This window comes from Pseudomonas sp. NPDC090201 (assembly GCF_044746825.1).
GTDB lineage: Bacteria > Pseudomonadota > Gammaproteobacteria > Pseudomonadales > Pseudomonadaceae > Aquipseudomonas > Aquipseudomonas putida_AD.
In genome coordinates this window covers 152,977-378,716 of sequence record NZ_JBIVCX010000001.1, presented here as the reverse complement: position 1 = coordinate 378,716, position 225,740 = coordinate 152,977, and the positions used below count along the sequence as shown (strand labels likewise).

The window sequence follows — 225,740 nt, the reverse complement described above, 5'->3', positions numbered from 1 at the left end:
TTGATCGTCAGTGCGCGGGATTTGATCTGAATCGCGCTCATGTGTACTCCGTGGTTGAGCAGGCGTTGATTATATCCACTGGTCAGTGCTCAAGGGCGAACCAGATCCCTGACCAGGGTGATGGCAGGTGGCCAGAGAATTCAGCTTCAATTAAGTTCGGATGTTTATCGTGAATTCCGTAAACACGCTGAACCCAAAACGGAGAAACACCATGAAGACCTTTACTGCCTTTTTCACTGCTGCTGCCCTCGCCGTCACCGCCGGTTACGTTCAAGCCAAGGATCTTGGCCCGGATCAGGCGCTCAAGCTGCGCGATGCAGGTACTATTCAGTCTTTCGAGAAACTCAATGCTGCGGCGCTGGCCAAACACCCCAATGCCACCATTACCGACACCGAGCTGGAAGAGCACTATGGCAAGTACGTTTATCAGGTCGACCTGCGCGACGCCCAGGGTGTCGAATGGGATGTCGAAGTTGACGCTGTCAGCGGCCAGGTACTCAAGGATCATCAGGACAAGTGATGATCGCCAGTAAGCGTCCCGCCGAGTGCCTCGTTTATTGCGTGCTCGCAAGCTGCGTGGTCCTGGCTTCGGCCGTCTGCACGGCGCGGGACCTGAATCAGGACCAGGCGCTGGAGCTTCGGCGCAAGGGCGTGATCCTGCCGCTGGAGCAGTTCATCGAACAGGCACTGGGACGCTATCCCGGCTCCAGGTTGCTGGAGGCGGAGCTGGAAGAGAAACATGATCGGCTGGTCTACGAGATCGAGCTGTTGACGGTGGATCACGTGGTTCGCGAATTGAAATTCGATGCCCGTGACAGCCGCTTGCTGGAAGACAAGGAAGATGATTGATGCGTCTGCTATTGGTTGAAGACAACGTACCCCTGGCCGATGAGCTGGTCGGCACTCTGAACCGGCAGGGGTACGCGGTTGACTGGCTCGCCGATGGCCGCGACGCGATTCACCAGGGGGCTAGCGAGCCCTATGACCTGATCGTGCTGGACCTCGGTCTGCCCGGCGTCCCGGGGCTTGAGGTGCTGCAGAAGTGGCGCGCCGGGGGCCTGTCGACGCCGGTGCTGATCCTCACCGCCCGGGGTTCCTGGGCCGAGCGCATCGAAGGCCTCAAGGCCGGTGCCGATGATTACCTGACCAAACCCTTTCACCCCGAAGAACTGCAATTGCGTATCCAGGCGTTGCTGCGCCGCGCCCGTGGCCTTGCCAATCAGCCGACGCTGGAGTCTGCCGGCCTTCACCTGGACGAAGGTCGACAGTGCGTCACCCGCGAGGGCGAAGAGATTCAGCTCACCGCCGCCGAGTTCCGCCTGCTGCGCTACTTCATGCTGCACCCTGAACAGATCCTCTCCAAGAGCCATTTGGCCGAGCATCTGTACGACGGCGAAAACGAACGCGACTCCAACGTCATCGAAGTCCACGTCAACCATCTGCGCCGCAAGCTTGGGCGCGGCGTCGTCGAGACCCGGCGCGGCCAGGGCTACCGGTTCGGCGGGGCAGGGGGGTGAGATCCATCCAGCGGCGCCTGAGCCTGGGCCTTGTCAGCGTGCTGCTCATCATCGGCCTGGTGCTGGCGCAGATCAGCCTGTGGCTGTTTGAGGTCGGCCTGCAACGCTACCTCGAATCCGGCCTGCGCAATGACAGCGAACTGCTGCTGGTGGCTATCGTTCGAGGGCCCAACGGTCTGCAACTGGACGAGCATCGCCTGTCGCCGGGCTATCAGCGGCCGTATTCGGGTCACTACTTTCGCATCGACTTCGACGGCGGCCACTGGCGTTCGCGCTCGCTGTGGGATCTTGAACTGCCACAGCCCGAGCAGCCTGGCCTGCATGCCGACCTGAAGCTTGAGAAGAGCAGGCAGTCGCTGCTGGTGCTGCACAGCGAGTACCGCAAGTTCGGCCAGAAGATTTCCATTACTGTCGCCCAGGATTACTCGCCGGTGAAGGCGAGTTTTGCGCTGGTTCAGCGAATCGGCCTGGCCCTGGGCCTGGCGGGACTGATCCTGATTCTGGTGCTCCAGCGAATGACCGTGCGCCGTGCTCTGCGCCCGCTGGATACGGCCCGCGAGCAGATTCAGCAACTGCAACAGGGCCAGCGATCCCAGCTCGACGAACAGGTGCCCCTTGAACTTGAGCCGCTGGTGGCGCAGATCAACCACCTGCTGGCCCACACCGAGGACAGCCTCAAGCGCTCACGCAACGCGTTGGGCAATCTGGGGCATGCCCTCAAGACACCGCTGGCCGTACTGTTGAGTCTGGCCGAAGGTCAGAAGCTTCAAGCCCACCCGCAACTGCGCGCCACGCTGCGTGAGCAACTGACACACATTCAGCAGCGGCTGGAACGCGAACTCAACCGCGCTCGTCTTTCGGGCGATGCCTTGCCGGGGGGGCGTTTCGAGGCTGATGTCGAGTTGACGGGTTTGTTCTCGACCTTGCGCATGGTGCACGGCGAACACCTGGAGCTGAACAATCACGTCACGCCGGGGCTGGTCCTGCCCTGGGATCGGGAAGACATTCTCGAGATGCTGGGCAACCTGCTGGACAACGCCTGCAAGTGGGCCGACAGCAGCGTCTGCCTGTGCATCACTCAGGAGGAGAACGGCTTCTGTCTGCTGATCGACGATGACGGTCCGGGTATTCCCGTCGAGCGACGCGAGGATGTGCTGGGGCGCGGCAATCGCCTGGATGAACAGGTGACCGGGCATGGCCTGGGACTCGGCATCGTCAAGGACATCGTCGAGTCCTGGGGTGGCCGGATCCAACTGCTGGAAAGCCCGCTGGGCGGCTTGCAGGTGCGCATCGATCTGCCCGAGCGCCAGGCCCTGTCTCAATCCCCAGTCTGAAGCGCTTCCATGGGCTGTTTCGCGCGCCTTACACAGGGCACTCCTGTCGCGGCGGGCTGACTAATCATTAGGCCGCCGATTCAGCGCGGCTCAATGACATGGAAGAGACATGAACGAAACCGCGCTACAAAACAAGACCCTGATGTTGCTGCTGATAGTGGTCACCCTGGCGTTCATCTGGATTCTGCTGCCGTTCTACGGCGCTGTGTTCTGGGCCGTGGTGCTGGGCGTGATCTTCGCGCCGCTGCAACGCCGGCTGCTGATGCGCCTGGGCTGGAAGCGCAACGTCACCTCGCTGTGCACCCTGGGGGTGTGCCTGGTGATCGCCATCCTGCCGGTGATCGTCATCAGCACGCTGATGGTTCAGGAGGGCGCGGCGCTGTACAAGAATGTCGAAAGCGGCCAACTGGACATCCCTAAATACCTGGCTGAATTCAAGGCGTTGCTTCCAGCATCGATGCAGCACTGGCTCGATCGTCTGGGCATGGGCGACTTCAAGGGCCTGCAAGACAAGATTTCCAAGGCGGCGATGCAGGGCAGCCAGTACCTGGCGACCCAGGCGTTCAGCTTCGGCCAAGGTACTTTCGATTTCGTGGTGAGTTTCTTCATCATGCTGTACCTGCTGTTTTTCTTCCTGCGTGACGGCCAGGAGCTGACCCGCCGAATCCGCATCGCTATCCCCCTCGCCGAACCACAGAAACGCCGCCTGCAACTCAAGTTCACTCGCGTGGTGCGGGCGACGGTCAAGGGCAACGTGGTAGTCGCCATCACCCAGGGCGCGCTGGGCGGGCTGATCTTCTGGGTGCTGGACATCCCGAGTTCGCTGCTATGGGCGGTGCTCATGGCATTTCTGTCGCTGTTGCCAGCGGTGGGGGCGGGGATCGTCTGGGCGCCGGTGGCGGCGTACTTCCTGCTCAGCGGGATGTATTGGCAGGGGATTGTGCTGGGGCTGTTCGGCGTATTCGTGATCGGCCTGGTAGACAACGTGCTCAGGCCCATCCTGGTGGGCAAGGACACCCGCATGCCCGATTACCTGATCCTGATCTCGACCCTGGGCGGCATGGCGATCTTCGGCCTGAACGGCTTCGTGATCGGCCCGATGATCGCGGCGTTGTTCATGTCGACGTGGGGATTGTTTACCAGCGACAAGCAGAAGGTGAATTTGCCGGGGTAGGTCACTTACAGACTCATAAGGCGTCAGGTTCAGTGATCCACTTTGTCCACATAGGCTTCAAAGAACCAGTCCGGGATTTCTTCCGTTCTGTATTCGAGCTGGGTGCCATCCGTGACTTCTGCGAGCAATACAGCTCTGTCACCGGAGTTGTCGAAGATATACGCCCGGTTGCTCGCTGATACCGCTTCTGACAACAGGCCCAACGATCGGATGTATCTGTCACGAACTGCGGATGGATCAACCGGGTGACCGCCTTCCTGTACTCGAATGGCCACCCGGTCCACATTGATTTCGGGGTCTTCCGTGGAGACGAAATACAGGTAGGTTCGGTAGCCCCGAGCCTGAGCCTCTTTCATGATTTCCACTTTGCTGGGATGAGACATCACCGTCTCGAAGGTGAAGCTCATCTCCCTGTCGATGAGGCGTTGGCGGATCAGATCGGAAATAACGGATGCGAAGTAGGAGTCGACCATGACACTGCGGTAGTCAACCCTGGTGCCCGCCAGGCTAATGCGCTCGGCCTGTCCGGTCATTCCCTTCTTGATGAGCAAGTGGTGTTCGGCATGAAACGCCAGCAGCTCAGGTAATGTGATGTCGATGCCGAACGCTGACAGGTCGATGAACCCGGTAGCTTTTGCCTCTTTCTCGAGCTCATCGGCGTTTACATAAGTTTTGATCAAGGCGGGTGATAACTCGCCTTTGATGGTGCTTTTGCCTGATCCGTTCGGACCTGCAAAAACTCGAAGCCTAGGCACGATCACTCGCAGCTTGGGCTCCGACCCGCCGGACGGTAATCACTTCTCCCACCGTGACCTTACGGCGCGGCTTGGCCTTGGCTACAACGGTCTTGCTGCCGTCACGGGCCACGCGAACCAGATTGCCTGCATCGGTGCGCAGAACGCCTGACTGGGTCATGGATACGGCTCGGAAATAGGCAGACAGCGTCGCGTCCATGGCGCGATCCGGGACCAGACGCTCAAGGTCGTCTACTTCTGAATCTGAAACCTTCTTCGCCTTCACACTCATTTGCATCTCCGGGAAAGCTTCCAGGCTGGGCAGCGTTGGAATCCATGATAGCGCCAACCCGATGGTTAAAGAAGGCATCCGCAATACTCTGCCACTCAATTGATCGCTCCCTCGACTCCGACGCCGTGCCGGCGGGGGCGCCTTCGGGATCGCCGACGCCGGCAAGCCGGACTGCTACGGGGAGGTTCTGCGCGGCACCCATAAAAAAACCCTGCTCGAGAGCAGGGTTTTTTGTACTTCATCCGACCATTACAGCCCGGCGTGTTGCACCAGGGTCAGCATCGGTTGCGGGTAGACGCCCAGGAAGAACGCCAGCAGGGTGATCGCCAGCAGCATCACACCGCCTGCACGCTGTGCCCAGTTGAACGGGGCATCGTGGCGCTGGATCTTGGAGTCCTGCAGGTACAGGGTCACCATCACACGCAGGTAGTAGAACACGCCGATGGCGCTACCGATGACCAGCGAGCCGGTCAGCCACCACAGGTGAGCCTCGACGCCGGTGGCGATGATGTAGAACTTGCCGATGAAGCCGGTGGTCAGCGGGATACCGGCCAGGGACAGCATCATCACGGTCAGGACGGCGGTCAGGTACGGACGGCGCCAGAACAGACCGCGGTATTCGAACATCGCGTCGGCGTCGCGGCCGCTGTACGGCGAGGACATCAGCGTGATCACGCCGAACGCGCCCAGGCTGGTCAGCACGTAAGTCACCAGGTAAACGCTGATGGCTTCGACTGCCAGGCCTTTGCTGGCGACCATCGCGATCATCAGGTAACCGAAGTGGGCAATGGACGAGTAACCCAGCAGACGCTTGAGGTTGGTCTGGGTCAGGGCCAGCAGGTTACCGATCAGGATCGATGCCACGGCGATCACCGACATGACATCGGTCAGCACGCCGCTGGTAGCCGCAGGCGAGATCTGGAACAGGCGGACCAGCACTCCGAACACCGCGACCTTGCTGGCGGTGGCCAGGAATGCCGCCACCGGGGCAGGGGCGCCTTCGTACACGTCCGGCGTCCACAGGTGGAACGGCACCAGCGACAGCTTGAAGCCCAGGCCGATCAGCATCATGCCCAGACCCAGGCTTGCCATGCTGCTCGGCATGCCGGTGGCCGCGATGGCCTTGCCGATCTCGCTGAAGCTCAGGCTGCCTGCATCGGCGTACAGCAGCGCCATGCCGAACAGCAGGAACGCGGAACCTGCAGCCGACAGCACCATGTACTTGATACCGGCTTCCAGCGAACGCTTGTTGAAGAAGGCGTACGCCACCAGGCCGTAGACCGGCACCGAGAGCAGTTCCAGACCGATGAACAGGCCCGCCAGATGTTGCGCGGCGACCAGCACCAGGCCACCGGCGGCGGCCATCAGGATCAGCAGGTACAGCTCTTCGCGGTTGCCCGGGTAACCGGCCTTGCCTTCACCCATGTAGGCGTGAGCCAGGGTGACGCAGGCCAGGGTCGAGACCAGGATGATGCCCATGTACAGGCAGGCGAAGCTGTCGATCTGCAGCAGTGGGGTGACCACCAGTGGCGCGACCTTGTAGGCCGGGTAGATCGACAGCAGAGCCAGGTTGAGTCCTGCCACGGTCAGCAGGAACGATTGCGAGTGGTTGCGACGCCACGCGATGCCCAGCATCACCACCACGACGGTGATGCTGGTAATCAGCAGCGGCGCAAGCGCAATAAAGTGTTGAATCGTCAGGTCCATAGCGCTCTTACCGGGCCGAAGCGAGTTGAGTGAAGGCAGTGCCGAGCCATTGCTGCACGCCATGCATGGTCGCCGAGGAAGTGTCCAGTACCGGTTGCGGGTAGACACCCAGCAGAACCAGCAACACGGCCAGGCCCAGCACCATGATCAATTCCCGTCCATCCATGCCTTTGAGGATCTCTTCGGTCTTTGCAGGGCCGAAGTAGGCGCGGTGGATCATGATCAGCGAGTAGACCGAACCGAACACCAGGCCAGAGGTAGCGATGGCGGTGATCCACGGCGCGCTGACGAAGGTGCCGATCAGGATCAGGAACTCGCCGACGAAGTTGCCGGTGCCTGGCAGGCCCAGCGACGCAGCCGCGAAGAACAGGCTGATGGCCGGCAGGTAAGCGATCTTGTTCCACAGGCCGCCCATTTCGCGCATGTCACGGGTGTGCAGGCGCTCGTACAGCTGGCCGCTGAGGATAAAGAGCGCAGCAGCCGACAGACCGTGGGCCAGCATCTGTACCACGACACCTTGCAGGGCCTGCTGGCTGCCGGAGTAGATACCGATCAGCACGAAGCCCATGTGCGAGACGCTGGAGAAGGCGATCAGGCGCTTGATGTCGGTCTGGGCGAAAGCCAGGAAGGCACCGTAGAAGATACCGATCAGGCCCAGCACCATGGCGATGGGCGCGAACTCCGCCGAAGCGTTGGGGAACAGCGGCAGGGCAAAGCGCAGCAGACCATAGGCAGCGGTCTTGAGCAGGATACCTGCCAGATCCACGGAACCTGCGGTCGGCGCCTGGGCGTGAGCGTCAGGCAGCCAGGAGTGCAGCGGCACGATCGGCAGCTTCACCGCGAAGGCGATGAAGAAGCCCAGCATCAGGATGTACTCGGTGCCAGGGGCCAGCTTGGTCTTCAGCAGATCGGCGTAGCCGAAGGTGATGACGCCAGTCTGGTTGAAGTGCACCAGCACCAGGCCCAGGATCGCCACCAACATGATCAGACCGCTGGCCTGAGTGAAGATGAAGAACTTGGTCGCGGCGTAGATACGAGTCTTCTTGCCATCTGCCGAGCTGTGACCCCAGAGCGCGATGAGGAAGAACATCGGCACCAGCATCATTTCCCAGAAGAAGAAGAACATGAACAGGTCGATGGCCAGGAACACGCCAACGACACCGCCCAGGATCCACATCAGGTTCAGGTGGAAGAAGCCGACGTTACGCTGGATCTCTTTCCACGAGCAGAGTACCGACAGCACACCCAAAAGGCCGGTCAGCAGGATCATCAGCAACGACAGGCCGTCGAGTGCCAGATGCACGCTGATGCCGAAGCGCTGGATCCACTGGGCCTTGAATTCCAGGGCCCAGGTCGGGTCCGCGCCGGGAGCCGGAGCGTAGCTATAAGTACCGATGCTCCACAGCCATAGGGCCAGAGCAGTCAGCAGGGACATCGTCGCCAGCGCAATCCAGCGCGGCAGGGTAGGGCCGAAGCGCTCACCTTGCCAGCACAGAAGGCCGCCGATGAAGGGGATCAGGATTAGCCAAGGCAGAATCATGACGGGCTCAATTCCTTTCGCAAAGTCGCAAGGTTCATGTCAGATCGACTCATCAGACCAGCACAATCGCGCCAAGCACCAGTACGGCACCTGCGGCGATAGAAGCGGCATACCAGCGCAGCTGACCATTTTCAGTACGGCTCATCAGGCCGTTACCGGCTTTGGCCAGACGCGGGATCAGACCGATCGTGTGGTCGAGCGGGTCGCCACGCAGGATGCGGCTGATAGCCAGGTAAGGTTTGACGAACAGCACGTCGTAAACCCAGTCGAAGCCCCATGCCGCGAACCACCAGGCGGACAGGAAGCGACCCGGACCGCTGTTGGCGATGGCCGTCACTAGACGACGCTTGCCCAGGAACAGCAGGGCTGCCAGCAGGATACCGGCCAGGGCGATGGCGCCCGAGGCGATTTCCAGGCTGTGCTTGGCTTCGCCACCTGCGTGACCGGCACTTTCCGGCAGTACGCCGGCCAGTGGCGGATGAATCCAGGCACCGATGAAGGTCGACAGCACGATCAGCACGCTCAGCGGCAGCCAGTGGGAAATCCCGTGGCCGGCGTGAGCTTCGGTCTTCGCTTCGCCGTGGAAGGCGATGAAGATCAGGCGGAAGGTGTACAGCGAAGTCATGAAGGCACCGACCAGACCTGCGTACAGCAGGTACTGATGGCCGCTGGCGAAGGCTTCCCAGAGGATCTCGTCCTTGGAGTAGAAGCCCGCAGTAACCAGAGGCAATGCCGCTAGGGCCGCGCCGCCGACGATGAAGCTGGTGTAGGCCAGTGGCAGTTTCTTCCACAGGCCGCCCATCTTGAAGATGTTCTGCTCGTGGTGGCAGGCAACGATCACCGCACCCGAAGCAAGGAACAGCAGGGCCTTGAAGAAGGCGTGGGTCATCAGGTGGAAGATCGCGCCTTCCCATGCACCCACACCCAACGCCAGGAACATGTAGCCGATCTGGCTCATGGTCGAGTAGGCGAGGATACGCTTGATGTCGGTCTGAACCAGGGCTGCGAAACCGGCCAGCACCAGGGTCACACCGCCGACGATGCCGACCAGGTGCAGGATGTCCGGCGCCAGGGCGAACAGGCCGTGGGTACGGGCGATCAGGTAGACGCCCGCGGTCACCATGGTTGCGGCGTGGATCAGTGCCGAAACCGGGGTAGGACCGGCCATCGCGTCCGCCAGCCAGGTCTGCAGCGGCAGTTGCGCGGATTTACCGACCGCACCGCCCAGCAGCATCAGGGTCGCCAGCACGATCCAGAAATCGCCGACCTTGAAGTGCTGTGGCGCACGTACCAGCAGTTCCTGAATGTTCAGCGTGCCCAGTTGCTGGAACAGGATGAACAGGCCGATGGCCATGAACACGTCGCCGATGCGGGTCACGATGAAGGCTTTGAGTGCCGCGTTACCGTTGTTGCGGTTGCTGTAGTAGAAACCGATCAACAGGTACGAGCACAGGCCCACGCCTTCCCAACCGAAGTAGATGAACAGCAGGTTGTCGCCCAGGATCAGGAACAACATGCTGGCGATGAACAGGTTGGTGTACGCGAAGAATCGCGAGTAACCGTCCTCACCGCGCATGTACCACGACGCGAACAGGTGGATCAGGAAGCCAACGCCGACCACGACGCCGAGCATGGTGATGGACAGGCCATCGACATACAGGGCGAAGTTGGGGTCGAAGCCGTCAACCGACATCCAGCGCCACAGCACCATGGTCAGGTGACCGCCTTCGGGCGGCGAGACGTTGAATTGCCAGATCACATAGGCAGCGACGATGGCCGACAGGCCAATGGAGCCGACGCCGACCAGGGCGGACAGGTTTTCCGACCACTTGCCGCGTGAAAACGACAGCAGCAGGAAGCCGATCAGGGGGAATACGAAAGTCAGAAAGAGTAGGTTCATCCGCGCATCTCGCTGGCAGCGTCGATATCGAGAGTGTGGAAGCGGCGATACAGTTGCAGCAGGATCGCAAGGCCAATACTGGCCTCGGCTGCGGCAAGGCTGATCACCAGGATGAACATGATCTGGCCGTCAGGCTGCGCCCAGCGGCTACCCGCCACGACGAAAGCCAGTGCGGCTGCGTTCATCATCACTTCCAGGCTCATCAACACGAACAGAATGTTGCGGCGTACCAACAGGCCCGCCAGGCCGAGGCAGAACAGGATCCCGGCAACCGCCAGGCCATGTTCCAGAGGAATAGCTGAGTTCATGTGATTACTCCTTCGCCTCGTTGCGGCCGACGTGGAACGCGGTCACGGCTGCAGCGAGCAGCAGCATCGACGCGAGTTCGACAACCAGCAGGTAAGGGCCGAACAGGCTGACGCCCACGGCCTTGGCGTCCACGGTGGTGTGGCCGATGCCGGCACCGGTGGAGTCGGCGAACAGCACATACAGCAGTTCGGCCAGCAGCAGGCCGCCCAGCAGGATCGGGCCGAGCCAGATACCGGGCTTGAGCCAGGCGCGTTCCTGCTGAACCGAGGCCGGGCCCAGGTTCAGCATCATCACCACGAACACGAACAGCACCATGATGGCGCCAGCGTAGGCGATCACTTCCAGGGCACCGGCGAACGGTGCGCCGAGGCTGAAGAAGGTCATGGCCACGGCGATCAGCGAAATGATCAGGTAGAGCAGGGCGTGCACCGGGTTCGTGTTGGTGATCACCCGGAAGGTGGACACAACAGCGATGCCGGATGCGAAATAGAAAGCGAATTCCATCTTTCTTCCTTAAGGCAGCAAGCTCTTGACGTTGATCGGCTCGGCTTCGTTCTGTGCAGCGCCTTTCGGCTTGCCAGCGATGGCCATACCCGCAACGCGGTAGAAGTTGTAGTCAGGGTTCTTGCCGGGACCGGAGATCAGCAGATCTTCCTTCTCGTACACCAGATCCTGACGCTTGAACTCGGCCATCTCGAAGTCCGGCGTGAGCTGGATCGCGGTGGTCGGGCAGGCTTCTTCACAGAGACCGCAGAAGATGCAACGCGAGAAGTTGATGCGGAAGAAGTCCGGATACCAGCGACCGTCTTCGGTCTCGGCTTTCTGCAGCGAGATACAGCCGACCGGGCAGGCCACGGCGCACAGGTTGCAGGCCACGCAGCGCTCTTCGCCGTCGGGGTCGCGCGTCAGCACGATACGACCGCGGTAGCGTGGCGGCAGGTAAACCGCTTCTTCCGGATATTGCAGGGTGTCACGCTTACGGAAGCCATGGCCGAAGACCATGATCAGGCTGCGTAGCTGGGTACCCGTACCCTTAACGATGTCGCCAATATATTTGAACATGGGTCAAATCCTCACTGAGCCGCCAGGACGACCGCAGCGGTCACCAGCAAATTGATCAGGGTCAGTGGCAGGCAGAACTTCCAGCTGAAATCCATCACCTGGTCATAACGCGGACGCGGGATAGAAGCGCGCAGCAGGATGAACAGCATGATGAAGAACGCGGTTTTCAGAACGAACCACATGAACGACAGTTGCGGCAGGATGTTGAACGGACCGTGCCAGCCACCGAAGAACAGCGTTACCAGCAGCGCCGAGATCAGGATGATGCCGATGTATTCACCGACGAAGAACATGCCCCATTTCATGCCGGCGTATTCAATGTGGTAACCGTCGGCCAGTTCCTGTTCCGCTTCCGGCTGGTCGAAGGGGTGACGGTGAGTCACGGCCACGCCTGCGATGAAGAAGGTACAGAAGCCGAAGAACTGCGGAATGATGAACCACAGATGGTCAGCCTGGTACTGAACGATGTCGCCCATGTTGAACGAGCCGACCTGCACGATGATGCCCATCAGGGACAGGCCCAGGAACACTTCGTACGAGACGGTCTGTGCCGAGGCACGCAAGCTGCCCAGGAGGGCGTACTTGTTGTTCGACGACCAGCCAGCGAACAGCACCGCGTAGACCGAGAGACCCGCCATGGCGAAGAAGAACAGCAGGCCGATGTTCAGGTCCGCGACCACCCAGGTCTGGGTGATCGGGATGATCGAGAACGCGATCAGCAGGGCGCTCATCGCAACGACGGGCGCCAAGGTGAAGATCATCCGGTCAACGAACGGCGGGTTCCAGTCTTCCTTGAAGAACATCTTCAGCATGTCGGCTGCGATCTGGAACATACCGAACGGGCCGACGCGGTTAGGACCGTAACGGTCCTGCCACCAGCCCAGCAGACGACGTTCGACGAAGCTGAGCAAGGCGCCGCAGACCACCACGGCGAGCAGCACCACGATGGCCTTGAGGACCGCGATGATCGAGTCGATCACTTCAGGGGTAAACCACGTCATTGTGCTGCCTCCTGCAGACCCTCAACGGTTTTCCCGGCCAGCGCCGGAGGAATGCCGGCCAGACCCGATGGCAGTGCCACCAGACCTGCGCCCAGCTCTTCGTTGATGCGCAGCGGCAGACGCAGGGTCTGGCCGGCAACGTTGAGGCTGAGCATGGCACCGTCGTTGACGCCCAGGCGGTCCGCTTCGGACTTGGCCAGTGCGACGTAGGCTTCAGGGATACGCTCCTGCACCGGCGCGGCTTTGGAGGAGTTTTCCTCGCTGCCGAACAGGTGGAAGAACGGCACGACCTGCCAGGTGCCCTGGGCAGGGGAGAAGGCGCGAGGCACGCCTGCGAACCAGCTCAGCTTGTCGCCGCTGCTTTCGATCAGGCGTACGCCCGGATCGCCAGCACGCAGGTGACCACCGACTTCGTCCTGGAACTTGTTCCACGCTTGCGGCGAGTTCCAGCCCGGCGACCAGGCGAATGGCACCTGGGAGCGCGGTTCGGCGGACCCCGAGTAGCCTTCCATCGAGAACGAGAACGCCGAGTCCAGGTCCTGGGAGGTACGCGGCTCGTGTACGCTGATGTTGGCGCGCATGGCGGTCCGGCCGCTGTAACGCAGTGGCTCGCGAGCCAGTTTCAGGCCCTTGATGCGGAAGCTGGCCGAAGGCGCAGCACCGACGATGCCGGCCAGTTGCGCGTTGCTTGCTGCGCAGGCTTCGGTGACGTGGTCCAGTTGCGTCCAGTCCACCGGCTTGTTCAGCAGGGTCGCGCGCAGGGCATGCAGCCAGCGCCAGCCTTCGTGAACCAGGATGCTGCTGTCCAGGTAGGTTGGATCGTAGACCTGGAAGAAACGCTGGGCGCGGCCTTCCTGGCTGACCAGTGTGCCATCGCCTTCAGCGAAGCTGGCCGCTGGCAGGATCAGGTCGGCGCGGTCAGTGGTGGCGGTCTTCTGATGGTCGGCGACGATCACCACTTTGGCGGCGTTCAGCGCAGCCTCGACGGTGGCGGCATCGACACGGGTGAACAGATCGTTTTCCAGTACGACGATGGCGTCGGCCTGGCCCGAGATCACCTGTTGCAGCGCGGCATCCACCGAATCGCCACCGAACAGGGTCAGGCCCATGCTGTTGGCTTCCGGCACGATCAGGCTCAGGGAGCCGTTCTTGTCGCGCAGTTTCAGGGCCTTGGCGATGTTGGCAGCTGCTTCGATCAGCGCGTTGGAGCCCAGCGAGGCACCGGAGACGATCAGCGGACGCTTGGCGGCCAGCAGGGCATCGGCGATGCGCTGAGCCAGTTCCAGGGCTTCGCTGTCCAGACCGGTAACGGCAGGCGCGCTCGGGTCGATGGCGTGGGCCACGGCGAAACCGATGCGGGCCAGATCGTCGGGAGCGGCGTGCACGCACTCTTCGGCGACGTCGTCCAGGCGGGTATCAGCCAGGCTTGCGATGAACAGCGGGTTCATCTCGTGCTGACCGATGTTTTTCACGGCAGCGTCGAGCCATGGCTGGACTTTCATCGCAGCGGCCATGTCTTCGGCTTTGTTCTTCACCAGTTGGCGCAGGCCCAGGGCCATGCGCGCGGCCGTCTGGGTGACGTCTTCGCCGAGGATGAACACGGCGTCGTGTTCTTCGATTTCACGCAGTGTCGGAATCGGCAGCGGGCTGTCTTTCAGGACCTGGGCCACCAGGCGCAGACGCTCCAGCTCACCGGCTTCGATACCCGAGTAGAAGTGCTGGGCACCGACCAGTTCGCGCAGGGCGAAGTTGCTTTCCAGGCTGGCGCGTGGCGAGCCGATACCGACGATGTTGCGACCGCGCAGCAGGTCGGCGGCCTTGTCCAGCGCTTCGTCCAGGCTCAGCTTGACGTTGCCGTTGGCCAGCAGTGGCTGGCGCGGACGGTCCTTGCGGTTGACGTAGCCATAGCCGAAACGGCCACGGTCGCACAGGAAGTACTGGTTGACCGAACCGTTGTAGCGGTTCTCGATACGGCGGATCTCGCCATAACGCTCGCCCGGACTGATGTTGCAGCCGCTGGAGCAGCCGTGGCAGATGCTCGGCGAGAACTGCATGTCCCACTTGCGGTTGTAGCGCTCGGAGTGCGTCTTGTCGGTGAACACACCGGTCGGGCAGACCTCGGTGAGGTTGCCGGAGAATTCGCTTTCCAGGGTGCCGCTTTCAACGCGACCGAAGTACACGTTGTCGTGGGCGCCGAACACGCCAAGGTCGGTGCCGCCGGCGTAGTCCTTATAGAAACGCACGCAACGGTAGCAGGCGATGCAGCGGTTCATCTCGTGAGCGATGAACGGCCCCAGTTCCTGGTTCTGGTGGGTGCGTTTGGTGAAGCGATAACGGCGCTCGTTGTGGCCGGTCATCACCGTCATGTCTTGCAGGTGGCAGTGACCGCCTTCCTCGCAGACCGGGCAGTCGTGCGGGTGGTTGGTCATCAGCCATTCGACGACGCTGGCGCGAAACGCCTTGGATTCTTCGTCGTCGATGGAAATCCAGGTGTTGTCAGTGGCCGGGGTCATGCAGGACATGACGATACGACCACGGGTGTCGTTCTCGTCGGTGTACTGCTTGACCGCGCACTGGCGACAGGCGCCAACACTGCCAAGGGCTGGATGCCAGCAGAAATAAGGGATGTCGAGGCCCAGCGACAGACATGCCTGTAACAGGTTGTCTGCGCCATCGACTTCGAGCGCTTTGCCGTCTACGTGGATAGTAGCCATGGTTCAAAGGTCTTCGTTGGCCCGGTGTCAGCGGGCGTGGCTAATGGAATCTCGGTGCTGCCACGGTTCAAACAGCCAGTGAGGCGCAACCGGGGCAAAGGTCGACAGGCCTTGTGGGCTTATCGACCGGTCAGTCTTTTTATGCGCCGACGATGGTCGGCGCTTTACCTGGAACCAGACCTGACGCCGCACGCTGCGGTGCGATGCCGGCCTCGAATTCCGGGCGGAAGTATTTGATCGCGCTGCCCAGAGGTTCCACGGCGCCCGGTGCGTGGGCGCAGAAGGTCTTGCCTGGGCCGAGGAAGTTGACCAACCCCAGCAGCGTCTCGATGTCGCCCGGTTGACCCTGGCCGTTTTCGAGGGCGCGCAGCATCTTCACGCTCCACGGTAGACCGTCGCGGCAAGGCGTGCAGAAACCGCACGACTCCTGGGCGAAGAACTCTTCCATGTTGCGCAGCAGGGAGACCATGTTGACCTTGTCGTCCACGGCCATCGCAAGACCGGTACCCATACGGGTGCCGACCTTGGCCACGCCACCAGCGTAGAAGGCGCAGTCCAGGTGCTCAGGCAACAGGAAACCGGTACCGGCACCGCCTGGCTGCCAGCACTTGAGCTTGAAGCCGTCGCGCATGCCGCCGGCGTAGTCTTCGAACAGCTCGCGCGCTGGCAGGCCGAATGGCAGCTCCCAGATGCCCGGGTTCTTGACCTTGCCGGAGAAGCCCATCAGCTTGGTGCCGTGGTCTTCGCTGCCTTCGCGGGCCAGCGACTTGTACCAGTCGTTGCCGTTGTTGACGATCGCCGGGACGTTGCACAGGGTTTCGACGTTGTTCACGCACGTAGGCTTGCCCCACACGCCGACAGCGGCAGGGAAGGGCGGCTTGGAGCGCGGGTTGGCGCGGCGGCCTTCCAGGGAGTTGATCAATGCGGTTTCTTCACCGCAGATGTAACGCCCGGCGCCGGTGTGCACGAACAGCTCGAAGTCGAAACCGGTGCCCAGGATGTTCTTGCCCAACAGACCTGCGGCCTTGGCTTCTTCCACGGCGCGGTTCAGGTGCTTGGCGGCGGTGACGTACTCGCCACGCAGGAAGATGTAGCCGCGGTAGGCTTTCAGCGCGCGGGCACTGATCAGCATGCCTTCAACCAGCAGATGGGGCAGTTGCTCCATCAGCATGCGGTCTTTCCAGGTGTTGGGTTCCATCTCGTCCGCGTTGCACAGCAGGTAGCGGATGTTCAGGGATTCGTCTTTGGGCATCAGGCCCCATTTCACGCCGGTCGGGAAGCCCGCACCGCCGCGACCCTTGAGGCCGGAGTCCTTGACCGACTGCACGATTTCGTCAGGCGATTGCTGGGCAAACGCCTTGCGGGCTGCGGCGTAGCCGTCTTTGGCGACGTATTCGTCGAACCACACAGGCTCGCCGTCGTCACGCAGGCGCCAGGTCAGCGGATGGGTTTCCGGGGTGCGGGCAATCAGGTTGGCCGGGCCGAAGGAAGTGATTTTCATACGTAGTTCTCCAGCAACTGGGCTACGCCCGCCGGCTGCAGATTGCCGAAGGTGTCGTCGTCGATCATCACCGCCGGTGCCTTGTCGCAGTTGCCCAGGCAGCAGGCCGGCAGCAGGGTGAAGCGGCCATCGGCAGTGGTCTGGCCCAGGCCGATGCCCAGCTTGCTCTGGATTTCGCCAACGATGTCTTCGTGGCCGGCGATGAAGCAGACCATGCTGTTGCAGACGCGGATGATGTGGCGGCCCACAGGCTGACGGAAGATCTGGCTGTAGAACGTGGCCACGCCTTCAACGTCGCTGGCCGGGATGCCCAGCACTTCGCCGATGGCGTAGATGGCGCCGTCCGGCACCCAGCCACGTTCCTTCTGGACGATCTTCAGGGCTTCGATGGACGCCGCGCGCGGGTCCTCGTAGTGATGCATTTCGTGCTCGATGGCCGAGCGCTCGGTTTCGCTCAGGGCGAAACGGTCTGTCTGGATGAGCGTGCTGTTCATGCTTAACGGTCCACGTCGGCCATAACGAAGTCGATACTACCCAGGTACGCGATCAAGTCCGCGACCATGCTGCCTTTGATCACCGAAGGGATCTGTTGCAGATGCGGGTAGCTTGGGGTGCGAATCCGGGTACGGTAGCTCATGGTGCCGCCGTCGCTCGTCAGGTAATAACTGTTGATGCCCTTGGTCGCTTCGATCATCTGGAGGGATTCGTTGGCCGGCATGACCGGGCCCCACGAAACTTGCAGGAAGTGCGTGATCAAGGTTTCGCTTTGGTGGAGGGTGCGCTCTTTGGGCGGCGGCGTGGTCAGCGGGTGATCCGCCTTGTACGGGCCTTCCGGCATGTTGCGCAGGCACTGGTCGATGATCTTGATGCTCTGGCGCATCTCTTCGACGCGGACCATGCAGCGATCATAGGCATCGCCGTTGTGCGCCAGCGGCACTTCGAATTCGAAGTTCTCGTAGCCCGAGTACGGACGAGCCTTGCGCAGGTCGAAATCGCAACCGGTGGAACGCAGGCCGGCACCGGTAACGCCCCACTCCAGGGCTTCCTTGGTGTTGTACGCGGCGACGCCGATGGTACGACCTTTGAGGATGCTGTTCTGCAGGGCAGCCTTGGTGTATTCGTCCAGGCGCTTGGGCAGCCATTCGACGAAGTCCTTGACCAGTTTGTCCCAGCCGCGTGGCAGGTCGTGGGCGACGCCGCCGATGCGGTACCAGGCCGGGTGCAGGCGAAAACCGGTGATCGCTTCGATCACGGTGTAGGCCTTCTGGCGGTCGGTGAAGGTGAAGAACACCGGGGTCATGGCGCCCACGTCCTGGATGTAGGTACCCAGGAACAGCAGGTGGCTGGTGATCCGGAAGAACTCGGCCATCATGATGCGGATGACGTCGACCTTCTCCGGCACCTTGATGCCGGCCAGTTTTTCGACCGAGAGCACGTACGGCAGGTTGTTCATCACCCCGCCCAGGTAGTCGATACGGTCGGTGTACGGAATGAAGCTGTGCCAGGACTGACGCTCGGCCATCTTCTCGGCGCCACGGTGGTGGTAGCCGATGTCAGGCACGCAGTCGACGATCTCTTCGCCGTCCAGTTGCAACACGATACGGAACGCACCGTGGGCCGAAGGGTGGTTCGGACCCAGGTTGAGGAACATGTAGTCCTCGTTGGTGCCGGAGCGCTTCATGCCCCAGTCTTCCGGACGGAAACGCGCGGCTTCCTCTTCCAGTTGCTGTTTGGCCAGCGTCAGGCTGTAGGGGTCGAACTCGGTGGCGCGGGCAGGGTAGTCCTTGCGCAGCGGGTGACCTTCCCAGGTCGGCGGCATCATGATGCGCGAGAGGTGCGGGTGGCCTGGGAAGTCGATCCCGAACATGTCCCACACTTCACGCTCGTACCAGTTGGCGTTGGGCCAGATGCTGGTGATGGAAGGCACGCTGAGGTCGCCCTCGGACAAGGCCACCTTGATCATCACGTCACTATTACGCTCTACCGACAGCAGGTGGTAGAACACGGTGAAGTCGGCGTCCGGCAAGCCACGGCGCTTGGTGCGCAGGCGTTCGTCCACGCCGTGCAGGTCGTACAGCATCGAGTACGGCTTGGGCACGTTGCGCAGGAACGTCAGGATTTCAAACAGTCTGGCACGCGCAACCCACAGCACTGGCATGCCAGTGACGGTGGATTGGGCGGTGAACGCGTCGGCGCCAAAACGGTTGTGCAGTTCAACGACGACATCTTGGTCGTCAGCCTTGTAAGGCGGGATGTACAGAGCGGTGTCTGCAGTCATAGGTCTCGATCGCTATCGGTCAACGTACAGAATGAACCCAGGTTCAGGCTTCTTTTTGTAAAAGAAAACTGGATCAGACTTCGTCGGGGCTGCGCAGGTTTGTGACCTGGATACGCTGTTCGCGGCGCTGCTCTTTCTGCGACGGCATCTCGGCGCGATACACGCCTTGATCACCCACGACCCAGGAAAGAGGACGACGCTCCTGGCCAATGGATTCCTGCAGCAGCATCAAGCCTTGCAGAAATGCCTCTGGACGGGGCGGGCAGCCGGGCACATAGACATCCACGGGCAGGAACTTGTCCACGCCCTGAACGACAGAATAGATGTCGTACATGCCACCGGAGTTGGCGCACGAACCCATGGAGATGACCCACTTGGGTTCAAGCATTTGCTCATAGAGACGCTGGATGATCGGAGCCATCTTGACGAAGCAGGTACCGGCAATGACCATGAAATCGGCCTGGCGCGGCGATGCCCGGATAACTTCGGCGCCGAAGCGCGCGATGTCGTGGGGCGCCGTGAAGGCGGTGGTCATTTCCACGTAGCAGCAGGACAGACCGAAGTTGTACGGCCAAAGGGAGTTCTTGCGACCCCAATTGACAGCACCGCTCAGTACGTCCTCGAGCTTGCCCATGAAGATGTTCTTGTGTACCTGATCCTCTAACGGATCGGCTACGGTCTCCCGCTCGCCGATGGGGTACTGCTCGTTAGGAGCATCAGGGTCGATCCTGGTGAGATTGTATTGCATTGCCAAAGCCTCATTGTTTTAGCTTCGCCTGCCGGTTACGACGTCCAACGGGAGCCCAATCGAGCGCCCCTACACGCCATAGGTAGACAAGACCTGCCAACAGAATTGCTATGAAAACGAGAGCTTCGGCGAAGCCGGTCCAGCCGCTTTCGCGGACGGACACAGACCAGGCGTACAGAAAGAGGGCTTCAATATCGAAAATCACGAACAGCATCGCGACCAGATAGAATTTTGCGGAGAGCCGCAGGCGGGCGCCGCCTGTAGGCAGCATGCCGGATTCGAACGGTTCGTTCTTGCTGCGGCCCCAGGCCTTGGAGCCGAGCAGGCTGGACAGGCCGAGCATGAAGGCGCAGAGGCCAATGACGCCCAAAAGGAAAATGGCGAAGCCCCAGTTGTGGGCAATCAGACCTGTCGATTCGGGCATGCTGGCAGTCCTTAACAGAGATCAAGGGTCTCTGAGCTTGAAAAGAAAGAGAAGCAGAAGCAGTGACGAAATGTCGCAGTGCAATCAATTTCTGGGATTTTATGTGCAAAAGAAGGGCAAGTAAATTTTCTACATCAAATTTATTCAGGGGATTAATGAGCCAGGTCACGGTTTTGGTGCGCGGGGCCCCGTGGCACGGGGATTACCGGTCATTTCGTTAATTATGTTTCCTTCAGCGAGTAACGAAAGTTTACTGGGTGAAATGATAATTAATATCATTTGAAACTTGAATCCGACCTTGTCACCTCCGAGTGACAAAGTTCTGCGTAAAACAAGGATTTATTGCCAGGCGACACTAATTAACTTTCAGGCGACGATTGGGCGCGCCTATCGGTAATAGTTGAGCTGGTTTGTAGGGTATTTATCGAGGGGAGAAACAAAAGCCGCCCGAAGGCGGCTATTGCGTGGTGCGGGTGACTCAGTGGAACTGTTCTTCTTCGGTGGAGCCTTTCAGGGCGGTCACCGAGGACTGGCCACCCTGGATCACGGTGGTCATGTCGTCGAAGTAGCCAGTGCCCACTTCCTGCTGGTGCGCCACGAAGGTGTAGCCCTTGGCCGCGTCAGCGAACTCCTGCTCCTGCAGCTTGACGTAGGCGGTCATGTCGTTGCGGGCGTAGTCGTGCGCCAGGTTGAACATGCTGTGCCACATGTTGTGGATACCCGCCAGGGTGATGAACTGGTGCTTGTAGCCCATCGCCGACAGCTCGCGCTGGAATTTGGCGATGGTCGCGTCGTCCAGGTTCTTCTTCCAGTTGAAGGAAGGCGAGCAGTTGTACGACAGCAGTTGGTCCGGGTATTCCTTCTTGATCGCTTCGGCAAAGCGGCGGGCTTCGTCCAGGTCCGGCTTGGCGGTTTCGCACCAGATCAGGTCGGCATACGGCGCGTAGGCCAGGCCGCGAGCGATGGCCTGGTCCAGGCCTGCGCGCACCTTGTAGAAGCCTTCAGGCGTGCGGGTGCCGGTCACGAACGGCTGGTCGTACGGGTCGCAGTCCGAGGTCAGCAGGTCCGCGGCGTTGGCGTCGGTGCGGGCCAGGATGATGGTCGGCACACCTGCCACGTCGGCGGCCAGGCGGGCGGCGACGAGCTTCTGCACGGCTTCCTGGGTCGGTACCAGCACCTTGCCGCCCATGTGGCCGCATTTCTTCACCGAGGCCAGTTGGTCTTCGAAATGCACGCCGGCGGCGCCTGCCTCGATCATGCTTTTCATCAGTTCGTAGGCGTTCAGTACGCCGCCGAAACCGGCTTCAGCGTCAGCCACGATGGGTGCGAAGTAGTCGATGTAGCCTTCGTCACCCGGATTTTTGCCCGCTTTCCACTGGATCTGGTCGGCGCGGCGGAACGAGTTGTTGATGCGCTTGACCACGGTTGGAACCGAATCCACCGGGTACAGCGACTGGTCAGGGTACATGGACTCGGCGGAGTTGTTGTCCGCGGCCACTTGCCAGCCGGACAGGTAGATCGCCTGGATCCCGGCCTTGACCTGTTGCACAGCCTGGCCGCCGGTCAGGGCGCCCATGCAGTTGACGAAGTCCTTGTCGGGACGGAAGGACGGCTTGGCGCCCTGAGTCACCAGGTTCCAGAGTTTTTCAGCGCCCAGTTTGGCAAACGTGTGTTCTGGCTGGATCGAGCCACGCAGGCGGACGACGTCAGCAGCAGAGTAGGTGCGGGTCACGCCTTTCCAGCGTGGATTCTCGGCCCAGTCTTTCTCGATAGCTGCAATTTGTTGTTCGCGTGTCAGTGCCATGGGGTAAACCTCGTCGCTTGGTCTTGTGAGTCTTGAGGTGAAGCTCTTTGCTCTGCCAGCGCCTCAAGGTTTCTTGAAGGCGCACGTATGGGTGCTCACAGAATCGGAAAGCATTGGGTCACAGCCTTGGGTTGTTTATCGCGTTCACGGTGATGAAGCGATGACGCGGCCTTTTGGGCATAAAAGACGCGAATCTGCTCAATCTGGTTGAGTTTGAGCACGATCCTGAGGCTTTCTGCAAAGCCTCCGATTTGTGGGAGCGAGGCCATCATGCCTCGACGATTTTCCTTCGTCAAACACTTTGTAGTGATATTTTATGTGCACTACATCTTTTGTCTAATACGACTCATCAGTCAGTTTCGGGCTCGGAGGTGCTGGTACGGGCAAGTCAGCGGTAGTACTGGGCGGTCACGGGGGAAGGGAGGATATGTAGTGCTTTTTGGAGCACTACATAATTGGCGGGTTCGGTGCTTTTTGCGGCCATCTGGAGGTTGGTGTTGCCCAGAAAATTGCCCCGCCGGCAAGCCGTGCTGCTACGGGGGTGGGGTTTGAAACCGGATTTTGCACCCACCGTAGGAGCGCGCTTGCCCGCGAAGGCGGTGTGTCAGGCGCATTGGTTGCCAGGCACCGCAACCCTGTAGGAGTGAGCTTGCTCGCGATAGCGGTCCGTCAGTCACAGAGTGTTTAACAGACATACCGCTATCGCGAGCAAGCTCACTCCTACAGGATTTGGTTCTGCCTGCGCTTACGGAGCTCAATCCAGACTATCGACCTTCACCCGCAAGGTCATGTCGTCACGGCCCTGGGTGGAGTAACGGCGGGTGACGCCGTGTTCGTCGGCGCGGGATTGGTCGCTGACGCCTGCCAGTGTGATCCACTCGCCCAACCGGCCGCTGACCTGGGTATCGGTGCTCTGCACCTTGATCGCATCCGCCTGCTGCTGGCTCATGCGGTCGTTGTTGGTGCTGATGTTCAGGTGCACGATGTCGCCGGTCACGCTGGCGGTCACGTAGAACCCGCGAGTGACGTTGCGATACTGGGTATTGGTCTGCGCATAGCCGTAGGAGTCGGTCTGCACATTGGTGATCGGAATGCTCTGGCCGACCTGGATCAGCGCCGGAGTGCCTTCGTTGGCCTGGACCTGCTGCATGCCACCGTCGCGGCTGGCGGTGCCGTAGTTGATGATGCGGGTCTGTCCGTCAGCACTGACGCGGCCGTTCTGTGAACGTACGGTGCCGTTGACCGAGTAACCGGAATCGCTCTGGGTGCTGCTGTCACTGGTGTCCACGCTGATCAGCAGGCGTCTGGCCGCCACGTCCAGTTGCGACAGCAGGTCCTTGAGTTCGCTGATCTTGCCGGGCTCGGCATTGACGATCAGCTTGTTGCCATAGGCCTGAACCGTGCCCTCGTTGCCGAGCACGGATTTCACTGTGGGCATCAGGTCATCGCTGGTGCGGTAGTTGAGGGGGATGACTTCGGTGGCGGCAACTGCCGACAAGCTGCAGGCCAACAGCACAGAAGCGAGCAGGGTACGTAACGACATCGTTGTGATCTCCGCGAGGGGGCGTATCAAGGCATTATGGTTTTTTAAGGTAACGGCTTGCCAGTTTGTCGGCCCAGACAAAGGCAAATTGAATCGCAGACAGCAGAACGCCCCGGCGTCCTCGTTTCAGCATAGCTTGTCAACATAGCCAGCTGAATGAGGAAGGCGGGGCGTTCGGCTTGCGTGGTGGCCGCCCGCTTAGCGCGAGGTGCGCACCATATCGACGTGAGGCAGGCCGGCTTCGAGGAACTCTTCGCTGACCACGGTAAAGCCGAAGCGCTCGTAGAACGCTGTGGCGTGCACCTGGGCGCTGAGTTTCTGTTCCTTGAGGTCGCGGTTTTCCGCTTCGCTGATCACGGTCTTGAGCAGCGCATCGCCGACGTTCAGGCCGCGCCAGTCCTTGAGCACCGACAATCTGCCGATCTCGCCGTCCGGTAGCAGCCGTGCGGTGCCGATCGGGTAATCGCCTTCGAGTGCCAGAAAATGCAGTGCGCCAGCGTCTTCGGCGTCCCATTCCAGTTCGGGCGGTACCGATTGCTCGGCAATGAACACGGCTTCGCGGATACGCCGGATATCGGCGTTCTCCTTCTGCCAGTCAGCTACCCGTACGCGGATCTTATTCATCGGCAAACCCCAGACTTCCTTGTTTGACCAGCTCACAGAGCAAATGACGGCCGTCTTCGTCGGCCAGCCACTTGCCCAGATTGTCCATATGCAGTGCGTCAGCGGCGCAGATCAGCTTCAACAGCTCGCGCAGGTTACCCGGCAGCAGGCGGCTCTGACCGCTGGCGAACAGCAGCAGATCGTCATCGACTTCCGACCAGGCCAGGCGTGCGCTCGGGTTGCGGATCAGGATTGCGCCCTGTTCCAGGCTGTCGAGCAGTTCGGCATCGTCCAGTTCGGTGCCAGCGACCATTTCCGGGTAGCGCGGCTCGGTCATGAACTGGCCGAACCAGGTCAGCAGCAGACGCTCGTCGCCCATGTGCTCGGCCAGCAGCGCCTTGAGGCGGTCCAGTGCGTCGCGCTGGATCTGGTGCGGGTCGCTGACCGGCTGCGCATCGGCGTCGGTGTAGCGCTCTTCGTCAGACATGAACTGGCTGAGGAAGTCGGTGAAGTGGGTCAGCACTTCGGCGGCGCTCGGCGCGCGGAAGCCGACCGAGTAGGTCAGGCAGTCGTCCACGGCCACGCCCCAGTGGGCCAGGCGCGGCGGCAGGTAGAGCATGTCGCCCGGTTCCAGGGTCCACTCGTCGCTGCCCTGGAAGTCGGCGAGGATGCGCAGGTCGGCGTGCTCGATCAGCGGGCTGTCGCTGTCGCACATCTGGCCGATTTTCCAGTGGCGCTTGCCGTGGCCTTGCAGCAGGAACACGTCGTAGTTGTCGAAGTGCGGACCGACGCTGCCGCCAGGGGCTGCGTAGCTGATCATCACGTCATCGATGCGCCAGCTTGGCAGGAAGCGGAATTGCTCCAGCAACTCGGCCACTTCCGGGACGAACTGGTCGACGGCCTGCACCAGCAGGGTCCACTCGGTTTCCGGCAGCTTGCTGAACTCGTCTTCCTCGAACGGGCCGCGACGCATTTCCCACGGGCGCACGCCGTTTTCGAGGATCAGGCGCGACTCGACTTCTTCTTCAAGCGCCAGGCCAGCCAGCTCGTCCTGGTCGATCGGGCTTTCGAAATCCGGGATGGCCTGACGGATCAGCAGGGGTTTCTTCTGCCAGTAGTCACGCAGGAATTCGCGCGCCGTGATGCCGCCAAGCAGCTGAACAGGAATATCAGGATTCATGTGTAACCTATTGAAAAAGCGTGTTTTTCAGACTGGAATAAAAACGCCCGGCTCAGCCGGGCGCTCAGAGCATATGCCGTTCGATCAGATGCGCTTGGCTTGTGCCACAGCGTTGCCGATGTAGTTGGCCGGCGTGAGCTTTTTCAGCTCGGCGCGGGCTTCGGCAGGCATGTCCAGGCCATCGATGAAGGTCAGCAGCGCTTCAGGGCTGATGCCTTTGCCGCGCGTCAGCTCCTTGAGCTTCTCGTACGGGTTTTCGATGTCGTAGCGGCGCATGACGGTCTGGATCGGCTCGGCCAGGACTTCCCAACAGGCGTCCAGGTCGGCAGCGATCTTCTGCTCGTTCAGCTCCAGCTTGCCGATACCCTTCAGGCTCGCTTCGTAGGCAATCACGCTGTGAGCGAAGCCCACACCCAGGTTGCGCAGTACGGTGGAGTCGGTCAGGTCACGCTGCCAGCGGGAGATCGGCAGCTTGCTCGCCAGGTGCTGGAACAGCGCGTTGGCGATACCCAGGTTGCCTTCGGAGTTTTCGAAGTCGATCGGGTTGACCTTGTGCGGCATGGTCGAGGAGCCGATTTCGCCCGCGACGGTCTTCTGCTTGAAGTAACCCAGGGAAATGTAGCCCCAGATGTCACGGTCGAAGTCGATCAGGATGGTGTTGTAGCGCGCGATGGCGTCGAACAGCTCGGCGATGTAGTCGTGCGGCTCGATCTGCGTGGTGTACGGGTTGAAGCCCAGGCCCAGCTCGTCTTCGATGAAGGCGCGGGCGTTGGCTTCCCAGTCGATGTCCGGGTAGGCCGACAGGTGCGCGTTGTAGTTGCCCACGGCGCCGTTGATCTTGCCCAGCAGCGGAACGGCGGCGACCTGAGCGATCTGGCGCTCCAGACGGTAGACGACGTTGGCCAGTTCCTTGCCCAGGGTGGTTGGCGAAGCCGGCTGGCCGTGGGTGCGCGACAGCATCGGCACGGCGGCGAAACGGATCGCCAGCTCACGGATGGATTCGGCGATCTGGCGCATCAGCGGCAGCAGCACGGTGTCACGGCCTTCGCGCAGCATCAGGGCGTGGGACAGGTTGTTGATGTCCTCGCTGGTGCAGGCAAAGTGGATGAATTCGCTGACCTTGGCCAGTTCCGGCAGCTTGGCCGCCTGCTCTTTGAGCAGGTATTCGATCGCCTTGACGTCGTGGTTGGTGGTGCGCTCGATTTCCTTCACACGCTCGGCGTGTTCCAGGGCGAAGTCATCGGCCAGCGCATTGAGGATGGCGTTGGCTTCGGCAGAGAACGCCGGGACTTCAGGAATTTGCGGGTGGGCCGACAGGCGCTGGAGCCAGCGAACTTCGACCAGGGCGCGGAAACGGATCAGGCCGTATTCGCTGAAAATAGGGCGCAGGGCCTGGGTTTTGCCGGCGTAGCGGCCGTCTACAGGGGAAACCGTAGTGAGCGAAGAAAGCTGCATGGGGTGCTCTCGGACAGTCGGGCTTTAACAAGGGGCGCGTATCATACATGAAAATCCGTATCAGCCGAGGCTGACTGATCGCCATGGTTCGCCCCGCGAGGGATAAATGCGCGGTTGCGCGGTGCTCTACGGTCAGCCGTGGAGCAACGGATACAGTTCTTTCAATAACTTGCGACGGCTGATGACCAATTGCCAGCGGTGACCGCCCACTTGTCGCCAAAGTCGTGCGCAGCGAATCCCGGCCAGCAGCAGGGCGCGGATTTTCGAGGCGTTGTTCGGCTGCTGCAGATTGCGCATGTCGCCGTGCACCTGGATGCGTTGGCGCAGGGTGCTCAGGGTGTCCTGATACAGCGCGCCGCTGGCGGCGATCACGTTCTCGTGGACGATGCCGAAGTGCTCGACCTGGGATTTGATCTGCGGCAGGCGCTTGCCGATGGTTTCGAGCATGTCATCGCGCTTGGACAGTTGACGCTCAAGGCCCAGCATCGCCAGCGCGTAACGCAGTGGCTCGCGTTGCAGGGTGCTGGGGTCGCGCTCCAGAGCACTGGCCAGGGCGCGATAGCCCTCGCGCAGGTTCAGGTCGTCGCCGCCGAACACGTCCAGGGTGTCCCTGGGGTCCATGTTCAGCAGGCTGCCGATCAGGCAACCCACTGCCGCCTCGCCGGCCTGGCCGGTCTTGGCGATGCGGTCCACCAGCACGGCGGCCTGAAACACACCGCCCAGGGCGGTCAGTTGCTCTTGGGTCGGGCTCATCAACGAGCGTCCTTGCTGTGCCAGGGTTCGGCAGTTTCGATGACGCCGCCGCCCAGGCAGATTTCGCCGTCGTAGAACACCACCGACTGGCCCGGCGTCACAGCGCGTTGCGGCTCGTCGAAGATGGCGCGGTAGCCGGTCGCGGTACGTTCCAGGGTGCAGGCCTGGTCACCCTGGCGGTAGCGAACCTTGGCGGTCAGCTTGCGCGGGGTACTCAGGTCGATTGGGTTGACCCACCAGATTTCCGAGGCCAGCAAGGCGCGGGAGAACAGCCAGGGGTGCTCGTTGCCCTGGCCGACGATCAACTCGTTATTTGCCAGGTCTTTTTCCAGCACGTACCACGGCTCGTCGCCGGCATCTTTCAGGCCGCCGATCCCCAGGCCCTGACGCTGGCCGATGGTGTGGTACATCAGGCCTGCGTGACGGCCGATGCTTTCGCCTTCGGTGGTCTTGATCTCGCCGGGCTGGGCGGGCAGGTACTGCTTGAGGAAATCGGTGAAGCGGCGCTCGCCGATGAAGCAGATACCGGTGGAATCCTTCTTCTTGGCGGTCGCCAGCTGGTATTTCTCGGCAATCTCGCGCACTTGCGGCTTTTCCAGCTCGCCGACCGGGAAGAGGGTCTTGGCGATCTGCTCACCGGCTACGGCGTGCAGGAAGTAGCTCTGGTCCTTGTTCGGGTCCAGGCCCTTGAGCAGCTCGGTGCGGCCGTCGATGTCGCGGCGGCGCACGTAGTGGCCGGTGGCGATCAGGTCTGCGCCCAGCATGAAGGCGTAGTCCAGGAAGGCCTTGAACTTGATTTCGCGGTTGCACAGGATGTCCGGGTTCGGCGTACGACCGGCCTTGTACTCTTCGAGGAAGTGCTCGAAGACGTTATCCCAGTACTCGGCGGCGAAGTTCACCGTGTGCAGCTTGATACCGATTCTGTCGCACACGGCCTGGGCGTCCGCGAGGTCGTCCATGGCGGTGCAGTATTCCGTTCCGTCGTCTTCTTCCCAGTTCTTCATGAACAGGCCTTCCACCTGATACCCCTGCTCCATGAGCAGAAGGGCGGAGACCGAAGAATCCACGCCGCCGGACATGCCGACAATGACGCGTTTCTTTTCTGGATTGGAAAAGGCTGAATCAGACATAGGGTTTCGATGGGTAGTCTGGAAAAGGACGCGATTCTAGCAGGGAGTCGGCGCCAAGGCTAAAAGCTATTCAATCGCGTACCACATCCAGGCTGTGGATCGGGCCTGCGAGGTAGTCGTCCAGGCATTGCAGCACCAGCTCGCTGCGCCAGCGTTCGGGCTGGCTGGCCAGTTCCTCGCGAGTCAGCCACAGGGCGCCATCGATGTCGGTGTCCAGCTCGCGTTCGGGGTGATGCTTGCCGGGTCTGGCCGCGAAGCACACGCGCTGGTAGGTCACGCCGTTGCTGGGGGCGGTGTACAGGTAGATGCCGACCACGCCGGTCAGTTCGACGTCCCAGGCGGTTTCCTCAAGCGTCTCGCGAATCGCAGCTTCGCGCAGGGTCTCGTTCGCTTCCAGATGGCCGGCGGGCTGATTGAGCAGGCGCTTGCCGTTCTTGGTTTCCTCGACGAAGAGGAAGCGGCCGTTGTCTTCGATGACGGTAGCGACGGTGATGTGGGGTTGCCAGGGGCGCATGTGGGGCTCCGATGACTTGTTTTCTCGTGCGCTGGAGCATCATTGATGCCGAGTCGCCACTAGGATTTCTGACAGTATACGAGACAGGAGTTTTGGCGTTCACTCGGGGTTCACTCATTGATGAGGGATCCATCATGAAAACGCAACACGCCAAAGCTGGTGAATTTGACCCCTCCTTTAATGGCGGGCGGCCTTTAAGGCTGGAGTTTGAAGGCTATGAGCGTCATCTCCTCCAGGGTATGGCTGCCGGCAGGGATGGCTTGATCTATGTCTCTGGGGAGAGGACGCGAGGCTTCGATTTCAGCAATTCAGAGTATTTCATCATTGCACTGGATGCCCAGGGCATCAGGCACGCGGGCTTCGACCGTGATGGGGTGGCGGCTGGCAAATTTTTCAAGACCGACCAGGCAGGAGTCTCGGTGCGCAGTGAGGTGTTTGCTCTCCATTACGCTGAGGGCAGTAACCCGGCTGACGATCGCCTTTATCTGCTCGGGCAATATACCTATCAAAAAAACGATGGGCCGCGCAGCACTTACCCTGCGGTTGCCTGCTACCTGATAGATGGTTCGCCAGACACTGCGTTCGGCACGAACGGCATTTGCATCTTCGCGGGGCTGGAGGGTGACAGCGTACCTTCTTTTGCCTCGCCAGAGCCCGCAGGTTCGACCACCACGAACAGCGAAAGCCGAGAACTACCGAACCGGGATGCCACCATCCGTTGGAGTGCATACGGGGGGCGGTTCTACATCCAGGGCCTGTCCAGCGATCATCGGCGAGTGTTGCTGATTTCGATTGATTTCCGTGGCGTCGTTGACTGGAATTTCGGAGTCAATGGTGTCCAGGTGGTTGAGCGGGGGCTTCAATTTGTTCCGTTCGGGATGTTCATCAATACCGATGGCATTTATTTGTGTGGGCGCACGTTCACAGACGAGGTCCTTTGGTTGTTTCAAGCCACCATTGCGCGACTCGACCATAGAGGTGTTGTAGACGCGTCCTACGGTTCTAATGGTTTTCAGGACTTCGTGGTGGGAACCGAGCACGCCGAGCTCCATTCCCTGGTGCCTCTCTCACCTGAGTATTTCATTACCGCAGGCTATGCTCGCCGCGGAGACCCGTCGGGCCCAGTGTTCGTGTTCGTGCCATTGCTATTGAGCTGTGACGACCGCGGTGGCGTGAATCCTGGCTTTAACGGAGGGAGTCCGGTGCTGATCGAAGGTGCTCCTGGCGGATGGCGCGATCTTGCTGTGGATGCTGATGCACTGACCGTGCTGGGTAGTGGCAGTGACGGGGGATTCATTGGGCGCTTCCTTCACAGTGGTCAGATGGATAGTAGCTTCGCCAGTGGTGCTGGCTTGCGGCGCCTGACCGAACTGCCATCCGATGTGCGATTGATGAATCTTATGGTTAGGCCGGATCGCAGTATCGTCTTCTTGGGGTGGGGGGCTATCTCTTCAGAGCGGCTGAGCGCTGGCGTAATAGGTGTTTTGACAGGGCAGTAAATCGCTCCGAACGAGGATCTTGCTGCGTCAGCCCCTCAAACAACAAAGCCCCGGCCATTGCCGGGGCTTTGTGTATTGCAGGCTAGCTTACTTGAGCGAAGCGATCGCGTCGTTCAGGGTCTTGCTAGGACGCATGGCTTTGCTGGCCAGTTCCGGGGTGGCGAAGTAGTAACCGCCGATGTCCAGAGGCTTGCCCTGTACGCCGTTCAGTTCGGCGACGATGGTCGCTTCGCTGTCGGTCAGGGTCTTGGCCAGCTGGGTGAACTTGGCTTGCAGCTCTTTATCTTCGGTCTGGGCGGCCAGGGCCTGAGCCCAGTAGGTCGCCAGGTAGAAGTGGCTGCCACGGTTGTCGATACCGCCAACCTTGCGCGATGGCGACTTGTTGTTGTCCAGGAACTGGCCGGTGGCCTTGTCCAGAGCAGTGGCAAGTACCAGAGCTTTAGGGTTGTTGTAGACGTTGCCCAGGTGCTCCAGGGAAGCGGCCAGTGCCAGGAATTCGCCCAGCGAGTCCCAGCGCAGGAAGTTCTCTTCGTTGAGCTGCTGAACGTGTTTCGGAGCCGAACCGCCAGCGCCGGTTTCGAACAGACCGCCGCCATTCATCAGCGGAACGATCGACAGCATCTTGGCACTCGTGCCCAGTTCCATGATCGGGAACAGGTCGGTCAGGTAGTCACGCAGCACGTTACCGGTGACCGAGATGGTGTCCTTGCCAGCGCGGATGCGCTCCAGGGAAACCTTCATTGCGTCAACTGGCGACTTGATGGTGATGTCCAGGCCGGTGGTGTCGTGATCCTTCAGGTACTTCTCGACCTTCTTGATCATCACCGCGTCGTGGGCGCGTTTCGGGTCCAGCCAGAAGATGGCCGGGGTGTTGCTCAGGCGCGAGCGGTTGACCGCCAGCTTGACCCAGTCCTGGATCGGCGCGTCCTTGGTCTGGCACATGCGCCAGATGTCGCCGGCTTCGACGTTCTGTTCCATCAGGACCTGGCCTTTGTCGTCAGTCACGCGAACGACGCCGTCGGTTTCGATCTGGAAGGTCTTGTTGTGCGAGCCGTACTCTTCGGCTTTCTGCGCCATCAGGCCAACGTTCGGTACGCTGCCCATGGTGGTCGGATCGAAGGCGCCGTGCTTCTTGCAGTCTTCGATGACAGCCTGGTAGATGGTGGCGTAGCAGCGATCCGGGATCACGGCCTTGGTGTCCTGCAGGACGCCGTCGTTGTTCCACATCTTGCCCGAGTCACGGATCATCGCCGGCATCGAGGCGTCGACGATGACGTCGCTCGGCACGTGCAGGTTGGTGATGCCCTTGTCGGAGTTGACCATCGCCAGTGCAGGGCGGGTCGCGTAGACAGCTTTGACGTCCGCTTCGATCTGCGCCTGCTGGTCGGCTGGCAGATCCTTGATGCGGGCGTACAGGTCGCCGATGCCGTTGTGCAGGTTGAAGCCGATTTCCTTCAGGACTTCAGCGTGCTTGCTCAGCGCAGCCTGGTAATACTCGGCAACGAATTCGCCGAACATGATCGGGTCAGAGACCTTCATCATGGTGGCTTTCAGGTGCACGGAGAACAGGACGCCCAGTTTCTTGGCGTCTTCGATCTCTTTGGCCACGAAAGCGCGCAGGGCTTTCTTGCTCATGACCGCGCAATCGATCACTTCACCGGCCAGTACCGACGTCTTGTCTTTCAGCACGGTGGTGCTGCCGTCTTTGGCGATCAGTTCGATCTTGACCGAGCCTGCGGCTTCGATCAGCGAGGATTTTTCGCTGCCATAGAAGTCGCCGCTGTCCATGTGGGCAACGTGGGACTTGGAGTCCGCTGCCCAGGCGCCCATCTTGTGCGGGTGCTTGCGAGCGTAGTTCTTGACCGAAAGCGGTGCGCGGCGATCAGAGTTGCCTTCACGCAGGACCGGGTTCACGGCACTGCCTTTTACCTTGTCATAAGCGGCACGGGCGGCCTTGTCGGCCTCGGTGACGACTTCATCCGGGTAGTCCGGGACGTCGTAGCCCTTGGCTTGCAGCTCCTTGATCGCGGCCTTCAGTTGCGGAACCGAGGCGCTGATGTTCGGCAGCTTGATGATGTTGGCTTCCGGCGTGGTTGCCAGTTCGCCCAGCTCGGCCAGGTCATCGGAAACCTTCTTGGCGCCCAGTTGCTCGGGGAAGCCGGCCAGGATGCGGGCTGCCAGAGAAATGTCGCGGGTTTCGACGGTGATGTCGGCCGAGGAGGTGAATGCTTCGATGATCGGCAGGAGTGAGTAGGTGGCGAGGGCAGGAGCTTCGTCGGTGAAGGTGTAGATGATCTTCGAGCGGTTGGACATTTTTGGGAATACTCTCTTCTTTGCTGAGCGTACACAAAATTTCGAGATGCGCAGGGTAGGCACTTTCGCCCAGATATCAATGAGCCGAAAGTCGAGAATTTCGTCGCGTGATATGGGGTGCATCAGTCGAGCGTCAAGCGGTTGAACTCCGGTAAGAGTCCAGCCTGTCGAGGGCTGAAAGTCTCGTTTCAGATGGCTCGGCCCCCAATGACCCAATGGTCACCGGCGCGAAGTATATCACCGGTCCCGGCCATTACTACGATAGTAGTGTGAAGGCTGTGCGTTGATCGCACGCACCTTTGCGCGACAAATTGGCGAGGGCAAAACCTCTGAAAAGCTGGAACCCGCGAACTACGCGCCCTGCGGCAAGCTGTCGCAGGCTGGCGGGGGCAAAAAACGGCGGGTGGTCCAGCGGTCGATTTTCGACTAAAGGAGGAGCCTTGCAGGTGGGGAGTGCGGCTGCCGGGCCAATCTAGTGTCTTTGTCGTCCGGCAGGTGCGAAAAAAAACCGGTCAATCCTGGGTGGGATGACCGGCCTTTTCAGGTCTCGCGCATGAACGGTCCGGCTCAGGCGTGATCTTTGCTGTGTTCGTGATGCGTGTTTTGTTGATGAGCGTGCTCTTTAGTGGCCGAAGGTTGCCCGCTGATCTTGACTGCGTGCATCCCCTTGGGGCCCTGGATGATTTCGAATTGAACCGGCTGACCTGCCTTGAGGGTCTTGTATCCGTCCATTTCGATCGCCGAGTAGTGCGCAAACAGGTCCTCGGACTTGCCGTCTTCAACGATGAAGCCATACCCCTTGGCGTTGTTAAACCACTTGACCTTACCGCTTAGCATAGTCACATCCCTCTGCAAAGGACTCCGATGGGAGTATCATCACCTCTCATCCGCCGGACCTAAAAAATTTTGGTTGACTGCGCGGACCCTTTTTACCCAATGTGGGTTCTATTGTTTGTAACACCGTTTAGCCGTTAGTCAAGGTCATGTGGCGGTCCAATCGATAGCGAGCATGATCAAGACCAATCTATTTAATTTCGTCCCCAGCGATCCTTCTTTACCATGCATGCAATCAGCGAGATTCGACTAACATTCAATCAGGATGATCCGCACTCCCACGAGGATGGCGCGGAAGGTGTCGCGGTACAGGAGGCCAAGCCGACCCTGCAGGTCCCACCGATGTACAAGGTGGTTTTGTTCAACGATGACTACACCCCGATGGATTTCGTTGTCGAAGTACTGGAGGTGTTTTTCAACCTGAATCGTGAGCTGGCGACCAAGGTCATGCTGGCCGTCCATACAGAGGGACGGGCAGTGTGCGGATTGTTTACCCGCGACATCGCCGAGACCAAGGCCATGCAGGTCAACCAATACGCCAGGGAAAGCCAGCATCCGCTACTCTGTGAGATCGAGAAGGACGGTTAACGCCGGACACTTGGGTAAGAGGTGAAGCTATGTTAAACCGTGAGCTCGAAGTCACCCTCAATTTGGCTTTCAAGGAGGCTCGCTCCAAACGTCATGAATTCATGACCGTGGAGCACCTGCTGCTGGCCCTATTGGACAATGAGGCTGCCGCCACTGTTCTGCGTGCCTGCGGCGCAAACCTCGACAAACTCAAACACGACCTTCAGGAGTTCATCGACTCCACCACGCCACTGATCCCTGTCCACGACGAAGATCGCGAGACCCAGCCAACCCTGGGCTTCCAGCGTGTGCTGCAGCGTGCCGTGTTCCATGTGCAGAGCTCCGGTAAGCGTGAAGTCACTGGCGCCAACGTGCTGGTGGCGATTTTCAGCGAGCAGGAAAGTCAGGCGGTGTTTCTGCTGAAACAGCAGAGCGTTGCCCGCATCGATGTCGTCAACTATATCGCCCACGGTATCTCCAAGGTGCCGGGGCATGGCGAACACTCTGAAGGTGAGCAAGATATGCAGGACGATGAGGGCGGCGAGTCTTCTTCTTCAGGCAATCCTCTGGATGCCTATGCCAGCAACCTGAATGAACTGGCCCGTCAGGGTCGCATCGATCCTCTGGTCGGCCGCGAGCTGGAAGTCGAGCGTGTCGCTCAGATTCTCGCCCGCCGTCGCAAGAACAACCCGTTGCTGGTCGGTGAGGCCGGCGTCGGTAAAACCGCCATCGCCGAAGGCCTGGCCAAGCGCATCGTCGACAGCCAGGTGCCTGACCTGTTGGCCAACAGCGTCGTCTACTCGCTGGATCTCGGTGCCCTGCTGGCCGGGACCAAGTACCGTGGCGACTTCGAGAAGCGCTTCAAGGCGCTGCTTGGTGAGCTGAAGAAACGTCCTCACGCCATTCTGTTCATCGACGAAATCCACACCATCATTGGTGCCGGTGCTGCGTCGGGCGGGGTGATGGATGCCTCCAACCTGCTCAAGCCGCTGTTGTCTTCGGGTGATATCCGCTGCATCGGTTCGACCACGTTCCAGGAATTCCGCGGCATCTTCGAGAAAGACCGTGCCCTGGCCCGTCGCTTCCAGAAAGTCGACGTGTCCGAGCCTTCGGTTGAAGACACCATCGGCATTCTGCGTGGCCTGAAGGGTCGTTTCGAACAGCACCACAACATCGAATACAGCGACGAGGCCCTGCGCGCAGCGGCCGAGCTGGCTTCGCGCTACATCAATGACCGTCACATGCCGGACAAGGCCATCGACGTCATCGACGAGGCGGGCGCCTACCAGCGTCTGCAGCCGGTGGAATCGCGGGTCAAGCGCATCGACGTGCCTCAGGTGGAAGATATCGTCGCGAAAATCGCGCGAATTCCGCCTAAGCACGTGAACAGCTCCGACAAGGAACTGCTGCGTAACCTCGAGCGCGATCTCAAGCTGACGGTGTTCGGTCAGGATGCGGCGATCGATTCGTTGTCCACGGCGATCAAGCTGTCTCGCGCCGGGCTCAAGTCGCCTGACAAGCCTGTCGGCTCGTTCCTGTTTGCAGGTCCGACCGGTGTCGGTAAAACCGAAGCGGCGCGTCAGTTGGCCAAGGCCCTGGGTATCGAGCTTGTGCGTTTCGACATGTCCGAGTACATGGAGCGTCACACCGTTTCGCGTCTGATCGGTGCGCCTCCAGGTTATGTCGGGTTCGATCAGGGCGGTCTGTTGACCGAAGCCATCACCAAGCAGCCGCACTGCGTGCTGTTGCTTGATGAGATCGAAAAGGCTCACCCGGAGGTCTTCAACCTGCTGTTGCAGGTCATGGACCACGGGACCTTGACCGACAACAACGGTCGCAAAGCGGACTTCCGCAACGTGATCGTGATCATGACCACCAACGCCGGTGCCGAAACTGCGGCGCGTGCTTCGATCGGCTTCACCCATCAGGACCACTCGTCCGATGCGATGGAAGTCATCAAGAAGAGCTTCACGCCGGAATTCCGCAACCGCCTGGACACCATCATTCAGTTTGGTCGCCTCAGCCATGAGGTCATCAAGAGCGTGGTGGACAAGTTCCTTACCGAGCTTCAGGCGCAACTGGAAGACAAGCGCGTGCTGCTTGAGGTGACTGATGCCGCACGCAGCTACCTGGCCGAAGGTGGTTACGACGCCGCGATGGGTGCACGTCCGATGGCGCGTTTGATCCAGGACAAGATCAAGCGTCCGCTGGCCGAGGAAATCCTCTTCGGCGAGTTGTCCGAGCATGGCGGTGTGGTACACATCGACTACAAGGACGGCGAGATCACGTTCGAGTACGAAACCACGGTGGAAATGGCCTGACGTTTCGATGCAACACAGCAAAAAGGCGCCGGTTGGCGCCTTTTTGCATTTATGGCCCGCTACCACCTCGCAATGGCATGAACGCCACTGTCATTGTAGGAGCGCGCTTGCCCGCGAAGGCGGTCTATCCGAAATGCACCATTATCTGACACACCACCATCCCGTAGCAGCATGGCTTGCCGGCGGGTGCGGTCTTGAGATCGCCGTCACGGGCAAGCGCGCTCCTACAGGGGGTGGTTCAACTATGCACAAACAAAAACGCCCGGTCATAAGCCGGGCGTTTTTGTCAGGACCTGTTAACGGGCGCGGTAGGTGATGCGCCCTTTGCTCAGGTCGTACGGCGTCAGTTCAACGCGGACCTTGTCACCGGTCAGAATACGAATGTAGTTCTTGCGCATCTTGCCGGAGATGTGCGCGGTAACGACGTGCCCATTTTCCAACTCCACACGGAACATGGTGTTGGGCAGGGTGTCGACGACAGTGCCTTCCATTTCGAAGCTGTCTTCTTTCGACATGCAGTAAAGCCCTCGGTATCCAATGAATGGCCCGGTGCAAACGGCAGCCAGGCAAAAGCGGGCTGCATTGTGCCCGAAAAGTGCGCTTCAAGCCAAGGGATTCAGTAAAGAGTGACCCATCTTTGATTGGTGAGCAGCTCTATGGGGCGATATTGCGTCTTGTAGTTCATCTTTTTGCAGTTCTTGATCCAGTAACCCAGGTACACCGCGTGCAGTTGCATACGGGCGGCCTCGGCGATCTGCCACAGAATCGCATAGCGCCCCAGGCTGCGACGTTCCTCCGATGGCTCGTAGAACGTATAGACAGCCGACAGCCCGTTGGGCAGCAGGTCGGTCACCGCGACAGCCAGCAGGCGGCCCTCTGCGCGAAACTCGTAAAAGCGCGAAAAAGGCAGGTCACGCACCAGAAAGGTCGAAAACTGATCGCGACTGGGCGGGAACATGTCGCCGTCGGCATGGCGCTGTTCGATGTAGCGCTGATAGAGGTCGAAATATTCTTCGCTGAAGTGCGGCTTGGTGCTGGTGACCTCGATGTCGGCGTTTTTCTTGAAGATGCGCTTTTGCTGACGATCGGGCGTGAAGAGTCCTACCGGAATGCGCGCAGGCACGCACGCACTGCAATTCTGGCAATGCGGACGGTAAAGATGGTCGCCACTGCGACGAAACCCCATGTCTGAAAGGTCGGCGTAGACCTGCACGTCCATCGGCTGGCTGGGATCGAGGAACAGCGTGGTGGCTTGTTCTTCGGGCAGGTAGCTGCAGGAGTGGGGTTGAGTGGCATAAAACTTAAGCCGCGCCAGCTCGGTCATGATCAACCCTCGAGAAAAGCTTTAGCTAAGAGTGTATGCCAGCGCGGTCAAACTCGCCTAGGTAACCAGTCGGCCGAATTCTCCTGATCCAGGTATTTGCTCAGGTAATCGGCAAAGGTTTGCCGAGGAATCTCCCGGGCGCCGAAGCTGTGCAGGTATTCGGTGGGCATCTGGCAATCGATCAGGACAAAGCCCCACGCCTTCAGATACGGGACCAGCGTGGCGAAGCCTACCTTTGAAGCGTTGTCGGCCCGGCTGAACATCGATTCTCCAAAAAACAGCTTGCCCATGGCAAGGCCGTACAAGCCCCCCACCAGCTTGCCGTCATCCCAGACCTCGACGCTGTGAGCATGGCCGCGCCGGTGCAGTTCTATATAGGCCGCCTGCATGGCCTCGGAGATCCAGGTATCGTCGACCCCGTCTCGCGGCTCGGAGCAACCGCGGATCACGGCGGGAAAATCCTGATCGAAGGTCACTTGGTAATGCTGCTGGCGAATGAATTTGGCGAGGCTGCGCGATATGTGGATTTCATCCGGAAACAGTACCGTGCGCGGATCTGGCGACCACCAGAGAATCGGCTGGCCCGGCATGAAGAACGGAAAACAGCCGTGACGGTAGGCGCTCACCACTCGATCGGGGGACAGATCACCGCCGCCGGCGAGCAGTCCGTTCGGGTCACGCAGGGCTTTTTCCAGAGGGGGAAATTCGAATGTGTCGCGATTTAACCAGGTCAGCATGGCGTCCAGACTATCCGAGAGGGGAGGGGAGAGGTAAACCCGTGGTGCAACTCCGGGGAGTAAACGCGGTCACAGGCGATTGACCGGGCTTGCTTGGCAAAGGCGTCACACCGGTTTGCCGTGATTGAGAGAAGCATGGCCATTGGACACTTGCGTGCTGTAATAAAAAACAGTCATAAACCTTTGTCAGCAAAGAAAATGCATGCTCAAATCGTCTGTCACAGGCCAAGCTTGAAGATCTGCAAGGTCCACGCCAGACTAGCGTGGCGTGCAAATCCGGACAATGCCCGATATTGTTTAACCACATTTCAAATCACCTGCCGTGCGCGCGATCACATTTGTCTTCGCATCGCCAGGGGCAGGAAACGGTCTGTACTATTTCGTCAATGCAGCGGCACATAGTCAACCACGAGATGTTCGCGCTGACGCGCAGGAATTGAAGCGTTTTGAAGAAATCCACCGCAGCACCCAGCCCCGTTCCGCTCTGGCGGCAGCACTTGCACTACCGGCTCAAGGAAGGTGCGCTGATCGCATTCGGCTTCCTGTGCCTGTACCTGATCATGGCCCTGTTGACCTACGACCAGGGCGATCCGGGCTGGAGCCACACCAGCAGCTCCGCCCAGGTGCAGAACGCCGCAGGCCGCGCAGGCGCGTTCTGTGCCGATATCCTGTTCATGGTGCTGGGCTATTTCGCCTATATCTTCCCGCTGTTGCTCGGGGTCAAGGCCTGGCAGGTGTTCCGCCAGCGTCATGAACCGTGGCAATGGAGCGGCTGGCTGTTCTCGTGGCGCATGATCGGGCTGGTGTTCCTGATCCTCGCGGGCGCGGCCCTTGCGCACATCCATTTCCATTCGGCATCGGGCCTGCCGGGCTCGGCGGGCGGGGTGCTGGGCGAGGTCCTCGGGGATCTGGCCAAGCGTGCACTGAACGTGCAGGGCAGCACCTTGCTGTTCATCGCGCTGTTCCTGTTCGGCTTGACGGTGTTCACGGACCTGTCGTGGTTCAAGGTCATGGACACCACGGGCAAGATCACCCTGGACCTGTTCGAGCTGTTCCAGGGCTCGATCAACCGCTGGTGGACCGAGCGCAACGAGCGCAAGCAGATGGTGGCCCAGTTGCGGGAAGTGGACATGCGCGTCGATGAAGTCGTGGCACCGGTGGTGCCGGACCGTCGCGAGCAGGTCAAGGCCAAGGAGCGCATCATCGAGCGCGAACAGGCCCTGGCCGAGCACATGACCGCCCGCGAGAAGCACGTGCCTGCGGTGATCGCTCCGGCGCCAGTCCGTCCGCCGGAGCCGAGCCAGCGCGTACAGAAAGAGAAACAGGTGCCGCTGTTCGTCGACAGCGCCGTCGAAGGCACGCTGCCACCGATCTCGATCCTCGATCCTGCCGAAAAGAAGCAGCTCAATTATTCGCCCGAATCGCTGGCTGCCGTTGGGCATCTGCTGGAAATCAAGCTCAAGGAATTCGGCGTCGAAGTCTCGGTGGATTCGATCCATCCGGGCCCGGTCATTACCCGTTACGAAATCCAGCCGGCGGCAGGCGTCAAGGTCAGCCGCATCGCCAACCTGGCCAAGGACCTGGCCCGTTCCCTGGCGGTGACCAGCGTGCGTGTGGTCGAGGTGATTCCCGGCAAGACCACCGTCGGCATCGAGATTCCCAACGAGGATCGCCAGATCGTGCGCTTCTCCGAGGTGCTCTCGACCCCGGAATACGACAACTTCAAGTCGCCGGTCACCCTGGCCCTGGGTCACGACATCGGCGGCAAGCCGATCATCACCGACCTTGCCAAGATGCCGCACCTGCTGGTGGCCGGTACCACCGGTTCCGGTAAGTCGGTGGGCGTGAACGCGATGATCCTGTCGATCCTGTTCAAGTCCGGCCCCGAAGACGCCAAGCTCATCATGATCGACCCGAAAATGCTCGAATTGTCGATCTATGAAGGCATCCCGCACCTGCTGTGCCCGGTGGTGACCGACATGAAGGACGCCGCCAACGCCCTGCGCTGGTCGGTGGCCGAGATGGAGCGCCGCTACAAGCTGATGGCGAAGATGGGCGTGCGTAACCTGTCGGGCTTCAACCACAAGATCAAGGAAGCCGAAGACGCCGGTACGCCGATTTCGGACCCGCTGTACCACCGCGAAAGCATCCACGACGAAGCGCCGCTGTTGACCAAGCTGCCGACCATCGTGGTGGTGGTGGACGAATTCGCCGACATGATGATGATCGTCGGCAAAAAGGTCGAAGAGCTGATCGCCCGTATCGCGCAGAAGGCCCGTGCGGCAGGTATCCACCTGATCCTCGCGACCCAGCGTCCTTCGGTTGACGTCATTACCGGTCTGATCAAGGCCAACATCCCGACCCGCATGGCGTTTCAGGTGTCGAGCAAGATCGACTCCCGGACCATCATCGACCAGGGCGGCGCCGAACAATTGCTCGGCCACGGTGACATGCTCTACATGCCACCGGGCACCAGCCTGCCAATCCGGGTTCACGGCGCGTTCGTCTCCGACGACGAAGTGCACCGTGTGGTCGAAGCCTGGAAACTGCGCGGCACCCCGCAATACAACGACGACATCCTCAATGGCGTCGAGGAGGCCGGCAGCGGCTTCGAAGGCGGTGGTGGCGGCGGTGACGGCGACGACAGCGAAACCGATGCGCTTTACGACGAAGCGGTCAATTTCGTTCTGGAAAGCCGTCGGGCATCGATCTCCGCGGTACAGCGCAAGCTCAAGATTGGCTACAACCGCGCAGCCCGCATGATCGAATCCATGGAGATGGCCGGTGTCGTCACCCCGATGAACACCAACGGCTCGCGGGAAGTGATTGCACCAGCCCCCATGCGTGACTGACACTGCGGTTGTCACAAGTGACTGAGTGGCGCCTTAGGGCGCCATTCAGCGTTAATTGAATTCAAAGAGGACTCCCATGCGTCTTATCCGCATGTTGTTGCTATCTGCACTGGCTGTTTCCGCAATCCCCGCACACGCCGACAGCAAGGACGTGGCGCGCCTGACCCAGTTGCTGGAAAACTCCAAGACCCTGAGCGGCCGGTTTTCCCAGATTTCCCTCGACGGCAGTGGCACCCAGATGCAACAGACCGAGGGCGACATGACCCTCCAGCGTCCGGGGCTGTTCTACTGGCACACCGATGCGCCGCAGGAACAGACCATGGTGTCCGACGGCAAGAAAGTCACCCTGTGGGACCCGGACCTGGAACAGGCCACCATCAAGACCCTTGACCAGCGCCTGACCCAGACCCCGGCCCTGTTGCTGTCCGGCGATGTCTCGAAGATCAGCGAGAGCTTCGACATCTCGGCCAAGGAGGCCGGTGGTGTGATCGATTTCACCCTCAAGCCCAAGTCCAAGGACACCCTGTTCGACAACATGCGCCTGTCGTTCCGCAATGGCGTGATCAACGACATGCAGCTGATCGACAGCGTGGGCCAGCGCACCAACATCCTGTTCACCGGCATCAAGGCCAACGAGCCTGTTCCGGCGAGCAAATTCCAGTTCCAGATCCCGAAAGGCGCTGACGTCATTCAGGAATAAGAGGCTGCACCGTCGTATATGGACCTGTTCAGCAGTGAGCCGATAGCCCAGCCTCTGGCCGCCCGCCTGCGGGCCACCAACCTGGATGAGTATGTCGGTCAGCAGCACCTGCTCGCCCATGGCAAGCCCCTGCGCGAGGCGCTGGAGCAGGGCGCGCTGCACTCGATGATCTTCTGGGGCCCGCCGGGCGTGGGCAAGACCACCCTGGCGCGGCTCCTGGCCAAGGTCTCCGACGCACACTTTGAAACCGTTTCGGCGGTGCTGGCCGGGGTCAAGGAAATTCGCCAGGCCGTCGAAGTGGCCAAGCAGCAGGCAGGTCAATATGGCCGTCGTACGATTCTGTTCGTCGACGAGGTGCACCGTTTCAACAAGTCGCAGCAGGATGCGTTTCTGCCGTACGTCGAAGACGGCACGCTGATCTTCATCGGCGCGACCACTGAAAACCCGTCGTTCGAACTCAACAACGCCTTGCTTTCCCGCGCCCGCGTCTATGTGCTCAAGAGCCTCGACGAAGCAGCGCTGCGGCAACTCGTCGACCGCGCCCTCACCGAAGAGCGCGGGCTGGGCAAGCGCCAACTGAGCCTGGGCGATGAAGCCTTCAAGACCCTGCTGGCCGCGGCCGACGGCGATGGCCGGCGGATGCTCAACCTGCTGGAAAACGCTTCTGATCTGGCCGAAGACGGCAGTGAGATCGAGCCCGAGCTTCTGCAGAGCCTGCTGGGCGACAGCCGCCGTCGCTTCGACAAGGGCGGTGAGGCGTTCTACGACCAGATTTCCGCGCTGCACAAATCCATTCGTGGCTCGAACCCCGACGCGGCGCTGTACTGGTTCGCCAGGATGATCGACGGCGGCTGCGATCCGTTGTACCTGGCGCGGCGCGTGGTGCGCATGGCCAGTGAAGACATCGGCAACGCCGACCCTCGGGCGCTGCCGCTGTGCATGTCCGCCTGGGACGTGCAGGAGCGCCTCGGCAGCCCGGAAGGAGAGTTGGCGGTAGCACAGGCCATCGTCTACCTGGCCTGCGCGCCGAAGAGTAACGCGGTGTACATGGGCTTCAAGATGGCCATGCGCGAAGCCACCGAGCACGGCTCGCTGGAGGTGCCGCTGCACCTGCGCAACGCACCGACCAAACTGATGAAACAACTGGGCTATGGCGAGGAATACCGCTATGCCCACGACGAGCCGGACGCCTACGCGGCAGGGGAAGACTACTTCCCCGACGAGCTCGAACCCCGGCAGTATTACCAGCCCGTGCCCCGTGGCCTGGAGCTGAAAATCGGCGAAAAGCTCAAACATCTGGCGGCACTTGATCGCGCCAGCACTCGTCAGCGGAGAAAATAGTGATTCAGACGATTCTTGCGGTGTCGATTGCTGGCATCGCTGGTACATTATTGCGTTTCGCGGCGGGTACCTGGGTATCGGCCAACTGGCCCCGGCATTTCTACACGGCGACGCTGGCCGTCAACCTGGTGGGCTGCCTGATCATCGGCCTGCTGTACGGATGGTTTCTGTTGCGCCCGGAGGTGCCGATTGAAATCCGCGCCGGCCTGATCGTCGGTTTTGTCGGAGGCCTGACGACATTTTCGTCCTTTTCCCTGGACACGCTGCGCCTGCTGGAAAGCGGGCAGGCGCCACTGGCCATAGGCTATGCGGCGATCAGCGTGTTCGGCGGGCTGCTGGCGACCTGGGCAGGTCTGTCGCTGACCCGCATTTAATAGACCCGAATTCATTAGACGAGAGAACGATATGCTCGATTCCAAACTGTTACGTACCCAGCTTCAGGACGTAGCGGATCGCCTGGCTTCCCGTGGCTTCACGCTGGACGTGGCCCGCATCGAAGCGCTGGAAAACCAGCGCAAGACCGTGCAGACCCGCACTGAGCAGCTTCAGGCCGAGCGTAACGCCCGTTCCAAGTCCATCGGCCAGGCCAAGCAACGCGGCGAAGACATCGCGCCGCTGATGGCTGACATCGATCGCATGGCCGAAGAGCTGAGCACCGGCAAGAAAGAGCTGGACGGCATTCAGTCCGAACTCGACGCCATGCTGCTGAGCATGCCCAACCTGCCGCACGAGTCGGTGCCGGTCGGCGCTGACGAAGAAGAAAACGTCGAAGTGCGCAAATGGGGCACGCCTGCCTCGTTCGACTTCGAAGCCAAGGACCACGTCGCCCTGGGCGAGAAGTTCGGCTGGCTGGATTTCGAAACCGCCGCCAAGCTGTCCGGCGCCCGTTTCGCCCTGCTGCGCGGCCCGATTGCCCGTCTGCACCGCGCCCTGGCGCAGTTCATGATCACCCTGCACATCAACGAACATGGCTACGAAGAGGCTTACACGCCTTATCTGGTTCAGGCGCCTGCGCTGCAGGGCACTGGCCAGTTGCCGAAGTTCGAGGAAGACCTGTTCAAGATCGCTCGCGAAGGCGAAGCCGATCTGTACCTGATCCCGACGGCCGAAGTGTCGCTGACCAACATCGTTTCCGGCGAAATTCTCGACGCCAAGCAGCTGCCGCTCAAGTTCGTCGCCCACACCCCGTGCTTCCGTTCCGAAGCCGGTGCGTCGGGTCGTGACACCCGCGGCATGATCCGTCAGCACCAGTTCGACAAGGTCGAGATGGTGCAGATCGTCGAGCCGGAAAAATCCATGGAAGCGCTGGAGAGCCTGACCGGCAACGCCGAACGCGTCCTGCAACTGCTGGAACTGCCGTATCGCGTGCTGGCCCTGTGCACCGGCGACATGGGCTTCAGCGCCGTGAAGACCTACGACCTGGAAGTGTGGATTCCAAGCCAGGACAAATACCGCGAAATCTCGTCGTGCTCCAACTGCGGCGATTTCCAGGCCCGCCGCATGCAGGCGCGCTGGCGCAACCCGGAAACCGGCAAGCCCGAGCTGGTTCACACCCTCAACGGTTCCGGCCTGGCGGTGGGTCGTACCCTGGTGGCTGTGCTGGAAAACTACCAGCAGGCCGACGGTTCGATCCGTGTACCTGAGGTGCTGAAACCGTGGATGGGCGGCATCGAGGTCATCGGCTAAATGGAATTTCTGCCACTGTTCCACAACCTGCGGGGCGCTCGCGTGCTGGTGGTGGGCGGCGGCGAGATTGCCTTGCGCAAATCTCGCCTGCTGGCCGACGCTGGCGCGGTCCTGCGGGTGGTTGCACCCCAGATCGGAACAGAGCTGCGCGAGCTGATCGACAGCAGCGGTGGCGAACAGATTCTGCGTGGCTACAGCGAGTCGGATCTGGACGGGTGCGTGCTGATCATTGCCGCGACCGATGACGAACCGCTCAACGCGCAGGTTTCCGCCGATGCCCGGCAACGCGGCGTGCCGGTCAACGTGGTGGACGCGCCAGCCCTGTGCAGCGTGATTTTCCCCGCTATCGTCGACCGTTCGCCGCTGGTGATCGCGGTGTCCAGCGGCGGCGACGCGCCGGTGCTGGCACGCCTGATCCGGGCCAAGATGGAGAGCTGGATTCCGCCAACCTATGGCCATCTGGCCGGGTTGGCGGCGCGTTTTCGCCATCAGGTGAAGAACCTCTTCCCCAACGTCCAGCAACGCCGGGCATTTTGGGAGGACGTGTTTCAGGGCCCCATCGCCGATCGGCAACTGGCCGGGCAGGGCGCTGAAGCCGAGCGTCTGTTGCAGGCGAAGATCGACGGCGAGGCGCCCAGCGCATCCGGCGAGGTGTATCTGGTGGGCGCGGGGCCGGGTGATCCGGATCTGCTGACCTTCAAGGCGCTGCGCCTGATGCAGCAAGCCGACGTGGTGCTGTATGACCGCCTGGTGGCGCCGGCGATTCTCGAGCTGTGCCGCCGCGATGCCGACCGCATCTACGTCGGCAAGCAGCGCGCCGATCACGCATTGCCCCAGGATCAGATCAACCAGCAACTGGTTGCCCTGGCCAAGCAAGGCAAGCGCGTGGTGCGGCTCAAAGGGGGCGATCCGTTCATCTTTGGCCGTGGTGGCGAGGAAATCGAAGAACTGGCGGCTAACGGCATCCCGTTTCAGGTCGTTCCGGGCATCACTGCCGCCAGTGGCTGCGCAGCCTACGCCGGGATTCCGCTGACCCATCGCGATTACGCACAATCGGTGCGGTTCGTGACCGGCCACCTGAAGAACAACACCACCGATCTGCCGTGGAAGGACCTGGTGTCACCGGCGCAGACCCTGGTGTTCTACATGGGCCTGATCGGGCTGCCGATCATCTGCAGCGAATTGGTCAGGCATGGCCGTTCTGCCGATACTCCTGCCGCGCTGATCCAGCAAGGCACCACGACCAACCAGCGCGTCTTCACCGGCACCCTGGCCAACCTGCCGCAACTGGTAGCGGAGCATGAGGTTCATGCGCCGACACTGGTGATCGTCGGGGAAGTGGTGACGTTGCGGGACAAACTTGCGTGGTTCGAAGGGGCGCAGGCGAGCGTGTAGTCTGCGACGCCGAAACCTGTAGGAGCGCGCTTGCCCGCGACCGCGGCGTATCAGTCAATTACTTCTAGACTGACGCACCGCGGTCGCGGGCAAGCGCGCTCCTACGTGGTTCTGTGGTATTCACACGTTCTGCAAAATCCCTTTCCCGCTCAACCGCGCACGGTCATGCGCACCACTGAAATCCTGCTTCGGCCCCTTGGGCACCACACCCGTCGGGTTGATGGTGGCGTGGCTGGCGTAGTAGTGATGCTTGATGTGCGTGAAGTCGACCGTCTCGGCAACCCCCGGCAGCTGATACATCTCGCGCACCCAGTTGCTCAGGTTCGGGTAGTCGGCGATGCGGCGCAGGTTGCACTTGAAGTGGCCGTGGTACACCGCGTCGAAACGAATCAGCGTGGTGAACAGGCGCACATCGGCCTCGGTCAGGTATTCGCCTGCCAGGTAGCGCTTCTCGCCCAGCAGCTGTTCCAAGGCGTCGAGTTCGTCGAAGACTTCTTCGAAAGCCTCCTCGTAAGCACCTTGTGACGTGGCGAAACCCGCACGGTAAACACCGTTGTTCACCGCCGGATAGATGCGGTCGTTCAGACGATCGATTTCAGGGCGCAGGGCTTCAGGGTAAAGATCCAGGGTATTGCCGGTCAGGCCATTGAATGCCGAGTTGAACATCCGGATGATTTCCGAAGACTCGTTGCTGACGATGCGTTGCAACTTCTTGTCCCACAGCACGGGCACGGTCACGCGGCCGGTGTAATCGGCGGTGTCGGCCAGATAGCGCTCATGCATGTAGGTGTGGCCGTCGAGCGCGTCGCCGGTGGAGCCGGTGCTCTTGTCGAAGGTCCAGCCGTGTTCGCGCATCAGCCAGCTGACCACGGACACATCGATCAGGTCTTCCAGGCCCTTGAGCTTGCGCACGATCAGCGTGCGATGGGCCCATGGACATGCCAGGGAAACGTAGAGGTGATAGCGGCCGGCCTCGGCCTTGAAGCCACCTTCGCCGGACGGGCCAGGGCGGCCGTCTGCGGTGACCCAGTTGCGGCGCTTGGCCTGTTCGCGTTGAAACGCCCCGTCTTTGCTGCTTTCGTACCACTGGTCCTGCCAGCGTCCTTCAACGAGAAGGCCCATGTCTGACTCCAAAAGTGTGTGCACTGTTGTGCGTTGGAGATCAGTCTAAAGAGAATCGTTCGAAGAAATAGCGCAAAGACTGGGGTGTAATAATCGACTAAATCGATCTGTTCCGGTTTGCCCAATACGCCTCGGCACGCTCGAACGCTTCAACACGGGGCATCCCAAGGCCGCGCAAGGCCAGTGCGATGGTGGAAATCAGCGCCAGTTGCGGATAGCTGTCTTCGGCTTCGCCTTTCCAGATCGCGACCAGTTGCTGCGTGTCGAGCGTCGCCGGCTTCACATGGCGACGTTCTGATAATGCAGGCCATTCCTCATCCCAGGCCTGGCCATCCGTGGTGCCGTAGAGGTGGCTGATGGTGTCCGGGTTGATCTCGACCTCGCCGCCGTCGCCCTTGATGACGATGGCGTGGTCTCCCAGCAGCGTGCTGGCATCGCGATGCACCGCCTGGTAACCAGGGTGAAAGATGCTTTGCAGCCCGCAACGGGCACCCAGCGGGTTGAGGATGCGCGCCAGTGAGTGGATCGGCGAGCGCAGGCCTAGGGTATTGCGCAAATCGATCATGCGTTGCAGTTGCGGCGCCCAGTCACCCAGCGGGATGAAGGCCAGGTTGTGCTGCGCCAGCGCATCGTCCACCGCCTGCCAGCCCCGGCACAGCGGAATGCCCAGCAGTTCCAGCAGTTGTTCGCTGTAAAGGCGGCCTGCGGTGTGTGCGCCACCGCCGTGCATCAGCACCTTCACGCCGTTTTGCGACAGGCATTTGGCGGCAAGCAGGTACCACGGCAGATGACGCTTCTTGCCGGCGTAGGTGGGCCAGTCGATGTCCACCGCCAGTTGCGGCGCATTCAGGCGCTCGCGCACCGCTTCGGTAAAACCGGCCAGCTCCTCGGCGCTTTCTTCCTTGTGCCGCAGCAGCATCAGGAAGGCGCCAAGCTGCGCGTCCTCGACCTTGCCATCGATCACCATGCCCATGGCCTGGCGGGCTTCTTCGCGGGTCATGTTGCGCGCACCGCGCTTGCCCTTGCCCAGGATGCGCACGAATTCGGCGAACGGATGCTCGGCAGGGGTTTGCAGGACGAGGGGGGCGTAGTCGGTCATAGGCAATTGGTCGGCTTTGGCAGGCCCGCCAGCTTGGCGGCAAGTTTGGCGGGAGTGCCGTTGAACAGGCGATTGAGGTGCAGGCTGTTGCCTTTTTCGGCCCCCAGCTTCAGGGCGGTGTACTTGACCAGCGGGCGGGTGGCCGGGGACAGTTGGTATTCGGCGTAGAACGCGCGCAGCACCTCGAGAATTTCCCAGTGCTCGGGCGTCAGGGTGATATCGACCTCGCGCGCCAGTGCTTCAGCCACCTCGGCAGACCAGTCGTCTAGGTGCTCGAGGTTGCCGTCCTTGTCCAGGGCGATGCTGCGCCCGTTGACGTTGAGTGCGTTCATAGCCAAGTGTTGACCTTGTCGTAGTGCACCGACAGCTCGACAAAACCCGGGTAATCGACAGCCTTCACCCAGTCAGGCAGTTCGATGTGGCGCGCAGTGGCGTCTTCATCGAGCACGAACAGTTTCAGGTTGTCGGCCCGGGCGTCCAGCGCCTGGCGCGCGACCGTGGAGGCGTTCAGCGCGTAGGTCGCGTCGCCGCACAACAGAATGGCATCTTCGCCGCCCAGCACGCGCAAGCAAGTGTTCAGGCGCGAGTCGGCAAAAGGGGAGTGAGATAACACGTGCAAGGTCGACATCAGATCGTGATCACCTGGTCATAACGGTCAATGAGCGCGGCGATTTCATCATCGTGCAGGACGTTCAGCGGCTCGACATTCAGTGCCTCAGGCGACATGCCGCGTTCGGCAAGGCTGGTGCTGCAGGCGAACAAATCTTCGACACCGAACATTTCCAGCGCTTGCAGGTTGGCGGTCAAATCCTTTTGCTGCAACGCCTTGGCGTTTTGCGAGGGCAGCAGCTGCAACACACCGTCATCCAGAAACAGCATGCCCAGCGGCAGATCGAACGCGCCGCCTGCCAATGCAATATCCAGAGCTTCGCGAGCGCTGGGGCCAGACCACGGAGCCTGGCGGCTGATGATGAGCAAAGACTTGGCCATCTCATGGTCCTCCAAAACAGATCAGGCGATCGGCGGCCTGCACCCCGTCGTGCAACTGACCCAGCCCCGACAGCTCCCAAGGCGCCGCGATACTGGCCGCCGTCCGCGAGTAGCGCCGGGCTTCTTCTTCGTTCAGGACGCCACGGCGCAGGGCCGCTGCGATGCACACCACAGCGTCAAGTTGATTGCTCGTCACGAACTCACGCCAGTGGGCCGGCACATCGAGTTCGTCCTGGGGCGTGACCACCGTGGATGACGCGCTGTGCACGCCGTCCTGATAGAAGAACAGCCGCACAATCTCATGCCCGGCCGCCAGTGCAGCCTGGGCGAACAGCAGGGCACGGCGCGAGGAGGGCGCGTGAGCGGGCGAGTAGAGGGCGATGGCGAACTTCATGAGCGGCTCTGTCAGCGGACGTTGCGAGGAACAATGGCCGCCATGATAAAGAATTCACGAACCCGAGACAGCAAAAAGCCCGCCGAAGCGGGCTTTTTGTTCAAGCTGGCAGAGGATCAGTCCTTGCTGCTGCCCATGATGCCGAAGATCTGCAACAGGCTGATGAACAGGTTGTAGATCGATACATACAGGCTGATGGTGGCCATGATGTAGTTGCGCTCACCGCCGTGGATGATGGCGCTGGTCTGGAACAGGATGCACACCGACGAGAACAGCACGAAACCTGCGCTGATCGCCAGTTGCAGACCGCTGATCTGGAAGAACATGCTCGCCAGCACCGCCGCCAGCAGCACGAAGAAGCCTGCGGTGATGAAGCCGCCCAGGAAGCTCATGTCCTTGCGGGTAATCAGCACGTAGGCCGACAGACCACCGAACACCAGTGCCGTCATGGCGAACGCCGAGGAAACGATTTCAGCGCCGCCCTGCATGCCCAGGTAGCGGTTGAGGATCGGGCCGAGGATGAAACCCATGAAGCCGGTCAGTGCGAACGCCGACACCAGGCCCCAGGCCGAATCGCGCAGCTTGTTGGTCAGGAAGAACAGACCGTAGAAGCCGATCAGCACCACGAAGACGTTCGGGTAGCGCACGTTCATCTGCTGTGCGACGAACGCCATGATGCCGCTGAAGGCGAGGGTCAGGGCCAGAAGGCCGTATGTGTTGCGCAGGACGCGGCTAACCTCTAGCTGCTCGACCTGCACGCGGTTGTTGACTGCGTAATCCTGTTCGCGCATGGCGCTACTCCTGATGGTTTGAAATCTCACGTTGCAAAGATCATAACAGAGCCGCAGGGGCACGCGAGCCAGAGAGTTTGACAGCTTGTTTCATTACGGTATTATGGCGCCCGCAACGCAATGGAGGTGTGGCCGAGTGGTTTAAGGCAGCAGTCTTGAAAACTGCCGACTGTAACAGGTCCCTGAGTTCGAATCTCTGCGCCTCCGCCATATTTTGTACCGCAAAGCCCCGTTTTTACGGGGCTTTGTCGTTTCTGGGGTTTGTGGTCCTGAGCGGTGCCAGACTACCTGAACAGCTCCGAATGAGTGCCAAGGTCAACAAAGACCACTTCGCGTTCGGTGGCTTGGTAGATGAGGAGAAAACCCCACCGACATGACACTCCCGCGTTCCTTCCCATTCTCCTCGAAGTTCGTGATCCCGGTATGAAGGGGGCAGTGGCTGTCCCATCCAGATCATTGTCATCACTTCGCGCATCGCCTTCATGTCACTTCGACCGGCGCGATTGTGCCGTTCCCATGACTTCCCGAATTCTGCCGTGTAGTCGACACGTCGGGGCAATGCTGCCCGTTTAGGATCAGGGGATTCGTTTTGCGCCTGCTTCGGGGGCTTCTTTGCCATCCAGGTCCTCTAACAATTCGTCCATTGATTCGAAGCGGCTGCGGATTTGTCTCGCCTGGGCCAGAGCCCGGGCGGTTTTTTCCGAGGGGGCGCGTACTTCGAAGGGCAATCCCTGGGTTTCTACGACCTGAAGCAAAAAAAGCCGCATCGCTTCACTGATCGTCAGTCCGCAAGCGCTCAGCACTGCGGTCACCTGGAGCTTGAGTTCTTCGTCGATGCGGCAACGCACGTCGGTGTTCTTGAGTAATGCGGCCATGGTCTCACCTGTATTCAGAATGTAGCTACATTGTGGCTACGTAATGAGGCCAATTATTCGCTTCTGGTGGAGGTAGTGCAACACAGTCGGAAAATCTTTTTGTGCGAAGGACTCATTCAGGACATTTCATGACCGACGCTCAGGGATCCGAGGTCGCTCTGAGTACCTCGTCAATTGGAGAGTAAAGTTGCCAATAACCGATATCAATGTCTGAGGATTAAACATGTTTTCAAGTTATTGCCCTGAGTAAATAGTCCAATTGAAAATTTATCGAGGAGTCCAATTTAAAAATAGTATTTTCATCAAGCGTTATTCGCCTTGATGAATGAGCGCAGAGCTAGTTACCCTCAAGTAACGCGATAAATGGCCGAAACCCTTGTTGGGCTCTACCGGTCCTTTAAATCATTTATTACCTGCAAACAAAACGCTGCACAGGTCGACGCATCTCTGTGTCGCGGTCCGTTGTGTGCTCAATTTCGAGGCGCCCGGTTTGGCGCCCATTTGCCAAGGAAGCCAGGATGATCGTCAATAACGCTTCAGACACCGCCATGTCGGCTTACGCCAATGCCTCCCTGCGCAAGACCGCTTCCAGTACCGATAACGCCAGCACTGTGGCCACTCAAGCCAATCAGAGCAATCAGGCGGATGACAGCACCGCCTGGGTGAGCCTCTCCAGCAAGTCAGTGGGCTACAGCCATTCCATCGCCAACTACACGCCATACTTTCCAGCGCGCTCGGGCATGACCGCCGACGCTCTGGTACTGGGTGTATCGCAGCCGGGCGCGGTTTCGAGTTCCAAAGGGCTGTCTTTCCCGGATGTCGCCTCGGATGCGCGTTCACGCATGGACAGCAAGTACGCGTTGATGAAGAGCGGCGGCAAACCGTACGACGGCAGTGACACCGATCGCAATTCGTTGATGGGCGATCTCGATCGTCGCTCGCTGTATGCCGTGGCCACCAATCAGGGCGGCCAGTTCATCGCCGAAGAACAGGCCGCCGCCAAAGGGTTGATGCGCCAACAGGAACGCCTGGCCACCGGTTATTACAGTGGCCCGGCCGACCAGCAGAAGAACTTCACCGACCCCTATGCCAACGACCCGGTCGGGCGTGCCAAGGCGGCACTGGCGTTTCTGGAGAACATGAGCCCGGAAGAAAAAACTGCGCCGCAATGGCTGGTACAACACCAGACCCTCAGTGACGCACTGGCGCAAACCGGCGGCGACACCTCGGAAACCAAAAAGGACAAGGGGCATTTTCACAATCTGTCCGAGATCCTTGCCGGGATCGACACTGATGGCTCGGAGGAGAGTAAGCCTGGTTTGACGGTTGACTAGCACTCAAGGCGTGCCAGCTCATCACGGCTTGATGACGCAACGTCAAGAGCATATCCCGCGGGGCAAGTCATTGCCCTACGGGATATAAGCAGGTGCGCGCGGCACCACGATCCTCCTTTAAATTAGAAAGCGCCACCTCGCGCCGGTAATTAGTTGCACATCAAGCGAGCGCAAGCTCTAACTCCCTCAGATATGTTACTGATTATGCGCTGTGAGTAATTGCTGTAGGAAACATCTTAGTGTTTCGTGAGAACGATCCTGATGTTTTCAAGTGGCTAGTATTCCTTCCCTTCACTGCGTAGCTTTGGTTCCAATAACCCTCGAGAACCTGTGTGGCGGCGGGCTTGCGCGGGCCGGCAAAACGACGGGCCGCTTCGCCTGGCCTTTCGCCGTCCATGGAAATCCAGCTGCGGCCATAAGCATCCGCCCAAGTATCGAACGGAATCACAAGTGTATATCCGCGATGTAGTTCACTGGCGGTCAATTTTCCTTTCCGTTGCACGGTTGCTGAGAAAAACTGATGAGTAAACATTCAACTGTTCGCGGTGATACATCTATGAACCTTGAAACCCAAGTGCAAACCGGCATCGCCACTGTAGATACAGACGCCATCTTGCAAAGCACCTACTTACTGGTCGTTGAGTTGCGTTTTGGGCCCGGGACGGCGGGTAGAAAATCATTACGACAGGATTGTATTTCGCAAGTCGAGAGAGCGCGTACTGCATTGCAGGAATCGGGGATGAGTGAGCGCAATATCGAGCGGATCATCCATGCCCAGTGCGCCTTGCTGGACGAAACGGTCTTGGCCATTGCCACCGATAGCATGCGCGAGAAGTGGAGCCATGAATCATTGCAGGCACGTTTTCTGGGGCATCACCAGGCGGGTGAACGCCTGTACGAAGAGATGCGCCAGGTGCTGCACGAGCTTGCGCCTGACCTTGGCGTCCTGACCGTTTACCAGCGTGTCCTGATGCTTGGGTTTCTCGGTTGTTATCGGGAACTGGATGCCGAAGAGCGCATGAAACTGGTGACCGAGCTGAATACGCGCGTTCCGCTGATCGACGTCGACCGCTTGCCCTCGCTGGTCCGTGGGCCCGGGCCGTCAGCTGCGTACCTGCACTGGTTGCATTCCCCAGCTCTGCGGGTTGTGGGCTCGGTTTCGGCCGTGGCTGCCCTGTGGTGGGTTTTGAATCGGTGGCTCGAAAACACCGTCGCCTCTCTTGCACTCGGCCTTTGAAGAGACCTCCCGCTCCACCGAATCAATGACTGGCGTGGCCGCATCGATCCACGCTCAACCTTTCCATCAGGGACGTACACCTTCCATGGCACGGAACAGCTCGCTGTACCCTCTCACTGCTCGTTGCGCGCACTACCAAGACCGTTGCGTGCAGGGAGGCATCTGATCATGCTCGACCAAGCGCGCACTTTTTTCGACCACAGCCGGCATAAGCTGCGCGTCGATAACCTGGATGCCGGCCTCGATGTCCTGACCTTCACGGGCGTCGAGCAGCTCAGCGAGCCGTTTACCTACACCATTGAGTTCACCTCATCCGCACAGGACATATCCCCTGAACGAATGTTGGGAAGTCACGGTGACTTCACTCTGCACACGGCCCCACACCTACTGCCCAAGGTGATTCCCGGCATGCCGGAGCCGCCGGTGGAGCCGTTGCGCGTCACCCGTGGTGTGATCACCGGCTTCAAGCGCTTGTCCGGCTCCAGAGACGAAGCGCGTTACGAAATCACGCTGCAGCCACGCCTGGCCTTGCTCGGCCGTGGTCATCAGTACCGTCTCTATCAGTTGCAGTCAGTGCCGGAAATTGTCGAAAGCATCCTGCGCAGCCGCCATGGCATGGAAGGCCAGGACTTCCGATTCGATCTGGTTCGTGAATATCCGCGCCGCGAACAGGTGATGCAGTTCGGCGAAAGTGACCTGGCGTTCATCTCCCGTCTGCTGGCCGAAGTGGGCATCTGGTTTCGCGTCAGCCATGACGCTCGCCTGAACATTGATGTCGTCGAATTTCACGACGACCAGCGCCACTACCAATGGCCCGGGATCGAAGTGCCGTATCGCCAGCAGTCAGGCCTCCATAGCGATGGTCAGGACGCCGTCTGGGAGCTGCAATCCGGGCATCAGGTTGTAGAGAAGAACATCCATTTCCGCGCCTACGATCCGCAGGATGCGCGCGCATTGCTCGATGGCGAAGTGGACCAGAGCCGCCGCGCGACCACCACCTACGGCGAGGCCTATCACTACGCCGAACCCTACACCGTGCTCGGCGAACGGCTTGCTCTGGACGAAGATCTGGAAAGCGAAAGTGGCTTTTTCTACGCCCGCTTGCGCCACGAACGGTATCTCAACGACCACACCCGCCTGAGCGGCGTCAGCAGCAGCGCGACCCTGGCACTGGCGCAGATTCTGCGCGTATCCGCTGGTGCACCCGACGCCTTTGCGCCCGGCGCCGTGATCACGGGCTTGCGTATGCATGCGGCGCGAGACAGCAGCCTGGAGGTGGTGTTTCAGGGCATTCCCTACAGCGAGAACGTGTCTTTCAGGCCCCCAGTACCGAGCAAACCGAAAATCGTCGGCACCGTGGCCGCACGTGTCACCAGCGTGACCGCCCGCGATCCCTATGGCCACATCGACAAGCAAGGCCGCTACCGGATCAACTTCCTGTTCGACCGCGACACCTGGGAGCCGGGCGAAGAGAGCACCTGGGTACGGCTGGCCCGGCCTTACGCGGGCGACACCCACGGCCTGCACCTGCCGCTGATTGCCGGCACCGAAGTGGCCGTGGCCTTCGAGCACGGCGACCCCGACCGACCCTACATCGCTCATGCCTTGCACGATGATCAGCACCCCGACCACGTGACCCTGGCCGAGCGCAACTACACCCGCAATGTGCTGCGCACCCCCGCCAACAACAAGCTGCGCATGGAAGACGAGCGCGGCAAGGAGCACGTCAAGCTCAGCACCGAATACAGCGGCAAGAGCCAGTTGAATCTAGGGCACCTGGTGGATGCCGGGAAGAAAAAACGCGGCGAAGGCTTTGAGCTGCGCACCGATGGCTGGGGCGCGATCAGGGGCGGCAAGGGTCTGTTCATCAGCGCCGATGAACAGACCGGGGCGCAGGGCCAGCAATTGGAGATGGCAGCCGCCATCGCGCAGTTGCAGCAGGCGGTCGAGCAGTTGCAGGACCTGTCCCGCGATGCACAGGCGAGTCAGGCGGAACCTGCCGATGACAAGGCCCAACTGGACCTGCTCAGGCAGGACGTCGAGCAGCTCAAATCAGCGGTCCTGTTGCTCACGGCGCCACAGGGCATCGCCGTGACCAGTGGCAAGCACCTGCAACTGGCCGCGCAGGACAACCTGATGCTCAACGCCGGCGGCGAAGCGGACATCAGCGTGGTCAGGAAAATGTTCGTGGGCATCGGCCAGGGCCTGAGCCTGTTCGTGCGCAAACTGGGCATCAAGCTGATCGCCAATCAGGGCCCGGTCATCGTGCAGGCGCAGAACGACAGCCTTGAACTGCTGGCCCGTCACGGCCTGAAAATCACCAGCACCGAAGATGAAATCCACATCGTCGCCAAGAAGAAGATCGTCCTCAACGCGGCCGGCAGTTACCTGACCCTCGAACAGGGCCATATCGAATCAGGCACCACCGGCGATCACCAGATCAAGGCTGCGCGTTTCGACTTCAAGAAAGGCGCCGCGAGCATGACCGCCAGCCACCCCGATTACCCGCAACAACTGAGTAGGCAGCGCATGCGGATCAAGCTCGGCACCGCACCTAGCCTTGCCCGTAACTGGATGCACATGCCCTACAAACTTTACGCCGACGGCGGGCTGATCGGCGAGGGCCTCATGGACGGCAGCGGCTACGTCGAGATCGACCATCAGGCAGCTACCCAGGAGTACGTGCTGGAGATGTCGAACGGGGTCAGGTACCGGATCCCGGCGCCTGCCGCCTACAGCAATGCCGATCAGGGCAGCCTGGCCAATCAGGGGCTGCACCGCCACCGCACGAGGCCCGACACCCCTGTCAACCAGTCCGGCTCGCACACCGACCACCGCACGGCCTACGCCAACATGCTGAACACCCCTGTCGATGAGGACGAAAAACCATGCTGAACCAGAACGAAATTGTCAGCCCCATCGCCTTTCAGGAAACCGACACTGTCACCGTAATGCCTCCGTGGTACGTGGAGTTCACCGAATACGCACCGGTCATGACGACCTATAAAGCACTGGTCAACGGCGAGGAAACCTTTCGCGCCGTACATAACGCCATCGCCAAGGCGACCAAGTCGGTGGACATCATCTGCTGGGGATTTCAGCCGTCGATGTATTTCATTCGCACGGGACGTGAGCTCTGCATCGGCGAACTGCTCAAGCTCAAGGCACGGGAGGGCGTCAAGGTACGCGTGTTGGGCTGGGAGGCACCATTCAACTCTGCTGGCACTGCAGGTGAAGCTAACCTGCCGGGCAAGGGGCGCATTCCTATCGAAGACCGCGCGATGCAAAATTCCACTGATGATCAATACGCCTATGACCGCAAGTGGTTCGCGACCTGCTCCATCGCTGGCACACCGCCACAGCTGTGGCAAAACTCAGGGGTGCCGGCCTACGCCAGTCGTGGGTTCAGCCCGTTCGACCGCGCCGAGATCGTTCGTCAGGCTCGTTACCATGCCGCCGACAAGCACCTGAGCGCCAGTACGCTCGCTGTCTTTGGCGCGGCCCCTAGCCACCATCAGAAAACCGTATTGGTCGACTATGAAGCCCCCGAACAGGCTGTGGGTTTCGTCATGGGCCACAACACCCTCGACGAGTACTGGGACACCGATGCGCACTCGGCGCTCAACCGCACCGAAGGCACCAAACCGGCGCCCAACGCCGGCCCTCGGGGCGACACGCCGCGCCAGGACATCTCAAGCCAGGTGTCCGGGCCGATCCTGGAACATTTGCACCACAACTTCGCCACCGCCTGGCTCAAGGCGACGGGTGAAGACCTTATGACCAACCGCGACGCCCTGGCCTTGGGAAAACGCCTGACATCCGACCCCAAAGAGAGCCAGTTCGCCCAGATCCTGCGCACCCAGCCGCAAGAGGGGGTGCGCGACATCGAGAAGCTCTACCTGCAAGCGGTGAACAACGCCACGCAATTCATTTACATAGAAAACCAGTACTTCCGCTGGCCGCCACTGGCCGAACTGATCAAGAAGGCCGCCAGCGCCCAGGCCAAAGGCGGGCGCGATCCGGGCAAGCACGGTTCCTTGCACCTGTTCGTGATCACCAACGTCACCGACGACGGCATTGGCAAAGGCACGGTCAACACCCACCGCATGCTCGACAGCCTGGGGCGCAGTGACACCATGCCCGAGATCACCCGGCTGCAACGCATCGAGGCCGCCAAGGCAAAGGCTGCCGCACAGGAGCCGGACCCTTCCGGGCTGATCGAAGACTACGCCTTGACCCTACTGACCCGGCTAGTGAGTGGCCGCGACAGTGCGATCAGCGAAAAGGCCCGGGAAAAGCAGCGGGACGCCGAAAGCTCGGCGGCCTGGCGCATGGCGGCACTCGACGAACAGATCAAGGCCATTGAGCAGGAGGTCTTCAACCCCGAAGAAATCCCCAACCTGAAGATGCACATCTGCTCGCTGGTGGCTCCCGACTCCCCGGCGGGAAAGTGGATGCCGGTCTACATCCACTCCAAGCTGATGATCGTCGACGACGTCTTCACCACCCATGGTTCGGCCAATATCAATACCCGCAGCATGCAGGTTGATAGTGAGCTGAATATTGCACATGAGTGGGCGAGCAAGACGAAGGAGTTGAGGCAGCGGTTGTGGAGGCTGCATACGGCGAGTGAACGAAAGCAGGATGATCCGGAGGCCGCATTTACGGTCTGGCAAGACATCATTGACGAAAACACAACAAGGAAGGCCGCTGGGATCAAGGGGCCTGATGCGCCACTCGTTCAATTCCTTTACACCCCTGCCAAGTTGTCGGATCTCGACTGATGCACCGGTTGCTTCTGCTCGCCTGCCTGACCTTGGCCGCCTGTGACAACGGCGGCGAATTATTTACATCTCCGGACAAGGACTTCCGTATGAAATCCATTGAAGCCATCAAGGACAACCTGACTTTTACTTGCAAACATGAAGTCATACCTGCCGCCAGCCCTGATACCGACGTGCTGTTTCACTACGCCCGTTGGCTGCAGAAAAACAACCAGCTCAAACAGGACCCTGATACCGACCTCGAAATTGCCAGGCTGTACCGCATCGCCGCTGAAAACGGTCATTACAAGGCCAAAATCAACCTCCAGATCGGCAGCATGCGCGGCAGGTTCATACTCCGAGGTCATGAGCACCTGCGCTTCAGCCAGGATCTGATCGATGCGGACGTGGCCACGGGTTACTACTTCGTGTCGGTGATGCTAAAAAAAGGCATCGCGGATCTTAAGCAAGATATCGAGATGTCGCTGCGCTTCCTGCGCAAGGCAGCGGACGAGGGCAGCGCTCAAGCCCAATATGAAATCGGCGATGCGCTGGCACCCCACGACAAGGCGCCGGATGTATCCCGGCAGATGCGCCGATGTGCGGCAGAGCAAGGGCAGGGGCGGGCCGCTCGCGCATTAGGCGTAGATCTCAAAATAAGCAAACAATATCGTGAAGCGCTGGAAGCTTTTCAGCTGGGAGTCGCAGCGGGTGACGACTCGTCCGCAGGACGCCTTGGCGAAGGTTTTAGAGGGCTTGAGCCAACCGATGAGCTGTATTACATGGATCTGCAGGAAGATCTTGAGCGTGCCGAGCGCTACAAAACCATCTGGCGCATCCTGACAAGGTATTCCTACGCCAATCCCCAAGTCCCTGAAATCAACGACATCCTCCCGCTGCCACCGGCCAAGCTGCCGCCGTGGGATGGCAAGTTGCAATGGCTCGAAGCCCGCGAGGCCAACGTCGAGCCTGAAAAACCTTCGCCGGAACTGATCAAGCGCCTGACCGAAGACCTCAAACTCGACCCCGCCACCGGCCGCCCGATGCCAGGCGCCAAGGCCTTCAGCCAGGCGCACCTGTCCGCCGGGCATTGCTTGGCAGGCAGCCGTTGCCCGGTCAGCGGTTACTGGAGGGTCGCGGAGCACGACACCCTGCGCTCGCCGAGCGGCAGGCCGATCATCCGTCACTTCAAGGAGGGCGACGTCTTTCCCGTCGAGCACATGCGCTATTACCAGGACCGAGTCTGGCCGCTGCCCAAGCGCCTGTGCGAAGGCCCGGTGCAAGTCATGTGGAGGCTGGCATGAGGAAATGGTTTTTGATCCTGCCGCTGGTGATCTTGGCAATCAGAGGGGTCGCTATTGAGTTGCTGGAGCGCTACAGCAAAGTACAAGTCTGCGAAGCAGTGGGAGACCGTGGGCGTTTCCATTCGCTAGGTTGCGCTGCCTTTGATCAGGTACTTGCAGGCCAGTACAGGGTAATCGAGGGTGAAGTGTACTGGGTGCGCAGCAGCTACGCCCGTGAGTACGGTTGCGGTACAGGAGCGGCTGCTATGGTTGCAAATCCCCTCAGTTTTAAGTGTTGGATGCAGTGGTGGGGATATGCTCGCACTGAAGAGCGTCGATCATATACCTACGTAGAAACCTTAACACCTGCTTTTAAGGTGTTAGAACCCCAGGAGCGCAATCTATTGGACTGGCAAAAGGAAAGGTTCAATAACTATGCTGTGGGTGAGTTGGGCGTATACCGCTACGGAAAGCGAGTAGAGGGAGCAGATCCGAAGGACTTCTCTATTATTTTTCCACTGGGCGATCAAAAACATTGGCGCTCTCTTGATATTTCCCGCTCTGGTAAAACAACATTCATAGGTGGAGACAGTCTAGGCGAGGTTGATCTGACACAGTTCCGTTTGATTGAATCATCTGATTGTAAGGACGTCAAAGCTGGATGTACTGCTCAAGAGCTGGCTGGTATGCTCGATACCGACTCCGGTGTTGTTGGTGCGGTGGATAATGATGTTGTCATTTTACGCCGGCACGATTCGTTGATGGTTAAAAATAAAGCATCTCCTGGTATGTACGCCTTTGCGCGTGGGGATAATCGCTATGTACACACTCAGGGCGTTCTTTATCAGGATTTGACCAACCAATATTCCTACGTAAGCGAGACTAGTTACGACCCGGTGAAGGTGGTAGGTCTTCGACCCGTCTATCAACCGCGTTCTCAGCATTCACAAAAGTATCCGGCCTGGCAACAAGAGCAGTTTTTGAAGTACGGCGTGACCGATGAGGGCGTCTACTTCAACCGGCAGCGCTTAAAAGATGCGGATCCAAAAAACTTTGAGGTTGTCTTTCCTTTTGGTTCAGATGCGCGATGGGAAAACATTAACCTGTCCAAAAGTGGAAAGGCTTTGTTCGTGGGGGGTAAAAGGTTCGAAAATGCCGATTTTGGAAAGTTTGAGGTTGTTCGTCCGTGTAAAACTTCTGAGGAGGGTGTAACCAATACTTGCTGGACTTTGGATGACGTAGCGAACTCGGCCAAAGCCAAAGGCGTGGTGGCCCAATTAGGCGAGGATTTTTTCCTTTTACATCCAAGTGGGGTGCGACGTTTTATAGGTGCGGCGTCTTGCGGTTCTTATGTGTTTGAGCGGCGTGGAGAACTTTTTCTCAGTAGCGGTGGGCAATATACCGCTCTCAGAAATGCGTTTGGCGTTGGCGAAGTATATGCTTGTGTTGGGGAAGCAAGGGGGTAAATTAAAAATTCTATATCGTTTTTTCAACGGATTTATCTGATGGGTGGCAGTACTTCATAAGTGCCGGTTCCTCATCGTGTTAGAGCATTACCTATCATTTAACAGTCAACAGGTTATCTATTATGCAAGGCATCATTCGTATTGGGGACACCACCACCAGCGGCGGCACGGTCAAAACCGGTTCCGAGGAAATGATATTCGACGGCCTTGGCGCGGCCAGGGTCGGCGACACTGTCTTTTGCCCTTTGCCTGGCCATGGCGAAACAACCATCGCCGAGGGCAACTCGGGATATACCGACGACGATGTGCCGGTCGCGTTTCACGGTGACCCGTGCAAGTGCGGCTGTACCTTGATCACGTCATTGCCGGAGTCAACCGCCAGCTGATCGGCCGTGCATCTTCAATCGTCGCCGACCTGCGCGCGGCGAATCCCAGAGACAAGGAATTCTTCTGTTGAGCAAGGACAATCTGACGCTTGAGTACTTTGACGCCGAGATGCGCTATTTGCGCGAAGCGGCCCGAGAGTTCGCACAAGTGTTTCCTGATCGCGCTGCGATGTTGAACCTGAATATGCCCGGGCCTGTGGAGCCTCAGGTTGAGCAGCTGTTCCAGGGCTTTGCATTCTTGATGGGGCGGTTGCGTGAAAAACTCGATGACGACCTGCCGGAGCTGACCGAAGGCTTGATAGGGATGGTCAGGCCGCAGTATTTACGCATGATTCCCTCGCTGTCGATTGTCGAGCTGGCACCTGAAGTCAACGAGATGAAGGCGTGCGCAAAGATCGCCAGAGGGTTCGAGGTGCTCTCCCGACCGATCGGCGCGCAGCAGACCCGCTGCCGCTACACCACCACCCAGGACCTCGCGCTGCGGGCGCTGGCCCTCGACATCGTTGAGGTTAGCCAGGCGCTGAACGGCCGATGGGTCATCCGCCTGCGTTTCTCCCGCGGCAAACTGCTGCGCTGGGATCAGATGGATCTGGCCAACATCCCGCTGTACCTGAACGCCAGTGCACCGGTTGCCTATGCGTTGCACCAGGCACTGACCCTGAACGCCGAGACGGTTCATGTGCGCAAGGCTGAAGCCGAGCGCGAGCTCCTCGACGTTTTTTTCGCGGTAAAAGGCTTCGCCGACGATGACCGTCTCTGGCCGGAGGGTGGCAGGAACGATGGCAGTTATCAGCTGTTGCTCGAATACTTCAGCTTTCCCGAGCGCTTCATGTTCGTCACGCTCAAGGGGCTGGAGCACATGCACATCGAGCCAGATGCGCCGTGGTTCGAGCTGGAAGTGCTGTTACGCCAGCCATGGCCCCGAGCGTTCGCCTTGGGTACTGAAAACATTCGCCTGCATACGGTGCCGGTCATCAACCTGTTTCCTCTGGAGGCAGAGCCGATAACGCTGGACTCGCTGCAAAGCGATTATTTGCTGAAAGCGATGGGGTCGAAGGACAACAGCATCAAAGTCTACTCCGTAGACAGCGTCACTGCGGCCAACAGCACCACCCGCCACGATTACCAACCCTTCAAAAGCTTCGAGCACAAGGGCGGTACGCTGCCTGACGGCGCTTCGCAGCGCTATTTTCATACCCGCGTCAGGCGCGGGCCCAGCGGCTCGCACGACACCTGGCTGATTCTTGGGGGCGACGGGTTTGAAGTTGACCGTTCAGATCCAACAAAGCGCTTGTCACTGCGATTGACCGGCACCAACGGCCAGTTGCCGCGCATGGCACTGACAAGCTCGGTGCTCGATACGGCTGCGCGTTCAAGTCGTGTCAATGTGAAAGTACAGAACCTGTGCCCGCCGACATTACCCTGCTACCCGCCCGCCGGGGATCGCTTTCACTGGCGCGTGCTAAGCCATCTTGGGTCGCAATTCCTGTCGATGCTCGACAGCGCCGAAGTGCTGCGCAACACGCTGGCACTTTACGACTGGACCGGGGGAGAACTGAACAAGCAGCGCTTGAAGGCCATCACCGAGGTAAACCACTTCCTCATCCAGCGCTTCGAAAAAGGCTTTGTGCTGCGCGGTGTGGATATCGAAGTCGCGCTGGATACCGAATGCTTTGCCGGTGAAGGCGACGTGTTTCTGTTCGGTGAAATGCTCAGCCGATTCTTTGCCCAGTACGCCGATATTCACCTGTTCAACCAGTTGACATTGGTCGTGCAGCCGGAGGGCAACTGCGTGCGATGGAGGGAGAATCATAGCGAGCGGGTGCCTGGGTAGGGCTGATGGAAGCGCTTTGTCTGTCATCAGTGTTTAAGATCTTTCAGGAGCAAACCTGTGCTCTAGAGTTGAGAGATCTCGACAAGATTTCTCGTTGAATATACCGTGCTGGTATTAACCGTCCTGTGTGTGGCTTCTTTTTGAGGGCGGTAGAAGTGGGCAACTGCCTTTGAAATCGGCACGCAGCCCCGTCAAGGAGAACATCGGGGCCAGAGTCATCAAGAGCATCGCTCAGCCTACGGCTCGTGGGGGCTGTAAGTCCGATAAGGCACAGAAACAGTTTATGCTCACGCCTCTGATCTGAATGGATTGCATCACAAGATACTCATGACGGAACGGAAAAAGCAGAAAGTATTGATTGATGCGGGAGTCCTTCTGGAACATCCGGACATCATCAGGAGTATCCGAGAGAAGCAAAATTGGCCAGTGCTCCTCGCTGAAGCGCTGACGACTCTAATGGAACGACGCAGCCATCCAACTGTTCAAGGACACCACGCGGAGCGAGTCCTTGGCCAAATCGAGGGCAGCAAGGCGTCCGCGATTGAGCGCTTCCCCGCAGGCGATTCTCTCCAGGCTGGCGATCACCTCGCTGAGTTTCGATATGACGGGGCGCCTGCTTTTCTCTTCAAGCGTCTGCGCTTCACCGAACAAGCTGCGGCTGGTAGGGTGATTGAGGTCGCGCGTGACTACGGCATGACGGTGGTGACCCGCGATGATCAGGTTGTGAGTCTTGCCGCGAAAGCGAATGTCGTCTGCTACAAATGGCCGTTAGTGGAAAAGTCGCGCACTTCCCCCAAGGATAATTTCCCGCCTGTAGGTTCTAAAGAACCCGACCCTTTCAAACCGCACAAGATTCCCCTCTCTAGTGCGGATGTGAGGCTGGTTGTCAAAGTCTTCCCATGCGCAAACGAAAATGTCGTCACTTCTGCAGGAAGACAAGTGCGGCTTGGTAAAAAGCTAAGTGAAGGTGGTGAGGGCGTCATCTATGAAACCAGTTCCCAAGAGCTGGTTTGCAAGATTTACCATCCGGACAAACTGACTTCGCTTAAACGAAAAAAAATTGAGCTGATGGTCACTCGAAAGATTGATCGGGCTGGTATCTGCTGGCCGACAGATCTGGTGTTCAACCAGTACGCCGAGTTTATCGGGTATCTCATGCCCCGCGCGCAGGGCAAAACAATGCAGGGGGCGATGTTCGTGAAGCCCGTGTTGCTGAAGACGTTCCCGACTTGGCAACGTGTCGACCTCGTCAACCTGTGCTTGGCTTTTCTGGAGCAACTGCGCTACCTGCATAGCTTGAATATCCTGGTAGGCGACATCAATCCGCAGAACCTGCTGGTCACCCAGGACAGTGAGAAGTTATGGTTGGTTGATACCGACAGCTTTCGGATTGAAGCGTTTCCCTGCCCAGTCGGAACCGTCAACTTTACTGCGCCCGAGATTCAGGGAAAGGGTTACGAGAGTTTTTTACGATCAACTCAGCATGAGCTTTTCGCAGTCGCGACCATGCTCTTTATGATTCTTTTCCCTGGGAAGCCACCTTATTCTCAACAAGGTGGGGGGTCGCCCGCGGAGAACATCAAAAACAAGAAATTTCCCTACCGCGACGCTAGCGACAAGGAAAACTTCTCTGGCGAGAATGCACCGCATGGCTCTTGGGCTGTGATATGGAATCACCTCTCAAAAGATATTCAGGCTGCTTTCCATCGCTCATTTAGCCGCGACGAGCGCCTCACTCTCGAGGAGTGGATAGAACTACTGAAACGCTACCGGTTCGCGATCAGAAAGAACTGGCGTAGCAACGAGATCTTTCCAAGCTCGTACTTTTTTATTCACGATCCGGTCGAGGTCATCTGCGGCAGATGCAATACCAAAACCACTGCGTCGCAAAAATATGCCTTGGCTCAAGCGAAAAAAGGGATGAAGGTTTGGTGCCAGGATTGTTTCAAGCAAAACAGGCTCAAACGCATGGCGGAAGAAAGCTACAAGGAAGGTCTTGAGGCGGAGAAAAAGCATCTGGGGCGGCCTGCTCCAATCCCTCAGATCCCACGTGCGCCTGTTGTTCCTCATCCCGCTTCACCCCCTCACACAACTTGTGCGGCGGCTCCATCGCGCCCGATGCGCACTACTGCGCACGTGTCTAAACAAGCGGCGGCCAACAGACCAACAGCGCAAGCGCAGACTGCAACCCCGCGAGCGGCCACGCCGCCAACCCAGCGCGCAAACCCGCAACCGCGGGCAACGCCTGTCCCTGGAGGTCGTTCGCCGATAGTTGCTCCGTCGCGTGCTCGGCTTGGGGCGGCATCGAAACCAACACTCATGGCCAAGGGGAGGCGTCTCCTCAGACGGCTCTGGCTCGCCATCTTTTTCAATTAATCCTTAAACGTTGCTTTTCAGTTAAGCCACGAATCTAACCTACGAACATACAGCAAGCGAGAAAACGCTCATGAAGGAAGAATTTATCCTCAGTCAGGAAGACCTGGTGGACAACCCGACGGCCCGTATACCGATCTGCTTGGTGCTCGATGTCAGCGGCTCAATGGACGGTGAACCACTGCGCGAACTTCAGGCAGGGGTGCAAATGTTTTATGAGGCAATCAGGGAGGATGAGGTCGCGCAATACGCTGCGGAAATCAGCATCGTCACATTCGGCAGCGAGGCAAAAAGAACCGTCGATTTCATGGCCATTGACCGCCAAGATGTACCCGCGCTGGTTGCTGACGGCTCAACAGCGATGGGCCAGGGTGTAAACCTCGCGCTCGATTTGCTAGAGGTTCGCAAGGCTGACTATCAGCGTGCAGGTGTCGACTATTACCAGCCTTGGATGGTCGTGATGACTGACGGCGAGCCGACTGATGATATTAGTCAGGCCAGCAAACGAATCCATTCGCTCAGTGCGGAGAAGAAACTGACGGTCTTCCCAATCGCAATTGGCCCAGGTGCGAATCTGGACAAGCTAGCCATGCTTTCTCCTGGCCGACCTCCATTGCGCCTCAAAGGGCTCAACTTCAAAGAGTTTTTCATGTGGCTCAGTCGCAGCGTTTCGCGCGTATCGCAATCTACGCCAGGCGAGACGGTGACCCTGGATTTAGAGGGTATCGCGGCCTGGGGGCAGGCTTGATGTCGGGTCTCGTATCGATGCAAGAGGCCAGACTTCAAACTTGTGGGAAGAGTTAAGATGACAGGCACGGATCGCAATTACCCCTACAAGACATCATGTGCGCGGATCATCGGTCGATCACACTTGCACAGCGACCTGCCTTGTCAGGACTATGTTGCGGCCCGTGCCCAGCGGGATTTTGCCTGCGTGGCCCTGGCTGACGGAGCGGGCTCGAAAACGCATTCCGAGCATGGTGCCCGAGCCGTCGTGAAAGCGACCATGCGGGTTCTGTCTAATCGTTTCGAAGAACTTTGGACGTTGGCCGAGAAGTGTCCCGGCGATGCCTCAGGGGAGTTGCTTCAATGCTGCCTTGGCGCGCTGGAGCGCCAAGCAAAAGAGTTGCAATGCCAAATGTCGGACTTGGCCAGCACTTTGCTGTTTGTCGCCCATTCCAAGGGGCGATACCTCGCTGGACATCTGGGAGATGGGTGCATCTTCCACCAGCAAGAGGATGGGCAGATTGTGGTGCTATCACATCCCGAAAATGGGGAATATGCAAACACGACCTTTTTCGTAACGGATGTATCTGCGCAAAGTCGCCTTCGGTTGTACCGAGGGAACTGTGCTATGGGGTCGGGCTTTGCCGTGATGAGCGACGGCACGGCCGAAAGTTTGTACCGCAGGTCTGACAAGTCTCCTGCGAGCGGCGTTAGACAGATCTTGAATTGGAATCGTGCAATGAAGGCCTTCGAAATGAGGCAGGTGCTGAGTGGCAATCTGGAGCGCTCCTTTGCGGTTAAGAGCGCCGATGACTGCTCAATCGGAGTCTTATCTCTTTAGCTCTGTGCAGGGATCCTGTTGAAACTGTTGGGTCCCTTGCTTTTTCCGATGTAGCGCAGACTTCCAGGGAAAGCCCTGAGTGCTTACGTCGGTCGGAGAATCTTTTCTGCAAAGAACTCATTCAAGGCATTTCACGTTGCGCCGATGTATAGGGGCGTACCACCCCCGATACAACAATTCGTCACGACACATGCGCCAAACTCTCGAAAAAACGCCCTGAACGTTTACAATTGCGCCTCCCTCTTGCACCTCAGATATCCAGGCAGTACATGGCACTCGATCCCACCACGATGCTTACCCTTTCGATTGCCCTGGCTGCGGCGGCGTCGTTGTATCTGGCGATCGAGTGGAGCAATGTGCGCGAGCCTTCGCTGGTGTTCTGGAGCGCGGGGTTTGCCACCATCAGCATCGGCTGCATCCTGGCGCTGTTGCGCAACAGCGGCATCGTGGTCATCGGGGTCTGGTTCGCCAATGGTTTGCTGATCATGGCGCACTGGCTGTTCCTGGTGGGAGTGGCGCGGTTTACCGCGGCGCGGCTGTCCAGGGGGTGGTTGCTGATCATTCCGATCTGGCTGGCGATGCTTTTCCTGCCCGCCGAACCCTGGTGGTCGAAGGTGATGCTGGGGATCCAGTCGTCGATCATCACCGTGCTGACGCTGCGGGCCAGCTTCCTGCTGCGGCCCCACGGCAAGACCATCAGCGTCGGGGCGGGGCAGTTGCGTTATGTGCTGCTGATTCACGGGCTGTTCTATCTGTGCAAGGTCATCACGGCGGTGATTCCCGGTACCTTGATCGATCTGGCATCCCTGCGCGGGGAGATCATTCAGATTTCCCTGGTCGAGGGGGCGATGGCGATCATGTTGATCGCGCTGTCGATGACCGGTTCAGAGCGCTATCGTCGGGAAAAACGCATCGAACGTCTGGCGGCGCGTGATCCGTTGACGGCCTTGTACAACCGTCGCGCCCTTGAAGTCAGGGCGCCGCGCCTGCTCGAAGATGTGTCGCCCTCGCGGCCGGGCGCGTTGCTGTTGATCGATATCGATAACTTCAAGTCCGTGAACGATCTGTACGGGCACACGGCGGGGGATCGGTTGCTGATTACGTTGAGCGAGATGATCCGCTCGATTCTGCCTGACGGTTCGTTGGCGGCGCGTCTGGGTGGGGACGAGTTCGTGCTGCTGCTGAGCAATGCATCGAGCGAGCACATCCATGAACTTGGCAGCACCTTGCGCGAGCGCTTCCAGATGGCCGCAGCCCAGGGTTTTTCTACCCCTGAAGCGGTGACGCTGAGCATCGGCGCCAGCCTGTTCGACCAGCCGCCCGCCAGCCTTGGGGCGTTGATCGAGCAGGGCGATGCAGCGCTGTATGAATCCAAGCGCGGCGGGCGCGACAGTATCCGCCTGGTCGATCGCACGCTGGCCACTGACGAACCCGTGCAAGCGCCCTGAACCGCGGTTCTTCAACCGTTCATCAGCCAGTTTTCGCGCCGCAGCCCGAGCCTGGACTTGTGGTCTGAACATTGCTGTAACTGTGGTGCAGGGCCGCGACAACCGAAAGTTGACGCCATCCTGCGCTCATCCCCCGCAGCTATGTTCGGCATGCCACGACGCGCGTGCCATGGAGCCCACCTTGAGTACCCTCTCGGAAATTGCAGCAAACCTGTTGAAGCGTGAACGTATGGCCGAGGGTTCCAACGCAGTCACGACTGCGCAGCAGGCGGTGGGCCTTGAGCAATTGATGGCGCTGTCCCGCGAAAAAGACGTGCACAAGTGGCAAGAAGCGCTGAGTCAGTTGATCGCCGATAACCCTGGCAAACGTCGCGTCACCGTCCTGCGCGTGATCGAAGGCGGCCTTTCATCCTGAATGTTGTCCGTTAGCCGCTATTCATCGGCTTTCTGGCGTTAGCCGGTCGTGTGCCAGGCGTGTATCGTTGCGATCATGTTCCTGGCACCTCCGGAAAAAAAAGATGACTCGTCCTCGTTTCTTGCCCGATAACTTCACCCTGACCCTGGTCACGGTGGTCATCATCGCCAGTTTTCTGCCAGCCAGTGGCCAAGTGGCCGTAGGCTTCAGTTGGCTGACCAACATTGCCATCGCCCTGCTGTTTTTCATGCACGGTGCCAAGCTGTCCCGTGAGTCGATCATTGCCGGTGCAGGCCACTGGCGCCTGCACCTGCTGGTGTTCGGCCTGACGTTCGTGATCTTTCCGCTGGTGGGCCTGGCGCTCAAGCCAGTGCTTTCACCGCTGATTGGCAAAGACCTGTACATGGGCATCCTGTACCTGTGCGCTTTGCCTGCGACGGTGCAGTCGGCCATTGCCTTCACGTCCCTGGCTCGCGGCAATATTCCGGCGGCCATCTGCAGCGCGGCGGCGTCAAGCCTGTTCGGGATTTTCCTGACGCCGTTGCTGGTGACCTTGCTGCTGAATGTGCACGGCGATGGCGGCTCGACCGTGGATGCCATCGTCAAGATCAGCATTCAGTTGCTGCTGCCGTTCATTGCCGGGCAGATTGCGCGCCGCTGGATTGGCGCATGGGTCGGCCGCAACAAGAACTGGCTGAAATTCGTCGATCAGGGCTCGATCCTGCTGGTGGTGTACGGGGCGTTCAGCGAGGCGGTGAACGAGGGCATCTGGCACAAGATCCCGGCGTGGGATCTGGCGGGCCTGGTGCTGGTGTGCTGCGTGTTGCTGGGTGTGATCCTGATGATCTCCAACGTACTGGGCAAGATCTTCGGTTTCAACATCGAAGACCGCATCACCATTCTGTTCTGCGGCTCGAAGAAGAGCCTGGCGACCGGCGTGCCGATGGCCCAGGTGTTGTTCGCGGGCAGCACCATCGGCGTGCTGATCCTGCCGCTGATGCTGTTCCACCAGATTCAACTTATGGTCTGCGCGACCCTGGCCCAGCGTTACGCCAAGCGCCAGGAGTCGGTGCCGGAGTTGGTGGCCCAGGTCGATCCATAAGTGCCACGACATATAAAAAAGCCCCGATCATTCGGGGCTTTTTCATTCATGGCTTGTCACTCTTCAGCCAGTTGTTCTTCATATTCCTTCACATAACTGCCGGCAAGTTTTTCCTTCTGTGTGTCATCCAGCAACTTGCCCGCCATCTGGAAGAACTTCTGTTCTTCTTCTTTCAAGTGATGATGCACCTTCTCTGACAACTTCTTGGCAGTGACCAGCCAGGCCGGGCTGGACATGTCGGTTTCATCCAGCTCTTCCATCAGTTCGTCCATCTCGTGGTGTTCGGAGATGGCATGGCGACTGAGGTCTACGCCGTTATCGAACTTCATCAGCGGCATATAGAAAAAGCGCTCTTCGGCAGTTTCATGTGCCTGCAACTCGGCTTTCAACTGCTTGTAGGCCTCGACGCGGGCCTCGCTTTCGCCGTGGGTTTGGATCAGGGCATCGGCGTATCCGCGCTGGCGGTCGTGGCTTTCTCTCAGGGCTTCGAAGATGTTCACGGTGAGGTCCCTCAATTGACATGTGAGCTACTAGGGCTAGACCGTTCCCTGTGAACAGACGTTCCATCGGTGTGCGCGGCATAAGCTTAGATCTATACGTTTCTTTCATAATTTCTGACTGTTTTTATAATCAAAACGACTTTAATCATCTGCCTTCATGCCGTTTCGTCATTTCAAGGATCCCCATGCCCCTTCGCAGACTCTTCGTTGCCGCAGCGCTGATGCTGGCTACGGTTACCGCCCACGCCGAGCAGGTCATCAGCATTGGCTACCAGCGCTCTTCCACCCTCTGGCTGTTGCTCAAGAATGACGGGCAGATCGAGCAGCGGCTCAAACCCCTGGGTTTTACCGTGCAATGGCATGAGTTCAGCAGCGGACTGTTGAGTGCGATGAACGCCGGCAGCGTCGATCTGCATGCCGATGTGGCGGATGCCTTCGCGCTGTTCACCCAGGCTGCGGGTACGCCATTGACTTACTACGCGCGGGAAAACCCGTCGCCCAGTGCCCAGGCGATCATCGTTCAGGACGGCTCGCCGATTCGCAGCGTTGCCGATCTGAAAGGCAAGCGCGTGGCGGTATCCAAAGGTTCGGGCAGCAACTTTCTGTTGATCTCGGCGCTGAAGAAAGCCGGGCTGACCTTGGCCGACATTCAGCCGGTATACCTGGAAGCACCGGATGGCGTCGCCGCATTCTCCAGCGGCAACGTCGATGCGTGGGCGATCTGGGACCCGTTCCTGGCCACCCAGCAACGCGAGCATCACGTCCGCGTACTGGCCGACGGCACCGATGGCGTTGCCAACTACAACCGTTTCTACGTCGCCAACACCAGCTTCGCCAAGGCCCACCCCGAAGTGTTGCAGGTGGTGTTCGATACCCTTCACGACGCCGGCCAGTGGGTCAAGGGACACCCGCAGGAGGCGGCGAAGAACCTGGCGCCGTTGTGGGGCAACATCCCGCCCGAAACCGTGGAGCTGGCCAACAGCCGCCGCAGCTATGACATCGTTCCGGTGAAGGTGGATCAACTGGCAGAACAACAACGCATTGCCGATTTCTACTACGAGTCGAAGTTGATTCCCAAGCCGCTGAAGATTTCCGACATCGCAGTCTGGGTTCCCCAGGGCAAATAACGCAGGAGTGCACGCATGAGTCGTCAAATTCACCTGTCTGCCTTCCTGCTCAGCGGCCCGGTTATCCACAGCCATGCCGCCTGGCGTCACCCTGAAACCCTGGGCAACTACCTCGACCCTGAGTATTACGCGCGCACGGCGCGGGTGGTGGAGGAGGGGTTGTTCGATTTTCTGTTCTTTGCCGACCGCCTGGCCGTGGGCGACCAGATGGGCGGCTCGCGGGAGGTAGCGCTACGTTACGGCGCCCAGGACGCGACGCGGCTCGATCCGCTGCCGATCCTCTCGTATCTGGTGGGGCAGACCCGCAAGCTGGGCCTTGGCGCCACGCGATCCACGACCTATTACGAGCCTGCGCACATCGCCCGGGAATTCGCCACCCTCGACCATCTGTCCAAGGGGCGGGCGGCGTGGAACATCGTCACCTCGATGAACGACAGCGAAGGCCGGCTGTTCGGCAAGGACAAGCACCTGGAGCACGATCTGCGCTACGACCGCGCCGACGAATTCGTCGAGGTCGCGCTCAAGCTCTGGAAAAGCTGGGCGCCGGACGCGCTGAAGCTGGATCGGGAAAACGGCGTGCTGGCCGATCCGTCGAAGATTACTTCGGTGGAGCACGTGGGCGAGTGGTTCAAGGTGCATGGCCCGCTCAACATCCCGCGCCCACCTCAAGGCAGGCCGGTGCTGATCCAGGCCGGCTCGTCCGGGCGTGGGCGGCGGTTCGGTGCGCGCTGGGCCGAGGCGATCTTCACCATTCATCCGCACCTCAAGGCCATGCAGGCGTTTCGTGAGGATGTGCGCGGCCAGGTGGTCCAGCAAGGGCGCCACGCCGACAGTTGCAAGGTGCTGACAGCGGTGATGCCGTTCATCGGCGGCAGCGAGGCCGAAGCGCGGGCCAAGCGCGACCGGCACAATGCGCTGGCGCGTCCGGAATTGGGGCTGGTGACGCTGGCGTCGCAGTTGAATGTCGACCTGTCGCCGTTTTCCCTGTCATCGACCCTGGCTGAGATTGCCCGCGCACCGTCAATTCATCCTGCTGCGGCCGAGAAATTGCTGATGCAGGGCGCCGACACCACACTCGAAGAGCTGGGCCGGATCTTCGCCAGCAGCGTGCGGGTGCCGCAATTGGTCGGCACCGGCGCGCAGATTGCCGATCAACTGGCTGAACTTTTCACTCAAGGCGGCTGTGATGGCTTCGTGATTTCTCCGGCGTACTTGCCGGGGTCGTTCAGCGAGTTCGCCGAGAGCGTGATCCCGCATTTGCAGCGCAAGGGGCTGTTCCGCACGGCGTATGAAGGATCGACGCTGCGTGAGCACCTGGGTTTGGCGGAACTTGCGGAGTAGCAACCCCATCGATCCCGTAGGAGCGCGCTTGCCCGCGACGGCGGTGTGTCAGTCACATATCAGTGATTGATCAGTCGCCATCGCGGGCAAGCGCGCTCCTACAGGGTTTTCAGCGTTCTCCTGGTAGTGAAATCTGCAGGTTGTACAGCAATCCGACAGCACCCCCTGATCGATTAGCGGCTGACATCCAGGTCATGCTGGGTATGATGGGCCCGACGTTTTTATGAAAGGGCCTGTTCCCAATGATGAAGTTTTTCGCCGCGCTGCTCTGTGTCTTCACCGGGCTGGCCCATGCCGAACCCGCACTGCTCACTGACCTCGCCTTGCCTTACCTCGCTGCGGCTCCCGCAGACTCCAAAGACAAACCGCTGATTATCTTCCTGCACGGTTACGGCAGTGACGAGCGTGATCTGTTCGGCATCAAGGACGATCTGCCCAGGGACAGCACCTACCTCTCGGTGCGTGCGCCGATGGAAGTCGATGGTGGGGGATACAAGTGGTTTTCCCAGGACACCGACCAGGCCGACTACGAAGGCGTCACCAGTGATGTGGACAAAAGCACCGACCTGCTGCGTACCTTCATCGAGCAAGCCACGGAGAAGTACGCGACCCAGCCAGACAAGGTGATTCTGATCGGTTTCAGCCAGGGCGCCATGATGAGTTACCAGATCGGCCTTGAGCACCCTGAACTGGTGCGGGGGATTGCGCCGTTGAGCGGCAAGATTCTCTCGGCGCTCAATGGCCGGCTCAAACCCGAGGAACGCTTGAAGCCGCTGAAGGTGTTCATCGGCCATGGCGAGGCGGACAACCGCGTGGCCTACACCGGCGCCACCGAAGCCCGCACGGTGCTGGAGAATCTGCTGATCAACCCGGAGTTTCATTCCTACCCCGGAGCGGGGCATACCATCACCTCGGCGGAAGTGACCGATCTGAGTCGCTGGGTGCAAGCGCAGCTTTCTCGCGGCTGACGCTTCTGCGGAGTGGGGTCACAAACCCTGGCTGGCGCGAATCAACTCATATGCCCGCCGCGCCAGCGGGTTCACGGTGTTGGGCCTGATCCACAGGTGATAGGTCACGTCCGGCAAACGTGGCAACCCGTCCGCTTCGCCCAGTACGCGCATGTCCGGCCCGAGCATTTCCATGCTCCGGGCCGTCACCCCCAGGCCTGCGCGGGTCGCAGCCTTGATACCGATCAGGTTTGACGCAAGATAGGCCTGGCGCCAGGGGATGCTGGCCCGCTCCAGCGCCTCGATGGCGTAGCGCCGGTAGATACTGGGCTCATCCACCAGAATCAACGGAATCGGCTCGCCCGGTACGTGCAGGTACTGCGCCGAACAGATCCACCACACCGGTGAGGTGCGCAGGGCAAAGCCTTCAAGATCTGGGTCTTCACGGGTCGAAATCACCATGTCCACCTTGCCCCGATGCAAGTCTTCCATCAGGAACGGACTGCGCCCCACATCGATTTCCAACCGCAGTTTCGGCGCCGAGCGGGCGATGTGGCTGAGGATCGGCGGCAAGATGGTGTCGGCGATGTCATGGGGCGAGCCGATGCGCAGCACACCGCTCATGCTGCTTTCCCGAAGTGAATTGAGCGCGTCATCGTTGAGCGACAGCAACTGACGTGCGTGACGCAATAGCTGGCGTCCCGGCTCGGTCAGCTGCTTCTGCCGGCCCTGCTTCTGAAACAGGCTGACACCGATCTGCTGCTCAAGCCGTTGCATCTGCTGGGTCACCGAAGACTGCGTACGCGACAGCCGCGCGCCGGCCTCGGCGAAGCTGTGATGATCGACGACAGCGACGAAGGTGCGCAGCAGTTCGAGGTCGAGGGTGGTGGACATTGGGGCGTACTCAGTCAGGGCCAGACACAATCCCTGTAGGAGCGCGCTTGCTCTGGGCCGCACTCGGACGACGGCAGTGTGTCAGTCAGCAGATATTTACCTGACACACCGCCGTCGCGGGCAAGCGCGCTCCTACAGGGTTACATCAGTCGGGAAGCGTAATACATTACGATTTTTTATGATTTATGGAAGGGTTTTTGTCAATCCTCCCATTTGGGCCAGTAAATACAGGCTTATTCCATTTGCATTAAAAATGCATCACCAGAAAGTTATAACCATATTTGATATTTGAATTTCCGTCCGCAGCGTTCCCTCCCTAGGATGCGGGTCATCAAGTGACGATGACCATCGAGGGAAAATCCATGCCATACACGCGCTCGCCCATTACCCGTTTGCTGCCCTTGTTCGTCGGTACGCTCGCTGCGCTGGGCGCAAGTTTTGCCGTTCAGGCCGATGCCACGCTGGACAAGATCGAGCAGCGTCATCGTCTGGTGGTAGGGGTGTTGCTGTCGGGCGGGCCGTTCGGTTCCATTGATCCGGGCAACCAGAAACCCAAGGGCTTGAACGTCGATATGGCCGAAGACCTTGGCCGTCAACTGGGCGCCGAGGTGGAACTGGTTCCGGTGCTGCCTGCCAACCGCGTGCAGTTCCTGCAACAGGGCAAGGTCGATCTGTTGATCGCCAACATGGAATGGACCGCCGAGCGCGGCCAGCAACTGGGGTTCGTGCCGACGCCGTTCTACCGCGTCGGCGGCACGGCGGCGGTGCTAAAGGACAGCAAGATCACCCGCTGGGAAGACCTCAAGGGTCAGCCGGTGTGCACCTCCCAGGGCAGCAGCTACGTCAAGCCGCTGACTGAATTCGGCGCGGAATTGAAAGCCTTCAAGAGCTCGTCCGAATCGCTGTTGGCGTTGCGTGGCAACAACTGTGTGGCCGCCGTTCACGACGCGACGCTGATCAATCCGCTGGTGGCCGACAGCCCCGAGTGGCAGAACTATCGCGCCATCACCCCCGAGCTGAACCCGGCACCGTCGGTGATCTGGACCCGCCCCGGCGAAACCGACACCCAGGCGAAACTCGACACCATCGTCAAAGGCTGGCACCGAACCGGCTGGTTGATCGAAGCCGAGAAACGCCACCACATCACCCCGACGTCATCTGCGCTGGTGGAGTTGCATGACAAGTTCCAGGCCAGCGGTGCATGAGTCACTGGCTTGAAGTGTTCGTGCAGTGGGCGGCGAAGTTGGGGCTGAACTACAGCTTCGTGCTGGACGCCTATGCTCGTGGCTCGCTGCTTCAGGGCGCGCTTACGACGGTGTGGCTGTGCCTGTTCACCCTCGTCGGCAGCCTGCTGGCCGGTGTCGCCCTTGCTGCCATGCTGACCAGCGGCAAGCCCTGGCTGGCACGGCCTGCGCGGGTGTTCGTCGAGGTCACGCGCAACACCCCGACGCTGGTGCAGCTGTATTGCGCGTTCCTGGTCCTGAACATGTTGCTGACCCAGGCCGTGGGCACGGCCAACCCCCTGACACCGTTCGCCTGGGTGGTGATCGTCATCTCGCTGCACAAGGGGGCGTTTCACGCAGAAGCCTTGCGTGCCGGGATCGAAGCAGTGCCGGCGGTCACCCTTGAAGCGGCCAGTTCCCTGGCCTTCAGCAGCCGCCAGTTGCTGTGGAATGTGCAGATGCCGCTGGCGGTGCGTTTTGCCTTGCCCTCGTTGATCAACAACCTGATCGATCTGGTGAAGATGACGGCCGTGGCCTCGGCAATTGCCGTAGGCGACATCACCTACGCCTCGATCATGATCTGGACCCAGAGCGACAACGTGCTGGAGCTGATGATTCTGCTGCTGGCGTTCTTCGGCCTGCTCAGCTTTGTCGTCAACTGCGTGGGCAGATTTCTCGAAGCCCGATTGAGGATGCCCGGTTATGGTCATTGAAACAGTCGGCGCACTGTGGGAATGGTCCCCGGCCCTGGCCACAGGCTTCTGGCAAAACATTCTGATCAGCCTGCTGGCGATTGCCCTCGGCTCGCTGCTGGGTTTGCTGATCGGTGCGCTGGCGGTGTCGCCGCTGTGGATCACCCGCTTGCCGGCGCGAATCTGGGTCCAGGTGTTTCGCAACGCACCCTGGCTTGTGCTGATTTATTTCACCACCTACGTGTTCCCGTTCGAGCTTCACATCGGCGGCCACTGGGTGGCCTTCCCGGACTGGGTGAAAGTCACCATCGGTCTGGCCTTGCCGGCCAGTGCGAACGTTGCGGAAATCTTTCGTGGGGCCATCGGATCGATTCCCGGCACTCAGTGGGAAGCGTCTCGCTCCCTGGCTTTCACCCGGGGGCAGATCTTTCGCTCGATCATCCTGCCGCAGTGCTTCAAACGCATGCTGCCGCCCTGGATGAACCTGTACGCGGTGATCACCATGGGCACGGCGCTGGCCTCGCTGGTGGGGGTGCACGACCTGATCGACACCGCGCAGATCGCCAGCAATACCGTCAACCGCACCGGCTTTACCGTGATGATCTATTTCAGCGTGCTGGCGCTGTTCTTCGCCTATTGCTACCCGATTTCGCGACTCACTCAACATCTGGAGCGACGTTATGCCTTCTCTTGAAACGCGCACCGAGCAGCCCCTTGTCAGCCTGCACGACGTGCATCTGTCGTTCGGCAGCAACCCGGTCCTCAACGGCATCGACCTTGAGGTACAGCGGGGCCAGGCGGTGTCGATCATCGGCCCGTCGGGCTCGGGCAAGTCGACGATCCTGCGTTGCATCACCGGCCTCTTGCAGCCCCAGCGCGGCACGATTCGGGTCGGCGACACGCAAGTGCACACGCTCAACGCCGAAGCCCAGCGCATCGAGTTGCGCAAGCGAGTGGGGTTCGTGTTTCAGCAGTACAACCTGTTTCCGCATCTGTCTGTAATGGAAAACCTGGTGATCGCTCCGCGCAAGGTGTTGGGGCGCAGCTCGAAGGATGCGGAACAACAAGCGCGGGCCTTGCTCGCCAAGGTGCGCATGGAGCACAAGGCCGATGCGTATCCGGGGCAGCTGTCCGGCGGGCAGCAGCAACGGGTGGCGATTGCCCGTGCCTTGGCGATGCGTCCGGAACTGATCCTGTTCGATGAAGTGACCTCGGCCCTGGATCCGGAAACCGTGGGCGAGGTGCTGGCGGTGATCCGCGAGCTGACCGAGGAGGGCATGACCTGTGTGCTGGTCACCCACGAGATGCGCTTCGCCGAGGACATCAGCGACGTGGTGTATTTCACTGAGAACGGCCTGATCGTCGAGCACGGCAGCGCCGAACAGATTTTTCAGCGCCCGACCAGCGAGCGCACCCAGGGGTTTTTGCGTCACGCGCTGGGGGATGCCGGGCGTCGTCCGGTGGTGAGCGGCGACCCGTATCTGTTGAGCAATATCGGGCGGTATAGCCTGTCGGTTTGAGCACCACGCTCTGTAGGAGCGCGCTTGCCCGCGATTGCGATCTGTCTGTCACATATCGGGTCGCTGACACACCGCCGTCGCGGGCAAGCGCGCTCCTACAGAGGTGGTTTGTATTTGAATCTAATAAAAGGAGCACCTGATGAGCATTGAAACCCGCAGCCCCGTGATCGAGGCTTTCCTGCAACAGATTCGCCTGATTCACCAGCGCGGCGTCGATCGTGAAGCGCTGCAGCAAATCGTCAGCCTGCTGGAAGGTCTGGCCGAGCGGCGCGATCTGTTCAATTTCGACACCTTTCCCGCGCCCGTGCCGGGGGAGGGTGACACGGCGTTTCGTTATCGCCTGAACGACGACGGCGACACCCCGACGCTGTACATGAATTCGCTGCTGCCGGGCAAAAGCACCCTGCCGCACAACCATGAAACCTGGGCGGTGATCGTTGCCGTCCAGGGGCAGGAGATCAACTACGTATGGGCCCGCACCGACGATGGCAGCGACCCGGCCTTCGCCCGTCTGGAACTGGAAAAAGAAGTGGTGGTGCAACCGGGCACCTCGATCAGCTTCCTGGGCGAAGACCTGCACGGCATCAAGGTCGATGGCGACACGCCGACCCTGCATTTCCACCTCTACGGTCGCCCGCTTGAGTCTCTGAACGGACGTTACGGGGTTAATACCGAAGGCAAGGTCCTGAATTACAACGCCTCGCAAATGGCCCCATCGATCAAGGCCTACGCTTGATATGACCCAGGCCGTGCCCCGTAGCAGCACGGCCGGGCGGCGATCCGCTTGCCGGCGATAGCGATCTTGCGAGTGTCGTCGCCGGCAAGCCGGACTGCTACGACTTGTAGTCGTTAACCACTGAGAATGCCATGACCCAGAAAGTCACCCCGCACCACCTGCAAGCCTGGCTGTTCGACGGGCAGGAAATCGCGCTGTTCGATGTCCGCGAGCACGGCCAGTATGGCGAAGCGCACCTGTTCCACGGCGTGAACCTGCCCTATAGCCGCCTCGAACTGGAAGTGCGCCGACTGGCGCCCAACCCTGCCGTGCGACTGGTGATTTACGATGAAACCGGCAGCGACGTTTCCATCCGTGCCGCGCAGCGGTTACAGGCGCTGGGCTATACGCAGGTGCATGTACTCGAAGGCGGTGCCCAGGGTTGGCAGGCGGCAGGGCTACAACTGTTCGCCGGGGTGCATGTGCCGTCCAAGGCGTTCGGTGAGCGGGTCGAAGAAGCGAGCCATACGCCCCACATCAGCGCCACCGAACTGGCGGCATGGCAGGCCAGCGGCCAGCCGCTGGTGCTGCTCGATGGTCGACCCTTCGATGAATACCGCAAAATGACCATCCCCGGTTCCATCTGCTGCCCCAACGGCGAGTTGGGGTATCGCCTGACCGAACTGGTGCCGGATGAAACCACCCCGATCGTGGTCAATTGCGCGGGCCGGACTCGCAGCATCATCGGCGCCCAGACCCTCATCGATCTGGGGGTGAAGAACCCGGTGTACGCGCTGGAGAACGGCACGCAAGGCTGGTACCTGGCCGACCTTGCCCTGGAGCACGGCAGCACCCGACGCTACCCGGCTGTTCCGGCCAGCGCCTCGCTGACTGCGCAACAGGAGTCCGCGCAGCGTCTGGCCCGGCGCGCTGGCGTGCAGACGGTGAATGCCGAGCAAGTGAAGGCCTGGGCGCAGGACGCGGCCCGCAGCCTGTTCCTCTGCGATGTGCGCACCCCAGAAGAATTCGCCGAAGGCAGCTTGCCCGGTGCGCAACACACGCCGGGCGGGCAACTGGTTCAATCCACCGACCTGTACGTCGGTGTCCGCGGGGCGCGGCTGGTGCTGGTCGATAACGATGGCGTGCGCGCACCCATCGTCGCCAGTTGGCTGCGGCAGTTGGGGCATCAGGCTTATGTTCTGGCGGGTGGCCTGCAGAGTGGTCTGGCGCTGCCTCTCAATACTGCTGACGTGGCCCCGGCGCTGGCGCAAATCGATGCCGCCGAGCTGGCTGATCTGCTGGCTGACAGCGCCGTTGTGCTGCGGGATTTGCGCGCCAGCATGGCCTATCGCAAGGGGCACATCGCGGGCTCGCGCTGGTCTATCCGCTCGCGTCTGGCCGATGATCTTCAGGATGAAACCCGCCCGCTGGTGCTGGTGGCCGATGATCCACAGGTGGCGGCCATCGCCGCGCTGGATTTGCCCCAGGCGCAGCGCCAGTCAGCCCGCTGGCTGAGCTTCGAAGCCTGGCAGGCTGCGGGTTTTCCAGTGAGTGCGAGCCCTCAGGACCCGCCGAACGAGCAGTGCATCGATTTTCTGTTCTTCACCCATGACCGTCACTCCGGCAACAAGGATGCCGCCCGCCAGTACCTGGCCTGGGAGATCGGCTTGCTGGGGCAGATGACCCAACAGGAGATCGACAGCCTCAAGCCCTTGGCAGCGAGTGCCGGGGAAAACAGGGTGCGTACCCGGCTGGTGCATGCCGCAAGGGGCGAGAAAGGCAGCGGCGTGCGCGGCGTCAATCCACCGGTTTCGCGCATGAGCACGGTGTTGTTCGATTCCCTGAGCGACATGCGCGAGGCCCGCAAACGCCGCGACACCGAGCGCGTCCTGACCTACGGCGCCCGTGGCAATCCCACGGCCTTCGAACTGGAAGACCTGGTCACCGAGCTTGAGGGCGGCTATCGCACGCGCCTGTTCAGTACCGGGCTCGCGGCGGTGGCGCAGGTGTTCCTGAGCTACCTGCGCCCGGGCGATCACATCCTGATCACCGATGCGGTGTACTCGCCGGTGCGTCAGGTCGCCGAAGAATTCCTCAAGCCGTTCGGCATCCAGTACAGCTACTTCAATGCCGATGGCAGTGGCTTGCAGGAACGGCTGCAGCCCAACACCCGGATGGTCTACGCCGAGGTGCCGGGCTCGCTGCTGTTCGAGCTGGCCGACCTGCCGAAAATCGCCGCGCTGTGCAAGTCGCGCAACATTCTGCTGGCGGTGGATAACACCTACGGCTCGGGCTATCAGTACCGGCCGCTGACACTGGGCGCGGACATTTCCATCATGGCCCTGACTAAATATCTGGCAGGGCACAGCGACGTGATGATGGGCAGCGTGTGCACCACCCAGGCCGTATGGCAACCTCTGGCAGTGATGACTGATACTTTCGGCAGCACGGTCAGCCCGGACGATGCCTATCTGGTATTGCGCGGCGCCCGCACCCTGGCCGCACGGCTGGACGTGCACCAGCGCCAGTCCCTGCAGATCGCTCGCTGGTTGCAACAGCATCCAAAGGTCAGGCGCGTGTTTCACCCGGCACTGCCCGATCATCCCCATCACGCCTTGTGGCAGCGGGACTTCAACGGCAGCAACGGCCTGCTCACCTTCGAACTGGCCGACAGCAACCCGGCGCACCTCGAACACTTCATCGACGCCCTGCAGCTGGTCGGCCTGGGCGCCTCATGGGGCGGCTTCGAAAGCCTGATCATCGTCGCCAGCGTGGGCGACCGCGATAACCCCGCCGACAGACAGCTCAACCCTTTGCTCAGGCTGCATGTGGGGCTGGAGGATGTGAGCGCGTTGATCGAGGACCTTGAGCGAGGCTTCGCAGCAATCCAATGACCGCCCCCGCGGGCAAGCCCGGCTGCTACGGGAATGCGTACACAGTATCCGTAGCAGCACGGCTTGCCGGCGGGAGGTTCTTGCGTGGACCTCTGTTCAGAACCCCGCCTTGCCCACCGAAGCCCCACCGTCGACGAACAGCGTCTGCCCGGTGATGAATCCGCTCTGCTCGGACAGCAGGAACGCGATTGCCGAGGCGATTTCGTCTGGCTGTCCGAAGCGGCCCATGGGCACTCCCGCCAGATAGCGTTTTTCGCCTTCGCTGCCCACCGGGTTGTTCTGGCGAAACAGTTCGGTTTCGGTCGGGCCGGGGGCGATGGCATTGACCGTAATGCCGGTCTGCGCCAGTTCCAGCGCCCAGGAGCGGGTGAAGCTGATGAGCGCGGCCTTGGCGGCGGCGTAGGCGGTGCGCTGGGTAATGCCCAGCACGGTGAGGCTGGAGATGTTGACGATGCGGCCCCAGCCCTGCTCGCGCATGGTGGGCAGTAGGGCTTGGGTCGCCAGCAGGGCAGAGTGGAGGTTGACGCTCATCACCGCGTCAAAGTCCTCGAGTTCGATCTGCCCCAGGGGCTGCGGGCGCACCAGCCCGACGTTGTTCACCAGGCCGTCGAAGCGGTAATGCTGGGCCAGTTCCGCAAGGCCGCAGCGGGTCTGGGCCTTGTCGGCCAGGTCCAGCGCGATGAGCACGCCGGGGAAGGTCGGGTCATCGGCGTTGCGGGCGATGCCCACCACCTGGTGGCCGGCTGCTGCCAGGTGTTCGGACAAGGCGCGGCCAATGCCTTTGGTGGCGCCGGTGATCAGGAAGGTACGTTGGGACATCTGAAGTCTCCATCAAAAGATAAGGTGCCTGTAGGAGCGCGCTTGCCCGCGACGGCGGTGTGTCATCAAAGAATTTCTCCCTGATACACCGCCGTCGCGGGCAAGCGCGCTCCTACGGGGTTCAGTCAGCGCGTGCCGAGTTTTTCAGGAACACCAGCAGCGCCAGCAGGGGAAACGCGCTTCCGGCGATGACGATCCAGGTCCAGCCGCCGTGGTCGTACAGGGCGCTGGCAATCACCGAGCCTGCGGCGCCGCCGATGAAAATGCTGGTCATGTACAGCGCATTCAGGCGGCTGCGGCTCTTGGCGTCCAGGGCGTAGACCGAGCGCTGACCGAGGACCATGTTCATCTGCACGCAGAAATCCAGAACGATGCCGGTCACCGCCATGCCGATCACTGCGTAGGACGGCTGCACCAGGCTTGGCAGAAAACTCAGGGCGGCGAACAACATCGCGAAACGGCTGGCGACCCTGGTATGCCCGGCATCGGCCAGGCGACCGGCGATGGGCGCGGCGATGGCACCGATGGCGCCGACCAGCGCGAAGATCGCGATCTGGCTCTGGGAAAGGCCGTGATTGCGCGCAAGCTCCAGCGGCACGGCGGTCCAGAACAGGCTGAAGGTGGCGAACATGCACGCCTGATAAAACGCCCGCTGGCGCAGCACCGGCTGTTTGCTCAGCAGCGTCCACAGGGATTTGAGCAGTTGCCCGTAGCTGGCGCTGTGGGCGGGCTGGTGCTTGGGAATGGTGGTGGCCAGTACCACGCTGATCAGCAGCATCAAGACGGCGGCAACGCCGAACACCGCGCGCCAGCCGAAATGGTCGGCAATCAGGCTGGACGCAGGCCGGGCCAACAGGATGCCCAGCAACAGGCCGCCCATGATGCTGCCCACCACGCGACCGCGTGATTCTTCAGGGGCCAGGTGAGCGGCCAGCGGAATCAGGATCTGCACCGCCACCGAACTGAACCCCACCAGCAGGGAGGCCAGCAGGAACACGTTGGGCGTCTGGGCAAAGGCTGCACTGGCCAGGCTGGCAATCGCAACCACGGTGGTCACGATCATCAACCGGCGGTTTTCCAGCAGGTCACCCAGCGGCACCAGGAAGAACAGCCCCAAGGCATAGCCGATCTGCGTCAGAGACACGATGAAGCTCGCCAGCGTGCTCGACAGGCCAATGTCCGGAGCAATCAGCCCGATGATGGGTTGGGCGTAGTAGATGTTGGCAACGATGGCGCCGCAGCAAAAGGCGAACAGCATCGCCAGGCCTTTGGTCATCGTCGCTCGGTGAGTGAGGTCAGTCATGGCTGTCATGGGATTCTCGAAGGGCATTCAAGGAAGGTGCCGTTGCGCAGGCCAGGGGCTCTGCATCGGTGCCTTTAAAGGAAGTGAGAGAAGGCTAACGCTTTTTCGTTGCGTTAAGAAGGTCGGGACTGGGGATATGTTTCATGCCTTGGAGGAATACCCCAGCGGCCTGCCGCTGCACCTGTCGCGCGCTCAGAACTTTTGCCCGTCAGCCCCGGTCACTGCTGGATACACCTCAAGGAAATAAAACCATGGCTCGGGCAATCTGGAAGGGCGCGATCAGTTTCGGGCTGGTGCATATTCCTGTGGCGCTGGTGTCGGCGACGTCGCAGCAGGGGGTCGATTTCGACTGGCTGGACAAACGCAGCATGGACCCGGTCGGCTACAAGCGCATCAACAAGGTCACCGGCAAGGAGATGACCAAGGACAACATCGTAAAGGGCGTGCAGTACGAGAAGGGCCGCTACGTGGTGATCAGCGAAGAGGAGATTCGCGCTGCGCACCCGGCGTCTACCCAGACCATCGATATCTTCGGTTTTGTCGACAGCACGCAGATTCCGCTGCAAAACATCGACACGCCGTACTTCCTTACACCCGACAAGCGCGGCGAGAAGGTCTACGCTCTCTTACGGCAGACACTGGAAGACACCGCCAAGGTGGCGCTGGCCCATGTGGTGATTCGCACGCGCCAGCATCTGGCGGCGGTGATGCCGCTGGAATCGGCGATCATTCTGGTGTTGCTGCGCTGGCCCGCTGAAGTCCACGGGCTGGACAGCCTGGATCTGCCCAAGTCCGCCACGGACGTCAAGCTCAACAAGAGCGAACTGGACATGGCCAAGCGTCTGGTCAAGGACATGTCCACCGACTGGACGCCGGACGCCGAAGAGTACCGTGACACGTTCCAGGACCAGATCATGACGCTGGTCGAGACCAAGGCCCGGGAAGGCAAAATCGAGAGTGTGGAAACCGACGCCGGCCAGGCCGAGCGCAAATCTGCTGATGTCATCGATCTCACCGAATTGCTCAAACGCAGTCTGGGCAGCCGTGGCGGTTCCGCCAAGGCCCCGGGAAAGACCAAATCTGCCAGCAAGAGCAAAACCGCTGCCGCTGATGCTGCTGTTGATGGTGATGCACCACCGGCCAAACGGCGCGCCCCTGCAAGGAAGAAAACGACCAAGGCGTCCTGATGTTGTGGACGGCAACGCGCGGCGCCTGAGGCTAAGAGAAGAGTGCAGAGGTTTTAACCGATCATGGCCAAACCCGTGAGTGAGTACACCCGCAAGCGCAATTTTGACATCACCTCCGAACCTCCTGAAACCGCAGGCCGGGCCCGTGGCGGCAAGGCCCGGGCATTGAGTTTTGTGATTCACAAGCACGATGCGCGCAACCTGCATTACGACTTTCGCCTGGAGCTGGACGGCACGCTCAAGAGCTGGGCCGTGCCCAAGGGCCCGAGCCTGGACCCGAAAAACAAGCGCCTGGCGGTGCATGTCGAGGACCACCCGCTGGGCTACGGCACTTTCGAAGGCAACATTCCCGAAGGCCAATATGGCGCCGGTGATGTCATCGTGTGGGATCGCGGCATCTGGCAGCCCCATGGCGATCCGCGCAAGACCTACAAGGAAGGCAAGCTCAAGTTCACCCTGGTCGGTGAGAAACTCACCGGCGACTGGGCGCTGGTGCGCACGCATCTGCAGGGCAGCGGGGACAAGGAACAGTGGCTGCTGATCAAGGAGAAGGATGATGCGGTGCGCTCGGCTGACGAGTACGACATCGTCGTCGACAAGCCTGAAAGCGTGGTCAGTGGCGCGACGGTGGGCGAGGGCCGCCCGGTCGCAAAAAGCCGCAAAGCCAAGACCGCTGCTTCAGCTCCTGTTACCAAGAAGACCAGCAAGGCCAGCAAGACCTCGTCGATCCCCGACAAACTCAGCCCGCAACTGGCGACGCTGATGGATGCCCCGCCCGACGGTCAGTGGCTATACGAGATCAAGTTCGATGGCTATCGGATCATGACCCGCATTCGTGATGGCGAGGTGCGGCTGTTTACCCGTAACGGTCACGACTGGACCGAGCGTCTGCCCTTGCAGGCCAAGGCGTTGAGCGAACTGGAAGCGCCGGATAGCTGGCTGGATGGCGAAGTGGTTGTGCTCAATGAGGACGGGCTGCCGGATTTTCAGGCGCTGCAAAACGCCTTCGAGATCGAGCGCACCAAAGACATCGTTTATTACCTGTTCGACGCGCCGTTTCTCAACGGCCAGGACATGCGCGAAAAGCCTGTGGAAGACCGTCGCGCGGCCCTGAAGAAGCTGCTCAACAAGCACAAGAATCGGCTGCTGCGTTTCTCCGATGCGTTCTCCGCCAACCATCGCGACATCATTGAAAGCGCCTGCTCGCTGTCCCTCGAAGGGGTAATCGGCAAGCGTGCGGGCAGCCTCTATCAGTCTCGCCGCAGCCCGGACTGGATCAAGCTCAAGTGCAAGCTGCGCCAGGAGTTCGTCATCGTCGGCTTCACCAAGCCCCAGGGCACCCGAAGTGGCTTTGGCGCGCTGTTGCTGGCCGTCAACGAAGAGGGCGCAGGGCTGGTCTACGCCGGCCGGGTGGGAACCGGGTTCAGCCAGAAAACGCTCGGCGAGTTGTTCGACAAGATGAAACCACTGGAGCGCGACGCATCGCCCCTTGGCAAGAAGCTCACCAGCGCCCAGGCCCGTGGCGTGCACTGGATCGAGCCGACGCTGGTGGGCGAGGTGGAATTCGGCGAGTGGACCCGCGAAGGCATCATCCGCCATTCGTCGTTCGTTGCGCTGCGCAGCGACAAGCCGGCCAGCGCGGTCGTCCACGAATTTCCGAAAACACCGAAGGACATCAAGGCGCCATTCAAACCCAAGGCCTCCAAGAAGGGTTCGTCAGAGCCTGAAGTCGTTGCCGAGAAGCCCGGCAAACGCCAGGCCCGTGATGCAGAAAGGGTTGAGGTGGCAGGGGTGGTCATCAGCCATCCCGAGCGGGTGATCGACCAGCAGAGCGGGTTGCACAAGGTTGATCTGGCGCATTTCTACGAGTCGATCAGCGACTGGATTCTGCCCCATCTGGATCACCGAGCGGTGGCGCTGTTGCGCTGTCCGGAAGGCGTGGAGGGCGAGCAGTTTTTCCAGAAACATTCCGAGCGCCTGGCGATTCCCAACATCAAGCAACTGGACGCCAAGCTGGACCCCGGGCACGCCCGGCTGATGGAAATCGACAGCGTGCAGGCGCTGGTGGGCGCTGCGCAAATGGGCACCATCGAGTTGCACACCTGGGGCTCGACCTACGACAAGATCGAGCAGCCGGACCATTTCGTCCTCGATCTGGACCCGGACCCCGCGTTGCCTTGGCGCAGCATGATCGAGGCCACGCAGATGACCCTCGCCGTGCTCGATGAACTGGGGCTGGACGCCTTTCTCAAGACCAGCGGCGGCAAAGGCATGCACATTATTGTGCCGCTGGCGCGCAAGGCCGATTGGGATACCGTGAAAGCCTTCGCCAAGGCCTTGGCGCAGTTCATGGAGAAACAGTTGCCGGAGAGATTCACCGCAACTTCGGGACCGAAGAACCGGGTTGGCAAGATCTTCATCGACTACCTGCGCAACGCACGGGGTGCCAGCACGGTGGCGGCTTATTCGGCGCGGGCGAGGCCGGGGTTACCGGTGTCGGTGCCGATCACCCGGGATGAACTGGCCAGCCTCAAGTCGTCGGGGCAGTGGACCATCGCCAACCTGCAGAAACGCCTGCGCAAACTCAAGGCCGACCCCTGGGCCGGCTACAAGAACACCCAGCGCATCACCCTACCCATGTGGAAGCGGTTGGGTGCCAAGCCGCCGGCCTAGGCGCCAGCGTCGAGGCTGCGGCGCAGTTGGCCGGGTGCCATGCCATAGGTGTCCTTGAATACCTTGCTGAACGCCGCCTGGGATTGATAACCGACCTGGGCGGCGATGTCGCTCAGGCCGCTCTGTGAACGACTCAACAGCCCGTACGCCAGTTGCATGCGCACTTGGGTCAACAGCGCCCATGGGGATCGCCCCGCCAGTTTGCTGAAGGCGCGCATGAAGGTGGCGCGGGACATGCTGGCAAGCTCGGCCAGTGCTTCGACGGTCCAGTCGTGGGCCGGGTCCTGCAGCATCGCTTGCCACGCCCGGCCCAGACGGCGGTCACTCAACAGCGCCAGGCTGCCTTCGCTCTGTGGTGATTGTTCAAGATGGGCGCGCAACACCAGGGTGAACAGCGCCGAGGTCAGGGCGTTGACCATGAACTGGCCGCCAGCGCGATTGGCTTCTGCTTCACTGCGCAACAGCGCCACCAGGGCGCGCAGCGGATCCCCCTCGTTCAAGGCCTGGCTGGAAATCAGCAGATGATCGGGCAGCGCGGAGAACAGCAGGGCGCCGGGTTGATACAGGAAGCGTCCGCAGAGCAGGTCCAGTTCGGCACCCTCGCCGAAGCGCTTGATGGGCAGCAATCCGCCATTACTGATCACCGGGAGGCCGCTGGCGACGCGCTCGCCGGGGCTTGTCACCACGTGCTCGAAACCACCGGGCAGCACCACGATATCGCCTGCGGCCAGCTTCAACTGGCGACCGCCCGGCAGTTCGATCCGGCACTGGCCCTCCAGCACCACGTGGTACGGCGCGACCCCCTCGACCTCGGGGGCGTGGTCCAGCGCCCAGTCGCCTTGAAACTGGCAACGCAGGTCAAGGCTTCCGCGTACCTGGGCTAGAGTGATGAGCGTGTCGATGGCGTTCATATGCGACTTTCGGACAAAGAAATGAGCCAAACGAGCAAGTTACCCGAATGCCATTGGCGGACACTATCTGTGTTCCCGGCGCAGTCTAGTCGCCGCTCTCAGGAGATACCACCATGTTCAGCAATTGGTCCGACCTCGTTTCAACCATCAAGCAATCTTTCGGTTCACTGTCCAAATCCAACCCGAAAATGGTCAAGGCCTACATGGCCCTGGGCGATGCGGCTGCGGAAAACAACGTGCTTGACGCCAAGACCCGCGAGCTGATTTCCATCGCCGTGGCGATCACCACTCGCTGCGACGGCTGTATCGGCGCGCACTCGGAAGCGGCCATCGCCGCCGGCGCCACCCGCGAAGAAGTCGCCGCCGCACTGGCCACCGCCATCTCGCTAAACGCGGGTGCTGCCTATATCTACTCGATGCACGCGCTGGAAGCGTATGACGCGTTGAAGAAATAACGCCTGCCCTGGCATGCGCCTCACCCCGTAGCAGTCCGGCTTGCCGGCGTCGGCGCGCTCAAGACCGCCGTCGCCGGCAAGCCGGACTGCTACGGGGTGGACTGGTGTTCCATTGATGTGTGTCTAACTCCGGCTCCGTAGCAGCCGGGCTTGCCCGCGGGGGCGATCTCAAGAACGTCATCGCCATCAAGCCGTGCAACTACGCCAAACCTCAACGCGCCGGCAACTCCGGCACCGACCCTTGCGCCGCAAAATCCACCGCCGTGCTGATCGCTTTCCAGCGTTCGGCGGTTTCGGCGCGATCGGCTTCCACCGGCCCCAGGTAATGCAGAGCATCGCTGCCCAGCAACAGACGCAAAGGCGGTTGAGCATGTTGCGCCACCTTGAGCACCACCTGCGCTACCCGGTCGGGGTCACTGTTTTCGTTGCCGGCGATTCTGCGCAGCACGTCAAACATCATGCCGACACTCGCCCCATAGGCTGGCATCACCGGGGTGTCATGACCCCGCGCACGCACGGCCCAGTTGGTGCGCATGCCGCCTGGCTCCAGTGTGGTCACGTGCAGGCCCAGTGGTTTGACTTCCGTGGCGAGCACGTCCGAAAACCCACCCACGGCCCATTTCGCCGACTGGTAGGCTGTCATGCCCGGGGTCGCCAGACGCCCGCCCACCGACGAAATCTGAATGATGTGTCCCGAGCCCTGCTCACGCATCACCGGCACCGCGGCGCGGCACAGGTTGACCACGCCAAAGAAGTTGGTCTCGAACTCCATGCGAAACGCGCCGTCTTCGGTTTGCTCGAAGGGCAGCATGTGCCCGAAACCGGCATTGTTGACCAGTACATCCAGGCGCCCGAACGTATCCACTGCAGCCTGTACAGCGGCCTTCGCAGCAGCAGAGTCGGTAACGTCCAGCTCGAAGGGCAGGACCTGCGACCCATAGCGTTCAACCAGATCGTCGAGGCGCTCAATATTGCGTGCCGCGGCAAGCAACCGGTCCCCCGATGCCAGGACCGCTTGCGCAATGTTGCGACCCAGACCACTGGCACTTCCGGTAATCAACCAGACTTTGGACATGATGTTTCTCCTGTCATTAAGTGTGTATGAGTAAGTAATCACTCATTTATTTGGTAAAAAAATCAGTCCCTTGCGATTGCATTCCAGTACGCCTCAAAGCCCGCTTCGCAGTAGCGCTCGGCGAGTTCAGGTTCGTTGCTCATGAAATCCATGGTGGTGTCGGCCAGTGAGCGCATGATCGCTGCGGCGAAAGCAGGGGGCTGGTCGCGCAAGGTACTGCAGGCCGAGCCTTCGTTCAGCAGGGCGCTGATGTCGTTGAAGGCCTCGCTGCCAGCGACGCGGGTGGCGTCGGTGATCCGATCGGACATCATCAGCAGTGCCATGGACTTGCGCTTCTCAGGATTTGCCGCGCCCCAGCCGACATAGGTGTGCCAGGCATGGTGCAGGCGCGACCTGACGTCTTTGTCCCGCGGGTAACCGGGGAGCATCGCGTCTCGCAGTTGGGCCTTGAGTTCCAGGTAGACCTGGTTGAGCAGGTCATCCTTGGTTTCAAAATAATTGAACAGCGTCCCCTCGGCCACGCCCGCGCCCTTGGCGATTCTGGACGTCGGCGCGCCCAGCCCCTGCTCGGCGAACACTCGCAGAGCAGAGTCGATCAGGGCGTTGCGCTTGTCTTCGCTCTTGGGGCGGGCCATGGGAAAATCGCGTAATGAGTGAGTAGTTGCTCATTTATACGCCGTATCGATAGCCACAAGCAAGTGCGGCGTTGATAAACGCTGCTGCATCACCCCATCGACGTAAATCGCCCTCCCGTCTGCGCAGGATAAAACTCCCCTTTGAGCCCCAGCGCCTGCAAGCGCTGGCGCACGTCGTTTTCGATGTCGATGACCTGGTCCGGGTCGTCGATGTCGTCGACCACCAGCCACACCCCGGACAGGTTCTGGTCATGAGTGCCTTCGCTCATCATGTCGTGGGTAAAGGCCTGGTCGGAACGCCACAGGCACAGTTCGTCTTCGTTATGGCCACTTTCAGCCAGCGCTTGCGCCGAAGTCAGCCAGACTTCCTTGTATGGCCGCAGGTCCGCTTCGGCGAGTTCTTGCAGGGTGATCACGGTTTTCATTTCGTTGCCTCCATGGTCAGTGCTTAAGTTGTGACGCACGGGGAATGCGCGGTGTTCCCGGCAACTTGCCCGGGCGGACGAAATGGTCGTTGAACCGACCTCGCGCAGTGGCGGTCGATCAATCAACAGTCGCTCAGGAGAATCGCAATGGCTTGTCCCAGACGCTTGCGTGTCGATGCCTCGCTGACATGACCAGCTTTTCGCCTCTCAAGAGCCTTCAGGTCCAGTCCCATGAGCGGGCGGCCCTGTTGTTGGGTTTCGTCTTTCATTTCTGTGTGCTGGCCAGTTATTACCTGGTGCGGCCGCTGCGTGATGCGCTGGGCCTGGAGGGCGGGGCCGACAAGTTGCAATGGCTGTTCACCGCCACCTTCGTGGTGATGCTCGTTGCCGTACCGCTGTATGGCGCGTTGGTCGCTAGATTGCCGGCGATCCGCTTCGTGCCGCTGGTGTACCGGCTGGTGGCGCTGTCGATGCTGGCCTTCGGCGTGTTGATCGCGCGCCACGATGCGCCGGTGCTGGTGGGGCGGGTGTTTTTCGTGTGGATCAGCGTCTACAACCTGTTCATCGTCACGGTGTTCTGGAGTGTGCTGGTCGATCGATTTTCCAATGAGCAGGGGCGCAGGCTGTTCGGTTTCATCGCGGCCGGTGGCACCCTGGGCACGTTCATCGGGCCTTTGCTGGCCGCGACCATGGCCACGCGGTTGGGACCGGTGGCGCTGACGATTGCCGCCGCTGTGTTGCTGGAAGTTGCCGTGCGCTGTTATCGCGCCTTGTTGAGCCGGACCCGGCCACGCAACCTGACTGAATCCGAGGTTGGCGCTTCTCATCGCTTTGGCGAGGAGGGCCGCAGCATGGGCGGCGGTGTGCTGGCCGGGGTGACGCTGATTCTGAAGTCCCGCTATCTGCAGGGCATGGTCCTGTTCATGCTGCTGCACACCAGCGCCGCGACGCTGCTGTATTTCGAGCAGGGCCGCATCGTTGCCGAGAGTTTCTCCAGCGTGGCCACGCGCACTCAGTTTTTCGCCTATGTGGACCTGACCGTTTCCGCCCTGACCCTGATCTTCCAGCTCCTGCTGACTGCGCCGCTGATCCGGTTGATCGGCGTCAGTGGCGCCCTGGCTGCCATGCCGATGGCGACGCTGATCGCTTTTGCCGCCATGGCGCTGGCACCGGTGCCTGCCAGTGTGGCGCTGGCCCAGGGGCTGCGCCGGGCGGTGGAATTCGCCATCGTGCGGCCGGGGCGTGAGGTGCTGTGGACGGTGGTCAGTCGCGAAGAGAAATACAAATCCAAGAACGTTATCGAAACCCTGGTCTATCGTGGTGGCGATGCGGCCAGTGGCTGGTTGTCGGTGGGGCTGACCTCCCTGGGAGCCGGGTTTGGCCTGCTGGCGCTGCTCATCGTGCCGTTTGCCGGGCTCTGGAGCTGGTTGGCGGCGTGGATGGCCGAACGCCAGGAAGACCGGAAACGCGACGCCGAAAGGAGCCATCCATGAAGGACGCTACGCTGTTGACCCGTAGACGCTTTGTTACCCTGGCCGCCGGGGTGTCGGCGGCGCTGGTATTCGATTCTGCAGCGGCAGGTGCCACGCCCGATCCACAAGGAGATTCGAAGATGCTGACCCGCAATATTCCTTCCAGTGGCGAGGCCTTGCCGATGATCGGCGTGGGCACCTATCGCGGCTTCGATGTCACCCCTGGCAGCGACGAATACAAACTGCTGCCCCAGGTGCTCAGCGAACTGTTTCATGCGGGCGGCACGGTCATCGACAGTTCGCCCATGTACGGTCGCGCCGAGCAGACCACCGGCGAGCTGCTGTCGATTCATCAGCCGCGCTCGCCTGCGTTCCTGGCCACCAAGGTCTGGACCCGTGGCCGCGAGGCCGGCATCGCGCAGATGGAGGATTCATTCAGACTATTGCAGACCGACCGCATCGACCTGATGCAGATCCACAACCTGCTGGACTGGAAAACCCACCTGCCGACCCTGCGCCAATGGAAAGAGCAGGGGCGCATTCGCTACATCGGCATCACCCATTACACCTCGTCTGCCTATGACGAAGTGGAGGCGGTGCTCAAGGCCGAGCCTGTGGATTTCCTGCAGATCAACTACGCGCTGGATGATCGCGCCGTGGAGTCTCGATTGCTGCCGCTGTGTCGCGAGCGCGGGGTGGCGGTGATCTGCAACCGTCCATTCGGCGGCGGAGGCCTGCTCGGCCGCCTGCGTGACAAACCCTTGCCGGGCTGGGCCGGGGAGGTCCAGGCCAGAAGCTGGGCGCAACTGGCGCTCAAGTTCCTGATCTCCCACCCGGCCGTGACCTGCGCCATTCCGGGAACGGGAAATCCGAAATACATGAAGGAAAATGCGGGGGCGGCGACAGGCCCGTTGTTGACCGATGCGCAGCGGCATCAGTTGATTGCGTTGGTGGCTCAATGAGGTCGTGCCCTGTAGGAGCGCGCTTGCTCTGGGCCGCATCCGGACGACGGCGTCGTGCCAGCCGATCCAGGTGGCACAGGGATACCGCCGTCGCGGGCAAGCGCGCTCCTACAGGTTTTTCAACGGTTCACCAGCTTCGCCGGTAACGCCACCACCAACAGGCTGCTGAGCACCAGGCAACCGGCGAAGAACCACAGCGCGCCCGCGCTGCTGCCCGTCACGTCAATCGCGATACCCATCATCGAGTTGCTCACCAACCCCGCGATGTTGGCCAGCGAACAGGCCAGGGCAAAGCCGGTGGCGGCGGCGCGGCCCTTGAGGAAGGTGGCGGGCAGGCTGAAGAACACCGGCACCGCGCCGATGATCGCCGCCGAGGCCACGGCGAACAGCGCTACAGTCGCCACCACGTTATGGGTGAAGAAGGGGCTTGCGGCCATGGCCACGGCACCGATCCAGAACGGCACGATGATGTGCCAACGGCGTTCGCGACGACGGTCCGAGCTGGCGCCGATCATCAACATGCCGATCAGCGCGGCGACACTGGGCAAGGCGGTCAGCACGCCGATGTGGAAGGTGTCGGTGACGCCGGCATTCTTGATGAAGGTCGGCATCCAGAAGCCCATGGCGTAGGCGCTGAGCAGAATCGAAAAGTCGATGCCGCCGAGCATCCACACTTTCAGGTTGAAGAACCCGTCGCGGAAGCTGTGCTTGCTGTCCTTGCCCTCGGCATCGTCCAGCCGCAGCTCGCCTTCGAGCAGGGTCTGTTCACTGGCGTTCAGCCACTTGGCTTCCCTGGGGTTGTTCGGCAGGGCCCAGAATGTCAGCACGCCCAGCATCACGCTTGGAATGCCTTCGATCAGGAACAGCCACTGCCAGCCGCGCAGCCCGGCGGCCTGGTCGAAATGCCCCATGATCCAGCCCGACAGCGGCCCGCCAATCACGCTGGACAGCGGCAGGCCGATCATGAACAGCGCGATGATGCGCCCGCGGCGGTAGGTCGGGAACCAGGTGGTCAGGTAGAACAGCACGCCCGGCAGGAAACCGGCTTCGGCCGCACCCAGAAAGAAGCGCAGGACATAGAACTGCATCGGCGTGGTGACGAACAGGGTGCAGACCGACAGCGCGCCCCAGGTAATCATGATCCGGGCGATCCAGATCTTCGCGCCGACCTTCTCCAGCACCAGGTTGCTGGGCACTTCAAACAGGATGTAACCAACGAAAAACAGCCCGGCGCCCAGGCCGAACGCGGTTTCGCTGAAGTGCAGCTGGTCGAGCATCTGCAGCTTGGCGAAGCCGATGTTGATGCGGTCCAGGTAGGCAGCCAGGTAGCAGAAACACAGGAACGGAATAAGCTTCCAGGTGATCTTGTGGTACAGCGCTTTGATCGGGTCCGCGGCGTCTGACGCGGCGGTTTCTACATTCGCAGAGGGCATGGGTGTCTCCTGGCGGTTCTTCGGCCGTTGAGTGCCGACGCGGCGGATAGTGCCTGCGTTTTCGGCGATCTCAAACGGCCTGTCGTGGTTTTTGTTTGCCGCACATCCAGTACTTTGGCAAGCACCGGATGGCGGCTTCCAAAGGCAGTGTCAGAAGACTGGGCGTTGTCGGGCGTCCAGTTGTGTGCGCATTCATCCTGCGCGACCAGTGCTCTGTGGCCTGGTTCTAAAAAGCGACGCGACGGTGTTCATGTTTCGAATTGCTTTATTGCCTCCTGCTTGCTCACCACGTCGCCGTACTTGCTGTCGATGTCGAACAGGTTGGCTTCGTGGGGATCGGGGTGGCGGTCGCCGACGCATTCGCGCACCACGATCGTCCGAAACCCATGCTGTACGGCATCCACGGCGGTGGCGCGGATGCAGCCGCTGGTGGAGCATCCGGCCAGCACCACGGTGTCGATGCCCTGGGCGTGCAGCATCGATGCCAACGAGGTGCCGAAGAACGAGCTGGCGTACTGCTTGCTGATGACGACCTCTTCAGGCAACGGCAATACTTCCTCACAGAACGCTGCCAGCGGATTGCCCTCGACCATGTCCTTCATGACCGGCGCCTTTTTCACCCACATGCCGCCGTCGGCGAAATGCCCGGCGTGGTAGCGGATGTTGGTGTGCACCACCGGGATGCCCCGCGCGCGGGCCGAGGCCAGCAGTGCGACGCTTTCGGCCACTGCACTGACCACCCCGGGTGCGAACAGCGGCGCACCTGGCTGGGTGTAGCCTTGCATGAAGTCGATCATCAGCAGGGCAGGTTTCTTGCCGAAGCCGATGCGATTGCCCCAGACGCCCTGGTAGTTGGCGTCGGCGCTTTGTTGTTCACTCATTGCGTTCTCCTTTGGAAGCACGGCTTGGCATCTGGTCTGAAATCTGGTGGACATCTGTAGGAGCGCGCTTGCCCGCGATGGCTATCTACCTGACACCTCTGTGCTGGCTGTCACGGCCCTGTCGCGGGCAAGCGCGCTCCTACAAAGCATTTCGATATGGCACTAATTCAGTGGCGAACCGAGAAAATCCCCAAACGCCGCAAAGAACCCCGGCAGGTCGTCCCACGGAATCATGTGCCCGGCGTTTTCCACGCGGGCGATCAGAATCTGCGGTTGCAACTGTCGGATCTCGGCTTCGTCTTCTGCCTGAATCACGCCACCGCGACCGGCGACGATCAGCAGGGCAGGGACCGGCAATTTCGGCAGATCCTGATGAAAATCCACTTCATGGAAATCGCTGAAGGCGCGCACGATGGCCGGCTCGTAACAGGTGTGCAGCCATTCGGCGCGCAATTGCAGTTGCTCGTCGGTCCAGGTCGGGCAGAACGCACGCATGTCGTCGGCGCTCATGCCTTGTTGAGATTGACGAATGGAATCGACGTACCACGGCAGCTTCGACGGGTAGTCGCGGCGGCCCGGGCCTGACACCGGTGGGTCGATCAGCACCAGGCTTTTCAGGCCCTTGGCATTGCGCACCGAGGTTCGCGCGGCGAAACGCGCCCCCATGGAATGCCCCACCAGGTGATAGCTCTCGATGCCCATGGCGGCAGCAAAGGCGCTGATGTCATCGGCGCAGGCATCGACGCTGTAGTCCAGGTCCGGCCCCGTGGAAGACAGGCCGCGCCCCCGCGCATCCAGCACGTAGGTGTCGAAATGCTGCCCCAGATGCTCGGCGACAAAGCCCCAGGTGATCGCCGGGCTGGTGATACCGGGGATCAGGATCAAAGCCGGTTTGTCAGCGTGACGGGCACCGCCGTAGCGCAGGTAATGCTGGCGAATGCCGTTGGCCGCCACGTTGCCGCCGTGGATGAAAGTGCTCACGCCGCCACCCCCGATTTCAGCTCCTGGCCGTAGAGGTCATAGCCGTAGACCCAGGCCGGGTCTTCCTGGGTGCGCAGCCAGGTGTTGGCGTTGGACACGGCCTGCACGCGGGAGGCGCGCTCCTTGCGGTTGGCTTCGTAGAGCTCGAAGGCGGTGCGGTAGTCGCTGATGCCGGTTTCCTGCAGGCAGCGGGTCAGCATGGCAGCGTCTTCGATGGCCATGCCAGCGCCCTGGGCCATGTGCGGCTTCATCGGGTGGCAGGCGTCCCCCAGCAGCACCAGACGACCACGACTCCACAGCGGCAGCGGATTACGGTTGAGCAACGGCCACTTGGTCACGCTCTCGGTGGATTCGATCAGCGCCTGCACCGTGGGGTGATACCCGGCGAAGGCTTCATACATTTCGGCTTGGCTGCTGTCGACAAAGTTGCCCTGGAAGTCCCACGCCGCATGAGGCACGCCGGTGACGTAGTAGTACTCATCGCGCTTGCCGGTGGTGTGGTAGACCATCATGTGACGGTCCTCGCTCCACCATTTAACGCAGTTCTCGAAATCCAGGTTGTACTTGGTCAGCACTTCGCTGCGGATCAGTGCGCGGTGGGCGACCCAGCCGCTGTACAGCGGTTTTTCGAAACCGAGCAGTTCTTCGCGAATCTTGGAATTGATGCCATCGGCGCCGATCACGATGTCGGCGTCGGCATGGGTGCCGTCGGCGAAATTCAGGCGCACGCCGTTATCGCGTTCCTCAAGAGTGGTCAGGCACTTGCTGAAGTGCACGCTGCCTGGCGCCAGGGTCGACATCTGCAGCGCGTGCAGGTCGCCGCGGTGAACGGTGATGTAGGCCGCACCATATTCCTTGCGTGAGAATTCGCCCAGTGCGATGCGCGACATGTAGTCACCGGTGGCGCCATCGCGGCTGAACCAGAAGTCTGGGTGCGAACCCATGTCGCTCAGGCGCTGCTCGATGCCCATGCGGCGGAAGATCTTCATGATGTTCGGGCCCATGTGGATCCCTGCACCGATGCGCGAGAACTCCGGGGCCTGTTCATAGATATCGACTGTGAAGCCGGCCTGCTGCAACAGCGTGGCGGCGGCAGCCCCCCCGAGACCTGCTCCGACGATGGCGATTTTTTGCGTGGTTGGCATGGCGCACTTCCTTCGTGTTTCGTGAATCTTCGGTAAGGGTCTGACGATTGAGCGTAGTCACTCATTCGCGTTTTTAAAGTGTATACGCTGAAAAATTTAAAAGTGAACTGCTTTTTTAAAAATAACTGTACGACGTCGCAAATGGGTATGTCACCCACGGTAACCCTGTAATTAGTGGGATTGTGTGTATGGGTAACAAACTGGCTTGGGTATTGCAGCCGATCTGAATTTGATGTCTGATCGTATTTAATAAGTGTGTACGCTTTAAAAATTGCACTAATCTGAAGCGCGATGCCTTTCGATGGTGCGTCTGGCGAGATGCCTGATGCCCCGCCTCAAACGCCAGGAGAAACAGAAATGCCGGTAAGCGATTGCGAATTGACCCAGATGTTCGAGCACGTGCTGACACTGTCGAAAGTGGACGCGACCCAGAGCGTGGCGGTGCTCAAGAGCCACTACTCCGATGCGCGCACCGTGCGTGCGGCGATGGAGGCGGCGCAGCGCCTGGGGGCCAAGGTGTACGCGGTGGAACTGCCGTCGTTCAACCATCCCAAGGCCATGGGCAATGACATGACCGCCTACTGCGGCGACACCGCGCTAACCGGCAATATCGCCGCGCAACGGGCGCTGGAAGCGGCGGACCTGATCGTTGACACCATGATGCTGCTGCACTCGCCCGAGCAGGAGCAGATCCTCAAGACCGGCACGCGGATCCTGCTGGCGGTCGAACCCCCGGAAGTGCTGGCGCGCATGCTGCCGACGGTGGCCGACAAGGAGCGGGTGCTGGCGGCCGAGCAGGTGGTGAAGGCGGCGCGTTCGATCCATGTGAAGTCACGGGCGGGCAGCGATTTCCGCGCGCAGCTTGGGCAGTATCCGTCAGTCACCGAGTACGGTTTCGCCGACGAGCCGGGGCGTTGGGATCACTGGCCCAGCGGCTTTCTGTTCTCCTGGCCGAACGAGGAAACCGCCGAGGGCACGCTGGTGATCGACGTCGGCGACATCGTGCTGCCGTTCAAGAACTACTCCCGGGAGCGCATCACTCTGGAGATCGAAAAGGGCTTCATCACCGGCATCCACGGGGGCTTCGAGGCCGAGTACCTGCGCGACTACATGAAGTATTTCAATGATCCTGAGGTGTACGGCATTTCCCACATCGGCTGGGGTTTGCAGCCTCGCGCCCAGTGGACGGCCATGGGCCTGCACGACAAGAATGACGGCATGTGCATGGACGCCCGGGCGTTCTACGGCAACTTCCTGTTCTCCACCGGCCCGAACACCGAAGTCGGCGGCACCCGCAAGACGCCATGCCATCTGGATATCCCGTTGCGTCATTGCGATATCTATCTGGATGATACGGCGGTGGTGGTGGGCGGGGATGTGGTGGCGCCCGAGGCCTCTAAAGCCTGACCCCCCGACCCCTGTAGGAGCGCGCTTGCCCGCGACGGCGGTGTGTCAGGTAAATCGACGTCGTTTGATACACCGCAATCGCGGGCAAGCGCGCTCCTACAGGGCAATCGAGATTCCCCTGCAAGCCCGCAACCGTTAATGTACCGCCCATGTTTAAAGCCGCCGAACGAGCCACCCGTGTCCACTGACAACCCCTCCGACAATAATGCGTCCTACACCTTCTCCGAGCAGGTCGGCCACCTGCTGCGCAAGGCTTATCAGCGGCACCTGGCGATCTTCCAGCAGAACGTCGGCGATTCGCAGCTCACCGCCGTGCAGTTCGTCACCCTCTGCGCACTGCGCGATCACGGCCCCAGCTCGCAGACCGAACTGGTCAAGGCCACTGCGGTGGATCAGGCCACCATTCGCGGGATCGTCGACCGGCTCAAGGCGCGCGACCTGATCAGCCTCGATCCCGACCCGCAGGACCGGCGCAAAGTCATCTGCAGCCTGACCGACAGCGGCCTGCAACTGGTGCAGGAAACCGTGCCCCGCGCGGCGCAGATCAGCGAACTGACCCTGAGCCGCCTCAACCCGGCCGAGCGGGTGGCGGTGTTGTTTCTGCTGCGCAAGTTGATCGACGAACCCGAAGAGTAAAGCCCCCACCTCCCCGTAGCAGCACGGCTTGCCGGCGGGGGCGGTCTGCCTGTGCCTGATCTGTCACCTGACACCCCACCAACCGCATTGTAGGAGCGCGCTTGGTCTGGGCCGCATCCGGACGACGGCGGTGTGTCAGGTAAAAATTTTCTTAATGACACACCCTCATCGCGGGCAAGCGCGCTCCTACAGTTCCCCGTCGATGTGCATTCAGTTCCCCACTGGCACGCTTCCTGCTCTCTTTTCATGAAGTAACCACTTCATCAAAAGCCAGAGACAGGCGGTAACACATGGGGAAGGCGATATGAGCGAGCCGCTGACGGGGGAGAGGACCGTCGCGCTGAGGGTCAACGGTCAGACCGCGACGGTCACGGCGATGGCGGACACGCCGCTATTACTGATCCTGCGCAATGACCTGCAGCTCAACGGCCCCAAGTACGGCTGCGGCCTGGGGGAGTGCGGCGCGTGCACGGTGATCGTCGATGGGGTCGCCGCACGTTCCTGCGTGTTCCCGCTGGCCGGCGCCGAAGGTCGGGACATCACCACTCTTGAAGGCATCGGTTCGCGCCAGTGCCCCCACCCGGTGCAACAGGCGTTCATCGACGAGCAGGCCGCGCAATGCGGCTACTGCATGAACGGCATGATCATGACCGCCAAGGCCTTGCTCGACCGCAACCCGCATCCCAGCGAGGCCGAGGTCCGCAACGAACTCTCGGCCAACCTCTGCCGTTGCGGCACCCACATCGAAATCCTGCGCGCGGTCATGCGGGCCGCCCGTCACCCGCTTTGAACCGGATGCACTCATGACCCAGACCACGCCCACTCGCGATTCCTTCCTGGCCAAAGACGGCGTGCTGCTCATCGTCGACGACATCCTGCCGCCCTCCGGCCCCGTCGCCAAAGGTGGCACGCCCACGGTCAAGCCCAAGGAACTGGGGCTGTTCATCGCCATCGATCAGGACAGTTCGGTGTATGCCTTCAACGGTCACGTCGATCTGGGCACCGGGATTCGCACCTCCCTGGCGCAGATCGTCGCTGAAGAGCTGGACCTTGGGATGGATCAGGTGACCATGATTCTGGGCGACACCGAGCGCGCGCCGAATCAGGGCGCGACCATCGCCAGCGCGACCTTGCAGATTTCCGCGATCCCGCTGCGCAATGCCGCCGCCGAGGCGCGCCGCTATTTATTGCAGGCGGCAGCTCACCGCTGGGCGATGGATGCGGCCTCCCTGGTGATTGAACGCGGCACGATCAAGGCGCCGGACGGACGCCACTGTCGATTTGGCGAGTTGCTGACGGGCGAGCACATCGAGTTGCGCATCTCCGGCAACGCACCGCTCAAACGGCTTGAAGACTACAAACTGGTGGGCACCGTCGCCCCCCGCGTGGACATTCCGGCCAAGGCCACCGGCGAATTGACCTACGTTCACGACATGCGCCTGCCCAACATGCTCCACGGCCGGGTCGTACGCCCGCCCTACGCCGGATATGACACGGGAGCGTTCGTGGGCACCAGCCTGCTGGAGGTGGACGAGTCGTCCATCGCTCACATCCCCGGCATCGTCAAAGTGGTGGTGCTGGGTGATTTCATCGGCGTGGTGGCGATGCGCGAAGAGCAGGCGGCCAAGGCTGCGAAGGAGCTGAAAGTCAGTTGGAAGCCCTGGCAGCATCAATTGCCGGACATGAGCGATGTGGAGCAGGCCATTCGCGACAACCCGAGCATCAAGCGGGTGGTGCTGGACAAAGGCGATGTCGATGCGGCACTGGCCGGTGCCAGTGAGCGGATGACGCGCACCTATCTGTGGCCCTACCAGCTTCACGGCTCCATCGGACCCTCCTGTGGGTTGGCGGACTACACGCCTGACGGCATTCGCGTCTGGTCCGGCTCGCAAAACCCACACATGCTGCGGGTGGATCTGGCCTGGCTGCTGGAATACCCCGAAGAGCGGATCGAGATCATTCGCATGGAGGCCGCCGGTTGTTACGGGCGCAACTGTGCGGACGATGTGTGCGCCGACGCGGTGTTGCTGTCCCGTGCCGTGGGCTTGCCGGTCAGGGTGCAACTGACCCGCGAGCAGGAGCACGCGTGGGAGCCCAAGGGCACGGCGCAATTGATGGAAGTCGATGGCGGCATCAATGCCGACGGCGGTATTGCCGGTTATGACTTCACCACCAGCTATCCGTCCAACAACTCGCCGACCCTGGCGCTGCTGCTGACCGGGCGGGTCGAGCCGGTGCCGGTGATGTTCGAAATGGGCGACCGCACCTCGATCCCGCCCTATGACATCGAGCACATGCGCGTGGCCATCAACGACATGGCGCCCATCGTCCGTGCCTCGTGGATGCGCGGCGTGTCGGCGTTGCCCAACACCTTTGCCCATGAGTCCTACATCGACGAACTGGCGTTTGCCGCCGGGGTCGATCCGGTTGAATACCGCCTGCGTTACCTGCACGACGAGCGCGCCGCCGAACTGGTGCGCTCCACCGCTGCGCGGGCCGACTGGTCGCCCCGGACACAGCCGATGCAGATCCCCGAACAAGACGGCGTGTTGCGCGGGCGCGGGTTCGCCTACGCCCGTTACATTCACAGCAAGTTTCCGGGCTTTGGTGCGGCGTGGGCGGCGTGGGTGGCCGATGTGGCGGTGGACAAGCACACCGGCGATGTTTCGGTGACGCGGGTGGTGATCGGCCACGACGCCGGGATGATGGTCAACCCGGCCGGGGTGCAGCACCAGATTCACGGCAATGTCATCCAGTCCACCAGTCGCGTGCTCAAGGAGCAGGTGACGTTCGAGGAATCGACCATCGCCAGCAAGGAGTGGGGCGGCTACCCGATCCTCACCTTCCCGCAGGTGCCCAAGGTCGATGTCATGATGATGCCGCGCCAGGCCGAGCCGCCCATGGGCGCGGGTGAATCGGCGTCGGTGCCGAGCGCGGCGGCCATCGCCAACGCGATCTATGACGCCACCGGCATTCGTTTTCGTGAGTTGCCGATCACGGCGGAACGGGTGTTGGCGGCATTGAAGAATGCCGGTGACGAGGCCAACGCCAACCCGCCTGAGTCACCCAAAGCCAAGCGTTCGAAATGGCTGTTCGGCTCGTTGTTCGCAGCCTTCGGGGCGGTGCTGGGCATGGCGGCAACGGCATTGCCCTGGCGCGCCGAAATCGCCCCGATCACGCCGCCCGCAGCAGGCACCTGGTCGGCGGCGACCCTGGAGCGCGGCCGTTTGCTGGCGTCGGCCGGGGATTGCGCGGTGTGCCATACGGCGCCCGGCGGAGTGAAAAATGCCGGCGGCCTGGCGATGCAGACGCCGTTTGGCACCCTTTACAGCAGCAACATCACCCCGGACCCGGAAACCGGCATAGGCAACTGGTCCTATCCTGCCTTCGAACGGGCGATGCGTGACGGGATCAGTCGTGATGGCAAACACCTGTACCCGGCATTTCCCTACACGGCGTTTCGCAATATCGACGATGCCGACATGCAAGCGCTGTATGCCTACCTGATGTCCCAGACGCCGGTCAGGCAGGTGCAGCCGGCCAATGACATGCAGTTCCCGTTCAATATGCGGCCCTTGATGGCGGGCTGGAACGCGTTGTTTCTGCGCAAGGGCGAGGTGCAGTCCAGGCCTGAACAGAGTGCGCAGTGGAATCGCGGGCAGTACCTGGTCAACGGGCTGGGGCACTGCGCAGCGTGTCATTCGCCGCGCAATTTCATGGGCGCGGAAAAGGGCGGCACTTCGTTTCTGGCCGGCGGCATGGTCGATGGCTGGGAGGCACCGGCGCTCAACAGCCTGTCGAAATCGCCGACGCCCTGGACTGAGGATCAACTCTTCAACTACCTGAGCACCGGTTATTCCGACGCCCATGGCGTGGCGGCGGGGCCGATGGGGCCGGTGGTGTCCGAGTTGTCGAAGCTGCCCAAGTCGGATGTGCGAGCGATGGCAGTGTATCTGGCGTCGCTCAATGATTCGGCGCAGGCCGCACCGCAGACGGCAACCACTGGACAGCCAGTTGTTTCCGCGCAGTCCTTGAGCAACGGCCGGCGGGTGTTCGAGGGGTCATGCCAGGGCTGTCACGCCGACGGCGCAGGGCCGAAGCTGTTTGGCGTCAGCCCGTCGCTGGCCAGCAACTCCAATGTGCACAGCGCATTGCCGGATAACCTCATTAAAGTGATCCAGCAGGGCATCGCCAACCCGGCCACCCGGGATCTGGGTTACATGCCGGGGTTCAAGGACAGCCTGAGCGATACGCAGATCAGCGACCTGGCCGCCTACCTGCGCAGCCGCTTCGCGCCGAATGAGCCGCAGTGGACGGGATTGCCGGAAAAAGTCGCGTACCTCAAGGCAAACCCAGGTAGCCACTGATCACACAAACCTCTGTAGGAGCGCGCTTGGTCTGGGCCGCATTCGGACGACCGCGGTGTATCAGGGAAATCAACGCCGTTGGACACACCGCGGTCGCGGGCAAGCGCGCTCCTACAGGCTCATCTCAATTCAACACCCTTACCCCACGCACAACCAGATCCTGAATGAACGCCAGCCAGTCCTGGCGCTGTCCCTGGCCGCCCATGTCCTGGCCCAGAAACGAGGTCAGGGTGTGCAGGTTGGAGTTATAGAAATAGCAGAGCGAGGCGATCATCAGGTAGACGTGCTTGAGGTCAACGTCACTGCGAAACAGGCCCTGCTGCTGGCCGGCCTCGATGATCGGCTTGAGCACGCCCACCGCTTCTCCGGATAGGCGTCGCAGCTCGCTGGACTGCTTGGCGTGCTTGCCCTTGTGCAGGTTTTCGATGCTGAGGATGGCGACGAATTCCGGATGCCTGACGTAGTAGTCCCAGACGAACGCCACCAGTTGCCGCAGGGTTTCGACGGGCGTGGCCGGGTCGAGCTGCAACTGGCTTTCGGCCTGGTTGAACTGCTCGTAGGTGTGCTCCAGCACCTTGACGAAGAGTTTTTCCTTGCTGCCGAAGTAGTAGTAGATCATCCTGTCGTTGGACTCGGCCTCGGCGGAAATCTTCTCGATACGCCCGCCCGAATAGCCATCGCGGGTGAACACCGTGATGGCCGCCTTGAGAATGCGCGCCCGGGTTTCTTCGGCTTGCTGGGCGCGGACGCCAGTGTTCTTGCTCATGGCGATCAGAGGATCCGGTACAGCAGGCGTTCGACCCGCACGCGGCTGACCCGACGCAGGAAGGTCCGTACGCCCAGCGGGTATTCGCTCAGGGTATCCAGCTCATCGAACTTGCCGACGCGGTGGGTGTTGCGCATCAACAGCGCAAGCTCGCCAGCACGCGGCTCGAGCCATTCGCCCTTGGGGTCGTCGATCAGCACGGCGTTTTCCAGATCCAGCTGAAAGGCGCGGGGGTTGAGGTTGTTGCCGGTGAGCAGCGTATAGCGCTCGTCCGACCACAGGCCCTTGAGGTGGAAAGTGTTGTCGCCGTCCTTCCACAAATGAATGTTCAGGTCGTGCCTGGCCACCGCATTCTGGTGCTTCTGCATGAAGCGGCGCAGGCTGATTTCGTACAGGTACGGCAGCGCGGAAATGACCTTGAACGGCTCCTGGGGCGGGATGAAGAAGTCGTTGGCGGTCTTGTCGCCGATGATGATGTCGACCTTGACCCCACGCTTGAGCGCCCGGTTGATCTCGCGCTTGACCACCAGCGGCATGTTGAAATACGGCGTGCACAGGGTCAATTGATGGCGGGTGGCGGCGATCAGGTCGCACAGCACCTTGCTCAGAGGGTTCTTGTTGCCGATGCCCAGCAGGGGGATCAGGCGCATTTCGCCGTTTTCCCGCACGCCTTCGTTGATGTCGTAGCTGGCGCGCTTGAGGCGCTGGCGGAACTGGCGGATTTCCCCGCGAATACTGCGCGAGGCCGGCGGGGAGGGCAGGTCCAGGCGATGCACGGCGTCGGACGGCAGGATCTGTTCATGCACCAGGCGCAGAAACGAGTCGGCCAGCTCGCGGTTTTCCAGCAACTGGTAGCGATCCAGGCGGTATTTGCCCAGCTTGTGCAGGTAGACGTTGTTGATGCTGGCACCGGTGTAGATCACGCAGTCGTCGATGATGCTGCCCTTGAGGTGCAGCACGCCGAACAGCTCGCGGGTCTGCACCGGCACGCCATAGATCGGCACTTCGTGCTCATGCTCGAGATTCTGCGCCTGGTACCACGCCGAGTTGCCCGCCTGTTTGCCGGCCCCGATCAGGCCACGCTGGGCGCGGAACCAGTCCACCAGCACGACGATTTCCAGCGCCGGGTTGGCAGCCTTGGCAGCGTACAGCGCGTCGAGGATTTCCTGGCCGGCCTCATCTTGCTGCAGGTACAGGGCAACGATGCAGATGCGCCGGGTCGCCTGGGCGATCTTCTCCAGCAACACGCGCCGATAGTCGGCCGCGCCCGGCAGAAGGGTGATGGCCTGGCTGGACGATTCAAAGCCGCGCAGCGCTGCAAGGGTAGAGCGTCGGAAGGGAGCCCGCATAAGCCTCTCGATGGGTCGAATCAACAGCGCACGAGCTTACACCAGAGTGCGCCTATTGGTGCCTTTGGCAGCAGCTTCGTTGAGTTGTTCAGCGGATTTTCAGGAAAAGCTCGGCCCACTCCCGACTGTAGGAGCGCGCTTGCCCGCGAGGGCGGTGTGCCTGCGACAACTGTTTTGCCTGACACACCACAGTCGCGGGCAAGCGCGCTCCTACAGTCCGGTATAAATCAGTCAGACCTTCAACACCAGCTTGCCGTTGTTCTCGCCTTTGAACAGCATCTGCAGCGTTTCCGGAAAGGTCTCCAGCCCTTCAACCACATGCTCTTTGCTCTTCAGCTTGCCCTGGGCCAGCCACCCGGCCATTTCCATGCCCGCGCGGCCGAAGTGCTCGGCGTGATCCATGACCACGAAGCCTTCCATGCGCGCACGGTTGACCAGCAGTGACAGGTAGTTGGCCGGTCCCTTGACGGCTTCCTTGTTGTTGTACTGGCTGATCGCCCCGCAGATCACCACGCGCGCCTTGAGTGCCAGGCGGGTGAGCACGGCATCCAGGATGTCACCGCCGACGTTGTCGAAAAACACATCGACGCCTTTCGGGCACTCGCGCTTGAGGGCGGCGTGGATGTCTTCGCTCTTGTAATCAATGGCGCCGTCGAAGCCGAATTCCTCGATCAGCGCCTTGCACTTGTCCTGGCCGCCAGCAATGCCAATCACGCGGCAGCCCTTGATCCTGGCGATCTGCCCGGCAACGCTGCCCACGGCGCCCGCCGCACCGGAAATCACCACGGTGTCACCGGCTTTGGGCTGGCCGATTTCCAGCAGGGCGAAATACGCCGACATGCCGGTCATGCCCAGCGCCGCCAAGTACACCGGCAGCGGCAACAGCTTGGGATCGACCTTGTGAAAGCCCTTGGGCTCGCCAACGAAGTAGTCCTGAACCCCCAGAACACCCTGGACGTAATCGCCCACGGCAAATTTCGGGTTGTGCGACTCAACGACCTGGCCGACACCCAGCGCGCGCATCACCGCACCCAGTTCGACTGGCGCAATGTAGGACTTGCCTTCGTTCATCCAGCCGCGCATGGCCGGGTCCAGCGAGAGGTATTCGCTCTTGACCACGATCTGGCCGTCCGTGGCTTGCCCGACAGGTACGGTCTGGAAAGTGAAATCATCGCGGCTGGCAGTGCCAACAGGACGGCGGGCCAGGAGGAATTGGCGATTGTTCAGGGCGGTCATGGCAGGTTCCTGGATGAATAGGGAAACGCCAGTGATAGACCGCCAATGCCATTACGGCAAGCGATGACTGTTCTACGAATGCGCGTCGATAGAGTTCGATGATGCCCGCAAGGCCATACATCATTGTCATCCATGATGGTCTAAACGGCCATTTTATAGTGCTGACAGCGGCGGCCACGCCGTGACTAAACTGCCTCATACCCGTAGCAGCACGGCTTGCCGGCGGGAGCGATCCAACTGTGACAACGCTTTCGACTGACACACCGCTCCCGCCGGCAAGCCGTGCTGCTACGGACGCGCTGCGTATTCCAACAATAAAGGACGACTCCATGAGCATGACGTTTGCAGGCAAAGTGGCCCTGGTCACCGGCGCTGCCGCAGGGATTGGCCGCGCCACGGCGCTGGCCTTCGCCGAACAGGGTTTGAAAGTGCTGGCGGTGGATCTGGACAGTGATGGCGGGGAGCAGACCGCCGAGCTGATTCGCCAGGCCGGTGGTGAGGCGCTGTTCCTGCGCTGCGACGTGACCCGCGAGGCCGAAGTGCGGCAAATGATGAGCGACGCCGTGCAGGCCTATGGCCGGGTCGATTATGCGTTCAACAATGCCGGGATCGAGATCGAGAAGGGCAAGCTGGCCGAGGGCAGCGAGGCAGAGTTCGACGCGATCATGGGCGTGAACGTCAAGGGCGTGTGGCTGTGCATGAAATACCAGTTGCCGGTGATGCTGGCCCAGGGCGGTGGCGCCATCGTCAACACCGCCTCGGTGGCGGGCCTGGGGGCTGCTCCGAAGATGAGCATCTACGCGGCGTCCAAGCATGCGGTGATCGGCCTGACCAAATCAGCGGCCATCGAGTACGCCAAGAAGCAGATTCGCGTTAACGCGGTATGCCCTGCAGTGATCGACACCGACATGTTCCGCCGCGCCCACGAGGCCGATCCGCGCAAGGCCGAGTTCGCCGCAACCATGCACCCGGTAGGGCGCATCGGCAAAGTCGAGGAAATCGCCAGCGCGGTGTTGTACCTGTGCAGCGACGGCGCGGCCTTTACCACGGGGCATTCGCTGGCGGTGGATGGCGGTGTGACGGCATTTTGATCTTGTCACTACAGGTTACCGGCGGCGCCTATGAGATCGCCCCGCCGGCAAGCCGTGCTGCTACGGGATGTGAGGTGAGGCGGATTTTGTGAGCGCACCGGGGCCCCGTAGCAGCCTGGCTTGCCAGCGGGAGCGATCTTGAGCGGGGCGCCGAATTCCGGCACGCCAACCTTCAGGCATCCAGCGCCTTGAGCAAGGTCTTGCCGGTGTCGAGCAACTCGGCCGTCAACTCCTCATCCTTGACCGCCCGCGACAACCCGATCGCCCCCACCAGCGCGCACATCGCCAGCAGCGCCTGTGAGCGCTTCTTCGCCGGCTGTTTACTGTTCGTCAGCGAGGTAATGACGGCCAGTTCGTTCTGCAATTCCCGGGTGTAGAGTTCACGGATCGGGTCACTGCTGCGCGCGACGTCATTCATGACTGCGGCGAGGGCGCAGCCGGATCCGGGATCATTCAGGTGGCGTTCGCTCAAGTAGCTTTCCACCAGATCGCTCAGGGTCAGCGTGGACTCGGGGTCGGTGTACTTTTCCAGCGCCTTGGTGCGTTTGTCGAAGGCGCATTGCAGCGCTTCCTCCACCAGTTTCTCCCTGGATTCGAAATGCTTGTAGAAGCCGCCGCCGGTCCGGCCTGCTTCCTTCATCAAGTCCGCAACACCGATGCCGTTCAGGCCAACCTCGCGAAAACGCTCGGCCGCCAGATTGACGATATGGTCATGGATGATGGCTTTGTCTGCCTGCGAGCGCGACATGGGGAGGTCTCCGGTAATCACTTTTCACCACAATATGGTGAGCGATCATACGCCAAATGACGATAGATAAAATTTTAATTTGGAGTGTGGACGAAATCTAAAATAAGAGTATGGTTGTAATCCATAACGTTCTGGCAGGTGCCAGGCGTCGATCCCACCCATCCCACTCGATGCAGTGAAAGGAGCAATCATGACGGTCAAAGGCAAAACCATTCTGGTCACCGGCGGCAACAGCGGCATTGGCCTGGCCACCGCCCGGCTGCTGCTGGAAAACGGCGCGCGCGTGGCCATCACCGGCCGCGATCAGGCCAAGCTCGATTCCGCTGTCGCCGAACTTGGCGGCGACGTGTTGGGCATTCGTGCCGACGTGAACAACCTGGCCGACATCGAAGTGGTGGTGAAGGCGCTGGGTGATGCGTTTGGCACCCTGGATGTGGTCTTCGCCAACGCCGGTATCTCTGGCGCCACGCCACTGGGCAACACCACCCTCGAAGCGTTCGAATCGATCGTGCGCACTAACCTTACGTCGGTGTTCTTTACCGTGCAGGGTGTTTTGCCGCTGCTCAAGGAGGGCAGTGCGGTGATCCTCAACGGCTCGGTGATGCGCGAACTGGGCTCGCCCGGCTCCTCGGCGTATTCGGCCACCAAAGGGGCGATCACCTCGATGGCCAAGGTCTTCGCCTCGGAACTGGCACCCAAGGGCATCCGGGTCAATACGGTCATTCCCGGCGCGACCCGCACGCCGATCTGGAGCCGTGGCTCGCGGGCCGGTACGACCATCGACGCCACTGAAAAAGCCATGTCGCCGCGCATTCCGATGGGGCGCTTCTCCGATCCTGAAGAGCTGGCCCAGGCCGTGATGTTCCTGGCCTCTGACGCCTCCAGCGGCATGACCGCCGCCGAAATCGTGGTCGATGGCGGCAACATCGGCGCGCCATGGGGGATTCCGCTGTTTCGCGGATGATCGTGCAACTGCACCTGTAGGAGCGCGCTTGCCCGCGATGGCGGTGTGTCGGTGACAACTGTTTCGCCTGACACAACGCCGTCGCGGGCAAGCGCGCTCCTACAGTACCCATCGCTCCCACGTTAATCAGCTAAGCTGCTGTGGCTGCTTATCTTCAGGGAGCTCTGATGGATCACCTGTGGTTCGCCTATCCCCTCGTCAGCGCATCTGTGCTGCTGGTCATCGACCTGGTGCTCTGGCAATGGATGCACCCCCGGCTATTACGGCGCAAGCTGGTCTGCCGGCTGGTGCTGTTCGTGCTGTTCAGCATGGCGTTGCTTGATGGCGGGCTGAGCCCCCTTTATCAGGTCCCGGTGGAATGGTCGGTGCCGCGTCATGTGTTGGCCACCATCCTGACCATCGCCTGGTGGCTGTTCGGTGCCCGCACGCTGACCGTGCTGGTGGTGGTCGTCATGGAGCCGCGCATCGGTGGCAAAGGCCATCTGTTGCAGGACGTGATGGGCGCCATCATCTTCCTGGTAGCGGCAGTGGCGGCGGCAGGCTACGTGCTGGACCTGCCGGTCAAGGGCCTGCTGGCGACGTCGGGCGCGGTGGCGATCATCTTCGGTCTGGCGGTCCAGAGCACCCTGGGCGACGTGTTTTCCGGCATCGTGCTCAACGCCACCAAGCCGTTCCGGGTCGATGACTGGATTCGCGTCGACGACATCGAAGGCAAAGTCATTGAGATCGACTGGCGCTCCACCCACCTGCTGACCTCCGAAGGCAGCATGGCGGTGATTCCCAACGCCATGGCGGCCAAGACCCGGATCGTCAATTTCAGCCGCCCCGATCACTTTCATTCGGTCAGCCTGACCATCGAATTGCCGACCCGCCTGCGCCCAAGCCTGGTGCTCGACTCGCTGGACAAGGCCATTCTCGGCTGCCGGGAACTGCTGGCGCAGCCCAAGGCGTCGGCGGTGGTGGTCAAATCCGGCCTGCGCAGCGTCGAGTACGAAGTCACCGGCTACGTGAAGTCCCGCGACCGCCGCTCCGCCGTGCGCAACCAGCTCTACGATCTGATTCACCGGCAACTGGCGTCCACCGAAACACGGCTGGATCAGTCCCGAGCCGCCACGCGGCAATCGGCGGTGCTCAACACCGTCGGCGCGTTGCGCATGCTCAGCGACGAAGACCGCGCCCAGCTTGAACAGCACATGCGCCTGGGATCTTATGCGGGAAAGGACGTGGTGCTGGCCGAGGGGGTGGTGCCGGATGCGCTGTTCATTATCGAGTCCGGGGTGATGTCGGTGTCGATCCAGCGTCCGGACGGCTGGATGGAAGTAGGGCGCATGGGGCCGGGCGAGGTGTTCGGCGAGACCGGATTCGTCGACGGCACACCCACGGTCGGCCGGTTTTGCGCCTACACCGATTGCATGATCTACCGCATCGACAAGGCCGACCTCGAGCCCTGGCTGCAAGAGCATGGCGAGATGATCGGTGCGCTGGCGGGGCTGGCGAAATTCCGCAGCAAGGCCCGGGCGGCGATGCTCGAAACCAAACCGGTCATCACCGACCCCAGCGGCTTCATGAGCTGGCTGCGCAAGAGCGTCACGCGGTTTCAGGTCAATCGAGGGCCAGGGCCGACTGACAAGATGAGTTGAAAATGCCTACGCCATCGATGCCAGTTTGTGCGCGAGGCTTCAGGCATATCCGACCAGCCGCAGCGCAAAGAGCGACTGGATTCGATCAAGGGAGTGCTCTAAATTGCCGGTTCATTCAAAAGCCAGCCGAGTTGTCCAAATGTCTGTTGCCCGCCCGACTCTCAATCCCCACGTCCTGCGCGCTGGCGATGCCGTTGCCCTGGTGACGCCTGCCGGCCCGGTGGCCGAAGCCCGGGTGCAAGCGGCGGTGCGTGAACTGACCGCATGGGGGCTCAAACCTCGGGTTTATCCCCACGCGCTGGATGCCGAACACTACCTGGCGGGCAGTGACGCGAACCGCGCAGCGGACCTGAACGACGCGCTGGCCGACCCGGAGATTCGCGCCGTGCTGTGCAACCGCGGCGGTTACGGCGTGCAGCGGATCATCGAACACCTGGACTACGACGCCGTGCGCCGGGATCCGAAGCTGGTGGTCGGGTTTTCCGATATCACCGCGCTGCACGCTGCGCTCTGGTCCCGTACCGGGCTTGTGACAGTGCATGGCCCGGTGGCCGCGCAACTCGAACGTGGCGGTCTGTTCGCCAGCACCCTGAAACACGCGCTGATGAGCACCGAGCCTATGGTGGTGCTCGCCGATCAGGCCGAGCCGACCTTCAGCGTGCGCACCTCGGGTGTCGCCGAAGGCACATTGCTGGGCGGCAACCTGAGCATGCTCAGTACCTGCGTCGGCACGCCGTTCATGCCGAACCTTGAAGGCGCGATCCTGCTGATCGAAGACGTGGGCGAACTGGCCTATCGCGTCGACCGGTTACTGACCCACCTGGGCAATTGCGGGATTCTCAAGCAGCTGGCGGGCATTGCCGTCGGCCAGTTCAGCGAGCCAGGGCATGGCAACAATGCAATTCGGCCGCCTGAAGTGCTGATGGAGCGCCTTGGTGGCCTGGGCATTCCCGTGCTGGGTGGCCTGTCCATCGGTCATGGTGACCGCAACCACGCTGTGGCGTTGGGCAGCCACGCGGTACTCGATGCGGATACAGGAACGCTCACCGTGGCTCCGGCCACGCGATAACCGGTCTTTGCACGAGCGTTACCGGCGCACATATGTCACCTGAAGGCGGGGTTTCGCCCCGCTGTGGCGCGTTACCTTTCGTCGCATTGGAGCGTGGATTTCGGGGTTTTCAGTTCGCCTGTCCCTGCTGAAGATTCTGGAAGCGCCGATAACCATTCTGGAAGCGACGTTGGCGTAGCTATTTGCCATTATTCCGACGTCAAAAGCTTGTTTTGCCGCGATCCCGTTGCGAATCTGCACGAAAATTGAATGGTCATGCGAAAGAACATGGCCTCCGTGTGTGCGCCTTTTTGCTGTGACTGGGGATGATCCTATGATTTCGGCCGTGCAATCGCGTTTTGCCAACCTGGGAATGGCAAAGAAACTGGGGATCGGATTCTTTCTCGTTCTATTGCTCACTGCGCTGGTCGCCGCCATCGGCGTCTGGTCGCTGCGCTCGATCAGCGTGCACTTCGACAGCCTCAAGGAGATGACCGCGCTCAACTCGGGGCTCAATCGCGTACGGTTGCTGGAGCAGGCGTTCGCCTTGCACGGTGACCCCAAGGTGGTCGATGAACTGCACACCGGGCTGGACGGTTTGAATGCTCAGGCCGAACAGCTCAAATCCACGTCGGCGGTCAACCAGCAGTTGATGGGGCAGGTCCAGCTGTCGCTTGCGGCCTACCGCAAATCCTTCGATGAATTCGTCAGCATCAGCCAGAGCAAGGACCTGGCCCTGGACATGGCCAGTTGGTCGGTCTCCAGCGTTGCCAACAACCTTGACGTCCTGCAGGCAGGGCTTGCGGACGACGGCGCCTACGGCCTCAAGGATTCCCAGGGGCAACAGGGTGGTGAGTTCATCGAGCAATCGACCAAGGTCAGCCAGATTTCCAAACTGATGATGCAGGCCATGGACGAGGCGCGGGTGCGTCTGGACAAGAGCCGCAAGACAGCCTCCGGCGATGAGGCCAACAGCGGCAAGATCGAACAGGCGGTGCAGGCCAAGGAACTGGCTGAAGAGCTCAAGGGGGTGATCAAGGACGCCGGTTACCTCACCGTGCTGACCGAGGTCAGCGGGCACATCACCAACTTCGGCGAGAAACTGGACGAATACACCGGGCTTCTGGCCAACGAGGCCAAGGTCTCGCAGACCCTGGCAACCAACGCCAGGGCTGTGGTGGATCAGGTCAACCAGGCGTATGACGCCGAGGATCAGTCGATGCTGGGCGAGCTGTCGGCCAACTCGCTGAAGATCATCGGCTCCTCGATCATGGCGCTGGTGGTCGGCCTGATCGCATCCATCGTCATCACGCGGATCATCGTCGCGCCCCTGCGCAGTGTCATCGCCACCGCGCAGCGCATCGCGTCGGGCGACCTGAGTGGCACGGTGCAGGTGACCCGCAAGGACGAGATCGGCCAGCTGATGCAGGCCATGCAACAGATGGGCGCGGGCTTGAGCGGCATCGTCAGCGGTTTGCAGGCCGGTATCGAGCAGTTGGCAACGTCCGCCCATTCGCTCTCGGCGGTCACCGAGCAGACCAACCTGGAAGTCAGCAGCCAGAAGGAAGAAACCGAGCAAGTGGCCACGGCCATGAACCAGATGACCGCCACGGTCCACGACGTGGCGCGCAACGCCGAAGAAGCGGCCCAGGCCGCACAGACCGCCGACAGCAAGGTAGACAGCGGCCAGGCCGTGGTGCGCCAGAGCATGCAGCGCATCGAGCAGTTGGCGACATCGTCCAGTTCGGCGAGCCACAGCATCGAAGACCTGAGCGATGAGATCCAGAACATCGGCAAGGTGCTGGGGGTTATCAAGAGCGTTGCCGAACAGACCAACCTGCTGGCGCTGAACGCCGCCATCGAGGCCGCGCGGGCGGGCGAGCAGGGCAGGGGCTTTGCGGTGGTGGCCGATGAAGTGCGGGCGCTGGCCAAGCGCACCCAACAGTCCACCGAAGAAATCGAGCGGCTGGTGACCCGCCTGCAAAGCGGCGCCCAGGCCTCGGTGGCGCAGATCCAGAGCAGCGGCGAGCTGGTCAAGCTGGCGGTCAGTGATGCCCTGCAGACCGAAAGTGCGCTGGGCAGCATCGCGGCGGCCGTGTCACTGATTCAGCAGATGAACCAGCAGATCGCCGCCGCAGCGGAGGAGCAAAGCTCGGTGGCCGAAGAGATCAACCGCAGTGTGACCAGTATCCGCGCCAGCGCCGATCAGTCGGCACTGGCCATGCAGGGCAATGCCGCTTCGAGTATCCAGCTCGCATCGCTGGGCATGGAGTTGAAGGGCATGGTGGGGCATTTCAGGCTGTAACCCAAACCCCCTGTAGCAGTCCGGCTTGCCGGCGACGGCGTCTATGAGATCGCTGTCGCCGGCAAGCCGGACTGCTACGAGGTCGATGCGTTAGCCCGTCGAGCGGTAGTTATTTGCGATAGTTCAGAATCAACAACGTCAACACCCCCGCCACGATCCCCCAGAACGCCGAGCCGATGGAAAACAGCGTCAGCCCCGACGCTGTCACCATAAAGGTAATGAGCGCCGCTTCACGTTCCTTCGGCTCGTTCATCGCAACCGTCAGGCCATTGATGATCGAGCCGAACAGCGCCAGCGCTGCAATCGACAGCACTAACTCCCGGGGAAACGCGGCGAACAGCGCAGCCAGTGTGGCGCCGAAGATCCCGGCAATGGCATAGAAAATCCCGCACCAGATCGCGGCCGTGTAGCGCTTGTTGCGGTCTTCGTGGGCATGTGGCCCGGTGCAGATTGCAGCACTGATGGCGGCCAGGGTGATGCCGTGGGCACCGAAGGGCGCGGTGATCAGCGAGATCAGCCCGGTGGCGGTAATCAGCGGAGAAGCCGGCACGTCATAATGGTCAGCGCGCAGGACCGCCATGCCCGGCATGTTCTGCGATGTCATCGCCACCACGAACAGCGGAATGCCAATGCTGATGGTTGCCCCCAGGGAGAACGACGGCGTGGTCCAGACCGGCACTGCCACCTCAAGGGTGAAACCGCTGAAATTCAGCATGCCGAGCATGGCCGACAGCGCAACGCCCACCAACAGGGTCACCAGTACGGCATAGCGCGGCGAGAAGCGTTTGACGATCAGATAGGTGAAAAACATGCTCAGCACCAGGCCCGTGCGGTGCTGCGCGGCGACGAAGATTTCGCTGCCGATCTTGAACAGAATCCCGGCCAGCAAGGCTGCGGCCAACGAGGTGGGCAGGCGCTTGACCAATTTTTCGAAGCTGCCGGTGATCCCGCAGATGAACACCAGGATCGCGCTGGTGATGAATGCGCCGATGGCTTCGGGATAGGCAACGTGCCCCAGGCTTGCAATCAGCAAGGCCGCGCCCGGCGTCGACCACGCCACACTGACCGGTGCACGGTATTTCAGTGACAGGCCGATGCTGCACACCGCCATGCCCATGAACAGCGCCCATATCCAGGAAGAAATCTGCGCCGACGTCAGCTCCGCCGCCTGACCGGCCTGGAAGATCAGCACCAGCGAACTGGTCACGCCAGTCATCATGGCGATAAAGCCCGCGACAATGGCCGAGGCCGAAGTGTCGCTCAACGGGCGCAGCGGTGTATGGGTCACGTCAGTCATGCGGTCTATCCTTGGAACGGCCAATTCTCAGATCAGCAAGCCTATACGCAGTTGTCACATCTCGTTGCGATACAGCCACAAACGTTATGGTCGGCACAGTTTCCATCAGGCGGGGCACCTCAGAGATCCTCGACGCCGGCAAGCCGGACTGCTACCGCCATAGCTGACCCCAATCCCGTAGGAGCGCGCTTGCCCGCGATGGCGATCTTGCGCACGCTCCCGCCGGCAAGCCGTGCTGCTACGGGTCGGTGTTGTGCTTTAGACGACCAGGGATCAACCGCGATTCAGCGTCTTGCCCAGCGCCTGATTCACCGCCAGCCATCCATCCACCGCCTCCCGCCCGGCCTCGGCGAACACCCGTTGCAACAGCTTCACCTGCTCACGACGCAACGACTCCTCAAGCTTCGCGCCCTCGCCAGTCAACTCCAGCAGACGCTTGCGCTTGTCATCCTCAGGCGTAACGCTGCGCACCAACTCCATCTCCAGCAACTGGCGCAGCGGCGTGTTCAGCGCCTGCTTGCTCACCCCCAGCACACCCAGCAGTTCCTTCACGCTCAAGCCCGGATAACGCGCGATAAAAAACACAATGCGCTGATGCACGCGGCTCAAGCCTCGCCGGTCGAGCATTTCATCGGCCTTGGCAGTGAACGCCTGGTAGCCAAAGAAAAAGGCCTCCATGGCGATTTGTTGCGTCGATGAATTTTTAAGGTCAAGCATATTGACGTATCCGGGCAAGTCGTCGTAATTTCGGTCAAACAGTTTGACCTATTTCCAACGATGTCTGCCAGCGGTGATCTCATGGCTTTTTCTGAACGCGTCACCCGTTTGAAGAGTTCCTTGATTCGCGAAATCCTGGCCGCTGCCCAGCGCCCGGAAATGATGTCCTTCGCCGGCGGCCTGCCCGCCGAATCGATGCTGCCCCACAGCGAGTGGGCCGACATGCCGCGCAGCATCGGCCAATACGGCATGAGCGAAGGCGAGCCGCAACTGCGAGAGGCCATTGCCGAGCAGGCGCGGGCGCTGGGTATCTCCTGTGAAGCCAGCCAGGTGATGATCGTCAGCGGTTCGCAACAGACGCTGGATCTGGCCGCCAAGCTGTACATCGACAAAGGCACGGAGATTCTTCTGGAAGGGCCGACCTACCTGGCTGCGCTGCAGATCTTCCAGTTGTTCGGGGCCAATTGCCTGACCGTTCCGCTGCAAGCCGAAGGGCCGGATCTGGACGTCCTGCGTCAGCGTCTGCAGCAACACAAGCCGTCATTTGCCTACCTGATTCCCACCTTCCAGAACCCTTCGGCCGTGCGCTACAGCGAGGCTGCCCGGGACGCGGTCGCAGCTCTGCTGGACGAATACGGCGTGACGTTGATCGAAGACGAACCCTATCGCGAGCTGACCTTTGACGGCGGCAGCGCTCGGCCCATCGTCAGCCGCCTGAAGAACGCCAGTTGGATCTACACCGGCACGGTGTCGAAAACCCTGATGCCGGGGCTGCGGGTGGGCTATTTGATCGCCTCCCACGACCTGTTCCTGCACCTGCTGAAACTCAAGCAGTCCGCCGACCTGCACACCAACCGGGTCGGTCAGTGGCAGGCGTTGCAGTGGATCGGCAGCGAGCGCTACAACCAGCACCTGCTGGAACTGCGCGGCTTCTACCGAACCCGGCGCGATCAGTTCGAGGCGGCTTTGCAACGCCACTTCAGTGATCTGGCCGAATGGAACAGCCCCCAGGGTGGCTTGTTCTTCTGGCTGACACTGCGCAACAAGCTCGACACCCGCACCTTGCTCGACCGGGCACTGGCGCAAAACGTGGCCTTCATGCCCGGTGAGCCGTTCTTCACCGATCCTGAGGCAAACCCCGGGTATTTGCGGCTGAATTTCAGCCATATCGATCCGGCCCGGCTGGACGAAGGCCTCAAGCGGCTGGCGGCAGTCATTCGTGAAGCACAGACTGACATGGCAGCCTGATACAGTATTGAAAAAGCAGATTCCAGGGAGAGCAGCGATGTACAAGGTTTACGGCGATTACAATTCGGGCAACTGCTACAAGATCAAGCTGATGCTCAACCTGTTGGGCGCACAGTACGAATGGGTGCCGGTGGACATCCTCAAGGGCGAGACCGAAACCGAGGCGTTTCTGGAAAAGAACCCCAACGGCAAGATTCCGGTGCTGGAACTCGACGACGGCACCTGCCTGTGGGAGTCCAACGCCATTCTCAACTTCCTGGCCGAAGGCACGCCGTACCTTCTGACCGAGCCGCGCCTGCGCACCCAGATGCTGCAATGGCAGTTCTTCGAGCAGTACAGCCACGAGCCGACCATCGCCGTGGCGCGTTTCATCCAGTTCTATCTCGGGCTGCCTGAAGAGCGTCTTGAGGAATATCAGATCCTGCAAAAGCGTGGCTACAAGGCGCTCAAAGTGATGGAGAAGCAACTCAAGCAGACGCCATTCCTGGTCGGCGAGCAATTCTCCATCGCCGACATCGCGCTCTATGCCTACACCCACGTGGCCCACGAGGGCGGTTTCGACCTGTCGCCGTTTCCGTCGATCCAGCGCTGGTTGACCCAGGTTCGGCAGCAGCCGGGTTATGTGGGTATGCTGGACTGACGATCAAGCTAGAGAGGGAGTATTGGATGCGTAACAGGATGATAGTGCTCGGGGCCTTGATGGCCTTGATGGCCTTGAGCATGGCAGCCCAGGCAGAGGATTGCAGCAGCACCCAGGCCTCGATGAACGAGTGTGCGGGTAAGCAATACGCGGCGCTGGATGCCGAACTGAACAAGCAGTACAAGGCGCAGATGTCTTATCTCAAGACGCCGGCGCAGAAGAAGGCGTTGCAGGAAGCGCAGAAGAAATGGATCGCCTTCCGGGATGCCGATTGCCTGTATCAGGTTGGCAGGCGCGAAGATTCAGGCTCGATCTGGTCGCTGGAACAGTCCCAGTGCCTGGCCGATCAGACCAGAGTGCGGGTCGAACAGTTGAAAGCGTTCGTGGCGTGCCGGCAGGAAGGCTGCCAGAGGTAATTCTCAACCCGTAGCAGCACGGCTTGCCGGCGGGGCGGTGTGTCAGGTTCACAAATAGTGACTGAAACACCGCTCCCGCCGGCAAGCCGTGCTGCTACGGGACGGGAGACTAGACAGTGGCGAAACGCTTTTCCAGGTAATCGATGATGACCTTGGAGTCGTACATCCACACCGTCTGGCCTGCTTCTTCGATACGCAGGCACGGCACCTTGATCTTGCCGCCTTCGTTGAGCAGGGTCTGACGATCCAGCTCGTTGTTCTTCGCATCGCGCAGGGCCACCGGTACGTTCAGCCGGTGCAGGGTGCGGCGGGTCTTCACGCAGAACGGGCAGGCGTGAAACTGATACAGCGTCAGGTCCTTCGCCTGTGCCTCGACCGCAGCCTGCGCTTCTGGCGTGCGTTTCTTCTTGCCGGGACGCGTCAGCCAGTCGCCCAGAATGACCAACTGGCCCAGGCCGACCCTCAATGCCTTCATCAACATGCTTGCAACCTCTTCAGAACGCCCGCATCACTTGATCAGGCTGAGGAACTCGGTGCGCGTGGCGGAGTTCTCGCGGAATTCGCCCAGCATCACCGAAGTGATCATCGACGAGTTCTGCTTCTCGACGCCGCGCATCATCATGCACATATGCTTGGCTTCGATGACCACGGCCACGCCCAGAGCGCCGGTGACCTGCTGAACGGCTTCAGCGATCTGGCGGCTGAGGTTTTCCTGGATCTGCAGGCGGCGGGCGAACATGTCGACGATGCGCGCGACCTTCGACAGGCCCAGCACCTTGCCGCTCGGGATGTAGGCCACGTGGGCCTTGCCGATGAAGGGCAGCAGGTGGTGTTCGCACAGCGAGTACAGCTCGATGTCCTTGACCAGCACCATTTCGCTGTTGTCGGAGCTGAACAGCGCGCCGTTGGTGACTTCTTCCAGCGTCTGCTCGTAGCCGCGGCACAGGTATTTCATGGCTTTGGCGGCACGTTTCGGGGTGTCGAGCAGGCCTTCGCGGGAGACATCTTCGCCAAGTTGACCAAGGATCTCGGTGTAGTTCTGTTCCAGTGTCACAGGGTTGTGTTCCGTGTGGGTTCAAGAAAAACGCAGGCTTGGTGGCCAGCAAAGGCGCACATAGTAGCCTAGCTGGGCGGGGAGGGGTACGGCAGGCGACCGACAAGCGATGGACAAGCCTGCGACACGTAGTCACCCAAACGTGATGCCGACGGCCTTTACCTAACCTTTACCCTGCAAAAATGTCGAAATGTGTCCGCTTGGTGTCTGAGTTAATGGGTGATAGATGCCCGGATGAAGAGAGTAATCATAATGTTTAGCCGAATCGCGAAAATCGCACTGGTGATCGCCTTGATGTCATCGGTTTCGGGATGTTTTTTTGGCCCTGGATGGGGCCGTCACGGCGGCTGGGATCATCGCCACTATGATGGTGGCCACTATTATGAAGGGCGCGGAGGCTATGGGCCGGGACCTGGCTACTATCGTCGCTGATCTATTCTCGTCGGGTCGGGTAGCGATGGCTTGATCCCGCATTCCGCTCTGAATAAAGGCCGCCAGGGAAGTGTTCTTCCTTAGCGGCCTTTTTCGTTTCCGGATGGCGCCAGGTATCGGTTTCGATACCAGTGCGCTACCAAGTGGCGACGCAGTTTGGCGCAGGTGTGCTGTCAGACTTGGCAGGTGATGAATGCCTGATTTCTAGAGAGTAACGAGTATGTTGAGTCGTATTGCGAAAGTCGCGATGGTCATCGCGGTGATGTCGGCGATGTCCGGTTGCTGGCCGTTCTGGGGCCCGGGCGGAGGAGGTCACGGTGGTGGCCATGGCGGCGGTGGCGGCGGGCATTATGAAGGTGGCGGCCCGGGTGGTGGTGGCGGCCCAGGCGGCGGTGGCCCGGGCCCGCGCTGACGTTCGACTGTTACTCGTCCCGCCCTTCCATCATGGTGCGCTTGAGCATCACGTACACCGCTCCGGCGCCGCCATGCTTGGCCAGGCACGAGGTAAAGCCCAGCACCTGCGGGTGCTGGCGCAGCCAGGTGTTGACGTGGCTCTTGATCATCGGCCGCTTGCCATCCAGGCGCACCGCCTTGCCATGGGTGATGCGCACGCAGCGAATCTCCAGCTTCGTCGCCTCGGCGAGAAACTCCCACATGGTTTCCCGCGCCAGTTCCACGCTCATGCCGTGCAGGTCCAGGCTGCCCTCGAAACTGATCTGCCCCAGCTTGAGCTTGCGCATCTGACCTTCCTGCACCCCGTCGCGGGCCCAGTTGAGCGTGTCTTCGGGACCCACATCGATCACGAACTGGTCGGAAAGGCCGTCCACGGTAATGGTGGCGTCCGAGCGCACGGAAGCTGCCTGCCGAAGTTTGGCCAGATTCTTACGGTCGGTCTTGGGTTTGCCTACATCGGCGTGTTCAGTCTTGATCGGCTTTACGCCGCGAATCTCGTTTCTGAACAGGGAAAAATCGTCGTCTTGCATGTCGGTCTCCGCGAAGGACGCCAGTTTAACCAAGTCACGCCGGAAACGGCGCGACTAATCCATGGAAAACGGCTGCGGAACACGTGGGAGGGGTCAGTCGTGTTTCTTCATCAAGTGCGCGGACATGCTCAATTCTCCGGCACGACGACGGCGCCGGCGGCTGCGGCGCCACATCCAGACTCCGATGTAGAGCAGAAACAGACCGATCACAATGGTAACCACTGCGCCCGCCGGACTGGCGTTGAGTTCGCCGAGCGCGTCAGGGTGTCCGATCAGGCTGGCCACGCCGGCCATTGCCAGCAGCACGCCTGCTGTCGCGAGTAGAGCTGATATGGCCGCGCCAATGCGCATGCGCCAGTTGCTCTGGCCCTTGGGGCGCAGGCGACGGGCATCGAAACCATCGGATATCTTCATCCCGACTTCCTCTATGGGTATCGGCGCTCTGACCAGCCTGGGCCAATGTGGTTCCCGCCTGGTCGGCGCTCGGAAGCAAACACCAGTGATTAACGGATGGGCGGTTATGTGAAGGGGATCACACGCCTGATGAGGTTATTTGTACGCTTTTTCTTCAGGAACTGCCGGAAAATGATGCAAGTCGTTTACGACATCGCGGATCAACGGGTCAGTTCCTGATGAGGCGGGGGCAGTCAGATCAGGTCGGCAGTCATCGCGAGCTTGGCGAAGTTGTCGTTCATGATCGCCATTTCTGCCTGTTGCACGAGCTCTGCCTTGATGACGCCAGTCGGGGTCGGCAGGTCGCGAGTGGCGCAGGCGTCCTGGACCAGCGTGCAACGGAAACCGTATTCCTTGGCCGCACGCACGGTGGTGCTGACGCTTGAGTGGCTCATGAAACCGCAGACCACCAGATCCAGGCGGCCGAGGCTTTCCAGCAGGCCGTGCAGGGTGGTGCGATCATCGTTGAGCACGGTGCCGTTCAGGGCATTGGGCAGGCGCTTTTCGATGATGATTTCATCGGCTTGCGGCTGCAGTTCCGGCACGAATTTTCCGCGCTCGCCTTGTGGGTCGAACATGCCGCCGACGGTGCCCAGGTGGCGTACGTGAATGATCGGCGACTTGGCCACACGGGCAGCGGCAACCAGTTGCACGATGTTGTCGATCGCGGCCTGAACCCCGGTCAGGGCCAGTGGACCGCTCAGGTATTCCTTTTGCGCGTCGATGATGATCAGCGTGGCATTGCTCAAGGTGGCCGCCGCGTATTCACGGCCACTGAGTTGAAACATGGTCTTGGGACCGGTGTTTGGAACAGACATCTGGGGCTCCTTCGAGTGGGGCTTTTGCCACATTGTCCACTGGCAGAACGATTCTGTGAATCTCAATGCTCACAGGCGTCGTTTTTTTGCCGGGCTTCAAGCCGTCGAGCAGGTCGCGGTTACTGTCATATTGCCTGCAAAATCATCGAAAGGCTGTGGAAAGTTTCAACAGGCCGACCCGTGTCGGGCTCAGGCATCGTGTCTTGGCCGGATGGCTGATAGAATCGCCCGTCGTTTTTTCAAGGAGTCTTACGTGATCACTTCCCGCCTGCGCACCCTGCGCGATCATATCCGTTGGGCCGTCAGCCGCTTTCACGGGGAAGACCTGTTCTACGGTCACGGTACTGACAACGCCTGGGACGAGGCCCGCCAACTGGTGCTGGGCGCCTTGCACCTGCCTTGGGAAATCTCCGACAACTACCTGGATTGCAACCTGGAAGACGACGAGCTGGTCAATGTGCAGCGCCTGATCAAGCGCCGTATCGACGAGCGCGTTCCCACCGCCTATCTGTTGGGCGAGGCCTGGTTCTGCGGGATGTCGTTCATTGTCGATGAGCGTGTGCTGATCCCGCGCTCACCTATCGGCGAGTTGATCGAGAACGGCTTTACGCCCTGGCTTGCCAGCGAGCCTGCGCGAATCCTGGACCTGTGCACCGGTTCCGGTTGCATCGGCATCGCCTGCGCCGACGTGTTCCCCAATGCCGAAGTGGCCTTGGCGGACCTGTCGTTCGAAGCCCTTGAAGTGGCCAACCAGAACATCGAGCGCCATGGCCTGGATGAACGTGTCTACACCGTTCAGGGCGATGGTTTCGATGGTTTGCCGGGGCAGCGTTTCGACCTGATCGTGTCGAACCCGCCTTATGTCGATGCCGAAGATTTCGCCGACATGCCCGATGAGTATCAGCACGAACCGGAGCTGGCCCTGGCCTGCGGCGATGATGGCCTGAACCTGGTGCGGCGCATGCTGGCCCAGGCAGCGGATCACCTGACCGAGAAGGGTCTGCTGATCGTGGAAGTGGGCAACAGCCAGGTGCACGTCGAGGCGCTGTACCCGGAAGTGGACTTCGCCTGGCTGGAGTTCCAGCGCGGCGGGCACGGGGTGTTCATGCTCAGCGCTGAACAGTGCCGTCAGCATCAGGCGATCTTTGCCGCGCGGGTGTAAGCCAATGCGATACCGCTTGTAGGAGCGCGCTTGCCCGCGATTGCGGTGTGTCGGTGCCAAATGTGCTGACTGACACGCTGCGGTCGCGGGCAAGCGCACTCCTACGGCTGTTGAGATCAGCGATGCGTCGCAATCCAGATCAACAGCCCCGCCTGGAACACCGCGAAGGTCACCAGGCACGCGATGGTGAAGCGTAACCCGCTGTCGTCGCGCTTGTATTTGCCGACCTTGTCTTCGGCTTTCTTGATCAGCACTTCCTGTTCCTGAATCTTCTGCTCGGCCTGTTGCAGCATGTGCGCGGTGTCGAGAATCTCCACGACCTGCACTTTGTCGGCGTTCCAGGTGCCGTTCAGGTTGCCGACCTTGACGTCCTTGATCGTTCCCTTGAGATGCTGGGCGTCGGCGTAGGCCACTTCGAAACCCAGCGCCTTGAGGAACTGGTCGCGGCGCAGGCGGGTGTCTTCGTTGAGCGCATCCTTGTTGGCCAGTGCGGTGCCGGCGATTTGGTAGTCAGACCAGCGCTTCTGGGCCCAGATCACACCCTGGGCCGCCATGAAGCGCCCCAGCCCACGATTGCAGGGCTCGATCTGCAGACCCGATTCCGGGCCGATGCGCACTGTGCGGTTGGCGTGGTCGACCCAGATGTCCAGCTGGTTCTGTTCCTTGCGGGTCTTTTGCCCCGGCAGGTTGTAGCTCATGCGCAGGAGGCTGAAGTCCTTGTTGCTGCGCTCGGCGCGCCCGAATTCGACGAACCGCAGTGGACGGCTGCCGGTGGCACGGTCGGTGGGCAATGGCGCCAGGCGCAGCATCGAAAAGTGTTCGGCGGATACGTTGTCCCACAGCACGGCCACGGCGACTTCACCTTCACTGGCGACGGCCTGGGCGGGCGCTTGATCCTCGATAATTGCTTCTGTCATCACGGCGATCCTGTTCTAGACATTGCTCGGCAAACACAATGCCAGCATCCCGCTATCGGCCAATTTTGCCGAAGCTGAAGGGGGATCGTTGCTGATCGCTTCGCGTGGGGGGTGACGCTGATGTCGGGTGTATATCCGTTTTCGCGCAGGTCCGGGTTTTGGGTTTCGCCCCTTACGGGCGACTTACTTTCCTTACGGGGAAAGTAAGCAAAGCCATTGCGACTGGCTGGGGTCCTTCGGACTTCCCTCGACTCCGGCGCCGTTCCGGGGGCACGCCATGATGGGCCATCCATGGCCCGCACGGCTTTCGCGGCTCCTGCCGCTCATCCCCCTGCACGACGCCTGCGCTCGGCCTGGCGCCTTTACGTCGCGTTTGGCGTCGTCTGCACCATCGCGCATGAAGATCAAAAGCAAGAGCCTGGTTTGATCTTTCCCGTAGCAGTCCGGCTTGCCAGCGTCGGCGCCCTCAAAATCGCCGACGCCGGCAAGCCGGACTGCTACGGGTCGGTGTTTACATCTGTAGGAGCGCGCTTGCCCGCGAAGGCGTTCTTGAGATCGCCCCCGGCGGCAAGCCGGACTGCTACGGGACGTGCAATCAGGCAGCAGGCACCGAATCGATGAATTTCATGATGCGGTCCGACAACTCGCTGGACAGCGGCAGCTGCGGGTCCTTGTAGGACGCCAGTTGGCGTTTCATGTCCATGGGCACGATACGCAGTACGTGGTTCATGCCGTCGATGATCGCCAGTTGCGAATCGGGCTTGGCCTTGTGCAGCAGCTCGGCATCGCCGACGCCGACCTGCATGTCGTTGCGGCCCTGGAGGATCAGGGTGGGGATTTTCAGTTTGCCGAAGGCGGCCGCCGGATTCTGGCGGAACAGGGAAATCAGGTAAGGCTGCACGCTGGGGCGAAACACCACTTGCAAAGGCTCAGGCACATTGTCGTCGGTCTTGCCGGCCTTGATCTCTTCGATCAGCTCTTCACTGCGCGCCAGCAGGGGAGGCGGCAGCCGGTATTGCAGTTGCTCGCGCACCACCTGGTCCACTGGGCGGCCGGTGCCTGCCACGGAAATCAGGGCGCTCGCGCCGGCGCGCTCGGCGGCCAGCGATGCCACCAGCGCGCCCTCGCTGTGCCCCATCAGGATCAGTTGCCCCAGGCGTGGGTCGGCCTTGAGTTTCTCGCTCCAGGCCACCGCGTCGTCGACGTATTTCTCGATGGACAGGTCGCGTTCGTCAGGGGTGGCGGGGCGGCTGGCGGCCACGCCGCGCTTGTCGTAGCGCACGCTGGCGATGTTGTGCCGGGCCAGAATCAATGCCAGACGTTTCATGCTGTCGTTGCGTCCGCCGTCCGGGTTGTTGCCGTCACGGTCGGTCGGGCCTGACCCGGCGATGATGAGCACCACCGGCACCGGTTTGTCGGATTTGGGCAAAAGAAGCGTGCCGAACAGCTCGCCCGTGCCGGTGTCCAGGCTGATGGGGCGTTGCAGCACGACCGGCGTGCCAGCGTGGGCCAGAGAAGTCAGCAGTGTGAGGGTCAAAGCGATTACTCGCAGCGGCATCAAGCCGCGGATCAGGGACATACCACGTAGCATCGCAGGGCCATCATCAATAAAGTGTGAAATTGGACGCGGTCAATTGAATAAGGTTCGCGCGTGATCTGTACGCAGACCCTGCGTATACTGGCGCCCTCGTGTTTTTGGTCGATTTATCGGAGCCTCCCGCATGTCCGGCAATACCTACGGCAAGCTGTTCTCTGTCACCACCGCCGGCGAAAGCCATGGTCCGGCGCTGGTCGCTATCGTCGACGGCTGCCCGCCGGGTGTCGAACTGTCGCTGGAAGATCTGCAGCGTGACCTGGATCGCCGCAAGCCAGGCACCAGCCGCCATACCACCCAGCGTCAGGAGGCCGATGAGGTCGAAATCCTGTCCGGCGTGTTCGAAGGCAAGACCACCGGGACATCCATCGGCCTTTTGATCCGCAACACCGACCAGAAGTCCAAGGACTACTCGCAGATCAAGGATCTGTTCCGTCCGGCCCACGCCGACTACACCTACCACCACAAATACGGCATCCGCGACTACCGTGGCGGCGGCCGCAGCTCGGCCCGCGAGACCGCCATGCGCGTGGCTGCCGGTGCCATCGCCAAGAAGTACCTGCTCAGCCAGGGCATCACCGTGCGCGGCTACATGAGCCAGTTGGGCCCGATTGAAATTCCGTTCAAGGGCTGGGAGTCGGTGGAGCAGAACGCCTTCTTCAGCCCCGACCCTGACAAGGTGCCGGAACTGGAAGCCTACATGGACCAATTGCGCCGCGATCAGGATTCGGTGGGCGCCAGGATCACCGTCGTCGCCGAAGGCGTGATGCCGGGTCTGGGCGAGCCGATCTTCGACCGCCTTGATGCCGAACTCGCCCATGCCCTGATGAGCATCAATGCCGTGAAAGGCGTGGAAATCGGCGCAGGTTTTGCCAGCGTCGCCCAGCGCGGCACCGAGCATCGCGACGAGATGACGCCTGAAGGTTTCACCTCAAACAACGCCGGCGGCATCCTGGGTGGCATCTCTTCGGGGCAGCCGATCGTTGCTCATCTGGCGCTCAAGCCAACGTCCAGCATCACCACGCCGGGCCACTCCATCGACGTCGATGGCAATCCGGTCGAGATGATCACCAAGGGCCGCCACGACCCGTGCGTGGGGATTCGGGCCACGCCGATCGCGGAAGCCATGATGGCCATCGTGCTGCTCGACCATCTGCTGCGTCATCGTGGCCAGAACATGGATGTCCGTGTGAATACGCCGGTTCTGGGCCAGCTGTAATGACCCCGGCCGTTGCCGCTGCCAGGGTCCTGTGACCGTGGCAGCGCTGCCTTACTGGCGCCTGTCCAGTTTCTATCTGTTCTATTTCGCCTTGCTGGGCTCCACGGCGCCTTTCCTGTCGCTGTATTTCAATCACCTGGGTTTTCCCGCGGCACGCATCGGCGAGCTGGTGGCCATTCCCATGCTGATGCGCTGCGTGGCACCGAATATCTGGGGCTGGCTGGGTGACTACACGGGGCGGCGGCTGGCGATCGTGCGGTTCGGCGCCGTTTGCACGCTCGCCTGTTTTTCGCTGATCCTCGTCGACAAATCCTATGCCTGGCTGGCTATGGTGATGGCGCTGCATGCCTTCTTCTGGCATGCGGTCCTGCCGCAATTCGAGGTCATCACCCTCGCTCACCTGCAAGGCCAGACTGCCCGTTACAGCCAGATCCGGCTGTGGGGCTCGATCGGTTTCATTCTGACGGTCGTGGGTCTGGGGCGTTTATTCGAGGTGTTCAGCCTGGATCTCTACCCCCAGGCACTGTTGCTGATCATGGCGGGTATCGTCGCCAGCAGCCGGTGGGTGCCCAATGCCCAGCCTGCGCACTCGAGCGTGCGGGCGGCAGGCGAGGGGGTTGTCCGGCAGTTGTTGAGCCCGGGCGTGCTGGCCTTTTATGTCAGCGTGGCGCTGATGCAACTCAGCCACGGCCCGTACTACACCTTCCTGACTCTGCATCTGGAGCACCTGGGCTACAGCCGGGGAATCATCGGCATGCTGTGGGCCGTGGGCGTCGTCGCCGAAGTGCTGATGTTCCTGTTCATGAGCCGTATCCTGCAAAGCGTCAGCGTTCGTCACGTGCTGGTCGCAAGTTTTGCCCTGGCGTCGTTGCGCTGGTTGCTGCTCGGCAACTTCGCTGATCACCTGTCAATCCTGATCTTCGCCCAATTGCTGCACGCGGCTACCTTTGGCAGTTTTCACGCTGCGGCCATCCATTTTCTGCAACGCAGCTTCGGCCCCCGCCAGCAAGGCCAGGGACAGGCGCTGTATGCGGCGCTTTCCGGCACCGGTGGCGCCGTGGGTGCGCTGTACGCAGGTTACAGCTGGAACGCCCTTGGCCCAGGCTGGACCTTTGCCATTGCGAGCCTTGCGGCGCTGACCGCTGCGATCCTGGCCGCCGCCCGCATGAAAGCCGACTGACTATGAGGAAACCACGCCAATGAGCATTCTGTCCGTCTACTCCGTATCATCGCCTGACCTGCCGAACAAGGTCCTGACCCATCTCGAAGACATCGCCTCGACGCTGGCCGACCACGGCATCCTCTTCGACCGCTGGCAGGCGACCACCAAGGTTGTGGCCGGTGCCAGCCAGGAGGAAGTGATCAATGCCTATCGCCAGTCGGTCGATGAATTGATGACCAACCGCGGCCTTGAGGCCATCGAAGTCATCAGTGTCAACGCGGGGTTTGGGCAGCAAGCCGAACTGCGCGCCAGCCTTCTCGACGAGCGACTGCACGACGCCGATGAAGTGCGGCTTTTCGTGGCGGGCCGTGGGCTGTTGTCCTTGCACATCGGTGATTTCGTCTACACCGTGCAATGCGAAAAGAATGACCGGATCAGCATCCCCGCAGGTACCCGCCACTGGTTCGACCTGGGCGAACAGCCGCATCTGGTGGCCATTCGTCTCTTCGCCACCGCACAGGGTGCGGCGGCAACAATGACCGGTGACGCCATTGCCAATCAGTTTCCTCGCCTAGACGATTGAAACGCTCACGCGATTGAAATTCCCGTCTCCCTGAATCGCACGCCCATTGAAAGTTGCGCAGCCCGACGCGCAACTTCTCGAACGTCAAAGTGTTCAATTTCGTACAACTTCGTGCAGGGGTTGATGGTGCAATGTTGGCCATTTTTGCGACTTGGTCGACAAAAATGTAAGCGCGTTTTGGATATTTTGTAAGACATTGCCTGTTTATGAGTCAGGCAAGACTGTTTGTTTTGCACCGTGTGTTTAACCCTTCCAGTCTGTGTAACCCTTGTCCTGTCGAAGCCTGACAGCCCTTGAACGTGCCGTGCCCTTGCAGCCTTTTTGCAGGGCCTGGCGCGTCTGGCCGGCTGCAATCAACTTCAAACTCTAAAAGAGCATTCAGGGACGACAGTTGACGTTTTATACGGAGGGGAAAATGAAAAACGTGGAAACAGGGACATTGAGTCCGTTGATTCAGCAGATGGTCAGCAGCGTTACCGAACAGGATGGCGATGCGGCGATTGCCAACGCGCTCGACTGGCTCAGGGAAGAGTGTCGCTGTGAGCGGGCGATGCTGTATCAATACCGTGAAGGCGCGTTGCTCAGTTGCATCACATCCAATGTCGACCCTTACTGGAAGGACCTCTACGTTCAGGGACGGCTGATGATCGAAGATCCGGTCATCCGTTGTTTCCGGCACACCATGGGGTTTCTGGACTGGATGCAGGCGTTCCAGACCTACCCGCCATCATCGGCCTATCTGGCAGCGGTGCAGGATTGCCAGTTGTTACCGGCCTTTTCGTACGGCTACAGCAGTGAAAACCGCGCCAACCGGGGCGTGATTACCGTCTGCTCGCTCAATGGCATGGAGCGGCCGCTTACCCACAACGATCGCTATCTGCTCACAAGCCTGGTGCCGATGCTGCACGTCGCCGGCAAAGGCCGGCAACTACTGACAAGGGCGTTGACGCCCAAGGAGCTCGAAATACTCAAATGGGCCAGGGAAGGCAAGACGGCGTGGGAGATCGGCCTGATCAAGGAGGTTTCCGAGGCGACGGTCAAGCATCATTTCAAAAGCATCTACGCCAAGCTCGGTGTCTCGAACCGTGCGCAGGCCGTGGGTGAGGCCCTCTGCCGAGGCATCCTGCGCTGACCCGGCACCCGTCGGCGTCGCGTTGCAGCGTGCAATGAATTGCACGCAAAAAAAACCGCGATGGCTCAGGTAGCGATCGCGGTGTTTCAAAAGGGATGCTTCGGCAGTGCGGCAGGCCCGACTCAGCGAGTGTGATAGGTCGGCAGGTCGAAACGGTGCTGGCTTTGCAGCATCGAGATGGCCGGCAGTTCACTCGCCTGAGCGGCCAGGTCGCGACGAATCGCGCTGATGACCCATTCCAGCTGAACCGGTGTGTGCAGTTGGGCGTAAGACACTGAACGGCGAATCTGTTTGCCCTCACCGTTACGAAGTGAAAGCAGCACGCCACCATCCGGACGCGGTTGGGTGGTGACTTCAAAATCGGAAAAGACAGAAGCGAATTTCTCTTGGATGAAAGTCATATCTAGCGGCTCCATTGCTCAGTGATAACAAGCTTGGGAGTACTAGTGCAGTGACTGTGCCATTATTGATAAATAAAAAAACCTTTATAAATCAATGAGTTAAAATTTTGATCAGGACCGGGTTTCGTGCATTTTGCATGAATGGCCATCTGCGCATCCTGCATTTTGCCGCAAAAGGCTGACTGTATACGTGGGCGAGGAGGGGAGATGGAGCGCTGTTGAAAATTATGACCACGACGTCCCGGAAATATTTCGTGTGGTTTCAGCAATTTTTCAACCGGGTCGATAAACGGCATTTTCTATGGGCACTATGCGAAAGGTTCATGGCGAGACAACTCTTGAGCTGTCATCGTTGTCGACATCAGCGCAGGCAGTGCATTTCTGAACCTGCGAGACGAATCGACCGAACAGACGCGCATGCAAGCAGCGCTACAGGAGTAGAGCAATGTCCGATACCCCCAATGCCCCAGGTTCCGCCACCCGCATGACCGATGACGAGGCGCTGGAATTTGCCGAGCAGGTATTTGACCGCGCCCGGGCAGGCGACGCTGTGATGCTCGACCGCCTTCTGGAGAACGGATTGACCCCCAATCTGCGCAACCACAAGGGCGATACGTTGTTGATGCTCGCCAGCTATCACGGCCATCAGGATGCCGTCAAAGTGTTGCTCAAACACCACGCCGACCCGGAAATCCGCAATGACAACGGCCAAAGCCCCATTGCCGGTGCGGCTTTCAAGGGCGATCTTGCGGTGGTGCAGCTCCTGGTGGAGGGCGGTGCGGATGTAGAAGGTGCATCCGCCGACGGGCGTACGGCGCTGATGATGGCAGCCATGTTCAACCGCACGGCCATCGTCGACTACCTCATTTCCAAAGGCGCCAACCCCCACATCACTGACGCCAAGGGCGTCACGCCACTGATGGCTGCCCAGACCATGGGCGCCACCGAGACTGCCGAGCAACTGACTCGCCTGGGGCGCTGATCTGCAGCGGTTCAATTTGCAACAGATGCGCGGGTCAATTTGATAGAGGTGCGGGGGATTTGCGGCTATCCTTCGCGCCTGTTTTTTCAGCTCGGAATTGCCCCGCCATGAAAGCCTCACTCATCGAATTCATCAGCAAGATCAGCTCCGGCTGCATGAGCGACGAGGAAATCGAAAAGATTGCCGACGAAGCCGCTCAGGCTTACGCCGATCCCGACGCCTTTCTGGCCGCCAATCCCGACATCAACTACGACGACACCTACCCAATCCCGCTGGGTGAATGGATCGTGATCGGCAGCCTGCCGGAAACCGTGATGTTCCAGGCTGACAACTTCATGGACCTGTTCGCTGAAATCACGGCCTCATTCGGCCCGGGCGTCGCGTTCAACATCAAGCCCAAACAGTTGGCGAAGACCGAGCCGCTGACCGCCATGAACCGCATCCAGATCCAGATGGGCAGCATGAACAAGGAAGCGGGCGGCTATGTGGTGATGAACATCAGCGAACCTCTGGACGACGAACTGCAGACCGTACTGGTCTACGGCAATGACCAGGCGCGGGTCATGGAGCTGGGCGTCGAGCTGGGCATCCTGATAGAGCCGACCCTTGAGGCACTCAAGGCCCAGGCGTGAAACCGGCGGGTGTGTGTTGAAATATCCGCCGACGAACGGAACCGTCGCCAAGTGCCACTACTCCTAATAGGGGCAAGCCCTCAATAAGGAGCGACACCATGGGTTCCACCTTTAATGGTCTGATTGGCCTGATCATTCTGGCTCTCGACATCTGGGCCATCATCAACGTATTGAAGAGCGGCGCCGAAACCGGCATGAAAATCCTCTGGGTGCTGCTCATCGCGCTCCTGCCGGTACTGGGCCTCATCATCTGGGCCATCGCCGGTCCTCGAGGCAACGTGCGGATCTAGCCTGCTGCCAATTTTCCCTGGAACACCGATGCCCGATTGGCTTGCCAGCAATCGGGCGTTTTCATGGGGTTTTCCTACACGTAATGTTACGTTTGCGTAACTTAAATGTAAAAATGTCATATCCGCATAACATAGACTTGTGATGGGTTCCTGTTACGTATACATTCCACTGACCTTTAATTGTTATACAGGCATAACAAATGGATGCCTTGCTGATCGTTGAGCGTCTGGGACGTCAGATCGCGGATATGCGCAGAGCTCGAGGCCTCACCCTGGTTCAGTTGGCCGCACAGTCGGGGCTGACTCGCCAGAAACTGGCAGAGATCGAGAAGGGCAGTCCCACCGTATCCATGAGTGCCTACGCCAAGGCGCTCGCCGCTCTGGATGCGGAAATCAAGACAGTGCCCGCCCGGCGCCCGTCGTTCGAGGAACTGCGTGAGGTGTTTCGATGAAGCCACTGGATCGCGTGCGCATCCATACGCCGGAGGGGGAGAGCGGCGAACTGTCTCTGGCCGACTCCGGCGACTACCTGTTCCGGTATGGACTGGACGCCAGGCCCGGCTCGCAGATCAGCCTGACGATGGCTGTGCGTGATGCTGCTTTCACGTCGCGAACGCTGCATCCGGTCTTCCAGATGAACCTGCCCGAAGGCTATGTCCTCGAGCAACTGCGCAACCGACTGGCCAAGACCACGCCGATCAACCCCATGTTGCTCATGGCATTGACGGGCAGTGGCTCGCCGGTGGGGCGGCTAGCCGTTCAGTCGCCAGCGATAGATCAACTCCTGGGCGAGGGCCGTCAGGCCAAGGGCCGAAGCCTGGGGCAGATCCTCAGTTGGGATGGCGCTCACGATCTTTTTGCCGAGTTGGTGGACAGCTACATCCTGCGCACCGGGATTTCCGGCGTCCAGCCGAAGGTCCTGGTGCCAGAGCAGGATGAGGGGCCGGATCCGAAAGCGACCATGCTGATGCCGGAACTGATAGTGAAGTCGGGCAGGGCGGATTTTCCGGGATTGGCCATCAACGAATTTGTCTGCATGGACGCTGCACGCAGAGCGGGCATGCCGGTGCCGGAGTTCTACCTTTCGGACAACCGCCAACTGTTTGTCATGCGCCGTTTTGACCGCGAACGCGACCAGCGCCCCATCGGATTCGAGGACATGGCGGTATTGATGGGGCTGGGAACAGAGCAGAAGTACGATTCGAGCTACGAAAACATATCCCGGGCGATTGGCCTGTTCTGTGCCCCGGAACATGTGGCGTCATCCCGGGAGCAGCTCTTCGACATCGTCGCCTTGAGCTGCATGGTCGGCAATGGCGACGCCCATCTCAAGAACTTCGGACTGCTGTATCGCGACCCCTTGGGCGCAGATGCCCATCTGGCGCCCGCGTACGATATCGTCAACACGACGGCCTATATCGAAGAAGACAGCCTGGCGTTGCGTCTGGCGGGGTCAAAAAGTCTTTACGCCTCGCGGTTGGGGATCCTTGACCTGGCATCCACGTGCAATATCTCCAAACCCCGGCCACGCATCAGACGGCTGATTACGGCAGTGGAGGAGTCACTGGAACACAATTCTGCACTGGCTGAGCATGCCCCCAAGGTCTTTGCGGCAATCGGATATGCGTTGAAACTCTTCGATGACTCTTTCGAATGAGTTGTTTGTAAGAAAATATTAGAACACTGTCCAAACAACGGAATTTTCACTGCTTCTTCGTGAAAATCCGCAGCGCCTTGCCTGTGCCCAGTCCCACCGGCGGGAGAAATCGGCCGGGCGTTGATGAAGAATGCAGCGCATCGGTGATAAAGCGCAGGCGTTCACGTAGTATTTGCCCCCCGCGACCGGACCTGCATTGCAGCTGCGGACGCGTAGGCTTTCTGAACCTAAACCTGAATCCAACGGATCCCAAGACACATGGCCAAAACGGACGCCCCGGCGCGCGCGCCGCAACCTACCGTCAAATCGCACCTGGCTTACACGCTGTTGAGTGGCCTGGCGCTGATGGTCCTGTACACCCTGCTGCGCGTGGCGCTGCTGGTCTACAACCGTGAAGGGATCGGCGCCACGCCGGCCTCGACGTTCATCGAGGCTTTCGGCAACGGGCTGCGTTTCGACCTGCGCCTGGTGGTCTACATCCTCATCCCGCTGCTGCTGGCGCTGTTCAGCGCACGGTTGATGGCTGCGCGAGGTTTCTTCCGTTTCTGGCTGACGCTGGTGGCGAGCCTCACCACGTTCTTCGGCCTCATGGAGATGGACTTCTACCGTGAGTTCCACCAGCGCCTGAACGGCCTGGTGTTCCAGTACGTCAAGGAAGATCCGAAAACCGTTCTGAGCATGATCTGGTACGGCTACCCGGTGGTGCGCTACCTGTTGGCGTGGGCGCTGCTGACCTGGCTGCTGAGCCTGGTGTTCAAGGGCATCGACCGCCTGACCCGGCCGCGTGGCGGCTTCAACATCGGCAGTTCCAGCAACCGCATCGTTGCGCCGTGGTACACCCGCGTCGGCGTGTTCGTGCTGTGCCTGGTGGTGGCGGTAATCGCTGCGCGCGGCACCTTGCGTCAAGGCCCGCCGCTGCGTTGGGGTGATGCGTACACCACCGAATCGAACTTCGCCAACACCCTGGGCCTGAACGGTACGCTGACACTGATCGCCGCCGCCAAGAGCCGGATGTCCGAAGATCGCGACAACATCTGGAAAGCCACCCTGCCAGTTGCTGAGGCGCAGCAAACCGTGCGCGACATGCTGCTGACCGCCAACGAGAAACTGGTCGATCCAGGCACCGCCGCCGTGCGCCGCGAGTTCACACCGCCTGCCAGCAACACGCTGCCGATCAAGAACGTCGTGGTGATCCTGATGGAAAGCTTCGCCGGTCACTCGGTGGGCGCGCTGGGCGACGAATCGAATATCACCCCGTACTTCGACAAGCTGTCCGAGGAAGGCCTGCTGTTCGACCACTTCTTCTCCAACGGCACCCACACCCACCAGGGCATGTTCGCCACCATGGCGTGCTTCCCGAACCTGCCGGGCTTCGAATACCTCATGCAGACGCCTGAAGGCAGCCACAAGTTGTCCGGCCTGCCGCAACTGCTGAGCGCGCGCAAGTACGACGACGTGTACGTCTACAACGGGGACTTCGCCTGGGACAACCAGTCCGGGTTCTTCAGCAACCAGGGCATGACCAACTTCATTGGCCGCAACGACTTCGTCAATCCGGTGTTCTCCGACCCGACCTGGGGCGTGTCCGACCAGGACATGTTCGACCGTGGCGCCGAAGAGCTGAAAGCCCGCGAGGCCAAGGGCAAGCCGTTCTACGCCTTGTTGCAAACCCTGTCGAACCACACCCCGTACGCCCTGCCAGCGAACCTGCCGGTGGAGCGCGTCACCGGCCACGGCACGCTGGATGAGCACCTGACGGCCATGCGTTATTCCGACTGGGCCCTTGGGCAGTTCTTCGAGAAAGCCAAGAAAGAGCCTTACTACAAAGACACCTTGTTCGTTGTAGTCGGTGACCATGGTTTCGGGAACAACGAGCAGATCACTGAAATGGACCTGGGCCGTTTCAACGTGCCTATGCTGATGATCGCACCGGGCCTGCAGGACAAGTTCGGCAAGCGCAGCAGCATCGTCGGCACGCAGATCGACATCGTGCCGACCATCATGGGCCGTCTGGGTGGCGACACCGTGCACCAGTGCTGGGGCCGCGATCTGCTGAACCTGCCGGCGGGCGACCTGGGCTTTGGCGTGATCAAGCCGTCGGGTAGCGAGCAGACGGTGGCGATCGTCACTGGCAACCGCATCCTGATCGAGCCCAAGGAAATGGAGCCGAAGGTCTACAGCTACGAGCTGGGCACCAAGCCTCATGCTGAACTCGTGCCGGACGCACCTGACGTCGCCGAGCTGCGCAAGAAGCTCGACAGCTTCCTGCAAACCGCGACCAAGAGCCTGCTGGACAACACCGCTGGCGTGAAAGACGCCAAGCCGTGATGGCGAGTCGTTGATCAGAAAAGGGGCCTTCGGGCCTCTTTTTTATTGGGCGCTCGTCAGCATTCCAATCGACCCGACACCCCGTAGCAGCACGGCTTGCCGGCGGGAGCGATTTCAAGATCGCCGACGCCGGCAAGCCGGACTGCTACGGGAGGGCGTACACCCAAGCTCTTGATCTTGATCTTGATCTTGATCTTGATCGTGATCGTGATCTTGATCTTCTTACGCGATGGCACAGGCGCCGCCGAACGCGACGTTAAGGCGCCAGGCCGAACGGAGGTGTCGTGGAGGGGGATGAGCGGCAGGGAAGCCGCGAAAGCCGTGCGGGCCAGGGACGGCCCATCACGGCGTGCCCCCGGAACGGCGCCGGAGGGAGGGAACCGAGACGAAGTCGCGGCCCAGCCTGTCGCAGGGCTTTTTTGGTTACTTTTTCAGCTCTTGGAAAAAGTGACCCGCCGTAAGGGCGGAAAGGTGAATCAGCGTCACCCTCGTCAACGGATATGCTCATCGAATTCTAAACCGCCGTGACGCTCGCATTCGGGACATATCCATTGTCGCGGCGGTTGGGCTTATGGGTTTCGCCCCTTACGGGCGACCTACTTTCTTTCGGGAAAGTAGGCAAACCATTTGCTCCTGGCTGGGGTCCTTCGGACTTCCCTCGACTCCGGCGCCGTTCCGGGGGCACGCTGTGATGGGCCATCCATGGCCCGCACAGCTTTCGCGGCTTCCTGCCGCTCATCCCCCTCCACGACGCCTGCGCTCGGCCTGGCGCCTTTACGTCGCGCCCTGTGTCGCCTGTACCACCGCGCATGAAGATCAAGATCAAGATCAAAGTCCAAAGCACACCACCGTCCCGTAGCAGTCCGGCTTGCCGGCGTGGGCAATCTTGACGGCGCAAATCCTCTCAGCCCCCATCGCAAAATACCTTGAACAAATCCCAAAAAATCACAGTCCGATTTCGGTAGGCCAACGTGTGGCCTGACTGAGGAGACATTGATGAAAGTCTGGACTGTTTCGTTTCTGGATAAAGAAGGTGTGCAGCAGACCCTCGATCTTGAATCCGAGCTGCGTCCCAGTGAGGAAGAGGCCGCAAGGCGACTGCGCCCACGCCTGTTCCCGGTCACCAATGACCTGGACCTCAATGACCTGGAGGGGCGAACACAGGAGCCCACCGTCAAGACACTCAAGGAACAGAACGCCGTACAGATCATCTCCATCGTCGAGGCGTCTTGAAACTTACTGAGCGACACACCGCAAACTGCCAATTGGCAACGCCCGGACAATGGGCGTAATCTGCAAACGAGGCCGGTGAGGCATCCACCCGAGTCACATCGCGCATGGGTGCCAGATTTGTAACAGCAACACCGGCCTTGCAGCGACATGCTTGAATCCCGGGCGGTGGATGACCCGCCGCTCAACGCCTCTGTTGCAGGGGGCGTTCAGGGATCGTTGAAACTCTATCTATCGTTGCATAGGAGGACGTTTCATGAGCACGACCTACCAGGAAGACATCAGCACCCACGTGCTGCGCCGCATGAAAGAAGGCGGTTTCGACTTCGCCCGCATCCACCCCATCGAGTTCTACGCCGTGTTTCCGGATGAGAAACGCGCGCGTCAGGCTGCGAGAAAATTCCGCGGCGAGTCCCTCAATACTCAAATCAACGCCCGTGAGGACGGTGCGTGGCACCTGCAACTGAGTAAATTGATGTACGCCACCTACGACGCCATAGGAGACTTCGAACAGGACTTTCAAAGCGCGATCATGGGCCTCGATGGCGAGGTCGAAGGCTGGGGCGTGAAGCAGGAGATCAAGCGGCTTCATTGACTCTGACATGGCACACGCCCCTGTAGCGGCACGGCTTGCCGGCGGGGGCGTTGTCTCTGGCAACCCAGCCATGAATGACATACCGCCCGCCAGCAGCCGTGCTGCTACTTGATGACAACCCACGCAAAAATCACGGAACTCGCCGAGACGCCATCAGCCAAAAACAGGGCAAAAAAAAGCCGCTCGAATGGGAGCGGCATAAAGGGAATTACGTTGAAAAATCCGGTAACACGAAAACGTCGCTCTTGCAGTCCGAAGTGACGTTTTTCTGCGTTGATGGGGCAATTATCAGCAAACAAACACCGGCCGGGAAATCATCTCTGGCTATGCTGGTAATAGATTTTCCAGTGACAGAACGCTTCGCCATGAAGCGTTGAAGAAATGGGTAGCCCGCTTGTTGCACAGGAATGGTGCAGGGCTTTCCGCAGTTTTATTCAACCTGTTGAAAATTAAGCGTTTATGCCGCTGGCACGGGCCTTGCGAAGGCCCATGGGTCCATGGTGACAAGGAGTACGGCATGATCCGCACCTTTTATGACGAGATGTACGATGCGAACGGCGCTGTCCGTGCGCATTATCGGGAATTCGCCCGCTGGCTGGGCGAAGCGCCACCTGAGCTGCTGGCTCAGCGTCGGCGTGAGGCCGATCTTTTGTTCCATCGCGCCGGGATCACGTTCACGCTGTACGGAGACGAGCAGGGCACCGAGCGCCTGATTCCGTTCGACACGATTCCGCGCAGCATTCCGGCCAGCGAATGGCGCGTGGTCGAGAAGGGCTGTATCCAGCGCGTCAAGGCGCTGAACATGTTCCTCGCCGACCTCTACCACGACCAGCGCATCATCAAGGCAGGGATCATCCCGGCCGAACAGGTGCTCGCCAACGAGCAATACCAGCTGGCGATGCAGGGGCTGAATCTGCATCGCGACCTGTATTCGCATATTTCCGGGGTCGATCTGGTTCGCGATGGCGACGGCACCTATTACGTGCTGGAAGACAACCTGCGCACCCCAAGCGGCGTGAGCTACATGCTCGAAGACCGCAAAATGATGATGCGTTTGTTCCCCGAACTGTTCGCCGCGCAACGGATTGCGCCTATTGATCACTACCCCAACCTGTTGCTCGACACCCTGAAAAGCTCAAGCCCGCTGGACAATCCCAGTGTGGTGGTGCTGACGCCTGGGCGCTTTAACAGTGCGTTCTTCGAGCATGCTTTCCTGGCGCGGGAAATGGGTGTCGAACTGGTGGAGGGCGCGGACCTGTTCGTGCGCGACGACCGGGTGTTCATGCGCACCACCGACGGCCACAAGCCGGTGGACGTGATCTACCGCCGGCTGGACGACGCGTTTCTCGATCCGCTGGCCTTCAACCCAGAATCGATGCTCGGCGTGCCGGGCCTGTTGTCGGCCTACCGTTCCGGCAACGTGGTGCTGGCCAATGCCATCGGCACGGGCGTGGCCGACGACAAATCGGTGTATCCGTTCGTGACGGACATGATCCGCTTCTACCTCGACGAAGAGCCGATCCTGAAGAATGTGCCGACCTGGCAGTGCCGCAAGCCTGAGGAGCTGTCCCACGTGCTGGCCAACCTGGGTGATCTGGTGGTCAAGGAAACTCAAGGCTCTGGCGGTTATGGCATGTTGGTGGGGCCGGCTGCCACGGCGGCCGAGATCGAGGCTTTCCGCGCACGCCTCAAGGCCAAGCCCCACGCGTACATCGCCCAGCCGACCCTGTCGTTGTCGACCTGCCCGACCTTCGTCGAAAACGGCATCGCCCCGCGTCACATCGATTTGCGTCCGTTCGTGCTGTCTGGCCGCGAAACCCGCGTCGTGCCGGGCGGGCTGACGCGCGTGGCGCTGCGTGAAGGTTCGCTGGTGGTCAACTCGTCCCAGGGTGGCGGCACCAAGGACACCTGGGTGGTCGAGGATTAAGGAAATCTGCCAATGCTAAGTAGAACTGCCTCGGATTTATATTGGATGTCGCGTTACCTGGAGCGCGCGGAAAACCTGGCGCGCATGCTCGATGTCAGCTATTCGCTGTCGTTGATGCCCCAGGATGGACGCGGCGACGGCCTCAACGAAATCGCCATGCCGCTACTGATCACCGGCACGCTGGACGCCTATCTGGAACGCCACGGCGAATTGCACGCCGAGCACATGCTGCATTTCTTCGCCCTGGATTCGACCAACCCGGCAAGCATTTTCAGTTGCCTGGCGGCGGCGCGAGCCAGTGCCCATGCCGTGCGTGGGCGCATTACTGCGGACATGTGGGAAAACATCAACTCGACCTACCTGGAAATTCGCGGGATCGCCGAACAGGGGTTGAGCCGCTATGGCATGAGCCGGTTCTGCGAGTGGGTCAAGGAGCGTTCGCATCTGTTTCGTGGTGCGACCTACGGCACCATCATGCGTAACGATGCGTTTCGGTTCATTCGCCTGGGGACCTTCATCGAGCGCGCCGATAACACCCTGCGCATGCTCGATGCCCGTTACGAGATGCTCGAATTGCGCGGCCCGTCCGCCGATGCTGCCGCCGACAGTTCGGCCGCCGGTTATTACCAGTGGAGCGCCTTGCTGCGGGCCCTGTCCTCGTTCGAGGCGTACACCGAGGTGTACCGCGATGCGCCGGGTGCGCGGCAGGTCGCCGAACTGTTGCTGTTGCGTGCCGACATTCCGCGTTCGTTGCGTGCCTGCCTTGAAGAACTGGACATGATCCTGGCCAGCCTGCCCGGTGCCAATGGCCGCCCGGCCCAGCGCCTGGCCGCCGAACTGGACGCACGTCTGCGCTACACCGGGATCGACGAGATTCTGGACGAAGGCCTGCACGAATGGTTGAACGAATTCATTCCGCTTTTGGCCCAACTGGGTGACGTTATTTACACTTCCTATCTGGAGGCAGCATGAGACTGTCCATTAGTCACGAGACCACCTATCACTACGACGATCAGGTCCGCGCCAGCATCCAGTATTTGCGTCTGACCCCACACGACAGCGAGCGCCAGCAGGTGCTGAGCTGGCAGTTGGCATTGCCGCGCCCGGTGCGGGCGCAGGTCGATCCGTTCGGCAATATCCTGCACGTACTGACGCTGGACGAGCCCCATGAGGCCATTGTCATCGGCGCACGAGGGCAGGTGGAGATCGACGAGACGCGCGAGGCCGAACATGAAAGCCAGTCGTCGCTGCCGTTTCTGCGTTTCACCCGCCTGACTGAAGCGGACGAGGCGATTCGCGAGTTCGCCGCCAGAGAAACCAAAAAGCGCACCGATCGTACTGCGCTGATCGATCTGATGCAGGCGCTGAACCAGCACATCGTCTATACCCCCGGCGCCACGGCCGTGGACACCAGCGCAGCGCAGGCCTTTGCCAACGGGGCAGGGGTTTGCCAGGACCACACCCATGCGTTCCTGGCGTGCGCCCGCAGCCTGGGCGTGCCGGCGCGTTATGTGTCGGGATATCTGTACAGCGACGGCAGCGAGCATCTGTCCGGTCATGCATGGGCCGAAGCGTGGCTCGATGACGCCTGGTACAGCTTCGATGTGACCAATCAGCTGGCTGTCCCTGAGCGTCACTTGAAGCTGGCGGTGGGCCTGGATTACCTGGATGCCTGCCCGGTACGTGGGATGCGTCGCGGTGGCGGTTGCGAGCAGATGCACGCGAAGGTGGCGGTGTCGCCGTCGGCGCCGGTGGCAATGCCTGTGGTGCAGATGCAGGTGCAACGCCAGTCGTGATGTAGGGTGAGTATCTCCCCGTAGGAGCGCGCTTGCCCGCGACCGAGGTGTGTCATGTGACGATTAGTTGTCTGACACACCGCCATCGCGGGCAAGCGCGCTCCCACAGGGATCAAGGCGCGGCTCTTCTTCCCGCCATATGCTTCAGATAACTCACCACCTGCCCCAATTCTTCGTCGGACAGCACATCCTTCGAAATCGCCGGCATCTTCGCCTGTGGCCACTGGCGCAGATTCTGTGGGTCGCGGATGTACAGCTTCAGATAATCGCCGGCAAAGTATTCAGTGGGGCTGTGCGGGATATTCAGGTCCGGCCCCAGTTGTGAGTCCCCCGCGCCATTGAGGCGATGACAGGCGAAGCAATTTTTCTGAAACAGCGCAAAGCCCTTGTTCACCGGATCGTCAGCCGACAGCTTGGGGTCGGGCAGCAGCGCCGGAAAACGCTCGGCCACGGAGGCCAGTAGGCGAATCTTTCCAACGGCGTAAGGCCATTGTTCGGGGCTGATTCTGCTGGCAGCCGGGTCGGTCCAGACCAGGTAGAAAGGCCCGGCTCCGGGTTTATCCTTGCTCAGGCCCGGCCACGGATGCGCAGGATCCTCCACGGCGAGCCAGGCCTGGGAGCCGGTCTTTTGCAGCAGTGGCGCGGCAGGCATCTCGGCGGCGAAGCCATCGGTGGCCACGGCCTGCAGATGCGCATCGCTGGACACGCCTTCCAGCAACACGGAAACCGGCACTGCGCGGTAATGCATGTCACGTTTGTAGGAGACGTCCCCGGGTATGTCGATATCCCCGGCCTGGGGATGGCTGAGCAACTGGGCGGTGTCCCAGGTGTGCGTGCCATCGGCCAGCTCGACAGTCAGTTGGGCAGCATGAAGCGGCATCGCCAGCAGTAAGCCGGCCAGCGACAGCAATGGGCGCAAGATGTGAGTTACTCCGTTAGATCTCAGCCGAATAATCTAGTGAGGTTTGGCAAGATCAACAAGAGTGTGGTGGCGAAAACAATCAGTCCCGCTTGACGTACTTTCGAATGCTTGAACATGGCGTATGCCTTCTTTTTGTTATTCCTGAGCGACAAAAGCTTCCCGCCCTCATAAAGAAGAAGCGGCAGCTGGCAAAGGTGAAATCCAAAGAGCAGGTGTCCCGACAAGTAGCCGGTGACGGGGCGCTGGAATGAAACTTTGTTATTGCGCCTCTGCTACAGACTTAACCTTAGAGCCCGCGTGCGACGCGGCTTAGATCGGTTTGATATGAATAATTCGATTTGGTTAGGAAGAATGGTGATAAAGCCTTTGGCCAGTATCCGACACTCCCTTGCTAGACGCCTTGGGCCAGATCAGGGGCTGTCCGATAGCTCACTACCGTTCGTCCGAGTCCGAAACTTCCTACAACGAGCTAACCTTCACCACAGTCAAGTGAACTGAGCACTTCGATCATTGAACACATCTGTGTGACGGTTATCGTGTCGACAGAAAAAAAATCCAGCAGGGCAGCGAGGGACACAATGACTGAGGCGTTTATTTACGATGCGTTGCGCACGCCACGAGGCAAGGGCAAGGCCGACGGATCGCTGTACAGCGTCAAGCCGGTGGATCTGGTGGCAGGGCTTCTGACCGAGTTGCAATCGCGCAATCGTCTGGACACCCGTCAGGTTGACGACATCGTACTGGGCTGCGTGACGCCGGTGGGCGACCAGGGCGCTGACATTGCCAAGACTGCCGCACTGGTGGCCGACTGGGCCATCGACGTGGCCGGAGTGCAGGTCAACCGGTTCTGCGCCTCGGGGCTTGAAGCGGTGAACCTGGGGGCGATGAAAATTCGCTCGGGCTTCGAGGACATGGTGGTGGTTGGCGGCGTGGAGTCCATGTCGCGGGTGCCGATGGGCAGCGACGGCGGCGCCTGGGTGCTCGACCCGCACACCAACCTGCACACCCACTTCACCCCGCAGGGCATCGGCGCGGACCTGATCGCCACGCTGGAAGGCTTCAGCCGCCAGGACGTCGACAACTTCGCCCTGCAATCCCAGCAAAAAGCGGCCCGTGCCCGCCAGGCAGGCGCGTTCAGACGCTCGCTGGTACCGGTTCGCGATCAGAACGGCGTGCTGCTGCTCGACCACGACGAATTCATCCGTGCCGATTCGAGCCTTGAAGGGCTGGGCGCACTCAAGCCCAGTTTCCAGGCCATCGGCCAGATGGGCTACGACGCCACGGCCTTGCGGGTCTACAGCCACGTCGAGCGCATCGAGCATGTGCACACACCCGGCAACAGTTCGGGCATCGTCGATGGCGCGGCGCTGATGCTGCTGGGCTCCGAGGAGAAGGGCCGGGAACTGGGGCTCAAGCCCCGCGCCAGGATTGTCTCGGTGGCGGTAACCAGCACCGATCCGACCATCATGCTCACCGGCCCCGCGCCCGCCACGCGCAAGGCCCTGGCCCGGTCGGGGCTGAGCATTGACGACATCGACCTGTTCGAAGTCAACGAGGCCTTCGCCTCGGTGGTGCTCAAGTTCATCAAGGACATGGTCGTCGATCCGCACAAGGTCAACGTCAATGGCGGCTCGATCGCCCTGGGCCATCCGCTGGGCGCCACCGGCTGCATCATTCTGGGCACCTTGCTCGATGAACTCGAAGCGCGGCAGTTGCGCTATGGCCTGGCGACCTTGTGCGTCGGCGGCGGCATGGGGATTGCGACCATCATCGAGCGAGTTTGATTGCCCGGTCCACGGGGTGATTATTGATGCCTATATAACAACAGTTTCAGGAAGAACGACCGCATGACTGATGCCATCCAGTACGAAATCGGGCCCGATCAGATCGTCACGCTGACGCTGGACATGCCTGGCCAGCAGGCCAACACCATGAACCAGACCTGGCGCCAGGCCATGGCGCAGACCGTCGCCCGGCTGCAGGCCGAGCGCGACAGCATCCTCGGCGTGATCCTGCGTTCGGCGAAAACCACCTTCATGGCCGGCGGCGACCTCAACGAATTGATTCAGGTGGACAAGGCCCGTGCCCAATGGTTTTACCAGATGACACTGGACCTCAAGGCGCAGCTTCGGGCTCTGGAAACCCTGGGCAAACCGGTGGTAGCCGCGATCAATGGCGCGGCGCTCGGCGGAGGCTGGGAGCTGTGCCTGGCGTGCCACGGGCGTATTGCGCTGGATGACAGGCAGGTGCGCCTGGGCTTGCCGGAAGTCACTCTGGGCTTGCTGCCCGGTGGCGGCGGCATGGTGCGGCTGGTTCGCATGCTGGGGCTGGAAAAGGCGCTGCCGTTGCTCATGGAAGGGCGTTTGCTCAGCGCGCAGCAGGCCCTCAAGGTCGGCCTGATCGATCAACTGGCCAGCGATGGCGATGACCTGCTGCTCAAGGCCCGCGCCTGGATTTTCGCCAACCCGGCGCCGGTCAAGCCTTGGGATGCGCCGGGTTTTCAGATCCCCGGTGGTACGCCGTCTCACCCCAAGGTCGCGCAGATGCTGGCGATTGCGCCGTCGATCCTGCGCAGCAAGACCCAGGGCTGTTATCCGGCGCCGGAGAAGATTCTCGCCGCCGCCGTCGAGGGCGCGCAGGTGGACTTCCACGCCGCCGAGCAGATAGAGGCGCGCTATTTCACTGAGCTGACCACCGGGCAGATCCCCAAAAACATGATCGGCACCTGGTTCGCCCTCAACGAGCTGAACGCCGGAGAGTCGCGGCCCAAGGCGCCGCCGGTGTATCACATGCGCAAGGTCGGGATTCTCGGCGCCGGCATGATGGGCGCGGGGATCGCCTGCGTCACTGCCAGGGCAGGGGTCGATGTGGTGCTCAAGGACATCAACCTGGCCACCGCGCAGAAGGGCAAGGACTACACCGTCAAGGTGCTGGACAAACAGATCGAAAAAGGGCGGCTGACGGTCGAACAGCGTGATGCGATTCTGGCGCGGATCAAGACCACCGGCCGCGACAGCGATCTGGAAGGCTGCGACCTGATCATCGAAGCGGTGTTCGAAGACCGCGAACTCAAGGCCCAGGTCAGCGCCGCCGCCGAGCAAGTGGTGGTGCCCTACGCGGTGATCGCCTCCAACACCTCGACGCTGCCCATTGCCGGCCTGGCAAGCGCGGTGACCCGGCAGGAGCGCTTCATTGGCCTGCACTTTTTCAGCCCCGTGGACAAGATGCGCCTGGTGGAAATCATCAAGGGCCCACGCACCAACGACATGACCCTGGCCCGGGCGTTCGACTTCGTGCAGCAGATCGGCAAGACGCCCATCGTGGTCAATGACGCTCGCGGCTTTTTCACCTCCAGGGTGTTCGCCACCTTTACCAACGAAGGCATTGCGATGCTCGGAGAGGGCATTTCGGCGGTGATGATCGAGACAGAAGCGCGCAAAGCCGGGATGCCGGTGGGGCCGCTGGCGGTGTCCGACGAGGTGTCGCTGAGCCTGATGAGCCACATTCGCCAACAGGCGCGCAAGGACCTGGCGGCTGAAGGCGTGACGATGGTCGAGCACCCGGCCAACGCGATGATCGATCTGCTGCTCAACGAGTACCAGCGCGCGGGCAAGGCGGCCGGCGGCGGGTTCTATGACTATCCCGAAGGCAAGCCGAAACGCCTGTGGCCGCAACTCAAGTCGCGCTTCGAGAAGCCTGGGGCGCAGATTGCCGGGCAGGATATCCGCGACCGGTTGTTGTTCATCCAGGCCATCGAGACCGTGCGCTGCATCGAGGACGGTGTACTGCGTTCGACCATCGACGCCAACATCGGCTCGATGTTCGGGATCGGCTTTCCGGCCTGGACGGGCGGGGCGCTGCAATTCATCAATCAGTACGGGCTCAAGGACTTCATCGCCCGCGCGCAGTACCTGGCCGAGCATTATGGCGAACGCTTCGAGCCGCCGGCGTTGCTGCTGGACAAGGCGCTGAACAACAAGTTGTTTTAAATCCCGGGCGACGACGTGCCGGCACACACGCCCCTTGCCTTGACCCCGGCTTCAAGGCAGGCTTGGCTGTGTGCATTTTCGCCTTGTCGCTTCAGGTATTTTTATGTCGTTACGCATCTGCATTCTTGAGACTGACGTTCTTCGCCCGGAACTGGTGGATCAATATCAAGGTTACGGGCGGATGTTCCAGTCACTGTTTTCCCGCCAGCCCATCGCCGCCGAATTCGTTGTCTACAACGTGATGCAGGGCAGCTACCCGCCGGATTCCGAGCAGTTCGATGCGTACCTGATTACCGGTTCCAAGGCTGACTCTTTTGGTACCGACCCCTGGATCCAGACCCTCAAGACCTATCTGCTTGAACGCTACAAGCGTGGCGACAAATTGCTGGGCGTATGCTTCGGCCACCAGTTGCTGGCCTTGCTGCTGGGCGGCAAGACCGAGCGGGCGACCCAGGGTTGGGGCGTGGGCATTCACCATTACGACCTGGCCCCGGCCAAGCCATGGATGACCCCGGCGATGGACAAGCTGACGCTGCTAATCAGCCATCAGGACCAGGTCACCGCGCTGCCTGAAGGCGCGACGGTCATTGCTTCAAGCGACTTCTGCCAGTTCGCCGCCTACCACATCAACGATCAGGTGCTGTGCTTCCAGGGCCACCCGGAATTCATCCACGACTACTCGCGCACGCTGCTCGACATCCGTCAGGAAGCGCTGGGCGAGCAGGTGTACAGCAAAGGCATCGCCAGCCTTGAAGAAGACCACCACGGCGCTACCGTGGCTGAATGGATGATGCGTTTCGTGGCGAACAAGCCCCAAACGGCCTGACACCCCTCGATTCCTCGCGGCGCGCGCCCAACCTGTAGGAGCGCGCTTGCCCGCGACGGCATTCGTCCTGTGCCACATATGAACCTGACAATACGCCGTCGCGGGCAAGCGCGCTCCTACAAACGGGGATCGTTTACAACCAGCCCGACCGCTTGAAGCTGGCGAACAGCAGGGTGCAGCCCCCCAGAATCACCCCCAGCGCGATGAAGTAGCCGTAATGCCAGCTCAGCTCGGGCATGTTCTGGAAGTTCATCCCGTAGATCCCGGCAATCGCCGTGGGAAACGCCAGGATCGCCGCCCAGGCCGCGAACTTGCGCTGGGTCAGGCTCTGCCGCGATGACTCCAGCAACAGCCCGATCTCGATGGTCTGGCTGGCGATGTCCCGCAGGTTGGCCAGGTCTTCCATCTGGCGCTTCACGTGAATCTCCACGTCCCTGAAATACGGGCGCATGTTCTTGTCGATGAACGGGAAACTGAGTTTCTGCAATTCTTCGCCGATCTCCACCATCGGCGCCACGTACCGGCGCAGCCGCAGCAGATCCCGACGCAGGCTGTGAATGCGATGAATATCGGCCTCGTTCAGCTCGGTGCTCAGCACGCTGTGTTCAAGCTCTTCGAGTTCGCAATGAATGGCCTCGGTCACCGGCTGGTAGTTTTCGGTGACGAAATCCAGCAGCGCATAGAGCACGAAGTCTTCGCCGTGATGCAGCAGCAGAGGGCGGGCCTCGCAGCGTTGGCGCACCAGCCCGTAGGACTTGGAGTGGCCGTTGCGCGAAGTGATGATGTAACCCTTGCCCGCGAAAATGTGCGTCTCGATGAAGATCAGCTTGCCGTCTTCGCGGATCGGTGCGTAGGTGACGATGAACAGTGCATCGCCAAAGGTCTCGAGCTTGGGGCGGCTGTGAACTTCCAGCGCATCTTCGATGGCCAGTTCGTGCAGGTTGAACTGCTTCTGGAGCGTGGCCAATTCCTGGGCATTGGGCTGCTCAAGGCCGATCCAGACGAAATGCCCAGGCTTTGCAGCCCAGGCCGCGCCCTCGTCGAGGGTGATGTTGGTGACCTTCTTACCTTCACTGTAAACCGCGGCAGCGACAACTCGGCCCATGGTGATTCACTTCTTCTTATCAGGAGGGACTGACACGCAGCTTAGCGCGCCTTCCTGATTCAGAGTCGGTGAAAATCAGTGAGTTCGGGTGTTTTGTGCAACTTGTTCAGCTGCGGTTTGGGAAGGCTGTGAGCGTGTCTGCAATTGTCCGTCCATCTGCTCGATGCACGCCTTCATCTGACTGTGGCACTGGGCGATCAGGTCATGGATATCGGCATCGGTCAGGCGGGTGGTGGAGATCGCCGGCAAGGCGCGAATCATCACCTGGCCGCTGTCCCAGGCATCCAGGCGCATGTCGCGCACATAGGTGCTGACGCACACCGGAATGATCGGCACACCGGCATCGACCGCCATCTGGAACGCACCACGCTTGAAGGGCAGCAGACCCTTGCCCAGGTTGCGCGTACCCTCGGGGAACACCCAGATCGAGGTGTCCTTGCGTTGCAGGGTTTCGGTGGTCTTGCGGATGGAAAGACGCGCACGCAGCGGATTGCCACGGTCGATCAGCACATTGCCGGCCAGCCAGAACAACTGGCCGAAGAAGGGCACCCATTTCAGGCTTTTCTTGCCGATGCACACGGTGCGTGGCGGCACGATGTTGCCCAGGATGAACAGGTCGTAGTTGGACTGGTGGTTGGCGACGATCACACAGGGGCGGCTCTTGTCGAAATTCGCACCCATTTCGGCCTTGAGGCGCAAGCGCAGAATCCACATGGCGGGCAATGCATAGAAGCGCGCGCACAAACGGCTGTTGTCCGGATTGAACGGGCGGCACAGGCCCAAGATCAACCCCAATGCGCCAACCACGACAAAATGCACCGCCATCAGCAACATACGCAGGACAAACAGCATGCAGACCACTCTGGAAACAAAAAAGGTGGCGCAGTGTACGGATGTGCACTTGAAGGGGCAATTGCCATGCAGACGGGTGGCGGGGGAGAGGTTAAGCAGATGTTTCAAACACTCCATCCCGTAGCAGCACGGCTTGCCGGCGGGGGCGGCGCATCAGCAACACATTCGTCGCCTGACACACCGCTCCCGCCGGCAAGCCGTGCTGCTACGGACCGAGCTAGAACGAATGCTGCTTATCCAGTTCGATGGCCTTGTCCAGGGTTTCGAGGAAGTCCTTGCGCACTTTCAGTTTGGTCTGCTTGTGGGCTTTCATGTTGATCTTCTTCAACTGCAAGGCCACGGTGCGGGCGGTGTCGACCAGCTCTTCGGGGGCGACCACCTTGTCCAGGAAACCCGCCTCGACCGCAGCCTTGGGCGAGAACATCTCGCCGTTGATCACCGAGCGGCCGAAGGCGCTTTTATTCAGGCGGTCACGGGCCAGCTCGATACCTGCATGGTGCATGGTCATGCCGATCTGCACTTCGTTCAGGCCGATGCTGAACGGGCCATCGACGCCGATGCGGTAATCGGCCGACAGCAGCAGGAATGCGCCCTTGGCCACTGCATGCCCACCGCACGCCACGACGATTGGAAACGGATGCGACAGCATGCGTCGCGCCAGGGTGGAACCTGCGGCCACCAGGCCCAGCGCGGCCTCGGGGCTGGACGTCATGATCTTGAGGTCATAGCCGCCCGAGAGAATACCCGGCTGGCCGGTGATGATGACCACGGCGCGGTCCTTTTCGGCCTGATCCAGCGCGGCGTTGAACGCGGCAATCACGTCATCGCTGATGGCGTTGACCTTGCCGTTGCTCAGGGTCAGCGTGGCGACGCCGTCATCCAGTTGATAGGCGACCAAATCACTCATGGGGGCGAGTCCTTTTTGTTTTGAATTGGCGCAGACGTTACCCACCCGCAAGGGCAAGGTAAAGCGTAAAGGATGACCGACAAGTCAGGGTTTCGGGCCGCGCACAGGGCAGTAAAGATCGCGGCCCGAGGGGGGAGATTGAAGCGTTTACTCCTCGACGTCGTTGAGTTCGCAGTAGTCGTCCCAGTCCATGTCCAGCGCTTCGGCAGCTTCCTTGTGGGCAGCCAGGCGCATTTCCTTGAGTTGCTCAGGGGTTTCGGCAATGAATTGCAGTGCAAGATCCCAGGTGGGGATGCCCAGATCTTCGGCTTCGTCTTCGAAAGCCCAGAGGATCTGCTGCTGTTGCTCCGTGGGGCTCAGTTGCTGGATTTCAGCCTGAAGGGTCGGGTTAGTCACGATGTACTTCGCCAGGGCAGCTTCGGTCCAGTCATTTGCGTTCATGCGAGGGTTATCTCCTGTGGTTCGAGCTGACGTTCTTCTTGTAACGATACTGACGTACGAACCGATTGTGCGTGAAGTAGCCGACGCACGCCAGCCGAAGCGAATCCGTCGGTCGGCGGCTGGGCTCCGGCCTGTTGGCGCGGGCGATCACGAGGGCCCCATCGCGGGCAAGCGCGCTCCTACGGGATCGAGGTAAACCACAGGTAGCAGTCCGGCTTGCCGGCGTCAGCGATCTTGAAGACGTCCCCGCCGGCAAGCCGGGCTGCTACGGGGCGGTGGGGTGCTTTAGATTTTGATCTGGCTTTTGATCTTCATGCGCGATGGTGCAGACACCGCCGAACGCGACGTCAAGGCGCCAGGCCGAGCGCAGGTGTCGTGGAGGGGGATGAGCGGCAGGGATGCCGCGAAAGCCGTGCGGGCCATGGATGGCCCATCATGGCGTGCCCCCGGAACGGCGCCGGAGTCGAGGGAAGTCCGAAGGACCCCAGCCTGTCGCAATGGCTTTGCCTACTTTCCCCGTAAGGAAAGTAGGTCGCCCGTAAGGGGCGAAACCCTAAGCTAAAACCACCGCGAAAACGGATATACACACAGTAACCGCGTCAACCGGCGACGCGGAGCGTCAAGAGCGCCGTTCCCACGCAGAGCGTGGGAACGATCAACGATCAGGCGATCAGAGTCGATCAACCAATCGCCATCGGCTTCTTCACATTACGGTGCGCATTACTGCCCAGCAGCGGATGCGGACCATGATCCCCATAAACCCCCACCGGCTCCGGGAACGTGCGCAACAGCGTGATGTACAACAGCGCCGCCAGCCCCAGCGTGATCGGCAGGCTGATGTCGATCCCGCCCGCCAGATTCCCCAGCGGCCCCACGAACTGTCCCGGCAGATTGACAAAGCACAGGCCGATCGCCGCACTCGGAATCCACGCCCCCAGGCCGCGCCAGTTCCAGCCGTGCTCGAACCAGTAATGGCCGCCGCTCTGGCCACGGGTGAACACCTGCAGATCCGCCGGATGATAGAAGCCGCGACGAATGATCAGCCCCAGCACCATGATCACGATCCAGGGCGAAGTGCAGGTCACGATCAACACTGCAAAGGTCGAAACACTCTGCACCAGGTTAAAGGCGAAACGGCCGATGAAGATGAAGGCAATGGCCGCAATCCCGATCAGAATCGTCGCCTGAGCACGGTTGAGCAGGCGCGGGAACATGCTCGACATGTCCAGCCCTGTGCCATACAGCGAAGTGGTCCCGGTCGACATGCCGCCGATGATCGCGATCAGGCACACCGGCAGGAAGAACCAGCTCGGCGACACCGCCAGCAGGCCGCCCACGTAGTTGTTGTCGGTGATGTACTGCGGCGCCTGGGTGGCGACGATGGTGGCGGTGCACAGACCGAACAGAAACGGAATCAGCGTGCAGACCTGCGCCAGGAACACCGACGCCATGATGCGTTTTTTCGACGTGTGACGCGGGATATAGCGCGACCAGTCGCCCAGGAATGCACCGAACGAAACCGGGTTGCTCATGGCCAGCAAGGCTGCGCCGATGAACGCCGCCCAGAAACCTTCCGAACCCTGGTTCACGGTGCCGGCGAAGCCCGCATCGAAACTGCCGCCGAAGGCAAAGATGCCCAGCAGGAACAGCAGGCTGGATGCAAACACCGCGATCTTGTTGACCCACAGCATGAAGCGGAAACCGTAGATGCATACCACCAGCACCAGCACCGCGAACACGCCGTAGGCGACGGCCAGTGTCAGGTCGTTTTCAGGCATGCCGATCATGCGCTTGGCGCCGCCGATCAGGGCATCGCCCGAACTCCAGACCGACAGCGAGAAGAACGCCACGGCCGTGAGCAAGGACAGGAACGAGCCGACAATTCGCCCGTGGACACCGAAATGCGCGCCAGACGATACCGCATTGTTGGTGCCGTTGAGCGCGCCGAACAGCCCCATCGGCGCGAGGATGATCGAGCCCAGCACGATGCCCAGGATGATCGACCAGACACCCGCCTGGAATGACAGCCCGAACAGCACCGGGAAGCTCCCCAGTACCGCAGTGGCAAAGGTGTTGGCGCCGCCGAACGTCAGGCGAAACAGATCGATGGGCCTGGCATCGCGCTGATCGTCCGGTATCTGTTCGACACCAAAAGTTTCGATAGTGGTAGTGGCTTGTGACATGACGTTTTCCTGCGCGCAGTCGTGTTGTTATGAGGCCGGATCGGGTCCGGCGCTGGCTTGGCAGTGATTGCTTCTAGAACTTGATGCTTATTGTATGAGTGGGTCCGGCGGCGGCCTCTGTGGGGGCGCTCGCGGATGTCGGAATCAGGCCTTGGGCTGCTCCGACAGATGTTCGTGACAGGCCAGCCAGCGCTGTCCGTCGAAGCGGAACACGATGGTTTCGCGCTCCAGAAAGTGGCTTTCTTCGCTGCCGAACCGCACGTGGGTCGCGACGTCGTGCATGAAGATCGCCACCTCGCCCTGCATCTGGATATGCACGTTGCTCGACCGGCAGCCGAGCACGGCAAAACCGTCCGCTTGCCAGCCGTTCCATACGTCGCGGTAGGCGGCGCGGGACAGCAGCGGGGCAGGGAGGGTGTAGAACAGGAACGTGGCGTCTTCGCTGAAGGCCGCGAAGTAGGCGTCTGTGTCATTGCCGGCGAAGGCTGCAATCAGGTCGTCGGCAGCGTGCTGGACGTGTTCTTTGAGGTGCGCAGTGGAGGTCATGGCCGTCTCGTTATTGTGATACTGGCGATGGGGCATGACTTTAAGCAGCTCTTACATCCGGTAACATCGGCGCCGATAAATACTTACTTCAGAAATTTCGGAAGTATCGCCAGCCCGCGGCCTGGTTCGCACCAGATTTATAGAGTGCGCCTTTCACAGGTCGAGCTGCAAAAACATGCCGCAAGCGTCGCGAGCACGATATCAAACCGTTTCATCCAGACTCTCCCTGAATGGCGCAGGGCTACCATTCAAGTAAAGGACTGTCAGCGTGACGGTCTGCTCAATGGGCTTCGTGGCTGGCCTTCTGCACACGGGCCAATGCCAGCGCCACGAACATGTCGGCATCGCCCTGCAACACTCGCAAGTGATCCTCGACATGGTCGATGTCGTGGCGCTGCTCCTGGGTGTCGACCAACCGTGTGACTTCACACAAGGCATTGGCCGTGACCCACAGGCTCTGACGCAACTGGCCGATGATCCTGACCACGCTTTCCGCGCTGGTGCAGTCCTGGTCGGCAAAGCCCGACTGGCTGGCAATCAGTGAAGGAAACACCGGTACTTCTATCCGGTTGCCGGACTCGATACCGGTGACCACCCGGCTGATATCCACACCTGCCGCTGCAATGCGAAAAAGATAGTCGGCCCGTGGCAGGCGCTGCCCGCTTTCATAGTGGCCCTGGGCGTTGGCTTCAACGCCACCGATCGCGCCCAAGGCACTCTGGGTCAGTTTCAAGCGTTTTCTTTCTTGTCTCAGACGTTTGCCGATACCGTTCATCAACCTACTCCTGCGAAATTCGCGCCCCGATTTTCATACGGATGAGGCGCGCAATGGGGGCTGGAATACGGGCTGGGTGATCCAGGGAAGAACTAGCCTCGTACTAAGTAGTGACGCCAGAATGTTGCGGGCGCCGAATAGACAGTAGCTGCTCGATCGAGGGGAGAGGCAGGTTTCCGATGGTCTGCGGCAGCAGCATGGCTCAATGGGGTGAATCATTTTTGAAACACATGCTTTCGAGTGACTAATTCATCCATTTGGGTGTATTTCGTGCTGCTCATTTGCAAGTAACCAGACGCCGGCAACTCCCCCGGACGCATCTGTTGTTTCAAGCTGACCGATACGACCAATGGTCAGTGAAGAGAAACCGAGAACACACTAAGCTGCGGCATCGCAGCACAGGCTTCTGGACTGGATTTTCTCGGTAACTGACGTGGGTTTTGGAGTATCCTTGCCCGGCTTTTACTGACTGCCGTTGATTCTGATCTCTGGAAGGATGCTCCAATAATGTTCAAAGGGTTGGCAAATACAGCAGTCGGACTGGCTGTGCTCGTTGCCTTGGCTCTGGTAGTAGAGCATTTCAGCCACGATGCGCAGCCGCAGAGTAGAGGCAATTCGATTCCCGGTTACGATTACATTCAGGGCCGGACTCTGGCCGAGATTCCATTGGTTGAAATGGCACGCCGTGAAAATGAGCCTGTACTGGCGTACGTTACTCGTGTCACGCAAATGGTTCACAAAGCTACTTACCACTGTTTACCTGACCAGAATTCCGTTTCCTGGATAGAAACCGCTGTCAACTATGCGGCCTACAAGGCAGGGCATGACGCCAACTACGACCTGGGTCTTTATAACTTCAGGACCCTGCGATGCGGGTATTGCAGCGAGCGCGCGGCAGCCGTCACGCGGATACTGCGACGCAGCGATCTGGACGCGATTACCTATGGCCTGGGCGGGCACGTGGTTTCCAAAGTGATGATCGATGGCACTGCCTACTTCACAGACCCGGACTACGGCGTCGGCCCTTATCCCGCCAATCTGGATTTTGCCGGCATTGAAGAGCTCTACACCCACAGCGTCATTCCGCAGAACGCGAACATGATTGCCGCGATCGTCACCGACCCTACCGGTTCGGGGCCTTATTTTTCAGAGGAATACCTGACCAGCTTGAGGGACCTGCGCCGCAAACTGCATTTTGTCGCCAACGCCGCAGCCAGCGGCTTGTTGGTCTTCAGCCTGGTAGCAGCCTGTTTCTTCCGCCCTCGGTGGAGCATGTTGGCCGGCAAACCCCTGGCCGCAGAATAGCCTTTTCATCGCGCCTCCCTCCTCGAAAATGCCCGGGCTTTACCGGGCATTTTTTTGCCTGCAAGAAAGGTTCGTCCCCTACGTCGGATCGGGTGTGTGTCCAGTATGTATCAGCCTTGTCACAGTGGATTTGCAAAGACTACTATGGCCCGCTTTTTTCATCCGATTAATGATCAATAAGTTCGTTTGAGTCCGGCGATGCTGTTGCCGGTGGCCTGAGTGGGCCACCGACGTTCGCATGCACGGGTTCGAAAGGCAGTCGTCAGGGCGTAACGGGTTCATGGAATACAAGGAAATAAAGGCCTCCAAGGTTGGCACTGCTTCTGGATACCGTCCGGACATCGATGGAATGAGGGCACTGGCCATCCTGGCCGTGGTGATCTTTCATGCTTTTCCGACTGCCTTGCGTGGCGGGTTTGTCGGCGTCGATATCTTCTTCGTGATTTCCGGTTATCTGATTTCCGGGATCATCTTCAAAGGGCTGGATGCCGGCAACTTCAGCTTCGGGCGGTTTTATGCACATCGCGTCAAACGTATCTTTCCAGCATTGATGGTGGTACTGCCCTGTGTGTTTGCGCTGGGCTGGTTCCTGTTGTTGCCGGATGAATTCAGTCAGTTGGGCAAGCACATTGCGTCCAGCGTTGCCTACGTCCAGAACTTCTCGTTGTCGGGCGAGGCCGGTTATTTCGATACGGCTTCGGATCTCAAACCCCTGACCCATATGTGGTCGCTAGCGGTCGAAGAACAGTTTTATCTGTTGTTTCCCCTGATCATGTTCTGCGCCTACCGCATGGGCTTCAACTTGTTGTCGCTGGTTGTGCTGGGTGCGGGCATCTCTTTTTATCTGAACATTCGCGGCGTCAGACTCAGCCCGGCCACGGCCTACTACTTGCCCCAGATCAGGTTCTGGGAGTTGATGGCCGGTTCAGTACTTGCCTGGATCGACCTGTATAAAAAAGAAGTCGTGTTGGGTCTTTTGAGCAAACTTGCCTTCAACCCGCTGTTCTTCACCCGACCGCCAAACCCGATGCACCAGCGCCAGGTGCTCTGCAACCTGATCTCTCTGGCAGGTCTTGGGCTGATCGGAGTATCGCTGCTGGTCATCGAACAGGGCTATTCGTTCCCCGGCTGGTGGGGCATCGGCCCGGTGGGCGGGGCGTTCCTGATCATCTTCAGTGGGCCGGACGCGTGGGTTAACCGCAGGCTGCTGTCGAACCGGTTTGCCGTGTTCATCGGCCTGATCAGCTATCCGCTGTATCTCTGGCATTGGCCGTTGCTGTCCTTCGCCCATATTGTCGCCTCGGGCGTACCGTCCGAACTGGTCCGCAGCGGTATTGTGCTGTTGAGCCTGGTATTGGCCTGGTTGACCTATCGGTTGATCGAGCGCCCGGTACGTTCGGGGCAAAACGGTCGCTTCACGGTGATGGCCCTGGTTTCACTGTCAGTCATCATTGGCGCGATTGGCGTTTACACGTGGAAGAGCGCGGGCTTTCCGGCGCGGCTTGAGCCTTTCATGAAGGTGTCAAAAGCTGCCGGAGAGTGGGATTACCCTGGTCGTCTGAAGTGGACCAATTTCAACAACATGAGGTATCTACTGCAGCCGTCCGGTAACGAGGCAACCACGCTGTATATGGGGGACTCGAATATCGAACAGTACTATCCACGGGTTGAACGGCTGATCAAGTCTTCTCCGGAGTTGACCAACTCCGCCATCTTCAAGACCGGTGGAGGCTGCACGCTGATCCCAGGGCTCAAATATGATGAACGGCATGCCTTCTGCAACGACGTGATGCGTGATGCCCTTGAGCTGGTTAAGACAAAGCCGGAAATCCAGCGCGTCGTCATTGGTGCGCAGTGGAGTGGCTTCATGTCGTCTATCTTCAAATCGGCCATGACGCCCCAGGCCGGTGAAGAGGCTTACGCCGAAGTGCTGAATAGCCTGTCCGGCATGATTCGGGATTTCGTGCGCCAGGGTAAAACAGTCTATCTGGTCACCGGGATTCCAATCGGCAGCGAGCTGGACCCTAAGTACATCGCCCAGCGTGATCTAAAGTCGTTCCCGCAGATTTTCAAGATGCGCACCGGCGGCCTGAGTGTGTCGGGACTTGAAAAGCTGTACGGCAGGTACCGCAGGGATCTGATCAAGACCGGCAAGGAAGCCGGCGCCACTGTCATCGACCCGGTCGATTACCTGTGCACCGATCGTTGCGAGTCCCTGGATGACGAGGGAAGTCCCAAGTTCAAGGATTGGACGCATCTGCGCCCTGCGTACGTTCGAGAGCACGTCGACTTCCTGGACAAGACCATCCTGCGCTGAGCAGACGCAGCAATCATCGGTTTGACGCTGCAGTCAAACCGATGGCTCTCCAAAAAGCCCGACACACCTTGATGTTCGGTTTTTTTTCTTTCCAGCCCCCAAACGAAAAACCCCTGGATTCTCGAGGAATCTCAGGGGTTTCGTTTACATCGAATTTGGCGGTGAAGGAGAGATTCGAACTCTCGATACAGTTTCCTGTATACACACTTTCCAGGCGTGCTCCTTAAGCCACTCGGACACTTCACCGTATCTCGCTAGACGTTCAGTCTGTCGAGGCGCGCTAATGTAGTCGAAAGCTTTGCCGAACGCAAAACTTTTTTTCAGAATTTTCATGCGGTTAAGCAAAAACACCACGCCCGGGCCTCTTTTGCGAGGTCCTGGGCGTGGCGGGGTGGGGACGAGCGTCTGGATCAGGCGCCGAAGCCGCCGTCGATGGTCAGGCTGGCGCCGGTGACGTAGCCGGCTTCCGGGCCGGCGAGGTAGGCGACCATGGCGGCGATTTCTTCGGACTTGCCGTAGCGCGGCACGGCCATCAGGCCGATGAGCGATTCGGCGAAGTCGCCGTCGGCCGGGTTCATGTCGGTGTCCACCGGGCCGGGCTGCACGTTGTTGATGGTGATCCCCCGTGGGCCCAGGTCGCGGGCCAGGCCTTTGGTCAGGCCCACCAGTGCCGACTTGCTCATGGCGTACACGCCGCCACCGGCGAAGGGCATGCGGTCGGCGTTGGTGCTGCCGATGTTGATGATGCGACCGCCTTCCTTCATATGACGGGCCGCTTCCTGGCTGGCGATGAACACGCTGCGTACGTTGATGGCCAGGGTGCGGTCGAAGTCTTCCAGGCTGAACTCTTCCAGCGGGGCGATGGCCAGCACGCCTGCGTTGTTGACGAGGATGTCGATGCCGCCGAAGGTTTCAACGGTTTTGCTGACGGCGGCGCGAATGGCCTGTTCGCTGGCGCTGTCCGCCTTGATGGCCAGTGCCTTGGCGCCGGTTGCGGTGATGCTGTCTTGCAGGGCGCGGGCTTTGTCGTCGGAGCTTACGTAGGTGAAGGCGACGGCTGCGCCTTGTTCGGCCAAGCGTTTGACGATAGCGGCGCCGATGCCGCGGGAGCCGCCTTGAACCAGTGCTACTTTGCCAGTGAGGTTGGTTGGGTGAGTCATGTCGATCTCCTGTAACCATTTGAGCAGTGAGTGGATGGGTTCAGTATCGGTATTTGATTACGTTACCGGTAGCCAGTAATCGTGATGTTCTGTTTAAACCAGAAGTTTAGAATTGATCTGCAAGGCGGCAATAAGGCTGTTGCAGCGTAGTACGCAACGGCAGAATCTGATGCCCCCTGGCAATGTTTTCCCTCTGATGGAGCCCCTATGCAGATTCATCCCAAGGCCGCGCTGGTCATCATTGACATGCAGCAAGGCATCAACCACCCCAGACTTGGGCGGCGCAACAACCCCGACGCCGAGCAACAGATGCTTGCGTTACTGGCGGCATGGCGCCATACCGGGCGCACGGTGATTCATGTGCGGCACTTCTCGCGGTCAGAAGATTCGGTGTTCTGGCCCAAGCAGTCGGGGGTTGAGTTCCAACCCCAATTCCTGCCGTGGGACGGGGAAGGGGAGTTGCACAAGCAGGTGCCGGACGCGTTCTGTCATTCGGCGCTGGAAGGCTGGTTGCGGGCGGACGGGATCAATCAGGTGGTGATTGTCGGCGTGATTACCAACAACTCGGTGGAATCGACGGTCCGAACCGGGGGCAACCTGGGGTTCGAGGTGATCGTGCCCCATGACGCGTGCTACACCTTTGACGGCGCGGATTTCTTTGGCCATGCGCGCAGTGCCGAGGAGATTCACGGGATGTCGCTGGCCAATCTGCATGGCGAGTATGCGCAGGTGGTGGCGACGCAGGAGATTTTGCAAAACCTTGCCAGCTAACCTGATTCGTAGCAGCACGGCTTGCCGGCGGGGGCGGTGTGTCAGTAACAGATGTACACCCTGACACACCGCTCCCGCCGGCAAGCCGTGCTGCTACGAAAGCGAGCCGGCAAGCCGTGCTGCTACGAAAGCGGGATGGCCTTACAACCTGAACCGCGCCATCTGCGCGGCCAGGTGCGCGGCCTGTTCCGACAGGCGCTGGCAGTCCTCGCGGCAGGCCTTCACATCGCTTACGGTGGACTGCGCCAGGTCCGCGATGCCCTGCACGTTACGGTTGATTTCCTCGGTCACCGTGCTCTGTTCTTCCGTGGCCGCCGCGACCTGCTGGTTGCGGTCGGTGAGTTCTTCCACGTGGCCTGCGATGGCGTCCAGGGAGTTGCCGGTGCGCCGGCTGGCTTCGACGCCAGTGCCGGTGGCGGCCTGGCCCGAGCGCATGGAACTCACGGCCTGGTCGGCACCGCTCTTGAGTTCGCCCATCATCTGCTGGATTTCTGCCGTCGCGCTTTGGGTACGTCCCGCCAGCGTACGGACTTCGTCGGCGACCACCGCAAAACCACGGCCCATTTCGCCGGCGCGGGCGGCTTCAATGGCGGCGTTCAATGCCAGCAGGTTGGTCTGCTCGGAGATGCTGCGGATGGTGCTGAGCACCTGGTCGATGGTGGAAATCTGCAGCGCCAGATTCTCCACCGCGCCTGCGGCCGTGCCGACGCCGTCGGACATGCTCTGGATGTGGCTAATGGACTCACCCACGACCTTCTTCGCCGACGTCGCTTCGTTATGGGTGTTGCGCGACACGTCGGCGGCAGCGCCGGCGTTACGGGCGATTTCCTGCACGGTCAGGCCCATTTCGTGAACGGCCGTGGCGACCATGTCGGTCATCTGTTGTTGCTTGAGCGCACGGGTGGAGGTGCTGTCGACCACATGAGCCACATCCACCACGCTGTGGCGTAACTGCTCGCTGGTTTGCAACACGTCGCCGATCAACTGGCGCAGGCTTTCGATGAAGCGGTTGAAGCCGCGAGCCAGGTCGCCCAGCTCATTGGCGCGGCTGTCGTCCAGGCGACGGGTCAGGTCGCCCTGGCCGCTGCCGATGTCCACCAGCGCTGTGGTCACTTGCTGGATCGGCCGCACGATGCCGCGCGCGATCCACGCCACAAAACCTAGGAAGCACAGTACCACCGCCAGGCTGATCGCCGAAATGGTGGTCAGCGCTTCCTTCGCCGGCCCATAGACCTCGGCCAGTGGCACCTCGCTGACCAGCGTCCAGCCCAGGGAGGCAACGGGTTTGGCGACTGCCACATAGGGCTGGCCATTGCGCTCGAATTCCAGCGCCTGGCCGTTGCCGCTCTGGTTGAGCAGGGCGCCTGCCGCGCCGCTGCCTACCAGTTGGGTCAGGGATGCGCGGTCATTCAGGTCGGCGTCGGGATGCACCTTGATCTTGCCGTCGGGACTGACCAGATACACCTGGCCGGCCTTGCCGAAATGAAAGTCACGCACCATCTGCGACAGCGCGCTCATGCTGAACCCCAGGCCCGCCACCCCGACCACCTGGCCGTTGTGTTCGATGCGCTGGTTGATGAACAGCGTCGGCACCTTGGTGGTGGCGTCGATATCGATGTCCAGCGAACGCTGTTTGTTGCTGTCCAGGAATCCGTAGAACCAGTTGTTCTCCGCAGGGCCGCGCACCAGCGTGCGGTCGGCGCCTTTACTGGTGATGTACAAGCCGCTGTCCTTGGCAACGATAAAGGTGGTCAAGGCGTTGTGCTGATCCTTGATCCTGGCCAGGTAGCGAATGAAGCCCGGTTGCTGCGTGGCGTCTTCGCCACCTGCCAGCCATTCGGACACCAGGGTGTTGTCGGCGATGTCGCTGGCGGCGGTGAGCGGTGCGGCGAGCAGGCGTTCCAGGTCGTTGCGGATCGCTTCGACGCTGGCGGGCATCGCTTGCTGGAGCAGGTAACGATCAGTGAGTTTGTTCAGGGCAAAGGCGTAGATCGCGATGACGATCAGGCTGCTGATGACCAGGGCCGCACCCATGCTCAGGGTCAATTGCCACTGAATACTCTTGCGCCAGACAGGCATAGAAAACTCCGGATAAACGAGCGCACAACCACGATGGAACAGTGCGAGTGGCTCGGCCGGAGCAATAAGCAGGCCAGCAACCTGATCGGGTGGTCAGGTTGATGGTCGTTTACAGGCCTTAAAGTGCTGTAAATCAAGGGCTTGAGCCGTTCGGCAGATTTTTCGCGAGTTGCTCAGGGATTGGGTTGTGTACAAAAATTGAGTATTTTTGGAACAAAATCATGACGGGCGCTCATGGGGCCTGCGCGATTCACGTGCAGAACACCCCCAACGCTGCCATTCGCCTGACGCGCAATTTCCACGGCATCGTCAAAAACCCTTCGTCGTATCGTCATCTACCGCCAACAAAACGGTCATTTGCGCTTGATATAAGCCTCTGCAACCAAAAGAACCTACAAGTCCTGCAGAGTCCGTCATGGAAGTGAGCGCATGAGAATACTGGTCACCGGCGCCGCAGGTTTCATCGGCTTCCACACGGCCAGGCGTTTGTGCCGTGACGGTCATCAGGTAGTGGGGCTCGACAACCTCAACGGCTACTACAGCGTCGAGCTCAAACAGGCGCGCCTGGCGCAACTGGCTACCCTCGGTAACTTCGAGTTTCACCGGCTGGATCTGGCGGACAAACAGGCGCTGCTGGATCTGTTCGCCGAGCAGCGTTTCGACCAGGTCATTCATCTGGCGGCCCAGGCAGGGGTGCGGTATTCCATCGACAGCCCGGACACCTACGCGCAAAGCAATCTGGTGGGGTTTCTCAACGTGCTGGAAGCCTGTCGGGCCTACAAACCGGCCCATCTTATCTACGCCTCGAGCAGCTCGGTGTACGGCCTGAATCACAAGTTGCCCTACGCCACCAGCGATGCGGTGGAACAGCCGATTTCCTTCTATGCCGCGACCAAGCGCGCCAATGAGTTGATGGCACATTCCTACGCCCACCTCTACGGCATTCCTACGACCGGCCTGCGCTTTTTTACCGTTTACGGGCCCTGGGGCCGGCCGGACATGGCGTTGTTCAAGTTCACCGATGCGATCCTCAAGGGGCAGCCCATCGATGTGTACAACGACGGCGCAATGTCCCGGGATTTCACCTACATCGACGACATTGTCGAAGCGCTGGTGCGCCTGATTCCGTTGCCGCCCGAGCCCGAGACCGGCGCGCCGAACAAGGTCTACAACATCGGCTTCGGCTCCCCGGTGAAGCTGCTGGATTTCATCGAGTGCCTCGAAGACGCGCTGAACATCCGCGCCATCAAGCATTTCATGCCGCTGCAGTCCGGCGATGTTCTCAATACCTGGGCAGACACTCGCGAGCTGGAAGCGCGGGTAGGTTTCCGGCCGCAGGTCACGGTGTCGACCGGTGTGCCGTCGTTTGTCGATTGGTACTGCAGTTATTACCGGGTTTAACCGCTCCCTCTTTTGTCTTTTGCAAGGAATGTCATGCAAGAACGCCCCTATGTGTCGGTTCTGATCCCCGCCAAGAACGAAGCAGGCAACATCATTCCACTGCTCGAAGAAGTGCGCGCCGCGTTCGCAGGCCAGGCGTTCGAAGTGATAGTCGTCGACGACGGCAGCACCGACGCCACCGCTGCCCAACTGCGCAGCCTGCAGGAAGGCGGCTACGGCCAGTTGCGCGTGCTCAGCCATGCTCGTTCGCTGGGCCAGAGTACCTCGGTGTATCACGCTGCCGAAGCGGCACGCGGGCACTGGCTGGCGACGCTCGATGGCGACGGGCAGAACGATCCGGCGGACCTGCCGCGGATGCTCGATCTGGTGCGCGGCTCCGAAGGCAAGGCCGACGGCGTGAAGCTGGTGGCCGGGCACCGGGTCAATCGCCAGGACACCGCCAGCAAGCGCTGGGCCTCGCGCTTCGCCAACAAGTTGCGCAGCAGCCTGCTCAAGGACCAGACCCCGGACACCGGCTGTGGCATCAAGCTGATCGAGCGCGAGGCATTTCTGCGCCTGCCGTATTTCGACCACATGCACCGTTTCATTCCGGCGCTGATCCGCCGCCACAACGGCCGGATGCTGGTGCACCCGGTCAATCACCGCGAGCGTGGGGCAGGGGTGTCCAACTACGGCAACCTGGACCGTGCGCTGGTGGGCATCCTCGATCTGTTCGGCGTGTGGTGGCTGATCCGCCGCACCCGGCTTGACGTCACGGCACGGGAAAGCGAGGTCTGACATGGGCACAGAATCGTTATGGCTGGCGGTGGGGTTCATCGGCCAGTTAGCGTTCACCGGGCGTTTCGTCCTGCAGTGGCTGTACAGCGAGTACAAGAAACGCAGCGTGATTCCGGTGGGCTTCTGGTATCTGAGCATCATCGGCAGCGCGCTGCTGCTGGCCTATGCCATTTACCGACAGGACCCGGTCTTCATCGTCGGCCAGTCCTTCGGGTTCATCGTGTACCTGCGCAACCTGCAGTTGATCGCCAAATTCAAAGAACAGCCAGGCGGCGCCGAACAGAAGGATTGAAGCAGTGCGGATTCGATTGGCTAGCCCGCGGTTGGAGTTGTGGTTTTTTGTCCTGTTGTCGGTATTGCTGTTGGGTGCGGGGCTGGGGTGGCGTCAGCCGCTGAACGTCGATGAAGAACGCTTTCTGGGCGTCGCTCTGGAGATGCTACAGAACGGTTCCTGGTTCATCCCCCATCGCGCAGGGGAAATCTACGCGGACAAACCGCCGCTGTTCATGTGGACGGTGGCGTTGTTCGTGCAACTCACGCATCTGCCGAAAGTGGCGCTGTACCTGCCCGCGCTCATCGCAGGTGCGGTGACTACCGGCTGCCTGTATGACCTGGGTCGGCGCCTGTGGGGGCGGCGGGTCGGGGTGATTGCCGCACTGTTGTTCCTGTGCACCTATCAGAGCTACAGCATCCTGCAGACCGGGCAGATCGACGGCTTCCTGGCCCTGTGGACGATCCTGGGCATCTATGGCCTGTGCCGGCACTTGCTGCTCGGCCCCGACTGGCGCTGGTATTACATCGCCTGCGCGGCCATGGGCTTTGGCATCATCAGCAAGGGCGTGGGGTTTCTGCCGGTGCTGATGCTGATTCCTTACGCATACGCCGTGCGCAAGGGCTGGAAGGGTGTGGTGGCGATGCCGTCCGGCAGCGCAAAGAAATGGTGGCTGGGCTTGCTGGTGGCCCTGGCGGCCATCGCGGTGTGGCTGGTGCCGTTGCTGGTGATCGTCGCCCAGGGCAGCGCCGACAGCGTGGCCTATGCCCAGGAAATCCTCTTCAAACAGACGGCGAGCCGCTACGCCAACGCCTGGGATCATCGCGAGCCGTTCTGGTACTTCTTCGTGCAGGTCATTCCCAAGTACTGGATTCCGATCCTGTTCATGCTGCCGTGGTTGGTGCCCGCGTGGCGCAAGCAGCTGATGCGCCACGACGGTCGGGTGCTGGTATTGCTGGGCTGGGTGCTGCTGGTGTTGGTGTTTTTCAGCATCAGCACCGGCAAGCGCAAGTTGTATATCTTCCCGGCGGTGCCGGCGCTGGTGCTGGTCAGCGCGCCGCTGATTCCGTGGCTGCTGCGACGCTGGTTCGGCAAGCGGCCCAAAGGCCGGACGGTGTTCGTGGGGCTCACGGTACTGTGGCTGTGCGCCTGGTTCGTGCGCGGTTTTGTCGAGCCTCGTCATGAGGGCATCAACCCCCATGAAACCATGATGCGCGACGTGGCCGTGCTGACGCAGAACGCCGAAATCGTGCTGGTGGACTGGCGCGAGGGCCACTGGGTTTTCGCTCAGCAGCCATTGGTGCATTTCGGTTTCAAGGACACGCAACCGCTGGAGCATTCGGTGATGTGGCTGCGCGGCCATCCGAACGCCTATGCGCTGGTGCCTGCCCAGGACATGGCGCGTTGTTACGATCCGCAGAAGGCCCGCAGCGTGGGCGATACTTCCCGTGCCGAATGGTTTCTGGTGGGGGCCGGCGCCGACAACGGCAAGTGCCAGGCTACGTTGCCAGACAAGTCCTACAGCTTCGCCTGGCAACAGCCTCTGTAAGGTGCCTCAGGCGTGCTGCACACCGGCACGCTTGAGCAGCTTCTTGCAGCGCTCGGACAGGTGTACCACGCGCAGGTGTTTGCCGGCTTTCTCGTAGCGTTCACGCAGGGTCATCAGCGCGGCAATCGCCGAGTAGTCGACGAAGCGCAGGTGGCGGCAGTCCAGCGTCGCAATGGCGGGGTCCTGCGCCGGGTCGAACTGGTTGAGAAAGGTCGTGGTCGAGGCGAAAAACAGCGTGCCGTGCAGGTGGTACAGCTTGCTGCCATCGGCCTCGATGTGGCTGTCGGCATAAAGCTCGCGCGCCTGTTGCCAGGCGAAGTTGAGCGCCGCGATCAGGATGCCGAACATCACGGCGGTGGCCAGGTCCGTCAGCACGGTGACGATGGTCACCGCGATGATCGCCAGCACGTCGTTGAGCGGCACCTTGCGCAGCACTCGCAACGAGGCCCAGGCGAAGGTCTGCTGCGACACCACGAACATCACGCCCACCAGCGCGGCCAGCGGGATGCGCTCGATCAGCGGCGAGAGAAACAGCACGAACATCAGGATCATCACCCCGGCCACGATCCCCGACAGCCGACCCCGGCCGCCGGAGCTGAGGTTGATAACGGTCTGGCCGATCATCGCGCAGCCACCCATGCCGCCGCACAGGCCCGATGCGATATTGGCCGCGCCCAGGGCCACGCATTCCCGGTCGGGATAGCCGCGGCTTTCGGTGATTTCGTCGGTGAGGTTGAGGGTCAGCAGGGTTTCCAGAAGTCCCACCAGCGCCATCAGGATCGCGTAGGGCGCGATGATGCGCAGGGTTTCAAGGTTCCACGGCACCTGCGGCAGCGCCAGGCTCGGCAAGCCACCGGCAATATGGGCCATGTCGCCCAGGGTGCGGGTGGGCAGCGCGAAGAAGTACACCAGAAGACCAACACCGAGAATGGCCACCAGCGCAGGAGGCACCGCGCGGGTCAGGCGTGGCAACAGATACACCACGGCCATGGTCAGCGCCACAAGCCCCAGCATCAGGTACAACGGCGTGCCGCTGAGCCATGAGTCGCCGTTCTTGAAGTGTTCGAGCTGGGCCATGGCAATCACAATCGCCAGGCCGTTGACGAAGCCGAGCATCACCGGATACGGCACCATCCGCACCAGCTTGCCCAAGCGCAGCACGCCAAAGGCAATCATCACCAGCCCGCCCAGCAGCACCGTTGCCAGCAGATACTCCACGCCGTGTTGCACCACCAGCGCGACGATCACCACCGCCATGGAGCCCGCCGCCCCCGACACCATCCCCGGCCGCCCGCCGAACAAGGCAGTGAGCGTGCAGATAATGAACGCGCCATACAGCCCCATCAACGGATTGAGATGCGCCACCAGCGCAAACGCGATGCACTCGGGCACCAGGGCAAAAGAAGTGGTCAGGCCGGCAAGCACATCGGCGCGTAGACGAGCGGGTTTCATGAAGTTCCTGAATGTGAAGCGACAAAGGCGCGGATGTTACGGAATGTGAGCCACCTTTTGTAGCAGCACGGCTGGGCGGCGGGGGCGATCTTGAGGACGCCATCGCGGGATTGAGGTGACTACACCCGTAGCAGCACGGCTTGCCGGCGGGAGCGATCTTGAGGACGCCCCCGCCGGCAAGCCGTGCTGCTACGGGTCGGTGGTGTGCTTTAGATTTCGCTCTCGCTTTTGATCTTCATGCGCGGTGGTACAGGCGACACAGGGCGCGACGTCAAGGCGCCAGGCCGAGCGCAGGTGTCGTGGAGGGGGATGAGCGGCAGGGATGCCGCGAAAGCCGTGCGGGCCATGGATGGCCCATCATGGCGTGCCCCCGGAACGGCGCCGGAGTCGAGGGAAGTCCGAAGGACCCCAGCCTGTCGCAGGGCTTTTTTGGTTACTTTTTCAGCTCTTGGAAAAAGTGACCCGCCGTAAGGGCGGAAAGCGCAATCAGCACCACCCGAAGAAATGGATATACACACTACTCTCGAGTCACCCAGCGACGCGGAGCGTCGTTCAAGGCATTACCACGCGGAGCGTGGGAACGATCATCAGCGATCATCACCTTAAAGACGCAAATGAATTTATCTCAGTGTCCAGTCAACCGCGATTGTGTAACGATGTTTGGCTTAAACGCCCACCCCCCATCGCCAAGGACAGAACACGGATGCTCGCCGCCCTCAGACACTACCCCGCCTCGGTCCAGTTGCTACTGTCCTCGTCCCTGTTCCTGACGCTCGGGCGCGCGATCACCCTGCCGTACCTGGTGATCTACCTGTCATCGAACTTCACCCTCAGCATCAGCGACATCGGCATGATCGTCGGCAGCGCCCTGATCGTAGGTTCCTTGCTGAGCCTCTACGGCGGCTACCTCACCGACAAACTGTCGAGCTACAAGCTGATCCTGTGCTTCACCGGCTTCTTCTTCGTCGGCTTCGTCGGCATGTGCGTCACCGGCCAGCTGTGGCTGTTCTTCCTGTTCCTGGTCTCGTTCAACTTCGCCTATTCGGTGATCGACATCGTGGTCAAGGCGGCCTTCGGCAAGCTGCTGCCGGTGGAAGAGCAGAGCAAGGTGTTCTCGGTGCGCTACACCCTCATCAACATCGGCTATGCAGTCGGCCCGTTCATTGGCGCGGGGCTGGCCCACTGGAACATGAAGCTGCCCTTCGTGATGTCGGCGGTGCTGGGGCTGGGGTACTTTCTGGTCTATTCGATCTATGGCGATCGCAAGCTCAGCTCGGCCGATCCTGCCAACGCGCCGGTGTCGTTCCTGGCGGTCGGGCGGATCCTGCTCAAAGACTATCGCCTGGTCTGCTTCACCATTGGCGGTGTGCTCAGTGCCGTGGTGTTCGGTCAGTTCACTGCATACCTGTCGCAATTTCTGGTGACCACCCACACCGCCGAGTTCGCCTATCAGGTCATCAGCACCGTGGTGGCGGTCAATGCGGCGGTGGTGATCTGCCTGCAATACCTGGTCGGCAAGCACATCAGCCATCAGTACCTGAACCAGTGGCTGACCGCAGGTTTCAGTCTGTTCCTGATGGGGGTAGTGGGCTTTGCCATGTCCACCAGCGTGCTGCACTGGGGCATTGCGATTGCAATCTTCACCCTCGGCGAGATCATCGTGTTCCCCGCCGAATACATGTTCATCGACCGCATCGCCCCGACCCACCTGCGCGGCATGTACTACGGCGCGCAGAACCTGTCTAACCTCGGCGGTGCGCTGGGCCCGGTGCTGTGCGGTTTCGCGCTGGCGACGCAGCCACCGGCGTTCATGTTCTATATGCTGGCGGGCTTTATCGTGGGCGGCGGCTGCTTCTACCTGCTGGGCGCGTCCTATTCCAGGCGCCACGATCAACAAACCCGGTAACGTTTTGCGATGACGCACCTTTCACCTCTGGATGCCTGGCAGCAGGCGGTCGATACACAGGGTTTTCAGCCGGACGAGGCCCAGCGCAAGGCGGCGTTGCAACTGCAGGAATGCTGGAGCGCGGTGCGCGCCGGGCGCTCCCATGGCGTGCCCAAGGGCGTTTACCTGTGGGGGCCGGTGGGGCGGGGCAAGACCTGGCTCATGGATCGCTTCTTCGAGGGCCTGCAGATTCCGGCCCGGCGCCAGCATTTCCATCACTTCATGCGTTGGGTGCATCAGCGTCTGTTTCAATTGACGGGCGTTGCCAAGCCTCTTGAAGTACTGGCCCATGAGCTGGCCCAGGAAGTGCGGGTGCTGTGCTTCGACGAGCTGTTCGTCAATGACATCGGCGATGCGGTGATCCTCGGCGGCCTGTTGCGGGCCATGTTCGAGGAGGGCGTGGTGCTGGTCTGCACTTCCAATCAACTGCCCGAGCAGCTGTATGCCACCGGGCACAACCGCGAGCGATTCATTCCGGCGATCACCGCGATCAATCACTACATGAACGTGGTGTCGGTGGACGGCGGCGAAGACCATCGCCTGCATCCGGGCCAGGCCCAGCAGCGCTATTGGGTCACCCAGGAGAAAGGGCCGAGCGCGCTGGTCGAGGTGTTCGAGACATTGAGCAGTGGCGAGTCGGTTTCGATCCAGCCGGTGCCGGTGGGGCGCCGTCATTTGCCGGTGGTGCGATGCAGCAAGACGGTGCTCTGGTGCCGCTACGCAGACATTTGCGAGCAGCCGCTGGCGGCCATGGATTTCATCGAACTGTGCGATCGCTACAAGGCCGTGCTCTTGAGCGAAGTACCCGCCTTGAGCGCGCCCCAGCGTGAGGGGCGCATTGCCCGTGGCACGGAAGATGGCGTGGTGCAGGTGACGGCAGGGGATCGCGAACTGCCGCAGTTGTCACCCTACGATGACGGCGTGCGGCGATTCATTGCGCTGGTGGACGAGTGCTACGACCGCAAGGTGCCGCTGTACGTCGAAGCGGCCATGCCAATGCACGACCTCTACACCGAGGGCTACCTGGCCTTCGCCTTCCGCCGGACCTTGAGCCGGTTGCAGGAGATGCAACTGGCGCGGTTCGGAAAGTAGCCGCACCCTATCCTGTAGGAGCGCGCTTGCCCGCGATCTGCCGCGAAGCGGCAGTAAAATCAGGCACCTTGGCCGTGTCAGGCAAACCGCGTTAGCCGGGTTTACTGCCGCCCTGCGGCAGTTCGTCCGAGTGCGGCCCAGACCAAGCGCGCTCCTACAAAAGCAGTGTCACCTCAGGCCTGGCTTCTACGCCGATGCCGCAACACATGTTTGGCGCCTTCGATCACCAGCACCACCACCGCCAGCCAGATCGGCAGGTAGGTCATCCATTCCTCACGCTGGATGGATTCCCCCAGCGCCAGGGCGACGAACACCAGCAGCACAGGCTCCACGTAGCTCAGCAAGCCGAACACGCTGAACGCCAACAGGCGGCTGGCGAAGATGTAGCTGATCAGGGCCGAAGCGCTGATGACCCCCAGGATCGGAATCAACACATACAGGCGCGGCGATTGCTCCACCACCGACGGGTTGCCCTTGCAGATGAAGGTGATCGCTACCGGCAGGATCAATACCATGTCCCACCACAGGCCGCCCAGGTTGTCGGTCTTGAGCTTGCGCCGCAGGACGAAATACATCGGGTAACCCACGCACACCACCAGCACTTCCCAGGAAAAACTGCCCAGGCGCAGCAGCTCATTGCCCACCCCGACAATGGCGCAGCAGGCGGCGATTTTCTGCAGGTGTGACAAGTGCTCGCCGTAGACCAGCCGACCGGTGAGGATCATGGTCAGGGGCAGCAGGAAATACCCCAGCGACACATCCAGACTGCGCCCATGCAGCGGCGCCCACATGAACAGCCACAATTGCACGCCCATGAGAAACGCCGACAGCGCCATGACCAGCAGCAGCGCCGGGTTCTGGCGAATGCGCTTGGCCTGGGCGCGCGCCAGTTTCCAGTCGCCGCTCCAGAGCATGAAGATCGTCACACAGGGCAGGGTCAGCAACATCCGCCAACCGAAGATTTCCTCACCGCTGAGCGGTTTCAGCAATGAGGTGTAGAAGTACATGACCGCGAAGAGGCAGGAGGCCATGACCGATAACGCAACACCCTTGTACACAGGGGCTCCTTTTCTGATTTCAATGAAGGCTTCCGGTGCCTGGCTCTGATGGCTGGCTGGCGTGAAGTGGCGCGCAGTTTAGCCGAAGGCGCCGGTGGCGTTGGTCTGCAATCTGGTAAACGTCGCTTCTGATGGCAGTAAACGACGCCTCTTTGGCAGAGAACGAAACCGCGCGCCGATTGAGCGCGAAAGCCGCCGGCCTCAGACTTTTCCTCAACGCGCCAACACCGGCGCGGCCCTTTGAGGAGCATCGCCATGACCCAAGAAATCGCCGGTATCAAGATCCCCGACAGCGCCCTGGCACGCGCCACCACCGAGTACATCCGTGAGCAGGAAACCGACCTGCTGTTCCATCACTCCCGTCGCGTGTTCCTGTGGGGCGCCCTGACCGGCGAGCGCAAGGGCCTGAAATACGACGCCGAGCAGTTGTATGTCGGCGCGATGTTCCATGACCTGGGCCTGATGGAACAACACAGCAGCCCCGACCTGCGTTTCGAAGTCGACAGCGCCAATGCTGCCCGCGCCTTCGCCAAACCGTTCGGCCTTTCCGAAGGCGATCTGGAGCAAGTCTGGTTGTCCATCGCACTGCACACCACGCCGGGTGTGCCGGAGCACCTGCGCCCGAACGTGGCCCTGGTGACCGCAGGGGTGGAAATGGACGTGCTGGGCATCCAGTACGATGCGTTCAGCGACCAGCAGCGCGAAGTCGTGACCCACGCCCATCCACGCGGCGATGAGTTCAAGGAATGCATCCTCTGCGCATTCGCCAACGGTTTCCGCCACAAGCCGGACACCACCTTCGGCACCGTCAACGCCGACGTGCTGGTGGATGAAGATCCGAAATTCAAGCCGATGAATTTCGTCAACATCATCCGCAGCTCGTCGTGGAAGGCTTGAAGCGTCTGGCGTAGGCGCTACTGAAACACGGCTTTTCTGTAGGAGTGAGCTTGCTCGCGATAGCGGTGGGGCAGTGACCCCTGCATTGTCTGAATGACCGCGATCGCGAGCAAGTTCACTCCTACAGTGGTTGTGGTGTTCGGCGGGACTGAGGCATCCGTGAGGCGAAATCCTCAAATAACCCTCCTTCGGCATCACGCCAACCCCTGTTAGGCTCATGGCTGGTCGGCCCATGAAGGGCTGGCGTCGTTGCCAAGGGAGCCTGCATGACCTCCATCAGTACCGCCGCGCCCACCGTTCCGGGGCGGCTGGAACAGTTTTCAACCCGGGTGGCGTTCTTCATCACCGGGTTCAGCATCTCCGCCTGGGCGCCGCTGGTGCCCTATGCCAGGGATCGCCTCGGCCTGGACGACGCAGGCCTGGGCCTGTTGCTGCTGTGCCTGGGCATCGGCTCGATTGTGTCCATGCCCCTGGCCGGTGCCCTGACCGTGCGCTACGGCTGTCGGCGCATCATCCTGACGGTCGGCAGCATCGCCTGCCTGTGCCTGCCGTTGCTCGCCACCCTGACCCAGATACCGCTGATGGTCGCGACCCTGTTCATCTATGGCGCCAGCATGGGCGCGCTGGGGTGCGTGACCAACATCCAGGCAATCATCGTCGAGCGGGCCAGCGGCAGGACCATGATGTCGGGCTTTCACGGGTTGTTCAGTTGCGGCGGCATCGTCGGTGCGGCGGGCGTGTCGGCGCTGTTGAGCCTGGGCGTGTGGCCATGGCTGAGCATGACCCTGGTGGCGCTGTTCATCGTCCTGGCCATGTACAAGGCCGGCCCCAACCTGCTGGGGTACGGCAGCGAGGCGGGCGGGCCTGCCTTCGCCATTCCCCACGGCGTGGTGCTGTTCATCGGCCTGATGTGCTTCACCGTGTTTCTCACAGAAGGCGCGATGCTCGACTGGAGCGCGGTGTTCCTCAGCACCCAGCGCGGCGTCGAACCCTCCTATGCCGGGTTCGGCTACGCCGTCTTTGCGTTGGCGATGGCCATCGGCCGATTGTGCGGCGACCCCATCGTGCGGCGCTTGGGCGTGCACCGGATCATCCTGTTCGGCGGCTTGTGCGCAGCAGTCGGCATGGCCGTGGCTACCCTGGTCGAGCACTGGCAGGCGGCGCTGGTGGGATACGCGCTGGTGGGGCTGGGCTGCTCCAACATCGTCCCGGTGTTCTACAGCGCGGTCGGGCGGCAGAAGACCATGCCGGAGAATGTCGCGGTCCCGGCCATTACCACCCTGGGCTACATCGGCATCCTGATGGGCCCGGCGGGGATCGGCTTCGTCGCGCACCTCAGCAGCCTCGGCGCGGCGTTTCTGATTATCGCGCTGATGCTGCTGGGTGTGGCGCTCAGTGGTCGCTACCTGAAGGTGTGAGACTCAGAGCGGGCGCGCGGTGCCCGACACGCGAATCGAGCTGCCGGGCACGTCGCTGAACGTGGCGTGAATCCGCGAGCGGCTGCCCATGTCCTCGCCCTGCACGATGTCGATGGCGCCACCGTGATTCCAGCGAATGTCGCGCAGATAGCCGGTGAACGCCGCAGATGCTGCCCCGGTGGCCGGGTCCTCGTAGACGCCGCCAAAGGCGAACGGGTTGCGGGTGTGGAACAGGCGGGGGCTTTCGGCGAACACCAAAAGGATAGTCACCAGGCCTTCGCGCACCATCAGCTCACGGCCGCTGGCGAAGTCATAGCGCATGTTTTTCAGGGTGTCGCGACGGTTCAGCGCCAGCACCAGATGCTGCGCGCCGCCATTGATAAGGGCAGGGGGGATGCGCAGGTCGATGTCTTCGGCCTGCAGGTCGAACAGAGCCATGGCCGCGCTTAACAGCTCACGGCGGACCGGCTGGCTGTGGGTAGGCGGCGATTGCAGCGCGGCGGAGGTCAGCGTGCCTTGCTTGTGGCCTTCGACACTGATTCGCGCCTGGTTCAGTTGCAGCTCGTACAGGCCTTCGCCATAGCGGCCGGCCAATGCCGCACCCAGCGCAATGGTCGCGTGGCCGCAGAACGGCACTTCGGCTTCGGGGGAGAAATAGCGCACGCGCCAGGCATCGCCCTCGGGCACCGTAAACGCGGTTTCCGAATAGCCAACCTCGGCGGCGACCGCCTGCATCGTGGCGTCATCGGGGAAGATTTCGCCAATCCACACGCCGGCCGGGTTGCCGCCTTGATCGGCGTCGGAAAACGCCGCGAGTCTGAGGATGTCCAGTGCCATGTTCGAAGGATCCTTGCGCCTTGGGGAAGTTGTGCAAGTCTCGTTCAATCAGGGCACCGGATACCAACCAAAAGTGCTTATGCGTGGGATTCGCCGGGTTGATGCTCAGGCGCAATACCGCTCCCGCCGGCAAGCCGTGCTGCTACAGGGTATTACCGGGTGATGCTCAGGCCGGGATCATTGCGAAACCGACACCGAAGCGGTTCCAGGCGTTGATGGTGGCGATGGCCAGGGTGATGTTGGCCACATCGGCTTCGCTGTAGTGCGCAAGCAACGCTTCGTATTGATCCTGCGGGGCGTGGTGGATCGACAGCTGGGTCAGGCTTTCGACCCAGGCCAGCACGGCCTTTTCCTTGTCGCTGAAGAAAGTGGTTTCGGCCCACACGCTCAGGGTCTGCAGACGGGCTTCGGTTTCGCCAGCCTTGCGTGCATCGTTGGCGTGCATGTTCACGCAGTAGGCGCAGCCGTTGATCTGCGAAGCGCGCAGGCGGATCAGCTCCAGCAGCGAGTTATCCAGGCCGGACTTGGCCAGTGCGGTTTCGAGACCGACCATGGCTTTGTAGGCTTCAGGGGATTTCTGGGCCCAGGAAATGCGCTTGTTCATGTGGTTGTGCTCCGTAGCAGAAGTGGGAAAGTTCGTTGCGAGTGGCCCTACATTACGCTTGAGGTCGCAGGGACCGAATAGCCAATGGAACGGGATATTCGCAGACCAATTGCACGGGGCTGCCGTGATTGGTCTCCTGTCAGCGATCACGCTTCATGAACGCCGGCGACACGCTTTGCGCCTTGCCCCGCGAGTCCAGCGCTCTAGCATGTGAGCCATTCATCACAAGGAGTCATCCATGTTTGCCGGATTCCAGAAAGACCAGCGCCAGGTCAACGGCGTGCAGATCGCCTACCGCATCGGCGGCAGCGGGCCGGGCCTGTTGCTGTTGCATGGTCACCCGCAGACCCACGTCATCTGGCACAAGATCGCCGAACACCTGAGCCAGCATTTCACGGTGGTCGCCGCCGACCTGCGCGGCTACGGCGACAGCAGCAAGCCGCCCGCCAGCGAGGATCATTCCAGCTACAGCAAGCGGGAAATGGGCCGCGACATGGTCGAGTTGATGCGCGAGCTGGGCTTGTCGACGTTCTCGATTCTGGCCCATGACCGTGGTGCCCGCGTCGCCCACCGTCTGGCGCTGGATCATCCCCAGGCCGTGACGCGCATGGCGTTGCTCGACATCGCCCCGACCCTGGCGATGTACAGCCAGACCACCGAAGCCTTCGCCCGGGCCTACTGGCACTGGTTCTTCCTGATCCGCCCGGCGCCGCTTCCGGAAATGCTGTTGCAGGCAGATCCCGAGCAATACCTGCGCAGCGTCATGGGCAGCCGCAGCGCGGGACTGGCGCCGTTCACCGACGAAGCCTTCGCCGAGTACCTGCGCTGCCTGAGGTTGCCGGGCGCGGCACGCGGGGTGTGCGAGGATTACCGCGCCAGCGCCGGCATCGACCTGGAACATGACCGGGCCGACATCGCGGCGGGCAATCACCTGACCTTGCCGTTGCTGGTGTTGTGGGGCGGCGAGGGGACAGTGGGCAAATGCTTCGAGCCGCTCAAGGAGTGGCAGCAGGTCGCCACCGACGTGCGTGGCAAGGCGCTGCCGGGCGGGCATTACCTGGCGGAGGAAATTCCGCAAGAGTTGTTGGCCGAGGTGATGCCATTTTTGACTTAAACACGCCGCCACCACTACTGGTACTCCCACCGCTGCCCCTGTAGGAGTGAGCTTGCTCGCGATGGCGGAGTGTCTGTCACAGCACCATCGTCTGACTGGACACCATCGCGAGCAAGCTCACTCCTACAGGATGTGTTTCGTCAAGCAGAGGGTGTCTTGTCAGGCGCGGGAGCGGGTCAGTCGTCGGGCATCGCGGCGTGCCACCAGCTTTTCGCGCACCTTGTCGTACGCCATGTTGAACACCATGGTGTACGGCAGGAACAACAGCAACAGACCGATATCCAGCAGGAACGCTTCCCACAGGCTGATCGACAGCCACCAGGCGGCCAGTGGCACCACGGCGACGATCAGCCCGGTTTCGAAGCTGATCGCGTGCAGCGCCCGGACCTTGAGGGTCATGGCAAACCCGAGCCTGGCGCGCAGCCCGTCGAAGCCTGCGTTGAACAGCATGTTCCAGAGCATGGCGACGCTGGAGATCATCACCGTCATCGCGCCCATCTTGCCCAATGACTGGCCGAGCACCCAGGCAAGGCCGGGGGCGAACAGCACCACGCCGATGAGTTCGAACAGCAGCGCATGAAGAGCGCGCTCCTTGATGGATTTCGCTGGAACGGCCGACTTCGCGGCCTTGTTCTGCGACAGGGTGCTGACTGGCATGACAACTTCACTTTATGGCTGGGCAGGCGTGCATTGTCGTGGGGCAATGGACTAAAGTGAAAATTGTTCCCATCGGATAAACCGATGGATGAGTCAGAGTCCTGCCATGAGTTACTCACCCGAAGCCCTTGAGGCCTTCGCCCAGACCATCGCCCTGGGCTCGTTCAGCGCGGCGGCGCGGCGTCTGGGCAAGAGCCAATCGACGGTCAGCGAAGCCATCTCCCGGCTGGAGATCGACCTGGGGGTCGAGTTGTTCGACCGCTCCTCCAAACACCCGACCCTGACCGAAGCGGGTAAGGCGTTGCACGGGCGCATCGAGGAAGTGCTGGCCGCGTCCGACAAACTGCGCCGTGCCGCAGGGCAACTGGCCGGGGGCGTGGAGCCACGGCTGACGCTGGTGCTCTCGGATGCCAACCAGTTCGCCGAATTCGAGGCGCGCATGGCCGAGCTTGACCAGCGCTTCCCGGAACTTGAACTCGAATGCGTGTTTGCCGAGCACGGGGATGCCATCAACCTGATCCAGACCGGGCGTGCCTCGTTGGGGTTGTTGTCGGCCCAGGCCAGCTACCCGCCGGAAGTGGGGCACGCGACCATCGCCGAGCGTGCCGATTTCGGCCTGTTCGTGTCCCACAAGCACCCGCTGGCGGCCGAGAGCGCCGTCGATTATCGCAAGCTGGCCGAGCATCGCGCGCTGCGGCTGAACACCATCATCGATGAAAGCATCCCTACCGATGACTTGCCCAGTGGTGCGCGGCGCAGCTGGTCAGCGCCCAATTATCTCCTGCTGATGGACATGGCGATCTTCGGCTTCGGCTGGTCGGCCCTGCCGCGCTGGCTGGTGCGCGGTTACGCCCAGGGACGGCTCAAGGAGTTGCAGGTTCCCGGCTGGCCGCGCAGTTCGGCGGTGGACGTGATCTGGTCGCGACAGAAAAGCCTGGGGCCGGCGGGGGCGTGGTTGCTGGATACGTTGCTGGAGGGCAGGGGCGGGTATTGAGCCGGCATTTGTACTGACCTTCAGATCGACCCGCCGGCAAGCCGTGCTGCTACGGACCGTGTCGCGCCCCGATCCCGTAGCAGCCGGGCTTGCCCGCGGGGGCGGCCTCAAGGTCGACAATGTCCACCAACCGTGCGACGTTTTACCCTCAACGCAAACGATTGCGACCATCGGTCATCTTCCCGTCTTGAGCCCTGAACCCCTCTATTTCAAGGCTTGCCACCCTCCGATCGATCACCACCGGCGGCTTTTTACCCGGCCATCACCATCCCCCTACAAAAAAGAGGTTGAATAGTCACAGTAAATGTTATTTAAATAACAAAAATAATAACGCCCCCGATGCCTGTCGGAGGCGTGAACAAGGTACGACACACATGAACAAGATCGCGGTCATCGGCAGCAACATGGTGGATTTGATCACCTACATCGACCGGATGCCGGCCCTGGGGGAAACCCTGGAAGCGCCGGATTTCGCCATGGGCTGTGGCGGCAAGGGCGCCAACCAGGCCGTCGCTGCCGCCAAACTGGGCGCCGATGTGCTGATGTTGAGCAAGGTCGGCGACGACATGTTCGCTGACAACACCCTGGCCAACTTCAAGCGCTTCGGCATCGACACCCAGTTCGTGCAGCGCGTGCCGGGCGTGTCCAGCGGCGTCGCGCCTATCTTTGTGCAGAGCGATTCGCACAACAGCATCCTCATCGTCAAAGGCGCCAACGCCCACCTCAAACCCGCTGACATCGACGCCGCTCAAGCCGCCCTGCGCGACTGCAAGCTGATCGTCCTGCAGCTGGAAATCGAACTCGAAACCGTTTACTACGCCATAGATTTTGCGAAAGCCAACGGCATTCCCGTGCTGCTCAACCCGGCACCGGCGGTCAAGGGCCTGAGCCGCGAGCACCTGTCGAAGCTGGACTTCTTCATCCCCAACGAAACCGAACTGGCGCTGGTCACAGGGCGGGTTGTCGATTCGGTGGACTCCGCCCGCGCCGCCGCCTTGCAACTGGTACAGGACGGCATCCGCCACGTGATCGTGACCCTCGGTGAAAAGGGCGCGCTGTACGTGGGCGAGGAGGGTGAGTTTCGCGTCGAAGGCGTCAAGGTCGACGCGCGCGACACCACCGGCGCAGGCGACGCGTTCATCGGCTGCTTCTCCCACCACTGGAGCCAGGACGGCGACATGCGCCGCGCCATGACCCAGGCGGTTGCCTATTCCGCCTGCTCGGTCACGGGGCTGGGCACCCAGAGTTCCTACCCGGACGCTGCCACGTTCGGGCGTTTTCTCGACACGTTGTAAGTCACCCATGAGCCGCCGCGCCCCGACCGGTCAGCACGACCGGCAGGGCGGGGTATTCCCTGCACTTCACGGAGAACAACAATGACAAAGCCCGCGCTCCAACAATCACCGGACGGGTTCTACCTGAACCGCACGCCTTGGTTCGCCTTCATCCTGCTGTGCTGCTGCTTCGCGTTGTGGGCGGCGGCCGCGAGCATGAACGACGTGCTCATCGCGCACTTCAAGAAAGCTTTCCTGCTCAGCGATTTCCAGACGGCGTTCGTGCAGTCGGCGTTCTATCTGGGTTACTTCTTCGTGGCGATTCCGGCGGCGCTGGTCGTGCGCAAATTCAGCTACAAGACCACCATCCTGATCGGCCTGTTGCTGTACATGGTGGGCTGCTCGCTGTTCTTCCCGGCGGCATCCATGGCCAAGTACGGCATGTTCCTGATGGCGCTGTTCGTGATCGCGGCGGGCCTGTCGTTCCTGGAAACCGCCTGCAACACCTACTCGACCCTGATGGGCCCCCGTGAAACCGGCACCCGTCGCCTCAACATCTCCCAGACTTTCCACCCGTTCGGCGCTATGGCCGGGGTCTACGTCGGCAGCTTCGTGATGTTCAAGGACACCGACGCCACCCGCGAACAGTTGACCCAGATGAGCGCCTCCGAAGCAGCGATCCAGCAACTGGAAATGATCCAGTCGACCCTGCTGCCGTACAAATGGATGATCGCGGTGCTGATCCTGATGTTCGTGCTGATCGCCTTCACCAAGTTCCCGGCGTGCAAGGGCAATATCAAGGAAAGCGTCAAATCCAGCAGCCTGGGCCAGAGCCTGTCTCGCCTGTGGCGCAACCCGCGCTTCACCTTCGGGGTGCTGGCGCAGTTCCTGTACGTCGGCGCGCAAGTGGGCGTGTGGAGTTTCACCATTCGCCTGGCCATGCAAATGGGCGGGATGAACGAGCGCAGCGCGTCGTGGTTCCTGCTGACCACCTTCGCCGCCTACTTCGTCGGCAAGATGATCGCCAACCTGTTGATGCGCAAGATGCACCCGGCCAAGGTACTGGCGATCTACGGCGTGCTGACCATCGTGCTGCTGGCCTACACCATTCTGGTGCCGAACATCAGCGCCGTGTATGCGGCGGTGGGCGTGAGCATTTTCCTCGGGCCGTGCTGGCCGACCATCTACGGCTTGACCATCGACGGTCTGGGCGAAGACACCGGCGTGGGCGGTTCGCTGCTGGTCATGAGCATCGTCGGCGGTGGCGTGATGCCGATCTTCCAGGGCCTGCTGTCCGATGCAACCCACGGCAACATGCAGATTGCCTATAGCGTGCCGCTGCTGTGCTTCGTGGTGATCGTGGCCTATGCGATCAAGTGCATGCGTGACCCGCGCAGCGAGACGGCGCCGGTGGGCGCGGCGGTGACCGCCTCATGAAAACTACGACAATAGCTCTGTACCCGGAGCTGTTCGGCAGCGCCGAAAAGACGCTGCTCGAATCGGCCGACTTTCGCGTGCTGGCCTGGACCTATCCCAGTGGCGTGAAGGCCGTGGCGCTGGAGAACAATCGCGGACGTGTGGTGGTGTTGCCGTATCAGGGGCAGATGATCTGGTCGGCGGTGTTCGACTGCTGCGACCTGACCATGCGCAACATGTTCAGCCAGCCCCGTCCAAGCTCGACGGTGATCGGCACCTACGGTTGCTTCATGTTCCACAGCGGCATCCTGCGCAACGGCTGCCCGACGCCTCAGGACGATCACCCGTTGCACGGCGAAATGCCGTGCGCGCCGATGGACAGCGCCTGGCTGGAAGTGGGTGAAGACGCGGCGGGTGCCTTCCTGCGCCTGGGCGGCGAATACGAGTACGTGATGGGCTTTGGCGATCACTACCGCGCCCGTCCCGGCGTGACGTTGCGCGCAGGCTCGGGCCTGTTCGACATCGGCATGGACGTGCAGAACCTTGCCGGCAAGCCCATGGAACTGATGTACATGGCGCACATGAACTATGCCTACGTCGCTGACGGGCAGTTCGTCGAGCCGTTGGGCATCGAGGTCACGCGGGTGCGCAGCAGCGTGCCGGCCCATGTGAAACCCACGCCTGCCTGGTCTGGGTACATGGCTGAGCTGACCGAGGATCCGTCACGGCTCGACAGGCTGGATTCGCCGCAGTTGTATGACCCGGAGATTGTCTGCTTCTTCGATGGCGTGCAGGCCGATGCCAGGGGCGATGCGCATTTCCTGCTCAAACATCCGGCAGGGCCTGCGTTCTATACGCGGTACAAGCCTGCGCAGTTCGAGCACGCTGCGCGCTGGATCCTGCACAACGCCGATCAACAGGTGGCCGCCTTCGTGTTGCCTGCCACCTGCGAGCCGGAGGGCTATCTGGCGGAAAAGGCCAAGGGCAACGTGCGGGAACTGGCAGCGGGGCAGAGTGCGTCGTTCAGCGTGACGACGGGGTATCTGTCGACGGCAGAAGTTCAAGGCCTGTAGGAGCGCGCTTGCCCGCGATGCGATCTGTCTGTAGCTGATGTGACAACTGACACGACGCCTTCGCGGGCAAGCCCGCTCCCACAGGGTGCGGCGGTGACTGTGGGAGCGGGCTTGCCCGCGAAGGCGGAATATCAGGCGATGCAGGTGCTCGGGTGAATCACACCACCAACTGCGCCCCATACCCCTGAATCAGATCGCGATAAGGCTTGGGCAGTTTCTTGTCGCTGACCACCACATGAAAGTGCTCAAGGGTGGCGAAATGCGCGGTGCGCACGGCGTCGAACTTGGAGTGGTCGGCCAGCAGCATGCAGTGCCGGGCCTGGCGCAGGACCTTCTGCTTGACCTCCACTTCATTGAAGTTGAAGCAGGTCACGCCGAATTCGTCGCTCACCCCGGCGGCGGACACGAAGGCCCAGGTCAGGCGGATGCCGTCCAGGATGCTGGCCTCGCTGTGGTGCTCGAACACCTGGTTCTTGCGGTGGAAAGTGCCGCCACACAGGATCAGCGTGCAGTTGGGTTTGTGCTGCAACTTGAGCAGCACGTTGAGGGAGTTGCACACGGCGGTGAACTCCAGCTCGTCGGGGATGAAATCGATGACGAAGGGCACCGTGGTGCCGCAGTCGAAGAACACCGTGTCGCCGGGCTTGATGAAAGCCGCCGCCAGCTTGCCGATGCGGCGCTTTTCCTCGACATGGCGGGTGCCCTGTTCGGTGACCTTGTAATCGCTGGCTTCCGACGGATCGAAGGCCAGGGTGATGTGCCCGCCCAACAGGTGGAATTTTTCCGGATGACGGCCCAGGTCGCGGCGCAGGGTCATCTCCGAAACGTCCAGCAGGGCCGCCATTTCACGCAGGTGAATGGCCTTCTGGTCCTGCAGGGCTTGCTGGATCAATTTGATGCGGTCGGATTTTTTACTGTCCACAGGCATTCCGGCTGTCGATTGAATTTGGTGGAAAAATAACATTTTATGTTATGTTTGAAACATCTGGTGCGGCGCACACTCTTTTAGCTTAAAGCGTGCCGCTTGTAACGGCTTATCTCCCAGGAATCGCAATGAAGATCGAACCTGCAGCACTCGCTCAATACATCGACCATACCCTTCTGGCCGCCGATGCCTCCCGCGAGCAGATCGCCACATTGTGCCGTGAAGCGCTGGAGCATGGATTCTATTCGGTGTGCGTCAACTCGGGCCAGGTGCCCTACGCAGCGTCGCTGCTGACCGACGGCAAGGTCAAGGTCTGTGCCGTGGTCGGTTTCCCGCTGGGCGCGGGCCTGTCCGACACCAAGGCATTCGAAGCGAAGCAAGCGATTGCCGCAGGCGCGGGTGAAATCGACATGGTACTCAACGTCGGCGCCCTGAAAGACGGCCTGCTGGACTTCGTGACCGACGACATTGCCGCCGTCAAACAGGCCTGCGGTACAGTGCCGTTGAAGGTGATCCTGGAAACCTGCCTGCTCGACGACGCGCAGAAAGCCAAGGCCTGCGAAATCTGCCGCGAGCTGGACGTGGCCTTCGTCAAGACCTCCACCGGCTTCAGCAAGAGCGGCGCGACCCTGGAAGACGTGACGCTGATGCGCAAGGTGGTCGGCGCCGGTGTAGGCGTCAAGGCATCCGGCGGCGTGCGCGACTACGCAACCGCCGTGGCCATGATCGAAGCGGGCGCCACGCGCCTGGGCACCAGTTCAGGTATTGCTATCGTGAGCGGTGCGCAGGCGTCCGGCTCGGGTTACTGAGGCTTTTTCTCGCTACAGCAGTGGTTTGCGCCTGCCGCACCGTCATATTGGTCGTGCAGGCGCACCCACTCCATTATCTCTTCTTCGTTGCGGCCTTTCGGCGTCAAGTCCAGATAGTTGTAAGTGCCCACCAGAATGTCCAGCCCACGGGCGTAAGCCGAGTAGGTGTGGAAAATCTCCCCCGCCGCATTCTTGTAGAACACGCTCACGCCGGGCATTTCCTCTTCGGCGAAGTCGGTGGTCTCGTAGTTGTACTTCATCTTCTTCGCAGACATTTCGTCAGCGGTGGCTGACACGTGGAAGTCCTCATTGAAGGACGTGCCTGCCGACGACACCCATTTGAAGTGCCAGCCCATGCGCTGCTTAAACGCCTGAAATTCCTCAAGCGGCGCGTGGGAAACCGCCACCAGCGAGATGTCGTGGTGGGCCAGGTGCAGGTTGGCGCCGTCCAGATGGTCGGACAGGAACGAGCAGCCTTTGCAGCCTTCCTTCCAGCCCTTGGCGAACATGAAGTGATAGACGATCAGCTGGCTGTTGTTGCCAAACAGCTCGGCCAGCGTCTGCCGGCCATCGGGCGTGTCGAAGGTGTAGGCTTCGTCGATTTTCACCCAGGGCAGGGCGCGACGGTCGGCGCTGAGCTGATCGCGCTGGTGGGTGAGGGCCTTTTCCCGGGCCAGGTGTTCACGTCGGGCAGACAGCCATTCGGCGCGGGATACCACAGGATGCGAGTCGATGTTGCTCATGATGTTCTCCTTGCACAGGCATGTATGGGGCTTTGACACTGGCTAGTCGAACGGCGCTGTGTGAAATCGACAGAGAGCATCTGTAATGGCGCGGTCTGATCGGTCACCCGTAGGAGCGCGCTTGCCCGCGATCGCGGTGTGTCAGGTTGAACAACAGGCACAGACACGCCCCCGTCGCGGGCAAGCGCGCTCCTACGAACGGAATCCTTTCGGCACCTGGGTATGACCTGCGCCGTCGATCAATGGCAAACTGCCCGGGTACTCGAATCCTCTGGACCCCATCGTCTATGCCGCAACTCTCCCTGGCTCATTTCAAGGCTCGCTGGTTTTTCTGGCTGTGCATGGTGCTGATCGTGGTTGGCCTGCCGGTCGGTTGCGCGGCCTTGCAGCACAAGGAGCGTGAGCTGGTGTTCATGATCGAGCCGGGCACCGCCAGTTGGTACCACGGGATTCCTGCGGATGTGCAGGAACTGGAACTCAGGGCGCCGTCCTTTGGCCTGTCCCAGAATATCCACGCCTGGTGGTGGCCGGGCGAGAAGAAGGACGCGCCCTCGATCCTCTATCTGCACGGTTCGCGCTGGAACCTCACCGGGCAGTTTTTCCGCATCGAGCAGCTGCACGCCCTGGGCTTTTCGGTGCTGGCCATCGACTACCGGGGCTTTGGCCAGAGCAAGGGGCAACTGCCTTCGGAGGCTTCCGTCTATGAGGATGCGCGCATCGCCTGGGAGCGTCTCAAGCAGTTGCAGCCCGATCCGCAGAAGCGCCTGATCTACGGGCATTCCCTGGGTGGCGCGGTGGCGGTGGACCTGGCCGCTGAACTGGGTCGCGATGCGCAGAAGGGCGATGAGCCGATTCAGGCGCGCGGATTGATCGTCGAGTCGACCTTTACCAATCTGGCGGACGTCGCGTCCTCGGTCGCCAGCACCCGCACCTCGTTGCCGGTGCGCTGGCTGGTGTCGCAGAAATTCGATTCCATCGACAAGATCGCCGACATTCACATGCCGGTGCTGATCGTTCACGGCACAGCCGACGCATTCGTTTCGCCGCGCTTCAGCCAGCAATTGTTCGACGCGGCGCAAGAGCCGAAGAACCTGTTGATGGTGCCCGGCGGCAATCACAACAACAGCATGAACCTGGGGCGCCAGGCCTACGCCCAGGCAATCCAGGCATTGCTGGCGGCCAAGGCACCGGTGGCCCACAGCGCCCAGAACGCAGCGGCCAAACAACCCGGGTGAGTCGCCTCGCTACGCTGTCCGGTCGCCAGTAAAAACCTGTGGGAGCGGGCTTGCCCGCGAACGGGGAAGGTCCGGTAACGCGATGTTGTCTGGCTCACCGCTTTCGCGGGCAAGCCCGCTCCCACAGGGTTTCAGTGATGGAACATCGCAAGTACACCGGCAAGCCGTGCTGCTACGGGGCGGTCGTGTGCTCTACTGGGCGGGCTGGTGCTCGACCGAAAACGGCTTGTTCTGCACCACGACGCGGCCCGGGTGGCTGTCCGGCACCACGAAGCCCTTGAGCGCTTCGAGCAGCTTCTCGGGCTCTTCGATGGGCAGTTCGGCCAGTTGGTGCGGGGTCAGGTTCCACCACTGGCTGGCCAGCAGGCCGTCAATGATGTGCTGGTCGAAACGATAACGCTGCACCTTGGCCGGTGACCCCACCACGATGGCGTAGGGCGGCACGTCCTTGGTAATGAGTGACTGCGCGCCAATCACCGCACCGGTACCGATGGTCACGCCTTCCAGAATCAGGACATCCATGCCGATCCACACGTCGTGGCCGATCACGGTCTGGCCCACTTCCTCATGGGCCTGTGCAACCCCTGCCTGGCTCTGGCGCAGGCCAACCAGCCCACTGTGGGAACTGAGCCAGTCCAGCGGATGGGATTTGCGATTCTGACCGATGGTCACATTGCGCGCGATGGAACAGTAGCGGCCAATGCTGGCGACGTTCTGCAATTCGGTGCCGCTGACGATATCGGTATATGCGCCGATGCTCAGGCAAGCGGAGTTGATCTTGACCTGGTGCAGCTTGACCCCATGCTCCAGGGTCAGCTCCATCTTGCGTCGCAGCCCCTTGATCCCACTGTCCAGACGGCATTTGTTGTGGGCCAGAGCGCGCTTGAGCTGACGGTCCAGAAGCATGCGGCGAAAGAAATTCATAGGGGCGGTCTGCAACTTGCGAAGAGGAAGGCGCGATAACGTCGCGATGGTGTATTTTATGTTGATAACGGTTCGCAATGGTGCCACGTTTCGGGGCACCCGGTAAATCAGAGCTCGCGTCATGGACAAATACTCGAACGGCGAAGCCCACCTCACCCATTCCGACCGGGACTGGGTAGTGCGGGCCAAACCCTTGCCGCAGATGGAGCGGATCGAGGCGTATTTCCATGGACACGGTTTCGAGATGCATCGCCACGACACCTACGCCATTGGCCATACGCTGTCCGGGGTGCAGAGCTTCCGGTACGGCAAGGAAATGGTCAATAACCTGCCGGGCCAGACCATGGTCCTGCACCCCGACGAGCCCCACGACGGCCACGCCGGGACCGAGGACGGCTTCCGCTATCGCATGTTCTACCTGGAGCCGGCGATGATCCAGCAGGTGCTCGGCGGCAAGCCGCTGCCGTTCATCAAGGGGGGAGTATCGAGCGATCCGCGGCTGTTCCGGGCCACACAGACCTTGCTGCGGGACTTGCAGACCTCACTGGATCCGCTGGAACTGGATGATGCCGTCTACGACATCGCCATCGCCCTGCAAACCGCGGCGGGCGTGCGCAAGGGCAGGCAGCGCGTGGATTTTCCGGCCGCCGAGCGTGCGCGTGAGCTGCTGATGGCAAGCCTGGAGCAGGGCGTGACCCTGGACGAACTGGAACAGGCCAGCGACACCGACCGCTGGCGCCTGTCCCGGGATTTTCGCGCCCTGTTCGGCACCAGCCCCCATCGCTACCTCACGCTGCGGCGCCTGGATCTGGTGCGCCACTCGATCTCCTGCGGCATGTCACTGACCGACGCCTCGGTCATGGCCGGATTCGCTGATCAGAGCCACATGACCCGACACTTCGTCAAAACCTTCGGTTACCCGCCGGGCAAGTGGTTGAAGATGTTGGGTGTGCGGGATTGACCACTCTCGTCTCACCAACTCCATTTGCGTAGCAGCACGGCCTGCCGGCGGGGCGGTGTTGCAGACAACCCTGCATCGCCAGGCACGGCGCCCCCGCCGGCAAGCCGTGCTGCTACAGGGCCCCCGGCATCAACACCGCAATCAACGCCCTGACCACCCCCGGCAGGGCGTCGAGTTCCCTCACCAGAATGCTCCGTTCGCGCACCGCCCATGGTTCGTCCAGCTCGATGGTCACCAGTTTCATGGTGCGACTGTGACGCGAGGCGGCCGACTCGGGAATGATGCCGATCCCGACACCCGCTTCCACCATCCGGCAGATGGCCTCGAAGCTCGACACCTGAATGCGCAGCGACAGGTTCTGTCCCAGTCTTTCGACGTGATCGCGCAGGAAACTCAACAGCGTGCTGCCTTCGTGCAGGCCGATGTGCTGGAAAGCCAGGGTCTGCTTGAGGGTGACCTTCTTCTGCGCGGCCAGTTCATGGCCTGCGGGCACCGTGAGCACCAGGCGGTCGGTGCTGAAGTGCATCACCTGCAAACCCGCCGCTTCCACGGGCCCGGCGATGATGCCCATGTCGGTGCTGCCGTCGAGCACGCCGCGCACGATGTCCCGTGACAACCGCTCTTGCAGGTCCACTGTGACGCCCGGGCGCTGGGCCAGAAAGCCTGCCAGCACCTCGGGCAGGAACTCGGTCACGGCGGTGGTGTTGGCGAAGATGCGGATGTGCCCGGCTGAATCGGTGCCGTAGTGGGTGAACTCGCTTTTCAGGTAATCGACCTGGCTCATGATCAGCCGGGCGTGCTTGAGCAGGCGCTGGCCGGCCGGGGTCAGTTCCACGCCACGGCTGTCGCGGTACAGCAGGCGGGTGTCGAGTTGGCCTTCCAGGGCCTTGATCCTGGCGCTGGCGGCGGCAGGGGACAGGAAGGCGCGGCGGGCGCCCTGGGTCAGGCTCGGGGATTCGCCGATGTGAATGAAGAGGCGCAAGTCAGCCAGGTCGAAGTGCATGGTTGAATCCGAACGTTGCGAATACTGAGGGCCGTTCAGCATACATGAACGCCGGTATACGCAAATGCAAATTCACAGAATGCCGGACACATTCCATGATCGCCTCATAACAACAACCGCAGAGGGTTATCCCTTATGAGTTCGACAGATTCGCCGGTGGATTACAGCGCCTGGATCGGACGCACCGAAGAGGCTCAAGACCATCTGAGCCACAACCTGATCAAGCGCATTGCCGCCACCTTTGGCGAGCCGCTGCCAGCTGAAGGCGATGCATTGCCGCCGCTTTGGCAGTGGTGTTTCTTCCAGGAACCGGTGTTCGAAAGCCAACTGGGCAGTGACGGCCATCCGGCCCGCGGCGGTTTTCTTCCGCCTGCCGACAACCGCAACCGGATGTGGGCCGGTGGCCGCGTCGAATTCATCCAGCCGCTGAAAGTCGGTGCCGACGCCCATCGCCTGTCGACCATCCTGCATATCGAAGAGAAGCACGGCCGCACCGGCTCCTTGCTGTTCGTCACGCTGCGCCACGATTACTCGCAACACGGCGAGCTGTGCGTGCGTGAAGAACAGGACATCGTCTACCGCGAACCCAATCCGCCCAAGCTCACCAGCGGCGAGGCGCCAGACATGGGCGACTGGAGCGAAACCATCGAGCCGACGCCGACCCTGTTGTTCCGCTACTCGGCCGTGACCTTCAACGGCCATCGCATCCACTACGACTATCCCTACGTGACCGAAACCGAAGGTTATCCGGGGCTGGTGGTGCACGGGCCGATGATCGCCACTTTCAACCTGCGGGCGTTCATCCGCGCCAACCCTTCCAGGCGGGTGCGCCATTTCGCCTATCGCGGCGTGCGCCCGCTGAACGTGCCGACGCCGTTTCGCGTGGGTGGGCGCATCACCGAGCCAGGCACGGCGCAGTTGTGGGCCGGCAACGAAGCCGGTGTGGCCCAGAGCGCCGAAGTGCGTTTCGACTGACTTCTCTTCTTTTACAGAGCCGGCCGCGCATTCGCCGCGCCGCTGCCAGATGCGAGCACAGACCATGAGTCCATACGACAACGAAGACCTCAATGCCATCCGTGAAGGCGTGCGCGCCCTGTGCGCCGAATTTCCTGCCGAATACTGGCGCAAGATCGATGAAGAAAAGGGCTTCCCTGAAGCCTTCGTCAAGGCGCTGACCGATGCCGGCTGGCTGTCGGCGATGATCCCCACCGAGTACGGCGGCTCGGGCCTGGGGCTGGCCGAAGCCTCGGTGATTCTCGAAGAAGTGAACGCCTGCGGCGGCAACTCCGGCACCGTGCACGGCCAGATGTACAACATGTTCACCCTGCTGCGTCACGGCAGCGACGCGCAGAAAAGCTACTACCTGCCAAAACTCGCCAGCGGTGAACTGCGCCTGCAATCGATGGGCGTGACCGAGCCGACCACCGGCACCGACACCACCAAGATCAAGACCACGGCGGTCAAGCAGGGCGACAAGTACATCATCAACGGCCAGAAGGTCTGGATCTCGCGCATCCAGCATTCGGACCTGATGATCCTGCTGGCGCGCACCACGCCGCTGGCTGAGGTGAAGAAGAAATCCGAAGGCATGTCGATCTTCCTGGTCGACCTGCGCGAAGCCATCGGCAACGGCCTGACCGTGCAGCCGATTGCCAACATGGTCAATCACGAAACCAACGAGCTGTTCTTCGACAACCTCGAATTGCCCGCTGACAGCCTGATCGGCGAAGAGGGCAAGGGCTTCAAGTACATCCTCGACGGCCTGAACGCCGAGCGCACGCTGATCGCCGCCGAGTGCATCGGCGATGGCCGCTGGTTCGTGGAAAAGGCCAGCGCTTATGCCCGCGACCGCGTGGTGTTTGGTCGCCCCATCGGGCAGAACCAGGGCGTGCAGTTCCCGATTGCCGAAGCGCACATCGAAATCGAAGCGGCGGACCTGATGCGCTGGCGCGCGTGCGAAGAGTACGACAGCGGCAAGAATGCCGGTGCCGCAGCCAACATGGCCAAGTACCTGGCGGCCAAGGCCTCGTGGGAAGCGGCCAACGCCTGCCTGCAGACCCACGGCGGTTTCGGCTTTGCCAACGAATACGACGTGGAGCGCAAATTCCGCGAGACCCGCCTGTACCAGGTCGCGCCGATCTCCACCAACCTGATTCTTTCCTACGTCGCCGAGCACCTGCTCGAACTGCCACGCAGCTTCTGAGGACATCCCGATGAGTCATACCCAGGCAAGCCACACTCAGGTATTAGCGGGCTTCCTCGCCGAGCTGAAATACGAGCAGATTCCAGGCCACGTGCTGGACCGTACCGAAGACCTGTTCCTGGACTGGATCGGCTCGGCGCTGGCCAGCAAGGGCGCGCGGCCGATCCCGATTTTCGAGCGCTATGCCGAGCGCATGGGCCCGGCTGACGGCAAGGCCAAGGTGCTGACCAGCGACCGACGCACCTCGGCGTACTTCGCGGCGTTGGTCAACGGCGCCGCTTCCCATCTGGTCGAGCAGGACGATCTGCACAACAGCTCCGTGCTGCACCCGGCCACCGTGGTGTTTTCGGCGGTGCTGGCGGCGGCGCAGGACCTGGGCAAGTCCGGGCAGGATCTGCTGCTGGCGTCGGTCGCAGGTTACGAGGCGGGCATTCGTATCGGCGAGTTCATGGGCCGTTCGCATTACCGCATCTTCCACACCACCGCGACCGTCGGCACCCTCGCTGCAGCCGTGGCGGTGGGCAAGTTGCTGGACTTCAATCAGGAGCAGTTCATCAACCTGCTGGGCAGCGCCGGCACTCAAGCAGCGGGCCTGTGGGAGTTCCTGCGTGACGCGGCCGATTCCAAGCAGTTGCACACCGCCAAGGCCGCAGCCGACGGCTTGCTGGCCGCCTACATGACCGAGGACGGCCTGACCGGCGCGCGCAATATTCTTGAAGGCGACCAGGGCATGGCGGCGGGGATGTCCACCGACAGCGATCCGAAGTGGCTGTCCGACCGTCTGGGCACGCGCTGGGCGCTGGTGGAAACCTCGTTCAAGTTCCACGCCTCGTGCCGGCACACCCACCCGGCCGCCGATGCGTTGCTGCACCTGATGCAGCGCGAAGGCTTGCAGCACGACCAGATTGCCAAGGTCGTCACCCGTGTTCACCAAGGGGCGATTGACGTGCTGGGCCGGGTCGATGTGCCGCAGACGGTGCACCAGGCCAAGTTTTCGATGGGCGCGGTGCTGGGCCTGATTGCCGTGCATGGCAGCGCGCAGTTGATCGAATTTCGCGACCTGGCCCTGACCGACGCCGCCGTCGCAGCGTTCCGCGAGAAGGTCACGATGGAGCTGGACCCGGAAGTGGATGGCGCCTACCCGGCGCGCTGGCTGGGCCGGGTGATCGTCACCACCACTGACGGACGCACCCTGAGCGCGGCCATCGACGACCCCAAGGGCGATCCGGGCAACACCCTGTCGCGGCCTGAACTGGAAGCCAAGGTCCAGCGCCTGCTGGCGTTCTCCGGCGCACGTACGGTGGAGCAGGGCAAGGCGTTGATCGAGCGGGTCTGGCAACTGCGCGATGCGCGGGATCTGACGGATTTGGTTTAACTGCAAAACGAATTCCTTGTAGGAGCGCGCTTGCCCGCGAAGGGGTCAGCACATTCGGCATGACCGTATCTGAAACACCGCAATCGCGGGCAAGCGCGCTCCTACACAGGTGGGCCCTGAGAGGTTTTTAGACATGACTCAACACAATCCCCGTCCCCTGGACGGCATCACCGTGATCAGCCTGGAACACGCCATCGCCGCGCCATTCTGCACGCGCCAACTGGCGGACCTTGGCGCTCGGGTGATCAAGATCGAACGTCCGGGCACCGGTGACTTCGCCCGCGGTTATGACCAGCGCGTCGATGGCCTGGCCTCGCACTTCGTCTGGACCAACCGCTCCAAGGAAAGCCTGACCCTGGACCTCAAGCAGGACGTGGCTGGCGATATCCTTGAATCGCTGCTGGCCAAGGCTGACGTGCTGGTGCAGAACCTGGCGCCGGGCGCTGCGGCGCGCATGGGCCTGTCGTTCGAAACGCTGCATGAGCGTTTTCCGCGGCTGATCGTCTGCGATGTATCCGGCTACGGCGAAGGCGGCCCCTACGAGAAGAAGAAAGCCTATGACCTGCTGATCCAGAGCGAGGGCGGCTTTCTTTCGGTCACTGGCGGACCGGGCGAGAACGAAATGGCCAAGGCCGGTTGCTCCATCGCCGACATCGCCGCCGGCATGTACGCCTACACCGGCATCCTCTCGGCGCTGCTGCTGCGGGACAAGACCGGGGAGGGCAGCCGCATCGACGTGAGCATGCTGGAAAGCCTGGTGGAGTGGATGGGCTATCCGATGTACTACGCCTACAACGGCGCGCCGCAACCGCCACGGGCCGGGGCGTCGCACTCGACGATCTACCCCTACGGGCCGTTTCCCACCGGCGGTGGGGGCACCATCATGCTGGGCCTGCAGAACGAGCGCGAATGGGCACTGTTCTGCGAGAAGGTGTTGCTGGACAAGGCGCTGGCCACCGACGAGCGTTTTTCGGCCAACTTCAAGCGTTCGGAAAACCGCGAGGTGCTGCGCCAGATCATCGTCGACGGCTTTGCCGCGTTGAGCCTGGATGAGGTGGTGGCGCGTCTTGAGGACGCGCAGATCGCCAACGCACGGGTCAACGACATGCACGGCGTGTGGGACCACCCGCAACTCAAGGCCCGTGACAGCTGGCGCGAGGTGGACAGCCCGTCGGGGCCATTGCCGTCGCTGCTGCCACCGGGCCGCAACGCCGCCTTCACCCCGCGCATGGATGGCGTGCCGGGGCTGGGGCAGCACACGCAGAGCATCCTCGGCGAGCTGGGTTTTTCCGCCGAGGAGCAGGCGCGGATGAGTGCTGCGGGGGTGGTTTAAGGGCCGACGGAATTGCTCCCAGCCCCTGCACTCTGTGGGAGCGGGCTTGCCCGCGAAGAGGCCAGTGCAGGCGCCCCATCTTTGGTGTCTGGTGATCGGCCTTCGCGGGCAAGCCCGCTCCCACAGAGTCGGGTGGTGCTCTGACATTGATTCATGACCAAGGAATTTTTCAACCATGCCCCAACCCACCATCCGCTCCGCGCTGTTCGTCCCCGGCAGCCGACCCGAGCGTTTCGCCAAGGCGCTGGCTGCTGGCGCCGATGCGGTGATCGTCGATTTCGAGGATGCCGTCGAAGAGCCGCTCAAGCGCCAGGCGCGGGATCATCTGGCGGCGTTTCTGCAGGCCAACCCACAGGCGTCGGTCTGGGTGCGGGTCAATGCGCCGGATCATGCCGAGCATGGCGCTGACCTGGCGTTCTGCAAACAGCACGCGGGCGTGGTCGGCGTGCTGCTGCCCAAGGTTGAAAGTGCCGCCCATGTGGCGGCGGTGTGGGCCACTGGCAAGCCGGTATTGCCCATCATCGAAAGCGCCAAGGGCCTTCTGGCGTTGCAGGAAATCGCCCGGGCGCCGGGTGTCGAGCGCTTGTCGTTCGGCGGTCTGGACCTGGCGCTGGACTTGAACCTCAACACCGGCACCGCCTCGGCGCAGATGTTCCTCGATCAGGCGCGCATGTCGGTGCAACTGCATTCCCGAGGGGCGGACCTGCTGCCGCCGCTGGACGGCGTACACCCGGCCATTGGCGATCCCGACGGCTTGCACCGGGTCATCCGCCATGCCCACGACATGGGCTACGGCGGCGCGCTGTGCATTCATCCGGCGCAGGTGCCGGTGATCCACGCCGCGCTGGCGCCCAGTGTCGAGGATCTGGGCTGGGCCCGGCGGGTGGTGGACGCCAGTGCCGCAGCCGGCGGCGCAGGTGCCTTCCAGCTGGACGGGCAGATGGTCGATGCACCGGTGCTGTTGCGGGCGCAGCGATTGCTGGCCATGAGCGCAAGATGAGGCCCGTCCGCCATATGGCGTTCGGCTATGACGAATGCCGGCTTACATAAAAGCTGATTCTCTAAACACATCATGTTGGGCATGGTTAGGGTGCACAACGCTCAAGCAGTACCGATTGCTCCTACAAAAAATACGCTCCTACAAAAATAAAAAGGTGATATCGATGTTGAAGCTGACCAAGGCGCTGTTCTGCGCCGCTGCAGTCTCCGTGGCCGGTATGGCGCACGCTGACCCCGTCGTCATCAAGTTTGCCCACGTGGTGGCGGAGAACACGCCAAAAGGCCAGGGCGCCTTGATATTCCAGAAAATGGTCGCCGCCGACCCGGCCTTGAAAGACAAGGTCAAGGTCGAGGTGTACCCCAACTCTTCGCTGTTCGGTGACGGCAAGGAAATGGAAGCCCTGCTGCTCGGCGACGTACAGATGCTGGCGCCGTCGCTGGCCAAGTTCGAGCAATACACCAAGAAAACCCAGATCTACGACCTGCCGTTCCTGTTCAATGACCTGGCCGCCGTCGACCGTTTCCAGCAAGGCCCTCAGGGCAAGGCGCTGCTGACCTCGATGGACGACAAGGGCATTCACGGCCTGGCTTACTGGCACAACGGCCTGAAGCAGCTGTCATCGAACAAGAAGATGGTCGAACCCAAGGACGCCCGTGGCCTGAAGTTCCGCGTACAGGCTTCAAGCGTGCTGGAAGCGCAGTTCGTGGCGCTGCATGCCAACCCGCGCAAGATGAGCTTCGCCGAGGTGTACCAGGGCTTGCAGACTGGCACCGTCAACGGTACCGAGAACACCTGGTCGAACTATGAGAGCCAGAAGGTCAACGAGGTGCAGCCGTACTTCACCGAGTCCAACCATGGACTGATCGACTACATGGTCATCACCAACTCCAAGTTCTGGAACGGCCTGGCGCCCGACGTGCGCGACGAGCTGCAAAAGATCATGGATCAGGTGACGGTCGAGGTGAACAAACAGGCCGAAGCCCTGAACCAGACCGCCAAGCAGAAGATCATCGACTCCAAGACCAGCGAGATCGTGACCCTCACCCCCGAGCAGCGCGCCAAGTGGCGTGAAGTGATGAAGCCGGTCTGGGACAAGTTCTCCGAAGAAATCGGCCCGGACCTGATCAAGGCCGCGGACGATGCCAACCAGGCGTCTGTCGTCGCCCGATAAGACCGCTTCATCCAGGCAGTGATGTCTGCGTGGCCGCCGGGCTCCCGGTGGCCGCTCTCTCGACGTTCGGAGAATTCTTATGCAATCGCTGACGCGACTCTGGGAGCACCTGGAGGAGGGCATGATCGCCTTTCTGCTGGCTGCCATGACGCTGGTGACTTTCGTCTACGTGGCGCTGAACAACATCTACACGCTGTTTTACACCCTCAGCGACCAGTGGGCGGTCAGCAGTGATTTTTTCGCAGGGATCGGCGATCACTTGATGGGTTATGCCCAGGGCATGACCTGGAGCGTCGCCCTGACCAAGGCCTTGTTCGGCTGGCTGATTTTCTTCGGTATCTCCTACGGCGTGCGCACTGCCGGCCATCTGGGGGTCGATGCGCTGGTGAAAAAGACCAGCAAACCGGTGCAGCGGATTCTCGCGATGCTCGCCTGCGCCTGCTGCCTGGCCTACGGCGCGCTGTTCCTCATCGCCAGTTACAAATGGGTGTCGGCGCTGTTCGTGGCCGGGATCGGCGCCGAAGACCTGGACCGTTATGGCGTCAAGGTCGCCTACATCACCGTCATCGTGCCCATTGGCTTCGCGCTGGTGATCGCCCGTTATCTGGAAATTCTCTACCGCATCTGGACCCACCGGCAGACGGGCCTTGGGCTGGCCGACGAGGCAGCAGAAGCCAGCAAACTGGCCAACCCTAACGAGGAGCAACACTGATGACCGTTCTTTGTCTGTTCCTCCTGCTGTTCGTGTTCATGTTCCTGGGCGTGCCCATTGCGATTTCGCTGGGCCTGTCCGGTGCAGTGTCGATCCTGCTGTTCAGCCAGGATTCGCTCAGTTCGCTGGCGATCAAGCTGTTCGAAACGTCCGACAGCTACACCTTTCTGGCGATTCCGTTCTTCCTGCTGTCCGGCGCGTTCATGACCACAGGTGGCGTGGCGCAGCGGCTGATCGACTTTGCCAACGCCTGCGTGGGCCACATTCGCGGCGGTCTGGCGATTGCGGCGGTGCTGGCCTGCATGTTGTTCGCGGCGTTGTCTGGCTCTTCGCCTGCCACGGTGGCGGCGGTGGGTTCGATTGCCGTGGCCGGCATGGTGCGTTCGGGTTACCCGAAGGAATTCGGCGCCGGGATCATCTGTAACGCCGGTACCCTGGGCATCCTGATTCCGCCGTCGATCGTGATGGTGGTGTACTCGGCGGCCACCGAGACTTCGGTGGGCAAACTGTTCATCGCAGGGGTGGTGCCGGGAATCCTGCTGGGCGTGATCCTGATGGTGGTGATCTACATCGTCGCCCGGGTCAAGAAGCTGCCAGCGCAACCACGGGTGTCGTTCCGCCAGTGGCTGGCGACCGCGCGCCGGGCGTTCTGGGGCTTGCTGTTGCTGGTGATTATTCTGGGCGGCATCTACAGCGGCATGTTCACGCCCACCGAAGCTGCGGCCGTGGCGGCGGTGTATTCGGCGTTCATTGCGCTGTTCGTCTACAAGGACATGAGTCTGCGTGACTGCCCCAAGGTGCTCCTGGAGTCCGGGCGGCTGAGCATCATGCTGATGTTCATCATCGCCAACGCCATGCTGTTCGCCCACGTCCTGACCACCGAGCAGATCCCGCAGCAGATCACCAACTGGGTGATTTCCGAAGGGCTGACGCCGATTGGCTTCCTGATCATGGTCAACGTGGTGTTGCTGGTGGCGGGCAGTTTCATGGAGCCTTCGGCCATCGTGCTGATCCTGGCGCCGATTTTCTTCCCGATTGCCACCAAGCTTGGGATCGACCCGATTCACCTGGGCATCGTGATGGTGGTGAACATGGAAATCGGCCTGGTGCACCCGCCGGTGGGGCTGAACCTGTTCGTGACCTCGGCGGTGACCGGCCTGACCCTCGGGCAGACGATCCGCGCGGCGCTGCCGTGGTTGTCTATCCTGTTGTTGTTCCTGATTCTGGTGACGTACGTGCCGTTCATCTCGCTGGCCCTGCCGAACTGGCTGGGCATGCCATGACGGCGTGAGTCACTGACCGAACTGTGAGCGCAGTGCCTTGGCCCTCGTCGACCTTGAGTCTTCGGGGGCTTTTTTCATACTTATACCGAACGTTTCCGAACCCGTAGGAGCGCGCTTGCCCGCGATTGCGGTGTGTCTGTGCCAGATGTGGTGAATGACACGGTGCGGTCGTCCGGATGCGGCCCAGAGCAAGCGCGCTCCTACAGTTGTTCGCGCTAATCCGCAAAATCAGGCTCATGCCGCGCCAGGATCCGTTTCACGCTTTCCAGGTGCAATCGCGCACTTTCGGCATCCTCCTCAGCCATCTGCCGGGCTGTGCGCAACAGCACCTGCGGCTCGATGGCCTTGAGCGCTCGCCCGCTGCTCATCGCCTTGAGCTGCACTTCGGCCGCACGTTCCAGGTAGTAGAGATCATCCCAGGCCTGGGCGATGCTGCGGGCCGTCACCATCACCCCGTGATTCTTCAGAAACAGAATATCCGCCCCGCCCATCGACGCCGCGATGCGGTCGCCTTCGCGGTTATCCAGCGCCAGCCCGTTGTAGTCCTCGTCCACCGCCACCCGGCCATGAAACTTCAGCGCTGTCTGCCCGGCCCACAGCAGCGGTTCGCCTTCGAGCATCGCCAGCGCCGTGGCATTGGGCATGTGTGTGTGAAACGCCGCAATGGCGCCCGGCTTGTTCAGGTGCAGCCGGGCGTGGATGTAGAACGCCGTCGCTTCGGGCTTGCCATCGCCTGCAATCACATTGCCGGCGAAATCGCAGATCAGCAGGCTAGACGCCGTGATCTCCTCGAAGCCCAACCCGTACGGATTCACCAGAAACAGCTCGGGATGCCCCGGCACCAGCGCCGAAAAGTGATTGCAGATGCCCTCGCTCAAGCCCAGCCGCGCCGCCATGCGCAGGCTGGCGGCGAGGTCCACCCGGGCGGCGGCGATCTGCGGGCTGTCCAGGTTCGTGTAGTGCCGGTCGTTGCGCGCAGCGCTGCGCAGATCGTGTGCCATGGAGCTCTCCTTATTCGTTCGCCCAACCCTTGCCGCGAATGTAGTCGGGCACCTGGGCCAGGTTTGTCAGCGTCGCGTCAGGAGTGTAGTCGGGCAAGGGTCTGCGGCGAGTGCCGCGGTCGATCCACACGCAACGAAAGCCCAGGTCCCGGGCCACTGTCAGGTCCAGATGGGGGCTGGCGCAGATGTGCAGCACCTCGTCCAGATCCACATCCAATTGCTCATGGGCATGCCGGAACAGGCGGTGATCGGGCTTGTAGGCTTGCGCCTGTTGCGCGGTGATCACGCGGTCGATATGGCCGCCAAGCTGGGCCACGTTGCCCTTGATGATGTCGTCATCGGTGTTGGACACGATGCACAGCTTGAAGCCCTGGGCCTTTAGCCACTTCAAGGTCTCGGGCACTTCAGGGAAGGGCGGCATCTGGCCGATGCGGCGAATCAGGCTTTCGGCATCTTCGGGCTCGCAGGGCAGGCCGAGCTCTTCCAGGGTCAGGGACATCGACTGGCGGGAAATGTTGGCGAACGAATGGTGGGGTGGCGTCTGTTCCAGGCGATGTTCGTGGCGGTCGTAGATCTCGATGAAACGGTCGGCATCCAGCGCCGGGCTGCCTTTGCGCGCCAGCAATTGACGTACGCAGTCGAGCAGGCCTTCGTCCCATTGGATCAGGGTGCCGTAGCAGTCGAAGGTCAGCCAGCGGGGGCGGGGAGTGGTCATGGTCGGCTCCAGATCGAAGTGTTGTGAGGCCACTCTAGACGTTCGTGGTTTTGATCGTAAAATTAAATTAAGATCAAAAAATAAGTTGTACTTCGAATTAAGAGGATGAACGCCATGTTTGATCTGGAACTGCTGCGCACGTTCGTCAGCGTGGTCGATTCAGGCGGCTTTACGAAGGCTGGCGAGCGGGTCAACCGCACCCAGTCCACAGTCAGCCAGCAAATCCGCAAACTGGAGGAAGCGCTTGGGCGCCCTCTGTTGCTGCGCCAGCGGGCGAGCAAGCACATCGAGCTGACCGAAGACGGCGAGCGCCTGATCGGTTATGCCCGACGGCTGGTAGCCTTGGCGCTGGAAGCCCACAGCGTGTTGTGTGGCGATGGCGAGGTTGGCGTGGTCAAGCTGGGCGTACCCGAAGATTTCGACGTGCAGCGCCTCATGGCCTTGCTGTCCGGCTTTGCCCGGGAGCATCCGCGCATTCGGCTGGATACCGTCAACGGCCTGAGCGTCGATCTGCATCAGCGCCTGGAAAACCGCGAGATTGATTTGGCGCTGGTCAAGCGTGATCGCGGCAACAAGCAGGAACCGGCACTGGCGAGCTGGCCAGAACAGGTCAACTGGGTGGCGGGATGCAAGATGGACGTCATCGACGATCCCGTGCCGTTGGTGGTCTACCCCCAGGGCTGCATCTACCGAAACCGTATCGTGCACGCCCTGGAGTCGTCCGGGCGGCGCTGGCGCGTGGCGTTTGCCAGCCAGAGTCTGGTGGGCATTCAGGCGGCAGTGTCTGCTGGGCTGGGGATCAGCCTGCTGCCTGCGTCGGCCATGTTGGTCGATCATCGTTTGCTGGGCGTGGAGGAAGGGTTTGCGGCGGTGCCGCCCAGCGAGCTGGCGCTGGTGGCGGCCAACCGGATGCTGACCGATGTGCAGCGCACCCTGGTCGAGTACATGAAGGGGCAGATGACAGGCAATTGATACAGGCAAAAAAAAATCCGCGCAGGCCCAGAACATCAGGGCACCACGCGGATCGTCTACGACTCGGTCAGTGCATGAAAAGTGCGATCAGGATAATCACCGGGATCGGCACACCCAGGAACCACAGCAGTAATGAGCGCATGATGTTTCTCCTTGATCAGCGAAGGGTAGAAGTGCTGGCGTAAGCACGGGTTTCAACGTAGGTCACGGCGTCACGGCGACGGCCACCCCAGATAGCGGCGAGGCTGGCGACGAAGGCACCGCAGAGCAGGGCGACGAAGGTCCACAGCGCGGTCATGGCGGCGACTTTGGCTGCAGTCTCGGCGGCTTGTTGGGCTTTGAGTTTGGCGTCAGCCACGGCCTGCTTGGCTTGACCGTAAACCTGATCGACACGGGCCTGGGCGTCGGCCTGGCTCAGGTTGGTACGTTGCGAAACCAGTTGGGCCAGGTAGTTGCGGTCTTCGGTTGCCAACTGACCATCGTTGGCCAGGGTCTTGGCGAAGATGCGCACCACCACCCCGCGTGCCGCGTCATCGCTGACGGCTGCAGGGCGGTCGTCGCGGAACAGACTGTCGACGAAGTAGCCATATTGATCGGAGCTGGTGTTACCGGCGGCACTGCCGGCTGCAACCGCTGCGGTCCCGGCAACGCCTGCTACTGCGCTGGCACCGGCTTTGACGCCGCTGCCGACGATGCCGCTGACCGAACCCACAATCAGCACTGCCGCAACCAGAGTCGCAATGGCCCAGGACAGAAAGCCGTGGGCGGTGTCGCGGAAATACACTTCATCGCCATGCATGTTCGACCATTTCACTCGCAGGCGGCCGGCCAGATAGCCACCAAGGCCCGAAGCGATGATTTGCGTCAGCGCCAGCCAGATCACGGTGGAAATGCCCAGGGTCTTGGCGCTGGCCCCTTCACTGGCCCACGGCGACATCGCCGAGAAGCCCAGCCCGGAGCCCAGCAGTACCAGAATCAACGATAAGGCAGCGGCGCCCGCGGCGCCGGCAAAGATGGCAGCCCAGGACACGCCTGAGGCAGTGGAGGGTTCTTCTACGTCGGCAGGATAGGAATCAGGGGAAACGTTCATCGTGTGCTGCTCCATGCGAATAGGTGTTGCAGGAGCTAATGCACCGGCTGTGCCAGCGGTTGAAATAAGAAATTGCTTTATAAATCAGTAAGTTAACTTATGGGGTATGCAGTCCTGTTCATGCAATTTGCATGACAGGCCAGGGTTGCGGTGGCGTTCTGCCCGGTTTGTAGAAGTTCAGCCTGATCAAGGGATTGCACGATGTTTTTCGCGTTGATCGAGACCCGCTAGAAATATTCTGGCACTCATTTTCTGAAGGGTTGTCCTATGCAGTCCGCTCTTACGGGCTTCCTGAACGCAGAACCGCAACATATATATGCATTACCCGCCTTTAGGCTAATGTCCCGGTGCCAGCGCATGACCTATAGTTTGCGCACGGCCCACCGATCTCCGAGAGGTTTACCACCATGTTCGTGCACCGCCCCCTGGAAGAAAAAGACATCCCGGCCGTCTGCGACATGCCTCAGAGCATCGACGAGCTTTTCTACATGTTCCCCAAGGCCACCTTTCCGCTTACCCCTGCGCAGCTGAAAGATTCGATTGAACAGCGCTCCGACAACACGGTGATCGAACTGGACGGGGTAGTGGTCGGCTTCGCCAACTTTTCCCGCTTCGACTTCCGGGGCCGCTGCTCGATGGGCAACGTCATCATCGCGCCCCATGCCCGCGCCAAGGGCGTTGGCAGGTACATGATCGGTTGCATGATGGAACTGGCCTTCGGCAAACACGAGGCCAAGGAACTGACCGCCTCCTGCTTCAACCACAACGTGCCGGGCCTGTTGTTCTACCCCAAACTCGGCTTCAAGCCCTTCGCCATCGAAGAACGCCAGGACAAGAAAGGCGCTCGCGTGGCATTGGTTCACCTGCGCCTGCCCCGCGAATAACTATCACGAATTGCCACTCGTCGGTCAGCCTTACAGTGGCCGACGAGCGGTTCAATGTCTTTTGCGCCAATTCCGGGCCTGTTCAGCCTCCCCACTGCTGACCCTCGAACGAATCCGCTCGTTTTTTCCACTGGTTACTGCTGATGAATCGTTTTTTCGAAACGAGAAGACAGTTAACCGGCGCCACAATTCACTGTTTTTCAGCTGTTTGCTTCCGGTTTGGGCCAGGCGTATAACTTGGGTTATTCGCCAATAACCATGAGGTTCTTGAGGCGAATCGAGCGATGGCATCCCCACGCAAGTGGGTTACTGGGTGTTGGCGAGTGACTGTTACAAGTTATGACAGGAGTCGCCTCGGGAGGATATAACTAATGATTGCATGTACGCTTTCCAACCTTGAACTACGCAGCATAATTGAAAGTGCGTTTCTGCCGATGCGTTGCAACTGCACCGTGATGAGTGACTCCATGACGGTCGAAGTGATTGACCCGCTCACCGAGCGCGTAGAGCTGCTGGCCAGCGGTATTGCGCTGGAGCGGCTGGACAATAGCCGCGCCCTGTGCGAACTGATCGGCGAATTGCGCGCCGACCTGAACAATTCGCGCTACCAGCAGCGACATGCGCTGGCAGGCTGAATGACGCGATGTGTTTTACGTATACCAGGGTTCACAGACCGACGCCCATGATGCAGTGCATGTCATGGGCGTTTTTGTTTTAGCGCCTCTGGCGAAAGATGTTAGTTGATCAAGGCTTTGGGTTTATCACTTTCGATAACTCCACCCCCTCCTATATATTTCTGACCTATCCCCGCAATAGCGTTGAACGAATGACGCGACCGCACTCAAATGAAGTGTTCCAGAATCTGGATAATGTCTGCCGGGATGCGCGTTCCATCGGCGGCAGGAGCAGGGCATCTGCACGTAGATCTGGAATTACGCTCGCATACCTTTTATCTTAAGCCCGCACAGGGCGGCAGGCCGCCGGTTTCGCTTAACACCACACAGACAGGGGAATGCATGGCTGACTACCAGCCCGATGCCCGTGAAGTGCCGCAGGGGTCGGACCTCAGGGGCGATGTTTGTCGACGCAAGGTAATGATGGGCGTTGGCTTGCTGATGGGCATCGTCGTGCTCTGTGTAGCAGCCATACTCCTCATGCTGCAGCGCCTGGAAGCGAGGAACGCCAGTTTCCAGCCCCCCATGACCGCCCTGGAACGCCAACGCCTGCTGCCGCCCGACCCGGTGCTCGACACGGCACCGCAGATTCAGGGCTTGCGCTATGGGGAGCAGCCCGGGCTTATTGGCGACGACCTGGTGGCACCCGAGGTCCAGCATGTCAGCCACGGCCCGTTAGGCCAGGCTCCGGCGCTTGAGGGCGGCAACCTGCATGCCGACTCGGCTGCAGGCCTGCAACACGCCAGTCATTTGCAATAACGCCCCCGGCACCAGCTCGTGCGATCAATGCACGATGCGGTGGTGCTCATTTTCAAACAACAGCCTGAATTGTTCTTCGCCATTGTGCTCGATCGCGTAGTGCTCGCGGATCGGGCCGGCTTCGATCCTGCCGTCCAGTGCCACGCGGATGATGGCTGACTTGGGCAGGTAATCGGGCACTTCACCAATGATCGTCAGTTCCCTGAAGCTGTGGCCGTCCATCTCCACCGTGGCCAGGCGAACCCTGCACGTCGCCTGCATGGGAATAGGGCCAAACAGGGTGTCACGTGAATAGTCGATTTCGGCAATGCTGGACCGACGGTTTTTCTCAGCATTCATGTTTGCGACCTCCATATCCGTTCAAAAGTGGTACGAGCCAGACAGTGGAACCGGGCGGGCCGGGAATAGTTCTGTGTTTTTGCCGGCAGGTATGACCATCCATCGACTGCACTGGCGAGGCAGCGGCTTTATTTCGGCGAAAAGCGGCTTTTATGGCGTCATTAATATGCCTGCGCCTCAATGGACGGAAAACCGGCTGGAAAACATTCTCATCCGGATAATAAGCAGGCTAATGATGTGACAGTTTTCCGACAACTAGCAGCCAAGTTTGCGGTTCGATTAATCGCAAGTTGATAAAAAAATGAACGGTTGCGATTTTAAAAATGTATGGAGATATTCAGCGCCTCTGAAATAATGGCGTCAAAAAATAAAATCGTTTTAAAACAGTATGTTGAACACTCAGATTACACAAAACGAGATTTTCTCGAAAATTTGACACCTTCCGGGTTTTTTGAAACTATCACCCTACGTAATTCTTCTTGTAATAGTTTGAAATAAATTTTGACCCGTTACCGATTGCGCGCCTGGAAGTCCCGAACCAGAGCGCTTCGCTAATGGCGGTAGCGTCTCCCAGGTCCCCGCAGAAGTGATTTCAGGGCGACGCCAGGTGATCGATTCCTCTTCTTAGTGGCGCTGCCGCGCACTTGCTGCCGTTTTCAACCCGCTGCCCTTATGGTCGGTGTGCGGTAGTCATGCCCAAGGTTTTCTGCGGTACATGTTTTGTATCAAGTTAGACATGTTCGTATCAAGTTACACATGAACGCAAGTTGCTTTAGAGCAGGCGGTTCTTTGCGCCTGTTACACATTGTCCCGGACGCATTTTGGGCTGCGCTCAATGCATCGACCTCGTTTGGAGTCAAGATTATGTATGGAGATCATCTGGAAACCGTTTGCGGTTGCGTAGTCGGTGGTGCCGGACCGGCAGGGATGGGGCTGCTTTTCAATGCATTGAAAAGCGGAGCCATGCCGGAGCTGGCCAGGGAAGGCCTGATCATTGTCGATGCAAGCCCCAACCCGGGTACGGGTCGCCTGGGCGACTACAGGATCACTGCCAACTCGGTAGGCGATGTGTTCCTCGATTGCCTGCGCGATCCGGCGCTCAAGGATGTGTTCGAACCCCTCGAACACTCTCCGGCGTATTGGCGTATCCGCCGTCAGGCCCAGAGCGCGCCGCAACTGGCGGATGTGGCCGAGTTGCTCGCCGAGGCCTCGACACTGGTGCTCGACTTCATTGTCGAGCATTACGGTGTGAAGCTGTGGACCAGCACCACCATCACCGAGGTGGTGCACGAGGATGACGGTTATCAGGTCTGGGTCGAATCCCAGGGGCACACCCGGCGCATCCGTTGCCGGGCGCTGGTGCTCAATCTGGGCGGGCGGCAGGATCCGCAAAACCTGCTCGACAGCCTTGCCGACCAGGGCCTGGCCGTTCCACCCACGGCCAAGGTTCAGAGCGCCGACGAACTGCTGCGCATGAACGCTGTGCAACTGCGCGATTTCTTCGCCCCAACGCTGGCGCGCAAGGGGCGGATCAGTGTGGTGGGCGGTTCTCACAGTGCCTTCTCGACGCTGGAAAACCTCGCCGACGCCCTGGAATTCGCCGGCATGGACGAAGTGACCCTGGTGCACCGTTCGCCGATCCGGCTGTTCTACGAGACCGCCCAGGCGGCGACAGACGCAGGCTATGCCTTCGATCCGGTCAGGGATGTGTGCCCGGTATCGGGGCGCGTCAACCGCTCCGGCGGCTTGCGCTACCGTGCGCTGGATGTAGGACGTGAGGCATTGGCCAACGGGCATGTCGGCAAAACCGGTGTCAGAGTGCATCTGCTGCAGACGCTGAACGGTCCCGAGGGTCAGTACGAACTGGCGCGTCAGGCCTTGGCGGAGTCCGAGGTGGTGGTGCAGTGCACCGGCTACCAGCCGCTGTTGCCGCCGATGAATTATGTCGCCGGTGGCGCGATCAGCCTGATGGAAGTCAAGGGCGGGGTTGATTCGGACCCCGCCGGCTGCCCCCTTGATTCCAACGGCCAGCGCCTCTATGGCCTGCACCTGTTCGGGCTCGGTGCCGGGCTTGGTGTCGATCCTCGGCTGGGCAGCGAAGCGTCATTCGACGGCCGTATCTACGGCGTCTGGCAATTCCACCATGACGCCAGCGGGGCTGTAATCGATGCCGTTCTGGCGCGGCTGCAGGAACCGCTCGCTCGGCCCGTCGCCGTCAGCCGCACGCTGGTGGCCAGTCGCGAAGAGCAGCGCCAGCCGTTCCTGTGGCCGGTGCTGGCCAACGCGCAATCCTGACTCTCCTTGCAAGACTTGCGTCCCGAACCGCCTCTGGTGGTTCGGGATTTTTTTTGCCTGATGTTTGCGCGACGCAGGTTTATAGCCTTCAGCAATGTCGTGGGAAAACAATATGTTGGTCATCATTCAATTTTTGGATAGAGTGCGATCCTTCATCTATTCTGGGGTGTTCGTACCCTCTTCATTGACTCCACAAGGAACCGACAGAACATGCGCATTTTGATCGTGGGTGCAGGGGCGATTGGCGGCTACTTTGGTGGTCGGCTGCTGGAGGCGGGGCGCGACGTGACATTCCTGGTGCGCCCGGGGCGTGCCGAAGAGCTGGACCGCGACGGTCTGATCGTGCGCAGTCCGCTGGGCAATATTCTGTATCCATCGCCGCCCCACGTCATGACGCCGATGCTGGATCAGGTGTTCGATTTGATCGTGCTCAGTTGCAAGGCCTACGACCTGGATGCAGCGATGGAGTCCTTTGCCGCCGCCGTGGGTCCCGCGACCTTGATCCTGCCGCTGCTCAATGGCATGGCGCATCTGGATCGCCTGGCGGCGCGGTTCAGTCCTGAGAACGTGCTGGGCGGGCAGTGCCTGATTTCCCTGGACCGTGACGCCTCGGGGGCGATCCTGCACCTGAACGACACCAACCAGTTATCGTTCGGTGAGCTGAGCGGCGCCTTGACCCCACGGATTCTGAAAGTCGCCGAGGCGCTGGCCGACGCAGGATTTGCCGCAAACCTGAGTCAGCAGATCGTTCAGGAGATGTGGGAAAAATGGTGTTTCATCGCCACCGGCGCAGGCATTACCGGCGCCATGCGCGCGAGCATTGGCGATGTGATCCAGAGCGGGGGCGAGCCACTGATTCTCAAGTTGCTGGCCGAGTGCGCCAGCGTCGCCGAGCATTCCGGTTATGCGTTGCGCAGCGAGGTGCGCCAGCGATTCGAGACGATGCTGACCACCAAGGGCTCGAAGATGACAGCGTCCATGCTGCGGGATATCGAGCGGGGTGCGCCGATAGAGGTCGACCACGTGATCGGCGACATGATCGCCCGTCGCGCCGCTTCCGACAGACATGCGAAAGCGGGCATTACGGTGCTCGATTACGTGAACCTGCACCTCAAGTCCTACGAAGCGCGGCGGGTGAGGGAGCAGCGGTAGCGGTGATCTTGCGAACGCCCCCGCCCGTGGGAGCGCGCTTGCCCGCGATGGCGGTGTGTCAGCTTGCAAATCCGTGACTGACCTACCGCTCCCGCCGGCAAGCCGTGCTGCTACGGTTGTGCTTACGACATCAATCCCGTAGCAGCCGGGCTTGCCCGCGGGAGCGGTGTGTCAGCTTGCATAATCGTGACTGACCTACCGCTCCCGCCGGCAAGCCGTGCTGCTACGGACCGTGCAAGCAACGCACTTTGGCTTTACCCCTTGGCCTTCGCCAGCTCCATGATCATCCGGGTCAGCAGGTAGATCCTGGGCGATACGCTTTCCACTTCGGCATATTCCTCCGGTGTATGAATATTGCCGCCGACGATGCCGAAACCATCCAGGGTCGGCACGCCGACGCCCGCCGAGAGGCTGGCATCCGCTGCGCCGCCGCTGCCTTCGATGGTCAGCTTGCGGCCGATTTCGCCATATATCCCTTGCGCCATCTCCACCAGTTTGTCCGATTCAGGCGTCTGCGGCATGGGCGGCAGGCCGCGATCCAGGTGGGTGGTCACTTCGGTTTCCGGGATCAGCTTGTTGGCCGAAACCCGGGCCAGGTCTTTCTCGATGCGATCGAATTCCTCGGGCACTGCGGCGCGTACGTCGCCCTTGGCTGTGGCCTGATCGGGAATCACGTTGACCCGGTCGCCAGCGTTGAGCACCGTGAAATTGATGGTGGTTTTCTTCTCGGCATCACCCAGCTTGCCCAGTTGCAGGATCTGGTGCGCCACCTCCATCGCCGCATTGCGACCGAGCTCCGGCGCGACACCTGCGTGGGACGCCTTGCCCTTGACTTCGACCACCGCAGTGGCGCTGCCCTTGCGCCACACCACCAGGCCATCGGCGGGGCGGCCGGGTTCCAGGTTCAGGGTCACGTCATGCTGTTTGGCGACTTTCTGAATCAGCTCGGTGGCGGCTGCCGAGCCGGTCTCCTCGCTGGCGTCGAGCAGGAAGGAGATTTGCGCGTAGTCCTTGAAGTCGATGTTCTTCAGAATTTTCAGCGCATAGAGTCCGGCGATGATCCCGCCCTTGTCGTCCATGACCCCAGGACCGTAAGCGCGACCATCCTTGATATGGAAGGGCCGTGCAGCTGCCGAGCCTTCCTTGAACACGGTGTCCATGTGCGCCATCAGCAGGATTTTGGCCTTGCCGGTGCCCTTGATTGTGGCCACCACATGGCTGCTTTTGTCTGGTGCGGTGTTGGGGAAGGTTTCGATGGTGGCGCCGAGTTTCTTCAATTCCTCGACGGTGATGTCGCGCACTTGGGTAAGGCCCGGTTCATAGCCTGACCCGGTGTCGATGTTGACCAGTCTTTCCAGCAGTTTGAGGGCTTCGTCCTTGTATTTGTCGGCATCGGCCTGAACCTGTTTGTTCGGCTCGGCAAAGGCCGGGGAGGCGACGGCGAAGGTGAGGCCAAGGGCAAGGGCGCTGGCGAGCAGCGAGCGGGAAAACGATGACGGCATGGGTCTGTCCTTGATGTTGTTTTTTGAAAACGCCCCCTTACCCTAGCGTCTTGTACAGGTTTGTGCATGTTGGAATGCGACCTGTCCCCAATCCATCCGCCCATGAACACACCACACATCCCGTAGCAGCCGGGCTTGCCCGCGGGAGCGATCTTCAGGCCGCCCCCGCCTGTAGGAGCGCGCTTGCCCGCGATGGCGATCTTACGAACGCCCCCGCCGGCAAACCGTGCTGCTACGTGGACTGTGTTGCACGCACCGCCAAGCGAACCACTGCCTCGACCAGCAGCGCCAACCCCAACGCCCCGGCGCCAATCAGAAACAGCAGCCGATGATCCCCGCCGCTGGCATTGAACAGCATCGAATACCCATACCCGGACAGCGCCTGCATCAGCGCAAACACCGTGGTCGCGCGGCTCCACGCGGCCCCTTGGGCGCCGGCATCCTGGGGCAGGAGTTCATGAACCCGCGCCAGCACCAGCGGCACGATGCCGGGCGGAAAGCTGCCGATGACCAGCGTCAGCGCCGCGATCAGCAGGCTGCTGTGGGAGCTGTACAAAATGCCGACCACCAGCGCCTGCACCACCAGCACAAGGCGAATGCCCCGCACCGGTCCCAGCCGGTCGGCGATGTAGCCATACAGCATGGGTCCTGCCAGCGCACCGACGCCATAGACGATCCAGTACAGCGCCCCGACGTGAGCACCCAGCCCCAGGTCCCGCGCGACGAAATCCACAAGGAACACCATCAACGGCACCAGCCCGATCGCCATCAGGCCGAACTGCAGGTAGGTCAGGTTCAGAAACAACACATGACGCGGCGGGCGAGGTGTCTGCACTGCCTGAACAGAGGCCGGTCCCGTTGTCGTCGTCTGCGCATCAACCTGTGGCCAGCCGCTCCAGCTGATGGCCGTCAGCACCGCGCAGAACGCCGCCAGGCCCAGCCAGGTGATGCGCAATCCCATGTCCAGCAGCAGCGGCACCAGCGTACCGGACGCGGCGATCCCCAGGCCCAGCCCGAAAAAGATCGCGCCACTGGCCAGCCCCTTGCGCGTGCCGGGAATGTGCGGCAGCACGGTGGAGGCGACCAGCACCATGATCGCGCCACCGGCCAGCCCGGAAATGAACCGCCAGGCGAAGAACCACAGGGTCGACAACGGCACCGCACAGCCAGCGAACGACAGCGTCACCAGCACCATCATCAGGCGCAGGGTGGTGCGATTGGAAAACCTGCGAGCAACCGGGCGCCCCAGCAACGCGCCGATGAAATAGCCGGCAAGGTTTGCGGCGCTGAGAATGATGATGTCGGAGGTGGCGAACCAGTGGTTCTCGATCAGCGGCGGAATCAGTGGTGTGTAGGCAAAGCGCGCCAGGCCGATGCCGACCAGGGTGGCGCACAGCCCGGCGATGATGGCGTGCCAGGGGATGGCAGAGCGGACGGGCGCATTGTCCGGGGATGACGTATCCAGCGAAACGGCTTCGGGCTGCATGTTGCTGACCTCGGGAAGAGATAGGAGTCTATGTTTGACAGCGGTGTCATGTTTGTCACTCTAGTCAAAATTGACAGGCTTGACAAGAATGAGGTCAACTCATGGCTCGCAGGTGGATCGAGACGTCGATTCCACGGCTACTGAAAAACGCTGGAGAGCAGGGCAATGGCGGGTGTAAGACAGTTCGACGAAGACAGGACACTGGATCTGGCGATGAACGTGTTCTGGCAAAAGGGCCTGAGCGCGACCTCGATGCAGGATCTGGCCGAAGCGACGGGGGTGTTGCGCGGCTCGCTGTACAACGCCTATCAGGGCAAGGAGCAACTGTTTCTCAAGGTGTTCGATCGCTATCGCCAGCGCATGACCGCCAGCATGGCCCAGGCGCTGGCCGAGCCGTCGATCCGCGTGGCGCTGGAGAACTTCTTCGAGTTCATCATCAGCTCGATGATCGAGGGCACCCCGACCCGAGGCTGCCTGACCACCAAGACGGCGGTGGACGGTATCAGCGAGGTCGATACCATTCGCGTAGCGTTGCAGGGCATGCTCGATGACATCGAAGCCTTGTTGCACGCCCGGTTCGCCGCCGAGGCGCAGAACGACACGCTGAATCTTCCTGCCGACCAGGCCTCGCGCCTGGTGTCGACCTTCACCCGGGGCGTGGTGGTGATGGAGCGGATCTACCAGGACCCCGAGCGCCTGCGCAGCACCGCAGCCTCGATGGTCCAGGTGTTGGTAAAAGGCTAGACCCGGATCAGCAATGCATCGCCCAGGACAGAAACGTAGAACCTTTGCCGTGAGCTACCCTCAATAATTCAACATCTGTTGTCAGAGGAGAGGCGCACCATGCCGGTCAAGCACGATTTGTACGCGGATTTGAGTATCACCAAAGACGAGCTGCTCAAGCGTCGCAGCAAGGATGCCAAGCTCGATCATCTGGTTGGTCAGTACGACGCAATCGACGCCGACATCGTCAAGGCAGAAGCCGGATCGTCGGGCGATGTCTCGGACGACCAGCTCAAGAAGCTCAAGGAAAAGCGCCTGCTGGCCAAGGACAAGATCGTCCAGCAACTGATGTAGGGTGTTTGCGTCATGTGACGCGCTGAACACGAGCGGCGAGCTGTCCACACGAAGCTCGCCGTTTTGTTTTCAGCACATATCGAGAACTGTTCGCATCACGTGCTATAACTAAGCGCAGGCCGCGAAATAGAGCGGTCGCGTGGCTGTGCAGGGTATTAATTAATGTATGAAGTTGTTACTTATACAGATGTTAGTTGGCCAGAGAGTGAACAGTGTCACGCTAATGGATCCAAAAGTTACGCAGAAAAAAACGGCGTCAGGTTGTACGCCGTTTAATGAGCCTGCCACGGGTAGCGGCAGACTAGTGACTTAGAAGATGAACCGCAGGGTCATTGGGGATCTTGGTTAGGCGCGATCTCGGCTTGAATACGTTTGTAGATTTCTTCACGATGAACTGAAACGTTCTTCGGGGCGTTGATGCCGAGCCTGACCTGAAGGCCCTGTACGCCCAGAATGGTGACGGTGATTTCGTCACCGATGTTTATGCTTTCGCCGACTTTGCGGGTGAGTATCAACATAATCTTTTCCTTGATGGCCTCTTGAAGCGCCTCTACCAGGAGGCTGGCGTTAGCCTTTTGGGTGGTGTGGTTGCCGAGTGCATCCCAATGTGTCCGTCACTATGACGTCACAGGTATGCAATTAATTCCCCAGGTTCATCTTCTTGTCATTGGAATGGTCGCTCCTGAGGCCAGACGGCATGCGAATTTTGCCTGCTTTTGGCAGTAAATCCCCGTAACAATTGGCTATGGGGCTGATAGCCGAATCCGGGGCGGCGCCTATTGCACACTTCTTTCGCATTTATTGCAAAGCGCTCGTGCAGGCAAGTGATGAAATTTTCATTAGATTGCCTGTGAGCGATCTCCTAAAGGAGTGTAGGAGAGTTCCGAATTGCGTGACGTCAAAGTGATGCGACTTTAAACGAAATGGCTACAGGCTGTCTCTGGGCGTGTATCGGCAGGCAGGGGAGATGTGCGCGCGGCACAAATGAAATGCCCACCGCGAGGGTGGGCATTGTCACGCTGGAGGGTAGGTCAGACGACCAGCGACAGCAGCATGATGAAGATGATGCCGACCACCGAGAGGATGGTTTCCATCACGGTCCAGGTCTTCAGGGTTTCAGTGACGGTCATGTTGAAGTACTGCTTGACCAGCCAGAAACCGGCGTCGTTCACGTGGGACAGGATCAGCGAGCCTGCACCGGTGGCCAGCACCAGCAGTTCGCGGTTCACGCCCGGAATCATGCCGACCACCGGAGCCACGATACCAGCGCCGGTGATGGTCGCAACGGTCGCGGAACCGGTGGCCACGCGAATCACTGCCGCCACCAGCCAAGCCAGCAGGATCGGCGAGATCTGCGCCTGCACAGCCATATGACCGATCAGGTTACCGACGCCGCTGTCCACCAGCATCTGCTTGAAGCCACCGCCGGCACCCACGATCAGCACGATTGCGGCAACCGGCGCCAGGCTCTGGTCCAGCAGCTTGATGATCTGTTCCTTGCTGAAGCCGCGAGCGGCGCCAAAGGTGTAGAACGCCAGCAACAGGGCGAACAGCAGGGCGGCGATCGGGTGGCCGATGAAGTCCATCCAGATGCGGAAGATGTGGCCGGTCGGCAGCGCGACGTCGGCGAAGGTCTTGAGCAGCATCAGGAACACTGGCAGCAGGATCGTGATCAGGGTGATCGCGAAGCTGGGCAGGTTGTCGTTGGTCGATTCCTTGGCGATCTGGTCCATCAATTCCTTGGACGGGTTGCCCGGAATGTATTTGGCGATCCATTTGCCGTAGATCGGGCCCGCGATGATGGCGGTCGGGAAGGCGACGATCAGGCCGTAGAAAATCGTCTTGCCGATGTCAGCGTTGAAGATGCCGATGGCCAGCAGCGGACCCGGGTGCGGAGGCACCAGACCGTGCACCGCGGACAGGCCGGCCAGCAGCGGGATGCCGATTTTCACGATGGACACGCCGCTGCGACGGGCAACGATGAACACCAGCGGGATCAGCAGCACGAAGCCGATTTCGAAGAACAGCGGGATGCCCACCAGGAACGCCGAAAACATCATGGCCCAGTGCACGCGTTCCTTGCCGAAACGGCGAATCAGCGTCTGGGCGATCTGGTCGGCGCCGCCGGAGTCGGCCATCAGTTTGCCGAGCATTGTGCCAAGGCCCAGGATGATGCCGACGAAGCCCAGTACGCCGCCGAAGCCGTCCTGGAAGGATTTCATGACTTTGTCTACAGGCATGCCGGAGGTCAGCCCGAGAAAACCTGCTGCGATGGTCAGTGCTACAAAAGGGTGGACTTTGAACTTGGTGATCAGCAGCACAAGGCCGATGATGGTCACCAGCGCATCCACTAGCAGATACGTGTCTTGAGTCATACCAAACATGGGGTGTCTCTCCGTTGTATTTTGTTTTTTTGGAGCTACTGCAAAGCGCTATCGTTCACTGCCATGTGTACACAAAAAGACAGCGCTATCTTTGTCGCTCACGCCGGATCTGCGATCAGGAGCCGGTGAGGGCGTTGCCAGATGCGGTTTGCGATTCGTCCCACCAGCTTGCCGCCCTGGCACCGATGGTCTCGATCGTTTGGGTTGCGTCGACGACCAGGGTGCGGTCTTCGCCGTAGGGTGGTTCCAGGGTCGCGAACTGGCTGTCCACCAGGCTCGCCGGCATGAAATGCCCCGGCCGGTGCGAGCAGCGCTCTGTGGCAAGCTCCTTGGTCAACTCAAGAAACACAAAACCCAGGCCCGGCACGGATTCACGCAGGCGCTCACGGTAGATGAGCTTGAGGGCCGAGCAGGTCAGGACCGGTTTTTCACCGTTACGCACCGCCTGCGCGACTTCTTCGCCCAGGCGAGTGAGCCAGCCTGCGCGGTCTTCGTCATTGAGGGGGTGGCCGGCGCTCATCTTGTCGATGTTGGCCTGGGGGTGAAAGGCGTCGCCTTCGATCAGGCGTCCGCCACTGTTCTTGGCAATCTCGGCGCCGACGGCGCTTTTGCCACAGCCGGAAACACCCATTACCACGAGGGCAGAAATAGCAGTTGGAGCAGTCGTCATAAAAACCTCGCCCCAGAGACAGCGCTGTCTTTGCCAGATGGTGTGCAACACCGGCAAGGCTGTTTCCGGGTGTAGTCATTGTTATGGGTATTACGGTCGTTCATGAGTCACTCGACCTCGGCCGTGAACACGGTCGAAGAAGGTTGCGAGACTCCATGGGGTAGCGCTACCTTAGAGCCCATTCGACACAATCGCAACCCCTTCGCCTTTCCTTCCATTCAGTTGGCAACGCATGACTCGCATTGGTTCCCGCTCCACTGGTCGTCCCACCCTTAACGAGGTCGCGAAACTGGCGGCTGTTTCGCCCATCACTGCCTCACGCGCCCTGCGTGGCGTGGCGACCGTCGCGCCGGACTTGGTCGAAAAAGTACGCGCTGCTGCGCAGAGTCTAGGCTATGTCGCCAACCCTGCCGCCCGGGCGCTGGCTTCTTCGCAAAGCCAGTCGGTGGTGGTGCTGGTGCCGTCGCTGTCCAACCAGTTGTTCATCGAAACCCTGGAAGCGATTCAGAACGTGCTGCGCCCGCGCGGGCTCGAAGTGGTGATCGGCAACTACCACTACTCGCCGGTCGAGGAGGAGAACCTGCTGCGCAGCCACCTGGCCAACCGGCCACGGGGCATTCTGCTGACCGGATTCGACCGCAGCCCGGCGGCCCAGCAACTGCTGGCAGCCAGTGGCGTGCCCTGTGTGCACATGATGGAACTCGATCCGGCCCGGGCCGAGCCGTGCGTGGGGTTTTCCCAGCAACAGGCCGGTGCGCAGGCGGCGCAGCATTTGTTGAGTCGTGGACGGCGGCGCCTGGCCTATGTCTCGGCGCAGCTTGACCCGCGAGTGATCCAGCGTGGCAGCGGCTTTCGCGGCGTGCTGGAGAAGGAGGGGTTGTTCGACGAAGCGCTGCAGATGGCCTCGCCATTGCCATCGTCCATAGGTCTTGGGGGCGAATTGTTCGCGCGCCTGCTGGCTGAGCATCCGGATGTGGACGGGGTGTTTTTCTGCAACGACGACCTGGCCCAGGGCGCAACCCTGGAAGCATTGCGTCGCGGGATCAGGATTCCCGAGCAGGTGTCGCTGATCGGCTTTAACGATTTGCCGGGCTCGGCGCACATGGTGCCGCGCCTGACCTCGATCCGCACCCCGCGCGAGCAAGTCGGCCAACGCGCCGCGCAATTGCTGCTGGGGCTGCTGGACGGCAATGTCCAGCAGGCTCAGGTGGATCTGGGGTTCGAGCTGGTGGTGCGCGAGAGTACCTGAGTACACCGCGGGATCAATGTCGGAACGCTGACGCCTGTAGGAGCGCGCTTGCCCGCGACCGCGGTGTGTATGTGCCGGATGTACAAACTGACACACCGCCATCGTCCGAATGCGGCCCAGACCAAGCGCGCTCCTACAGCGCGCCTCAAGCCTCTTTCTTGAACGCCAACCGAAACTCGTGCAACAACGGTTCGGTGTACCCGCTCGGTTGCTCCCTTCCTTTGAACACCAGCGCACAAGCGGCCTGGAACGCGGTGGATTTCTCGAAGTTCTCCGCCATCGGCGTGTAGGCCGCATCGCCTGCGTTCTGCTTGTCCACCACCTTGGCCATGCGCTTGAGGGTTTCCATGGCGTCGTGCTCGTGGATCACCCCGTGACCCAACCAGTTGGCGATGTGCTGGCTGGAGATGCGCAGGGTGGCGCGGTCTTCCATCAGGCCGACGTTGTGAATGTCCGGCACCTTCGAACAGCCTACGCCTTGCTCGACCCAGCGCACCACATAACCCAGCAGGCCCTGGGCGTTGTTCTCGACTTCTTCGCGAATCTGCTCCTCGGTCCACTCAGCCTTGGCCACCACCGGAATGCTCAGCAGGTCCAGCAGGATCTGCTCGCTCTCGGCGTTCAGGTCGACCTTCTCCAGTTCCTGTTGTACCGCTTTGACGTCCACCTTGTGGTAGTGCAGTGCGTGCAGCGTGGCGGCAGTCGGCGAGGGCACCCAGGCGGTGGTCGCACCGGATTTCGGATGGCCGATCTTCTGTTCCAGCATGTCGGCCATCTGGTCCGGCATCGCCCACATGCCCTTGCCGATCTGCGCCCGGCCGCGCAGGCCACAGGCCAGGCCGACCAGCACGTTGCTGCGTTCGTACGCCTTGATCCACGGCGTGGCCTTCATGTCGCCCTTGCGCAACATCGGGCCGGCTTCCATCGAGGTGTGCATCTCATCGCCGGTACGATCGAGGAAACCGGTGTTGATGAACGCTACCCGCGCCGACGCTGCGTTGATGCAGGCCTTGAGGTTGACGCTGGTGCGCCGCTCTTCATCCATGATCCCCATCTTCAGGGTGTTGCGCGGGATCTTCAGGGCGTCTTCGATACGGCCGAACAACTGGTCGGCAAACGCCACCTCGGCAGGGCCGTGCATCTTCGGTTTGACGATGTACACGCTGCCGGCGCGGGAGTTGCCGCGGTTGTGCAGGTCATGCAGGGCGATCAGGCTGGTGATGACGCCATCGAGAATGCCCTCCGGAATTTCCTTGTTGCCGTCGTAGACAATCGCCGGGTTGGTCATCAAGTGGCCGACGTTGCGAATGAACAGCAGCGAGCGGCCATGCAGGGTGAGGCGGCTGCCATCGGCGGCGTTGTACTGGCGGTCGGCATTGAGCTTGCGGGTGATGGTCTTGCCACCCTTGACCAGTTCTTCGGTCAGGTCGCCTTTCATCAGGCCCAGCCAGTTGCGGTAGATCACCAGCTTGTCTTCGGCGTCCACGGCGGCGACCGAGTCTTCACAGTCGATGATGGTCGAGAGTGCAGCTTCCAGCAGCAGGTCCTTGATGCCGGCCGGGTCGCTGCTGCCGATGGGACTGGTAGGGTCGATCTGGATTTCGATGTGCAGGCCGTGGTTCTTCAGCAAGATGGCGGTGGGCTGCGCGGCATCGCCTTGGTAGCCGACATATTTTTCCGGCTGCGCCAGAGGCGACTGACTGCCGTTGGCGAGGGTGACCACCAGCGCGCCGCTGTCCACGGCATAGGCGGTGGCATCGACGTGAGAGCCTGTAGCCAGGGGCGCTGCTTCATCGAGCAGGGCGCGGGCGAAGGCGATGACCTTGGCGCCGCGCAGCGGGTTATAGCCAGCCTTGATTTCGGCGCCGTGCTCGTTGGAAATCGCGTCGGTGCCATACAGCGCGTCATACAGCGAACCCCAGCGGGCGTTGGCGGCGTTCAGGGCGTAACGGGCGTTGGCGGCGGGCACCACCAGCTGCGGGCCGGCCTGTTCGCTGATTTCGATGTCGACCTTGCTGGTCGTGGCCTGCACCTGATCCGGTACCGGCTGCAGGTAGCCGATGGAATCGAGGAAGGCGATGTAGGCGGGCATGTCGGTGACAGGGCCCGGGTTGGATTTGTGCCACTTGTCCAGTTGCGCCTGGATGCGCTCGCGCTCGGCCAGCAGTTCGCGGTTGATCGGCGCCAGGTCGTGGACCAGCGAGTCGAAGTCCGCCCAGAAAACGTCCGGGTTCAGCCCGGTTCCGGGAAGCACGTCCTCGTCGACAAAACGCTTGAGGCTGGCTGCCACCTTGAGGTTGTGGCAGTTGACGAATTCGGTCATCTCGGGCTCTCCATCAAAATTGTCTATAACGCGCATTTGTAGGAGCGCGCTTGCCCGCGATGGCGGTGTGTCAGGTTGCATATCCGGAGCAGACACACCGCAATCGCGGGCAAGCGCGCTCCTACAGGGTTATCCTGCGTTGACTGCAGCAACACCCGCCTTGGCCACCTGTGCATCCTGATCGGCCTTCACCCCGGACACACCCACCGCGCCAATGGTTTCGCCGTTCACGATCACCGGCACGCCGCCTTCGAGCGAGGTCAGCAGGGGCGCGGTGACGAAGGCCGTACGCCCGCCATTGACCATCTCCTCGTAGCCCTTGGATTCACGACGGCCCAGCGCCGAAGTGCGGGCCTTTTCGATGGCGATGTAGGCGCCAATCGGGGCGCAGCCGTCCAGGCGTTCGAAACCCAGCAGGTGGCCGCCATCGTCGGTCACGGCGATGGACACCGCCCAGCCGCTGGCTTGCGCCTCTTTACGGGCGGCGGCGAGGATCTGGGTGACTTCGGTCTGGCTCAGTACGGATTTGGTTTTCATGAAGCTCTCCTTTGCAAGTCGGGGTTGATTCGGTGGTCCGGGCGCCTGCCTGTTACACAGGTTGCAGGGCGTCCTCGATGAGTTCGATCCAGTGCTTGACCGGCGTGCGGCCGGCACTGGCAAGGTGGGTCTGGCAGCCGATGTTGGCGGTGGCGATGACCTCGGGCCGGCCGCTCTCCAGGGCATTCATCTTGTTGTCACGCAGTTGTCTGGACAGCTCCGGCTGGGTGATCGAGTAGGTGCCAGCCGAGCCACAGCATAGGTGAGCGTCCGGCACTGCGGTCAAGTTAAAGCCCAAGCGGGTCAGCACTGCTTCCACCGAGCCTCCCAGCTTCTGCGCGTGTTGCAACGTGCAAGGGCAATGGAACGCCAGCTTCTGGCTGGTGCAGGCGCCGAGTTTTTCCAGCGGTTCGGCACGCAGCACTTCCACCAGGTCCTTGGTCAGCGCGCTGATTTTTGCGGCTTTCTCGGCATAGGCCGGATCGCCACGCAGCATGTGACCGTAATCCTTGACGAACGCTCCACAGCCGCTGGCAGTCTGCACGATGGCTTCGGCACCGGCCTGCACGCTGGGCCACCAGGCATCGATATTGCGCCGGGCGCGCTGCAGGCCCTGTTCCTGGGCATTGAGGTGGTAATCCACGGCGCCGCAGCAGCCGGCCTGGGCGATGGATTTGACCGTGATGCTCAGGCGATCCAGCACCCGAGCCGTCGCCGCATTGGTGTTGGGCGACAGGCCAGGCTGCACGCAGCCTTCGAGAATCAGCACCTGCCGCGCATGTTGCCGAGTGGGGCGTGGCTTGGCCGGGCGCACGCTGCCGGGCAGTTTGTCTTTCAGGGTAGAGGGGAGCAGCGGGCGGAACGCATTGCCCACTTGGGTCAGCGCCTTGAACAGCGAGGTGTTGGGCACCACGTTGCGCAGGCCTTCGCGCACCAGCCGCTGGCTCATCGGACGCGGCACGGCGGCATCGACCACCGCACGGCCGATGTCCAGCAGGTTGTGATAATTGACCCCCGAAGGGCAGGTGGTTTCGCAGTTGCGGCAGGACAGGCAACGGTCCAGGTGCAATTGGGTTTTCTCGGTGACTTCCTTGCCTTCGAGCACCTGCTTGATCAGGTAGATGCGCCCGCGCGGGCCGTCCAGTTCATCGCCCAGCAACTGATAGGTCGGGCAGGTGGCGTTGCAGAAACCGCAGTGCACACAGCTGCGCAGGATGCTTTCGGCTTCTTCGCCACGGGGCAGGCGCTTGGCCTGTTCGCTCAGGGTGGTCTGCATGGTTCAGATCTCTGCGTACATACGGCCCGGATTGAAGATCCCGTGGGGGTCCAGTTGTGCCTTGAGCTGGCGGTGGTAGCGCATCAGAGGCTCGGCCAGGGGCTGGAACGGACTTTGATCCATCCCATGGCTGTAGCAGGTCGCGTGGCCGCCGACGGCGCTGACGATGGCGCGGATTTCATCGCCCGACGCATCGGACTTCAGCCAGCGCTGGGCGCCGCCCCAGTCGATCAACTGCTCGCCGGGCAACTCCAGCACGCCGGTGTTGGTGGGCAGCGACAGGCGCCACAGCGCTCGGCCATCGGTGAAAAAATCCAGCCGGTGTTCGTTCAGCGCCTGCCACCAGGCCGGGTCGATGGACTCGCCACCCAGGCGATCATGGGCCGCTGCCACTGACCCTTCACCGCCTTCCAGACGCAGGCGCAACACGCGGCCGTCGTGGCTTGCGGCACTGATCGGCAAGGGTTGCTGGCCCCATTCGCCCAGGCGGGCGAGGGCGTGGGCGCTGTCCATCTCCAGCGCGATGCTGGTGCACAGGCGTGGTTTGGGCAGCACCTTGAGCGACACTTCGGTGAGCAGCCCCAGGCAGCCGAAACTGCCGGCCATCAACCGCGACAGGTCGTAGCCCGCGACGTTCTTCATCACCTCGCCGCCGAATTTAAGGTGCTTGCCAAGGCCGGTGATGACCCGGGTGCCGAGCACGTAGTCACGCACGGAGCCAGCCCACGGGCGACGCGGCCCCGACACCCCGGCGGCGATCATCCCGCCCACGGTGGCATCGCCGACGCCTGCGTCGCTGTAGCTGGGCGGCTCGCAGGGCAGCATCTGCCCGGCCTGGTCCAGCGCAGCGTTCAGTTCGCTGAGCGGCGTGCCGGCGCGTGCGGTAATCACCAGTTCCGTCGGGTCGTAGCTGACAATACCGCGATGGATGCGCGTATCCAGCACTTCCCCGGCCACTTCACGGCCCAGGAACGCCTTGCTGTTGGCACCCTGAATGCGCAGCGGCAGGCCGCTCTGGATGGCCTGGTTGACCTGTTCGAGCAAGGTCTGGCTGGCGTCGCCGTCTTGCGCGGTGGGGTAGGGCTGACGTTCGGCACCCATCAGAAACGCTCCAGTTCAGGGAAGGGCAGCTTGCCCATGTGCACATGCATCGCGCCGAATTCGGCGCAGCGGTGCAGGGTCGGGATGTTCTTGCCCGGATTGAGCATGCCGCTGGGGTCGAAGGCCGCTTTCACGGCGTGGAACAGGGTCAGTTCGTCACTGTTGAACTGCGCGCACATCTGGTTGATTTTCTCGCGGCCCACGCCGTGTTCGCCGGTGATGCTGCCGCCGACCTTCACGCACAGCTCCAGAATCTTGCCGCCCAGCGCCTCGGCGCGATCCAGCTCGCCCGGCTGGTTGGCATCGAACAGGATCAGCGGGTGCATGTTTCCGTCACCGGCATGGAACACGTTGGCCACGCGCAGCCCGTATTCTTCGGACAACGCGGAAATGCCCTGCAAGACGCCCGGCAATTCCCGACGCGGAATGGTGCCGTCCATGCAGTAGTAATCCGGCGACAGCCTGCCTACAGCAGGGAAGGCGTTCTTGCGTCCGGCCCAGAAACGCACGCGCTCGGCTTCGTCCCTGGCCTGGCGCACCTCGGTGGCGCCGGCTTTTTCCAGCACGGCGCGGACCCGGTCGCAGTCTTCGTGAACGTCGGCTTCAACGCCGTCCAGTTCACACAGCAGGATGGCTTCGGCGTCCACCGGGTAACCGGCGTGGATGAAGTCTTCGGCGGCGCGGATGGCCAGGTTGTCCATCATCTCCAGACCGCCCGGGATGATGCCTTCGGCAATGATGTCGCCCACGGCGCGGCCAGCCTTCTCCACAGAATCGAATGCCGCCAGCAGCACACGTGCGACCTGGGGTTTGGGCAGCAGTTTGACCGTCACTTCGGTGATGATCCCGAGCATGCCTTCGGAGCCGGTGAACAGCGCCAGCAGGTCGAAACCGGGGGAATCCAGCGCGTCGGAGCCCAGCACCATACGCTCGCCTTCGACGGTGAGGATGTCGACCTTGAGCAGGTTGTGCACGGTCAGGCCGTACTTCAGGCAGTGCACGCCGCCCGCGTTCTCGGCGACGTTGCCGCCGATGGAGCAGGCGATCTGCGACGACGGATCGGGTGCGTAGTAAAGATCGTAGGGCGCGGCGGCCTGGGAAATCGCCAGGTTGCGCACCCCCGGTTGAACACGGGCGAAGCGTCCGGCGGGGTCGATGTGCAGGATCTTGTTGAAGCGCGCCATGACCAGCAGCACGCCTTTCTCCAACGGCAGTGCGCCACCGGAAAGCCCGGTGCCGGCGCCGCGTGCGACCACCGGCACGCCGCGCTCGTAGCACAGCTTGAGCAGCGTCTGGACTTGCTCGACCCGCTGCGGCAACACCACCAGCATCGGCGTGGTGCGGTACGCGGAGAGACCGTCGCATTCGTAGGGGCGCAGTTCTTCCTCGCGGTGGAGGATCTCCAGGTCCGGCAGGCGTGACTGCATGGCTTGCAGCAACTGCGCCTTGTCGATGTCCGGAAGCGCGCCATCGACGCGTTCGTCATACAGGATATTCATGGTGGGTGTTTCACCCCGTCTTGTTCTTATATGGCTTCTTATATGGGCCCGTTCTGGCAGGGAACGTTCTACGGCTGACTTGCATCATTGGCCGGGTGGGGCTTACTGTCCATGGCAGAAAGCACTGGTCGAACCAGTTTTTTTTGGCATTTGCACAAAGGTTTTTTATTAATCTCCATAATATCAATTAGTTAGACATGTATTCCGTTCTTACTTGTGTCGCATTTATAACTGGTCATACCAGATCGCTTCCCGTAGCAGCACGGCTTGGGGGGGGGGGGGGGGGGGGGGGGTGGGGGGGGGGGGGGGGGGCCACCCCCCCCCCCCCCCCCCGCGGGGGGGGGGGGGGGATGGGACGCCGGGGGAGGAATTTG

General features: G+C 61.0%; 211 protein-coding genes, 2 tRNA genes and 2 pseudogenes (1 of these 215 running past the window's edge). 113 read left to right on the top strand and 102 right to left on the bottom strand.

The features are described from left to right. Positions 1 to 41, bottom strand: the beginning of a protein-coding gene (locus tag ACIPOO_RS01695) for a patatin-like phospholipase family protein (protein WP_400603984.1). Its footprint begins 1,042 nt before the window's first position; the window shows 41 of its 1,083 coding nt (coding positions 1-41); its start codon is at positions 39 to 41; its stop codon lies off the left edge, out of view. 170 nt (positions 42 to 211) lie between these two features. On the opposite strand from ACIPOO_RS01695, the gene ACIPOO_RS01690 reads away from it, so the two are divergent. The 5 genes from ACIPOO_RS01690 to ACIPOO_RS01670 all read left to right on the top strand — a co-directional run bounded on the left by ACIPOO_RS01690 (position 212) and on the right by ACIPOO_RS01670 (position 4,025). After that, the gene (locus ACIPOO_RS01690; protein ID WP_400603982.1) at positions 212 to 520 is read left to right on the top strand and encodes a PepSY domain-containing protein; all 309 of its coding nucleotides are present in this window, start codon (positions 212 to 214) and stop codon (positions 518 to 520) included. Then, positions 520 to 849: a PepSY domain-containing protein gene (locus tag ACIPOO_RS01685; RefSeq protein ID WP_274136159.1), complete on the top strand. Its 330-nt coding sequence runs from the start codon at positions 520 to 522 to the stop codon at positions 847 to 849. The genes ACIPOO_RS01690 and ACIPOO_RS01685 overlap by 1 nt, the downstream gene beginning before the upstream one ends. After that, entirely contained in the window at positions 849 to 1,517 is a 669-nt protein-coding gene (locus ACIPOO_RS01680; protein ID WP_400603979.1) for a response regulator transcription factor, read from the top strand. Before ACIPOO_RS01685 ends, ACIPOO_RS01680 begins: the two co-directional genes overlap by 1 nt. Further along, the gene (locus ACIPOO_RS01675; protein WP_400603977.1) at positions 1,514 to 2,851 is read left to right on the top strand and encodes a sensor histidine kinase; all 1,338 of its coding nucleotides are present in this window, start codon (positions 1,514 to 1,516) and stop codon (positions 2,849 to 2,851) included. Before ACIPOO_RS01680 ends, ACIPOO_RS01675 begins: the two co-directional genes overlap by 4 nt. Before the next feature lie 109 nt (positions 2,852 to 2,960). Beyond that, entirely contained in the window at positions 2,961 to 4,025 is a 1,065-nt protein-coding gene (locus ACIPOO_RS01670; RefSeq protein ID WP_400603975.1) for an AI-2E family transporter, read from the top strand. A 29-nt stretch (positions 4,026 to 4,054) separates the two neighbouring features. Here ACIPOO_RS01670 and ACIPOO_RS01665 read toward each other — a convergent pair whose 3' ends face one another. The 24 genes from ACIPOO_RS01665 to ACIPOO_RS01550 form a co-directional block, all read right to left on the bottom strand. Beyond that, on the bottom strand, positions 4,055 to 4,786 hold the full coding sequence (locus ACIPOO_RS01665) for a zeta toxin family protein (RefSeq protein ID WP_400603973.1): 732 nt from the start codon (positions 4,784 to 4,786) through the stop codon (positions 4,055 to 4,057). Next, positions 4,773 to 5,051, bottom strand: a complete 279-nt coding sequence (locus tag ACIPOO_RS01660) for a hypothetical protein (protein ID WP_400603971.1) — start codon at positions 5,049 to 5,051, stop codon at positions 4,773 to 4,775. The genes ACIPOO_RS01665 and ACIPOO_RS01660 overlap by 14 nt, the downstream gene beginning before the upstream one ends. A 249-nt stretch (positions 5,052 to 5,300) precedes the next feature. Continuing rightward, on the bottom strand, positions 5,301 to 6,758 hold the full coding sequence (gene nuoN, locus ACIPOO_RS01655; RefSeq protein WP_400603969.1) for an NADH-quinone oxidoreductase subunit NuoN: 1,458 nt from the start codon (positions 6,756 to 6,758) through the stop codon (positions 5,301 to 5,303). Positions 6,759 to 6,765: 7 nt separating this feature from the next. Next, on the bottom strand, positions 6,766 to 8,298 hold the full coding sequence (gene nuoM / locus ACIPOO_RS01650; protein WP_274135654.1) for an NADH-quinone oxidoreductase subunit M: 1,533 nt from the start codon (positions 8,296 to 8,298) through the stop codon (positions 6,766 to 6,768). 52 nt (positions 8,299 to 8,350) lie between these two features. Beyond that, positions 8,351 to 10,198, bottom strand: coding sequence for an NADH-quinone oxidoreductase subunit L (gene nuoL / locus ACIPOO_RS01645; RefSeq protein WP_274135653.1), 1,848 nt, complete (start codon positions 10,196 to 10,198; stop codon positions 8,351 to 8,353). Beyond that, the gene (nuoK, locus tag ACIPOO_RS01640) at positions 10,195 to 10,506 is read right to left on the bottom strand and encodes an NADH-quinone oxidoreductase subunit NuoK (RefSeq protein WP_037008802.1); all 312 of its coding nucleotides are present in this window, start codon (positions 10,504 to 10,506) and stop codon (positions 10,195 to 10,197) included. Before nuoK ends, nuoL begins: the two co-directional genes overlap by 4 nt. A gap of 4 nt (positions 10,507 to 10,510) precedes the next feature. Further along, the gene (gene nuoJ, locus ACIPOO_RS01635; protein WP_274135652.1) at positions 10,511 to 11,011 is read right to left on the bottom strand and encodes an NADH-quinone oxidoreductase subunit J; all 501 of its coding nucleotides are present in this window, start codon (positions 11,009 to 11,011) and stop codon (positions 10,511 to 10,513) included. A 9-nt stretch (positions 11,012 to 11,020) separates the two neighbouring features. Next, a complete protein-coding gene (gene nuoI / locus ACIPOO_RS01630) occupies positions 11,021 to 11,569 on the bottom strand; it encodes an NADH-quinone oxidoreductase subunit NuoI (protein WP_062380730.1) in 549 nt (182 codons plus the stop codon). An 11-nt stretch (positions 11,570 to 11,580) separates the two neighbouring features. Then, a complete protein-coding gene (nuoH, locus tag ACIPOO_RS01625; RefSeq protein ID WP_274135651.1) occupies positions 11,581 to 12,570 on the bottom strand; it encodes an NADH-quinone oxidoreductase subunit NuoH in 990 nt (329 codons plus the stop codon). After that, positions 12,567 to 15,284, bottom strand: coding sequence for an NADH-quinone oxidoreductase subunit NuoG (gene nuoG / locus ACIPOO_RS01620; protein WP_400603964.1), 2,718 nt, complete (start codon positions 15,282 to 15,284; stop codon positions 12,567 to 12,569). Before nuoG ends, nuoH begins: the two co-directional genes overlap by 4 nt. Before the next feature lie 139 nt (positions 15,285 to 15,423). Then, entirely contained in the window at positions 15,424 to 16,785 is a 1,362-nt protein-coding gene (gene nuoF, locus ACIPOO_RS01615; RefSeq protein WP_400603962.1) for an NADH-quinone oxidoreductase subunit NuoF, read from the bottom strand. After that, positions 16,782 to 17,279 (bottom strand): NADH-quinone oxidoreductase subunit NuoE, encoded by a 498-nt coding sequence (gene nuoE, locus ACIPOO_RS01610; RefSeq protein ID WP_274135645.1) that lies wholly within the window; start codon positions 17,277 to 17,279, stop codon positions 16,782 to 16,784. The genes nuoF and nuoE overlap by 4 nt, the downstream gene beginning before the upstream one ends. Positions 17,280 to 17,281: 2 nt before the next feature. Beyond that, a complete protein-coding gene (gene nuoC, locus ACIPOO_RS01605) occupies positions 17,282 to 19,063 on the bottom strand; it encodes an NADH-quinone oxidoreductase subunit C/D (protein WP_400603960.1) in 1,782 nt (593 codons plus the stop codon). A gap of 73 nt (positions 19,064 to 19,136) precedes the next feature. Continuing rightward, positions 19,137 to 19,811 (bottom strand): NADH-quinone oxidoreductase subunit B family protein, encoded by a 675-nt coding sequence (locus tag ACIPOO_RS01600; protein ID WP_274135641.1) that lies wholly within the window; start codon positions 19,809 to 19,811, stop codon positions 19,137 to 19,139. A gap of 10 nt (positions 19,812 to 19,821) precedes the next feature. Further along, complete coding sequence (locus tag ACIPOO_RS01595) at positions 19,822 to 20,235, bottom strand: NADH-quinone oxidoreductase subunit A (RefSeq protein ID WP_062380742.1); 414 nt, start codon at positions 20,233 to 20,235, stop codon at positions 19,822 to 19,824. A 478-nt stretch (positions 20,236 to 20,713) separates the two neighbouring features. Beyond that, positions 20,714 to 22,039, bottom strand: coding sequence for an isocitrate lyase (gene aceA, locus ACIPOO_RS01590; protein ID WP_400603957.1), 1,326 nt, complete (start codon positions 22,037 to 22,039; stop codon positions 20,714 to 20,716). A gap of 95 nt (positions 22,040 to 22,134) precedes the next feature. Then, complete coding sequence (locus ACIPOO_RS01585; RefSeq protein WP_400603955.1) at positions 22,135 to 22,311, bottom strand: hypothetical protein; 177 nt, start codon at positions 22,309 to 22,311, stop codon at positions 22,135 to 22,137. A 482-nt stretch (positions 22,312 to 22,793) separates the two neighbouring features. Then, a complete protein-coding gene (locus ACIPOO_RS01580; RefSeq protein ID WP_400603953.1) occupies positions 22,794 to 23,582 on the bottom strand; it encodes a secretin N-terminal domain-containing protein in 789 nt (262 codons plus the stop codon). A gap of 198 nt (positions 23,583 to 23,780) precedes the next feature. Further along, entirely contained in the window at positions 23,781 to 24,206 is a 426-nt protein-coding gene (locus ACIPOO_RS01575) for a GNAT family N-acetyltransferase (RefSeq protein WP_274135630.1), read from the bottom strand. Beyond that, positions 24,199 to 25,365, bottom strand: a complete 1,167-nt coding sequence (locus ACIPOO_RS01570) for a cupin domain-containing protein (protein WP_274135629.1) — start codon at positions 25,363 to 25,365, stop codon at positions 24,199 to 24,201. Before ACIPOO_RS01570 ends, ACIPOO_RS01575 begins: the two co-directional genes overlap by 8 nt. 84 nt (positions 25,366 to 25,449) lie before the next feature. Further along, positions 25,450 to 26,820 (bottom strand): adenylosuccinate lyase, encoded by a 1,371-nt coding sequence (gene purB, locus ACIPOO_RS01565; protein WP_400603951.1) that lies wholly within the window; start codon positions 26,818 to 26,820, stop codon positions 25,450 to 25,452. Positions 26,821 to 26,952: 132 nt separating this feature from the next. Further along, positions 26,953 to 27,573 (bottom strand): high frequency lysogenization protein HflD, encoded by a 621-nt coding sequence (gene hflD / locus ACIPOO_RS01560; RefSeq protein WP_274135626.1) that lies wholly within the window; start codon positions 27,571 to 27,573, stop codon positions 26,953 to 26,955. Then, a complete protein-coding gene (gene mnmA / locus ACIPOO_RS01555) occupies positions 27,573 to 28,703 on the bottom strand; it encodes a tRNA 2-thiouridine(34) synthase MnmA (protein WP_400603948.1) in 1,131 nt (376 codons plus the stop codon). Before mnmA ends, hflD begins: the two co-directional genes overlap by 1 nt. Positions 28,704 to 28,773: 70 nt before the next feature. Next, positions 28,774 to 29,217, bottom strand: coding sequence for an NUDIX hydrolase (locus ACIPOO_RS01550; protein ID WP_400603946.1), 444 nt, complete (start codon positions 29,215 to 29,217; stop codon positions 28,774 to 28,776). Positions 29,218 to 29,351: 134 nt separating this feature from the next. Here ACIPOO_RS01550 and ACIPOO_RS01545 point away from each other — a divergent pair, with 134 nt between their 5' ends. Then, positions 29,352 to 30,716, top strand: a complete 1,365-nt coding sequence (locus ACIPOO_RS01545; protein WP_400603944.1) for a hypothetical protein — start codon at positions 29,352 to 29,354, stop codon at positions 30,714 to 30,716. Between the two features lie 87 nt (positions 30,717 to 30,803). On the opposite strand, the gene ACIPOO_RS01540 is transcribed toward ACIPOO_RS01545, so the two are convergent. Both ACIPOO_RS01540 and cspD read right to left on the bottom strand, forming a co-directional pair. Further along, on the bottom strand, positions 30,804 to 33,029 hold the full coding sequence (locus ACIPOO_RS01540; RefSeq protein ID WP_274135622.1) for an NADP-dependent isocitrate dehydrogenase: 2,226 nt from the start codon (positions 33,027 to 33,029) through the stop codon (positions 30,804 to 30,806). A gap of 567 nt (positions 33,030 to 33,596) precedes the next feature. Further along, positions 33,597 to 33,866 carry a cold shock domain-containing protein CspD gene (cspD, locus tag ACIPOO_RS01535; protein WP_274135621.1) on the bottom strand — a complete coding sequence of 90 codons (270 nt, stop codon included), beginning with the start codon at positions 33,864 to 33,866 and terminating at the stop codon, positions 33,597 to 33,599. Between the two features lie 222 nt (positions 33,867 to 34,088). Between cspD and clpS the strand changes: the two genes are divergently transcribed. Together clpS and clpA are read left to right on the top strand one after the other, a co-directional pair. Next, entirely contained in the window at positions 34,089 to 34,451 is a 363-nt protein-coding gene (gene clpS, locus ACIPOO_RS01530) for an ATP-dependent Clp protease adapter ClpS (RefSeq protein WP_274135619.1), read from the top strand. 29 nt (positions 34,452 to 34,480) lie between these two features. Beyond that, positions 34,481 to 36,751 carry an ATP-dependent Clp protease ATP-binding subunit ClpA gene (gene clpA / locus ACIPOO_RS01525; RefSeq protein ID WP_400603941.1) on the top strand — a complete coding sequence of 757 codons (2,271 nt, stop codon included), beginning with the start codon at positions 34,481 to 34,483 and terminating at the stop codon, positions 36,749 to 36,751. A 296-nt stretch (positions 36,752 to 37,047) separates the two neighbouring features. Here the strand turns inward: clpA and infA are convergent, their stop codons facing one another. From infA to aat, 3 genes are all read right to left on the bottom strand, one after another. Further along, positions 37,048 to 37,266 carry a translation initiation factor IF-1 gene (gene infA, locus ACIPOO_RS01520; RefSeq protein ID WP_002553999.1) on the bottom strand — a complete coding sequence of 73 codons (219 nt, stop codon included), beginning with the start codon at positions 37,264 to 37,266 and terminating at the stop codon, positions 37,048 to 37,050. A 101-nt stretch (positions 37,267 to 37,367) separates the two neighbouring features. Further along, positions 37,368 to 38,075 (bottom strand): arginyltransferase, encoded by a 708-nt coding sequence (locus tag ACIPOO_RS01515; protein WP_274135615.1) that lies wholly within the window; start codon positions 38,073 to 38,075, stop codon positions 37,368 to 37,370. Positions 38,076 to 38,122: 47 nt separating this feature from the next. Continuing rightward, complete coding sequence (gene aat, locus ACIPOO_RS01510) at positions 38,123 to 38,812, bottom strand: leucyl/phenylalanyl-tRNA--protein transferase (RefSeq protein WP_274135613.1); 690 nt, start codon at positions 38,810 to 38,812, stop codon at positions 38,123 to 38,125. Positions 38,813 to 39,258: 446 nt separating this feature from the next. Here aat and ACIPOO_RS01505 point away from each other — a divergent pair, with 446 nt between their 5' ends. The 6 genes from ACIPOO_RS01505 (at position 39,259) to cysG (ending at position 46,786) form a co-directional block, all read left to right on the top strand. Then, positions 39,259 to 41,664, top strand: a complete 2,406-nt coding sequence (locus tag ACIPOO_RS01505; RefSeq protein ID WP_400603938.1) for a DNA translocase FtsK 4TM domain-containing protein — start codon at positions 39,259 to 39,261, stop codon at positions 41,662 to 41,664. Positions 41,665 to 41,740: 76 nt separating this feature from the next. Further along, a complete protein-coding gene (lolA, locus tag ACIPOO_RS01500; RefSeq protein WP_274135609.1) occupies positions 41,741 to 42,364 on the top strand; it encodes an outer membrane lipoprotein chaperone LolA in 624 nt (207 codons plus the stop codon). Between the two features lie 18 nt (positions 42,365 to 42,382). Further along, entirely contained in the window at positions 42,383 to 43,705 is a 1,323-nt protein-coding gene (locus tag ACIPOO_RS01495; protein WP_400603935.1) for a replication-associated recombination protein A, read from the top strand. Then, a complete protein-coding gene (gene crcB, locus ACIPOO_RS01490) occupies positions 43,705 to 44,079 on the top strand; it encodes a fluoride efflux transporter CrcB (protein ID WP_400603933.1) in 375 nt (124 codons plus the stop codon). Before ACIPOO_RS01495 ends, crcB begins: the two co-directional genes overlap by 1 nt. Positions 44,080 to 44,110: 31 nt before the next feature. Continuing rightward, positions 44,111 to 45,391, top strand: coding sequence for a serine--tRNA ligase (serS, locus tag ACIPOO_RS01485; RefSeq protein ID WP_274135603.1), 1,281 nt, complete (start codon positions 44,111 to 44,113; stop codon positions 45,389 to 45,391). After that, positions 45,392 to 46,786: a siroheme synthase CysG gene (cysG, locus tag ACIPOO_RS01480; RefSeq protein WP_400603931.1), complete on the top strand. Its 1,395-nt coding sequence runs from the start codon at positions 45,392 to 45,394 to the stop codon at positions 46,784 to 46,786. 120 nt (positions 46,787 to 46,906) lie between these two features. On the opposite strand, the gene ACIPOO_RS01475 is transcribed toward cysG, so the two are convergent. The 7 genes from ACIPOO_RS01475 to ACIPOO_RS01445 all read right to left on the bottom strand — a co-directional run bounded on the left by ACIPOO_RS01475 (position 46,907) and on the right by ACIPOO_RS01445 (position 51,182). Next, entirely contained in the window at positions 46,907 to 47,908 is a 1,002-nt protein-coding gene (locus tag ACIPOO_RS01475; protein WP_400603929.1) for a glutathione S-transferase family protein, read from the bottom strand. A 97-nt stretch (positions 47,909 to 48,005) separates the two neighbouring features. Beyond that, complete coding sequence (locus ACIPOO_RS01470; protein WP_400603927.1) at positions 48,006 to 49,007, bottom strand: glycosyl transferase family protein; 1,002 nt, start codon at positions 49,005 to 49,007, stop codon at positions 48,006 to 48,008. Then, the gene (locus ACIPOO_RS01465; protein ID WP_400603925.1) at positions 49,004 to 49,339 is read right to left on the bottom strand and encodes a TusE/DsrC/DsvC family sulfur relay protein; all 336 of its coding nucleotides are present in this window, start codon (positions 49,337 to 49,339) and stop codon (positions 49,004 to 49,006) included. Before ACIPOO_RS01465 ends, ACIPOO_RS01470 begins: the two co-directional genes overlap by 4 nt. Beyond that, on the bottom strand, positions 49,336 to 49,635 hold the full coding sequence (gene tusB / locus ACIPOO_RS01460) for a sulfurtransferase complex subunit TusB (protein WP_400603923.1): 300 nt from the start codon (positions 49,633 to 49,635) through the stop codon (positions 49,336 to 49,338). Before tusB ends, ACIPOO_RS01465 begins: the two co-directional genes overlap by 4 nt. Beyond that, a complete protein-coding gene (gene tusC / locus ACIPOO_RS01455; RefSeq protein ID WP_400603921.1) occupies positions 49,635 to 49,997 on the bottom strand; it encodes a sulfurtransferase complex subunit TusC in 363 nt (120 codons plus the stop codon). Before tusC ends, tusB begins: the two co-directional genes overlap by 1 nt. Position 49,998: 1 nt before the next feature. Continuing rightward, positions 49,999 to 50,391, bottom strand: a complete 393-nt coding sequence (tusD, locus tag ACIPOO_RS01450) for a sulfurtransferase complex subunit TusD (protein WP_400603919.1) — start codon at positions 50,389 to 50,391, stop codon at positions 49,999 to 50,001. A 116-nt stretch (positions 50,392 to 50,507) separates the two neighbouring features. Continuing rightward, positions 50,508 to 51,182, bottom strand: a complete 675-nt coding sequence (locus ACIPOO_RS01445) for a Bax inhibitor-1/YccA family protein (protein ID WP_166594835.1) — start codon at positions 51,180 to 51,182, stop codon at positions 50,508 to 50,510. A 122-nt stretch (positions 51,183 to 51,304) separates the two neighbouring features. Between ACIPOO_RS01445 and ACIPOO_RS01440 the strand changes: the two genes are divergently transcribed. Next, positions 51,305 to 51,392 (top strand) — tRNA-Ser (locus tag ACIPOO_RS01440). A gap of 25 nt (positions 51,393 to 51,417) precedes the next feature. Here ACIPOO_RS01440 and ACIPOO_RS01435 read toward each other — a convergent pair. After that, the gene (locus ACIPOO_RS01435) at positions 51,418 to 51,801 is read right to left on the bottom strand and encodes a type II toxin-antitoxin system YafQ family toxin (RefSeq protein WP_400603917.1); all 384 of its coding nucleotides are present in this window, start codon (positions 51,799 to 51,801) and stop codon (positions 51,418 to 51,420) included. Then, the gene (locus ACIPOO_RS01430) at positions 51,758 to 52,057 is read right to left on the bottom strand and encodes a type II toxin-antitoxin system RelB/DinJ family antitoxin (RefSeq protein WP_274132593.1); all 300 of its coding nucleotides are present in this window, start codon (positions 52,055 to 52,057) and stop codon (positions 51,758 to 51,760) included. Before ACIPOO_RS01430 ends, ACIPOO_RS01435 begins: the two co-directional genes overlap by 44 nt. A gap of 518 nt (positions 52,058 to 52,575) precedes the next feature. Between ACIPOO_RS01430 and ACIPOO_RS01425 the strand changes: the two genes are divergently transcribed. Then, positions 52,576 to 53,391 (top strand): hypothetical protein, encoded by an 816-nt coding sequence (locus ACIPOO_RS01425; RefSeq protein ID WP_400603915.1) that lies wholly within the window; start codon positions 52,576 to 52,578, stop codon positions 53,389 to 53,391. A gap of 202 nt (positions 53,392 to 53,593) precedes the next feature. On the opposite strand, the gene ACIPOO_RS01420 is transcribed toward ACIPOO_RS01425, so the two are convergent. Beyond that, positions 53,594 to 53,923: a hypothetical protein gene (locus tag ACIPOO_RS01420; RefSeq protein WP_400603913.1), complete on the bottom strand. Its 330-nt coding sequence runs from the start codon at positions 53,921 to 53,923 to the stop codon at positions 53,594 to 53,596. Here ACIPOO_RS01420 and tssL point away from each other — a divergent pair. From tssL to ACIPOO_RS01355, 13 genes are all read left to right on the top strand, one after another. Continuing rightward, entirely contained in the window at positions 53,912 to 54,628 is a 717-nt protein-coding gene (gene tssL / locus ACIPOO_RS01415) for a type VI secretion system protein TssL, short form (RefSeq protein ID WP_400603911.1), read from the top strand. The two genes, ACIPOO_RS01420 and tssL, sit on opposite strands and share 12 nt — an antisense overlap. Before the next feature lie 168 nt (positions 54,629 to 54,796). Beyond that, on the top strand, positions 54,797 to 57,523 hold the full coding sequence (locus ACIPOO_RS01410) for a type VI secretion system Vgr family protein (RefSeq protein ID WP_400603909.1): 2,727 nt from the start codon (positions 54,797 to 54,799) through the stop codon (positions 57,521 to 57,523). Beyond that, positions 57,517 to 59,412 (top strand): phospholipase D-like domain-containing protein, encoded by a 1,896-nt coding sequence (locus ACIPOO_RS01405; RefSeq protein WP_400603907.1) that lies wholly within the window; start codon positions 57,517 to 57,519, stop codon positions 59,410 to 59,412. Before ACIPOO_RS01410 ends, ACIPOO_RS01405 begins: the two co-directional genes overlap by 7 nt. Continuing rightward, positions 59,412 to 60,695, top strand: coding sequence for a DUF6396 domain-containing protein (locus tag ACIPOO_RS01400; protein ID WP_400603905.1), 1,284 nt, complete (start codon positions 59,412 to 59,414; stop codon positions 60,693 to 60,695). The genes ACIPOO_RS01405 and ACIPOO_RS01400 overlap by 1 nt, the downstream gene beginning before the upstream one ends. Then, positions 60,692 to 62,140, top strand: a complete 1,449-nt coding sequence (locus ACIPOO_RS01395; protein ID WP_400603902.1) for a hypothetical protein — start codon at positions 60,692 to 60,694, stop codon at positions 62,138 to 62,140. Before ACIPOO_RS01400 ends, ACIPOO_RS01395 begins: the two co-directional genes overlap by 4 nt. Positions 62,141 to 62,262: 122 nt before the next feature. Next, complete coding sequence (locus ACIPOO_RS01390) at positions 62,263 to 62,526, top strand: PAAR domain-containing protein (protein WP_400603900.1); 264 nt, start codon at positions 62,263 to 62,265, stop codon at positions 62,524 to 62,526. A gap of 67 nt (positions 62,527 to 62,593) precedes the next feature. After that, positions 62,594 to 64,360, top strand: coding sequence for a type VI secretion system baseplate subunit TssF (tssF, locus tag ACIPOO_RS01385; protein ID WP_400603898.1), 1,767 nt, complete (start codon positions 62,594 to 62,596; stop codon positions 64,358 to 64,360). 327 nt (positions 64,361 to 64,687) lie between these two features. Beyond that, positions 64,688 to 66,736 (top strand): hypothetical protein, encoded by a 2,049-nt coding sequence (locus ACIPOO_RS01380; RefSeq protein ID WP_400603896.1) that lies wholly within the window; start codon positions 64,688 to 64,690, stop codon positions 66,734 to 66,736. 70 nt (positions 66,737 to 66,806) lie between these two features. Beyond that, positions 66,807 to 67,481, top strand: coding sequence for a VWA domain-containing protein (locus tag ACIPOO_RS01375; protein ID WP_400603894.1), 675 nt, complete (start codon positions 66,807 to 66,809; stop codon positions 67,479 to 67,481). 57 nt (positions 67,482 to 67,538) lie between these two features. Further along, positions 67,539 to 68,300, top strand: a complete 762-nt coding sequence (locus tag ACIPOO_RS01370) for a PP2C family serine/threonine-protein phosphatase (protein WP_400603891.1) — start codon at positions 67,539 to 67,541, stop codon at positions 68,298 to 68,300. 269 nt (positions 68,301 to 68,569) lie between these two features. Beyond that, on the top strand, positions 68,570 to 69,748 hold the full coding sequence (locus ACIPOO_RS01365) for a GGDEF domain-containing protein (protein ID WP_400603889.1): 1,179 nt from the start codon (positions 68,570 to 68,572) through the stop codon (positions 69,746 to 69,748). 181 nt (positions 69,749 to 69,929) lie between these two features. Further along, complete coding sequence (locus ACIPOO_RS01360; RefSeq protein ID WP_274132572.1) at positions 69,930 to 70,163, top strand: hypothetical protein; 234 nt, start codon at positions 69,930 to 69,932, stop codon at positions 70,161 to 70,163. Between the two features lie 103 nt (positions 70,164 to 70,266). Continuing rightward, positions 70,267 to 71,265, top strand: a complete 999-nt coding sequence (locus tag ACIPOO_RS01355) for a bile acid:sodium symporter family protein (protein WP_400603887.1) — start codon at positions 70,267 to 70,269, stop codon at positions 71,263 to 71,265. 56 nt (positions 71,266 to 71,321) lie between these two features. On the opposite strand, the gene ACIPOO_RS01350 is transcribed toward ACIPOO_RS01355, so the two are convergent. Then, a complete protein-coding gene (locus ACIPOO_RS01350; RefSeq protein ID WP_400603884.1) occupies positions 71,322 to 71,765 on the bottom strand; it encodes a hemerythrin domain-containing protein in 444 nt (147 codons plus the stop codon). A gap of 185 nt (positions 71,766 to 71,950) precedes the next feature. Between ACIPOO_RS01350 and ACIPOO_RS01345 the strand changes: the two genes are divergently transcribed. The 3 genes from ACIPOO_RS01345 to ACIPOO_RS01335 all read left to right on the top strand — a co-directional run bounded on the left by ACIPOO_RS01345 (position 71,951) and on the right by ACIPOO_RS01335 (position 75,201). Then, positions 71,951 to 72,892: an aliphatic sulfonate ABC transporter substrate-binding protein gene (locus tag ACIPOO_RS01345; protein ID WP_400603882.1), complete on the top strand. Its 942-nt coding sequence runs from the start codon at positions 71,951 to 71,953 to the stop codon at positions 72,890 to 72,892. 15 nt (positions 72,893 to 72,907) lie between these two features. Then, positions 72,908 to 74,233, top strand: coding sequence for an LLM class flavin-dependent oxidoreductase (locus tag ACIPOO_RS01340; RefSeq protein WP_400603880.1), 1,326 nt, complete (start codon positions 72,908 to 72,910; stop codon positions 74,231 to 74,233). A 242-nt stretch (positions 74,234 to 74,475) separates the two neighbouring features. Then, complete coding sequence (locus ACIPOO_RS01335; RefSeq protein ID WP_274132562.1) at positions 74,476 to 75,201, top strand: alpha/beta hydrolase; 726 nt, start codon at positions 74,476 to 74,478, stop codon at positions 75,199 to 75,201. 18 nt (positions 75,202 to 75,219) lie between these two features. Here the strand turns inward: ACIPOO_RS01335 and ACIPOO_RS01330 are convergent, their stop codons facing one another. Then, a complete protein-coding gene (locus ACIPOO_RS01330; protein ID WP_400603876.1) occupies positions 75,220 to 76,074 on the bottom strand; it encodes a LysR substrate-binding domain-containing protein in 855 nt (284 codons plus the stop codon). A gap of 362 nt (positions 76,075 to 76,436) precedes the next feature. On the opposite strand from ACIPOO_RS01330, the gene ACIPOO_RS01325 reads away from it, so the two are divergent. The 6 genes from ACIPOO_RS01325 (at position 76,437) to metC (ending at position 83,118) form a co-directional block, all read left to right on the top strand. After that, positions 76,437 to 77,279: a transporter substrate-binding domain-containing protein gene (locus ACIPOO_RS01325; protein ID WP_400603874.1), complete on the top strand. Its 843-nt coding sequence runs from the start codon at positions 76,437 to 76,439 to the stop codon at positions 77,277 to 77,279. Next, positions 77,276 to 78,010 carry an amino acid ABC transporter permease gene (locus tag ACIPOO_RS01320; protein WP_400603872.1) on the top strand — a complete coding sequence of 245 codons (735 nt, stop codon included), beginning with the start codon at positions 77,276 to 77,278 and terminating at the stop codon, positions 78,008 to 78,010. The genes ACIPOO_RS01325 and ACIPOO_RS01320 overlap by 4 nt, the downstream gene beginning before the upstream one ends. Continuing rightward, complete coding sequence (locus ACIPOO_RS01315; protein WP_400603869.1) at positions 78,000 to 78,683, top strand: amino acid ABC transporter permease; 684 nt, start codon at positions 78,000 to 78,002, stop codon at positions 78,681 to 78,683. The genes ACIPOO_RS01320 and ACIPOO_RS01315 overlap by 11 nt, the downstream gene beginning before the upstream one ends. Further along, positions 78,670 to 79,509 (top strand): amino acid ABC transporter ATP-binding protein, encoded by an 840-nt coding sequence (locus ACIPOO_RS01310; RefSeq protein ID WP_400603867.1) that lies wholly within the window; start codon positions 78,670 to 78,672, stop codon positions 79,507 to 79,509. The genes ACIPOO_RS01315 and ACIPOO_RS01310 overlap by 14 nt, the downstream gene beginning before the upstream one ends. 139 nt (positions 79,510 to 79,648) lie before the next feature. Further along, complete coding sequence (locus ACIPOO_RS01305) at positions 79,649 to 80,245, top strand: cysteine dioxygenase family protein (RefSeq protein WP_274132555.1); 597 nt, start codon at positions 79,649 to 79,651, stop codon at positions 80,243 to 80,245. Between the two features lie 131 nt (positions 80,246 to 80,376). Then, entirely contained in the window at positions 80,377 to 83,118 is a 2,742-nt protein-coding gene (metC, locus tag ACIPOO_RS01300; RefSeq protein ID WP_400603864.1) for a cystathionine beta-lyase, read from the top strand. Between the two features lie 96 nt (positions 83,119 to 83,214). Here the strand turns inward: metC and ACIPOO_RS01295 are convergent, their stop codons facing one another. Next, positions 83,215 to 83,937, bottom strand: a complete 723-nt coding sequence (locus ACIPOO_RS01295) for an SDR family oxidoreductase (protein ID WP_274132553.1) — start codon at positions 83,935 to 83,937, stop codon at positions 83,215 to 83,217. Between the two features lie 121 nt (positions 83,938 to 84,058). Beyond that, positions 84,059 to 85,240, bottom strand: coding sequence for an MFS transporter (locus ACIPOO_RS01290; RefSeq protein ID WP_400605150.1), 1,182 nt, complete (start codon positions 85,238 to 85,240; stop codon positions 84,059 to 84,061). Between the two features lie 251 nt (positions 85,241 to 85,491). Between ACIPOO_RS01290 and ACIPOO_RS01285 the strand changes: the two genes are divergently transcribed. Continuing rightward, positions 85,492 to 86,427 (top strand): Ku protein, encoded by a 936-nt coding sequence (locus ACIPOO_RS01285; RefSeq protein ID WP_274132551.1) that lies wholly within the window; start codon positions 85,492 to 85,494, stop codon positions 86,425 to 86,427. Positions 86,428 to 86,490: 63 nt separating this feature from the next. Further along, positions 86,491 to 89,100, top strand: coding sequence for a DNA ligase D (gene ligD / locus ACIPOO_RS01280; protein ID WP_400603861.1), 2,610 nt, complete (start codon positions 86,491 to 86,493; stop codon positions 89,098 to 89,100). On the opposite strand, the gene ACIPOO_RS01275 is transcribed toward ligD, so the two are convergent. Then, the gene (locus ACIPOO_RS01275; RefSeq protein ID WP_400603859.1) at positions 89,097 to 90,011 is read right to left on the bottom strand and encodes an AraC family transcriptional regulator; all 915 of its coding nucleotides are present in this window, start codon (positions 90,009 to 90,011) and stop codon (positions 89,097 to 89,099) included. The genes ligD and ACIPOO_RS01275 overlap by 4 nt on opposite strands. Positions 90,012 to 90,124: 113 nt before the next feature. On the opposite strand from ACIPOO_RS01275, the gene ACIPOO_RS01270 reads away from it, so the two are divergent. After that, complete coding sequence (locus ACIPOO_RS01270) at positions 90,125 to 90,466, top strand: carboxymuconolactone decarboxylase family protein (protein ID WP_274132548.1); 342 nt, start codon at positions 90,125 to 90,127, stop codon at positions 90,464 to 90,466. A gap of 211 nt (positions 90,467 to 90,677) precedes the next feature. Here ACIPOO_RS01270 and ACIPOO_RS01265 read toward each other — a convergent pair whose 3' ends face one another. The 3 genes from ACIPOO_RS01265 to ACIPOO_RS01255 form a co-directional block, all read right to left on the bottom strand. Next, positions 90,678 to 91,541 (bottom strand): SDR family NAD(P)-dependent oxidoreductase, encoded by an 864-nt coding sequence (locus tag ACIPOO_RS01265; protein WP_400603857.1) that lies wholly within the window; start codon positions 91,539 to 91,541, stop codon positions 90,678 to 90,680. A gap of 62 nt (positions 91,542 to 91,603) precedes the next feature. Further along, a complete protein-coding gene (locus ACIPOO_RS01260; RefSeq protein ID WP_400603855.1) occupies positions 91,604 to 92,176 on the bottom strand; it encodes a TetR/AcrR family transcriptional regulator in 573 nt (190 codons plus the stop codon). Positions 92,177 to 92,265: 89 nt separating this feature from the next. Then, a complete protein-coding gene (locus ACIPOO_RS01255) occupies positions 92,266 to 92,601 on the bottom strand; it encodes a hypothetical protein (protein ID WP_274132545.1) in 336 nt (111 codons plus the stop codon). 188 nt (positions 92,602 to 92,789) lie between these two features. Between ACIPOO_RS01255 and ACIPOO_RS01250 the strand changes: the two genes are divergently transcribed. Then, the gene (locus ACIPOO_RS01250; RefSeq protein WP_400603852.1) at positions 92,790 to 94,094 is read left to right on the top strand and encodes an NTP/NDP exchange transporter; all 1,305 of its coding nucleotides are present in this window, start codon (positions 92,790 to 92,792) and stop codon (positions 94,092 to 94,094) included. After that, positions 94,091 to 95,035, top strand: a complete 945-nt coding sequence (locus ACIPOO_RS01245) for an aldo/keto reductase (protein WP_400603850.1) — start codon at positions 94,091 to 94,093, stop codon at positions 95,033 to 95,035. The genes ACIPOO_RS01250 and ACIPOO_RS01245 overlap by 4 nt, the downstream gene beginning before the upstream one ends. Positions 95,036 to 95,154: 119 nt before the next feature. Here the strand turns inward: ACIPOO_RS01245 and ACIPOO_RS01240 are convergent, their stop codons facing one another. The 4 genes from ACIPOO_RS01240 to ACIPOO_RS01225 all read right to left on the bottom strand — a co-directional run bounded on the left by ACIPOO_RS01240 (position 95,155) and on the right by ACIPOO_RS01225 (position 99,475). Next, the gene (locus ACIPOO_RS01240; protein ID WP_400603848.1) at positions 95,155 to 96,468 is read right to left on the bottom strand and encodes an MFS transporter; all 1,314 of its coding nucleotides are present in this window, start codon (positions 96,466 to 96,468) and stop codon (positions 95,155 to 95,157) included. A 248-nt stretch (positions 96,469 to 96,716) separates the two neighbouring features. Further along, complete coding sequence (locus ACIPOO_RS01235) at positions 96,717 to 97,349, bottom strand: N-carbamoylsarcosine amidohydrolase (protein ID WP_400603845.1); 633 nt, start codon at positions 97,347 to 97,349, stop codon at positions 96,717 to 96,719. 162 nt (positions 97,350 to 97,511) lie between these two features. Then, positions 97,512 to 98,330 carry an alpha/beta fold hydrolase gene (locus tag ACIPOO_RS01230; RefSeq protein ID WP_400603842.1) on the bottom strand — a complete coding sequence of 273 codons (819 nt, stop codon included), beginning with the start codon at positions 98,328 to 98,330 and terminating at the stop codon, positions 97,512 to 97,514. After that, positions 98,327 to 99,475 carry an FAD-dependent monooxygenase gene (locus ACIPOO_RS01225; protein ID WP_400603840.1) on the bottom strand — a complete coding sequence of 383 codons (1,149 nt, stop codon included), beginning with the start codon at positions 99,473 to 99,475 and terminating at the stop codon, positions 98,327 to 98,329. The genes ACIPOO_RS01230 and ACIPOO_RS01225 overlap by 4 nt, the downstream gene beginning before the upstream one ends. A gap of 357 nt (positions 99,476 to 99,832) precedes the next feature. Between ACIPOO_RS01225 and ACIPOO_RS01220 the strand changes: the two genes are divergently transcribed. The 4 genes from ACIPOO_RS01220 (at position 99,833) to ACIPOO_RS01205 (ending at position 105,885) form a co-directional block, all read left to right on the top strand. Next, a complete protein-coding gene (locus ACIPOO_RS01220; RefSeq protein WP_400603837.1) occupies positions 99,833 to 100,882 on the top strand; it encodes a 2,5-dihydroxypyridine 5,6-dioxygenase in 1,050 nt (349 codons plus the stop codon). Between the two features lie 177 nt (positions 100,883 to 101,059). Next, positions 101,060 to 101,518 carry a MarR family winged helix-turn-helix transcriptional regulator gene (locus ACIPOO_RS01215; protein ID WP_400603835.1) on the top strand — a complete coding sequence of 153 codons (459 nt, stop codon included), beginning with the start codon at positions 101,060 to 101,062 and terminating at the stop codon, positions 101,516 to 101,518. 304 nt (positions 101,519 to 101,822) lie between these two features. Continuing rightward, positions 101,823 to 102,308 carry a (2Fe-2S)-binding protein gene (locus tag ACIPOO_RS01210; protein ID WP_400603833.1) on the top strand — a complete coding sequence of 162 codons (486 nt, stop codon included), beginning with the start codon at positions 101,823 to 101,825 and terminating at the stop codon, positions 102,306 to 102,308. 13 nt (positions 102,309 to 102,321) lie between these two features. Then, the gene (locus tag ACIPOO_RS01205) at positions 102,322 to 105,885 is read left to right on the top strand and encodes a molybdopterin cofactor-binding domain-containing protein (RefSeq protein WP_400603830.1); all 3,564 of its coding nucleotides are present in this window, start codon (positions 102,322 to 102,324) and stop codon (positions 105,883 to 105,885) included. A 124-nt stretch (positions 105,886 to 106,009) separates the two neighbouring features. On the opposite strand, the gene ACIPOO_RS01200 is transcribed toward ACIPOO_RS01205, so the two are convergent. From ACIPOO_RS01200 to ACIPOO_RS01190, 3 genes are all read right to left on the bottom strand, one after another. After that, the gene (locus ACIPOO_RS01200) at positions 106,010 to 106,651 is read right to left on the bottom strand and encodes a TetR family transcriptional regulator (RefSeq protein ID WP_400603828.1); all 642 of its coding nucleotides are present in this window, start codon (positions 106,649 to 106,651) and stop codon (positions 106,010 to 106,012) included. Positions 106,652 to 106,656: 5 nt separating this feature from the next. Continuing rightward, positions 106,657 to 108,000: a CDP-diacylglycerol--serine O-phosphatidyltransferase gene (gene pssA, locus ACIPOO_RS01195; RefSeq protein ID WP_400603826.1), complete on the bottom strand. Its 1,344-nt coding sequence runs from the start codon at positions 107,998 to 108,000 to the stop codon at positions 106,657 to 106,659. Positions 108,001 to 108,231: 231 nt separating this feature from the next. Then, positions 108,232 to 109,236, bottom strand: a complete 1,005-nt coding sequence (locus tag ACIPOO_RS01190) for an NADP-dependent oxidoreductase (RefSeq protein ID WP_400603822.1) — start codon at positions 109,234 to 109,236, stop codon at positions 108,232 to 108,234. Between the two features lie 329 nt (positions 109,237 to 109,565). On the opposite strand from ACIPOO_RS01190, the gene ACIPOO_RS01185 reads away from it, so the two are divergent. Then, entirely contained in the window at positions 109,566 to 110,327 is a 762-nt protein-coding gene (locus ACIPOO_RS01185) for an SDR family oxidoreductase (RefSeq protein WP_400603820.1), read from the top strand. A gap of 172 nt (positions 110,328 to 110,499) precedes the next feature. Here ACIPOO_RS01185 and ACIPOO_RS01180 read toward each other — a convergent pair whose 3' ends face one another. Further along, complete coding sequence (locus ACIPOO_RS01180) at positions 110,500 to 111,075, bottom strand: TetR/AcrR family transcriptional regulator (RefSeq protein ID WP_400603818.1); 576 nt, start codon at positions 111,073 to 111,075, stop codon at positions 110,500 to 110,502. Between the two features lie 190 nt (positions 111,076 to 111,265). Here ACIPOO_RS01180 and ACIPOO_RS01175 point away from each other — a divergent pair, with 190 nt between their 5' ends. From ACIPOO_RS01175 to ACIPOO_RS01155, 5 genes and pseudogenes are all read left to right on the top strand, one after another. Then, complete coding sequence (locus tag ACIPOO_RS01175; protein ID WP_400603815.1) at positions 111,266 to 112,039, top strand: SDR family oxidoreductase; 774 nt, start codon at positions 111,266 to 111,268, stop codon at positions 112,037 to 112,039. A 167-nt stretch (positions 112,040 to 112,206) separates the two neighbouring features. After that, positions 112,207 to 113,679 carry a mechanosensitive ion channel domain-containing protein gene (locus tag ACIPOO_RS01170; protein WP_400603813.1) on the top strand — a complete coding sequence of 491 codons (1,473 nt, stop codon included), beginning with the start codon at positions 112,207 to 112,209 and terminating at the stop codon, positions 113,677 to 113,679. Positions 113,680 to 113,818: 139 nt separating this feature from the next. Beyond that, on the top strand, positions 113,819 to 114,748 hold the full coding sequence (locus tag ACIPOO_RS01165; protein WP_400603811.1) for an LD-carboxypeptidase: 930 nt from the start codon (positions 113,819 to 113,821) through the stop codon (positions 114,746 to 114,748). Positions 114,749 to 115,061: 313 nt separating this feature from the next. Next, a pseudogene (locus ACIPOO_RS01160) lies at positions 115,062 to 116,171 on the top strand (HAMP domain-containing protein); the annotation flags it as partial. After that, positions 116,151 to 117,032, top strand: a complete 882-nt coding sequence (locus tag ACIPOO_RS01155) for a methyl-accepting chemotaxis protein (RefSeq protein WP_400605148.1) — start codon at positions 116,151 to 116,153, stop codon at positions 117,030 to 117,032. The pseudogene ACIPOO_RS01160 and the gene ACIPOO_RS01155, both read left to right, overlap by 21 nt. 109 nt (positions 117,033 to 117,141) lie before the next feature. Here ACIPOO_RS01155 and ACIPOO_RS01150 read toward each other — a convergent pair whose 3' ends face one another. Both ACIPOO_RS01150 and ACIPOO_RS01145 read right to left on the bottom strand, forming a co-directional pair. After that, on the bottom strand, positions 117,142 to 118,329 hold the full coding sequence (locus tag ACIPOO_RS01150; RefSeq protein WP_400603809.1) for a benzoate/H(+) symporter BenE family transporter: 1,188 nt from the start codon (positions 118,327 to 118,329) through the stop codon (positions 117,142 to 117,144). A gap of 273 nt (positions 118,330 to 118,602) precedes the next feature. Continuing rightward, the gene (locus ACIPOO_RS01145; protein WP_274132525.1) at positions 118,603 to 119,046 is read right to left on the bottom strand and encodes a MarR family transcriptional regulator; all 444 of its coding nucleotides are present in this window, start codon (positions 119,044 to 119,046) and stop codon (positions 118,603 to 118,605) included. Positions 119,047 to 119,127: 81 nt separating this feature from the next. On the opposite strand from ACIPOO_RS01145, the gene ACIPOO_RS01140 reads away from it, so the two are divergent. The 3 genes from ACIPOO_RS01140 to ACIPOO_RS01130 are packed head-to-tail and all read left to right on the top strand — an operon-like array spanning position 119,128 to position 121,350. Continuing rightward, complete coding sequence (locus ACIPOO_RS01140) at positions 119,128 to 120,294, top strand: PLP-dependent aminotransferase family protein (protein ID WP_274132523.1); 1,167 nt, start codon at positions 119,128 to 119,130, stop codon at positions 120,292 to 120,294. A 37-nt stretch (positions 120,295 to 120,331) separates the two neighbouring features. After that, entirely contained in the window at positions 120,332 to 120,934 is a 603-nt protein-coding gene (locus ACIPOO_RS01135) for a glutathione S-transferase family protein (protein ID WP_274132522.1), read from the top strand. A 26-nt stretch (positions 120,935 to 120,960) separates the two neighbouring features. Next, entirely contained in the window at positions 120,961 to 121,350 is a 390-nt protein-coding gene (locus ACIPOO_RS01130) for a lysozyme inhibitor LprI family protein (RefSeq protein ID WP_400603806.1), read from the top strand. Between the two features lie 109 nt (positions 121,351 to 121,459). Here ACIPOO_RS01130 and ACIPOO_RS01125 read toward each other — a convergent pair whose 3' ends face one another. Together ACIPOO_RS01125 and folE are read right to left on the bottom strand one after the other, a co-directional pair. Further along, positions 121,460 to 121,831, bottom strand: coding sequence for a glutathione S-transferase N-terminal domain-containing protein (locus tag ACIPOO_RS01125; RefSeq protein WP_274132520.1), 372 nt, complete (start codon positions 121,829 to 121,831; stop codon positions 121,460 to 121,462). Positions 121,832 to 121,858: 27 nt separating this feature from the next. Next, a complete protein-coding gene (folE, locus tag ACIPOO_RS01120) occupies positions 121,859 to 122,404 on the bottom strand; it encodes a GTP cyclohydrolase I FolE (RefSeq protein WP_274132519.1) in 546 nt (181 codons plus the stop codon). A 652-nt stretch (positions 122,405 to 123,056) separates the two neighbouring features. On the opposite strand from folE, the gene ACIPOO_RS01115 reads away from it, so the two are divergent. After that, the gene (locus ACIPOO_RS01115) at positions 123,057 to 123,248 is read left to right on the top strand and encodes a hypothetical protein (protein ID WP_274132518.1); all 192 of its coding nucleotides are present in this window, start codon (positions 123,057 to 123,059) and stop codon (positions 123,246 to 123,248) included. Between the two features lie 10 nt (positions 123,249 to 123,258). Here the strand turns inward: ACIPOO_RS01115 and ACIPOO_RS01110 are convergent, their stop codons facing one another. The 3 genes from ACIPOO_RS01110 to ACIPOO_RS01100 all read right to left on the bottom strand — a co-directional run bounded on the left by ACIPOO_RS01110 (position 123,259) and on the right by ACIPOO_RS01100 (position 125,090). After that, positions 123,259 to 123,819 carry a Smr/MutS family protein gene (locus ACIPOO_RS01110; RefSeq protein ID WP_274132517.1) on the bottom strand — a complete coding sequence of 187 codons (561 nt, stop codon included), beginning with the start codon at positions 123,817 to 123,819 and terminating at the stop codon, positions 123,259 to 123,261. Between the two features lie 93 nt (positions 123,820 to 123,912). Continuing rightward, a complete protein-coding gene (locus ACIPOO_RS01105) occupies positions 123,913 to 124,233 on the bottom strand; it encodes a hypothetical protein (protein WP_274132516.1) in 321 nt (106 codons plus the stop codon). 233 nt (positions 124,234 to 124,466) lie between these two features. Further along, positions 124,467 to 125,090, bottom strand: a complete 624-nt coding sequence (locus ACIPOO_RS01100; RefSeq protein WP_274132515.1) for a cysteine hydrolase family protein — start codon at positions 125,088 to 125,090, stop codon at positions 124,467 to 124,469. A gap of 253 nt (positions 125,091 to 125,343) precedes the next feature. Here ACIPOO_RS01100 and prmB point away from each other — a divergent pair, with 253 nt between their 5' ends. After that, positions 125,344 to 126,252 carry a 50S ribosomal protein L3 N(5)-glutamine methyltransferase gene (gene prmB / locus ACIPOO_RS01095; RefSeq protein ID WP_400603802.1) on the top strand — a complete coding sequence of 303 codons (909 nt, stop codon included), beginning with the start codon at positions 125,344 to 125,346 and terminating at the stop codon, positions 126,250 to 126,252. 116 nt (positions 126,253 to 126,368) lie between these two features. Here prmB and ACIPOO_RS01090 read toward each other — a convergent pair whose 3' ends face one another. Together ACIPOO_RS01090 and ACIPOO_RS01085 are read right to left on the bottom strand one after the other, a co-directional pair. Next, the gene (locus ACIPOO_RS01090) at positions 126,369 to 127,169 is read right to left on the bottom strand and encodes a hypothetical protein (RefSeq protein WP_274132513.1); all 801 of its coding nucleotides are present in this window, start codon (positions 127,167 to 127,169) and stop codon (positions 126,369 to 126,371) included. Between the two features lie 595 nt (positions 127,170 to 127,764). After that, complete coding sequence (locus tag ACIPOO_RS01085) at positions 127,765 to 128,760, bottom strand: alpha/beta hydrolase (protein ID WP_274132512.1); 996 nt, start codon at positions 128,758 to 128,760, stop codon at positions 127,765 to 127,767. 130 nt (positions 128,761 to 128,890) lie between these two features. Here ACIPOO_RS01085 and aroC point away from each other — a divergent pair, with 130 nt between their 5' ends. The 4 genes from aroC (at position 128,891) to ACIPOO_RS01065 (ending at position 132,859) form a co-directional block, all read left to right on the top strand. Further along, a complete protein-coding gene (aroC, locus tag ACIPOO_RS01080; RefSeq protein WP_274132511.1) occupies positions 128,891 to 129,982 on the top strand; it encodes a chorismate synthase in 1,092 nt (363 codons plus the stop codon). 37 nt (positions 129,983 to 130,019) lie between these two features. After that, positions 130,020 to 131,162, top strand: a complete 1,143-nt coding sequence (locus tag ACIPOO_RS01075; RefSeq protein WP_400603799.1) for an MFS transporter — start codon at positions 130,020 to 130,022, stop codon at positions 131,160 to 131,162. Positions 131,163 to 131,181: 19 nt separating this feature from the next. Then, complete coding sequence (locus ACIPOO_RS01070; protein ID WP_400603797.1) at positions 131,182 to 131,727, top strand: 1,2-dihydroxy-3-keto-5-methylthiopentene dioxygenase; 546 nt, start codon at positions 131,182 to 131,184, stop codon at positions 131,725 to 131,727. Positions 131,728 to 132,142: 415 nt separating this feature from the next. Further along, complete coding sequence (locus ACIPOO_RS01065; RefSeq protein ID WP_274132508.1) at positions 132,143 to 132,859, top strand: LuxR family transcriptional regulator; 717 nt, start codon at positions 132,143 to 132,145, stop codon at positions 132,857 to 132,859. 122 nt (positions 132,860 to 132,981) lie between these two features. Here the strand turns inward: ACIPOO_RS01065 and ACIPOO_RS01060 are convergent, their stop codons facing one another. Next, positions 132,982 to 133,260: a DUF3509 domain-containing protein gene (locus tag ACIPOO_RS01060; RefSeq protein WP_274132507.1), complete on the bottom strand. Its 279-nt coding sequence runs from the start codon at positions 133,258 to 133,260 to the stop codon at positions 132,982 to 132,984. A 62-nt stretch (positions 133,261 to 133,322) separates the two neighbouring features. Continuing rightward, positions 133,323 to 133,556 carry a hypothetical protein gene (locus ACIPOO_RS01055; RefSeq protein ID WP_400603794.1) on the bottom strand — a complete coding sequence of 78 codons (234 nt, stop codon included), beginning with the start codon at positions 133,554 to 133,556 and terminating at the stop codon, positions 133,323 to 133,325. 149 nt (positions 133,557 to 133,705) lie between these two features. On the opposite strand from ACIPOO_RS01055, the gene ACIPOO_RS01050 reads away from it, so the two are divergent. The 12 genes from ACIPOO_RS01050 to ACIPOO_RS00995 all read left to right on the top strand — a co-directional run bounded on the left by ACIPOO_RS01050 (position 133,706) and on the right by ACIPOO_RS00995 (position 144,697). Then, positions 133,706 to 134,242 carry an ankyrin repeat domain-containing protein gene (locus tag ACIPOO_RS01050; protein ID WP_400603792.1) on the top strand — a complete coding sequence of 179 codons (537 nt, stop codon included), beginning with the start codon at positions 133,706 to 133,708 and terminating at the stop codon, positions 134,240 to 134,242. 107 nt (positions 134,243 to 134,349) lie between these two features. Next, entirely contained in the window at positions 134,350 to 134,874 is a 525-nt protein-coding gene (locus ACIPOO_RS01045) for a hypothetical protein (RefSeq protein ID WP_400603790.1), read from the top strand. Between the two features lie 98 nt (positions 134,875 to 134,972). Further along, positions 134,973 to 135,164 (top strand): PLDc N-terminal domain-containing protein, encoded by a 192-nt coding sequence (locus tag ACIPOO_RS01040; RefSeq protein ID WP_166594949.1) that lies wholly within the window; start codon positions 134,973 to 134,975, stop codon positions 135,162 to 135,164. 200 nt (positions 135,165 to 135,364) lie between these two features. Next, positions 135,365 to 135,616 carry a helix-turn-helix domain-containing protein gene (locus tag ACIPOO_RS01035; RefSeq protein WP_274132503.1) on the top strand — a complete coding sequence of 84 codons (252 nt, stop codon included), beginning with the start codon at positions 135,365 to 135,367 and terminating at the stop codon, positions 135,614 to 135,616. Beyond that, positions 135,613 to 136,821, top strand: coding sequence for a type II toxin-antitoxin system HipA family toxin (locus tag ACIPOO_RS01030; RefSeq protein WP_400603787.1), 1,209 nt, complete (start codon positions 135,613 to 135,615; stop codon positions 136,819 to 136,821). Before ACIPOO_RS01035 ends, ACIPOO_RS01030 begins: the two co-directional genes overlap by 4 nt. Positions 136,822 to 137,079: 258 nt before the next feature. Next, on the top strand, positions 137,080 to 139,149 hold the full coding sequence (locus tag ACIPOO_RS01025; RefSeq protein ID WP_400603785.1) for an LTA synthase family protein: 2,070 nt from the start codon (positions 137,080 to 137,082) through the stop codon (positions 139,147 to 139,149). A gap of 996 nt (positions 139,150 to 140,145) precedes the next feature. Further along, a complete protein-coding gene (locus ACIPOO_RS01020; RefSeq protein ID WP_400603782.1) occupies positions 140,146 to 140,382 on the top strand; it encodes a hypothetical protein in 237 nt (78 codons plus the stop codon). Between the two features lie 253 nt (positions 140,383 to 140,635). After that, positions 140,636 to 140,974, top strand: coding sequence for a ribonuclease E inhibitor RraB (locus ACIPOO_RS01015; RefSeq protein ID WP_274136847.1), 339 nt, complete (start codon positions 140,636 to 140,638; stop codon positions 140,972 to 140,974). Positions 140,975 to 141,048: 74 nt separating this feature from the next. Continuing rightward, complete coding sequence (locus tag ACIPOO_RS01010; RefSeq protein WP_274136849.1) at positions 141,049 to 141,351, top strand: hypothetical protein; 303 nt, start codon at positions 141,049 to 141,051, stop codon at positions 141,349 to 141,351. 140 nt (positions 141,352 to 141,491) lie between these two features. Beyond that, entirely contained in the window at positions 141,492 to 142,901 is a 1,410-nt protein-coding gene (locus ACIPOO_RS01005; protein WP_274136851.1) for a circularly permuted type 2 ATP-grasp protein, read from the top strand. 12 nt (positions 142,902 to 142,913) lie between these two features. Then, positions 142,914 to 143,873 carry an alpha-E domain-containing protein gene (locus ACIPOO_RS01000; protein ID WP_274136852.1) on the top strand — a complete coding sequence of 320 codons (960 nt, stop codon included), beginning with the start codon at positions 142,914 to 142,916 and terminating at the stop codon, positions 143,871 to 143,873. Next, on the top strand, positions 143,870 to 144,697 hold the full coding sequence (locus tag ACIPOO_RS00995) for a transglutaminase N-terminal domain-containing protein (RefSeq protein WP_400603778.1): 828 nt from the start codon (positions 143,870 to 143,872) through the stop codon (positions 144,695 to 144,697). The genes ACIPOO_RS01000 and ACIPOO_RS00995 overlap by 4 nt, the downstream gene beginning before the upstream one ends. 112 nt (positions 144,698 to 144,809) lie before the next feature. Here the strand turns inward: ACIPOO_RS00995 and ACIPOO_RS00990 are convergent, their stop codons facing one another. After that, positions 144,810 to 145,577, bottom strand: coding sequence for a c-type cytochrome (locus tag ACIPOO_RS00990; protein WP_400605146.1), 768 nt, complete (start codon positions 145,575 to 145,577; stop codon positions 144,810 to 144,812). Positions 145,578 to 146,197: 620 nt separating this feature from the next. Between ACIPOO_RS00990 and ACIPOO_RS00985 the strand changes: the two genes are divergently transcribed. The 3 genes from ACIPOO_RS00985 (at position 146,198) to ACIPOO_RS00975 (ending at position 150,434) form a co-directional block, all read left to right on the top strand. Then, a complete protein-coding gene (locus ACIPOO_RS00985) occupies positions 146,198 to 147,403 on the top strand; it encodes an acetyl-CoA C-acetyltransferase (protein ID WP_400603776.1) in 1,206 nt (401 codons plus the stop codon). Between the two features lie 63 nt (positions 147,404 to 147,466). Next, entirely contained in the window at positions 147,467 to 149,608 is a 2,142-nt protein-coding gene (locus ACIPOO_RS00980) for a 3-hydroxyacyl-CoA dehydrogenase NAD-binding domain-containing protein (protein WP_400603774.1), read from the top strand. Positions 149,609 to 149,711: 103 nt separating this feature from the next. Continuing rightward, the gene (locus ACIPOO_RS00975; RefSeq protein WP_400603771.1) at positions 149,712 to 150,434 is read left to right on the top strand and encodes an amidotransferase; all 723 of its coding nucleotides are present in this window, start codon (positions 149,712 to 149,714) and stop codon (positions 150,432 to 150,434) included. Between the two features lie 133 nt (positions 150,435 to 150,567). Here the strand turns inward: ACIPOO_RS00975 and ACIPOO_RS00970 are convergent, their stop codons facing one another. The 7 genes from ACIPOO_RS00970 to ACIPOO_RS00940 all read right to left on the bottom strand — a co-directional run bounded on the left by ACIPOO_RS00970 (position 150,568) and on the right by ACIPOO_RS00940 (position 157,243). Further along, a complete protein-coding gene (locus ACIPOO_RS00970) occupies positions 150,568 to 151,539 on the bottom strand; it encodes a magnesium and cobalt transport protein CorA (RefSeq protein WP_274136362.1) in 972 nt (323 codons plus the stop codon). A 75-nt stretch (positions 151,540 to 151,614) separates the two neighbouring features. Further along, positions 151,615 to 152,391 carry a 1-acylglycerol-3-phosphate O-acyltransferase gene (locus ACIPOO_RS00965; protein WP_400603769.1) on the bottom strand — a complete coding sequence of 259 codons (777 nt, stop codon included), beginning with the start codon at positions 152,389 to 152,391 and terminating at the stop codon, positions 151,615 to 151,617. A gap of 217 nt (positions 152,392 to 152,608) precedes the next feature. Next, positions 152,609 to 153,298, bottom strand: a complete 690-nt coding sequence (locus ACIPOO_RS00960; protein WP_274136360.1) for a crotonase/enoyl-CoA hydratase family protein — start codon at positions 153,296 to 153,298, stop codon at positions 152,609 to 152,611. Between the two features lie 147 nt (positions 153,299 to 153,445). Beyond that, positions 153,446 to 153,739, bottom strand: coding sequence for a DUF6388 family protein (locus ACIPOO_RS00955; RefSeq protein WP_274136358.1), 294 nt, complete (start codon positions 153,737 to 153,739; stop codon positions 153,446 to 153,448). 680 nt (positions 153,740 to 154,419) lie between these two features. Next, positions 154,420 to 155,922 carry a purine-cytosine permease family protein gene (locus ACIPOO_RS00950; protein WP_400603766.1) on the bottom strand — a complete coding sequence of 501 codons (1,503 nt, stop codon included), beginning with the start codon at positions 155,920 to 155,922 and terminating at the stop codon, positions 154,420 to 154,422. A gap of 144 nt (positions 155,923 to 156,066) precedes the next feature. After that, complete coding sequence (locus ACIPOO_RS00945) at positions 156,067 to 156,468, bottom strand: YybH family protein (protein WP_400603764.1); 402 nt, start codon at positions 156,466 to 156,468, stop codon at positions 156,067 to 156,069. A 280-nt stretch (positions 156,469 to 156,748) separates the two neighbouring features. Then, positions 156,749 to 157,243 carry a helix-turn-helix domain-containing protein gene (locus ACIPOO_RS00940; RefSeq protein ID WP_400603762.1) on the bottom strand — a complete coding sequence of 165 codons (495 nt, stop codon included), beginning with the start codon at positions 157,241 to 157,243 and terminating at the stop codon, positions 156,749 to 156,751. A 507-nt stretch (positions 157,244 to 157,750) separates the two neighbouring features. Here ACIPOO_RS00940 and ACIPOO_RS00935 point away from each other — a divergent pair. Next, positions 157,751 to 158,548 carry a hypothetical protein gene (locus tag ACIPOO_RS00935; RefSeq protein ID WP_400603760.1) on the top strand — a complete coding sequence of 266 codons (798 nt, stop codon included), beginning with the start codon at positions 157,751 to 157,753 and terminating at the stop codon, positions 158,546 to 158,548. Between the two features lie 280 nt (positions 158,549 to 158,828). Then, positions 158,829 to 160,865, top strand: coding sequence for an acyltransferase family protein (locus tag ACIPOO_RS00930; RefSeq protein ID WP_400603758.1), 2,037 nt, complete (start codon positions 158,829 to 158,831; stop codon positions 160,863 to 160,865). 156 nt (positions 160,866 to 161,021) lie between these two features. On the opposite strand, the gene ACIPOO_RS00925 is transcribed toward ACIPOO_RS00930, so the two are convergent. Then, positions 161,022 to 161,111, bottom strand: a tRNA-Ser gene (locus ACIPOO_RS00925). 164 nt (positions 161,112 to 161,275) lie between these two features. Next, positions 161,276 to 162,025, bottom strand: coding sequence for a 3-oxoacyl-ACP reductase family protein (locus ACIPOO_RS00920; RefSeq protein ID WP_400603756.1), 750 nt, complete (start codon positions 162,023 to 162,025; stop codon positions 161,276 to 161,278). 207 nt (positions 162,026 to 162,232) lie between these two features. On the opposite strand from ACIPOO_RS00920, the gene ACIPOO_RS00915 reads away from it, so the two are divergent. Next, positions 162,233 to 162,796, top strand: a complete 564-nt coding sequence (locus tag ACIPOO_RS00915) for a cysteine hydrolase family protein (protein WP_400603754.1) — start codon at positions 162,233 to 162,235, stop codon at positions 162,794 to 162,796. Between the two features lie 141 nt (positions 162,797 to 162,937). Here ACIPOO_RS00915 and ACIPOO_RS00910 read toward each other — a convergent pair whose 3' ends face one another. Both ACIPOO_RS00910 and ACIPOO_RS00905 read right to left on the bottom strand, forming a co-directional pair. Beyond that, positions 162,938 to 163,666 (bottom strand): methyl-accepting chemotaxis protein, encoded by a 729-nt coding sequence (locus ACIPOO_RS00910; protein WP_400605144.1) that lies wholly within the window; start codon positions 163,664 to 163,666, stop codon positions 162,938 to 162,940. Between the two features lie 126 nt (positions 163,667 to 163,792). After that, positions 163,793 to 164,734: pseudogene (locus tag ACIPOO_RS00905) on the bottom strand (cache domain-containing protein); the annotation flags it as partial. A gap of 570 nt (positions 164,735 to 165,304) precedes the next feature. Between ACIPOO_RS00905 and ACIPOO_RS00900 the strand changes: the two are divergent. The 4 genes from ACIPOO_RS00900 to ACIPOO_RS00885 are packed head-to-tail and all read left to right on the top strand — an operon-like array spanning position 165,305 to position 168,873. After that, positions 165,305 to 166,276, top strand: a complete 972-nt coding sequence (locus ACIPOO_RS00900; protein WP_400603752.1) for an NAD-dependent epimerase — start codon at positions 165,305 to 165,307, stop codon at positions 166,274 to 166,276. Between the two features lie 33 nt (positions 166,277 to 166,309). Further along, positions 166,310 to 167,053, top strand: a complete 744-nt coding sequence (locus ACIPOO_RS00895; RefSeq protein WP_400603750.1) for a glycosyltransferase family 2 protein — start codon at positions 166,310 to 166,312, stop codon at positions 167,051 to 167,053. 1 nt (position 167,054) lies between these two features. Then, positions 167,055 to 167,345 (top strand): lipid-A-disaccharide synthase N-terminal domain-containing protein, encoded by a 291-nt coding sequence (locus tag ACIPOO_RS00890; RefSeq protein ID WP_274136341.1) that lies wholly within the window; start codon positions 167,055 to 167,057, stop codon positions 167,343 to 167,345. Between the two features lie 4 nt (positions 167,346 to 167,349). Continuing rightward, a complete protein-coding gene (locus tag ACIPOO_RS00885) occupies positions 167,350 to 168,873 on the top strand; it encodes an ArnT family glycosyltransferase (protein WP_400603748.1) in 1,524 nt (507 codons plus the stop codon). 6 nt (positions 168,874 to 168,879) lie between these two features. On the opposite strand, the gene ACIPOO_RS00880 is transcribed toward ACIPOO_RS00885, so the two are convergent. Then, entirely contained in the window at positions 168,880 to 170,325 is a 1,446-nt protein-coding gene (locus ACIPOO_RS00880; RefSeq protein ID WP_400603745.1) for a SulP family inorganic anion transporter, read from the bottom strand. A 703-nt stretch (positions 170,326 to 171,028) separates the two neighbouring features. Here ACIPOO_RS00880 and ACIPOO_RS00875 point away from each other — a divergent pair. Both ACIPOO_RS00875 and zapE read left to right on the top strand, forming a co-directional pair. Further along, complete coding sequence (locus ACIPOO_RS00875) at positions 171,029 to 172,231, top strand: MFS transporter (protein WP_274131819.1); 1,203 nt, start codon at positions 171,029 to 171,031, stop codon at positions 172,229 to 172,231. Positions 172,232 to 172,240: 9 nt separating this feature from the next. After that, positions 172,241 to 173,362: a cell division protein ZapE gene (gene zapE / locus ACIPOO_RS00870; RefSeq protein WP_400603742.1), complete on the top strand. Its 1,122-nt coding sequence runs from the start codon at positions 172,241 to 172,243 to the stop codon at positions 173,360 to 173,362. 173 nt (positions 173,363 to 173,535) lie between these two features. Here zapE and rarD read toward each other — a convergent pair whose 3' ends face one another. Further along, a complete protein-coding gene (rarD, locus tag ACIPOO_RS00865; RefSeq protein ID WP_400603740.1) occupies positions 173,536 to 174,420 on the bottom strand; it encodes an EamA family transporter RarD in 885 nt (294 codons plus the stop codon). Between the two features lie 255 nt (positions 174,421 to 174,675). Here rarD and ACIPOO_RS00860 point away from each other — a divergent pair, with 255 nt between their 5' ends. Beyond that, positions 174,676 to 175,317, top strand: coding sequence for an HD domain-containing protein (locus ACIPOO_RS00860; RefSeq protein WP_400603738.1), 642 nt, complete (start codon positions 174,676 to 174,678; stop codon positions 175,315 to 175,317). Positions 175,318 to 175,583: 266 nt separating this feature from the next. Beyond that, positions 175,584 to 176,735: an MFS transporter gene (locus tag ACIPOO_RS00855; protein WP_400603736.1), complete on the top strand. Its 1,152-nt coding sequence runs from the start codon at positions 175,584 to 175,586 to the stop codon at positions 176,733 to 176,735. Positions 176,736 to 176,738: 3 nt separating this feature from the next. Here the strand turns inward: ACIPOO_RS00855 and ACIPOO_RS00850 are convergent, their stop codons facing one another. Continuing rightward, entirely contained in the window at positions 176,739 to 177,572 is an 834-nt protein-coding gene (locus tag ACIPOO_RS00850) for a PhzF family phenazine biosynthesis protein (protein ID WP_400603734.1), read from the bottom strand. A gap of 166 nt (positions 177,573 to 177,738) precedes the next feature. Continuing rightward, complete coding sequence (locus ACIPOO_RS00845; protein WP_274131825.1) at positions 177,739 to 178,176, bottom strand: carboxymuconolactone decarboxylase family protein; 438 nt, start codon at positions 178,174 to 178,176, stop codon at positions 177,739 to 177,741. Between the two features lie 238 nt (positions 178,177 to 178,414). On the opposite strand from ACIPOO_RS00845, the gene ACIPOO_RS00840 reads away from it, so the two are divergent. Then, a complete protein-coding gene (locus ACIPOO_RS00840; protein WP_400603731.1) occupies positions 178,415 to 179,290 on the top strand; it encodes an alpha/beta fold hydrolase in 876 nt (291 codons plus the stop codon). Positions 179,291 to 179,449: 159 nt separating this feature from the next. Here ACIPOO_RS00840 and ACIPOO_RS00835 read toward each other — a convergent pair whose 3' ends face one another. Beyond that, positions 179,450 to 179,947, bottom strand: a complete 498-nt coding sequence (locus ACIPOO_RS00835; protein ID WP_400603729.1) for a multidrug/biocide efflux PACE transporter — start codon at positions 179,945 to 179,947, stop codon at positions 179,450 to 179,452. A gap of 106 nt (positions 179,948 to 180,053) precedes the next feature. Here ACIPOO_RS00835 and ACIPOO_RS00830 point away from each other — a divergent pair, with 106 nt between their 5' ends. From ACIPOO_RS00830 to ACIPOO_RS00815, 4 genes are all read left to right on the top strand, one after another. Beyond that, positions 180,054 to 180,941, top strand: a complete 888-nt coding sequence (locus tag ACIPOO_RS00830) for a LysR family transcriptional regulator (RefSeq protein WP_400603727.1) — start codon at positions 180,054 to 180,056, stop codon at positions 180,939 to 180,941. Positions 180,942 to 181,315: 374 nt separating this feature from the next. Continuing rightward, positions 181,316 to 182,236 (top strand): ribokinase, encoded by a 921-nt coding sequence (rbsK, locus tag ACIPOO_RS00825; protein ID WP_400603725.1) that lies wholly within the window; start codon positions 181,316 to 181,318, stop codon positions 182,234 to 182,236. A gap of 81 nt (positions 182,237 to 182,317) precedes the next feature. Further along, a complete protein-coding gene (fucP, locus tag ACIPOO_RS00820; protein ID WP_400603723.1) occupies positions 182,318 to 183,652 on the top strand; it encodes an L-fucose:H+ symporter permease in 1,335 nt (444 codons plus the stop codon). Next, positions 183,649 to 184,704 (top strand): aldose 1-epimerase family protein, encoded by a 1,056-nt coding sequence (locus ACIPOO_RS00815; protein WP_400603721.1) that lies wholly within the window; start codon positions 183,649 to 183,651, stop codon positions 184,702 to 184,704. The genes fucP and ACIPOO_RS00815 overlap by 4 nt, the downstream gene beginning before the upstream one ends. Positions 184,705 to 184,861: 157 nt before the next feature. Here ACIPOO_RS00815 and deoR read toward each other — a convergent pair whose 3' ends face one another. Next, positions 184,862 to 185,632 (bottom strand): DNA-binding transcriptional repressor DeoR, encoded by a 771-nt coding sequence (gene deoR / locus ACIPOO_RS00810; RefSeq protein ID WP_274131832.1) that lies wholly within the window; start codon positions 185,630 to 185,632, stop codon positions 184,862 to 184,864. A 125-nt stretch (positions 185,633 to 185,757) separates the two neighbouring features. Here deoR and deoC point away from each other — a divergent pair, with 125 nt between their 5' ends. Beyond that, positions 185,758 to 186,438 (top strand): deoxyribose-phosphate aldolase, encoded by a 681-nt coding sequence (deoC, locus tag ACIPOO_RS00805; RefSeq protein ID WP_274131833.1) that lies wholly within the window; start codon positions 185,758 to 185,760, stop codon positions 186,436 to 186,438. Here the strand turns inward: deoC and ACIPOO_RS00800 are convergent. Continuing rightward, positions 186,432 to 187,181, bottom strand: coding sequence for a DUF899 domain-containing protein (locus ACIPOO_RS00800; RefSeq protein ID WP_400603718.1), 750 nt, complete (start codon positions 187,179 to 187,181; stop codon positions 186,432 to 186,434). The genes deoC and ACIPOO_RS00800 overlap by 7 nt on opposite strands. A 287-nt stretch (positions 187,182 to 187,468) precedes the next feature. On the opposite strand from ACIPOO_RS00800, the gene ACIPOO_RS00795 reads away from it, so the two are divergent. After that, positions 187,469 to 188,416 (top strand): alpha/beta hydrolase, encoded by a 948-nt coding sequence (locus ACIPOO_RS00795; protein WP_400603716.1) that lies wholly within the window; start codon positions 187,469 to 187,471, stop codon positions 188,414 to 188,416. Between the two features lie 192 nt (positions 188,417 to 188,608). Here ACIPOO_RS00795 and ACIPOO_RS00790 read toward each other — a convergent pair whose 3' ends face one another. Next, positions 188,609 to 189,340 (bottom strand): CatB-related O-acetyltransferase, encoded by a 732-nt coding sequence (locus ACIPOO_RS00790; protein ID WP_400603714.1) that lies wholly within the window; start codon positions 189,338 to 189,340, stop codon positions 188,609 to 188,611. Between the two features lie 121 nt (positions 189,341 to 189,461). Here ACIPOO_RS00790 and ACIPOO_RS00785 point away from each other — a divergent pair, with 121 nt between their 5' ends. Beyond that, positions 189,462 to 190,301, top strand: a complete 840-nt coding sequence (locus ACIPOO_RS00785; RefSeq protein ID WP_400603712.1) for an AraC family ligand binding domain-containing protein — start codon at positions 189,462 to 189,464, stop codon at positions 190,299 to 190,301. Positions 190,302 to 190,413: 112 nt separating this feature from the next. Here the strand turns inward: ACIPOO_RS00785 and ACIPOO_RS00780 are convergent, their stop codons facing one another. Further along, positions 190,414 to 191,304 carry a LysR family transcriptional regulator gene (locus ACIPOO_RS00780; RefSeq protein WP_274131838.1) on the bottom strand — a complete coding sequence of 297 codons (891 nt, stop codon included), beginning with the start codon at positions 191,302 to 191,304 and terminating at the stop codon, positions 190,414 to 190,416. Between the two features lie 135 nt (positions 191,305 to 191,439). Here ACIPOO_RS00780 and ACIPOO_RS00775 point away from each other — a divergent pair, with 135 nt between their 5' ends. The 8 genes from ACIPOO_RS00775 (at position 191,440) to dctM (ending at position 200,381) form a co-directional block, all read left to right on the top strand. After that, entirely contained in the window at positions 191,440 to 192,279 is an 840-nt protein-coding gene (locus tag ACIPOO_RS00775; RefSeq protein ID WP_400603710.1) for a MaoC family dehydratase N-terminal domain-containing protein, read from the top strand. 64 nt (positions 192,280 to 192,343) lie between these two features. Next, the gene (locus tag ACIPOO_RS00770; RefSeq protein ID WP_274131841.1) at positions 192,344 to 193,507 is read left to right on the top strand and encodes an acyl-CoA dehydrogenase family protein; all 1,164 of its coding nucleotides are present in this window, start codon (positions 192,344 to 192,346) and stop codon (positions 193,505 to 193,507) included. Between the two features lie 10 nt (positions 193,508 to 193,517). Beyond that, positions 193,518 to 194,882: an MmgE/PrpD family protein gene (locus ACIPOO_RS00765; protein ID WP_400603707.1), complete on the top strand. Its 1,365-nt coding sequence runs from the start codon at positions 193,518 to 193,520 to the stop codon at positions 194,880 to 194,882. 133 nt (positions 194,883 to 195,015) lie between these two features. Next, entirely contained in the window at positions 195,016 to 196,215 is a 1,200-nt protein-coding gene (locus ACIPOO_RS00760) for a CaiB/BaiF CoA transferase family protein (RefSeq protein ID WP_400603705.1), read from the top strand. 175 nt (positions 196,216 to 196,390) lie between these two features. Further along, a complete protein-coding gene (locus ACIPOO_RS00755; RefSeq protein WP_400603703.1) occupies positions 196,391 to 197,215 on the top strand; it encodes an HpcH/HpaI aldolase/citrate lyase family protein in 825 nt (274 codons plus the stop codon). 163 nt (positions 197,216 to 197,378) lie between these two features. Further along, positions 197,379 to 198,386, top strand: a complete 1,008-nt coding sequence (locus tag ACIPOO_RS00750; protein ID WP_274131845.1) for a TRAP transporter substrate-binding protein — start codon at positions 197,379 to 197,381, stop codon at positions 198,384 to 198,386. A 79-nt stretch (positions 198,387 to 198,465) separates the two neighbouring features. Beyond that, positions 198,466 to 199,098: a TRAP transporter small permease gene (locus ACIPOO_RS00745; RefSeq protein WP_274131848.1), complete on the top strand. Its 633-nt coding sequence runs from the start codon at positions 198,466 to 198,468 to the stop codon at positions 199,096 to 199,098. Then, positions 199,098 to 200,381, top strand: coding sequence for a C4-dicarboxylate TRAP transporter large permease protein DctM (dctM, locus tag ACIPOO_RS00740; RefSeq protein WP_400603699.1), 1,284 nt, complete (start codon positions 199,098 to 199,100; stop codon positions 200,379 to 200,381). Before ACIPOO_RS00745 ends, dctM begins: the two co-directional genes overlap by 1 nt. Positions 200,382 to 200,596: 215 nt before the next feature. On the opposite strand, the gene ACIPOO_RS00735 is transcribed toward dctM, so the two are convergent. Continuing rightward, positions 200,597 to 201,382, bottom strand: coding sequence for an aldolase (locus ACIPOO_RS00735; RefSeq protein ID WP_400603697.1), 786 nt, complete (start codon positions 201,380 to 201,382; stop codon positions 200,597 to 200,599). Positions 201,383 to 201,392: 10 nt separating this feature from the next. After that, entirely contained in the window at positions 201,393 to 202,097 is a 705-nt protein-coding gene (locus ACIPOO_RS00730; protein ID WP_400603696.1) for a haloacid dehalogenase type II, read from the bottom strand. Positions 202,098 to 202,211: 114 nt separating this feature from the next. Here ACIPOO_RS00730 and ACIPOO_RS00725 point away from each other — a divergent pair, with 114 nt between their 5' ends. Further along, positions 202,212 to 203,069, top strand: a complete 858-nt coding sequence (locus ACIPOO_RS00725; RefSeq protein WP_400603695.1) for a LysR substrate-binding domain-containing protein — start codon at positions 202,212 to 202,214, stop codon at positions 203,067 to 203,069. 157 nt (positions 203,070 to 203,226) lie between these two features. Here ACIPOO_RS00725 and ACIPOO_RS00720 read toward each other — a convergent pair whose 3' ends face one another. Then, positions 203,227 to 204,159 (bottom strand): hypothetical protein, encoded by a 933-nt coding sequence (locus tag ACIPOO_RS00720; RefSeq protein WP_400603692.1) that lies wholly within the window; start codon positions 204,157 to 204,159, stop codon positions 203,227 to 203,229. A 407-nt stretch (positions 204,160 to 204,566) separates the two neighbouring features. Here ACIPOO_RS00720 and ACIPOO_RS00715 point away from each other — a divergent pair, with 407 nt between their 5' ends. From ACIPOO_RS00715 to ACIPOO_RS00705, 3 genes are all read left to right on the top strand, one after another. Then, positions 204,567 to 205,043, top strand: a complete 477-nt coding sequence (locus ACIPOO_RS00715) for a GNAT family N-acetyltransferase (protein WP_400603690.1) — start codon at positions 204,567 to 204,569, stop codon at positions 205,041 to 205,043. Between the two features lie 371 nt (positions 205,044 to 205,414). Further along, complete coding sequence (locus ACIPOO_RS00710; protein WP_274131860.1) at positions 205,415 to 205,678, top strand: DUF1652 domain-containing protein; 264 nt, start codon at positions 205,415 to 205,417, stop codon at positions 205,676 to 205,678. Between the two features lie 381 nt (positions 205,679 to 206,059). Further along, a complete protein-coding gene (locus ACIPOO_RS00705) occupies positions 206,060 to 206,476 on the top strand; it encodes a hypothetical protein (RefSeq protein WP_400603687.1) in 417 nt (138 codons plus the stop codon). A gap of 24 nt (positions 206,477 to 206,500) precedes the next feature. Here ACIPOO_RS00705 and ACIPOO_RS00700 read toward each other — a convergent pair whose 3' ends face one another. Further along, positions 206,501 to 206,815 (bottom strand): hypothetical protein, encoded by a 315-nt coding sequence (locus tag ACIPOO_RS00700; protein ID WP_400603685.1) that lies wholly within the window; start codon positions 206,813 to 206,815, stop codon positions 206,501 to 206,503. Between the two features lie 864 nt (positions 206,816 to 207,679). On the opposite strand from ACIPOO_RS00700, the gene ACIPOO_RS00695 reads away from it, so the two are divergent. Continuing rightward, positions 207,680 to 209,110: a pyridine nucleotide-disulfide oxidoreductase gene (locus ACIPOO_RS00695; RefSeq protein ID WP_400603683.1), complete on the top strand. Its 1,431-nt coding sequence runs from the start codon at positions 207,680 to 207,682 to the stop codon at positions 209,108 to 209,110. Positions 209,111 to 209,320: 210 nt separating this feature from the next. Further along, positions 209,321 to 210,262: a ketopantoate reductase family protein gene (locus ACIPOO_RS00690; RefSeq protein WP_400603681.1), complete on the top strand. Its 942-nt coding sequence runs from the start codon at positions 209,321 to 209,323 to the stop codon at positions 210,260 to 210,262. Between the two features lie 254 nt (positions 210,263 to 210,516). On the opposite strand, the gene ACIPOO_RS00685 is transcribed toward ACIPOO_RS00690, so the two are convergent. Further along, the gene (locus ACIPOO_RS00685) at positions 210,517 to 211,764 is read right to left on the bottom strand and encodes a M20/M25/M40 family metallo-hydrolase (RefSeq protein WP_400603679.1); all 1,248 of its coding nucleotides are present in this window, start codon (positions 211,762 to 211,764) and stop codon (positions 210,517 to 210,519) included. 232 nt (positions 211,765 to 211,996) lie between these two features. Next, on the bottom strand, positions 211,997 to 213,250 hold the full coding sequence (locus ACIPOO_RS00680) for a YbfB/YjiJ family MFS transporter (protein ID WP_400603677.1): 1,254 nt from the start codon (positions 213,248 to 213,250) through the stop codon (positions 211,997 to 211,999). Positions 213,251 to 213,415: 165 nt separating this feature from the next. Here ACIPOO_RS00680 and ACIPOO_RS00675 point away from each other — a divergent pair, with 165 nt between their 5' ends. Together ACIPOO_RS00675 and ACIPOO_RS00670 are read left to right on the top strand one after the other, a co-directional pair. Next, positions 213,416 to 213,994, top strand: a complete 579-nt coding sequence (locus ACIPOO_RS00675) for a TetR/AcrR family transcriptional regulator (RefSeq protein WP_400603675.1) — start codon at positions 213,416 to 213,418, stop codon at positions 213,992 to 213,994. A gap of 99 nt (positions 213,995 to 214,093) precedes the next feature. Beyond that, positions 214,094 to 214,327: a DUF465 domain-containing protein gene (locus ACIPOO_RS00670; protein ID WP_274131872.1), complete on the top strand. Its 234-nt coding sequence runs from the start codon at positions 214,094 to 214,096 to the stop codon at positions 214,325 to 214,327. Between the two features lie 329 nt (positions 214,328 to 214,656). Here the strand turns inward: ACIPOO_RS00670 and csrA are convergent, their stop codons facing one another. The 3 genes from csrA to ACIPOO_RS00655 all read right to left on the bottom strand — a co-directional run bounded on the left by csrA (position 214,657) and on the right by ACIPOO_RS00655 (position 217,342). Continuing rightward, on the bottom strand, positions 214,657 to 214,845 hold the full coding sequence (gene csrA, locus ACIPOO_RS00665; RefSeq protein ID WP_274131873.1) for a carbon storage regulator CsrA: 189 nt from the start codon (positions 214,843 to 214,845) through the stop codon (positions 214,657 to 214,659). A gap of 513 nt (positions 214,846 to 215,358) precedes the next feature. Next, a complete protein-coding gene (locus ACIPOO_RS00660; RefSeq protein WP_274131874.1) occupies positions 215,359 to 216,711 on the bottom strand; it encodes a GntP family permease in 1,353 nt (450 codons plus the stop codon). Between the two features lie 115 nt (positions 216,712 to 216,826). Continuing rightward, the gene (locus ACIPOO_RS00655) at positions 216,827 to 217,342 is read right to left on the bottom strand and encodes a gluconokinase (RefSeq protein ID WP_274131994.1); all 516 of its coding nucleotides are present in this window, start codon (positions 217,340 to 217,342) and stop codon (positions 216,827 to 216,829) included. A 271-nt stretch (positions 217,343 to 217,613) separates the two neighbouring features. On the opposite strand from ACIPOO_RS00655, the gene ACIPOO_RS00650 reads away from it, so the two are divergent. Then, positions 217,614 to 218,630: a LacI family DNA-binding transcriptional regulator gene (locus tag ACIPOO_RS00650; RefSeq protein ID WP_274131875.1), complete on the top strand. Its 1,017-nt coding sequence runs from the start codon at positions 217,614 to 217,616 to the stop codon at positions 218,628 to 218,630. 145 nt (positions 218,631 to 218,775) lie between these two features. On the opposite strand, the gene ACIPOO_RS00645 is transcribed toward ACIPOO_RS00650, so the two are convergent. From ACIPOO_RS00645 to glcD, 5 genes are all read right to left on the bottom strand, one after another. Beyond that, positions 218,776 to 220,953: a malate synthase G gene (locus tag ACIPOO_RS00645; RefSeq protein WP_400603672.1), complete on the bottom strand. Its 2,178-nt coding sequence runs from the start codon at positions 220,951 to 220,953 to the stop codon at positions 218,776 to 218,778. Between the two features lie 129 nt (positions 220,954 to 221,082). Further along, positions 221,083 to 221,490 (bottom strand): heme-binding protein, encoded by a 408-nt coding sequence (locus ACIPOO_RS00640; RefSeq protein ID WP_400603670.1) that lies wholly within the window; start codon positions 221,488 to 221,490, stop codon positions 221,083 to 221,085. A gap of 52 nt (positions 221,491 to 221,542) precedes the next feature. Beyond that, on the bottom strand, positions 221,543 to 222,766 hold the full coding sequence (gene glcF, locus ACIPOO_RS00635) for a glycolate oxidase subunit GlcF (RefSeq protein WP_400603668.1): 1,224 nt from the start codon (positions 222,764 to 222,766) through the stop codon (positions 221,543 to 221,545). Positions 222,767 to 222,769: 3 nt separating this feature from the next. Further along, positions 222,770 to 223,867, bottom strand: a complete 1,098-nt coding sequence (gene glcE / locus ACIPOO_RS00630) for a glycolate oxidase subunit GlcE (RefSeq protein WP_400603666.1) — start codon at positions 223,865 to 223,867, stop codon at positions 222,770 to 222,772. Further along, positions 223,867 to 225,366: a glycolate oxidase subunit GlcD gene (gene glcD, locus ACIPOO_RS00625; protein WP_274131881.1), complete on the bottom strand. Its 1,500-nt coding sequence runs from the start codon at positions 225,364 to 225,366 to the stop codon at positions 223,867 to 223,869. Before glcD ends, glcE begins: the two co-directional genes overlap by 1 nt. Positions 225,367 to 225,740: the final 374 nt, after the last annotated feature.

Coding starts and splice junctions, on each gene's coding strand:
- ACIPOO_RS01140 (WP_274132523.1), top strand. CDS start 119,128: ATGGCTTTTTCTGAACGCGTCACCCGTTTGAAGAGTTCCTTGATTCGC.
- ACIPOO_RS00705 (WP_400603687.1), top strand. CDS start 206,060: ATGGCTGACTACCAGCCCGATGCCCGTGAAGTGCCGCAGGGGTCGGAC.
- zapE (WP_400603742.1), top strand. CDS start 172,241: ATGACGCACCTTTCACCTCTGGATGCCTGGCAGCAGGCGGTCGATACA.
- ACIPOO_RS01570 (WP_274135629.1), bottom strand. CDS start 25,365: ATGAATCCTGATATTCCTGTTCAGCTGCTTGGCGGCATCACGGCGCGC.
- ACIPOO_RS01275 (WP_400603859.1), bottom strand. CDS start 90,011: ATGAACGCCATCGACACGCTCATCACTCTAGCCCAGGTACGCGGAAGC.
- nuoL (WP_274135653.1), bottom strand. CDS start 10,198: ATGAACCTACTCTTTCTGACTTTCGTATTCCCCCTGATCGGCTTCCTG.
- nuoN (WP_400603969.1), bottom strand. CDS start 6,758: ATGGACCTGACGATTCAACACTTTATTGCGCTTGCGCCGCTGCTGATT.
- clpA (WP_400603941.1), top strand. CDS start 34,481: ATGTTAAACCGTGAGCTCGAAGTCACCCTCAATTTGGCTTTCAAGGAG.
- ACIPOO_RS01355 (WP_400603887.1), top strand. CDS start 70,267: ATGACTCGTCCTCGTTTCTTGCCCGATAACTTCACCCTGACCCTGGTC.
- ACIPOO_RS01235 (WP_400603845.1), bottom strand. CDS start 97,349: ATGAGTGAACAACAAAGCGCCGACGCCAACTACCAGGGCGTCTGGGGC.
- ACIPOO_RS01090 (WP_274132513.1), bottom strand. CDS start 127,169: ATGACAGAAGCAATTATCGAGGATCAAGCGCCCGCCCAGGCCGTCGCC.
- ACIPOO_RS00795 (WP_400603716.1), top strand. CDS start 187,469: ATGCCGCAACTCTCCCTGGCTCATTTCAAGGCTCGCTGGTTTTTCTGG.
- ACIPOO_RS00645 (WP_400603672.1), bottom strand. CDS start 220,953: ATGACCGAATTCGTCAACTGCCACAACCTCAAGGTGGCAGCCAGCCTC.
- ACIPOO_RS01290 (WP_400605150.1), bottom strand. CDS start 85,240: ATGACTGACCTCACTCACCGAGCGACGATGACCAAAGGCCTGGCGATG.
- ACIPOO_RS01365 (WP_400603889.1), top strand. CDS start 68,570: ATGGCACTCGATCCCACCACGATGCTTACCCTTTCGATTGCCCTGGCT.
- ACIPOO_RS00675 (WP_400603675.1), top strand. CDS start 213,416: ATGGCGGGTGTAAGACAGTTCGACGAAGACAGGACACTGGATCTGGCG.
- ACIPOO_RS00890 (WP_274136341.1), top strand. CDS start 167,055: ATGGGCACAGAATCGTTATGGCTGGCGGTGGGGTTCATCGGCCAGTTA.
- nuoK (WP_037008802.1), bottom strand. CDS start 10,506: ATGAACTCAGCTATTCCTCTGGAACATGGCCTGGCGGTTGCCGGGATC.
- ACIPOO_RS00650 (WP_274131875.1), top strand. CDS start 217,614: ATGACTCGCATTGGTTCCCGCTCCACTGGTCGTCCCACCCTTAACGAG.
- dctM (WP_400603699.1), top strand. CDS start 199,098: ATGACCGTTCTTTGTCTGTTCCTCCTGCTGTTCGTGTTCATGTTCCTG.
- ACIPOO_RS00755 (WP_400603703.1), top strand. CDS start 196,391: ATGCCCCAACCCACCATCCGCTCCGCGCTGTTCGTCCCCGGCAGCCGA.
- ACIPOO_RS01420 (WP_400603913.1), bottom strand. CDS start 53,923: ATGTTTACTCATCAGTTTTTCTCAGCAACCGTGCAACGGAAAGGAAAA.
- ACIPOO_RS01545 (WP_400603944.1), top strand. CDS start 29,352: ATGAAAACGCAACACGCCAAAGCTGGTGAATTTGACCCCTCCTTTAAT.
- ACIPOO_RS01150 (WP_400603809.1), bottom strand. CDS start 118,329: ATGACTGACGTGACCCATACACCGCTGCGCCCGTTGAGCGACACTTCG.
- ACIPOO_RS01600 (WP_274135641.1), bottom strand. CDS start 19,811: ATGCAATACAATCTCACCAGGATCGACCCTGATGCTCCTAACGAGCAG.
- ACIPOO_RS00910 (WP_400605144.1), bottom strand. CDS start 163,666: ATGGTCGCCACGGCCGTTCACGAAATGGGCCTGACCGTGCAGGAAATC.
- ACIPOO_RS01305 (WP_274132555.1), top strand. CDS start 79,649: ATGAGCATTGAAACCCGCAGCCCCGTGATCGAGGCTTTCCTGCAACAG.
- ACIPOO_RS01670 (WP_400603975.1), top strand. CDS start 2,961: ATGAACGAAACCGCGCTACAAAACAAGACCCTGATGTTGCTGCTGATA.
- ACIPOO_RS01295 (WP_274132553.1), bottom strand. CDS start 83,937: ATGTCCCAACGTACCTTCCTGATCACCGGCGCCACCAAAGGCATTGGC.
- ACIPOO_RS01015 (WP_274136847.1), top strand. CDS start 140,636: ATGAGCACGACCTACCAGGAAGACATCAGCACCCACGTGCTGCGCCGC.
- ACIPOO_RS00695 (WP_400603683.1), top strand. CDS start 207,680: ATGTATGGAGATCATCTGGAAACCGTTTGCGGTTGCGTAGTCGGTGGT.
- aceA (WP_400603957.1), bottom strand. CDS start 22,039: ATGGCACTGACACGCGAACAACAAATTGCAGCTATCGAGAAAGACTGG.
- ACIPOO_RS01265 (WP_400603857.1), bottom strand. CDS start 91,541: ATGTCCAAAGTCTGGTTGATTACCGGAAGTGCCAGTGGTCTGGGTCGC.
- ACIPOO_RS01370 (WP_400603891.1), top strand. CDS start 67,539: ATGACAGGCACGGATCGCAATTACCCCTACAAGACATCATGTGCGCGG.
- cspD (WP_274135621.1), bottom strand. CDS start 33,866: ATGCTAAGCGGTAAGGTCAAGTGGTTTAACAACGCCAAGGGGTATGGC.
- ACIPOO_RS00710 (WP_274131860.1), top strand. CDS start 205,415: ATGATTGCATGTACGCTTTCCAACCTTGAACTACGCAGCATAATTGAA.
- ACIPOO_RS00765 (WP_400603707.1), top strand. CDS start 193,518: ATGAGTCATACCCAGGCAAGCCACACTCAGGTATTAGCGGGCTTCCTC.
- ACIPOO_RS00830 (WP_400603727.1), top strand. CDS start 180,054: ATGAGTTACTCACCCGAAGCCCTTGAGGCCTTCGCCCAGACCATCGCC.
- ACIPOO_RS01330 (WP_400603876.1), bottom strand. CDS start 76,074: ATGTCCACCACCCTCGACCTCGAACTGCTGCGCACCTTCGTCGCTGTC.
- aat (WP_274135613.1), bottom strand. CDS start 38,812: ATGCTGACCTGGTTAAATCGCGACACATTCGAATTTCCCCCTCTGGAA.
- ACIPOO_RS00985 (WP_400603776.1), top strand. CDS start 146,198: ATGACTGAGGCGTTTATTTACGATGCGTTGCGCACGCCACGAGGCAAG.
- ACIPOO_RS00975 (WP_400603771.1), top strand. CDS start 149,712: ATGTCGTTACGCATCTGCATTCTTGAGACTGACGTTCTTCGCCCGGAA.
- ACIPOO_RS01335 (WP_274132562.1), top strand. CDS start 74,476: ATGATGAAGTTTTTCGCCGCGCTGCTCTGTGTCTTCACCGGGCTGGCC.
- tusC (WP_400603921.1), bottom strand. CDS start 49,997: ATGGCCAAGTCTTTGCTCATCATCAGCCGCCAGGCTCCGTGGTCTGGC.
- ACIPOO_RS00855 (WP_400603736.1), top strand. CDS start 175,584: ATGACCTCCATCAGTACCGCCGCGCCCACCGTTCCGGGGCGGCTGGAA.
- ACIPOO_RS00640 (WP_400603670.1), bottom strand. CDS start 221,490: ATGAAAACCAAATCCGTACTGAGCCAGACCGAAGTCACCCAGATCCTC.
- ACIPOO_RS01550 (WP_400603946.1), bottom strand. CDS start 29,217: ATGCGCCCCTGGCAACCCCACATCACCGTCGCTACCGTCATCGAAGAC.
- ACIPOO_RS01405 (WP_400603907.1), top strand. CDS start 57,517: ATGCTGAACCAGAACGAAATTGTCAGCCCCATCGCCTTTCAGGAAACC.
- ACIPOO_RS01245 (WP_400603850.1), top strand. CDS start 94,091: ATGAAGGACGCTACGCTGTTGACCCGTAGACGCTTTGTTACCCTGGCC.
- ACIPOO_RS00980 (WP_400603774.1), top strand. CDS start 147,467: ATGACTGATGCCATCCAGTACGAAATCGGGCCCGATCAGATCGTCACG.
- ACIPOO_RS00920 (WP_400603756.1), bottom strand. CDS start 162,025: ATGACTCACCCAACCAACCTCACTGGCAAAGTAGCACTGGTTCAAGGC.
- ACIPOO_RS01315 (WP_400603869.1), top strand. CDS start 78,000: ATGGTCATTGAAACAGTCGGCGCACTGTGGGAATGGTCCCCGGCCCTG.
- ACIPOO_RS01680 (WP_400603979.1), top strand. CDS start 849: ATGCGTCTGCTATTGGTTGAAGACAACGTACCCCTGGCCGATGAGCTG.
- ACIPOO_RS00660 (WP_274131874.1), bottom strand. CDS start 216,711: ATGTTTGGTATGACTCAAGACACGTATCTGCTAGTGGATGCGCTGGTG.
- ACIPOO_RS01210 (WP_400603833.1), top strand. CDS start 101,823: ATGAGCGAGCCGCTGACGGGGGAGAGGACCGTCGCGCTGAGGGTCAAC.
- ACIPOO_RS01660 (WP_400603971.1), bottom strand. CDS start 5,051: ATGAGTGTGAAGGCGAAGAAGGTTTCAGATTCAGAAGTAGACGACCTT.
- ACIPOO_RS01205 (WP_400603830.1), top strand. CDS start 102,322: ATGACCCAGACCACGCCCACTCGCGATTCCTTCCTGGCCAAAGACGGC.
- nuoJ (WP_274135652.1), bottom strand. CDS start 11,011: ATGGAATTCGCTTTCTATTTCGCATCCGGCATCGCTGTTGTGTCCACC.
- ACIPOO_RS00655 (WP_274131994.1), bottom strand. CDS start 217,342: ATGGGTGTTTCCGGCTGTGGCAAAAGCGCCGTCGGCGCCGAGATTGCC.
- ACIPOO_RS01250 (WP_400603852.1), top strand. CDS start 92,790: ATGACCAGCTTTTCGCCTCTCAAGAGCCTTCAGGTCCAGTCCCATGAG.
- ACIPOO_RS01325 (WP_400603874.1), top strand. CDS start 76,437: ATGCCATACACGCGCTCGCCCATTACCCGTTTGCTGCCCTTGTTCGTC.
- nuoC (WP_400603960.1), bottom strand. CDS start 19,063: ATGACTGCAGACACCGCTCTGTACATCCCGCCTTACAAGGCTGACGAC.
- ACIPOO_RS01475 (WP_400603929.1), bottom strand. CDS start 47,908: ATGGGCCTTCTCGTTGAAGGACGCTGGCAGGACCAGTGGTACGAAAGC.
- ACIPOO_RS00955 (WP_274136358.1), bottom strand. CDS start 153,739: ATGAACGCAAATGACTGGACCGAAGCTGCCCTGGCGAAGTACATCGTG.
- nuoI (WP_062380730.1), bottom strand. CDS start 11,569: ATGTTCAAATATATTGGCGACATCGTTAAGGGTACGGGTACCCAGCTA.
- metC (WP_400603864.1), top strand. CDS start 80,377: ATGACCCAGAAAGTCACCCCGCACCACCTGCAAGCCTGGCTGTTCGAC.
- ACIPOO_RS01225 (WP_400603840.1), bottom strand. CDS start 99,475: ATGCCAACCACGCAAAAAATCGCCATCGTCGGAGCAGGTCTCGGGGGG.
- ACIPOO_RS00895 (WP_400603750.1), top strand. CDS start 166,310: ATGCAAGAACGCCCCTATGTGTCGGTTCTGATCCCCGCCAAGAACGAA.
- ACIPOO_RS00800 (WP_400603718.1), bottom strand. CDS start 187,181: ATGAGCAACATCGACTCGCATCCTGTGGTATCCCGCGCCGAATGGCTG.
- tssL (WP_400603911.1), top strand. CDS start 53,912: ATGAGTAAACATTCAACTGTTCGCGGTGATACATCTATGAACCTTGAA.
- ACIPOO_RS00785 (WP_400603712.1), top strand. CDS start 189,462: ATGGACAAATACTCGAACGGCGAAGCCCACCTCACCCATTCCGACCGG.
- ACIPOO_RS01165 (WP_400603811.1), top strand. CDS start 113,819: ATGTCTGTTGCCCGCCCGACTCTCAATCCCCACGTCCTGCGCGCTGGC.
- ACIPOO_RS01035 (WP_274132503.1), top strand. CDS start 135,365: ATGGATGCCTTGCTGATCGTTGAGCGTCTGGGACGTCAGATCGCGGAT.
- ACIPOO_RS01270 (WP_274132548.1), top strand. CDS start 90,125: ATGTTCAGCAATTGGTCCGACCTCGTTTCAACCATCAAGCAATCTTTC.
- fucP (WP_400603723.1), top strand. CDS start 182,318: ATGACAAAGCCCGCGCTCCAACAATCACCGGACGGGTTCTACCTGAAC.
- ACIPOO_RS00690 (WP_400603681.1), top strand. CDS start 209,321: ATGCGCATTTTGATCGTGGGTGCAGGGGCGATTGGCGGCTACTTTGGT.
- serS (WP_274135603.1), top strand. CDS start 44,111: ATGCTCGATTCCAAACTGTTACGTACCCAGCTTCAGGACGTAGCGGAT.
- ACIPOO_RS01100 (WP_274132515.1), bottom strand. CDS start 125,090: ATGTCTGTTCCAAACACCGGTCCCAAGACCATGTTTCAACTCAGTGGC.
- ACIPOO_RS00735 (WP_400603697.1), bottom strand. CDS start 201,382: ATGGCACACGATCTGCGCAGCGCTGCGCGCAACGACCGGCACTACACG.
- ACIPOO_RS00685 (WP_400603679.1), bottom strand. CDS start 211,764: ATGCCGTCATCGTTTTCCCGCTCGCTGCTCGCCAGCGCCCTTGCCCTT.
- ACIPOO_RS01135 (WP_274132522.1), top strand. CDS start 120,332: ATGTACAAGGTTTACGGCGATTACAATTCGGGCAACTGCTACAAGATC.
- ACIPOO_RS00835 (WP_400603729.1), bottom strand. CDS start 179,947: ATGCCAGTCAGCACCCTGTCGCAGAACAAGGCCGCGAAGTCGGCCGTT.
- mnmA (WP_400603948.1), bottom strand. CDS start 28,703: ATGTCTGATTCAGCCTTTTCCAATCCAGAAAAGAAACGCGTCATTGTC.
- ACIPOO_RS01005 (WP_274136851.1), top strand. CDS start 141,492: ATGATCCGCACCTTTTATGACGAGATGTACGATGCGAACGGCGCTGTC.
- infA (WP_002553999.1), bottom strand. CDS start 37,266: ATGTCGAAAGAAGACAGCTTCGAAATGGAAGGCACTGTCGTCGACACC.
- ACIPOO_RS01025 (WP_400603785.1), top strand. CDS start 137,080: ATGGCCAAAACGGACGCCCCGGCGCGCGCGCCGCAACCTACCGTCAAA.
- ACIPOO_RS01190 (WP_400603822.1), bottom strand. CDS start 109,236: ATGACCGCCCTGAACAATCGCCAATTCCTCCTGGCCCGCCGTCCTGTT.
- ACIPOO_RS01130 (WP_400603806.1), top strand. CDS start 120,961: ATGCGTAACAGGATGATAGTGCTCGGGGCCTTGATGGCCTTGATGGCC.
- ACIPOO_RS01400 (WP_400603905.1), top strand. CDS start 59,412: ATGCACCGGTTGCTTCTGCTCGCCTGCCTGACCTTGGCCGCCTGTGAC.
- ACIPOO_RS01375 (WP_400603894.1), top strand. CDS start 66,807: ATGAAGGAAGAATTTATCCTCAGTCAGGAAGACCTGGTGGACAACCCG.
- ACIPOO_RS01260 (WP_400603855.1), bottom strand. CDS start 92,176: ATGGCCCGCCCCAAGAGCGAAGACAAGCGCAACGCCCTGATCGACTCT.
- ACIPOO_RS00670 (WP_274131872.1), top strand. CDS start 214,094: ATGCCGGTCAAGCACGATTTGTACGCGGATTTGAGTATCACCAAAGAC.
- ACIPOO_RS00935 (WP_400603760.1), top strand. CDS start 157,751: ATGTTCAAAGGGTTGGCAAATACAGCAGTCGGACTGGCTGTGCTCGTT.
- deoR (WP_274131832.1), bottom strand. CDS start 185,632: ATGCCTGTGGACAGTAAAAAATCCGACCGCATCAAATTGATCCAGCAA.
- ACIPOO_RS01220 (WP_400603837.1), top strand. CDS start 99,833: ATGCCGGTAAGCGATTGCGAATTGACCCAGATGTTCGAGCACGTGCTG.
- ACIPOO_RS00990 (WP_400605146.1), bottom strand. CDS start 145,577: ATGCCGCTTCATGCTGCCCAACTGACTGTCGAGCTGGCCGATGGCACG.
- ACIPOO_RS00720 (WP_400603692.1), bottom strand. CDS start 204,159: ATGAACGTTTCCCCTGATTCCTATCCTGCCGACGTAGAAGAACCCTCC.
- glcE (WP_400603666.1), bottom strand. CDS start 223,867: ATGGGTGCCGAACGTCAGCCCTACCCCACCGCGCAAGACGGCGACGCC.
- ACIPOO_RS01000 (WP_274136852.1), top strand. CDS start 142,914: ATGCTAAGTAGAACTGCCTCGGATTTATATTGGATGTCGCGTTACCTG.
- ACIPOO_RS01430 (WP_274132593.1), bottom strand. CDS start 52,057: ATGGCCGCATTACTCAAGAACACCGACGTGCGTTGCCGCATCGACGAA.
- clpS (WP_274135619.1), top strand. CDS start 34,089: ATGCATGCAATCAGCGAGATTCGACTAACATTCAATCAGGATGATCCG.
- ACIPOO_RS01685 (WP_274136159.1), top strand. CDS start 520: ATGATCGCCAGTAAGCGTCCCGCCGAGTGCCTCGTTTATTGCGTGCTC.
- pssA (WP_400603826.1), bottom strand. CDS start 108,000: ATGCGGGCTCCCTTCCGACGCTCTACCCTTGCAGCGCTGCGCGGCTTT.
- ACIPOO_RS01105 (WP_274132516.1), bottom strand. CDS start 124,233: ATGAAGATATCCGATGGTTTCGATGCCCGTCGCCTGCGCCCCAAGGGC.
- ACIPOO_RS01030 (WP_400603787.1), top strand. CDS start 135,613: ATGAAGCCACTGGATCGCGTGCGCATCCATACGCCGGAGGGGGAGAGC.
- ACIPOO_RS00995 (WP_400603778.1), top strand. CDS start 143,870: ATGAGACTGTCCATTAGTCACGAGACCACCTATCACTACGACGATCAG.
- ACIPOO_RS01380 (WP_400603896.1), top strand. CDS start 64,688: ATGACGGAACGGAAAAAGCAGAAAGTATTGATTGATGCGGGAGTCCTT.
- ACIPOO_RS01575 (WP_274135630.1), bottom strand. CDS start 24,206: ATGAATAAGATCCGCGTACGGGTAGCTGACTGGCAGAAGGAGAACGCC.
- tusD (WP_400603919.1), bottom strand. CDS start 50,391: ATGAAGTTCGCCATCGCCCTCTACTCGCCCGCTCACGCGCCCTCCTCG.
- ACIPOO_RS00770 (WP_274131841.1), top strand. CDS start 192,344: ATGAGTCCATACGACAACGAAGACCTCAATGCCATCCGTGAAGGCGTG.
- ACIPOO_RS01055 (WP_400603794.1), bottom strand. CDS start 133,556: ATGCCGTTTATCGACCCGGTTGAAAAATTGCTGAAACCACACGAAATA.
- ACIPOO_RS01595 (WP_062380742.1), bottom strand. CDS start 20,235: ATGCCCGAATCGACAGGTCTGATTGCCCACAACTGGGGCTTCGCCATT.
- tusB (WP_400603923.1), bottom strand. CDS start 49,635: ATGTCGACCTTGCACGTGTTATCTCACTCCCCTTTTGCCGACTCGCGC.
- ACIPOO_RS01390 (WP_400603900.1), top strand. CDS start 62,263: ATGCAAGGCATCATTCGTATTGGGGACACCACCACCAGCGGCGGCACG.
- ACIPOO_RS01170 (WP_400603813.1), top strand. CDS start 112,207: ATGGATCACCTGTGGTTCGCCTATCCCCTCGTCAGCGCATCTGTGCTG.
- ACIPOO_RS01445 (WP_166594835.1), bottom strand. CDS start 51,182: ATGCGCGAACAGGATTACGCAGTCAACAACCGCGTGCAGGTCGAGCAG.
- ACIPOO_RS01435 (WP_400603917.1), bottom strand. CDS start 51,801: ATGGCAAAGAAGCCCCCGAAGCAGGCGCAAAACGAATCCCCTGATCCT.
- ACIPOO_RS00845 (WP_274131825.1), bottom strand. CDS start 178,176: ATGAACAAGCGCATTTCCTGGGCCCAGAAATCCCCTGAAGCCTACAAA.
- ACIPOO_RS00850 (WP_400603734.1), bottom strand. CDS start 177,572: ATGGCACTGGACATCCTCAGACTCGCGGCGTTTTCCGACGCCGATCAA.
- nuoG (WP_400603964.1), bottom strand. CDS start 15,284: ATGGCTACTATCCACGTAGACGGCAAAGCGCTCGAAGTCGATGGCGCA.
- ACIPOO_RS00970 (WP_274136362.1), bottom strand. CDS start 151,539: ATGGGCCGAGTTGTCGCTGCCGCGGTTTACAGTGAAGGTAAGAAGGTC.
- ACIPOO_RS01425 (WP_400603915.1), top strand. CDS start 52,576: ATGATCGTCAATAACGCTTCAGACACCGCCATGTCGGCTTACGCCAAT.
- ACIPOO_RS01540 (WP_274135622.1), bottom strand. CDS start 33,029: ATGTCCAACCGCTCGAAGATCATCTACACCTTCACCGACGAAGCTCCT.
- ACIPOO_RS01255 (WP_274132545.1), bottom strand. CDS start 92,601: ATGAAAACCGTGATCACCCTGCAAGAACTCGCCGAAGCGGACCTGCGG.
- nuoF (WP_400603962.1), bottom strand. CDS start 16,785: ATGAAAATCACTTCCTTCGGCCCGGCCAACCTGATTGCCCGCACCCCG.
- ACIPOO_RS00750 (WP_274131845.1), top strand. CDS start 197,379: ATGTTGAAGCTGACCAAGGCGCTGTTCTGCGCCGCTGCAGTCTCCGTG.
- ACIPOO_RS01495 (WP_400603935.1), top strand. CDS start 42,383: ATGGACCTGTTCAGCAGTGAGCCGATAGCCCAGCCTCTGGCCGCCCGC.
- ACIPOO_RS01145 (WP_274132525.1), bottom strand. CDS start 119,046: ATGCTTGACCTTAAAAATTCATCGACGCAACAAATCGCCATGGAGGCC.
- ACIPOO_RS01580 (WP_400603953.1), bottom strand. CDS start 23,582: ATGTCGTTACGTACCCTGCTCGCTTCTGTGCTGTTGGCCTGCAGCTTG.
- ACIPOO_RS00760 (WP_400603705.1), top strand. CDS start 195,016: ATGACTCAACACAATCCCCGTCCCCTGGACGGCATCACCGTGATCAGC.
- glcF (WP_400603668.1), bottom strand. CDS start 222,766: ATGCAGACCACCCTGAGCGAACAGGCCAAGCGCCTGCCCCGTGGCGAA.
- ACIPOO_RS01240 (WP_400603848.1), bottom strand. CDS start 96,468: ATGCCCTCTGCGAATGTAGAAACCGCCGCGTCAGACGCCGCGGACCCG.
- ACIPOO_RS01200 (WP_400603828.1), bottom strand. CDS start 106,651: ATGAGCAAGAACACTGGCGTCCGCGCCCAGCAAGCCGAAGAAACCCGG.
- ACIPOO_RS00915 (WP_400603754.1), top strand. CDS start 162,233: ATGCAGATTCATCCCAAGGCCGCGCTGGTCATCATTGACATGCAGCAA.
- ACIPOO_RS01010 (WP_274136849.1), top strand. CDS start 141,049: ATGACATACCGCCCGCCAGCAGCCGTGCTGCTACTTGATGACAACCCA.
- ACIPOO_RS00860 (WP_400603738.1), top strand. CDS start 174,676: ATGACCCAAGAAATCGCCGGTATCAAGATCCCCGACAGCGCCCTGGCA.
- ACIPOO_RS00900 (WP_400603752.1), top strand. CDS start 165,305: ATGAGAATACTGGTCACCGGCGCCGCAGGTTTCATCGGCTTCCACACG.
- glcD (WP_274131881.1), bottom strand. CDS start 225,366: ATGAATATCCTGTATGACGAACGCGTCGATGGCGCGCTTCCGGACATC.
- ACIPOO_RS00780 (WP_274131838.1), bottom strand. CDS start 191,304: ATGCACTTCGACCTGGCTGACTTGCGCCTCTTCATTCACATCGGCGAA.
- ligD (WP_400603861.1), top strand. CDS start 86,491: ATGGCCAAACCCGTGAGTGAGTACACCCGCAAGCGCAATTTTGACATC.
- lolA (WP_274135609.1), top strand. CDS start 41,741: ATGCGTCTTATCCGCATGTTGTTGCTATCTGCACTGGCTGTTTCCGCA.
- ACIPOO_RS01070 (WP_400603797.1), top strand. CDS start 131,182: ATGAGCATTCTGTCCGTCTACTCCGTATCATCGCCTGACCTGCCGAAC.
- ACIPOO_RS01020 (WP_400603782.1), top strand. CDS start 140,146: ATGAAAGTCTGGACTGTTTCGTTTCTGGATAAAGAAGGTGTGCAGCAG.
- ACIPOO_RS00940 (WP_400603762.1), bottom strand. CDS start 157,243: ATGAACGGTATCGGCAAACGTCTGAGACAAGAAAGAAAACGCTTGAAA.
- ACIPOO_RS00875 (WP_274131819.1), top strand. CDS start 171,029: ATGCTCGCCGCCCTCAGACACTACCCCGCCTCGGTCCAGTTGCTACTG.
- ACIPOO_RS01060 (WP_274132507.1), bottom strand. CDS start 133,260: ATGACTTTCATCCAAGAGAAATTCGCTTCTGTCTTTTCCGATTTTGAA.
- hflD (WP_274135626.1), bottom strand. CDS start 27,573: ATGAGCCCGACCCAAGAGCAACTGACCGCCCTGGGCGGTGTGTTTCAG.
- ACIPOO_RS01465 (WP_400603925.1), bottom strand. CDS start 49,339: ATGAACGCACTCAACGTCAACGGGCGCAGCATCGCCCTGGACAAGGAC.
- aroC (WP_274132511.1), top strand. CDS start 128,891: ATGTCCGGCAATACCTACGGCAAGCTGTTCTCTGTCACCACCGCCGGC.
- csrA (WP_274131873.1), bottom strand. CDS start 214,845: ATGTTGATACTCACCCGCAAAGTCGGCGAAAGCATAAACATCGGTGAC.
- ACIPOO_RS00730 (WP_400603696.1), bottom strand. CDS start 202,097: ATGACCACTCCCCGCCCCCGCTGGCTGACCTTCGACTGCTACGGCACC.
- ACIPOO_RS01185 (WP_400603820.1), top strand. CDS start 109,566: ATGAGCATGACGTTTGCAGGCAAAGTGGCCCTGGTCACCGGCGCTGCC.
- ACIPOO_RS00840 (WP_400603731.1), top strand. CDS start 178,415: ATGTTTGCCGGATTCCAGAAAGACCAGCGCCAGGTCAACGGCGTGCAG.
- ACIPOO_RS01340 (WP_400603880.1), top strand. CDS start 72,908: ATGAGTCGTCAAATTCACCTGTCTGCCTTCCTGCTCAGCGGCCCGGTT.
- ACIPOO_RS01085 (WP_274132512.1), bottom strand. CDS start 128,760: ATGCTACGTGGTATGTCCCTGATCCGCGGCTTGATGCCGCTGCGAGTA.
- ACIPOO_RS00790 (WP_400603714.1), bottom strand. CDS start 189,340: ATGAATTTCTTTCGCCGCATGCTTCTGGACCGTCAGCTCAAGCGCGCT.
- ACIPOO_RS00715 (WP_400603690.1), top strand. CDS start 204,567: ATGTTCGTGCACCGCCCCCTGGAAGAAAAAGACATCCCGGCCGTCTGC.
- ACIPOO_RS00950 (WP_400603766.1), bottom strand. CDS start 155,922: ATGTCACAAGCCACTACCACTATCGAAACTTTTGGTGTCGAACAGATA.
- ACIPOO_RS00680 (WP_400603677.1), bottom strand. CDS start 213,250: ATGCAGCCCGAAGCCGTTTCGCTGGATACGTCATCCCCGGACAATGCG.
- ACIPOO_RS00815 (WP_400603721.1), top strand. CDS start 183,649: ATGAAAACTACGACAATAGCTCTGTACCCGGAGCTGTTCGGCAGCGCC.
- ACIPOO_RS01395 (WP_400603902.1), top strand. CDS start 60,692: ATGAGGAAATGGTTTTTGATCCTGCCGCTGGTGATCTTGGCAATCAGA.
- ACIPOO_RS01410 (WP_400603909.1), top strand. CDS start 54,797: ATGCTCGACCAAGCGCGCACTTTTTTCGACCACAGCCGGCATAAGCTG.
- nuoM (WP_274135654.1), bottom strand. CDS start 8,298: ATGATTCTGCCTTGGCTAATCCTGATCCCCTTCATCGGCGGCCTTCTG.
- ACIPOO_RS01040 (WP_166594949.1), top strand. CDS start 134,973: ATGGGTTCCACCTTTAATGGTCTGATTGGCCTGATCATTCTGGCTCTC.
- ACIPOO_RS01045 (WP_400603790.1), top strand. CDS start 134,350: ATGAAAGCCTCACTCATCGAATTCATCAGCAAGATCAGCTCCGGCTGC.
- ACIPOO_RS01110 (WP_274132517.1), bottom strand. CDS start 123,819: ATGCAAGACGACGATTTTTCCCTGTTCAGAAACGAGATTCGCGGCGTA.
- ACIPOO_RS01175 (WP_400603815.1), top strand. CDS start 111,266: ATGACGGTCAAAGGCAAAACCATTCTGGTCACCGGCGGCAACAGCGGC.
- ACIPOO_RS01065 (WP_274132508.1), top strand. CDS start 132,143: ATGAAAAACGTGGAAACAGGGACATTGAGTCCGTTGATTCAGCAGATG.
- ACIPOO_RS00960 (WP_274136360.1), bottom strand. CDS start 153,298: ATGAGTGATTTGGTCGCCTATCAACTGGATGACGGCGTCGCCACGCTG.
- nuoE (WP_274135645.1), bottom strand. CDS start 17,279: ATGAACAGCACGCTCATCCAGACAGACCGTTTCGCCCTGAGCGAAACC.
- ACIPOO_RS00880 (WP_400603745.1), bottom strand. CDS start 170,325: ATGAAACCCGCTCGTCTACGCGCCGATGTGCTTGCCGGCCTGACCACT.
- ACIPOO_RS00745 (WP_274131848.1), top strand. CDS start 198,466: ATGCAATCGCTGACGCGACTCTGGGAGCACCTGGAGGAGGGCATGATC.
- ACIPOO_RS00965 (WP_400603769.1), bottom strand. CDS start 152,391: ATGCTGTTTGTCCTGCGTATGTTGCTGATGGCGGTGCATTTTGTCGTG.
- deoC (WP_274131833.1), top strand. CDS start 185,758: ATGAAGATCGAACCTGCAGCACTCGCTCAATACATCGACCATACCCTT.
- ACIPOO_RS01515 (WP_274135615.1), bottom strand. CDS start 38,075: ATGACCGAGCTGGCGCGGCTTAAGTTTTATGCCACTCAACCCCACTCC.
- ACIPOO_RS00700 (WP_400603685.1), bottom strand. CDS start 206,815: ATGAATGCTGAGAAAAACCGTCGGTCCAGCATTGCCGAAATCGACTAT.
- ACIPOO_RS01310 (WP_400603867.1), top strand. CDS start 78,670: ATGCCTTCTCTTGAAACGCGCACCGAGCAGCCCCTTGTCAGCCTGCAC.
- ACIPOO_RS01320 (WP_400603872.1), top strand. CDS start 77,276: ATGAGTCACTGGCTTGAAGTGTTCGTGCAGTGGGCGGCGAAGTTGGGG.
- ACIPOO_RS01155 (WP_400605148.1), top strand. CDS start 116,151: ATGCAGGCCATGCAACAGATGGGCGCGGGCTTGAGCGGCATCGTCAGC.
- ACIPOO_RS01345 (WP_400603882.1), top strand. CDS start 71,951: ATGCCCCTTCGCAGACTCTTCGTTGCCGCAGCGCTGATGCTGGCTACG.
- ACIPOO_RS01285 (WP_274132551.1), top strand. CDS start 85,492: ATGGCTCGGGCAATCTGGAAGGGCGCGATCAGTTTCGGGCTGGTGCAT.
- ACIPOO_RS01690 (WP_400603982.1), top strand. CDS start 212: ATGAAGACCTTTACTGCCTTTTTCACTGCTGCTGCCCTCGCCGTCACC.
- purB (WP_400603951.1), bottom strand. CDS start 26,820: ATGCAGCTTTCTTCGCTCACTACGGTTTCCCCTGTAGACGGCCGCTAC.
- ACIPOO_RS01180 (WP_400603818.1), bottom strand. CDS start 111,075: ATGTCGCGCTCGCAGGCAGACAAAGCCATCATCCATGACCATATCGTC.
- rbsK (WP_400603725.1), top strand. CDS start 181,316: ATGAACAAGATCGCGGTCATCGGCAGCAACATGGTGGATTTGATCACC.
- ACIPOO_RS00725 (WP_400603695.1), top strand. CDS start 202,212: ATGTTTGATCTGGAACTGCTGCGCACGTTCGTCAGCGTGGTCGATTCA.
- ACIPOO_RS01125 (WP_274132520.1), bottom strand. CDS start 121,831: ATGTTGATGAAGGCATTGAGGGTCGGCCTGGGCCAGTTGGTCATTCTG.
- ACIPOO_RS00775 (WP_400603710.1), top strand. CDS start 191,440: ATGAGTTCGACAGATTCGCCGGTGGATTACAGCGCCTGGATCGGACGC.
- ACIPOO_RS00945 (WP_400603764.1), bottom strand. CDS start 156,468: ATGACCTCCACTGCGCACCTCAAAGAACACGTCCAGCACGCTGCCGAC.
- ACIPOO_RS01115 (WP_274132518.1), top strand. CDS start 123,057: ATGTTGAGTCGTATTGCGAAAGTCGCGATGGTCATCGCGGTGATGTCG.
- ACIPOO_RS01470 (WP_400603927.1), bottom strand. CDS start 49,007: ATGACCGACTACGCCCCCCTCGTCCTGCAAACCCCTGCCGAGCATCCG.
- ACIPOO_RS01585 (WP_400603955.1), bottom strand. CDS start 22,311: ATGATGGCCTCGCTCCCACAAATCGGAGGCTTTGCAGAAAGCCTCAGG.
- nuoH (WP_274135651.1), bottom strand. CDS start 12,570: ATGACGTGGTTTACCCCTGAAGTGATCGACTCGATCATCGCGGTCCTC.
- ACIPOO_RS00930 (WP_400603758.1), top strand. CDS start 158,829: ATGGAATACAAGGAAATAAAGGCCTCCAAGGTTGGCACTGCTTCTGGA.
- cysG (WP_400603931.1), top strand. CDS start 45,392: ATGGAATTTCTGCCACTGTTCCACAACCTGCGGGGCGCTCGCGTGCTG.
- ACIPOO_RS01050 (WP_400603792.1), top strand. CDS start 133,706: ATGTCCGATACCCCCAATGCCCCAGGTTCCGCCACCCGCATGACCGAT.